This is a genomic window from Sphingomonas paeninsulae (assembly GCF_003660165.1).
GTDB lineage: Bacteria > Pseudomonadota > Alphaproteobacteria > Sphingomonadales > Sphingomonadaceae > Sphingomonas_O > Sphingomonas_O paeninsulae.
Map to the genome: position 1 here is coordinate 1368072 of NZ_CP032829.1, position 230686 is coordinate 1598757.

211 protein-coding genes, 4 tRNA genes and 12 pseudogenes (2 of these 227 only partly in view) are annotated in these 230686 nt (G+C 58.8%); 125 read left to right on the forward strand and 102 right to left on the reverse strand.

Annotated elements, in window-relative coordinates; translation table 11 throughout:
* Both D3Y57_RS12250 and ribA read left to right on the forward strand, forming a co-directional pair.
* A protein-coding gene (locus tag D3Y57_RS12250) for an exodeoxyribonuclease III (protein WP_121155849.1) crosses the window boundary here: on the forward strand, positions 1-710 show its 3' portion. The gene continues 85 nt to the left of window position 1, outside the view; 710 of the gene's 795 nt are visible here — the last part of the coding sequence; the start codon falls outside the window, past its left edge; the stop codon is at positions 708-710.
* Positions 707-1768, forward strand: coding sequence for a GTP cyclohydrolase II (gene ribA, locus D3Y57_RS12255; protein WP_430739043.1), 1062 nt, complete (start codon positions 707-709; stop codon positions 1766-1768). The genes D3Y57_RS12250 and ribA overlap by 4 nt, the downstream gene beginning before the upstream one ends.
* Here ribA and D3Y57_RS12260 read toward each other — a convergent pair.
* Positions 1765-2427: an HAD family hydrolase gene (locus D3Y57_RS12260; RefSeq protein ID WP_121153224.1), complete on the reverse strand. Its 663-nt coding sequence runs from the start codon at positions 2425-2427 to the stop codon at positions 1765-1767. The two genes, ribA and D3Y57_RS12260, sit on opposite strands and share 4 nt — an antisense overlap.
* Complete coding sequence (locus tag D3Y57_RS12265) at positions 2424-3089, reverse strand: YggS family pyridoxal phosphate-dependent enzyme (protein WP_121153225.1); 666 nt, start codon at positions 3087-3089, stop codon at positions 2424-2426. Before D3Y57_RS12265 ends, D3Y57_RS12260 begins: the two co-directional genes overlap by 4 nt.
* A gap of 23 nt (positions 3090-3112) precedes the next feature.
* Between D3Y57_RS12265 and D3Y57_RS12270 the strand changes: the two genes are divergently transcribed.
* Positions 3113-3649 carry a thiamine phosphate synthase gene (locus D3Y57_RS12270; RefSeq protein ID WP_121153226.1) on the forward strand — a complete coding sequence of 179 codons (537 nt, stop codon included), beginning with the start codon at positions 3113-3115 and terminating at the stop codon, positions 3647-3649.
* Here the strand turns inward: D3Y57_RS12270 and D3Y57_RS12275 are convergent.
* Positions 3646-4371: a porin gene (locus D3Y57_RS12275; protein ID WP_239026047.1), complete on the reverse strand. Its 726-nt coding sequence runs from the start codon at positions 4369-4371 to the stop codon at positions 3646-3648. The genes D3Y57_RS12270 and D3Y57_RS12275 overlap by 4 nt on opposite strands.
* A 201-nt stretch (positions 4372-4572) precedes the next feature.
* Between D3Y57_RS12275 and D3Y57_RS12280 the strand changes: the two genes are divergently transcribed.
* From D3Y57_RS12280 to holA, 4 genes are read left to right on the forward strand one after another with little or no spacing between them, the layout of a single operon-like run.
* Entirely contained in the window at positions 4573-5007 is a 435-nt protein-coding gene (locus tag D3Y57_RS12280; protein ID WP_121153227.1) for a DUF3576 domain-containing protein, read from the forward strand.
* 7 nt (positions 5008-5014) lie between these two features.
* Entirely contained in the window at positions 5015-7540 is a 2526-nt protein-coding gene (gene leuS, locus D3Y57_RS12285) for a leucine--tRNA ligase (protein WP_121153228.1), read from the forward strand.
* Positions 7537-8025 carry an LPS assembly lipoprotein LptE gene (gene lptE / locus D3Y57_RS12290; protein ID WP_121153229.1) on the forward strand — a complete coding sequence of 163 codons (489 nt, stop codon included), beginning with the start codon at positions 7537-7539 and terminating at the stop codon, positions 8023-8025. The genes leuS and lptE overlap by 4 nt, the downstream gene beginning before the upstream one ends.
* Positions 8026-8042: 17 nt before the next feature.
* Positions 8043-9041 carry a DNA polymerase III subunit delta gene (gene holA, locus D3Y57_RS12295; protein ID WP_121155853.1) on the forward strand — a complete coding sequence of 333 codons (999 nt, stop codon included), beginning with the start codon at positions 8043-8045 and terminating at the stop codon, positions 9039-9041.
* Here holA and D3Y57_RS12300 read toward each other — a convergent pair.
* The 9 genes from D3Y57_RS12300 to hemE all read right to left on the reverse strand — a co-directional run bounded on the left by D3Y57_RS12300 (position 9038) and on the right by hemE (position 17878).
* Positions 9038-9919: a ParB/RepB/Spo0J family partition protein gene (locus D3Y57_RS12300; RefSeq protein WP_121153230.1), complete on the reverse strand. Its 882-nt coding sequence runs from the start codon at positions 9917-9919 to the stop codon at positions 9038-9040. The two genes, holA and D3Y57_RS12300, sit on opposite strands and share 4 nt — an antisense overlap.
* Entirely contained in the window at positions 9916-10701 is a 786-nt protein-coding gene (locus D3Y57_RS12305) for a ParA family protein (protein WP_121153231.1), read from the reverse strand. The genes D3Y57_RS12300 and D3Y57_RS12305 overlap by 4 nt, the downstream gene beginning before the upstream one ends.
* Positions 10698-11315, reverse strand: a complete 618-nt coding sequence (rsmG, locus tag D3Y57_RS12310) for a 16S rRNA (guanine(527)-N(7))-methyltransferase RsmG (protein ID WP_121153232.1) — start codon at positions 11313-11315, stop codon at positions 10698-10700. The genes D3Y57_RS12305 and rsmG overlap by 4 nt, the downstream gene beginning before the upstream one ends.
* Positions 11312-13117 carry a tRNA uridine-5-carboxymethylaminomethyl(34) synthesis enzyme MnmG gene (mnmG, locus tag D3Y57_RS12315; RefSeq protein WP_121153233.1) on the reverse strand — a complete coding sequence of 602 codons (1806 nt, stop codon included), beginning with the start codon at positions 13115-13117 and terminating at the stop codon, positions 11312-11314. The genes rsmG and mnmG overlap by 4 nt, the downstream gene beginning before the upstream one ends.
* A gap of 50 nt (positions 13118-13167) precedes the next feature.
* Positions 13168-14454, reverse strand: coding sequence for a tRNA uridine-5-carboxymethylaminomethyl(34) synthesis GTPase MnmE (gene mnmE, locus D3Y57_RS12320; protein ID WP_239026049.1), 1287 nt, complete (start codon positions 14452-14454; stop codon positions 13168-13170).
* A gap of 6 nt (positions 14455-14460) precedes the next feature.
* Entirely contained in the window at positions 14461-14697 is a 237-nt protein-coding gene (locus tag D3Y57_RS12325; protein ID WP_121153234.1) for a DUF6489 family protein, read from the reverse strand.
* Positions 14698-15013: 316 nt separating this feature from the next.
* Positions 15014-16270, reverse strand: coding sequence for a transcription termination factor Rho (gene rho / locus D3Y57_RS12330; protein ID WP_121153235.1), 1257 nt, complete (start codon positions 16268-16270; stop codon positions 15014-15016).
* 133 nt (positions 16271-16403) lie between these two features.
* Positions 16404-16844: a CopD family protein gene (locus D3Y57_RS12335; protein WP_121155857.1), complete on the reverse strand. Its 441-nt coding sequence runs from the start codon at positions 16842-16844 to the stop codon at positions 16404-16406.
* Positions 16844-17878 carry a uroporphyrinogen decarboxylase gene (hemE, locus tag D3Y57_RS12340; RefSeq protein ID WP_121153236.1) on the reverse strand — a complete coding sequence of 345 codons (1035 nt, stop codon included), beginning with the start codon at positions 17876-17878 and terminating at the stop codon, positions 16844-16846. Before hemE ends, D3Y57_RS12335 begins: the two co-directional genes overlap by 1 nt.
* 296 nt (positions 17879-18174) lie before the next feature.
* On the opposite strand from hemE, the gene D3Y57_RS12345 reads away from it, so the two are divergent.
* The 11 genes from D3Y57_RS12345 (at position 18175) to D3Y57_RS12395 (ending at position 24998) form a co-directional block, all read left to right on the forward strand.
* Positions 18175-18990 (forward strand): pyruvate, water dikinase regulatory protein, encoded by an 816-nt coding sequence (locus D3Y57_RS12345; RefSeq protein ID WP_121153237.1) that lies wholly within the window; start codon positions 18175-18177, stop codon positions 18988-18990.
* Positions 18987-19577 carry a Maf family protein gene (locus D3Y57_RS12350; protein ID WP_121153238.1) on the forward strand — a complete coding sequence of 197 codons (591 nt, stop codon included), beginning with the start codon at positions 18987-18989 and terminating at the stop codon, positions 19575-19577. The genes D3Y57_RS12345 and D3Y57_RS12350 overlap by 4 nt, the downstream gene beginning before the upstream one ends.
* 2 nt (positions 19578-19579) lie before the next feature.
* Entirely contained in the window at positions 19580-20386 is an 807-nt protein-coding gene (gene aroE / locus D3Y57_RS12355) for a shikimate dehydrogenase (RefSeq protein ID WP_121153239.1), read from the forward strand.
* Positions 20383-20967, forward strand: a complete 585-nt coding sequence (gene coaE, locus D3Y57_RS12360; protein WP_121153240.1) for a dephospho-CoA kinase — start codon at positions 20383-20385, stop codon at positions 20965-20967. Before aroE ends, coaE begins: the two co-directional genes overlap by 4 nt.
* 17 nt (positions 20968-20984) lie before the next feature.
* Positions 20985-21728: a DNA polymerase III subunit epsilon gene (gene dnaQ, locus D3Y57_RS12365; protein ID WP_121153241.1), complete on the forward strand. Its 744-nt coding sequence runs from the start codon at positions 20985-20987 to the stop codon at positions 21726-21728.
* A 37-nt stretch (positions 21729-21765) separates the two neighbouring features.
* Entirely contained in the window at positions 21766-22353 is a 588-nt protein-coding gene (gene hpf, locus D3Y57_RS12370; protein WP_121155859.1) for a ribosome hibernation-promoting factor, HPF/YfiA family, read from the forward strand.
* Positions 22354-22394: 41 nt separating this feature from the next.
* Complete coding sequence (locus D3Y57_RS12375; RefSeq protein ID WP_121155861.1) at positions 22395-22862, forward strand: PTS sugar transporter subunit IIA; 468 nt, start codon at positions 22395-22397, stop codon at positions 22860-22862.
* Positions 22852-23319, forward strand: a complete 468-nt coding sequence (locus tag D3Y57_RS12380; RefSeq protein ID WP_239026050.1) for a PaaI family thioesterase — start codon at positions 22852-22854, stop codon at positions 23317-23319. The genes D3Y57_RS12375 and D3Y57_RS12380 overlap by 11 nt, the downstream gene beginning before the upstream one ends.
* A gap of 20 nt (positions 23320-23339) precedes the next feature.
* Positions 23340-23657: a DUF1491 family protein gene (locus D3Y57_RS12385; RefSeq protein WP_239026076.1), complete on the forward strand. Its 318-nt coding sequence runs from the start codon at positions 23340-23342 to the stop codon at positions 23655-23657.
* 165 nt (positions 23658-23822) lie between these two features.
* A complete protein-coding gene (locus tag D3Y57_RS12390; RefSeq protein WP_121153244.1) occupies positions 23823-24461 on the forward strand; it encodes a cell wall hydrolase in 639 nt (212 codons plus the stop codon).
* Between the two features lie 48 nt (positions 24462-24509).
* Positions 24510-24998: an MmcB family DNA repair protein gene (locus D3Y57_RS12395; protein ID WP_121153245.1), complete on the forward strand. Its 489-nt coding sequence runs from the start codon at positions 24510-24512 to the stop codon at positions 24996-24998.
* Here D3Y57_RS12395 and D3Y57_RS12400 read toward each other — a convergent pair.
* Positions 24995-25597, reverse strand: a complete 603-nt coding sequence (locus D3Y57_RS12400) for an ankyrin repeat domain-containing protein (RefSeq protein ID WP_121153246.1) — start codon at positions 25595-25597, stop codon at positions 24995-24997. The two genes, D3Y57_RS12395 and D3Y57_RS12400, sit on opposite strands and share 4 nt — an antisense overlap.
* 73 nt (positions 25598-25670) lie before the next feature.
* Here D3Y57_RS12400 and D3Y57_RS12405 point away from each other — a divergent pair, with 73 nt between their 5' ends.
* Genes D3Y57_RS12405 through D3Y57_RS12415 form a run of 3 tightly spaced genes read left to right on the forward strand, consistent with a single transcriptional unit; the run spans position 25671 to position 27380 of the window.
* The gene (locus tag D3Y57_RS12405; RefSeq protein WP_121153247.1) at positions 25671-26249 is read left to right on the forward strand and encodes an SCO family protein; all 579 of its coding nucleotides are present in this window, start codon (positions 25671-25673) and stop codon (positions 26247-26249) included.
* A complete protein-coding gene (locus D3Y57_RS12410) occupies positions 26237-26683 on the forward strand; it encodes a YcgN family cysteine cluster protein (protein WP_121153248.1) in 447 nt (148 codons plus the stop codon). Before D3Y57_RS12405 ends, D3Y57_RS12410 begins: the two co-directional genes overlap by 13 nt.
* A complete protein-coding gene (locus D3Y57_RS12415; protein WP_121153249.1) occupies positions 26637-27380 on the forward strand; it encodes a M48 family metallopeptidase in 744 nt (247 codons plus the stop codon). The genes D3Y57_RS12410 and D3Y57_RS12415 overlap by 47 nt, the downstream gene beginning before the upstream one ends.
* On the opposite strand, the gene D3Y57_RS12420 is transcribed toward D3Y57_RS12415, so the two are convergent.
* The 4 genes from D3Y57_RS12420 to D3Y57_RS12435 form a co-directional block, all read right to left on the reverse strand.
* On the reverse strand, positions 27356-29410 hold the full coding sequence (locus D3Y57_RS12420) for a transglycosylase domain-containing protein (protein WP_121153250.1): 2055 nt from the start codon (positions 29408-29410) through the stop codon (positions 27356-27358). The two genes, D3Y57_RS12415 and D3Y57_RS12420, sit on opposite strands and share 25 nt — an antisense overlap.
* 78 nt (positions 29411-29488) lie before the next feature.
* Positions 29489-30580, reverse strand: coding sequence for an FAD-dependent monooxygenase (locus D3Y57_RS12425; RefSeq protein ID WP_121153251.1), 1092 nt, complete (start codon positions 30578-30580; stop codon positions 29489-29491).
* Positions 30559-31245 (reverse strand): methyltransferase domain-containing protein, encoded by a 687-nt coding sequence (locus tag D3Y57_RS12430; protein WP_205590125.1) that lies wholly within the window; start codon positions 31243-31245, stop codon positions 30559-30561. The genes D3Y57_RS12425 and D3Y57_RS12430 overlap by 22 nt, the downstream gene beginning before the upstream one ends.
* Positions 31245-32309: a type III polyketide synthase gene (locus tag D3Y57_RS12435; protein WP_121155863.1), complete on the reverse strand. Its 1065-nt coding sequence runs from the start codon at positions 32307-32309 to the stop codon at positions 31245-31247. Before D3Y57_RS12435 ends, D3Y57_RS12430 begins: the two co-directional genes overlap by 1 nt.
* Positions 32310-32409: 100 nt before the next feature.
* Between D3Y57_RS12435 and D3Y57_RS12440 the strand changes: the two genes are divergently transcribed.
* From D3Y57_RS12440 to D3Y57_RS12460, 5 genes are all read left to right on the forward strand, one after another.
* Positions 32410-32910, forward strand: coding sequence for a DUF4402 domain-containing protein (locus tag D3Y57_RS12440; protein ID WP_121153253.1), 501 nt, complete (start codon positions 32410-32412; stop codon positions 32908-32910).
* A 154-nt stretch (positions 32911-33064) separates the two neighbouring features.
* Positions 33065-33562, forward strand: coding sequence for a DUF4402 domain-containing protein (locus tag D3Y57_RS12445; protein ID WP_121153254.1), 498 nt, complete (start codon positions 33065-33067; stop codon positions 33560-33562).
* 104 nt (positions 33563-33666) lie between these two features.
* Entirely contained in the window at positions 33667-34524 is an 858-nt protein-coding gene (locus D3Y57_RS12450) for a fimbrial biogenesis chaperone (RefSeq protein WP_239026051.1), read from the forward strand.
* A 27-nt stretch (positions 34525-34551) separates the two neighbouring features.
* Positions 34552-37266 carry an MSCRAMM family protein gene (locus D3Y57_RS12455; RefSeq protein WP_121153255.1) on the forward strand — a complete coding sequence of 905 codons (2715 nt, stop codon included), beginning with the start codon at positions 34552-34554 and terminating at the stop codon, positions 37264-37266.
* Between the two features lie 47 nt (positions 37267-37313).
* Positions 37314-38891, forward strand: coding sequence for a peptide chain release factor 3 (locus D3Y57_RS12460; RefSeq protein WP_121153256.1), 1578 nt, complete (start codon positions 37314-37316; stop codon positions 38889-38891).
* A gap of 34 nt (positions 38892-38925) precedes the next feature.
* On the opposite strand, the gene D3Y57_RS12465 is transcribed toward D3Y57_RS12460, so the two are convergent.
* Positions 38926-39011, reverse strand: a tRNA-Leu gene (locus tag D3Y57_RS12465).
* Positions 39012-39127: 116 nt separating this feature from the next.
* Here D3Y57_RS12465 and D3Y57_RS12470 point away from each other — a divergent pair.
* Positions 39128-40486 carry an MATE family efflux transporter gene (locus D3Y57_RS12470; RefSeq protein WP_121153257.1) on the forward strand — a complete coding sequence of 453 codons (1359 nt, stop codon included), beginning with the start codon at positions 39128-39130 and terminating at the stop codon, positions 40484-40486.
* Here the strand turns inward: D3Y57_RS12470 and D3Y57_RS12475 are convergent.
* Positions 40458-41225 (reverse strand): MJ0042-type zinc finger domain-containing protein, encoded by a 768-nt coding sequence (locus D3Y57_RS12475; protein ID WP_121153258.1) that lies wholly within the window; start codon positions 41223-41225, stop codon positions 40458-40460. The two genes, D3Y57_RS12470 and D3Y57_RS12475, sit on opposite strands and share 29 nt — an antisense overlap.
* A gap of 197 nt (positions 41226-41422) precedes the next feature.
* Between D3Y57_RS12475 and ftsE the strand changes: the two genes are divergently transcribed.
* The 4 genes from ftsE to D3Y57_RS12495 are packed head-to-tail and all read left to right on the forward strand — an operon-like array spanning position 41423 to position 44266.
* On the forward strand, positions 41423-42154 hold the full coding sequence (gene ftsE, locus D3Y57_RS12480; protein ID WP_121153259.1) for a cell division ATP-binding protein FtsE: 732 nt from the start codon (positions 41423-41425) through the stop codon (positions 42152-42154).
* Positions 42154-43044 (forward strand): cell division protein FtsX, encoded by an 891-nt coding sequence (locus D3Y57_RS12485; RefSeq protein ID WP_121153260.1) that lies wholly within the window; start codon positions 42154-42156, stop codon positions 43042-43044. The genes ftsE and D3Y57_RS12485 overlap by 1 nt, the downstream gene beginning before the upstream one ends.
* On the forward strand, positions 43041-43571 hold the full coding sequence (locus tag D3Y57_RS12490) for a YdcF family protein (protein ID WP_121153261.1): 531 nt from the start codon (positions 43041-43043) through the stop codon (positions 43569-43571). The genes D3Y57_RS12485 and D3Y57_RS12490 overlap by 4 nt, the downstream gene beginning before the upstream one ends.
* Positions 43572-43579: 8 nt before the next feature.
* Positions 43580-44266: a lysophospholipid acyltransferase family protein gene (locus tag D3Y57_RS12495; RefSeq protein ID WP_239026052.1), complete on the forward strand. Its 687-nt coding sequence runs from the start codon at positions 43580-43582 to the stop codon at positions 44264-44266.
* Between the two features lie 5 nt (positions 44267-44271).
* Here the strand turns inward: D3Y57_RS12495 and D3Y57_RS12500 are convergent, their stop codons facing one another.
* Positions 44272-45180 carry a prephenate/arogenate dehydrogenase family protein gene (locus D3Y57_RS12500; protein ID WP_121153263.1) on the reverse strand — a complete coding sequence of 303 codons (909 nt, stop codon included), beginning with the start codon at positions 45178-45180 and terminating at the stop codon, positions 44272-44274.
* Entirely contained in the window at positions 45180-46262 is a 1083-nt protein-coding gene (gene hisC / locus D3Y57_RS12505; RefSeq protein WP_239026053.1) for a histidinol-phosphate transaminase, read from the reverse strand. Before hisC ends, D3Y57_RS12500 begins: the two co-directional genes overlap by 1 nt.
* A 109-nt stretch (positions 46263-46371) precedes the next feature.
* On the opposite strand from hisC, the gene metX reads away from it, so the two are divergent.
* The gene (gene metX, locus D3Y57_RS12510) at positions 46372-47487 is read left to right on the forward strand and encodes a homoserine O-acetyltransferase MetX (protein WP_121155867.1); all 1116 of its coding nucleotides are present in this window, start codon (positions 46372-46374) and stop codon (positions 47485-47487) included.
* Positions 47487-48074 (forward strand): methionine biosynthesis protein MetW, encoded by a 588-nt coding sequence (gene metW, locus D3Y57_RS12515; protein WP_121153265.1) that lies wholly within the window; start codon positions 47487-47489, stop codon positions 48072-48074. The genes metX and metW overlap by 1 nt, the downstream gene beginning before the upstream one ends.
* 18 nt (positions 48075-48092) lie before the next feature.
* Here metW and D3Y57_RS12520 read toward each other — a convergent pair.
* The 5 genes and pseudogenes from D3Y57_RS12520 to rpmI form a co-directional block, all read right to left on the reverse strand.
* Positions 48093-48970: pseudogene (locus tag D3Y57_RS12520) on the reverse strand (aldose 1-epimerase family protein).
* A 135-nt stretch (positions 48971-49105) separates the two neighbouring features.
* Positions 49106-51472, reverse strand: a complete 2367-nt coding sequence (pheT, locus tag D3Y57_RS12525) for a phenylalanine--tRNA ligase subunit beta (RefSeq protein ID WP_121153266.1) — start codon at positions 51470-51472, stop codon at positions 49106-49108.
* A complete protein-coding gene (gene pheS / locus D3Y57_RS12530) occupies positions 51469-52539 on the reverse strand; it encodes a phenylalanine--tRNA ligase subunit alpha (protein WP_121153267.1) in 1071 nt (356 codons plus the stop codon). The genes pheT and pheS overlap by 4 nt, the downstream gene beginning before the upstream one ends.
* Positions 52540-52617: 78 nt before the next feature.
* Positions 52618-52995, reverse strand: a complete 378-nt coding sequence (rplT, locus tag D3Y57_RS12535; RefSeq protein ID WP_121153268.1) for a 50S ribosomal protein L20 — start codon at positions 52993-52995, stop codon at positions 52618-52620.
* A 13-nt stretch (positions 52996-53008) separates the two neighbouring features.
* Positions 53009-53212 (reverse strand): 50S ribosomal protein L35, encoded by a 204-nt coding sequence (rpmI, locus tag D3Y57_RS12540; protein WP_121155869.1) that lies wholly within the window; start codon positions 53210-53212, stop codon positions 53009-53011.
* A gap of 168 nt (positions 53213-53380) precedes the next feature.
* On the opposite strand from rpmI, the gene D3Y57_RS12545 reads away from it, so the two are divergent.
* Complete coding sequence (locus tag D3Y57_RS12545) at positions 53381-55462, forward strand: AsmA family protein (RefSeq protein WP_121153269.1); 2082 nt, start codon at positions 53381-53383, stop codon at positions 55460-55462.
* Here D3Y57_RS12545 and hisN read toward each other — a convergent pair.
* The 5 genes from hisN to D3Y57_RS21380 all read right to left on the reverse strand — a co-directional run bounded on the left by hisN (position 55459) and on the right by D3Y57_RS21380 (position 65092).
* Entirely contained in the window at positions 55459-56229 is a 771-nt protein-coding gene (gene hisN / locus D3Y57_RS12550) for a histidinol-phosphatase (protein WP_121153270.1), read from the reverse strand. The genes D3Y57_RS12545 and hisN overlap by 4 nt on opposite strands.
* Before the next feature lie 196 nt (positions 56230-56425).
* Positions 56426-57010, reverse strand: a complete 585-nt coding sequence (locus D3Y57_RS12555; RefSeq protein WP_121153271.1) for a YdeI/OmpD-associated family protein — start codon at positions 57008-57010, stop codon at positions 56426-56428.
* 205 nt (positions 57011-57215) lie between these two features.
* Positions 57216-59333 carry a penicillin-binding protein 1C gene (pbpC, locus tag D3Y57_RS12560; RefSeq protein ID WP_121153272.1) on the reverse strand — a complete coding sequence of 706 codons (2118 nt, stop codon included), beginning with the start codon at positions 59331-59333 and terminating at the stop codon, positions 57216-57218.
* A complete protein-coding gene (locus tag D3Y57_RS12565; RefSeq protein WP_347400429.1) occupies positions 59334-63899 on the reverse strand; it encodes an alpha-2-macroglobulin family protein in 4566 nt (1521 codons plus the stop codon).
* The gene (locus D3Y57_RS21380; protein WP_347400430.1) at positions 63842-65092 is read right to left on the reverse strand and encodes a hypothetical protein; all 1251 of its coding nucleotides are present in this window, start codon (positions 65090-65092) and stop codon (positions 63842-63844) included. Before D3Y57_RS21380 ends, D3Y57_RS12565 begins: the two co-directional genes overlap by 58 nt.
* 155 nt (positions 65093-65247) lie before the next feature.
* Between D3Y57_RS21380 and D3Y57_RS12570 the strand changes: the two genes are divergently transcribed.
* The 6 genes and pseudogenes from D3Y57_RS12570 (at position 65248) to D3Y57_RS12595 (ending at position 72357) form a co-directional block, all read left to right on the forward strand.
* On the forward strand, positions 65248-66627 hold the full coding sequence (locus D3Y57_RS12570) for a glycosyl transferase family protein (protein ID WP_121153273.1): 1380 nt from the start codon (positions 65248-65250) through the stop codon (positions 66625-66627).
* 17 nt (positions 66628-66644) lie between these two features.
* Positions 66645-67610 (forward strand): hypothetical protein, encoded by a 966-nt coding sequence (locus D3Y57_RS12575; RefSeq protein ID WP_162987102.1) that lies wholly within the window; start codon positions 66645-66647, stop codon positions 67608-67610.
* A 51-nt stretch (positions 67611-67661) separates the two neighbouring features.
* Positions 67662-68575: pseudogene (locus tag D3Y57_RS12580) on the forward strand (sulfite exporter TauE/SafE family protein).
* Positions 68576-68601: 26 nt separating this feature from the next.
* Positions 68602-69327, forward strand: coding sequence for a TIGR02186 family protein (locus tag D3Y57_RS12585; protein WP_121155871.1), 726 nt, complete (start codon positions 68602-68604; stop codon positions 69325-69327).
* Positions 69328-69397: 70 nt separating this feature from the next.
* Entirely contained in the window at positions 69398-71065 is a 1668-nt protein-coding gene (locus tag D3Y57_RS12590) for an ATP-binding protein (RefSeq protein ID WP_121153275.1), read from the forward strand.
* Positions 71066-71121: 56 nt separating this feature from the next.
* Positions 71122-72357, forward strand: a complete 1236-nt coding sequence (locus D3Y57_RS12595) for an isoprenylcysteine carboxylmethyltransferase family protein (RefSeq protein WP_121153276.1) — start codon at positions 71122-71124, stop codon at positions 72355-72357.
* Between the two features lie 7 nt (positions 72358-72364).
* Here the strand turns inward: D3Y57_RS12595 and D3Y57_RS12600 are convergent, their stop codons facing one another.
* Entirely contained in the window at positions 72365-73738 is a 1374-nt protein-coding gene (locus D3Y57_RS12600; protein WP_121153277.1) for a glutamate--cysteine ligase, read from the reverse strand.
* A 125-nt stretch (positions 73739-73863) separates the two neighbouring features.
* On the opposite strand from D3Y57_RS12600, the gene D3Y57_RS12605 reads away from it, so the two are divergent.
* On the forward strand, positions 73864-75093 hold the full coding sequence (locus D3Y57_RS12605; RefSeq protein WP_121153278.1) for a hypothetical protein: 1230 nt from the start codon (positions 73864-73866) through the stop codon (positions 75091-75093).
* Between the two features lie 21 nt (positions 75094-75114).
* Here D3Y57_RS12605 and D3Y57_RS12610 read toward each other — a convergent pair whose 3' ends face one another.
* On the reverse strand, positions 75115-75849 hold the full coding sequence (locus D3Y57_RS12610; protein ID WP_121155873.1) for a 16S rRNA (uracil(1498)-N(3))-methyltransferase: 735 nt from the start codon (positions 75847-75849) through the stop codon (positions 75115-75117).
* 13 nt (positions 75850-75862) lie between these two features.
* Here D3Y57_RS12610 and ubiA point away from each other — a divergent pair, with 13 nt between their 5' ends.
* The 6 genes and pseudogenes from ubiA (at position 75863) to D3Y57_RS12640 (ending at position 82885) form a co-directional block, all read left to right on the forward strand.
* Positions 75863-76780, forward strand: a complete 918-nt coding sequence (gene ubiA, locus D3Y57_RS12615) for a 4-hydroxybenzoate octaprenyltransferase (protein WP_121153279.1) — start codon at positions 75863-75865, stop codon at positions 76778-76780.
* Positions 76781-76811: 31 nt separating this feature from the next.
* Positions 76812-78157: pseudogene (locus tag D3Y57_RS12620) on the forward strand (TldD/PmbA family protein).
* Positions 78144-78926 (forward strand): inositol monophosphatase family protein, encoded by a 783-nt coding sequence (locus D3Y57_RS12625; protein WP_430739038.1) that lies wholly within the window; start codon positions 78144-78146, stop codon positions 78924-78926. The pseudogene D3Y57_RS12620 and the gene D3Y57_RS12625 overlap by 14 nt, the downstream one beginning before the upstream one ends.
* Before the next feature lie 153 nt (positions 78927-79079).
* Positions 79080-81962: an isoleucine--tRNA ligase gene (gene ileS / locus D3Y57_RS12630; protein ID WP_121153280.1), complete on the forward strand. Its 2883-nt coding sequence runs from the start codon at positions 79080-79082 to the stop codon at positions 81960-81962.
* 4 nt (positions 81963-81966) lie between these two features.
* Positions 81967-82464: pseudogene (lspA, locus tag D3Y57_RS12635) on the forward strand (signal peptidase II); the annotation flags it as partial.
* Positions 82457-82885 carry a DUF3035 domain-containing protein gene (locus tag D3Y57_RS12640; RefSeq protein WP_121153281.1) on the forward strand — a complete coding sequence of 143 codons (429 nt, stop codon included), beginning with the start codon at positions 82457-82459 and terminating at the stop codon, positions 82883-82885. The pseudogene lspA and the gene D3Y57_RS12640, both read left to right, overlap by 8 nt.
* 104 nt (positions 82886-82989) lie before the next feature.
* Here the strand turns inward: D3Y57_RS12640 and D3Y57_RS12645 are convergent, their stop codons facing one another.
* The 3 genes from D3Y57_RS12645 to sseA form a co-directional block, all read right to left on the reverse strand.
* Entirely contained in the window at positions 82990-83790 is an 801-nt protein-coding gene (locus D3Y57_RS12645; protein WP_121153282.1) for a TorF family putative porin, read from the reverse strand.
* A gap of 186 nt (positions 83791-83976) precedes the next feature.
* A complete protein-coding gene (gene metC / locus D3Y57_RS12650) occupies positions 83977-85155 on the reverse strand; it encodes a cystathionine beta-lyase (RefSeq protein ID WP_121153283.1) in 1179 nt (392 codons plus the stop codon).
* Entirely contained in the window at positions 85152-85988 is an 837-nt protein-coding gene (sseA, locus tag D3Y57_RS12655; RefSeq protein WP_121153284.1) for a 3-mercaptopyruvate sulfurtransferase, read from the reverse strand. The genes metC and sseA overlap by 4 nt, the downstream gene beginning before the upstream one ends.
* A 99-nt stretch (positions 85989-86087) precedes the next feature.
* Between sseA and queF the strand changes: the two genes are divergently transcribed.
* A complete protein-coding gene (gene queF, locus D3Y57_RS12660; RefSeq protein ID WP_121153285.1) occupies positions 86088-86534 on the forward strand; it encodes a preQ(1) synthase in 447 nt (148 codons plus the stop codon).
* 32 nt (positions 86535-86566) lie between these two features.
* Positions 86567-86965: an acyl-CoA thioesterase gene (locus D3Y57_RS12665; RefSeq protein WP_121153286.1), complete on the forward strand. Its 399-nt coding sequence runs from the start codon at positions 86567-86569 to the stop codon at positions 86963-86965.
* Positions 86966-87080: 115 nt separating this feature from the next.
* On the opposite strand, the gene D3Y57_RS12670 is transcribed toward D3Y57_RS12665, so the two are convergent.
* The 5 genes from D3Y57_RS12670 to hflK form a co-directional block, all read right to left on the reverse strand.
* Complete coding sequence (locus D3Y57_RS12670; protein ID WP_121153287.1) at positions 87081-87290, reverse strand: hypothetical protein; 210 nt, start codon at positions 87288-87290, stop codon at positions 87081-87083.
* 330 nt (positions 87291-87620) lie between these two features.
* Positions 87621-89231, reverse strand: a complete 1611-nt coding sequence (locus D3Y57_RS12675; protein WP_121153288.1) for a helicase HerA-like domain-containing protein — start codon at positions 89229-89231, stop codon at positions 87621-87623.
* An 85-nt stretch (positions 89232-89316) separates the two neighbouring features.
* Positions 89317-90849: a Do family serine endopeptidase gene (locus D3Y57_RS12680; protein WP_121153289.1), complete on the reverse strand. Its 1533-nt coding sequence runs from the start codon at positions 90847-90849 to the stop codon at positions 89317-89319.
* Positions 90850-90935: 86 nt separating this feature from the next.
* Positions 90936-91799, reverse strand: coding sequence for a protease modulator HflC (gene hflC, locus D3Y57_RS12685; RefSeq protein ID WP_121153290.1), 864 nt, complete (start codon positions 91797-91799; stop codon positions 90936-90938).
* Positions 91796-92899 carry an FtsH protease activity modulator HflK gene (hflK, locus tag D3Y57_RS12690; protein ID WP_430739039.1) on the reverse strand — a complete coding sequence of 368 codons (1104 nt, stop codon included), beginning with the start codon at positions 92897-92899 and terminating at the stop codon, positions 91796-91798. The genes hflC and hflK overlap by 4 nt, the downstream gene beginning before the upstream one ends.
* A gap of 74 nt (positions 92900-92973) precedes the next feature.
* On the opposite strand from hflK, the gene D3Y57_RS12695 reads away from it, so the two are divergent.
* The 8 genes from D3Y57_RS12695 (at position 92974) to D3Y57_RS12730 (ending at position 100697) form a co-directional block, all read left to right on the forward strand.
* The gene (locus D3Y57_RS12695; RefSeq protein WP_121155880.1) at positions 92974-93942 is read left to right on the forward strand and encodes an Mrp/NBP35 family ATP-binding protein; all 969 of its coding nucleotides are present in this window, start codon (positions 92974-92976) and stop codon (positions 93940-93942) included.
* Between the two features lies 1 nt (position 93943).
* Positions 93944-94378 (forward strand): CoA-binding protein, encoded by a 435-nt coding sequence (locus D3Y57_RS12700; RefSeq protein WP_121153291.1) that lies wholly within the window; start codon positions 93944-93946, stop codon positions 94376-94378.
* A gap of 56 nt (positions 94379-94434) precedes the next feature.
* Positions 94435-95493 carry an endonuclease/exonuclease/phosphatase family protein gene (locus D3Y57_RS12705; protein WP_162987103.1) on the forward strand — a complete coding sequence of 353 codons (1059 nt, stop codon included), beginning with the start codon at positions 94435-94437 and terminating at the stop codon, positions 95491-95493.
* A 55-nt stretch (positions 95494-95548) separates the two neighbouring features.
* Positions 95549-95950, forward strand: coding sequence for a hypothetical protein (locus D3Y57_RS12710; protein WP_121153293.1), 402 nt, complete (start codon positions 95549-95551; stop codon positions 95948-95950).
* 103 nt (positions 95951-96053) lie between these two features.
* The gene (locus tag D3Y57_RS12715) at positions 96054-98420 is read left to right on the forward strand and encodes a TonB-dependent receptor family protein (protein ID WP_121153294.1); all 2367 of its coding nucleotides are present in this window, start codon (positions 96054-96056) and stop codon (positions 98418-98420) included.
* Positions 98421-98422: 2 nt separating this feature from the next.
* Positions 98423-99712: a PepSY-associated TM helix domain-containing protein gene (locus tag D3Y57_RS12720; protein ID WP_239026077.1), complete on the forward strand. Its 1290-nt coding sequence runs from the start codon at positions 98423-98425 to the stop codon at positions 99710-99712.
* Positions 99713-99990: 278 nt separating this feature from the next.
* Positions 99991-100320 (forward strand): BrnA antitoxin family protein, encoded by a 330-nt coding sequence (locus tag D3Y57_RS12725; RefSeq protein ID WP_121153295.1) that lies wholly within the window; start codon positions 99991-99993, stop codon positions 100318-100320.
* Between the two features lie 224 nt (positions 100321-100544).
* Positions 100545-100697 carry a BrnA antitoxin family protein gene (locus D3Y57_RS12730; RefSeq protein WP_239026078.1) on the forward strand — a complete coding sequence of 51 codons (153 nt, stop codon included), beginning with the start codon at positions 100545-100547 and terminating at the stop codon, positions 100695-100697.
* A 19-nt stretch (positions 100698-100716) separates the two neighbouring features.
* Here the strand turns inward: D3Y57_RS12730 and D3Y57_RS12735 are convergent, their stop codons facing one another.
* From D3Y57_RS12735 to rpoZ, 3 genes are all read right to left on the reverse strand, one after another.
* On the reverse strand, positions 100717-102873 hold the full coding sequence (locus tag D3Y57_RS12735) for a nuclease-related domain-containing protein (RefSeq protein ID WP_121155882.1): 2157 nt from the start codon (positions 102871-102873) through the stop codon (positions 100717-100719).
* 76 nt (positions 102874-102949) lie between these two features.
* Positions 102950-105877 (reverse strand): excinuclease ABC subunit UvrA, encoded by a 2928-nt coding sequence (uvrA, locus tag D3Y57_RS12740; RefSeq protein WP_121153297.1) that lies wholly within the window; start codon positions 105875-105877, stop codon positions 102950-102952.
* A 151-nt stretch (positions 105878-106028) separates the two neighbouring features.
* Positions 106029-106373: a DNA-directed RNA polymerase subunit omega gene (rpoZ, locus tag D3Y57_RS12745; RefSeq protein WP_121153298.1), complete on the reverse strand. Its 345-nt coding sequence runs from the start codon at positions 106371-106373 to the stop codon at positions 106029-106031.
* 98 nt (positions 106374-106471) lie between these two features.
* Here rpoZ and D3Y57_RS12750 point away from each other — a divergent pair, with 98 nt between their 5' ends.
* Positions 106472-107215, forward strand: coding sequence for a phospholipase D-like domain-containing protein (locus tag D3Y57_RS12750; RefSeq protein ID WP_347400381.1), 744 nt, complete (start codon positions 106472-106474; stop codon positions 107213-107215).
* The gene (locus D3Y57_RS21385) at positions 107212-107613 is read left to right on the forward strand and encodes a phospholipase D-like domain-containing protein (RefSeq protein ID WP_347400382.1); all 402 of its coding nucleotides are present in this window, start codon (positions 107212-107214) and stop codon (positions 107611-107613) included. The genes D3Y57_RS12750 and D3Y57_RS21385 overlap by 4 nt, the downstream gene beginning before the upstream one ends.
* On the opposite strand, the gene D3Y57_RS12755 is transcribed toward D3Y57_RS21385, so the two are convergent.
* From D3Y57_RS12755 to D3Y57_RS12770, 4 genes are all read right to left on the reverse strand, one after another.
* Complete coding sequence (locus tag D3Y57_RS12755) at positions 107614-108228, reverse strand: class I SAM-dependent methyltransferase (protein ID WP_121153299.1); 615 nt, start codon at positions 108226-108228, stop codon at positions 107614-107616.
* Between the two features lie 113 nt (positions 108229-108341).
* Complete coding sequence (locus D3Y57_RS12760) at positions 108342-109208, reverse strand: HpcH/HpaI aldolase/citrate lyase family protein (RefSeq protein ID WP_121153300.1); 867 nt, start codon at positions 109206-109208, stop codon at positions 108342-108344.
* A 46-nt stretch (positions 109209-109254) separates the two neighbouring features.
* A complete protein-coding gene (locus tag D3Y57_RS12765) occupies positions 109255-109452 on the reverse strand; it encodes a KTSC domain-containing protein (protein WP_121153301.1) in 198 nt (65 codons plus the stop codon).
* Between the two features lie 38 nt (positions 109453-109490).
* Positions 109491-110564 (reverse strand): ribonucleotide-diphosphate reductase subunit beta, encoded by a 1074-nt coding sequence (locus D3Y57_RS12770; RefSeq protein WP_121153302.1) that lies wholly within the window; start codon positions 110562-110564, stop codon positions 109491-109493.
* A 105-nt stretch (positions 110565-110669) separates the two neighbouring features.
* Between D3Y57_RS12770 and D3Y57_RS12775 the strand changes: the two genes are divergently transcribed.
* A complete protein-coding gene (locus D3Y57_RS12775; RefSeq protein WP_121153303.1) occupies positions 110670-110912 on the forward strand; it encodes a DUF2171 domain-containing protein in 243 nt (80 codons plus the stop codon).
* A gap of 37 nt (positions 110913-110949) precedes the next feature.
* Here D3Y57_RS12775 and D3Y57_RS12780 read toward each other — a convergent pair whose 3' ends face one another.
* Positions 110950-112818 carry a ribonucleoside-diphosphate reductase subunit alpha gene (locus D3Y57_RS12780; RefSeq protein ID WP_430739044.1) on the reverse strand — a complete coding sequence of 623 codons (1869 nt, stop codon included), beginning with the start codon at positions 112816-112818 and terminating at the stop codon, positions 110950-110952.
* A gap of 392 nt (positions 112819-113210) precedes the next feature.
* Between D3Y57_RS12780 and D3Y57_RS12785 the strand changes: the two genes are divergently transcribed.
* Both D3Y57_RS12785 and D3Y57_RS12790 read left to right on the forward strand, forming a co-directional pair.
* Positions 113211-114734 (forward strand): fumarate hydratase, encoded by a 1524-nt coding sequence (locus D3Y57_RS12785; protein ID WP_121155884.1) that lies wholly within the window; start codon positions 113211-113213, stop codon positions 114732-114734.
* A gap of 106 nt (positions 114735-114840) precedes the next feature.
* The gene (locus D3Y57_RS12790) at positions 114841-116016 is read left to right on the forward strand and encodes an MBL fold metallo-hydrolase (RefSeq protein ID WP_121153305.1); all 1176 of its coding nucleotides are present in this window, start codon (positions 114841-114843) and stop codon (positions 116014-116016) included.
* On the opposite strand, the gene D3Y57_RS12795 is transcribed toward D3Y57_RS12790, so the two are convergent.
* A complete protein-coding gene (locus D3Y57_RS12795) occupies positions 116013-116933 on the reverse strand; it encodes an N-acetylmuramoyl-L-alanine amidase family protein (protein ID WP_121153306.1) in 921 nt (306 codons plus the stop codon). The genes D3Y57_RS12790 and D3Y57_RS12795 overlap by 4 nt on opposite strands.
* A 390-nt stretch (positions 116934-117323) precedes the next feature.
* Here D3Y57_RS12795 and D3Y57_RS12800 point away from each other — a divergent pair, with 390 nt between their 5' ends.
* The 3 genes from D3Y57_RS12800 to D3Y57_RS12810 all read left to right on the forward strand — a co-directional run bounded on the left by D3Y57_RS12800 (position 117324) and on the right by D3Y57_RS12810 (position 122285).
* Positions 117324-120104, forward strand: a complete 2781-nt coding sequence (locus tag D3Y57_RS12800; protein WP_205590054.1) for an Rne/Rng family ribonuclease — start codon at positions 117324-117326, stop codon at positions 120102-120104.
* Positions 120105-120213: 109 nt separating this feature from the next.
* Positions 120214-121560 (forward strand): M48 family metalloprotease, encoded by a 1347-nt coding sequence (locus tag D3Y57_RS12805; RefSeq protein WP_121153307.1) that lies wholly within the window; start codon positions 120214-120216, stop codon positions 121558-121560.
* On the forward strand, positions 121557-122285 hold the full coding sequence (locus tag D3Y57_RS12810; RefSeq protein WP_430739006.1) for a DsbA family protein: 729 nt from the start codon (positions 121557-121559) through the stop codon (positions 122283-122285). Before D3Y57_RS12805 ends, D3Y57_RS12810 begins: the two co-directional genes overlap by 4 nt.
* 33 nt (positions 122286-122318) lie before the next feature.
* Here D3Y57_RS12810 and D3Y57_RS12815 read toward each other — a convergent pair.
* Positions 122319-122392, reverse strand: a tRNA-Gly gene (locus D3Y57_RS12815).
* A gap of 249 nt (positions 122393-122641) precedes the next feature.
* On the opposite strand from D3Y57_RS12815, the gene D3Y57_RS12820 reads away from it, so the two are divergent.
* Both D3Y57_RS12820 and D3Y57_RS12825 read left to right on the forward strand, forming a co-directional pair.
* Entirely contained in the window at positions 122642-123793 is a 1152-nt protein-coding gene (locus D3Y57_RS12820) for a cupin domain-containing protein (protein ID WP_121153308.1), read from the forward strand.
* 2 nt (positions 123794-123795) lie between these two features.
* Positions 123796-124308: pseudogene (locus D3Y57_RS12825) on the forward strand (pseudouridine synthase); the annotation flags it as partial.
* Positions 124309-124352: 44 nt separating this feature from the next.
* Here the strand turns inward: D3Y57_RS12825 and D3Y57_RS12830 are convergent.
* Positions 124353-125993: an NAD(P)/FAD-dependent oxidoreductase gene (locus D3Y57_RS12830; protein ID WP_121155890.1), complete on the reverse strand. Its 1641-nt coding sequence runs from the start codon at positions 125991-125993 to the stop codon at positions 124353-124355.
* A gap of 61 nt (positions 125994-126054) precedes the next feature.
* Positions 126055-126140 (reverse strand) — tRNA-Tyr (locus D3Y57_RS12835).
* Positions 126141-126220: 80 nt separating this feature from the next.
* Between D3Y57_RS12835 and rlmB the strand changes: the two genes are divergently transcribed.
* Together rlmB and D3Y57_RS12845 are read left to right on the forward strand one after the other, a co-directional pair.
* A complete protein-coding gene (rlmB, locus tag D3Y57_RS12840) occupies positions 126221-126973 on the forward strand; it encodes a 23S rRNA (guanosine(2251)-2'-O)-methyltransferase RlmB (protein ID WP_121153310.1) in 753 nt (250 codons plus the stop codon).
* Positions 126973-127743 (forward strand): hypothetical protein, encoded by a 771-nt coding sequence (locus D3Y57_RS12845; RefSeq protein ID WP_239025830.1) that lies wholly within the window; start codon positions 126973-126975, stop codon positions 127741-127743. The genes rlmB and D3Y57_RS12845 overlap by 1 nt, the downstream gene beginning before the upstream one ends.
* 176 nt (positions 127744-127919) lie before the next feature.
* Here D3Y57_RS12845 and D3Y57_RS12850 read toward each other — a convergent pair whose 3' ends face one another.
* From D3Y57_RS12850 to D3Y57_RS12875, 6 genes and pseudogenes are all read right to left on the reverse strand, one after another.
* Entirely contained in the window at positions 127920-128591 is a 672-nt protein-coding gene (locus D3Y57_RS12850; protein ID WP_121153311.1) for a glutathione S-transferase family protein, read from the reverse strand.
* Between the two features lie 34 nt (positions 128592-128625).
* Entirely contained in the window at positions 128626-133173 is a 4548-nt protein-coding gene (gltB, locus tag D3Y57_RS12855; protein WP_121153312.1) for a glutamate synthase large subunit, read from the reverse strand.
* A complete protein-coding gene (locus tag D3Y57_RS12860; RefSeq protein WP_162987104.1) occupies positions 133170-133886 on the reverse strand; it encodes a DUF2059 domain-containing protein in 717 nt (238 codons plus the stop codon). The genes gltB and D3Y57_RS12860 overlap by 4 nt, the downstream gene beginning before the upstream one ends.
* A complete protein-coding gene (locus tag D3Y57_RS12865) occupies positions 133883-135325 on the reverse strand; it encodes an NAD(P)-dependent oxidoreductase (protein ID WP_121153314.1) in 1443 nt (480 codons plus the stop codon). The genes D3Y57_RS12860 and D3Y57_RS12865 overlap by 4 nt, the downstream gene beginning before the upstream one ends.
* A 151-nt stretch (positions 135326-135476) precedes the next feature.
* Positions 135477-136273, reverse strand: a pseudogene (locus D3Y57_RS12870) (undecaprenyl-diphosphate phosphatase).
* Complete coding sequence (locus D3Y57_RS12875; RefSeq protein WP_121153315.1) at positions 136273-137205, reverse strand: complex I NDUFA9 subunit family protein; 933 nt, start codon at positions 137203-137205, stop codon at positions 136273-136275. The pseudogene D3Y57_RS12870 and the gene D3Y57_RS12875 overlap by 1 nt, the downstream one beginning before the upstream one ends.
* Positions 137206-137317: 112 nt before the next feature.
* Here D3Y57_RS12875 and D3Y57_RS12880 point away from each other — a divergent pair.
* From D3Y57_RS12880 to tnpC, 6 genes are all read left to right on the forward strand, one after another.
* A tRNA-Leu gene (locus D3Y57_RS12880) sits at positions 137318-137404 on the forward strand.
* 286 nt (positions 137405-137690) lie between these two features.
* On the forward strand, positions 137691-138956 hold the full coding sequence (locus D3Y57_RS12885) for a hypothetical protein (RefSeq protein ID WP_162987105.1): 1266 nt from the start codon (positions 137691-137693) through the stop codon (positions 138954-138956).
* 483 nt (positions 138957-139439) lie between these two features.
* Positions 139440-140198, forward strand: coding sequence for a ParB N-terminal domain-containing protein (locus D3Y57_RS12895; protein WP_121153318.1), 759 nt, complete (start codon positions 139440-139442; stop codon positions 140196-140198).
* Between the two features lie 178 nt (positions 140199-140376).
* Positions 140377-140784: a transposase gene (locus D3Y57_RS12900; RefSeq protein ID WP_121150514.1), complete on the forward strand. Its 408-nt coding sequence runs from the start codon at positions 140377-140379 to the stop codon at positions 140782-140784.
* On the forward strand, positions 140781-141134 hold the full coding sequence (tnpB, locus tag D3Y57_RS12905) for an IS66 family insertion sequence element accessory protein TnpB (RefSeq protein WP_121150512.1): 354 nt from the start codon (positions 140781-140783) through the stop codon (positions 141132-141134). Before D3Y57_RS12900 ends, tnpB begins: the two co-directional genes overlap by 4 nt.
* Positions 141135-141202: 68 nt before the next feature.
* On the forward strand, positions 141203-142765 hold the full coding sequence (tnpC, locus tag D3Y57_RS12910; protein ID WP_121150510.1) for an IS66 family transposase: 1563 nt from the start codon (positions 141203-141205) through the stop codon (positions 142763-142765).
* Between the two features lie 481 nt (positions 142766-143246).
* Here tnpC and D3Y57_RS12915 read toward each other — a convergent pair whose 3' ends face one another.
* Positions 143247-143900 carry a recombinase family protein gene (locus D3Y57_RS12915; protein ID WP_121153319.1) on the reverse strand — a complete coding sequence of 218 codons (654 nt, stop codon included), beginning with the start codon at positions 143898-143900 and terminating at the stop codon, positions 143247-143249.
* A 663-nt stretch (positions 143901-144563) separates the two neighbouring features.
* Positions 144564-144698, reverse strand: coding sequence for a hypothetical protein (locus tag D3Y57_RS21150; RefSeq protein ID WP_277873368.1), 135 nt, complete (start codon positions 144696-144698; stop codon positions 144564-144566).
* A 228-nt stretch (positions 144699-144926) separates the two neighbouring features.
* On the opposite strand from D3Y57_RS21150, the pseudogene D3Y57_RS21620 reads away from it, so the two are divergent.
* From D3Y57_RS21620 to D3Y57_RS12930, 4 genes and pseudogenes are all read left to right on the forward strand, one after another.
* Positions 144927-145052 (forward strand): annotated as a pseudogene (locus D3Y57_RS21620) (Arm DNA-binding domain-containing protein); the annotation flags it as partial.
* Between the two features lie 24 nt (positions 145053-145076).
* Entirely contained in the window at positions 145077-146012 is a 936-nt protein-coding gene (locus tag D3Y57_RS12920) for a tyrosine-type recombinase/integrase (RefSeq protein WP_430739007.1), read from the forward strand.
* Between the two features lie 83 nt (positions 146013-146095).
* Positions 146096-146906, forward strand: a pseudogene (locus D3Y57_RS12925) (IS110 family RNA-guided transposase); the annotation flags it as partial.
* A gap of 258 nt (positions 146907-147164) precedes the next feature.
* Positions 147165-147597, forward strand: a pseudogene (locus D3Y57_RS12930) (IS91 family transposase); the annotation flags it as partial.
* Between the two features lie 238 nt (positions 147598-147835).
* On the opposite strand, the gene D3Y57_RS12935 reads toward D3Y57_RS12930, so the two are convergent.
* The 5 genes and pseudogenes from D3Y57_RS12935 to D3Y57_RS12955 form a co-directional block, all read right to left on the reverse strand.
* Complete coding sequence (locus D3Y57_RS12935; RefSeq protein WP_205590055.1) at positions 147836-148321, reverse strand: GtrA family protein; 486 nt, start codon at positions 148319-148321, stop codon at positions 147836-147838.
* Positions 148294-149055 carry an SDR family NAD(P)-dependent oxidoreductase gene (locus tag D3Y57_RS12940; protein ID WP_121153321.1) on the reverse strand — a complete coding sequence of 254 codons (762 nt, stop codon included), beginning with the start codon at positions 149053-149055 and terminating at the stop codon, positions 148294-148296. The genes D3Y57_RS12935 and D3Y57_RS12940 overlap by 28 nt, the downstream gene beginning before the upstream one ends.
* Positions 149056-149067: 12 nt before the next feature.
* Positions 149068-150420: an FAD-binding oxidoreductase gene (locus D3Y57_RS12945; protein WP_162987106.1), complete on the reverse strand. Its 1353-nt coding sequence runs from the start codon at positions 150418-150420 to the stop codon at positions 149068-149070.
* Positions 150421-150645: 225 nt separating this feature from the next.
* On the reverse strand, positions 150646-152319 hold the full coding sequence (locus tag D3Y57_RS12950) for an ArnT family glycosyltransferase (protein WP_121153323.1): 1674 nt from the start codon (positions 152317-152319) through the stop codon (positions 150646-150648).
* A gap of 217 nt (positions 152320-152536) precedes the next feature.
* A pseudogene (locus tag D3Y57_RS12955) lies at positions 152537-153468 on the reverse strand (IS5 family transposase).
* Positions 153469-153977: 509 nt separating this feature from the next.
* On the opposite strand from D3Y57_RS12955, the gene D3Y57_RS12960 reads away from it, so the two are divergent.
* The 6 genes from D3Y57_RS12960 (at position 153978) to D3Y57_RS12980 (ending at position 158477) form a co-directional block, all read left to right on the forward strand.
* Positions 153978-154850 carry a tyrosine-type recombinase/integrase gene (locus tag D3Y57_RS12960; protein WP_162987107.1) on the forward strand — a complete coding sequence of 291 codons (873 nt, stop codon included), beginning with the start codon at positions 153978-153980 and terminating at the stop codon, positions 154848-154850.
* Entirely contained in the window at positions 154817-155146 is a 330-nt protein-coding gene (locus D3Y57_RS12965; RefSeq protein WP_121153325.1) for a DUF6118 family protein, read from the forward strand. The genes D3Y57_RS12960 and D3Y57_RS12965 overlap by 34 nt, the downstream gene beginning before the upstream one ends.
* Before the next feature lie 132 nt (positions 155147-155278).
* On the forward strand, positions 155279-155470 hold the full coding sequence (locus D3Y57_RS20210) for a hypothetical protein (protein WP_162987108.1): 192 nt from the start codon (positions 155279-155281) through the stop codon (positions 155468-155470).
* Positions 155471-155560: 90 nt separating this feature from the next.
* A complete protein-coding gene (locus D3Y57_RS12970) occupies positions 155561-156325 on the forward strand; it encodes a phage exclusion protein Lit family protein (RefSeq protein WP_121153326.1) in 765 nt (254 codons plus the stop codon).
* A gap of 818 nt (positions 156326-157143) precedes the next feature.
* A complete protein-coding gene (locus tag D3Y57_RS12975; protein ID WP_121153327.1) occupies positions 157144-157572 on the forward strand; it encodes a DUF6538 domain-containing protein in 429 nt (142 codons plus the stop codon).
* Between the two features lie 230 nt (positions 157573-157802).
* On the forward strand, positions 157803-158477 hold the full coding sequence (locus D3Y57_RS12980) for a hypothetical protein (protein WP_239025831.1): 675 nt from the start codon (positions 157803-157805) through the stop codon (positions 158475-158477).
* Between the two features lie 502 nt (positions 158478-158979).
* On the opposite strand, the gene D3Y57_RS12990 is transcribed toward D3Y57_RS12980, so the two are convergent.
* Both D3Y57_RS12990 and D3Y57_RS12995 read right to left on the reverse strand, forming a co-directional pair.
* Positions 158980-159507, reverse strand: a complete 528-nt coding sequence (locus D3Y57_RS12990) for a hypothetical protein (RefSeq protein WP_121153330.1) — start codon at positions 159505-159507, stop codon at positions 158980-158982.
* A 306-nt stretch (positions 159508-159813) separates the two neighbouring features.
* Positions 159814-160377 (reverse strand): DedA family protein, encoded by a 564-nt coding sequence (locus D3Y57_RS12995; RefSeq protein WP_162987110.1) that lies wholly within the window; start codon positions 160375-160377, stop codon positions 159814-159816.
* Positions 160378-160468: 91 nt separating this feature from the next.
* On the opposite strand from D3Y57_RS12995, the gene D3Y57_RS13000 reads away from it, so the two are divergent.
* Positions 160469-160894: an OsmC family protein gene (locus D3Y57_RS13000; RefSeq protein WP_121153332.1), complete on the forward strand. Its 426-nt coding sequence runs from the start codon at positions 160469-160471 to the stop codon at positions 160892-160894.
* A gap of 16 nt (positions 160895-160910) precedes the next feature.
* Here the strand turns inward: D3Y57_RS13000 and D3Y57_RS13005 are convergent, their stop codons facing one another.
* A complete protein-coding gene (locus D3Y57_RS13005; protein WP_121153333.1) occupies positions 160911-162080 on the reverse strand; it encodes a BaiN/RdsA family NAD(P)/FAD-dependent oxidoreductase in 1170 nt (389 codons plus the stop codon).
* Positions 162081-162165: 85 nt separating this feature from the next.
* On the opposite strand from D3Y57_RS13005, the gene D3Y57_RS13010 reads away from it, so the two are divergent.
* From D3Y57_RS13010 to D3Y57_RS13020, 3 genes are all read left to right on the forward strand, one after another.
* The gene (locus D3Y57_RS13010) at positions 162166-162579 is read left to right on the forward strand and encodes a hypothetical protein (RefSeq protein ID WP_205590056.1); all 414 of its coding nucleotides are present in this window, start codon (positions 162166-162168) and stop codon (positions 162577-162579) included.
* A gap of 187 nt (positions 162580-162766) precedes the next feature.
* Positions 162767-162973: a cold-shock protein gene (locus D3Y57_RS13015; RefSeq protein WP_121153334.1), complete on the forward strand. Its 207-nt coding sequence runs from the start codon at positions 162767-162769 to the stop codon at positions 162971-162973.
* A 98-nt stretch (positions 162974-163071) separates the two neighbouring features.
* Positions 163072-163266 (forward strand): hypothetical protein, encoded by a 195-nt coding sequence (locus D3Y57_RS13020; protein WP_121153335.1) that lies wholly within the window; start codon positions 163072-163074, stop codon positions 163264-163266.
* A gap of 68 nt (positions 163267-163334) precedes the next feature.
* On the opposite strand, the gene D3Y57_RS13025 is transcribed toward D3Y57_RS13020, so the two are convergent.
* Entirely contained in the window at positions 163335-163817 is a 483-nt protein-coding gene (locus D3Y57_RS13025; RefSeq protein ID WP_121153336.1) for an outer membrane protein assembly factor BamE, read from the reverse strand.
* A 101-nt stretch (positions 163818-163918) separates the two neighbouring features.
* Here D3Y57_RS13025 and D3Y57_RS13030 point away from each other — a divergent pair, with 101 nt between their 5' ends.
* Positions 163919-164419, forward strand: a complete 501-nt coding sequence (locus tag D3Y57_RS13030) for a ubiquinol-cytochrome C chaperone family protein (RefSeq protein WP_121155896.1) — start codon at positions 163919-163921, stop codon at positions 164417-164419.
* Positions 164416-164964, forward strand: a complete 549-nt coding sequence (locus tag D3Y57_RS13035; protein WP_121153337.1) for a YceD family protein — start codon at positions 164416-164418, stop codon at positions 164962-164964. Before D3Y57_RS13030 ends, D3Y57_RS13035 begins: the two co-directional genes overlap by 4 nt.
* Here D3Y57_RS13035 and D3Y57_RS13040 read toward each other — a convergent pair.
* From D3Y57_RS13040 to D3Y57_RS13055, 4 genes and pseudogenes are all read right to left on the reverse strand, one after another.
* Positions 164935-166100, reverse strand: a pseudogene (locus D3Y57_RS13040) (dipeptidase). The gene D3Y57_RS13035 and the pseudogene D3Y57_RS13040 sit on opposite strands and share 30 nt — an antisense overlap.
* 22 nt (positions 166101-166122) lie before the next feature.
* Positions 166123-166578 (reverse strand): dihydrofolate reductase, encoded by a 456-nt coding sequence (locus D3Y57_RS13045; RefSeq protein WP_121153338.1) that lies wholly within the window; start codon positions 166576-166578, stop codon positions 166123-166125.
* Positions 166575-167369 carry a thymidylate synthase gene (locus D3Y57_RS13050; RefSeq protein ID WP_121153339.1) on the reverse strand — a complete coding sequence of 265 codons (795 nt, stop codon included), beginning with the start codon at positions 167367-167369 and terminating at the stop codon, positions 166575-166577. Before D3Y57_RS13050 ends, D3Y57_RS13045 begins: the two co-directional genes overlap by 4 nt.
* The gene (locus D3Y57_RS13055) at positions 167370-168929 is read right to left on the reverse strand and encodes a lysine--tRNA ligase (protein WP_121153340.1); all 1560 of its coding nucleotides are present in this window, start codon (positions 168927-168929) and stop codon (positions 167370-167372) included. It lies immediately after the preceding gene.
* Positions 168930-169054: 125 nt separating this feature from the next.
* Between D3Y57_RS13055 and D3Y57_RS13060 the strand changes: the two genes are divergently transcribed.
* The 4 genes from D3Y57_RS13060 to D3Y57_RS13075 all read left to right on the forward strand — a co-directional run bounded on the left by D3Y57_RS13060 (position 169055) and on the right by D3Y57_RS13075 (position 173382).
* Positions 169055-171787, forward strand: coding sequence for an ATP-dependent DNA helicase (locus D3Y57_RS13060; protein ID WP_430739045.1), 2733 nt, complete (start codon positions 169055-169057; stop codon positions 171785-171787).
* A 95-nt stretch (positions 171788-171882) separates the two neighbouring features.
* Positions 171883-172281, forward strand: a complete 399-nt coding sequence (locus D3Y57_RS13065) for a VOC family protein (RefSeq protein WP_121153342.1) — start codon at positions 171883-171885, stop codon at positions 172279-172281.
* 52 nt (positions 172282-172333) lie between these two features.
* Positions 172334-172873 carry a SixA phosphatase family protein gene (locus D3Y57_RS13070; protein ID WP_121153343.1) on the forward strand — a complete coding sequence of 180 codons (540 nt, stop codon included), beginning with the start codon at positions 172334-172336 and terminating at the stop codon, positions 172871-172873.
* Positions 172870-173382 (forward strand): GNAT family N-acetyltransferase, encoded by a 513-nt coding sequence (locus D3Y57_RS13075; RefSeq protein WP_121153344.1) that lies wholly within the window; start codon positions 172870-172872, stop codon positions 173380-173382. The genes D3Y57_RS13070 and D3Y57_RS13075 overlap by 4 nt, the downstream gene beginning before the upstream one ends.
* Here the strand turns inward: D3Y57_RS13075 and D3Y57_RS13080 are convergent.
* The 5 genes from D3Y57_RS13080 to rpmF form a co-directional block, all read right to left on the reverse strand.
* Positions 173379-173750: a MerR family transcriptional regulator gene (locus D3Y57_RS13080; protein ID WP_121153345.1), complete on the reverse strand. Its 372-nt coding sequence runs from the start codon at positions 173748-173750 to the stop codon at positions 173379-173381. The genes D3Y57_RS13075 and D3Y57_RS13080 overlap by 4 nt on opposite strands.
* Before the next feature lie 27 nt (positions 173751-173777).
* Positions 173778-174077: an integration host factor subunit alpha gene (locus D3Y57_RS13085; RefSeq protein ID WP_121153346.1), complete on the reverse strand. Its 300-nt coding sequence runs from the start codon at positions 174075-174077 to the stop codon at positions 173778-173780.
* A 90-nt stretch (positions 174078-174167) separates the two neighbouring features.
* Positions 174168-175148: a beta-ketoacyl-ACP synthase III gene (locus tag D3Y57_RS13090; RefSeq protein ID WP_121153347.1), complete on the reverse strand. Its 981-nt coding sequence runs from the start codon at positions 175146-175148 to the stop codon at positions 174168-174170.
* The gene (gene plsX, locus D3Y57_RS13095) at positions 175145-176245 is read right to left on the reverse strand and encodes a phosphate acyltransferase PlsX (protein WP_277873305.1); all 1101 of its coding nucleotides are present in this window, start codon (positions 176243-176245) and stop codon (positions 175145-175147) included. The genes D3Y57_RS13090 and plsX overlap by 4 nt, the downstream gene beginning before the upstream one ends.
* 29 nt (positions 176246-176274) lie before the next feature.
* On the reverse strand, positions 176275-176454 hold the full coding sequence (rpmF, locus tag D3Y57_RS13100; protein ID WP_121153348.1) for a 50S ribosomal protein L32: 180 nt from the start codon (positions 176452-176454) through the stop codon (positions 176275-176277).
* Positions 176455-176658: 204 nt separating this feature from the next.
* Between rpmF and D3Y57_RS13105 the strand changes: the two genes are divergently transcribed.
* The gene (locus D3Y57_RS13105; RefSeq protein WP_121153349.1) at positions 176659-177081 is read left to right on the forward strand and encodes an MAPEG family protein; all 423 of its coding nucleotides are present in this window, start codon (positions 176659-176661) and stop codon (positions 177079-177081) included.
* Between the two features lie 3 nt (positions 177082-177084).
* On the opposite strand, the gene D3Y57_RS13110 is transcribed toward D3Y57_RS13105, so the two are convergent.
* Positions 177085-177747, reverse strand: coding sequence for an MBL fold metallo-hydrolase (locus D3Y57_RS13110; protein WP_121153350.1), 663 nt, complete (start codon positions 177745-177747; stop codon positions 177085-177087).
* Between the two features lie 204 nt (positions 177748-177951).
* Between D3Y57_RS13110 and D3Y57_RS20215 the strand changes: the two genes are divergently transcribed.
* A complete protein-coding gene (locus D3Y57_RS20215) occupies positions 177952-178230 on the forward strand; it encodes a hypothetical protein (RefSeq protein WP_162987111.1) in 279 nt (92 codons plus the stop codon).
* Positions 178231-178298: 68 nt separating this feature from the next.
* On the opposite strand, the gene D3Y57_RS13120 is transcribed toward D3Y57_RS20215, so the two are convergent.
* Positions 178299-179585 (reverse strand): adenylosuccinate synthase, encoded by a 1287-nt coding sequence (locus D3Y57_RS13120; protein WP_121153352.1) that lies wholly within the window; start codon positions 179583-179585, stop codon positions 178299-178301.
* Positions 179586-179772: 187 nt separating this feature from the next.
* Here D3Y57_RS13120 and D3Y57_RS20430 point away from each other — a divergent pair, with 187 nt between their 5' ends.
* A complete protein-coding gene (locus tag D3Y57_RS20430) occupies positions 179773-180147 on the forward strand; it encodes a hypothetical protein (RefSeq protein ID WP_205590057.1) in 375 nt (124 codons plus the stop codon).
* A 15-nt stretch (positions 180148-180162) separates the two neighbouring features.
* On the opposite strand, the gene D3Y57_RS13130 is transcribed toward D3Y57_RS20430, so the two are convergent.
* From D3Y57_RS13130 to D3Y57_RS13140, 3 genes are all read right to left on the reverse strand, one after another.
* Positions 180163-181269, reverse strand: coding sequence for an ATP phosphoribosyltransferase regulatory subunit (locus D3Y57_RS13130; RefSeq protein ID WP_121153353.1), 1107 nt, complete (start codon positions 181267-181269; stop codon positions 180163-180165).
* Between the two features lie 50 nt (positions 181270-181319).
* On the reverse strand, positions 181320-182897 hold the full coding sequence (gene serA, locus D3Y57_RS13135; RefSeq protein WP_121153354.1) for a phosphoglycerate dehydrogenase: 1578 nt from the start codon (positions 182895-182897) through the stop codon (positions 181320-181322).
* Between the two features lie 130 nt (positions 182898-183027).
* The gene (locus tag D3Y57_RS13140) at positions 183028-184155 is read right to left on the reverse strand and encodes a phosphoserine transaminase (protein ID WP_121153355.1); all 1128 of its coding nucleotides are present in this window, start codon (positions 184153-184155) and stop codon (positions 183028-183030) included.
* Positions 184156-184292: 137 nt separating this feature from the next.
* Here D3Y57_RS13140 and D3Y57_RS13145 point away from each other — a divergent pair, with 137 nt between their 5' ends.
* Positions 184293-184955, forward strand: coding sequence for an extensin-like domain-containing protein (locus D3Y57_RS13145; protein WP_121153356.1), 663 nt, complete (start codon positions 184293-184295; stop codon positions 184953-184955).
* 10 nt (positions 184956-184965) lie between these two features.
* Complete coding sequence (locus D3Y57_RS13150) at positions 184966-185805, forward strand: LOG family protein (RefSeq protein WP_121153357.1); 840 nt, start codon at positions 184966-184968, stop codon at positions 185803-185805.
* Between the two features lie 55 nt (positions 185806-185860).
* On the opposite strand, the gene D3Y57_RS13155 is transcribed toward D3Y57_RS13150, so the two are convergent.
* On the reverse strand, positions 185861-186544 hold the full coding sequence (locus D3Y57_RS13155) for a c-type cytochrome (RefSeq protein ID WP_121153358.1): 684 nt from the start codon (positions 186542-186544) through the stop codon (positions 185861-185863).
* 115 nt (positions 186545-186659) lie between these two features.
* Here D3Y57_RS13155 and D3Y57_RS13160 point away from each other — a divergent pair, with 115 nt between their 5' ends.
* The gene (locus D3Y57_RS13160) at positions 186660-187556 is read left to right on the forward strand and encodes a prephenate dehydratase (RefSeq protein WP_121153359.1); all 897 of its coding nucleotides are present in this window, start codon (positions 186660-186662) and stop codon (positions 187554-187556) included.
* On the opposite strand, the gene nudC is transcribed toward D3Y57_RS13160, so the two are convergent.
* Positions 187523-188428 carry an NAD(+) diphosphatase gene (nudC, locus tag D3Y57_RS13165; RefSeq protein WP_121153360.1) on the reverse strand — a complete coding sequence of 302 codons (906 nt, stop codon included), beginning with the start codon at positions 188426-188428 and terminating at the stop codon, positions 187523-187525. The genes D3Y57_RS13160 and nudC overlap by 34 nt on opposite strands.
* A gap of 16 nt (positions 188429-188444) precedes the next feature.
* Complete coding sequence (gene mutY, locus D3Y57_RS13170) at positions 188445-189485, reverse strand: A/G-specific adenine glycosylase (protein ID WP_239025832.1); 1041 nt, start codon at positions 189483-189485, stop codon at positions 188445-188447.
* 26 nt (positions 189486-189511) lie between these two features.
* Here mutY and D3Y57_RS13175 point away from each other — a divergent pair, with 26 nt between their 5' ends.
* The 5 genes from D3Y57_RS13175 to D3Y57_RS13190 are packed head-to-tail and all read left to right on the forward strand — an operon-like array spanning position 189512 to position 194867.
* Entirely contained in the window at positions 189512-190051 is a 540-nt protein-coding gene (locus D3Y57_RS13175) for a DUF721 domain-containing protein (protein WP_121155900.1), read from the forward strand.
* The gene (locus D3Y57_RS13180; protein ID WP_121153362.1) at positions 190051-190725 is read left to right on the forward strand and encodes a DsbA family protein; all 675 of its coding nucleotides are present in this window, start codon (positions 190051-190053) and stop codon (positions 190723-190725) included. Before D3Y57_RS13175 ends, D3Y57_RS13180 begins: the two co-directional genes overlap by 1 nt.
* A 12-nt stretch (positions 190726-190737) precedes the next feature.
* Positions 190738-191205, forward strand: coding sequence for a thioredoxin domain-containing protein (locus D3Y57_RS21155; RefSeq protein ID WP_277873306.1), 468 nt, complete (start codon positions 190738-190740; stop codon positions 191203-191205).
* On the forward strand, positions 191202-191465 hold the full coding sequence (locus D3Y57_RS21160; RefSeq protein WP_277873307.1) for a DsbA family protein: 264 nt from the start codon (positions 191202-191204) through the stop codon (positions 191463-191465). Before D3Y57_RS21155 ends, D3Y57_RS21160 begins: the two co-directional genes overlap by 4 nt.
* A gap of 6 nt (positions 191466-191471) precedes the next feature.
* Entirely contained in the window at positions 191472-194867 is a 3396-nt protein-coding gene (locus D3Y57_RS13190) for a chromosome segregation SMC family protein (protein ID WP_121153363.1), read from the forward strand.
* Here D3Y57_RS13190 and D3Y57_RS13195 read toward each other — a convergent pair whose 3' ends face one another.
* The 9 genes from D3Y57_RS13195 to purD form a co-directional block, all read right to left on the reverse strand.
* On the reverse strand, positions 194868-195488 hold the full coding sequence (locus D3Y57_RS13195; RefSeq protein WP_121153364.1) for a DedA family protein: 621 nt from the start codon (positions 195486-195488) through the stop codon (positions 194868-194870). It abuts the gene before it with no gap.
* Positions 195489-195565: 77 nt separating this feature from the next.
* Positions 195566-196054: a hemerythrin domain-containing protein gene (locus tag D3Y57_RS13200; RefSeq protein ID WP_121153365.1), complete on the reverse strand. Its 489-nt coding sequence runs from the start codon at positions 196052-196054 to the stop codon at positions 195566-195568.
* 129 nt (positions 196055-196183) lie between these two features.
* Entirely contained in the window at positions 196184-196567 is a 384-nt protein-coding gene (locus D3Y57_RS13205) for a hypothetical protein (protein WP_121153366.1), read from the reverse strand.
* Between the two features lie 43 nt (positions 196568-196610).
* Positions 196611-197123, reverse strand: a complete 513-nt coding sequence (locus D3Y57_RS13210; RefSeq protein ID WP_121153367.1) for a demethoxyubiquinone hydroxylase family protein — start codon at positions 197121-197123, stop codon at positions 196611-196613.
* Positions 197120-197572 (reverse strand): disulfide bond formation protein B, encoded by a 453-nt coding sequence (locus tag D3Y57_RS13215; protein WP_121153368.1) that lies wholly within the window; start codon positions 197570-197572, stop codon positions 197120-197122. The genes D3Y57_RS13210 and D3Y57_RS13215 overlap by 4 nt, the downstream gene beginning before the upstream one ends.
* Positions 197569-198894, reverse strand: a complete 1326-nt coding sequence (locus D3Y57_RS13220; RefSeq protein WP_121155902.1) for a S41 family peptidase — start codon at positions 198892-198894, stop codon at positions 197569-197571. The genes D3Y57_RS13215 and D3Y57_RS13220 overlap by 4 nt, the downstream gene beginning before the upstream one ends.
* Positions 198895-198989: 95 nt before the next feature.
* On the reverse strand, positions 198990-200144 hold the full coding sequence (locus D3Y57_RS13225) for a murein hydrolase activator EnvC family protein (protein WP_121153369.1): 1155 nt from the start codon (positions 200142-200144) through the stop codon (positions 198990-198992).
* Positions 200145-200179: 35 nt separating this feature from the next.
* Positions 200180-200635, reverse strand: coding sequence for a hypothetical protein (locus D3Y57_RS13230; RefSeq protein WP_121153370.1), 456 nt, complete (start codon positions 200633-200635; stop codon positions 200180-200182).
* 148 nt (positions 200636-200783) lie between these two features.
* The gene (purD, locus tag D3Y57_RS13235; protein ID WP_121153371.1) at positions 200784-202067 is read right to left on the reverse strand and encodes a phosphoribosylamine--glycine ligase; all 1284 of its coding nucleotides are present in this window, start codon (positions 202065-202067) and stop codon (positions 200784-200786) included.
* On the opposite strand from purD, the gene xseA reads away from it, so the two are divergent.
* The 3 genes from xseA to D3Y57_RS13250 are packed head-to-tail and all read left to right on the forward strand — an operon-like array spanning position 202066 to position 204556.
* The gene (xseA, locus tag D3Y57_RS13240; protein ID WP_121153372.1) at positions 202066-203484 is read left to right on the forward strand and encodes an exodeoxyribonuclease VII large subunit; all 1419 of its coding nucleotides are present in this window, start codon (positions 202066-202068) and stop codon (positions 203482-203484) included. The genes purD and xseA overlap by 2 nt on opposite strands.
* Before the next feature lie 14 nt (positions 203485-203498).
* Entirely contained in the window at positions 203499-203699 is a 201-nt protein-coding gene (locus D3Y57_RS13245; protein ID WP_121153373.1) for a DUF2093 domain-containing protein, read from the forward strand.
* Positions 203696-204556 carry a M23 family metallopeptidase gene (locus D3Y57_RS13250; protein ID WP_121153374.1) on the forward strand — a complete coding sequence of 287 codons (861 nt, stop codon included), beginning with the start codon at positions 203696-203698 and terminating at the stop codon, positions 204554-204556. Before D3Y57_RS13245 ends, D3Y57_RS13250 begins: the two co-directional genes overlap by 4 nt.
* Positions 204557-204841: 285 nt before the next feature.
* On the opposite strand, the gene D3Y57_RS13255 is transcribed toward D3Y57_RS13250, so the two are convergent.
* Positions 204842-207094, reverse strand: coding sequence for an EAL domain-containing protein (locus D3Y57_RS13255; RefSeq protein ID WP_162987112.1), 2253 nt, complete (start codon positions 207092-207094; stop codon positions 204842-204844).
* 430 nt (positions 207095-207524) lie between these two features.
* Here D3Y57_RS13255 and D3Y57_RS13260 point away from each other — a divergent pair, with 430 nt between their 5' ends.
* Entirely contained in the window at positions 207525-210191 is a 2667-nt protein-coding gene (locus D3Y57_RS13260; protein ID WP_277873308.1) for a TonB-dependent receptor domain-containing protein, read from the forward strand.
* 17 nt (positions 210192-210208) lie between these two features.
* Complete coding sequence (locus D3Y57_RS21165; RefSeq protein ID WP_277873309.1) at positions 210209-210577, forward strand: TonB-dependent receptor; 369 nt, start codon at positions 210209-210211, stop codon at positions 210575-210577.
* Between the two features lie 78 nt (positions 210578-210655).
* On the opposite strand, the gene D3Y57_RS13265 is transcribed toward D3Y57_RS21165, so the two are convergent.
* A complete protein-coding gene (locus tag D3Y57_RS13265; RefSeq protein WP_121153376.1) occupies positions 210656-211204 on the reverse strand; it encodes a hypothetical protein in 549 nt (182 codons plus the stop codon).
* A gap of 225 nt (positions 211205-211429) precedes the next feature.
* On the opposite strand from D3Y57_RS13265, the gene D3Y57_RS13270 reads away from it, so the two are divergent.
* Entirely contained in the window at positions 211430-214468 is a 3039-nt protein-coding gene (locus D3Y57_RS13270) for a TonB-dependent receptor domain-containing protein (protein ID WP_121153377.1), read from the forward strand.
* Positions 214469-214762: 294 nt separating this feature from the next.
* Here the strand turns inward: D3Y57_RS13270 and D3Y57_RS13275 are convergent, their stop codons facing one another.
* Positions 214763-215329, reverse strand: coding sequence for a transposase (locus D3Y57_RS13275; RefSeq protein ID WP_121155904.1), 567 nt, complete (start codon positions 215327-215329; stop codon positions 214763-214765).
* Positions 215330-215366: 37 nt separating this feature from the next.
* Between D3Y57_RS13275 and D3Y57_RS13280 the strand changes: the two genes are divergently transcribed.
* Entirely contained in the window at positions 215367-216044 is a 678-nt protein-coding gene (locus D3Y57_RS13280; RefSeq protein ID WP_162987113.1) for a sulfotransferase family protein, read from the forward strand.
* 3 nt (positions 216045-216047) lie between these two features.
* Here D3Y57_RS13280 and clpB read toward each other — a convergent pair whose 3' ends face one another.
* Positions 216048-218621 carry an ATP-dependent chaperone ClpB gene (clpB, locus tag D3Y57_RS13285; RefSeq protein WP_121153379.1) on the reverse strand — a complete coding sequence of 858 codons (2574 nt, stop codon included), beginning with the start codon at positions 218619-218621 and terminating at the stop codon, positions 216048-216050.
* Positions 218622-218809: 188 nt separating this feature from the next.
* Between clpB and D3Y57_RS13290 the strand changes: the two genes are divergently transcribed.
* The 3 genes from D3Y57_RS13290 (at position 218810) to pyk (ending at position 223540) form a co-directional block, all read left to right on the forward strand.
* Positions 218810-221638 carry a M16 family metallopeptidase gene (locus tag D3Y57_RS13290; protein ID WP_239025833.1) on the forward strand — a complete coding sequence of 943 codons (2829 nt, stop codon included), beginning with the start codon at positions 218810-218812 and terminating at the stop codon, positions 221636-221638.
* A gap of 23 nt (positions 221639-221661) precedes the next feature.
* The gene (locus D3Y57_RS13295) at positions 221662-221964 is read left to right on the forward strand and encodes a hypothetical protein (RefSeq protein WP_121153381.1); all 303 of its coding nucleotides are present in this window, start codon (positions 221662-221664) and stop codon (positions 221962-221964) included.
* 118 nt (positions 221965-222082) lie between these two features.
* Positions 222083-223540, forward strand: a complete 1458-nt coding sequence (gene pyk / locus D3Y57_RS13300; RefSeq protein WP_121153382.1) for a pyruvate kinase — start codon at positions 222083-222085, stop codon at positions 223538-223540.
* A 63-nt stretch (positions 223541-223603) separates the two neighbouring features.
* On the opposite strand, the gene ykgO is transcribed toward pyk, so the two are convergent.
* Positions 223604-223729, reverse strand: coding sequence for a type B 50S ribosomal protein L36 (ykgO, locus tag D3Y57_RS13305; protein ID WP_004210176.1), 126 nt, complete (start codon positions 223727-223729; stop codon positions 223604-223606).
* Positions 223730-223874: 145 nt separating this feature from the next.
* On the opposite strand from ykgO, the gene D3Y57_RS13310 reads away from it, so the two are divergent.
* The 3 genes and pseudogenes from D3Y57_RS13310 to gpmA all read left to right on the forward strand — a co-directional run bounded on the left by D3Y57_RS13310 (position 223875) and on the right by gpmA (position 226348).
* Positions 223875-224459, forward strand: a complete 585-nt coding sequence (locus D3Y57_RS13310; protein WP_121153383.1) for a DUF4136 domain-containing protein — start codon at positions 223875-223877, stop codon at positions 224457-224459.
* Complete coding sequence (locus D3Y57_RS13315; protein WP_121153384.1) at positions 224456-225571, forward strand: M14 family metallopeptidase; 1116 nt, start codon at positions 224456-224458, stop codon at positions 225569-225571. The genes D3Y57_RS13310 and D3Y57_RS13315 overlap by 4 nt, the downstream gene beginning before the upstream one ends.
* Positions 225572-225662: 91 nt before the next feature.
* Positions 225663-226348, forward strand: a pseudogene (gene gpmA, locus D3Y57_RS13320) (2,3-diphosphoglycerate-dependent phosphoglycerate mutase).
* On the opposite strand, the gene D3Y57_RS13325 reads toward gpmA, so the two are convergent.
* Positions 226330-226932, reverse strand: a complete 603-nt coding sequence (locus D3Y57_RS13325; RefSeq protein WP_121153385.1) for a GGDEF domain-containing protein — start codon at positions 226930-226932, stop codon at positions 226330-226332. The pseudogene gpmA and the gene D3Y57_RS13325 sit on opposite strands and share 19 nt — an antisense overlap.
* A gap of 167 nt (positions 226933-227099) precedes the next feature.
* Here D3Y57_RS13325 and purE point away from each other — a divergent pair, with 167 nt between their 5' ends.
* The 6 genes in view from purE to ruvA are tightly spaced (at most 55 nt apart) and all read left to right on the forward strand, a layout consistent with a single transcriptional unit that may run on beyond the window.
* A complete protein-coding gene (purE, locus tag D3Y57_RS13330; protein WP_121155906.1) occupies positions 227100-227555 on the forward strand; it encodes a 5-(carboxyamino)imidazole ribonucleotide mutase in 456 nt (151 codons plus the stop codon).
* Complete coding sequence (locus D3Y57_RS13335) at positions 227552-228634, forward strand: 5-(carboxyamino)imidazole ribonucleotide synthase (protein WP_121153386.1); 1083 nt, start codon at positions 227552-227554, stop codon at positions 228632-228634. The genes purE and D3Y57_RS13335 overlap by 4 nt, the downstream gene beginning before the upstream one ends.
* Positions 228635-228689: 55 nt before the next feature.
* Positions 228690-228929 carry a DUF2312 domain-containing protein gene (locus D3Y57_RS13340; RefSeq protein ID WP_121153387.1) on the forward strand — a complete coding sequence of 80 codons (240 nt, stop codon included), beginning with the start codon at positions 228690-228692 and terminating at the stop codon, positions 228927-228929.
* A gap of 37 nt (positions 228930-228966) precedes the next feature.
* On the forward strand, positions 228967-229713 hold the full coding sequence (locus D3Y57_RS13345) for a YebC/PmpR family DNA-binding transcriptional regulator (RefSeq protein WP_121153388.1): 747 nt from the start codon (positions 228967-228969) through the stop codon (positions 229711-229713).
* A gap of 2 nt (positions 229714-229715) precedes the next feature.
* Positions 229716-230204: a crossover junction endodeoxyribonuclease RuvC gene (gene ruvC / locus D3Y57_RS13350; RefSeq protein WP_121153389.1), complete on the forward strand. Its 489-nt coding sequence runs from the start codon at positions 229716-229718 to the stop codon at positions 230202-230204.
* 52 nt (positions 230205-230256) lie between these two features.
* On the forward strand, positions 230257-230686 hold the 5' portion of the coding sequence (gene ruvA / locus D3Y57_RS13355; RefSeq protein WP_121153390.1) for a Holliday junction branch migration protein RuvA. It continues 164 nt past the right edge of the window; only the first 430 of its 594 coding nucleotides appear in the window; it begins with the start codon at positions 230257-230259; its stop codon lies beyond the right edge, outside the window.

The window sequence follows — 230686 nt, forward strand, 5'->3', positions numbered from 1 at the left end:
AATCGCCCGACATTCTGTGCCTTCAGGAAACGAAGGTGATGGACAATGTGTTTCCCACGCAGGCGTTTCACGATCTTGGTTATGTCCATCAAATGCTCAACGGTCAGCAGATGCACCATGGCGTCGCCATCCTCTCGCGCATTCCGCTAATCGAGGACGACCGACTCGACTGGCAGGCAAATGGCGAGGCACGTCATATCGGCGCACGCTTGCCGAACGGAATGCGACTGGAGAATGTTTATATTCCGGCGGGCGGCGACGTTCCTGACCGGGAACTCAATCACAAATTTGCTCAGAAGCTCGACTTTTTCGAACGTATGACACGCTGGTCGGAAACGCTGGCTGGCCCGACTCTGCTCGTGGGCGATTTCAACGTCGCGCCACTGGAAAGCGACGTGTGGGGGCACAAACAACTGCTCGGGACTGTCAGTCATACGCCGATCGAGGTGGAAACGCTGGGACGGATGCAGGCGGCGGCTGACTGGGTTGATCTTGGTCGAAAGTTTGTGCCGGCTCCGGCCAGGCTTCACACTTGGTGGAGCTATCGGGCAAAAGACTGGGCTTCGTCAGATCGTGGGCGGCGGCTCGATCACATGTGGGCGACGCCCGATGTCGCGGCACAAGCGGTAGCACATGCCGTTCATGAACCCGTTCGAAGCTGGGAAAAGCCGTCCGACCATGTTCCATTGGTCACCGAGTTCGTATTCTGAGCAATGTTTCACCCGATCCGCGTGCAGCGGCGCGCGCTATCGATGCACTCCGACGCGGGTGGGTTGTGGCGGTCGGCGGACTGCGTGTGCTCGCGATCGAAACGGCGGACGAGTTGAGGCTCGCGAAATTCGATCCCCAGGGCAGCGCCGATATCCTTCTGGCGGGGTCACGCGCCGCAACACTGAAACTCACGAATCAGGTTGAGGCAGCGGATTCAGCACGCCCCGTTACGGTGGCGCGGACGCCATGGCTTGATTTCACAGCCGCGCTTGCTCTGGCCGATCCCGCGACCGACCTTGCAAATCCGTTACAGGGACCATTTCGCGCGATCCCAACGTGCAATGCAGATGATGCAGTGGCGGCGCTGGAACTGGCGCGACTGACAGGAATACTTCCCGCATTTTTCGTGTTGAGCGCGGGAGAGGCAGAAGTTTCGGTCCTGCCTGCTGATGTCACTGCCTATGATTCTCCAGATCGGTTGGCGATTGTGGCTCGGGCACGGTTACCGGTCCAGTCATGTGAATCCGCTGAGATCGTTGCCTTCCGAAGCCCAGAGACGACATCGGAACATGTGGCGCTCATTTTGGGCAAACCCGACGGCCAACCACCGCTCGTCAGATTGCATAGCGAGTGCTTGACCGGTGACGTCCTCGGATCACTGAAATGCGATTGTGGTCCACAACTTCACGCTGCGCTCCACGAGATTACGGAGAGCGGCTGGGGGATATTGCTTTATCTGCGGCAAGAAGGTCGCGGTATCGGATTGATCAACAAACTGCGCGCTTACGAGTTGCAGGATCAGGGGTTCGACACCGTGGATGCCAATCTGCGGCTCGGTTTTGCAATCGACTCACGCGATTTCGGGGTGGCAGGTCGAATGCTCGAGTTATTGGGCCAATTGCAGGTGCGCTTGCTGACCAACAATCCTGCCAAGGTAGCGGGGCTTCATGCTTCAGGCATCACGGTTATCGAACGCGTGGTGCATAGCCTTCCGTCGAACCCGCATAACGAGAAGTATCTGGCGACAAAGCGCGACCGGACCGGACACCAGCTTTAGAATATAAGTCGGGAAACTTCGCCAAAGTCCGCCGCGATGTTATGGACACCGATGGCCCGAAGTCGATCCGCATGATCGACCGCGCAGTGTGTCCCCCCACAAAATCCAATGACGTAAGCACCGGAGGCCACTGCTGCAGTCGCGCCGACGGGTGAATCTTCCAGAATGACGGCGCGACCTATGTCGATGCCCAGCGCGGTTGCCGCATGGAAATAGATATCAGGTGCGGGTTTGCCGTTTTCGACGTGTTCGCGACCGGAAAAGATCATGTCGCCGAATGCATCCCTGATGCCAAGATGTTCCAAGTGGCTAACAATCCATGCGCTGGAACTGGACGATGCGATTGCGCGTGGGAGTTCGGCAGGCAAGCTGCGCACAAACGCAACGGCACCCGCCACCGGGTCAATCCCTTCTTGCATTACGCGCGCATCCTCGGCGGCCCGGACATCATGAAAATCGCTCGAAATCGCTCGACCGGTCCAACGCTCAATCGCCGCGATAAAGTCTTTTCCCGCCAGCCCCATGAAATTCGCCATCGATTCTAGGGGCGTCGTTGGATGGCCTATGCTGGTAAGATATTCGGCGATCTGTTTGTTGCCAGCGTATTCACTTTCGAGAAGGACGCCATCGAAGTCGAAGATAATCGCGTCAAATTTCATACGCGCTCACCGAACAACGCAGTGCCGACGCGAATGTGAGTGGCTCCTATTTTTATTGCAGTTTCAAAGTCGCCCGACATTCCCATGCTCAAGCCCGGAAGGCCGTGATCGCGTGCCAGTTTGGCGAGCAAAGCAAACCAGGGTGCGGGTTCGAGATCAACCGGAGGAACACACATCAGACCCGCAACCGGTAGGTTCGCAGCCATCGCTTCACCAAGCAAAGCGCGTAGGTCCGCCACGGCACAGCCGCCCTTTTGCGGCTCGTCGGCAAGATTGACCTGAATGAAGCAATCTGGACGTTTACCCAATCTGTCCATAGCTCTGGCAAGAGCTGTAACGAGCGACAGCCGATCGACGGCATGGATTGCATGCGCTATCGCAACGGCGTCATCGGCCTTGTTCGACTGGAGTTGCCCCACGAGGTGCAGGCGGATGTCGGGATTGGCTTCCATCAGCGCAGGCCATTTATCCTGCGCTTCCTGAACACGGTTTTCACCAAAAATACGCTGGCCCGCAGCAATCAGAGGCGCAATTTCTGTGGCGGTGCAGGTTTTCGATATGGCGATCAGCGTTACCTCATCCGATTCGCGTCCAGTAATTTTGGCAGCGCGCGCGATACGTTGCGTGATTTCAAACAATTTTTGGGTGGCTTCTTCGGTCATGGTGTTGCCCTATAGAGGGGGCTATGCGCCGCCGCCACCCGCTCCCCCGTATATGGTTGATGACCGACGAACGGATTGCCGATCTGGACGGCGCGATAATGCGCCTGCCGAGGGGATCGGGAATCGTGTTTCGGCATTACAGTCTGGAATCAGGAGCAAGACGCACGCTGTTCAATCGCGTTCGAGCACTGGCGCGCCGTTATCGCCATGTCCTGTTGCTGGCTGATACACCGTTGCGTGCCCGTGCGTGGGGCGCAGATGGATCGCATAACCGCTCTACGTTGCAGTCGCAGGGGTTGAGGAGTGCAGCGGTTCACGACGTCCACGAACATATCGTCGCTATCCGTGCGCGGGCCGATTTGATTTTCGTATCACCCGTGTTCCAGACCCAATCACATCCTGGGAGTCGTTCATTAGGACGGATTGGGCTGGCGTTAGTTGCGGGCAAACACCGATCGCGGACAATAGCGCTGGGCGGCATGAATACCATTAGGGCAAGAAGTCTGTCTTCGCTGAAAATTCACGGATGGGCAGCGATCGATGCCCTCAGCCAGCCTTAGAATTTGAAGGCGGTGCCGATATAGACAGCCTGACTGTCACGCCGATCATCGGTGATCTCAAGACGGTCACGTTCAGGTGCGCGATAACGAACACCAGCAGTCAGATCAAAATTCCGGCTGAGTTTGTACGATCCGCCAAGGTCGAGTGAATAGGCAGCCGTACCGGCACTGAGGGCGCGCGGCGTGCCAACAAGCGGATGTTCGTTTCCGACAGCAAGACGAGTCGTCCAGTTGCGAGTGTTATAGCTCACACCAATGTCGGTAGTTTCGCGACCGCCCATGAGGCCGAGATCAACTCTCGCAACGTCGCTCGATAAAGCAAAGTGCTTCCAGCCCACCGCTACGCCGAGGTTATAGGCGATTGGAGCAATGTTCGAAGTCGGGGCGCTGACAAGTGCAGTCCGTTCGCCGCCAATAACGCCGAGGTTGGTGCCAGCCCGGACTGCAACAGTAACCGAACGATTGAGACGAATGCTGGCGCTCGTACTTGCCGGGGTAAACCGAAACCCGCTGGTTGCAAGGCCACCGCGCGCTAGCACCGCTGCCAGTCGTGCATCACTGCTGGCAGGTGTAAAGGAACCCAACGCGCTGCGGTTATTCAGTTGCACGCGAGGCTTAACGAGGCGGACTTCGTTCGACGCGCCAAATGCAGGCGACAAGGCAAAGGCAAGCGCGAGAATCGCACTTCCCGACAGCCCAATTGTCAAACCCCTTCTGCGCACGACTCGCAATTCCCCAATAGTCTTTTCGATACATAGGGAGAATGACGCGCACTACCAACGGCCAAGCCATTTTTAGCCGCACTGTGTCTTTTCGCCCACAGATTCCGATTATAGAGCATATCCCGTTCAGCTTGCGGGCAGCGTGAAGCCGGTATAACGCGTGACTATTCCGTCTGCATGACTTTATTCTCAAGGATTTTCATGGCCCGCCGCTTGTCTATTGCGTTCGCCATTGCGATCGTTTCGCTGACTGCCGCATGTAGTCGCCATAAGTCGCGGCCGAAAGCCGACCTGGCTCCGTCGCAAGTTACGACGATCGGTATCAATTCCTATCTGTGGCGCGCGGCACTCGACACCGTATCGTTCATGCCGTTGTTGCAGACAGATTCGAACGGCGGAGTCATCGTGACCGACTGGTACGTGAACCCCAATGCTGCGGGTGATCGCATGAAACTGACCGTAACGATTCTTGATCGCGACCTGCGTGCAGACGCCGTTCGTGTCGCCGCGTCGCGTCAGGTTTTAACTGCAGGCCAGTGGCTCGATGCTCCGGTTCAGGCCGCGACAGTGCAAAAACTTGAAGACATTATTCTCACCAAGGCGCGCGATCTGAGACGCAACGCCGTTTCTGACTGATCCAACCATGAGTTCGCGTTTCAACCCGTTAAAGGCTGATGCGCGCTGGCAAGCGGTATGGGAGGAGAACGACACGTTCGTTGCTCCTGCCGGTATTGCGTCCGGCGCTTCATCGCCCAGTGATAACGCCAAGCGCGCCTATGTGCTTGAGATGTTTCCCTATCCATCTGGCCGCATTCATATGGGCCATGTTCGCAACTATGCGATGGGCGATGTAGTTGCGCGTTATAAGCGCATGACCGGACATTCCGTCTTGCACCCGATGGGATGGGACTCGTTTGGAATGCCCGCCGAAAATGCTGCAATGGAAAAGGGCGTACACCCGGGCGATTGGACGCGCGCCAATATCGCAGCGATGCGCACGCAACTGAAACGTCTCGGACTGGCAATCGACTGGAGCCGCGAACTTTCAACCTGCGAACCCGAATATTACGGGCATGAACAAGCGCTATTTCTAGATCTCTACAAGGCCGGCCTCGTTTACCGGCGCGAATCGTCGGTCAACTGGGATCCGGTCGATATGACCGTTCTCGCCAATGAACAGGTTATCGATGGTCGTGGCTGGCGGTCCGGTGCGCTCGTCGAAAAGCGCAAGCTGAACCAGTGGTTCCTGCGCATTACCGACTTTGCCGAGGAGTTGCTGGAGGGTCTCGACACGCTCGACCTATGGCCAGAAAAAGTACGCTTGATGCAGGAAAACTGGATCGGCAAATCACAGGGTCTGCGGGCAAGCTTCGCTCTTAGCGATGAGTCCGACAACATCGACGTCTTTACGACGCGGCCCGATACGATTTTCGGTGCAAGTTTCGTCGCGATTGCTGCCGATCACCCTTTGGCCACTCAGCTAGCGGAAAATCGCTATGCCTTACAGCAGTTTATCGAAGAATGCCGCCGGGGTGGAACGACAGCGGTTGAAATCGAAACAGCAGAAAAGCTTGGATTCGATACAGGGCTGACGGTCATACACCCGCTCGAACCGGAGCAACGCCTACCCGTTTTCGTCGCAAACTTTGTGCTGATGGATTATGGTACGGGCGCAGTAATGGGCGTACCGGCGCACGATCAGCGAGACCTTGAATTTGCCCGGAAATACGACATCCCGGTGCGGCGTGTTGTTGCCGACGGGGAAATAATCGACCCGGTATTTAAAGGCAACGAAGCGTTCAATGGCGCGGGACAGTTGGTTAATTCCCGTTTTCTTGACGGCATGAACATTACCGACGCCAAAGCCGAGATTATTACCCGTGCAGAGCGTCAGGGTTGGGGTGAAGGTCAAACGCAGTACCGCCTGCGCGACTGGGGGGTATCACGTCAGCGCTATTGGGGAACCCCGATCCCGATTATCCATTGCGGATTTTGCGGCGTTCTGCCTGTTCCGCGTGCGCAATTGCCCGTTATTTTACCTGAAGACGTAAGCTTCGACATCCCCGGAAACCCGCTCGACCGGCATCCGACGTGGAAGAATGTCCCCTGTCCCAACTGCAAAGAACCGGCGCGGCGCGAGACTGATACGCTCGACACATTCGTCGATTCATCGTGGTATTTTATACGCTTCGCCAGCCAGCCAAAAGATCAGCCATTCGATCGTGCAGAGGCTGAACAATGGTTGCCGGTCGGCCAATATATCGGCGGCGTTGAACATGCGATCCTGCATCTTCTCTATGCTCGTTTCTGGACACGTGCGCTTAAACATATCGGACGGCTCGACGTTGCCGAACCATTTGCCGGCCTGTTCACACAGGGAATGGTGACGCACGAGACGTATAAGGACGCTAGTGGTAAATGGCTGGCGCCCGATGAGGTCCGCGATGGGAAGTCAATTGCGTCGGGTGATCCGATCACGCTCGGCCGCATTGAAAAAATGTCGAAATCGAAAAAGAACACTGTCGATCCCGGGCCGATTCTCGATGGATACGGCGCCGATGCAGTGCGCTGGTTCATGCTTTCGGATAGCCCCCCTGAGCGTGACCTGGAATGGAGCGAGTCGGGTATCGAAGGTACCTGGCGCTTCGTCCAGAGGCTGTGGCGACTCTTTGACAGTCCGGGCGGCAACGCTGGAGTGGATAAGGTTGTCGACAGGGCATTGCACCGCGCGATCGCAGGCGTCGCAACGGAAATCGACGCGCTCCATTTCAACAAGGCCGTCGCCAAGATTCACGAACTTGCTAATGTGCTGGAGAAAGCAGCGCCTTCCGCATCGCGCGATGCGGCTATCACGACACTCACTAGGTTGATCGCACCAATGTTGCCCCATCTTGCCGAAGAAGCTTGGGAAAATCTAGGTGGGAAAGGATTAATCGCCGATCAGCTATGGCCGGATGCTGATCCTGCGTTGCTTATCGACGATGAAGTAACGATTGCGATTCAGATCAACGGCAAGCTGCGCGACACGCTAACGGTCGACAAGGGATCGACAAGGGAAACGCTTGAAGCGCTGGCCTTGGCATCAGATAAGGTCATCAAGTCTCTGAGCGGTGCAGTTCCAAAGAAGGTAATCGTTGTGCCCGACCGCCTTGTGAACATCGTAGCATGAAACAGCATCTGGCTTTGGCTGCGGTGGTCGCCCTATCGGGCTGTGGTCTGCATCCGCTTTATGCAGGCGGATCGAAAGGATCGGTTGCTCAGATACTTGCGGGGGTCTCTGTTACGCCGATCGAGGGCAAGTCAGGCTATCTCATGCGCAATGCGTTGACCGACCGACTTTCCGCGTCAGGGCCTACGCGCTATCGGCTGGACGTGACGCTGGATGACAAGATTCAGGGTTTCGGCGTCCGTCGTGACGATGCAATCACGCGAGAGCGTCGCTCGCTGCGCGCGCGCTTTCAGCTAATCGACGCCTCGCGTGGGACGGTGCTGCTCGATGGCACGGCAGGGTCCGATGCAGGTATCGATGCTGTATCGTCAGAATACGCTACGATCGCCGCCGAAGACACTGCACTGGAGAACCTGACGCAAACGGTTGCCGACCAGATTGTTGCCCGTATCGGACTCTATGCACAGCGGTCGGGAGGCCAGTGAAGGTAAAAGAGGCACAGATGTCGCGCGCGCTGGACAATCCAGACGGTGCGATACGGTTATATTTATTATATGGACCCGACGATTCGGGGTCGCGAGCACTGGCAACCCGCCTCGACCGCTCAATGGGAGCCGATGCCGAGCGCATCGATATTGACACAGCGACGCTGAAAAATGATCCAGCACACCTGGTTGATGAGGCTGCATCGATCTCTCTTTTCGGAGGGCGTCGATATATTCGCGTCACCGGTGGCGACGAATGCACTGCGGCAGTGGCATCTTTGCTCGAATCGAGCACGACGGGGGATCCAGTTGTTCTGATTGCCGGAGCACTCAAACCGACTTCGACTTTATTAAAGGTTGCTCTCAATGATCCGCTTGTGCTGGGATGCGCCAGTTACAAGCCGGAGGGCAATACGGCTGACGAGTTAGCCGTGATGCTGGCGCGCGGCTTTGGATTAAGACTTACCGGGGCAGCAACCCGGCAGTTAATGAGCGATTGTCTAGGAGATCGCGCGATACTGGAACGAGAGCTCGAGAAAATTGCGTTATATCTCGATGCTGCACCCGATCGCCCTCGCGATGCTGATACCGACGTCCTCGACTCAATCGGCGCTGGTTTAGGGGAAGCAAGCACATCACTGTTAGTGGACGCCGTGATGGCAGGGCAATTAAAGAGCCTTGGCATCGAGCTCGTTGCAATGGCCGAGGGCACAGGACCAATCCCAGTTCTACGAGGCCTATCACGCAGACTGTTACTGCTGGCGAAATTGAGGGCCGAAGTAGACGCCGGCAAAAGTGTCGGAAATGTCATGGCATCATCTGGCAAGTCTTTATTTTACAAAGAAAGGGACGCAGTCGGCTCGCAACTTAGCCGATGGGACTCGAGCCGGATTAGAACTGCTGCAAATCGCATTTTCGTGGTCGAACAGGCAATAAAAACCTCACGTAGTGCGGGAGAGGTTCTGGCACTCGAGGAACTCGTAGCGATCGGCCGCGTTGCCGAGCGGCTTCGCTAGATTTTTTCGCCGCTCAATCGCTGACAAATCATATCTAACTGATCGAGTGTTGCGTAATTAAGAGTCACGTTACCGCCAGTTGCAGTATGAGCAATACTGATCTTAAGTCCCAGTAAGTCCCCAAGCTGTCGTTCAAGCATTGCTATATCTTCGTTTCGTTGAGGCACGGATATGGGTTTTACCACTGATTCCGGTTTTTTCGCCCGCTTGGCAAGGCGCTCGACATCGCGAACCGACAACCCCTTGGTAACTGCCTGTTCGGCGAGCAGCTCTGCGTCAGTCACGCCGAGTAATGCCCGAGCATGCCCCATTTGCAGGCGTCCGTCAGCCAACATACCACGCACCACTGGCGGCAGATCGAGGAGCCGCATTAAGTTTGCGATGTGGCTCCGTGACTTATGGACGATCTTACCGAGTGCTTCCTGGCTGTGTCCGAAATCGCGAGTGAGGCGCGCATAAGCCTCACCTTCCTCGATAGCATTCAGCTCTTCGCGCTGAATATTCTCGATAAGGGCCACTTCAAGCGCTGCGCTATCATCATAGTCCCTGATTATCGCTGGAATTTGATGAAGATGCGCCTTCTGCGCTGCCCGCCATCTTCGTTCACCGGCAACAATTTGGAACTTGCTACCGACAGGACGAACGACGATCGGCTGAAGCACACCTCGAAGCCCGATCGATTCGGCAAGTTCGGCAAGAGCATCATCATCGAAATGCCGGCGTGGTTGATCGGGGTGGGGCGAGATGTCGGCAATGGCGATTTCGCGAACACCATTATCCGTGGTTCCAGGCTCGCGCTCTACTTCGCCCAGCAACGCGGAAAGCCCGCGACCTAGACCAGGAGACTTTCGACGTAAGGGGAGTGACTCGATGCTCATGCCGCAACCCGAGTGGCTTGTGGTAGACGTTCCATCAATTCGCGCGCCAAATTCATATATGCCTCCGACCCGGAACATTTGATGTCGTAAATCAGCGCCGGAAGCCCATGACTAGGCGCCTCTGAAAGCCGCACATTTCGCGGAATAACCGTGTCAAACACCACATTGCCAAGGCAAGCGCGAACATCATCCGCAACCTGTTCGGTAAGCCGATTACGACGATCATACATGGTGAGTGCAACTCCAAGGATCGACAGGCCCGGGTTAAACTTCGCGCGGATGCGTTCAACTGTTGAAAGCAATTGCGACAAACCTTCGAGCGCAAAGAATTCACACTGCAATGGAACAAGAAGCGATTGCGCCGCAACCATTGCGTTGATCGTGAGCATCCCCAGAGATGGAGGACAGTCGATCAAGGCAATATCCCAACGTCCCGGCGGCGATGTATTGAAAGCTTCAACCAGACGGTGAGTGCGGTTTTCATACTGGACGAGTTCAATCTCAGCCCCCGACAGGTCAGCGGTCGACGCGATAATATCGAGCCGGGGCACCCGGGTTGGAATCACTGCCTCAGCTAACGTGCAGTCGCCAGTCAACAATTCATAACTTGTACGGATACGCTGAGCCTGAGTCACTCCGAGTCCGGTGGATGCATTGCCCTGTGGGTCGAGATCGACCAGCAGCACTCGCCAACCTGTGGCCGCAAGTGCCGTTGCCACATTGATTGCAGTCGTTGTTTTACCAACGCCGCCCTTCTGATTTGCGACGGCTAGACAGATCATCGTCGGCCCTTCGGCGAAACATTTTCCGCGATAATGATCGAGCTTGTCGGATCGGTCACGCTCGGCTCCAGTCGAAAATCACCGTGCCACGTCGCGCGAATGGAAGCCAGTTCTTCGGTCGCATTTTTTCCTTTTGGCAATATCCACCGCGTTTTTCGCGTCGAGAATCGACTGGATAAACGTAAGATTTTTTCCAAGGGCGCAAATGCCCGCGCCGAAATTATGCTCGCAACGAACGTATCGACTCGTTCGATGCGATCACCAATAACCTGTACATTGGAGAGCCCCAGAGAGGTCACAGCGCGCGCTAGGAATTCATGACGAAGGCGACGCTCCTCTACGAGAGTTACATCGCAGCTCCCGAATGCCGCGATCACTAATCCTGGGAAACCGGCACCTGTCCCAAGGTCCAACCATTTCCCTCCTCCGGCAAAACGAAGGAGCTGAATGGAATCGACGACATGCCGGGTCCAAATATCTTCGATAGTGCTTAACGAAATTAAATTTTGCGTAGATGATTCGAGGCGAACGAGACTCACCAAGGATTCCAACACGGAATATGTTTCACGTGAAACAGGATAATGCGCTGCACTCGTCAGATCGTCATTGGTCATCCTGCGCTAGCTCGGCGTGATGCCACCAGGATCGTCGCTAGCGCCGCAGGAGTGACACCCCTGATACGACCCGCTGCGCCTATTGTTTGAGGTCTTGCCGCGCTTAGCTTCTCCCGCATTTCTGTTGAAAGTCCGGCAAGCTCAAAATAATTCACATTAGCAGGAATTAATGCATTTTCGGCTGAGCTAATTGCACGCAATTCCGAAAGTTGGCGTAATACATACGGGGCGTAAGCAACGTCTTCGGCTACCTCATCGATAACCATCTCATCCAAATCCGCCAGAGTTTCCGACGATGCGCGAAGTTCGACCGCAGTCCACCGCTCACGGCGAGCACGATCCGCAAACGTCCCCAATCCATCTGCACGACAATCCGCGTGCGCTTTGGTAATAGCTAGTTGCTGCCGGCGCTCTTCCCACCAGGATCTACGTTCACTACCAACGCAGCCCATTTCGATTCCCTTTTGTGTAAGCCTCGTAGCGGCATTATCAGCCCTAAGCTGCAAGCGATATTCTGCGCGTGCGGTTAGCATTCGATATGGCTCAGTAGCACCCTGTAGAACAAGATCATCGATCATAACGCCGATATAGCTCGATGCCCGATCCAGGACGAACGCCGAAAGATTTCGCGCATGATTTGCAGCGTTAATTCCAGCTACGACTCCCTGTGCCGCGGCCTCTTCATAACCTGTCGTGCCATTGATCTGACCAGCAGCGAAAAGCCCCGCGACCGAACGGACAGCCAGACGATGATCCAGTGTACGGGGATCAAGATAATCATATTCAACGGCATAACCAGGCTGTGCGATCTCGACTTCCGCCAAACCTGCAATTGTCCGCAGCATGTCTTGTTGCGTGGATGTCCCCAAAGATGTCGATAATCCGTTGGGATAGATGAGATCGCTGTCCAGCCCTTCAGGCTCCAGGAATATTTGATGACCGTCCCTATCCCCGAAGCGGACAACTTTGTCCTCAATAGAGGGACAATAGCGCGGACCTTGCCCTTCAATTGCGCCTGAATATAACGGTGATTCAGCCGCAGCTGCCCGAACTACATCATGTGTTGATTGGTTCGTTCTAGTCACACCACAGAAAAGTTGCGGGAGGGTTCGGCGTTCCAGCGGAGACATAGACCAGTTACCGTCGTCAGAATGCTGAAGGTCTACTCTGCTCCAGTCAATCGTCTTTCCGTGAAGACGTGGCGGTGTGCCGGTTTTTAAACGGCCCATAGGTAAACCCAAATCCATCAACTGGATGCCTAGGCTAGTAGCCGCCCGTTCGTTTACACGACCGCCAATCTCACGATCAGTACCACGAAACATTTTGGCGTTCAGGAAGGTTCCGGTCGCCAGAACGACAGACTGGGCCGTCAACTTTGTGCCATCTGCCAGACCGACGCCATGCACAGTAGCTCCAACTATGCATAATGACGTTACATCACCCGAGATAATAGAGAGGGTTTCATTCGTCGCTAAACGATCGTTGACTGCGCGGGAAAAGCGTTCACGATCGGCTTGTATTCGAGGTCCCTGTACCGCCTTCCCTTTCGACGAATTGAGCATTCGATAGTGGATTGCAGCACGATCGGATGCACGTCCGATGATACCGTCAAGGGCATCAACTTCACGGACTAAATGCCCTTTGCCAATACCGCCAATTGCCGGATTGCATGACATCATCCCGATGGATTTACGGGTGAAGCTAACCAGCGCAACACTCACACCAATGCGAGCCGCGGCTGCTGCAGCTTCGACCCCAGCGTGGCCACCGCCAATCACAATTACGTCAAAATGAGCCATCAGTAATCGTTAGAATGCTTGGTCAGATTGTCAAAGTGTTCCACGTGAAACATTTATTTGCCAATGCAGAAAGCGCCAAACAAAATGTCGAGCATCGCCTCTGCATCGCTACCTCCAACCACCTTGCCGATTTCTTTTCGTGCCATCCGTAAATGTTCGGCTATCAACAATTCATTGCTTTGCGCATTTATCATTTGGAGTTCAGCGATAGACGCGATCAGGACAGATCGATGTCGCGCATTCAGGGCAACCCCATCCTCAGCCGGAAGGATTGATCGGGCAGCCGCTGTAATTGCGTCGATCAGTTCGGGAATGCCCTCCCCCGTCGTCGCAGAAATTTGAAGCCCGTTCGAATTTCTCTGGAGATCGGATTTAGCAGATATATCTATCGTCAAGGTATCGCTATCGTGATTGCCCCAGCCCCCAAGTGCCAGAACGATATCCGCAGTCTGGCTTTCTACACGCGAGCGCTCAACCCCAAGTCTCTCGATCGGGTCGTCGGTCTCCTCGCGGATACCCGCAGTATCGACAAATACCAACGATAGGCCGCGCATCTTCACCGCACCTTCAATCACATCGCGCGTGGTACCTGGAATTTCCGAAACAATCGCCGCGTCCCGATTGACAAGACAATTAAACAGGGTCGATTTTCCCGAGTTCGGAGGCCCAATAATTGCCACTCTTAGCCCGGAATGTAGGCGCTCGGCCGGTGGGTTAGCCAGTCTGAGTTTGATATCATCAACAATGGCAGAAACGTCCGCCCGCACCATTGTAACAGAAAGAACGTCAACATCGTCCTCGTCGCTAAAATCAATTACAGCTTCCACTCGCGCAGAAATCTGCAACAACTGACGAATCCAGGCTTCAGTTAATCGATGGAGTGAGCCACCAACCTGCGCAATCGCACTCCTGCGCTGCGCTTCAGTTTCTGCGCTCAAAAGGTCTCCCAGCCCTTCTGCCTGAGCTAAATCTATCCGGTTATTTTCGAATGCCCGGCGGGTAAACTCACCCGGTTCAGCGGGCCGCAGGCCTTTAATTTGAGAGAGAGAGTTGAGCACAGCGGCAACAACGGCGCGTCCTCCGTGCAGATGAAGTTCGACAACGTCTTCACCCGTCGCACTTTTGGGGCGAGGAAATGCAAGCGTGAGCGCATGATCCAGCGGTAATCTGGTGTCCGGGTCCATAAGAAGGGCAACGGTTGCAGTGCGCGGTTTCGGCATCGAGCGTCCAGTAAGGAGTAGCAACGCCCGGTTCGCATCAGGCCCACTAACCCGAACCACGGCAATTCCAGCGGGCGGTGATCCGCTGGACAACGCAAAAATTGTGTCCAAGTCCGGCACGGTATTCTAGCGCTTGGCTGGTCCGGTGACTTGGCTGAACATATTTTGCCACGCTTTCATGCCAGCATCGCCCATAGGTGCCCATCCCTTCAGCATCGATTCTATCACCTCAGACGATATGCCGCTTTTTACCGCGCCGAGCATTTGCGCAATATAGGCTTCATGGACAGGAGTAAGATCAGGTAGCCCCATGAAGCGACGAGCTTCTTCTGGGGTACAATCTATTTCCACATTGATCTTCATGTCACGTTCCCCGGCACTTTAAAGTGATTATGCGGTTTGCGAAGCAAAGCTACAAGCGATCGCTCAGGCTGCTCCTGCAACGGGGTAACACATTGGTAACGCTCATCGACAAATCGGCGAGCACGATCTGAATAGCACCAGTGTCAGATCCATCAGGACAACTTCTCTAAATTCGAATGGGGCGCGGTCGTAAACACGTCAGAGAAAACCAGAATCACAGCAGGTCACGAACAAAATTCTGTTGCCAGAGATTAGAACCCGCTCTTTGGCCGGTTCAAATCCCTGGCAAGACGTGTTTTATCGCCTCATCTACGTTTTAAGAGTTCATTGAATCGAAGAAATCTTCGTTCGTCTTTGAATCCTTCATCTTGTCGAGCAAGAATTCCATCGCATCGATCGTACCCATCTGCATGAGAATGCGACGAAGCACCCACATTTTTGATAGCTTGTCCTTGGCGACAAGAAGCTCTTCCTTACGAGTTCCAGACTTGCCGACGTCGAGTGCTGGGAAAACGCGCTTGTCGGCAACCTTGCGATCCAGCACGATTTCCGAGTTACCAGTTCCCTTGAATTCTTCGAAGATAACTTCATCCATGCGGCTACCGGTATCAATCAACGCCGTTGCGATGATCGAAAGCGAACCACCTTCCTCGATATTACGGGCCGCACCGAAAAATCGTTTCGGACGCTGTAACGCATTAGCGTCAACGCCACCGGTCAACACTTTACCCGAACTTGGAACAACGGTGTTGTAGGCCCGGCCAAGCCGGGTGATCGAATCGAGCAGAATGACGACGTCCTTCTTGTGCTCGACCAAACGTTTGGCTTTTTCTATAACCATTTCAGCAACTTGAACGTGACGCTGTGCTGGTTCGTCGAAAGTCGAGGAGATAACCTCACCCTTTACCGAACGCTGCATATCAGTAACTTCTTCAGGTCGCTCATCGACCAACAGGACGATCAGGAACACCTCAGGATGATTATCCGTAATCGCTTTGGCAATATTCTGAAGCAGCACCGTTTTACCGACGCGTGGTGGTGCGACGATAAGCGCGCGCTGTCCCTTACCCTGCGGTGAAATGATATCAATCACACGAGCTGACTTGTCTTTGACCGTCGGATCGAGGGTATCGAGATTCAGCTTTTCGTCCGGATATAATGGAGTGAGATTGTCGAAATTAACGCGATGGCGAACGACTTCGGGGTCATCAAAATTAACAGCGGTAAGCTTCGTCAGTGCAAAATAGCGCTCGCCATCTTTCGGCCCTCGAATTTCGCCTTCGACCGTATCACCGGTACGCAAACCGTGTTTACGCACCTGATTCGGCGAAATGTAAATATCGTCGGGACCAGCCAGGTAATTGGCCTCTGGGCTACGCAGGAAGCCGAATCCATCCTGCAGCACTTCTAATGTACCAATCCCCATGACCTGCTCACCATTGTCGGCCTCAACCTTCAAAATGGCGAACAGCAAATCCTGTTTACGGAGTGTCGATGCGCTCTCGATCTCCATCGATTCTGCCATCTCAACCAGTTCGGCCGGCTTCTTTTTCTTCAAATCTTTCAAATGCATAGTATTTCTTTCGGGAATTTCTTTTCGGACGTTGAAGCCGAAGCAGCGAACCAAGGACTGGTGCTGGATGGCGCAAACCGAATGGCTGCGATGGAGGGTGAATTAAACCCCGTTCAAGGGTTAGTCAATCGAATCAGAACGGTTTGACGACGACCAAAAACACGATGATGACAACGGCTATACCCGGCACCTCGTTGAGCATTCTCATAGCCTTGTTACTTACCCGACGCTCACCCCTAACCAACCGTTTGGCGTATGCGCTGAGCCAGCCATGATATCCCGATAGGACAAGGACGAGCAGAAATTTCATCTGAAACCAATGTTCTACGGCAGCACCGCTACTAATGAGCAGAGCCAGTCCAAAAGCCCAGACCGCTACCATCGACGGGTTTAGAATGATGGAGATCAGTTTACGCTCGCGGTCGATCCAGATAGCATTTTCAGGAGAATCCCGATCGGCTTCCTGATGATAAGCAAAAAAACGAGGAAGCATAAACAGCCCCGCCATCCAGAAGACAACAAAAATGATGTGCGCAGCTTTTACCCAGAGATAAGCACTGCCCAGAAATCCGATCATCCCCGCACTCGCTTCAGAACCTGTTCGACATGCGCGATCGGCGTATCGGGCAAAATGCCGTGACCCAGATTAAAGATATGGGGCCGGGCTGCAAAAGCTGCAAGGATAGTATCGACAGCTTGATCGAGTTCCGCTCCGCCAGCAATCAGTACAAGAGGGTCGAGGTTGCCCTGAACCGGAAGACCGGCCGGTAAATTTGCATGCGCCCAAACCGGATCAACCGTTTCGTCTATACCCACCGCGTCGACGGCAGTTCCCGTTGCATAGGCTGCCAACTTACCGCCCGCACCCTTCGGAAACCCGATAATTGGCGTATTTGGATGGCGCGCGCGCAAACCATCGACAATCCGTCGGTTAGGGGCAATTACCCATTGGTCGAACTGAACAGGCGAGAGGGTGCCCGCCCAACTGTCGAATAATTGCACGGCGTCGACACCCGCCTCAACTTGACCCGACAGATATTCTATTGTGGTTGTCACGATTGCATCGATGATCGCGGCAAACGCAATTGGGTCGCGATAGGCGAGGCGGCGCGTTGCTGCCTGATCTCGACTGCCCTGACCCGCTACCATATAAGTGGCAACCGTCCAGGGACTACCAGCAAAGCCTAGAAACGTCGTCTCGGTAGGCAAGGTAGCACTGACTCGTCTCACGGTCTCGTAGATGGGCTGTAGACGCTCTGGCGCCGGCGTAAGCGCAGTCAGTGCTGTATCCACTAGTTGTGGAGCGAGACGCGGGCCTTCGCCTTCCTCAAACCAAAGATCCTGACCCATTGCGTGCGGCACGACGAGAATATCGGAAAACAGGATCGCGCCGTCGAAACCGAACCGCCGTATTGGCTGGAGTGTGACTTCTGTAGCTGATGCAGGGTCATAGGCCAGATCGAGAAAGCCACCTTTTTGAGCACGCAACGCGCGATATTCAGGGAGGTAGCGACCAGCTTGTCGCATGAGCCAGACCGGAGGCGGATCAAGTCGTGTACCACGGAGTACGTCGAGCAGGCGCTTGGCCGGTTTTTCAAGATCGGACAGGGCGTCTCATCCTTAAAGATATAGAGATAAAGAGAAAATGAAGATGTTGTAGAGCGGTGTTTTGCGGGGCTTATCGTCTTCACCTGACTCTGCCAACAACTAGTCGGAATCGGGACTCGTGGATTCGCTGCGATTCGATGATTCAATACCCGTTATCCACAGGATACTGGTTAGGATTGTAAGCTGTGGATAGTCGTGGGGTCGAAACAAAGCTTGTGGGCATCAGCGCTCATAACTGAGTTATCGGTCTAACTGCCCTAGCCAAAGTCCATAGGGTTATGCACAGGTTATCAGCGATGAGTCGTCTTCACCTCCACCTTGTATCGGATTCTACCGGAGAAACGCTGGAGATGATGGCAAAGGCTGCTTTGGCGCAGTTCGATGGTGTTGAAGTCCTGAAGCATTTCTGGCCGATGGCGCGGAGCGAAGGACATATTGAACGTGTTCTGGGTGAGATAGCGCATTCCCCCGGCCTCGTGATGTACACGCTAGTCAATCGTGACCTCAGACGAAAATTTGAAAACGGGTGCCACGCGCTTGGTTTGCCCGCAGTGGCTCCACTCGATGCCGTCAGTGACGCACTTTCAAATCTTCTTGGTCAGGCGGCAAAGGCGCGTCCCGGGCGTCAACACGTCCTTGATGCTGCTTATTTTGCGCGTGTTGACGCGATCCAGTTTACGATCGCGCATGACGACGGGATAAACTGGGAGAATTGGGAAGAGGCCGATATTCTCCTTGTAGGAGTGTCGAGAACCTCGAAATCTCCCACGTCGATCTATCTCGCCAATCGTGGATTCAAAACCGCAAACTTTCCGCTTGTTATCGAATCGCCCACACCGGAATTGCTGTTCAATTTGAAAAATCCACTGGTTGTGGGTCTCGTGACGAGCGCGGATCGCCTTATTCAGATCCGACGCAATCGTTTGTTGTCGCTCAATCAGGCACCCGAAACCGATTACGTTGACGAGGAAGCCGTTGCCCGTGAAATCGCATTCGCACGACGAATTTTTGCCGATAATCAATGGCCGGTCATCGATATGACACGCCGATCCATCGAGGAAGCCGCCGCTGCCATCATCGCACTTTTCGGCGAACGTGATTCTGCGATATGACAATAGTTCTCGCATCGTTGAGCGCCGCCCGTCGCACGATGCTAACAGCCGCAGGTGTAATATATGATGCTGTTGCGGCAGGCGTCGACGAGGAAGCAGCGAAACAGGCGTTGCGAGCCGACGGATTGGCCGCCCGGGATCTTGCTGATGCACTGGCCGAGTTAAAAGCCGTAAGGATTTCGGCACGTCGACCCGGCGATCTCGTACTTGGTTGCGACCAGACACTTGCACTCGATGATGGTACCATGCTCGATAAGCCAGGCACGGCCTTGGCGGAACAGTTGCGGCTGCTCTCGGGAAGGACGCATTCCTTATACAGCGCGATCGTCGCCGCTGAAAATGGTCAGCCGATATGGCGTAGCGTCGATCGCGTTAAGCTGACCGTCCGACCGTTAAGTGAGGTCTTTATTGCGGATTATGTTCTGCAAGAGGGTGAGTTTGTCGCGGGCTGCGTAGGCGGTTATCGGATCGAGGGGCTTGGTGCACAATTGTTTTCCAAGATCGAGGGCAGCCATTTTACAATTCTTGGCCTGCCGCTTTTACAACTGCTGGATTGGCTACGAAGCCGTGGGATGATGCCGTCGTGACAATGATATATGCCGAGGTCATCGGTGATCCGATTTCGCATTCGAAGTCACCGTTGATCCACAAATTCTGGTTGGCAAAGCTGGGACTGGAGGGGGATTATCGGGCCACTCTGGTGCCACCTGACGATCTGGAACAGTTTATTGCGCGTCGTACAGCCGATCCGAAGTGGCGTGGATGCAATGTGACGATTCCCCATAAGATTGCGGTGATGGATCATGTGGCTGATCCGGGCGACGTGCGACAATCGATAGGCGCTATGAATACGATTGCCCGTGTCGAAGCGGGTAATTTCATCGGTACCAACACCGATGCCGCCGGGTTCTATGCCCCAATCGCAGATTTGAAACTCGAAGGAGCGAGCGTTGCCGTCATAGGAAGCGGGGGTGCGGCCCATGCCGTGTTGTTCGCGCTCTCTCGTTGCGATGTGGGCAACGTTTCGCTACTGGCGCGAAATCCGTTAAAGGGCGCAGGGCTTTTAGCGCGCTTTGGGCTGAAGGGATCGATCCACAAACTGGATGCTCCTCTTCCGCCGGTCAGTCTGCTGGTTAACGCAACGTCGCTTGGAATGACTGGTCAGGCGCCATTATCGATCGACCTGTCCCCGCTCCCCGAAGACGCTCTCGTCTATGATCTTGTCTATGCGCCGTTGCTGACGCCCTTGCTTGCGGCGGCGGAACAGCGCGGTCTGGATACGGTCGACGGCCTTGAAATGCTGATCGGACAGGCAGCCTTTGCATTCGAGCTGTTCTTCGGCGCTGCCCCGCCCCGTCAGTTCGACGATGAACTGAGAAAGATACTCGTCGCATGATGATCGTCGGTCTCACAGGTTCGATCGGGATGGGAAAATCGACTGTAGCAGCCATGTTTCGCGCGAGCGGCGTGCCGGTGTTCGATGCCGATGAGACTGTTCATATCTTGCAGGGCCCGAACGGTCTGCTGCTGCCTGAAATTGAATCTGCGTTTCCTGGGACTACAAATGCCGCCGGGGTTGATCGGGTAAAACTGGGCAGCGAAGTTTTCGGTGACGATGATGCGCTCCGGCGCTTGGAAAAGATCGTGCATCCAGCAGTTGCGGAGGAACGCGCAGTCTTTCTGGCCGCAAACCAAAGTTCAACGGTCGTCATTTTTGATATCCCGTTATTGTTTGAGAAAGGTGGCAATAAAGCGGTCGATGTTGTCATCGTCGTTTCTGCGTCGATTGAGGTACAGCGAGCCCGTGTGCTGGCTCGCCCTGGCATGACGGTTGAAAAGTTCGAACAGATTCTCGCTCGCCAAACACCCGATGCGGAGAAGCGTGAGCGGGCGGATTATGTCATCGATACCGGAACCCCGCTTGATGTTACCCGACAGCGCGTTGCAGAAGTCATTGCTTGTCTGGCTTCTCGATAAGCGCGATAAGATAACCGATGCGCGAAATTGTTTTTGATACCGAAACTACGGGGCTTGATCATCGACAGGGTGATCGCGTTGTTGAGATTGGCTGCGTCGAACTGATCAATCGCGTTGAAACCGGCCGAACCTATCATGCCTATTTCAACCCTGGCATGGCGATGCCGAGCATTGCCGAACAGATTCACGGTCTCAGTGATGCTTTTTTGTCGGACAAGCCAGAGTTTCACGAAACCGTTGAAGATCTGCTCGACTTTTTGGACGACAGCCCGCTCATCGCTCACAATGCGATGTTCGATTGGGGATTTCTCAATCACGAGCTTGGCGAATGTGGGCGGATGCATATTCCGCTGTCTCGGATTATCGATACGCTGGCGATGTCGAAAACCCGGCATCCGGGTGCCAAACACAGTCTCGATGCACTCTGTAACCGTTATGGCGTGGATCGCAGCCAGCGCCTGAAACATGGCGCATTGCTTGATGCCCAATTGCTGGCACAGATTTATGTCGAACTGACGGGCGGGCGTCAGATCGGACTGGAAATCGGTCTGGATGCAAAACCAATGGCACCAGCGCCAATACAGCAGGCCGTCCCGGCTGCGCTGAACGGGCGCCGACCGCGCGGCCATGAAATTTCAACCGAAGAACGCATCCGTCACCGCCTTTTTGTTGCTCGCCTGAAGGAACCGCTCTGGGCGCAGGGCGATGGGTGGCACGAACCGACAGTCTCACGCGTTGATGCGAGAGCCGACACGGCATAGTCTCATGCCGTTCCCTTTGTTCAAGGAGTCGAACCCAATGGAAATTCGCGTATCTGGCCATCAGGTCAACACCGGCGATGCGCTCCGCGCCCATGTCGAAGAGCGACTTCAGGGTATCGCGCAGAAATATTTCGCGCGAGCGATCGCGTCGCACGTTACGTTCGGACGTGGACCACGCGACAATGGTTTTTCCTGCGATATCGTCGCCCACGTCATGCAGGGCCTGATCCTGAAAGGGTCGGGTAACGCGATGGAAGCCCATCCTGCCTTCGATGAAGCCGCCGAAAAGATCGAGCGCCAGTTGCGCCGTTATATGCGGCGATTGAAGGATCATAAGGGTGGTGCGCCCGTTGAAACCGCCGAACCGGCAGAAGCTGGTTATCAGGCGGGCTACACCGTCTTCGAAGGCGCCGATGAGGAATCCGAAGTCAGCGACCACCCCGCAATCGTTGCCGAAACCCGCGTCGATGTGCCCGATGCGAGCGTATCTGACGCGGTAATGATGCTCGATCTGCGCAACACCAATGCTCTGCTTTTCAAAAATAGTGGGACGGGATCGTTCAATATGGTCTATCGGCGCGGCGATGGCACGATCGGATGGGTAGAGCCGCAGCGCGCGGCGTGATCTCCCCAGTCGAATCGGCCGATACCCAATTCGGACCAAATATGAACGACTTGATTGATTTCCTTCGTCCCAGCGCTGTGGTTGCAGCGCTGGCCGTCCCGACCAAAAAGGCTCTGTTTCAGCTGTTGGCGACGCTTGCCGAAACTGCCCACGGCGTCGATGCGGCGCTTGTCGTCGAACGATTGACTGAACGCGAGCGACTGGGCTCGACAGGATTTGGCGGCGGTATTGCAATCCCGCACGGCAAGATCGAAGGTCTCGATCATGTCGTGGGGGTTGTCGCACAACTTGCCGAGCCCATCGACTTTTCGGCCATCGACGATTTACCTGTCGATCTGGTTTTCATGCTGCTTTCCCCGGTCGACGCGGGTGCCGATCATCTGAAGGCACTTGCTCAGGTCAGTCGGGCCCTGCGGGACAGGACATTGGTTGCAAAGCTGCGCGGTTCGGCGAGCAATGATGCCCTGTTCGCATTGTTCGCGGCTGGCGAAACGCGCGATGCAGCCTGACGAGCAATCGCAAAGCGGGGCTGGAGCACATCATCGTGCACTGGAGTCGCTCTATCGATCTGCGCCGATCAATAAATTATTCCCGTCGACCCTCCATATTGTCGAAGATGGATTTGCGCGGATAAGTTTCGCTGTCGGCCCCGAACATTATCACGCTGCCGGCGCGGTCCACGGAACGGCTTATTTCAAGATGCTCGACGATGCTGCGTTCTACGCGGTGAACAGTCTCGTCACTGATCGGTTTATCCTGACAACCGCTTTCAACCTGCTTTTCACAAAACCACTTAAAGCAGGCGTCGTTACTGCCGAAGGCCGCTGGATCAGCGGGCAACGACGTGTGTTCGTCGCAGACGCGCGGCTCATCGATGCCGATGGCGAGGAAGCGGCGCGAGGTACTGGCACGTTCATGCGATCGAGCATCCCTCTCTCGACTCTGCCGGGATACGCGCGACCGTGACGGCTCGGCTCACGAGCGCAATGCTGGTGAGCAGTTTGATTCGACTGGTGGCGCAGGCTGGCGGCAACGCGGTTGTGCTTTCAAAAGGCGACCCGGACGCTGGCGCGATCCTGTTGTTTTGCACTGAGCGTGGCGTTTTCACGTCAATCCAGGAACGCATTCTAAACATGGAAGGTCGATATTGCTGGCAGTCCGTCGGACCAACCGCCACCGACTCGTTAACTGAGGTTGATGCGTATTTAAGCCGCCGCAGGACGAGAGACAGCGATATGTGGTTAATCGAACTGGACATCGCGAATGCCGAACGGTTCGCCGCTGAAACGATCGCGATTGATTGACTCTATTGCGCTGCACAATGACAGGGGCGATCTTTCCAGTGCGACACCGCGCTCTCGTTCCCGTGTTTTTTGGGACTCGTGCGGACCGTAGTCGGAAGGATGATCAGGGCCCGTTGTTTGTTTTGCCCTGCGTACGATCATCCAGCCGCCCGTTTTGAAGATTGAATGTCAGTTATTACCCGTGCCGCTAATTTTGCGGTGATTGCATTTTGCGCGGTTGCTGCGATGGGCGGCATTCCAGCGGGCACCGCTTCAGGTGCCATGTTCTACCCGCAGTCGTCAGAGACGGCGCGCTTTCCAATCGTTCCAACCGTCGTATCGCAGACAGATGTTGTGATTGATGATGGCAGCGAAATCGCTCCCTCGACGCTCCCCACGATCGACGTTCCAGCCGCATCGCTCTCCACGCTTGTCGATCGCTATTCGGACGACGACGCTGCGGCGGGTGGCGAACTTAACTGCTTGGCAAATGCAGTCTATTTCGAATCTAAGGGCGAGCCGCTGGCCGGTCAGCTTGCAGTTGCAAAAGTTGTTATGAATCGTTCGAAGTCGGGCCGGTTCGCACCCACGATTTGCGGCGTTGTAAAACAGCCGAGCCAGTTTTCTTTCGTGCGCGACGGTGGGTTTCCTACCGTGCGGAGCAAGCCGATGTGGCGCAAGGCTGTCGGCGTCGCTCAGGTCGCAATGAAGGGCCTGTTCGCCAGTCCCGCCCCGGATGCGCTCTACTTCCACGCCAAGCGCGTTTCGCCGCGCTGGGGCAAGCGCCAGGTAGCATCGGTCGGAAATCACCTTTTCTATCGGTGAATACCGATCGGTCTTCCCTCCGTTCCCCTCTCGTTCTAATCTGGTTGGATGCAATCGGCTGATTTCGAAATCCAACCGGCTTTGGACGTGCTTACCTCGACTGCCGATGTCGTGCGCGGCACTGCACGACTGTTGTTGCGTCACGACTGCCTGACAGTCACCGAAGTATCGCTTGGGAACGGACGTCGGGCAGATCTGATGGGCCTGTGTCCCAAGGGGTTTGTGACGATCGTTGAGGTTAAGACATCGCGCGCCGATTTGCTCGGTGATGCCAAATGGATCGAGTATCTCGATTACTGCGATCGATTCTTTTGGGCAGTACCGATTTCGCTGAGCGGCTTGCTGGATAGACCGGAAATGCTTCCGGATCGCGCGGGCCTTATCATTGCCGACCGTTACGATGCCGCGATCGTTCGCGAAGCCGTTTCTTTTCCTCTGGCACCTTCGCGTCGCCGCGCAGAAACGCTGCGTTTTGCCCGTCGTGCTGCCCGCCGCCTGCTCGGGGATCTGGATGACGGCGTTATCGTAGCAACCTAGTTCGGCCCGATTGCGGCCTTGGCGCGCGGGTGGGCTTCATCGAGTGCTTTCAGGATCAGCGACGCGCGCGGATCGCGTACGGCATAATCGCGCGCTGACATTCCGGCACCCGTGTCATGCTTGTTGGGGTTTGCTCCAGCCGCCAAAAGCAGCCGTACCGTAGTCATATCGCGGTTTTGAACTGCGCGAATAAGGGGTGTCTCGCCACCATTGTTCGCCTGATCGACCGTTGCACCCCGATCGAGCAACAATGATATTCCTTCGCTCCAACCAATGGAGGCTGCGAGTTGCAGCGGCGTATTTCCCTGTCCGTCGCGAATGTTCGGGTTTGCCCCCTTTGCCAGCAGGAAATTCAGCCAGACGATGTCGCGCCCTTTGGTCACGATATGGAGCGCGGCTTCCCCGGTTGCCGGGTCACGCGTATCGATGATTACCGGGCCGGAACCGGGCTTTGTAATGATGTCGGTGACCTTGGTGCCATCGCGATCCTTGACCGCTTTCAGAAAATTGAAACTGCCGCTGAACTGGGCTTGCGAAATCGCGGGCGTCAACAGGGCGGCAGCCAAAATCGCGCTTAGCACTCGAAAACGCATTTTCATCACCGATCACCCTGTAAACTGTCGCACACCCGTCTTGCGCAAGACGTACTAAAACCGCAAGGCTAGCCTCATCATGAACAAGCTCGCCATTTTGTTTTCCTGCACTCTCCTTGCTGCGTGTAGCCCGGCAGTTGCCCCAACACCGCCGTTGGCCGGAGCGAGGATCGGAGGGCCATTCACCCTGACCGACGAAAATGGCAAAAAGGTCAGCGATCGCGATTTCGCAGGTCGTTATCGCATCGTATATTTTGGATATACTTTTTGCCCGGACGTTTGTCCGACCGATGTCGCAAACCTGATGCACGGTTGGCAGCTTCTGGGAAAAACCGACCCTGCACGCGCTAATAAAATCCAGAGCATGTTCATTACGGTGGACCCGGCACGCGACACGCCCGACACGCTGAAGTCTTTCACGGCAAATTTCGATCCTCGTCTGATCGGACTGACGGGCACTCCAGAAGCGATAGCGGCAGTGACAAAAGCATATGGTGTGGCCGTTTCTGTCCAGAAACCGACTGCGCCCGGTGTCTATTTCGTTGATCATACCAATGCGGCTTATTTGATGGATCCGGACGGGAAGCCGCTGGCCCTGTTGCCCTCGGACGGAACGCCCAAGGCAATTGCCGACGAGTTGAGCAAATGGGTCAAGTAAAGGCACGTTTCTGGGAAACGACTCCGCTGGATCAACTCGATCGCGCCCAGTGGGAAGCTTTGTGCGATGGTTGCGGGAAGTGCTGCATCCACAAACTGGAAGACGAAGAAACCGGAGAGATGTTTCCGACAAACGTGGCCTGCAAACTGCTTAATCGGCACAGCGCACAGTGTTCGGACTATCGCAACCGTCACGCCTTTGTGCCGGACTGTATCCGGCTGACACCGGCAAAGCTGTCTGAACTCGACTGGTTGCCGCCGACCTGCGCCTACAAATTGCGCGGTGAGGGCAAGCAATTGCCTGGCTGGCATTATCTGAACACCGGTGACCGGGAAAGTGTGCATATCGCCGGGATGTCGGTGCGCGGCTGGACCATATCCGAACGCGATGCCGGCGATCTGGAATATCACATCGTCGACCGTGACGACCTCTGAGCTGATCTTTACCGGCGGCGGGCGCGAGCGACCGCTGAAGATCGTCCGTCGGCCACGGGCGCGGTCCATGCGCCTGACGATCGACCCGCGCGATGCCAGCGTATTGCTTAGCCTGCCATCGCGTGCGGCACTTCGCCCGGCACTGGCATGGGCCGCGGGCAAGCGTGACTGGATCGAAGAGGAATTGTCGCGTCTGCCGTGTCCGCAGCCGATCTCACCGGGAATGTCTTTTTCTTTGGGTGGTGAATCGGTTCAGCTTTTCTGGACGCCGGCAACGTCACGCACATTCCATCGATCAGCGGGGTTGCTGAAAACAGGCGGCCCGGAAGAAAGTCTGGCACCCCGCCTGTTACGGTATTTGCGACGTGAGGCACTGGTGGTTCTGGAACAGGAAACGCGAGAGCTTGCTACGCGGCATGGCATTGCGATCAGGAAAGTCGCTGTGGGCGATCCTAAGTCCCGCTGGGGAAGCTGTGCCTCATCCGGTGATATTCGATATAGCTGGCGGCTGATCCTTGCCCCCGCCGAGGTACGCCGTGCCACAGTCGCGCATGAGGTCGCACACCGCGTTCACATGAATCATGGATCGGCGTTTCATGCGCTGGTTGCTGAAATGCACGGTGCCGATCCAAAACCCGCGCGCCATTGGCTTCGCAGCCACGGCGCGGCGCTTCACTGGTTCGGGCGGGACGGCTGATCCTGTTCGTCATCGGGATTCCGATGATCCTGATTGCGGGACAATACGCCATCGATCCATTTCTGATTTAGCTCGGCAGGAGCCTGAACATCGGGCTGGCGATCAGAGTCCGGCGATTGGCTATCGGCTCCACGATCGATCGGCGCGCCGTTCTCATCGACGAATTGCCCTTCATCGACATTCCCGAAATAAGCCTGTTCATCGGGTTCCAACTGCCATTCCGGCAAAGTCACCTGTGTCTGGAACTGTTCGATCGGGCGCTTTGTCACGGCGACTTTCATGAACTGTGCAAAAGCCTGAGCCGGAGCGCGACCGCCCTGAAGCCCCGGGATTGAGTCCGCATTATCCTTGCCCATCCAGACACCCGTGGTCAGACCGCTGGAAAATCCGAGAAACCAGCCATCCTTGTTCGAACTCGTCGTACCGGTCTTCCCCGCAACGGGCCGACCGATCTGGGCGGCGCGCGCGGTCCCAGTGTTCACCGCCGTTTGCAGCAGGTCGATCATTTCTGCGGCAACCTGCGGCGAAACCAGCACATGACTGGTATCGCTTTGATGTTCGTACAAAAGCTTTCCTGCGCCTGTCGTGACTTTCAGGATGCCATAGGGTGCGACCGCAACACCATTACCTGACACGGATGCGAATGCGCGGGTCATGTCGATCAGACGCACGTCCGAAGTACCGAGGACCATTGATGGATGCGTGTTGATCGGCGTCGAAATTCCGAAACGCCGCGCCATATCGGCAATTGCCGAAGTCCCGACCTCAGCCCCGAGCTTTGCCGCAATCGTGTTCACTGAATAGGCAAAGGCGGTTCTCAAGTTAATCTCACCAGAGAATTTGCGTGACGAATTTCGCGGTTTCCATCCCTGAATATCGACTGGCTCATCGACCATCATGTCCGCAGGGGTATGCCCCGCTTCCAATGCTGCGAGATAGACGAATAGCTTGAACGCCGATCCTGGCTGGCGGACGGCCTGCGTTGCGCGATTGTAGATCGAGGCCACATAATCCTTGCCTCCGACCATCGCGCGCACCGCTCCATCGCGATCGAGTGCGACCAGTGCACCCTGCGCACCCTGTGGTGTATTGGCGCGGATGGAATCATCGGCCTGGCGCTGCATATTAAGGTCCAGCGTCGTCCAGACCTCGATCGGCTCACTGCTTTCGTCGATCATCGTATCGAGCTGCGGCAGCGCCCAGTCGGTGAAGTAGCGCACGCTATTTTGCTTCGGTTCGGGAGCAAGTGCCACCGATTCCGGTGCGGCATCTTCTGCCTGTTTTGCGGTTATGTCACCATGATCGCGCATGATGCCCAGCACGACCTGCGCCCGCCCAACGGCAGCGCTGGCATCCGCGCTTGGCGAATAGTTGGATGGTGCCTTGACCAGACCGGCGATAATCGAAGCCTCACCAAGCGACAGCGCATTGGCCGGGTGTCCGAAGAATTTTCGTGAAGCCGCATCGACGCCATAAGCGCCGCCACCAAAATAGACCTTGTTGAGGTAGAGTTCGAGCACCTGATCTTTGGAGAACTTACGCTCGATAGCGAGCGCCAGAACGATCTCGCGAATCTTGCGAGTCCATGTTTTGTTGTTGGTCAGGAACACGTTGCGGGCGAGCTGTTGAGTGATGGTCGACCCACCCTGTCGCCATGTGCCGCTCGTCAGGCGCACCTGTATGGATCGCACGATGCCGATGGGGTCGACGCCGGGATGAGACCGGAATCGGCGATCCTCAACGGCGACCATCGCTGTTTTCATCGTGTCGGGAATCTGGTCGATACTGAGCCACTGGCCGTAACTCGGGCCGATCGAAACCAATACGGTGCCGTCGATCGCATGAACCCGGATCATCTGTCCGTTGGGTGAAGATTTCAGTTCGGAATAAGACGGCAGCGAGGAATAGGCGATCGCAACCGCAACGATCAGCGCGATCAGGCCGAGGATCGCGGCAAACAGCCCGATACGGAAAATACGACCCAGCCAGCCGAAGCGCTTTGGGATGGAGGGATTGTTGCGCGACGCCATCGAACGTCGGGAGTTAGCCGTTAACCCTGCCAGTCACAAGGTGCGGCGGTATCAAAAGGCAACGGTCAGTACACGATGTCATTGGTCTCCGATTCGGGTTGCCTGCGCGAACAAGTTGGCGAGACTCGGCGCAAACTGGAGAGTTCTGACAGCAAATCCCGCTGACCACGGCTGCTCTCCCCGTTCCCAAAGGAACCGTGCGACAGCGACTGGCCGTTTTGTGCGAGCGGCGAATGACCGTTGATATTGTGGAGCCGCTGCTCCGCCGCCCATATTCCACGCCTTTGCGGCCGCTATACCGCTCGCGATGGCAATCCCCATGCCTTCCCCCGCAAGCGACGGGATAACTGCGGCCTGATCGCCAATGCGAAAGAGACCGGACCGGGTGTCGAGCGCCCGCCAGCCATATGGAACCGATGCGATGGCATCAGGTTCTGGGCCCGCGCCCCACCATGCCAGTCGATCCGCAAGCGCTGGGTTCGCGGCGGCCAGTTCGGTAAGCAGAGCGCCGGGTTTGCCCCCCGCTTCCGCAAGCCGCGACTTCCGGACGGCCATGCACAGATTTGCACTGCCGTCCTCTTGCAACAGCAAACCAGCATAGCCTCGATCGAACATGTGTAATTCGATGCTGCTGCCGATTAATGCGGTGAGGCCCGAATTGGGAGCGATGCGAACACGAAGGCCGAGGGTGGGATCGTTCCCGCCGGATTTGGGCCTTGCCTCGCCACGCACATCGTATTTGCCGGTTGCCAGAAAAATATCGTCCGATTCAATGTTTCCGCAATCAGTGACGACTGACGCCCCTTCGACGTTTCGAACGGTCGCAATTTCCAATGTCGCTCCCGCAGCCAATGCATGGTCGAGCATGATCGTGTCGAGCCTGTGACGCGAGAGTCCAATCGCCGCCGCAGGTAACTGAGCACTCGCCATCAGTTTTCCCGCAAAGACGCGAACATGATCTATTGCATGGCCTCCAAGCTCCTCCGTGTTGATTCCCAATCGATCAAGCTGCTGCAATGTGCGCCAGCTTAGGAACCCACCGCATAGCGCGTTGCCAATCAGGCGCTGGCGTTCGATGATTAGCGGCTGGGTACCGTTGCGGCCCAGCGTGATCGCGGTCGCCGACCCCGCAGGGCCGCCGCCGAGAATCAGCGGATGGCTTCGACGCACAGGCGAAACGGAAAGACACACCGGACTCGGGCATTGGCAACGTTGGCTTCACGAAATATCGCAGGCCATTCATCCGGACGATAACTTCTCGCGATCGAAAGTTGCCCGTCATGGCGCACGATCGGATGCCAGCGCATCAACGTCGCCAGCACCGGAAAACCCATCCATGCAAATCCGTGCCGGTGAAGGTCGTTGATAAACCATCCGATGCGAGATTCGCGGTCCATGAAACGCAGGAAATTTATGAGCTGATCGTGCGACATATGATGGGCAACGAGGCTTGAGACGATAAAGTCGAACTTCTCACCAGCGAGTCCCGCATAGTCTCCGGCCCGATAGTCAATTGACAGACCGGGCGGGGTAGCTGCTCTGCCAGCAGCGACGCTGTTGGGGTTGAGGTCGATCCCCACGAGATCGGCAGCGATACCCTTTGCCGACGCCCATTTGGAGATGGTCCTCAGCATATCGCCCTCTCCAAAACCCACATCGAGCAGTCGAAACGACGTGCGCGATTTCAGGGCTCGGCCCAGAAATTCCAGAGTTGGTCGCCGCGCCATCGTCAGTGTGTTGACCGCCGCGAGATCGTGAAGCACAGTGGTATAGGTGTCAGGCGCAAGGTCGGGCGCGTCCATCATCTCCTCGGCAATGGCGCGCTGTTTCAACATCAGGTTTCAGTCCAGCCAAACCGTAATCCTTCGGCAGCAAGTCCCGGTCCAAAAGCCAGCGCCACGCCCGCGACGGGACGGCGCTCCATCATCTTGCCCAATACGAACATCAGCGTCGAAGACGACATGTTGCCGAAATCCTCCAGAACCTGACGCGATGCATCCAGCGCATTTGGCGAAAGATCGAGTGCGGACTGCACTGCATCCAGAATCGACCGGCCACCAGCATGGACGGCCCATCCATCGATCGTTTTGGCATCCACGCCCCCTGTCAGAGCGCGGCGCGTGTCCGGGTCGGCCAATGCTTCGCCAAGGCGTGCGGGTACTGCTCCCGACAATTGCATGACAAAGCCGGTGTCTCCGATTGCCCAGCTAATCAAACCGCTGGAATCCTTTATCGTTGCCGCGAATGGATCACCCAGCAGCAATCCGCTGTCCTTTGCTGAAACGATTGCCGCTGCGGCACCGTCTCCAAATTGCAGCATCGCCAAAAGTGGCTCGATAGTCAGATCCGCCTGCAGGTGGAGCGTCGACAGTTCGACGGTGACGACCAGCACGCGTGCATCGGGTTCCGACCGGACGATGTGGCGCGCGGTCTTCAGGGCTGTGACCGCGGCATAACATCCCATGAATCCGATCAACGTCCTCTCTACCGACGGGGAAAGGCCGATCTGTGCTGCGATGATCTGATCGATCCCCGGTGCTACAAATCCCGTACAACTCGCAACCACCAGATGCGTGATGCTGCCCACATCCGGAAGTTGTTCGATGGCGCGGATCGCCAGTGCCGGCGCGGCTTCTGCATAAAACGCCATCCGCTGCGATGTCGGTGGCATCAGTCCGTTCTCGTAAAATCCGCCATCATCGACCGGCGACCCACCCTCGGACGCTTTCGGCAGAACCGACCAGCGATGCACGATGCCTGCGCGGTGCGCCATCCGTTCGAACAACGCCGATTCGCGGCTGCCATCAAGGCGTGCGCGCGCCCAGCCGATAAATGCCTCATGGATATCGTGTGACGGAACCGCCGTACCGATGGCATTGATTCTTGGTTGTGCGACCACGTTTGATACTGGCATCCTGACAGGAACGCGGCAACGGGCAAAATGACTACAATCGCACGTAGTTAACGGGCTGTTGATATTGCTGGACTAGCTTTGGGGAATGGACCTCCGCGCGCTCGTTTTCGTTGTCTTTCTTTGGCCCTCTCAGGCTGTGGCTCAATGCCGGCTTTGTGCGCCATCGACAGCGGCGGCTGCGTCCGCGCCATCACGGGCCCTTACGATCGAGATAGAAACTGCGCTCGATTTCAGCCGGGCAGCGCAAAGCGGGCGTGGTTCCGGCAGCATTGCCGTCGATGAGCATTCAGGTGCGCGATCGGTCAATGGCCTTATCGATCTGGGGGGCATGGCCCTGAAGGGAACCGTGGTGCTGACCGGCGAACCTTTTCGTCACGTTCGAATCAGCCTTCCTGCCAGCATTCGATTGAGTGCGTCCGAAGGTGATGGCGCCGATGTTGTGGATTTGCGGACCGATCTTTCACCCGACCCGGCCCTCGATGCCAGCGGATCACTGAAGTTCTCGTTTGGCGGTCGGTTGATTGTTTCAAGCCATTCATCGGGCGATCTGCGCGGCCGCATCTCTATCGCCGCCGACTATCAGTAACGTGCGCCAGACTTGCAACGAACCTTAAAGGCACGTTTACCAAAAGCCGAAATCCAATCTGAACGCCCGCCGGTGCAAAGGGTAATTCGCGACGGGACGTGGGGTCCTTTCACGCTGGCTTTACGCCAGTTAACTAACCGGGGACCAACCTGTTATGACTATTCGTACGTTCAAGGCCGTTCTGGCCGGCTCCGCCATGCTTGCGCTCGGGCTAAGCGCAAACGCCGCTCAGGCAGCAACAGCAACGGCAAATGCCAAGGCTCAGATCCTTAAGGCAATCACCGTCACAAAAACCGCCGATCTTGATTTCGGCACGATCGTTTCTGGTGCAGCCGCTGCCAACGTCACACTGACGAGCGCTGGTGCTCTTACTTGCGGTGCCGGGCTGGTTTGCGCTGGTACGCCTGTTGTTGGAGCGTTCGGTGTTACCGGAACGACTGCTCAGGTCGTCAACGTCTCGACAACGAATGCCAGCCTTACCGGCCCAGGCGCTGCTATGGCTGCAACCCTGTCATCTTCGGTAAGCTCGCTGACGTTGACGGGTATTGCCGCTACCGATGCGTTCAAGGTCGGCGGCGTTTTGACGGTCGGCGCGAACCAGGTTGAGGGCGTTTACGCTGGCAGCTTTACGGTAACCGTAAACTATCAGTAACAGGTCGTAATTCATCTGATCGAGCAAAGCCCGTCGGCGAAAACCGGCGGGCTTTTCTTTGCCTGCAAACGCCTTGGTTAGCGGAATCTAAACCAGATTTCGCCATGATGATCCCACTGGCTGCCTTGGCCAGCGGGGACCAACCGATGCTATCATTCCAGCGGAGCGCAACTGCGCTTGCTCTCATAATCTTTGCCCAGCCCGCATTGGCGGTTGGGGATCTGCTCGTCGCTCCGACCCGCGTCATTCTCGATGGCGGTCGTGGGACAGAGCTTATTCTGAACAATATCGGCACCGAGACTGCCACCTATCGCATCTCGCTTGAGTTGAGGCGCATGACGGGGAACGGGCAACTCGACGAAGTTTCTCCCGAAGCGGTGACCGAAAAGGAAAAAGCGACGCTGGCAATGATCAGCTATGCGCCACGCCGGGTCGTCCTGCCGCCCAACCAGCCGCAGGCCATTCGGATTGGCGCACGTTTTGCTGCCGATCTGCCCGACGGCGAATATCGTGCGCACATGCTGTTCCGGGCGATTCCCGATGCCAAGGCTGCGACCACCACGACACAGGTGAAGGACGGACTGTCGATCTCACTCACGCCGATCTATGGCGTGACGATCCCGATCATTGTCAGGAAGGGCGCGTTAAAGGCAAGCGCCGCGATTTCCGATGTGCATATGGAGAAAACGAAAGAAGGCCCAGCGCTTTCGTTCACATTGGCGCGCAGCGGCGACCGGTCCACTTACGGTCGGATCAGGGTAACAAAAGCGGGTCAGGCCAAACCGCTCTATGATGCGCGCGGCATCGCGGTCTATGCCGAAGTCAGCCAGCGAACCGTCGCGCTCCCTATTCTGGACCCCGCGGTCGCCGCTCAGATGACCGGCCCGGTAAAGGTGGAATATCTCGAAGATGGCGAAGCTGCCGGTGGCTTGATTGCCGAAACCAGCGCGGTACTGCGCTAGGATAGCGAAGGCCTGCGGGCTCGCACGATGAACCGGTTTTTCCAGCGGACAGGACAGGCGCTTGCTGCGTTTGCGGCATTGGGGGCGGGCGCTTACAGCGTTCCGGCCCGCGCTGCGTTTTCGGCGCCCGTTACCGCCGTGGCATGGACGGCCAACCCCGACGACGCGCTTCTGTTCGAAATGCGGTTGAACCAGTATCGACTCGGCGACGGTGTTCGCGGCTATGCGACTCCGACAGGAATATGTGTCGATTTCGCCGATGTCATCGTCGCGCTCGATATTCCAGTTCGCCTCGATAAACAGTCGCGCCGCGCGACGGGCTGGGCCTTTGATGAAGGCCATACACTGGTGATCGATCGAAACACCGATAGCGAACATATCACGAACGGCGTAGGCAAAGTCGCGCCGAACGATATTCAGGATACGCCAGAGGGCTGGTGTGTCTCCACGACCGCGCTCTCCCGGTGGCTGGGGGTGAAACTAGAGGCCGACACAAAAAACGCGCTCCTTTTTGTCAGGTCGGATCGCAAATTACCGCCCCAGCTTGCTGCCGAACGCCGCGCCCGAACGGCAATAAGTCGGCCAGTGTTCGACCTTGCAAGTCTCCCGCACTCGATCGCGCAATATGGCGGTATCCGCGCCCCCTCCGTCGATGTCATCGCAAGCATCGGGGGGCTGCGCGATCATCTCAGTGGAAATCGTCTCGATACCCAATATGAGGTTTTCGTTTCGGGTGAAGTTGGCCCCGTCGCTTATGACGCGCGGCTTTCGTCGTCCGGCAAAGGTTTGCCGGACAGTGTCCGCTTGCGGGCATATCGAACCGACCCGACAGGAGGGTTGCTTGGACCGCTACACGCGACAAACTTCGCAGTCGGCGATGTTCAGGGCATGTCCACCGCTCTGGTAGCTCAGTCGAGTATTGGCCGTGGTGCTTCCATTACAAATCGGCCGGTCGAACGAAACGATAATTTCGACAAGACTGATTTTCGCGGCGAGCTTCCCCGTGGCTGGGATGCGGAATTGTATCGCAACGGCCAGTTGCTCGCTTTTGCCAACGACCGCGCGGATGGACGTTACGAATTCCTCGATGTCCCCCTTCAATACGGCCAAAACCGGTTTGAGGTGGTGCTATACGGCCCACAGGGACAAGTGCGGCGCGAGGTTAAGTCAGTACCTGTTGGGATCGACAGCATCCCGCCGCGCAAGACGTTTTATTGGGCAGGGGTAGAGCAGGCCGGGCATGATCTGATCAATGCGACGGATTCCACCGTTCTCCCCAGTCTCGGCTGGCGCGCGGGCGTGGGACTTGAAAGAGGCATCGACGCCAGAACGTCTTTCGCGACTGTACTGCACAGTATCGTAAATGAATACGGCGTCCGTCAGGATTATGCCGAAGGGTCGTTACGCCGCGCAATCGGCCCGGCGCTCGTCGAAGTATCGGGCGCGCAAAGTCTTTCCGGCGGAACTGCATTGCAAGCGCAGATGCTGGGCGAGTTGGGGAAGACTCACGTTGAAGCGACAACGATCTGGGCCGGTGGCGGCTTCACCTCGGACCGCATCCTGAACGATGTTACCGGCATCCACGAAATTGGCCTCGACCGCTATTTCGGTAACGGACGCACGAGCGTGCCGATCCATATCGACGCCCGCTACACGACGCGAGCGACCGGGCCTGACAGTCTGGAGGTCACTGCCCGTTCCTCCGCCGGTTTCGGTCGCGTCTCAATGACCGGCGAAGTGGCGTGGCGACAGGATCATACGTATTTCGGACCTGATCCGCCCAGCGACATCGAAGCCAGCATTCTTGCCAACGCGCGAATCGGGCGCTTCCGGCTGCGCGGGGAAACACATTTCCGTATTTCTCCAGAAGCGCGTTTCCAGTCCGCGACGCTCGTTGGCGAATGGTCGGCCGGCGGCGCACTCCTGCATCCGAACGACTGGCGTGCGGAAATCGGATATGATCGCGACCTGCACAGAGCGCGCGCAGCGATCGGTTATGTGCGACGCTTCGACCGCATGGCTGTGTCCGCCAGTGGCGAGGCGGCGAGCGATGGCTCGCTGGCCGCCGGACTCAGCGTTGCCTTCAGCCTTGGACCCGATCCACGGGCAAGCGGGGGCGTGCGGCTTACATCGGACAAGCTGGCATCGCACGGCTCGACTCTGGTGCGCGTATATCGTGACATCAACGGCAACGGGATTCGCGATCCCGGCGAGCCGCTGGAAAAGAACGTACAGATTTCTGCGGGTCGAATCCCCGTTGAGAGCGTGACCGATGCGAATGGAGAGGTCATCGTCGATGGCCTCGAACCCTTTCAGCCGGTGTTGATCGGCGTCGACGGCTCATCGCTTCCCGATCCGCTTGTTCAGCCATCGACTCCGGGGCTGGTCGTCACGCCGCGTCCCGGCGTGGCGCTGGTTATCGAATTGCCGCTCGTCAGTGCCGGCGATATCGACGGAACTCTGGTGCGCGCTGGCGGCGGGACAATGGAAGGCATGGATCTAGAACTCATTACCGTTGAAGGGCGCGTGGCCGCCACGACGCGGAGCGATTTCGACGGATTCTTCCTGTTCGAAGGTGTCCCATATGGACGCTACACGGTGCGCATTGCACGGCTTTCGGCGGAGGCCGTCAAGGTATCGGTTGCACTGAACACCGCTGCGACAGTCGATGCCCATACCCCGTCGGTTCATCTTGGAGGCGTCGCTGCGCAACCGGGCGAGACGCGTCAGGCGGTGAAATGACAGTGCGGCTACCGTTTCCCACGCAAACCCGCTAATCGGCCGCCACCATGACCAGCACGCAAGCCAGCACGCAAGATCGCCGTACCTTCGCCATCATCGCCCATCCCGACGCGGGAAAGACCACGCTCACCGAAAAGCTGCTGCTGTTCGGTGGCGCGATCCATACGGCGGGTGAGGTAAAGGCACGCGGCCAGAACCGGCGCGCGCGCTCGGACTGGATGAAGATCGAACAACAGCGCGGTATTTCTGTCACGTCGTCCGTTATGACGTTCGAAACGCAGGGGCTGACCTTCAACCTGCTCGATACTCCCGGTCACGAGGACTTTTCCGAAGACACATATCGCACGCTTACGGCGGTCGATTCGGCTGTGATGGTTCTTGACGCGGCGCGCGGTATCGAGGCGCAGACTCTCAAGCTCTTTGAAGTCTGCCGTCTTCGTAACGTGCCCATCATCACTTTCATCAACAAGGTCGATCGCGACGGTCGCGATGGTTTCTCACTGCTCGATGAAGTTGCCGATCAGTTGCAGCTCGACGTTTGCCCGATGAGCTGGCCGATCGGCATGGGCGCGGACTTCGAGGCGATTTACGACCTCGATCGTAATCGCCTGACTCAGCCTATCCGTGGCGAGGACGCGATTGTCACTCAATGCACAGGGACCGACGATCCTCAACTCGATGCGTTGCTGACCCCCGCAGGCGTAAAGCTGTTCCGCGAGGAAGTGGAGCTGGCACAGGGCGGTTATTCGACATGGGATGCCGAACGCTATCGTGCAGGCGACCTTACTCCGGTTTATTTCGGATCGGCCCTGCGCGAATTCGGGATTTCCGAATTGATCGACGCCCTCGCCCGCTTTGCACCCGGTCCACGCGTCCAGCCCGCGACGCCGCAGCCCGTTTCGCCCGAAGATCCCAACGTCACAGGATTTATCTTCAAGGTTCAGGCCAATATGAACCCGATGCATCGCGACCGCATTGCTTTCATGCGGCTGTGTTCCGGCCGGTTCCGTCGCGGCATGAAGCTCAATCAGGTCGGCACTGGCAAATCTATCGCCGTCCACAGCCCGATCCTGTTCTTCGCTCATGAACGCGAAGTCGTGGACGATGCGTTCCCCGGCGACATCATCGGCATTCCGAATCATGGTACGTTGCGGGTTGGCGATACGCTGACCGATGGCCCACCCGTATCTATTACCGGACTGCCGAACTTCGCGCCCGAAATTCTCCGTCGCGTCGTGCTGAAAGACCCGACCAAGACAAAGCAACTTCGCAAGGCGCTCGACGATATGGCCGAGGAGGGCGTGACTCAGGTCTTTCACCCCAACATCGGGTCGCAATGGATCGTCGGCGTTGTCGGCCAGCTTCAGCTCGATGTGCTGATTTCGCGTCTAGAAGCGGAATATCGTGTCGATGCGGCACTCGAACCGTCGCCATGGGACACGGCCCGCTGGATCGCCTCTGACGATCCGGCCATTATGAAAGCATTTGCTGACACGCATCGCAGCACGACCGCCACCGATCGCGATGGCGCGGCCGTATTCATGGCAAAAAGCGGCTGGGATTTGAATTACGCTGTCGAACGCAACCCCGGCATCCGCTTTACCGCGACAAAAGAACGCGAATAAGTTTTACAGAGTGCGCCCCGGCAAGGGGGCGGCTTGGTGCGGTCGAGAAGACTCGAACTTCCACGGCCTTTCGGCCACAACGACCTCAACGTTGCGCGTCTACCATTCCGCCACGACCGCACAGCCATGTACTTTTCGGGCAGGCCGAAAGCAGGTAGGAGCGCGCCCCTAGCAAAGGGATTGGCGCGCTGCAATGGGCGGTTTGCGCTTTGTTCGTGCTCGGCTAGGGGCTGCCGATGATCGGACATGTAAATACCAGACGTGAAGCGCGTGCTCTACTCAGGCTGGCGTGGCCCGTCGTCTTGTCCAGTCTCAACTGGACGCTGCTCAATATCATCGACATCGCCATCGTCGGAGCTGCCGGCACGGCAGAGGTCGCGGCCTTCGGTGCAAGCCGCGCGCTAACGTATATCGCGATCGTGGCGGGTTTATCTGCGCAAGCGGGAGTACTCGTCTACACTTCGCGCGCCGATGGAGCGGGCGATCGCGCCAGAACCGGCGAAGTTCTGCGCAGCGGGTTGTTGCTCGGCGCTGGCTGCGGTCTCGCTGCCTGCGTCATCCTCGCATTGTTCGCCACTCCCCTTCTCAGGGCGATCGGCGTGACCGAGGAACTCTTGCCCGTCGCGTCGCACGTCGTTCGCATCATGGCGTTTTGCTATCCTGCCTCGCTCGTCATGACCGCAGGCTCCTATTGGCTGGAAGGTATCAGCAAGCCGCGTGCGGTCATGGTGGTCAATCTTGGGATGCTGCCGGTCAACGCGATTCTCGCATGGGTATTGTGCGGTGGGCATCTGGGTTTTCCGATGCTCGGCGCAGTCGGTGCCGCACTCGCGACTCTGATTTCAATCTGGGGCGGGGCGGTTTTCATGCTCATTGCCGTCCTGCGTGCCGATCCCGATGGTTCGCGTACCGTCCGCGATAATTCTCGTGCCGCATGGAGACTCGCTTCACGTAACCTCCCGGCGCTGGCAAAATTCGGTCTTGTGCCCGCCATTGCCGCCGCGCTCGAACTCGGGGGTTTTGCTTGGTTGATCGCGCTCTCCACCCAATTGGGCGACGAAGCGGCGCATGCTTTCCAGATCGTCTTCACGCTTCACAACCTGACATTCGCTCTGGCGCTGGGCATGGGTTCGGCCGCGGGTGTCCGTGTCGGTAACGCGGTAGGCGCGGGAACCCCTGAAAAAGTACGACGGCGGACGCTGATTGCTGCCGGTATCGCAATGGGGCTTACGGCTATCGCTGCCGCGATTTTGGCTATTCTGGCGGTTCCACTGACAGCGGCTTATCCGGCCGCCCCGGCGGTCCACCGTCTCGCGGCGGCAATGCTGTTGATCTGGACCCCGTTCATCCTGTTCGATGGCGTGCAGGTCGTCTTCAACTATGCCCTGCGGTCTTTGGGCGATCAGGTGGTGGCGGGACTGGCGAGCGTGTGTTCGTTCTTCGTCGTCACCGGGGGACTGGGCTGGGTACTGGTCCACATGGGTTACGGGCCACGCGCATTGGTCATCGCATCGGGCAGCGGCATGGTTGTGGCCGCCGTGCTGATGGGCACCCGCCTGATGTTCGTTACTTCGGCGTCTCGCCTGAAAAACTGAGGTTGAGGGCCTTTGCGCCCTTCGGCACATCGATTTCCGCCGAATCGAATTCGATACTGCCCTTTGGCGCTATTGTTCTGCGTGGGGGCGTGATGGTCCAGCCATAAACGACACGACCCTGTGCATCGCGCAGCTCGGCCAATATGTCGGGAACGCGTTGCGATTCCGCCGTTGGATTTACGATACGACCGGTCAGTGCGAACAACTCGTTGCCGCTTGGCAGCGTCCGCCGGTCTGGCTTGCGTGGCACCTGTAACAACAACGGAACATCAACAGTGCCAATTGGCAGTCCAAGGCGCGCTAACCAGGTTGGCGTACCGAAATACTGAAGTGCCCCAATCCCGCCAATCAGAATGAATGCGGCGGTCGCAGCAGCCAGTGTCCACATCCTCGCGGGATTGCGCCGCGGTCGAAAGGGTGGCTCGTGCGCGAAAGCGTCGTAATCGGCATCTACAACGACGGGCGTTGCCACCTGGGGCTCGGGCCTGACCGGAGGAACTGGCGGCGGCGGCAGTGCAGAAGTCTCTTCGTCCGGCACGCTTTCAGGAGCCGAGACCCCAATGACCGGCGGAACGACTGGCGTTTGAACCGGAATTGGCGGTGGCGGCAGGTCGATGATTGCCGGCTCCTGAAACCAGCTATGCCGACACGATGCGCAGCGCACTTGTCGTCCATTCACTCCGACCGCGCTGTCGGGCACAACATAGCGCGTTTGGCATTCAGGGCAGGACAGGATCATAGCGCGTGCAATACTCGACTGTCACAGGACGGCAATAACGCGGTTAAGCACTGTCCTGCGTGCGGGTGCAAGCCCCAAGCTTCCTAGCCTAAGTCTTTGCAAGACCTTCGCGACGATCCTTCAAAATACTACACCGCTGCTTTACGCCCCGGGTCCATCATGCAAAGGCGGTGCGGGGGCGACGAGCGCGGGGAAGCATGGCCAATATCGTTCAGTTCGATAATGTCGGCCTTCGCTATGGCACGGGTGCAGAAACGCTGTCGGATCTGAGTTTCAGCCTGATGCGCGGCCAGTTCTATTTCCTGACCGGGCCGTCCGGTGCCGGCAAGACATCGCTGCTTAAACTACTCTACCTTTCTCAGAGGCCCAGCCGGGGCCAAATTCGCATGTTCGGCGAAGATCTTGTCACAGCACGGCGTGACCGGTTGCCAGCATTCCGGCGACGCATCGGCGTGGTGTTTCAGGACTTTCAGCTGGTGCCCCACCTTTCGGCATTTGATAACGTCGCGTTGCCCTTACGTGTCTCGGGTGTGGACGAGCGTGAAATAGCGGCACCAGTGCGTGAAATGCTGGCATGGGTCGGTCTGGAAGATCGCGCCAGCGCCCGACCGGCCACGCTTTCGGGCGGAGAGCAGCAACGCGTCGCGATTGCACGTGCCGTCATCGGTCGCCCCGATCTGCTTGTCGCTGATGAGCCGACCGGTAACGTCGATCCTGAAATGGCCCAGCGCCTGCTTCATCTTTTCGACGGACTGAACCGTCTGGGCACGACGGTTGTTGTCGCAACGCATGACCTTCATTTGCTCAGTCGCATCGGCACCGCGCAGATGATGCGGCTCGACAGGGGACGGTTGTCCGATCCGACAGGAGCGCTGCGCTATCCCCCTCGTCCTGAAGACCGGTCGAACGCCATGAAGGGATCTTCGTAATGGCAGTGCGTTCTGCAACCGTCGCAGATCGTGGCTTATTGCCAGAGGGGCGACTGGCGGGGCCTATGCCCTGGGTGATTGCGATCATGACTTTCCTGACCGTACTTGCGGCCGCCGCGGGTCTCGGTCTTGGCGGCGCGGCGTCGGGCCTAGGGCAGCAACTTGCGGGGCGGATTACCATCCAGATTATCGAAGCGAACCCCGATTTCCGTGAGCAGCAGGCGCGGCGCGCGCTCAACGAACTTTCGCATCTGTCGGCGGTTTCGACTTTCGCGCGCGTCGACGAGGCAAAGATGCAGGCGTTGCTGGAACCCTGGCTCGGGCGTGAAGGGCTATCCCGCGATTTGCCCGTCCCGGTCCTGATCGATGTGACCATGGCAAAGGGAGAGGCGCGCGATGTCGCCGATCTGACGCAAGCGATCAATGCCGTCGCACCTTCAGCCCAGATCGAAGCTCATGCACAGTGGCTCGGTCCGCTTGCCGGGCTGCTGGCGACGCTGCGCTGGCTGTCGGTGGGCCTTGTCGCATTGATGGCCGCCGCAATGGCCGCCGCTGTCGTGCTTGCCGCGCGGGCAGCACTTAATACCCACCGCGCGACGATCGACGTCATGCATCTAATGGGCGCAACCGATCGTCAGGTTGCCCGCTTGTTTCAACGGCGAGCCGGCCTTGATGCCTTGTTCGGCAGCTTGCTCGGATTTATCGGTGGGACCATGATCGTCCTGTTTATCGCCAATCGCCTTAGCGCGGTCGATGCCGCGCTTTTCGATCAGGGTGGCCTTGGCTCGATCGATTGGCTGATTATCTTTCTTGTACCCGCAGGGGCCGTAGCTTTGGCCGTGGTAACTGCCCGTGCAACGGTGCTGCGTGCATTGGCGCGTATGCTATGATTCGGCGCCTTCTTTCGCTGGTGGTACTGGTCTGGGTGTTGGGCTTTGCCCTGTTCGTCGTAACGCTCCCGCAACCCGCCGACGATCGCTTTACAGATGCCATTGTGGTGCCGACCGGCGCGCCGGGTCGCATTCCGCGAGGACTTGAACTGCTTCAGGCGGGAAAGGCAAAGCGGATGCTGATAACCGGCGTCGACAGGGCAGTTAAACCGCATGAACTCGCCATTACGCAAAAAGTCCCCGTCGCGTTGTTTTCGAGCAGCATCGATCTTGGGCATGAGGCTGTTGATACACGGTCCAACGGTGAGGAAACTGCAACGTGGCTGGCCGCGCGCAATTACCATAGCGTGCGGCTCGTCACGACGGACTGGCATATGCGCCGCGCGCGCTTCGAACTAGAACACGCCATCGGGGACAAGATCATGATATTACCCGACGCCGTCGTCAGTGAGGCGGGGCTGACCGTTTTGCTGAAGGAATATAACAAATATCTATTTCGCCGCGTCGCGGTTCTGGTTGGGCTATGAGTAGTTTTGTGACGTTTGTCCGTTCGCTGTTGTTCAACATTATATTCTACATCGGCAGCGTGCCGCTGGTGACTGTGGCGGCCCTGTCGGTCTTTTTCGGTCAGGATGCCGTCATCGCGTCATCCCGCGTTTGGGCGCAATATCATTGGTTCTGCGTTCGCTGGCTGCTCGGCATTAAAACTGTGATCGAGGGAAAATTTCCTACCGGCGCGGCTATCATCGCCATTAAACACGAGGCTATGTTCGAAACGATCGAGGTTTTGCATCTGATTGGCCGTCCAGCCGTCGTTGCCAAGGCCGAGTTACTGACCATCCCGGTTTGGGGCCGGGCGGCACACCGTCACGGAGTTATACCCGTTGCGCGTGAAACCGGTTCTGCGGCATTGCGCCGAATGCTGAAAGCGGCACGCGAAGCCGTCGCCCTCAATCGCCCAATCGTTATCTTTCCAGAGGGGACACGTGTTGCTCCCGGTGAGCAACCGCCGCTGCGGGCGGGCATCGCCGGCCTATACAAGACATTGGGCCTGCCCGTTGTTCCCGTCGCACTAAATAGCGGGCGCTTATGGCCAAAACACAAATTCATGAAGCGCAGCGGCACGATCAACATACTCATTGGCGAGCCGATCCCGCCTGGTCTTGGTCGCGAGGAAATCGAAGCGCGAATTCACGCCGCGATAAACGTTTTCAATCATTAGTTAGGTCAGTGATCGGAACGCCCGAAATCAGGCCTTCCGTCATCCTGTCCCTGTTCGATGATACTCCGCCGTACGGCCCGCGTGCGGGTAAACAAATCGAACAGGGCATCACCATCGCCCCAACGGATGGCGCGCTGTAACGCCGTCAAGTCTTCGCTAAACCGCTGGAGCATCTCGAGCACCGCATCCTTGTTCGTCAGGAACACATCGCGCCACATTGTCGGATCGGACGCCGCGATCCGGGTAAAGTCACGGAAACCGCCTGCCGAATATTTGATAACCTCCGACTGTGTTACGCTTTCCAGATCGGAAGCGGTGCCGACGATCGTATAGGCAATCAGATGTGGCAGATGGCTTGTGATTGCCAGAACCTTGTCGTGATGGGCAGGCTCCATCGTCTCGACCTCAGCCCCCAGCCGCTTCCAAAACTCGGTCACGCGCAGCACCGCAGCCTCGGGCGTTCCGGGCACGGGTGTCAGAATGCACCAGCGATGATGGAAAAGCGCGGCAAACCCGGCATCTGGTCCGCTGCGCTCGGTTCCTGCCACCGGATGTGCAGGCACAACCGCGTTGTTTGGCAACGCGGACGCCAGTGCTGCCGCGACGCCCGCCTTTGATGATCCGACATCGCTGACAATCGCTTCGGGGGGCAAATCGGCGGCGATGCTCTCTGCCACCTCACCCATCGCGCCCACCGGCACGCAAAGGATTACCAGATCGGCGTCGGTGACCGACGTACCCGCCGTGTCGGTTACATCGTCGCACAGGTCCAGGGCCCGCACTGTTTCGCGAACCGCCGCGTCACCATCATGCCCGGTCAGGTGAACCGTCGGCATAGCCTCTCGCACCGCGCGCAAAATCGACGATCCGATCAGGCCGAGTCCGATGACCGATACGCGCGCAAACGGCAGCATCAGGCGGTTTCGCTCACTTTTTCGGCAACGATCGCACGCAACGCTGCGACCAGCCCAAGCATCTCATCTTCGGTTCCGATGGTGATTCGCAATCCGTGGCCCAGCTTCTGCCCCGGCAACCAGCGCACGATATAGCCGCTATCCATCAGCGCGTGATACGTCGTTTCCGCCGTCAAACTCCCCTCGAACAATATCAGCAGAAAGTTTGCCTTTGACGGCACGGCACGCAGGCCCGCATTACCCAGCTTCCCGATTTCCTCGACCAGCCACGCGCGCCACCGAACATTATGCGCCCGGCTGTTTTCGATAAAATTTTTGGCCCCCAACGCCGCGATGGCCGCGTTCTGCCCAGCTGTCGTAACGTTAAACGGTGCACGAATCCGATGCATCGCATCAACCGCAGCCGCCGGACCATAGCCCCAGCCGATCCGCTCAGCCGCCAGCCCGTGGATCTTTGAAAACGTCCGCGTAATTACAACGTTCGATTGTGTCTTTGCCAGTTCCAGCCCGCCATCATCATCGGCGTCCTCCAGATATTCGGCATAAGCCTGATCGAGAACGAGCAGTACCGTTTTCGGCAAAGCCGCGTGCAGGCGCGCAATCTCGGCCTTTGTGGAATATGTCCCCGTCGGATTGTTCGGGTTGGCGATAAACACGATCCGCGTCCGATCCGTCACTGCTGCAAGTACAGCATCCACATCGGTCGCATAATCGGTATCGGGGGCGATAACTGGCTCGGCCCCAACGCGCCGCGTCGCAATTTCGTAAACCGCAAAGCCGTAACGCACAAAGATCACCTCATCGCCCGGCCCGGCATAGGCTCCCGCGATCAGATGCAGGATCTCATCTGATCCCGTTCCATAAATCACCCGCGCCGGGTCCAGCCCGTATTGCGCGGCAATCTTTTCGCGCAACGCACTGGCACCCGCATCGGGATACCGCTCCAGATCGCCTGCATGGGCCGCAAAACCAGCCCGCGCCGCTTCGCTCGTTCCCAAAGGATTTTCGTTGGAAGACAGCTTAGCGACCTTGCGCCCGTCATCCGTGGTCGAACGCCCCGGTACATAGGGCGCGATTGCCATGACCCAGTCTTTTGGCCGGGGCGAATTCGTATCTATTGTCATGCTCTCGCACTAGCGCCCAGCCGCCTGCGTTGACAAGTTAAGCACCACCGTCCTAGCCGCAATGGTGATGAGTGAAGACCAACGCTTCGGTCCCGATCGGCGGGTGACATTGCCGGGACCGCTTGCGCTCGACGGTGGCGCGACGCTGTCGCCGGTCGAAATCGGCTATGAAACCTACGGCACGCTCAACGCCGCCAAATCCAACGCCATCTTCATCACCCACGCTCTGACTGGCGACCAGCATATCGCCAGTCCCCACCCGATGACCGGCAAACCTGGATGGTGGGCGCGCATGGTCGGCCCCGGCAAACCCATCGACACCGACCGTTTTTTCGTGATCTGTTCGAACGTCATCGGCAGTTGCATGGGCTCGTCCGGTCCCGGCAGCCTTGCTCCCGACGGCGCACCCTTCGCTATGCGCTTCCCCGTTATCACCATCCGCGACATGGTCCGTGCGCAAGCCTTGCTGCTCGACCACCTTGGCATCGATACGCTTCACGCCGTCGTTGGCGGCTCGATGGGCGGGATGCAGGCGCTTAGCTGGGCCGCGACCTTCCCCGACCGTGTGCAGGCCGCGCTCGTCATCGCGTCGACCGCGCGCCATTCCGCGCAGAACATCGCCTTCCACGAAGTCGGACGTCAAGCGATCATGGCCGACCCCAACTGGCGCGGCGGCCAATATTATGCCGATGGCGTGTCGCCAGCCGCTGGCCTCGCCGTTGCGCGCATGGCCGCCCATATCACCTATCTCTCCGAATCGGGCCTGACGGAAAAGTTCGGCCGCCGCCTGCAAGCGCGCGAAGCCAAGACTTTTGGCTTCGACGCCGATTTTCAGGTTGAAAGCTATCTCCGTCATCAGGGCCTGAGCTTTTCGGACAGGTTCGATGCCAACTCTTACCTCTACATCACCCGCGCGATGGATTATTTCGATCTGGCGGAGGAACATGGCGGGATGCTCGCCAACGCCTTTCGTGGCTCGAAAACGCGGTTTTGCCTCGTCAGTTTCGACACCGACTGGCTCTACCCTACGTCCGAATCACGCAACGTCGTTCACGCCTTGAACGCATCGGGCGCGCCCGCCAGCTTCGTCGAACTGTCCGCGCCATTCGGTCACGACAGTTTCCTGCTCGATGTCCCTGCCCTCGACCGCGTGGTGTCGGGCTTCCTGTGCCCGGAATGCTAATGAGCCTCCGCGCCGATCTTTCAATCATCGCCGACCACGTCCGTAGCGGCTCGCGCGTCCTCGACGTCGGGTGCAGCGATGGCGCATTGATGGCCGAACTCCGCGACCGCAAAGGCGTCGACGCGCGTGGCATAGAGATTGATGGAAGTGACGTCACGGCGGCACTCGCGCGCGGGCTATCCGTGATTCAAGGCGACGCCGACACCGATCTGGCGGACTATCCCGACGCCAGCTTCGACTATGCGATCCTCAGCCAGACGCTCCAGACAACCCGCCGCCCCGATCGCGTCCTCGATCAGCTCCTGCGCGTCGGCTCCAAAGCATTCGTGTCTTTTCCCAACTTCGCTCACTGGCGCGTCAGGGCATCGCTCTTATGGGGCGGACGGATGCCGGTAACCCGCTCGCTACCGATCGCATGGTACGAAACCCCGAACATCCACCATCTGACCATCGACGACTTTCGCGCCCACGTCCGCGAACGCGATATCAAGGTCGAGGGATCATGGTTTCTGTCCGGCGAAAAACTCACCGGCGAGGCTGTTGCCAATTTCCGCGCCGAACACGCCGTCTTCCTGTTGAGTCGCTAACAAGAGAACGCCATCTGCTCACTCACCGACCGTCACTGTAACCCGAAACAGGCGCTTCGTACCTGGAGCAACCTCGAAAACTCCCGGCTTGCTTCGGAAGTCTCCTGCATAGCCTTCGGGATCGGCGATCCCCGCCCATGGCTCAATGCACAGATAATGCGCACCCGGTTTCATCCAGATCCCCAGCATCGAAGTATCGGGAAAGGCAATGTCCAGCCCAGGCTTTCCCGGCACCCCATAATGTACGCACCGACTTTCAAGCTCGTCCCAGACGAGAGCGTCGTTCGTGAACAGCTCATCCTTCAAATGCAGGACATTGCCCTCGACAGGAGTCTCGCGCTTTGCTGTCGCGATCAAGCCGTCGGGAGATATCTCCTTCAATGCCCCGGCTCATCCCGCTCAAAACGAACCTGATGCTGCTCTTTCGTGCCGCCAAAAGGCAGCGGCCACGCAAATGCCGGATGAAAGCCGAAACTCGCAGGCATCGAAACATCGCCCGTGTTCCGAACCGTCGCCGTCATCGACAAAGTCCGCTCCTGCACTGTGAACGCCATCTCCAGCGCAAAAGCGAAAGGGTAATGCGCCCGCGTCGCCGCGCCATCGGTCAGTTGAAACGTCGCCGATGCCTCATCCGACCGCACCAGATCGAAATGCGACCGCCGCGCGAACCCGTGTTTGGGCATCTCATACTCTACGCTGTCCAGCCGGTAATGATCGTGATTCACCCGCCCGACGATCGGAAACAGGACCGGCGCATGGCCCGTCCAGAACGCAGGATCGGCATCGGTCATGAACTGCCGACCCTCGGCATCGAGCAAAGACTGCAGTTCTGCCCCGTGAGGTGATATTTCGGCGGTCAGGAAATCGGAGGCAATCGTTACAGATTCGGCGGCCATCACATTCTCCGTTTGGGATGCTCAACCTACCGCTTAACCCGCTTCTCTGAGCCTGTCGAAGGGCTGCCCTTCTGTTTGCCAAGGTAAACAGAACGGCTCGTCGACAAACTCAGGGAAGCGGATAAAATTTGGTAATTACCCCCGCAGAACCGCTCCCGCCTTTGCTGCAGCAGCAACAATTTTGGCCGCAATCACGCCCAACTCGTCTTCGGTGAAACTCTTATCCACCGGCTGCAAAACAACCTCAACCGCCAGCGACTTCTGCCCTTCCGGTACACCAGTCCCGGTAAACACATCGAACAACCGCGCGCCGGTAATCGCAACCTTGTCCGCACCCTTAACCGCCCGAAGCAGGGCATCGCCCGCCACATCGACAGAAACCAGAAACGCAAAGTCACGCCGCACAGCTTGAAGCGGGGGAGGCGTAAACGCAGGTCGCATGAACCCCGACCCACGCTTGGCCGGAATCGCATCCAGATAAATCTCTGCCGCCACAACTGCACCGCTCAGATCGAACGCCTTGGCAGTCGCTGGATGCAACGCACCGAAACTCGCCAGCACGGTCTTCGGTCCAAGCCGCAGTGTACCCGACTGACCGGGATGATAATGCGCCCCCGCCTCACCGAATATCTGCAAATTCTCGACCGGAGCACCCGCCGCTTCCAACAGGGCAATCGCCTCCGCCTTGGCATCGAACGCATCGAACGCCTGCGCTTTGCCATCGGCCCAGCCACGCGCCGACCGCTCACCGGCCAGCACAATCCCAACCGTCGCCCGCTCGGCATCGGCCAGATATCGCCGCCCGATCTCGAACAGTCGGATGCCGTCGGCCCCGCGATCCGCATTGCGTTGCGCCGCCGATAACAGGCCGGGCAGCATCGACGGCCGCATCACCTTCAGATCTTCCGAAATCGGATTGCTCAACGTCCAACTGCTGCCACCAAAGGCCGCCGCCTGCGTCTCGCTCAGGAAACTCCAGGTGATCGCTTCGTTCAACCCACGCGCCGCAGCCGTTCGCCGAACTTTGCGCTCCTGCTTTTGCGCAGGAGTAGCCGTCGGCTTGGCAACGCCTTCCGCACGCGGCAGCGCGACTGACACGACCTTGTCCAGCCCGACGATCCGCACGACTTCTTCAACCAGATCGGCCGGGCCATCGACGTCACGACGCCAGGTCGGCACGGTGACGTTCCAGTCCGAAGCAACGCCGAACCCAAGCCGCTCCAGAATCGCCTTCTGCTCAGCGGGTTCAACGTCAACGCCACCCAACCGCGCACATAGCCCGGTATCGTAGGCGATAATCTTTGGCGACACCGGCGGCTGACCCGCATGAACGACCTCGGAAGCCTCGCCACCACAAATTGACTGGATCAGTCCGGTAATCAGCGCCAGCGCATTGTCCAGAAACGCCGGATCAACGCCCCGCTCAAACCGCGCGCGCGCATCCGAAGTCAGCAGCAAAGCCTGCCCCGTCCGCGCAATCCGCTCAGGGTCGAAATAGGCGACCTCCAGCAGAACGTCGGTCGTCGCGTCCGAAACACCTGAATGTTCGCCACCCATGATGCCCGCAATGTCATGCACGCCATTGTCATCGGCGATCACGGTCATCGTCGATGTCAGCGTATAGTCTTTACCGTTCAGGGCGGTGGCCGTTTCGCCATCGGTTGCGCGTCGGGCAACGACCGCACCCGACAGTTGCGCCAGATCATAGGCATGGCTCGGGCGCCCATGATCGAACATCACATAGTTGGTAATATCGACCAGCGCGGAAATGGGTCGCTGACCGACCGCTTTCAAACGGTTCTGTATCCACTCGGGCGACGGACCATTGGTCACGCCGCGAATGATGCGACCATAAAAAGCAGGGCAACCTTCGGCGTCATCAGTCCGAATTTCGGTTGAACAGGGGAAATTGTCCACAATCTGGGGGATATTCAGCGGTTTCAGCGTCCCGGCACCAGCCGCCGCCAGATCGCGCGCAATCCCGCGAACGCCCATGCAATCCTGCCGATTGGGCGTAATCGCAATATCGAATACCGGATCGTCCAGCTTCGCCCAGCTCGCATAGACCTGACCGATTGGCGCATCGGCAGGAAGCTCGATGATACCATCATGCTCCTCACCTAACTCCAGCTCGCGCACCGAACACATCATGCCGTTCGATTCGACTCCACGAATCGCCGCGACTTTCAGGACCATGCCGTTCGACGGAACGACAGCGCCCGGCGCACCGAACACGCCGACCAATCCCGCACGCGCATTGGGCGCGCCGCAAACGACTTGCAGTGGCCCGTCGCCAGCATCGACGGTCAGCACTTGCAGTTTGTCCGCCTGCGGATGTGGCGCGGCGGTCAAAACCTTGGCGATTCTGAACGATTTCAGCTTTTCCGCTGCGTTTTCGATTCCTTCGACCTCAAGGCCGATGGCGTTCAACGTGTCGGCAAGTTGTTCTACCGAGTGGTTGGTTTCAAGATGATCTTGCAGCCAGCTTAAAGTGAACTTCATGCTCCGACTCCTGCGCTGAGTGTTGGAACATCGAAGGCCGAGAACCCGTAATGTTTCAGCCAGCGCAAATCGCCGTCGAAGAACGGTCGCAGATCGTCCATCCCGTATTTCAGCATCGCCAGCCGGTCGATCCCGGTCCCGAATGCAAAACCTTGCCATTCGTCAGGGTCCAGCCCGCAGGATTCGATAACCCGGCGGTGAACCATCCCGCTGCCCAGCACTTCCATCCAGCCTTCGCTGCCGCCGATCACGCGCTTTCCCTTTTCGATAGAATAGCCGACATCGACCTCGACCGAAGGTTCGGTGAACGGGAAATAGCTCGGGCGCAGGCGGAGGACGACATCGTCGCGCTCGAAGAACGCCTTTAGGAACGTCTCAAGCGTCCACTTCAAATGGCCGAGGTGGATACCGCGATCGATCACCAGCCCCTCGATCTGATGGAACATCGGCGTATGCGTCGCGTCGCTGTCCGATCGGTACACCCGTCCCGGCGCGATGATGCGGATTGGTGGCGACTGTGACGTCATGGTGCGAATCTGGACAGGCGAAGTGTGCGTGCGGAGCAGCATCTTCTTGCCATCGACTTCATCGGGGAAATAAAAAGTATCGTGCATCGCCCGCGCCGGATGTGTCTCCGGAATGTTGAGCGCGGTGAAATTGTGCCAGTCGTCCTCGATCTCGGGACCGGTCGCGACGGCAAACCCCATATCGGCGAAAATTTCTGACAGCTCGTCCAGAACCTGACTAACCGGGTGCACGCTGCCCCTCGGCGCTTCGGGCGCAGGCAAAGTCATATCGAGCCGCTCGGTAGCGAGCCTCGCATCCAAAGCTGCTGCGTCCAAACCCCGTTTTCGCTCCGCAATGCCAGCAGAAACCGTTTCACGCAGTCCGTTGATCCGTGGCCCTTCGGCCTGTCGCTGCTCGGGCGTCATCCCACCCAAAGTCTTCAACAAAGCGGACACAGAGCCCGCCTTGCCAAGGGCAGCGATCCGCACGGTTTCCAGCGCGTCCAGCGTGTCGGCGGCGGCGATGGCGGTCAGGAGTTCGGTTTGCAGAGCTTCGGTCATGACGGGCACCTGATAAGCAAAAGGGCATGAACGGCAATCCGTTCACGCCCTTTTGCGCATTATAGAAGAGAGCGGCTTTTAAGCTGCCTGGGCCGAAACCTCTGGCAGAGCTGCCTTCGCCTGCGCGATGATGGTGCTAAAGGTAGCGCCTTCGTTCATCGCCATGTCGGCAAGGACTTTCCGGTCGAGTTCGATCCCGGCAAGCTTCAGCCCGTGCATGAACTGGCCGTAGTTCAGGCCCTCTGCACGCGTTGCTGCGTTGATACGCTGGATCCAGAGAGCGCGGAAGTTGCGCTTCTTGGCCTTGCGATCGCGATACGCATACTGGCCGGCCTTTTCGACTGCCTGACGTGCGACGCGGATCGTGTTCTTGCGACGGCCATAATAGCCCTTCGCGAGATCAAGGATCTTCTTGTGCTTTGCGTGCGTGGTTACGCCGCGTTTAATGCGTGCCATTTATCCGGTGCTCCTACTGCAAACCGTACGGTGCCCATGCCTTCACCGTTGCGGTGTCGGCCTTGGACAGCAGCTTGGTGCCGCGGTTCTGGCGAATATATTTTGCAGTGTGGTGCGTAAGACGGTGACGCTTACCAGCGACGCCATGCTTCAACAGGCCACTTGCGGTCAGCGTAAAGCGCTTCTTCACACCGCTTTTGGTCTTCAACTTGGGCATTTTCGTCCTTTCAATCTCAACGGTTTCAAATCGCCGTGGCAGCCCTTCTGGCCAGGCGATCGTCGACAACCGTTCGTTGTGAAGCGTGCGCCTGTAACGAAAGGGTGCGGGAAAGGCAATGGACGGCGGGAAAAGGAACATCGCGGCAAACCATTGGTTTTGCGGTTCATGGCCGAAGCAGATCCGAATTTCAGGCCCGACCGGGCACGCCTTGTTCGTCGCGTCCCCGACTCGGCAATCGCGGCGCCACTGGCGATTCTGTCGGCGATCATCGGTCTGATTATTCTGGCATGGCTGATTCTCTACATCACCAAGGGTCGTTTCCTGCGCCATCCGTTCGAACGCACCGTCAGCAGCCTGCTCCAGCGCGATGTGCGCGTCGCTGGCGATTTCCAGCTATATTTCGATCCAATCGATACCAAGTTCGTTGCCGAGGGACTGACGATCTCCAATCCGGCCTGGCGTGGCGGCGAATTTTTCGAATCGAAGCGCATCGACACACGAATCGCCACATTGCCGCTGATCTTCGGCACCCGGCGCGTAAAGTGGCTCGACCTGACGAATGGCAAGCTCGATCTGGCATGGGACAAGGCGCACAAGCGTAACACCTTCACGTTCGGTGACCCTGACAAAAAAGGTAAGCCGTTCGAACTCCCCGATATTCGAACGGCACAGATCGTCGGAACCAAAATCTCTTACCTCGACCCATCGCTGCTGTTGAAAACTGACATCAGTGTTGAAACGATTCGCGCCACCGACACTCGTTTTGCCGGGGATATCCGGTTCACGGGCAACGGCACGATGCGCGCGATACCTTTCACCCTGTCGGGCAGCCTGATGTCGCCAAACACGACTCTGGCGGGCGGCAAGAACAGGCTGGCGCTCGCGGTCAGGTCCGGGCGCACGTCGCTGGATGTGGCGGGGACTCTGCCAGGCGCAACCGTGATTGAGGGGGCGGACCTGAAACTGCTCGCGCGTGGCCCCAATCTCAGTTTGTTGTTCGATTTTCTCGGTGTCGCGATACCGGACACGCGTACATTTCGCGTGACGTCCGACCTGACCAAAGCAGGCGTCGACTGGAAGTTCACCCGCCTTGCCGGGCGATTCGGCGACAGCGACCTTGGCGGTACGATGACGGTTTCGGTACCGGTTGGCGGGCGGCTGAACATCGCCGCCGACCTCCGTACAAATACACTCGACATCATCGATGCCGGACCGTTCATTGGTTATGAACCCGCGCGACTGGAAGCTGGCAAGGTCGCGGTTCCCGTTGCCGGTATTCCCCGCATCCTGCCCGATGCGCCCCTACGGATAGAAGCCATCAAGCGCTTCGATGCGCAGGTAAAATATCATGTGCAGAATATCCGCGCAAAGAATGTCCCCATCTCCAACATCGCACTGAATCTCGATCTGAACGACAGCATTCTTAAGCTCTCACCGCTGACATTCGATATGGCCGACGGACATCTGTGGTCGGACATCTCGATCAACGCGCGCGGTGCTCCTGTTCGCACCGCATATGATATCCGTCTGTCGCCCACGCCAATGGGCAAATTGCTCGCGCGTTTCGGCGCCGATCAATCGGGAACCACGGGCACGGTAAAAGCGCGCATCCAGATGACAGGCGTCGGTGATTCGGTCCGTACATCTCTGGCCAGTTCGAATGGCCGGATCGCGATCATCATCCCCCATGGCACGTTCTGGACACGCAACATCCAGCTCGCAGAGCTTGATCTGGGAACTTATTTCCAAAAGCTCGTGATGGAAAAACTCAAGAAGCCGGTGGAAATCAATTGCGGGCTGATCGCGTTCACGGTGCGAAATGGTGTCGCGGCGGCCGACCCCATCCTGATCGACACGACCAAGAACGTCATTGCAGGGCGCGGCAGTTTCTCGTTCAAAGATGAATCGCTCGATCTCGCCTTCCGTGGCGACGGCAAGAAGTTCAGCCTGTTTTCCGCTCAGTCACCGATCGGGGTGAACGGGCATTTCGCCAAACCCGGTATCAGCGTAATCAGCGAACAGCTTTTGGGTCGTGCCGGAGTCAGCGTGGGGCTCGGCCTTATTGCATCCCCGCTCGCCGCCGTGTTGGCCTTTGTCGATATCGGTGACGCAAAATCGGCTCAATGCGGTCCCATCCTGTCCGGCGCCACGGCCAATGCACAGCGAACGACAAAGGGTCAGCCGCGCGGCGATGTAGGGAACGGGACCGCGAGCAAGCAGAAGAAGAAATTCCTCGGTATCTTTTAACCGAGCGCTTCCAATATGTCGTCGAGCCGGGCGGGATCGCCGACTGCGATAACGTCACCGGCACTGTCGGCGTTCAGCGGTTCGCCCGACCAGTCGCACATCGTTCCACCGGCCCCCTCGACGATCGGAACCAGTGCGGCAAGATCGTAAAGCTTCAACCCCGCCTCAACGACCAGATCGACATGGCCCGACGCGACCAGCCCGTAATTATAGCAGTCGCCACCATAAACGATGCGACGCCGCGCGACCTTTGACGCGAGCGCCACGAAATGTCCGGCTTCGTCTTCGCTGAACAGGTTTGGACTCGTGGTGGCAAGGATCGCCTGATCGAGTTGGCGACAGGTGCGGGTTTTGGCGCGCTGTCCGTTGAACAGAGTGGGCCGCCCCGCCGCGCCCAGCCAGCGTTCGGCGGCAATCGGCTGGTCGATGATGCCGAGGACGGGCCAGCCCTCCTCCATCAGTGCAATCAGCGTTCCGAATATCGGTCGTCCGGCGATAAAGCTTGTCGTGCCGTCGATCGGGTCGAGCACCCACTGGCGGGACGCACCTTCGCGAACGGTACCATATTCCTCACCGATAATGCCGTCGTTGGGGCGCTCGGCTTCAAGGATGGCGCGCATTGCCGCCTCGGCTGCGCGATCCGCTTCGGTGACGGGCGATGCGTCGGCCTTGTCTTCAAGTTTGAACGCCTGCCGATAATAGGGGCGGATGGCCGCGCCCGCCGCATCGGCGAGGGCGGTGGCGAGTCTGATATCGTCCGGGGTCATGGTGCTGCTATCGCCGTCTTGCTATTATGCGGCAAGCAAAAGGCACTCTCATAGCCCCGCTTCTTCAGGGGAGGGGGTGAGTCTCGTCATGCGTTGAACGGGCGACCGGAGTAGAACCGACAGTCCCGACCCTAACCTCTCTCTCAAAGAAGATCGGCTTTTCTGTATGTCGCCCCAATCGAGTATTGCGCGCGTTTCAGCCGTGAACGGTCTCTCCGCGTTCTAGCATGCCAACGAAGTCCCCGATCTTTCGGGCTCTGGTCTCAGCTTTCTTTACCGCGCCAATCCGGTGCAAAATCGCATATCGGTTAGCGCCCGTGAGCGTAGTGAAGAAAGCTGCGGCCTTCGGATTCGCATCGAGCGCGTTCTGTAAATCCGCTGGAATCTCAGCCTTGCTAGCCGGTGCATAGGCGGCCTCCCACCTGCCATCAGCCTTCGCTTTATCAATTTCCAATTGTCCGGATGCCTGCATGCACCCCGCCGAAATCAGTTCCAGCGCGCGTTTCCGATTGACCGCCGACCACGTGCTGCGCGGTCTCCGTGGGGTAAAGCGTACCAACCAGCTTTCGGCGTCATACTTGTCGAGTTGGCCGTCGATCCAGCCATAGCAAAGGGCACTGTCAATCGCCTGAGGTTTGGTGACGCTGGCGACGGACGAGCCCTTCTTACAAAACCTAATCCATGCACCGTGGGAATCGCTCGGTTGTTCCGCCAACCAGTCTTCCAGTGCAATTTGATCAGCAAATGAAACTATCGGAAGACCAGAACGCAATTCAGTCATTCTCTACCCTTAGCGTGTCCGTGGATTCGATAACGGTCAACTTCGGCTAACCCTGGCCTGATAGTGAATCGGCGTCCCGTTCCATGTCGTGAAATATGCCCCCTGGGTTCGAGGGCCTATATGCCTTTCACAAGAGGATCGCCCGTTCAAGCCAAGACAAACGCTGACCTTGTCTTCCCATGAAGGGGAGAAGGGCAACTCGAAATCACCGCACCGTAAACCGCACCTGATCGATAACCCGCCCGCTTGGATCAAGCAGCGCCAAACGGTGCGCGCCCGGCCCGGCCAACACTTGCGGCCGTGCATCGGCGTCTCCCAAATCCCGCCGGTCCAGCACCAGCCGATGCCCAGCAACCGCTCCCGTCACCGCTATCCCCAATCGCTGCCTGTCGATCGGAATATCCGGGTCCATCGCGTAAACGCTCCCCGATACCGGGTTCACGATATGCGGTCGCCGCGCCGTTGCGGGAACGAAAGCCTGTTGCGCCTGCCCTGTCCCGGTTAGAAACCAGTCGCTCCGCGGCGGCTCGACATTGCCTGCAAAAGTCACGCGCTTTGCCTCGACCCCAGCCGGACGCGCAGGTGCTTTTCCACCGCCCCCTTGCGCCAAAGCCATCATCACATCGCGCCAGACCGGGGCCGCGCCGCTGGTCCCGGAAACCGCCTTCATCGAATCGCCCTCAAGGTTCCCGACCCAAACCGCGACGGTGTACCGGCCGGTAAATCCGACGCACCAATTGTCGCGCATCCCCTTCGAAGTGCCGGTCTTTGCCGCTGCCCAGAACGGCAGGCGCAATGCCGAATCGACCCCGAACGTCGTCGCTCGCGCGGACGGATCGGCCATGATATCGGAAACGATCCAGGAAGCCTGCGGCGTCATGATTTGCCGGGCGACACCCGCCGGATCGTCCGCGCGCAACCGCAAAGGGGAAACCCGCCCCGTATTGGCAATCGCGCGGTAGGCATTGGCCTGTTCCAGCAAAGTGACCTCCGCCGACCCCAGCGCGAGACTAAACCCGTAATACGACCCATCCTCGGTCAGACCGCGATATCCCATGTCCCACAGCCGATCACGGAAGCTTTCCACGCCATCGACCAGCAACGTCCTGACGGCAGGCACATTCAACGATCCGGCCAGCGCGCTGCGAACGCTCACTGGCCCCTTGAAACTATGATCGTAATTTTGCGGCACATACAGGCCGGAAGCCGTGTCGAGTTGTACCGGCGAATCGTCCAGTATCGACGCAGCCGTCAGCCAGCCCTTCTCGATAACCTGCCCATATAAAAACGGCTTCAGCGTCGATCCCGCCTGACGATAAGCGTTCGCCCCATCCACCGCCGCCGCCGTCGAACCAAGGCCAACACCCCCGACATAAGCCAGCACATCGCCGCTAACATTGTCGATCACCACCACTGCGCCATCCCGCGCTCGCGCCGGTCCCAGACCTTGCAACTGGCGCGTCAAAGCGGCCGCCGCCGCACGCTGAATGTCGAAATCCAGCGTGGTCGTGACCTTCATACCCGGCTTGGTCAGCAACCGCGTCGCAAGGTGTGGAGCCAGCCCCGGATCGAGCGCCCGCGCCCGTTCGGTCGATAACATATCAGCCGCCGCTTCGGTCAGTGCGTGGCAATCCTGCGTGGGAGCCAGATGACAGGCCCGTGCGCCAACTTCACCGATGCTCGCGGTCGGGGAGGGAAGCAATGCCGCGATCAACAGGGCATCGCGTTTGGATAGCGCGTTCGGAGCCTTGCCGAACAACGCGAGCGCCGCAGCTCCGATCCCCTGAGCTTCACCCCGATAGCCAGCGAGATTGAAATAAGCTTCGAGGATCTGATCCTTTGACCAGGTGCTTTCCAACTCGGAAGCCGCCCGCATCTGGCGCATCTTGTCGCGCCACGTCCGCGCTCCCGGAGCGGCCAGCCCCGGCGACAGGAACGCTGCGACCTGCATTGAAATCGTGCTGGCCCCGCGCGACGAAACGCCGTCGAAACGTGCTTTTGCGGCATTGGCAATCGCCAGCCAGTCCACGCCGCCATGCTCGCGAAACCGTTTGTCCTCCGACGCGATAACGGTTTCGGTCAGTGCCGGACTGATGTCTTTCAACGGCACCCAGGCAAGCCGCCGCGCCGCGAAATCGACCCGGACACTGTCGATCAACCGACCGTTACGATCGTAAAGCCAGGCCTCCGATGGATGCCAGCCGCCGATAACACGCGAATAAGACGGCAAAAGCGGCGGAAACGTCGCCACATACAGCCCAATCAGCACCAAAACCGGCAGTGAAATCGCTGCCCATTTCAGACGCTTTACCGTCTCACTCATTTACCGCATCGCGACCGAAATGCTCCGGTTCGGTACTTGCGCCCTGATTTCCGGAGAATACATCGCCTCGACCCGCGACGGCGGCAGGTTGAAGCGCCCGCTAGCGTTCAGCCGTACCGCATATTCCACCGTGAACCGTCCGGCAGGCACCCATTCGAAATACCCACGCCACGCATCGCGGCCGCGCTCGACATAACTCGGCTGCACGCCTTCACCTTCACCAGCGGCCGCACCGAGCAGCGCGGATTGCCCACCCAGACTTCCGATGATCGTCGCGCCGGGCGGTACAGGATCATTCACCACGACCCAGCTACGCTCGGCGGTCGCATCTACGGTAATCCGCACCTTCAACACATCGCCGCGTGTCAGATAGCCTTTGTTCTTCTGGCTAACGATGCTGATCGCTTTCTCCATCCGATAACCGGCGAACAAAGGCTGAAGCAGCGGCACAGCCGCATGAAACGATACGATTGCCCACGGACCAGCCCCTCCTGTCTGCGTCAGTACCAACGGCGTCTGCGCAGCCGGGACTGGCAAGCGAAGCGGTGAAGCATTGCTCATCATTGGCCAGCCCTGCGTGCGGTTGACCGGACCCAGCGTCGCTGTGGTCACACCCGTCACCGCCGTTGCGGGATACAATGTCGCAAAGCGCCGTGCGGCAATCGTGCCCCACGCATTCGCCGGTGTCGTATCCCATGCACCCCGTCGCTGACGCAGAGCTGCACCGACCATCATCTTTGGCCCCTCGTTCGACCAGCCGGGCCGCCCAAGAATGGTGTTGAGCGTTTTCAACGCCATCTCGTCACCGGACACCATCATCCACCAAGGCGCGTTTGTCGCATCTGTCAGGTCCACTCGCGATCCCTCATAGACGATCCGTTGCCGCAGAATATTCTCGGCCAGAGTGCGCAACGCAGCGCCTTGTCCAAGCTGCGGTGTTCGGTCGAGGACGACGATCCAGTCGGCCAGCGTCGCTGTCGGCATATCGGCGGGGGCGATGTCGATATTGCCAACCAGCCCCGCCGTCGAAGCACCATTCCGCGCCAGTGCCGCGAGCGCCGCGATCTTCAACAGGCGCACATCGTTCGGCCCCTGACCATCGCGTTTCAGGCGACCTTCGACCACCGCCTTCATCGCTTCGACCATGCGGCCCTTCGCGGCTTCGGGAATGGCGAACCCCGCCTCCGCCGTCATCGACAACACATAGGCGGTCAGGGCTTCGGACCCCTGCATCCGCTCGCTCGGGAAATATCGCAGCAGCCCGTCATTATCGAGATACGTCGGAATTGCCCCGGCCAGCGCACCCCAGCGCCCGGCATCGCCCAGCACAACCGCGCGGGACAATTGCTGTTCGAAACAATTATACGGATAACCCGTCATATAGGCCCGCACCCCCTCAAGTGGGGGAGCCAGAGTGTCGGACAATTTCACATCGACAAATGCTCCCGGCAACGCGCCAGCAGGTGCCATGATCGGGAACCCCTGACCCCCAACACGCGTCAGGGTCGCGGCCCAGACCTCCATCGGCACAGCAGGGGCAACATCCTGCGACGCGCTCAGCCGGTCGATCGCCTTGCCATCCGCCGAACGCGCCTCCACCGACCAGTCGAGTTTCGTGATGCCATCGGGCGCGGGCAGATTCCACGTCACCGGCACCGCGCCGCCAGCGGGGATCGTTACCTTCAGCGGCCTTCCCACCGCCACCGCAGGATTGACCTTAACGGTTGCCGTCACATCCATTGCGTGATCGGAACCGTTGCGCAGCGTAAAGCTCGCGCCATAGAAATCGCCCGTTCGCACCAATGGCGGCAGCGCCGAATAGATGCTCAGATCCTGCGCGGTCCTGATGCTGACCTGCCCCGTTCCGAACAACTGCGACCCACTCGTCGCAATCGCCACCAGTTTGAATGCCGACAGCGAATCCGACAGCGTCACCGGAATGCGCGCATGGCCGTTTGCATCCAAAGGCACACGGCCCTTCCACAACAACACGGGCCGGAAATCCTCACGGTTCACGCCCGACGCATCGCCGCCGCCACCGCCGCCAGCTTCAACCGCTTTCTTGCCATAATGCCGCTTGCCGACGACCTGCGTCTGCGCGGTGGAGGTCAGCACATCGAGGGTGCGTTCCCCCATCATCGCGTCGAGCAACTTCCAGCTCTTGTTCGGCGACAATTGCAGCAAAGCTTCATCGACCGCAGCGAACGCGATCTCTGCCGATCGCGCGGGTTTGCCGTCCGGTTCGGTCACCGCCACATCGACCTGTGCCGTTTCGCGCACGGCATATTTCGGCTTGTCGGTCTTTACCGTCACGCCAAGCGTATGGCCCTCCCAACCGACATTCACCTTGGCGATACCGATCCGGTAACTCGGTTTGGCAAGATCGACGAGGGCGGTCGGTTCAGCCCCCTCCCGGCTGAAAAATGGCAGATGCCACTCGCGCGCCTTTTGCGCCCACCACAGGCTCCAGCCCCCGATGCGCCCACGAACCGCCATGACGGAAACATAGACGTCGGGCGAATAGCTTGCGGGCATCGGCACCGAGATTACGGGGTCTTTACCCGACAATTCAGTGACGAAGCTCGACAACACGCCTTCGCGTTCGACCGTCACCAATGCCGTGGCTGACCGGAACGGCATCCGTACCTGAAACTTCGCCGTCTCTCCTGCCTTGTATGATTTGGCTTCGGCGACGAGGTCCATGCGATCGCCATTGTCGCCGCCGAACCACCATTCATCTTCACCTGCAAGCCAGACGGTCTTGACGGCGCGCGCGATATTTCCGTCAGCATCGGTTGTGGTCGCAACCACCGTTACCTGACCCGAAACACCGGCATCGATCCGACACTCGGCCAAGCCCTTGGCATCGGTCGATGTCGAACAACTGCCGCTGATCTTCGTGATCTTTTCCTGATTGTCGTAAGCGTAAAAGCCCCCGATCAACCGCCGCCGTGCGGTGATCGTTTCGCGGCTGTAAAGCGCCACCGAAACCCGCTGCCCGCGCTTCACGACGCCATCGACGCCGATCGCCGCAAACTGCAACCGCAGGTCGCTGTCACGCATCAGCCAGCCATCGGTCTTGATGCCAAGCCGAACGGCCGACGGGTTCAACAGGATGGAATGGCTCGCCGTCAGCGTCTCACCATTGGCGTCGGCGTAATCCATCTCGACGATCATCGCCGTGGTTCGGTCCACGGCCGTGTTAACGTCGATGCTGGTTTGCGCTGTGCCCGATGCGTTCAGCGTCACCGGGATCGTTTGTGACAACGGCGTCGCGGTTTCAGGCTCGTCGCCTCCGCTATTCAGGGGCGTTGTCCCCTCCTTCAATGCGTCGCCGCCAAAGCTCCAGCCATCCCAGCCGGCGGGCGCGCTTTCCTCTGTGGAAAATGCCGTGCGGATCGCAACCGGCAGGTTCGACGCACCGCCGCCCGACAAATAGCCGACGAACAGGTTCAACGGCACACTTGTCGGGCGAACCACGGCGGTTTTCGGGCCGGATATCGTAGCGCGCATCGTCGGCAGGCGATATTCGTCGACGCGGACCGACTGACCGGACGAGATCGTCTTGTCGCCGACGATAACCGACACGTCATAGTCACCCATCGGTGCCGCTTGCGGTGCCGTCCACGAAGTTTCGCCGATGCCGTCCTTGCCGATGCTCAGCGGGATATCGAACTGCGTGTCCGAACCTCTGTGCGAAATCCGCAGCTTGCCGTCGATCGTGTCGGCAAAACCGAACCCGTTGCCGACAGGTTTGCGAAGGATGTGTTTCATGTTCACCGTTTCACCGGCGCGCAACAGCGTTCGGTCGAAAATGGTGTGCAGGATGTTCTGCCCGTTGCCCGAATAGCCATAGGGCAAGTCGAAGTCATAGGGGCGAATCCCCTGTCCCCATTCGGTCAGCGTAAAGCTGAAATCGTCCCCGGCGCGCGCGGAAATCATCAGCGGATGCGCGGTCGAGTTTTCGTTGCAACTGCCATAGGTTTCGGGCTGCGGCAGCCCGTTTTGCACCATCAGGCGACCCTGACCATCGCTGCGCCCCTGCGTCAGCATCTTGCCCGAACAGCTATCGGTGATGCGTACATCGGCCCCTGATACGGGCTTGCCGCTGTCGAGTGCCGTTACCCATGCCAGCGACGATTCACGACCCCATTTGAAATGCACCGCCATGTTGGTGACGAGCGCACCCGCCGAAACATAGCGCGTTGCATTACGACCGAGCAGCGCCCGTCCAAGGGTCGGACTTGCCAGTTCGACCACATAGAATCCGGGTTTGGTCAACGGTATGCCGACGACTTCGAACTGTTTTCCGCCACCGGGCAGTCCCAGTTTCAACGCATTGCCCTGCGATCCCAGCAGCGAAGTCGAGCCGGTATAGTTTACGGTCTTCGTCTCATCCTTGACGCCTGTAGGCTCCTCGCGGAAATCATTGCCCCCGGCTTTGTCCAGCTTGCGGAGCCAGTCGGCGATCTGGCCGTCCGATCCGGCGACACGGAGCGATGCACCATTCACCGCGACGACATTTTGCGCCAGTTGTGGTTCGACGGCGCGGACAGTGACGGGCAATACGCCCCCTCCTTCGCTTCGAGAATGCCGAACGAAGCCGCGAATTTCACCAGCGGCGGTGATTCATCGAACTTTACGGCAAGCGGGAAACGCTCGCCATTTTCAAGCTTGCGACCGCTGAAATCCTGGACATTGGCGGGCAGCGATACCGTCGCGGCGCTGGCCGCTGGGAATGGTCCCTTGAAATTAATGTCGGCGACTTCGGTTTTGTTCTTGTCATCGTCATCGAAAACCGGAGTTTTGGTCGTGCCGTCCGCAAACGTCAGCCGGATCGCCTTTGCCGCATCCATCGAAATCGGGGCGGTGAAACGAACATGGGCATCCTGAATCGGATTGCACCCGGCCTGCGGATTGACGCGCGCACATTCGAAACGGGCCTGAAAGGCTTTGCGCACTGTAAAATCGAAACGCTGGTCACGCGCGGCGGTGCGGCCATCGGCGCTGGCGATTCCTGCATCCCACACGACCGCCATTTCGTGACCGGGTGGCAGCGGGCGACGGCATTTCACCGCAACGATGGTGGAAAGGCCGCGCTTCAGGTCGGTCGCATTGGCGGGAAGTTTTTGCGCGAGCCCGGCATTTTCGAGGAAGTTGCGGACACGCCATTCCTTGTCACCAAGGCCCGTCAGTATCTTTGCAGGCGCATCGGGAAGGACATCGAGCGCGATCTTTTCGCCGATGCCATCGACCGCACAATAACCATGGGTCGATACCGAAGCGAAGTCCGGGGCGACGTTGGTGGCGACAAGGAAAACCTGGTTTTCCTCGATATCGTCATCGCCACTATCGGGCAGGATCGCCCGCGCCGATGGTCCGCCGGTGTCGATGGTGAAACTGGTCGTGCCGGTGACTGCGGCTCCCCGTGTGCTCGTCAGTCCTTTGTTCAGGGCAACGCTGCACGAGATGCCGCCGGGCAGAACTTTCTCATAATCAAAGACATAGGTTTGCGGATCGACCCAGCGCCCGGTTGAGGCGACGGGGCATTTCATCGTGGCGGGAGCGGTGGCGCGCGGGTCGCCAAGCGCGACCATCGTTTCGGAAAAGCGCATCGTGAAACGCTGGATCGCGCCGCTGTTGGTTCCGGCCGAACCCGGAATCGCGAGCGTGACCTGTGGTGATGTATCGCCGATCGCCGCGACCGGCAGTGCCAGCAACGCCAGAACCGACGCTTTCACCCAGTTCGATCGCATCACTCATCCCCCGTTTGCAAGTCATCGTGTTGCGATTGACCCCATCACGTTCAGTGCAGCGACGCAACTGTAATTGTAATTGTTCTGTAACCGAAACAAACGCTTTGCGTCGCGGCAAATCCGGCTCATCAAAGCATGGCTGGGGGGCAATATAAACCATGATGGCGATTCTCGACGTAGTGGCGTTTGTCGCTCACGAACTGATGCTCTTTTCTGTGGTGGGGTTCGTGATCGGCGGTGCCGATGACTTGTTGATCGATCTTATCTGGATGTGCCGAACCGTTACGCGACGGACGATCATTTATAGGCGGCAAGCAGGCGCGAACAGTGCGACTTTACAGCGCGCCCGTTCGCCGGGCCGCACGGTTGTTTTCGTTCCGGCATGGGATGAAGGCAGCGTGATCGGGCCAATGCTCGCACATGCGGTGAGCGTGTTCGGAGGGCAGGACTATCGGATTTATGTCGGCTGCTATCCCAATGATCCCATCACGCTCGCCGTTGTCGGGTCGATTGCCTCTCCGCACATACGTGTGGTCGTTGGTCAGGCGAACGGTCCGACGACGAAAGCTGGATGCCTCAACACGCTATGGCAGGCGCTGGTTGCCGATGAACGGGCAGAGGGCTGGAGCGCGAAGTCGATCGTTTTGCACGATGCGGAGGATGTTGTGCACTCCGCCGAATTGCGCGTTTTCGACAGGCTGATCGAACGGTTCGATTTCGTCCAACTACCGGTATTGCCTCTGGTCGATGCGGGGTCGCGCTGGATCGGCGGCCATTATATCGACGAATTTGCCGAGGCGCATGGCAAGATGATCGTTGTGCGCGAGGCGATCGGCGCGGGTATACCGGCGGCCGGCGTCGGATGCGCCTTCGCCCGAGAGATCATGGGCCGCATCGCCGATTCGCGCGGCGGTGCCCCTTTCGATCACGATAGCCTGACCGAAGATTATGAACTGGGCCTTCGCGTCGCTGAACTGGGCGGACGCGGTATCTTCGTGCGTTTGCCTCATGCGGGCGGCGGCATGGTTGCCGTTCGCGCTCATTTCCCTGCGACCCTTGATGAAGCGGTGCGGCAGAAATCGCGGTGGATCGCCGGGATTGCCTTATCGGGCTGGGACCGGCTCGGCTGGCATGGCGGGATCGCTGAAAGCTGGATGCGCCTGCACGACCGGCGTGCTCTGGCGTGTGCCACAATATTGCTGGCGGCTTATGCGGGGCTCGTTCTGACGGTGCTGCTTCAACTGGCGAACTGGTCCGATGGGGCGGTGCGTCCGGTCGGGTCTCCGCTGTTGGGTTGGCTTCTTTTGGCAAGCGGACTGTCGTTGTTCTGGCGGCTCGCGATGCGCTTTGCTTTCGTGACGGCGGCTTACGGATGGAGAGAGGGCGCGCGCGCAATTCCTCGGGCGATTATCAGCAATGTCATTGCGATGATGGCCGCGCGGCGTGCCGTATTTGTCTATCTCAGGATGCGCCGTGACGGGGTGGTCCGCTGGGACAAGACCGCTCATGCCTTCCCCACCATCCTGCCCGCCGAGTGACTCGATCAAAAGCACCGGTGAGCCGCCCGTTAAGGGCATTCGGCGTTGTCATCACGGGCTGGGTGCTGATTCGTGTGGCGGTGCTCTGGCCCGCGCTTCCGGGGACCGCCTTGCCGCTGGCGGAGGCCGAACTGGTGGTCAACGCGCGGTTGCCGATCGTGGTGGCGACGGCAACAAGGCACGGTTCGATCATGTTTTCGCGTGATGATATCCGGTCGGTCTCCGTTCGACTGGTTGAAACCCGCGTGCGGCCTGTGGTTGTCGTGAAAAGCAGCACCGTCGCTTCCATAAAGGATGAAACGCTGGCGCCAGATTCCGCCCGAATCGCGCCGTGGCTGCCCAAAACCAACCACAAACCCCGATTTACCGGCTCGGCATGGGCATTATTTCGCCCAGAAAGCTCTGGCACCGCCCTCGGCACAGGCGGAACACTCGGCGGCTCGCAGGCCGGAGTCCGCATTTTCTACGAAACAGGTGTACACCCGATCGCACTCACCGCCCGCCTCAGTTCCCCGCTCGCGATGCGGAAAGGGCGCGAGGTTTCGGTCGGTGTCGCACTTCGGGGCCGCGCTGTCGGGCTATTGCTCGAACGCCGGATCGCACTCGACAACGGTGCGCGCAATGCCATGTCGGTCACGGCATATGGCGGAGTGAGCGAGGTCGCTCTGCCACATGGATTTGTCCTCGATGGCTATGCGCAGTTCGGTGTCGTCGGTCTGCGAAATCGGGATGGTTTCGGTGACGGCGCGGTGCGAATCACACGCCCGATATTACTATGGCACGCCGCGAAACTGTCGTTGGGCGGCATCGTTTCGGGCGGCGCTCAACCCGGCGTCGCGCGTCTCGATAGCGGACCCGAAATGGTCGTCGACCTGCCTGTCGCCGCAAAGCCTGTGCGCGTGACAGTCGGCTGGCGTCAGCGCGTGGCGGGGAATGCTGCGCCGGGTTCCGGGCCATCGGTCACTATCGGCTTTGGCTTTTAACGCCGTAAACCGCTTTCGCCTTTGGGCATGTGCGGCTAGGCCTTTGGATCAATGGACATCTACCTGCCCATCGCCAACCTGTCGGTAAACGCGCTCGTCATCGTCCTGCTGGGCGCGGGCGTAGGCTTGCTTTCGGGTATGTTCGGCGTGGGCGGCGGTTTCCTGACTACACCGCTGCTTATATTTTACGGCATCCCACCGACGGTGGCCGCCGCCTCAGCCGCAACGCAGGTGACGGGAGCCAGCGTTTCGGGCGCGCTGGCGCACTATCGTCGCGGGGGTGTTGATCTGCACATGGGTGCGGTCCTCGTTGTCGGCGGCATTTTGGGGGCGATCGCGGGATCTGCGATTTTCAAACTGCTGCAGGCGGGGGACAAATCGATACCGTCATCGCGGTTCTCTACGTCGTGCTGCTCGGATCGATTGGGTCGCTGATGGCAAAGGAAGCCTGGACGAGCGTAAGCGCCGCGCGACGGGGTGTTGCGTTGCCGCCCAGCAAACGTCGTCACCATCCGCTTGTTGCTGCCCTGCCGATGCGCTGGAGATTTTATGCTTCGGGACTGTATATTTCGCCACTCGCACCGCTTCTGCTCGGCTTTGCTACCGGCATTCTGACGGTGCTGCTTGGGGTCGGCGGCGGGTTTATCATGGTTCCGGCGATGCTTTATCTCCTCGGAATGGCTACCCGTGTCGTTGTCGGAACATCGCTGTTCCAGATCCTGTTCGTGACTGCTGTCACGACGATGGTTCACGCACTGACCACCCATGCGGTCGATATCGTATTGGCCGCGCTGCTCCTTTTGGGAAGCGTGGTCGGTGCCCAGATCGGGGCGAGGCTCGCGCAGAAATTCCGTCCGGATTATCTGCGCCTCCTCCTTGCAGGCATAGTCTTGCTCGTTGCGATTCGAATGGGTGTCGGCCTGGGCTTCCGCCCCGACGAAATCTTTTCGGTTCAGCAGCTGTGAAAATCCTGATCGCGCTCTTTGGCTGGATGCTGTTGATCGGTGCGCGCGAACCTGTCCTCGTTCCCGACGTGTCGCAAAGCGAAGTTGAAATAATCTACAGCTTCACGGGTGCCGAACTCCTGTTGTTCGGTGCGATCGTTTATCCGGGCGGCCGTGTTCCCGACGGTCACACCGACGTCGCGGTTGTTCTGAAAGGGCCGCCGCAATCCATCCTTGTCCGTGAAAAACGAAAGCTCGGCGGCTTGATCTGGGCTAATACCGAAAGCACGCGCTTTCGATCGGCACCGGCATTCTATGCGATCGCATCGTCGCGTCCGCTCCAAACGCTGATCGACGAGCGCACTGCCGCCATCTACGAACTCGGCCTCGGTAATATCCACCTCTCTCCCGGCAGTAGCGCGCAACCCGCAGAGCAAAGGCGATTCGAAACGGGTTTTGTCGATCTTCGCGAACGCGGGGGGCTGTATGTCAGCCATCCGTCGAGCGTCGAGATTCGTCAGGATGTACTTTATCGCGCGCATATTGCCATTCCGGCGCGCGTTCCGGTGGGGCGCTACACCGCTGAAACCTTCCTTATTCGCGACGGCAAAGTCATTGCCGCCGCCACGCGCGACATCGAAATTCGGAAGTCGGGCTTTGAACGTTTCGTCGCGACTGCGGCAACACACTGGCCCTTCACTTATGGTCTGGCCGCAGTTGCGCTCTCCTTGGCGTTCGGCTGGGCGGCGGGCGCTATTTTCCGTCGGGTTTGAAGCGTTACCGCTCTGTTTACGCATTCACGCTAGATGATCCGTTCTGATTTCAGGCGGGATGAGTGTGACCATGGATATGCAGCGAAGCGTTGATTTCGAAAGTGCGGCCGAACTTCTGGACGCGACAAGCAATTCGATCGCGCGGAACCGCATTGGCGTCGTTATCGAGATTTCGGGTTCATCGTCGCAGATCAGGCTCGACTCGGCTGCGATGGAGCGGCTCCTTGATGCCGACGACTCTTCGCTGTCGATGGGCGGTCAGATAGGCAGCCTGATCAAGGTCAAGGTCGGGTCCAACTGGTTGATGGCAAACGTCCGTACATTGAAAGCTGATGGCGACCGCGAAGGCTCGATAATCGGCTTTATCGACTTTTTGGGAGAGGGCGACGAAGAGCGCCTGACGGGTAAGATCTACAATTTCCGACGCGGTGTGACCCGCTATCCGACGCCCGGTTCCGGTGTTTATCCGGTGACGAGCCAGGATATGAAGCAGATGTATGCAGCGGAAGATCGTCCCCATATCGAGATTGGAACGGTTTATCCAACACGCGACATTCGGGGCGCGCTGTTCATCGATGCCCTGCTTGGCAAACATTTTGCGCTGCTGGGATCGACCGGAACCGGTAAATCGACCGCCGCCGCCCTTATCCTGCACCGGATCTGCGAAATGGCACCGCAGGGCCATATCGTTATGATCGATCCGCACGGGGAATATTCAGCGGCGTTCAAGACCAACGGTGCGCTGTTCGACGTTTCCAATCTGGCAATGCCGTATTGGCTGATGAACTTCGAAGAACATTGTGAGGTTTTTGTTTCGGGTAACAGGGATGAACGTCAGCTCGATGTTGATATTCTTGCTAAATGCCTGCTTGCGGCAAAAGCGAAAAGCCGTGCCTCAGAGGGCATCGCCAAGCTGACCGTCGATTCGCCGATCCCCTATTTGCTGAGTGATCTGACGGCCAATATCCAGGCGGAAATGGGCCGACTGGACAAGGCGGGTGACAGTGCGCCGTATATGCGGTTGAAGACTAAGATTGACGAAATCAAATCCGATCCACGCTACAGCTTCATGTTTTCAGGAATGCTGGTTGCCGACACGATGGCGGGGTTTCTGGGGCGCGTTTTCCGATTGCCCGGCGATGGCAAGCCAATTTCGATTATCGACGTTTCGGGCGTGCCGTCGGACATCACCTCTGTTGTGGTCGCCGTTCTCGCGCGACTGGTGTTCGATTACGCGATCTGGTCGCGTAACGAACCGCAGCGTCCCATTCTGCTCGTTTGTGAAGAGGCGCATCGTTATGTGCCGGCCGATACGGCTGGCAAGATCGGCTCAGTTGGCAAGATCCTTGGTCGCATCGCCAAGGAAGGCCGCAAATATGGCGTGTCGCTCGGCCTTATTACCCAGCGTCCGTCCGATCTTGCCGAAGGTGTGCTGTCGCAGTGCGGTACGATCATCGCCATGCGCCTGAACAACGAGCGCGATCAGGCGTATGTTCGATCGGCCATGCCCGAAGGTGCACGTGGGTTTCTCGATACGATCCCCGCTTTGCGCAATCGCGAATGTATTGTCTGTGGCGAAGGTGTCTCAATTCCGATCCGAGTTGCGTTCGACGCGCTGGAAGAGGTTAAGCGTCCAGCATCGAGCGATCCGCTGTTCTCGCAACTGTGGACCGAATCGGGTGGCGAGGATGAAATGCTGGGTCGCGTGATCAAACGCTGGCGTAGTCAGGGGCGGTAGAGCTTGCAAGGCGCGGCCGTTTCCGGTCAATCGACAGCTAACGAGGCAATTTTTGAATGTCTGCTCCACGTCTGACCCGACCCAAATCAGCGGTCAGTACCGGAGTCGGCCTGGCCGGCCTCGCGGGACTTTTCGCGTGGTTCACGATCGCGCGCACCTATGGCATGAGCGGACCGCTGGCGGCGCTTGCCAATGTCGCGGCATGTGCGATTCCGATGGTGTTGTGGTCGGTGCTGGTCGATCGCGTTCATCGCAATCCATCGACCGGCCTCGACTGGGACAATCCCGCCAAGCCGCTTTCGGAAACACTTGATATCAGCCTGACGAAGCTTGCCGGGCTTTGGGTAACATGGACCGGGATCGGGTGTGTCTATGCGATCAGTCGGTTTTACTGGACCGATAATTACCTTTTCTCGATGAAGCTGTTGATCCTGACGGCACCGTTTTTGTTCGTGTTGTCGGTTCCCTATATCCTGTGGATCGATACCCGGCTGAAGCATCCCCGCGATGGCGCGTGGGCGCTCGGTCAATGGCTGATGGGGGCGGGGCCGGGCGACCGTGCGGCAATCGCCGATCATCTGCGCAGTTGGGCAGTTAAGGGTTTCTACCTGGCATTCATGCTGTCGATCATTCCCGGCGGATTTGCTGAAATTGTTTCCAAACCCTGGGCAGAAATCATTGCCTCGCCCGTTTCTGTCGCAAACTATCTGATATCGTTCATGTTCGTGATCGACGTGGGGATGGCGACAGTGGGCTATGTCCTGACCATGAAGCCACTCGACGCGCATATCCGGTCGGCCATGCCATATGCCGAAGGGTGGGTGGCGGCGTTGATCTGTTACCCGCCATTTATCCTGATGGGAAACGGCGGTCCGCTTGATTATCATCAAGCGACGGCGGACTGGGGTTACTGGATCGGAGCCCAGCCCGTGCTGCTGTCGATCTGGGGCGCAGCGCTGGTACTGCTTACAGCAATCTACGCATGGGCGACGGTTGCGTTCGGGTTGCGGTTTTCGAACCTGACGCACCGCGGAATTTTGACGCATGGTCCCTATGCCTGGGCAAAGCACCCGGCCTATTTGTCGAAGAACGCCTTTTGGTGGCTGTCGACGCTGCCATTTCTAGTGACGAACGGAAGCATGACCGATGCAGTTCGAAACACGGCGATCATGGCCCTGGTCAGTGGCGTCTATTACTGGCGTGCAAAGACCGAGGAAAAGCACCTTGGCAACGACGCCACCTATCGCGACTATTCGCGGTGGATGAAGCAGCGTTGGCGCCGGAACGGTTAGCGAATTCCTAGAAACTCATGTCGTCATAGACGCGTGACAAGTCACCGTTCCATGCACCGTGATAGCTGTCGAGCAGGCGCTGGGCGGGAACCTTGCCACTTGAGATGATCTCACGCAGCGGATCGAGGAAGCCCTGTTCCGTATCACCGATAGCATTGGTCCGGTTGCGCGCCTTCAGGCCGGCGTCAGCAATATCAAGTACGATCTTGCCAAGTTCGCGAAGCGAACGGCCGCGCGGGCCTTTAGCCTCGAGCGCGATGCGCGGGACATCGTCGCGGATGCGCTGATGATCTTCGATGGTCCAGTGTTTGACCAGATCCCAGGCGGCATCAAGCGCCGTTTGGTCATAGAGCAGGCCTACCCAAAACGCAGGAAGCGCGCAGATCTTGTTCCACGGTCCGCCATCGGCGCCGCGCATTTCCAGAAAACTTTTCAGCCGTACTTCCGGGAAAGCGGTGGACAGATGATCGGTCCAGTCGGTCAGCGTTGGCTTTTCACCGGGGAGGACCGACAATTCGCCCTTCAGGAAGTCACGAAAGCTCAAGCCGGCGGCATCGATGTATTTGCCGTCGCGGAAGACGAAATACATTGGCACGTCGAGCATGTAATCGGCGTATCGTTCGTATCCGAACCCATCTTCGAACACGAATGGCAACATTCCGGTGCGTGCGCGGTCGGTGTCGGTCCAGATGTGGCTGCGGTACGAAAGAAAGCCATTCGGCTTGCCTTCGAGAAACGGCGAATTGGCAAACAGCGCGGTAGCCAGCGGTTGCAACGCGAGCGAAACCTGAAACTTTTTCACCATGTCGGCTTCGGATGAATAGTCGAGATTGGTCTGGATCGTGCAGGTCCGCAACATCATGTCGAGGCCCATTGTGCCGACACGCGGCATATGTTCGAGCATGATCTTGTAACGCCCTTTAGGCATGATCGGCAGCTCGGCGCGGATCTTGTCGGGCCAAAGCCCTAAACCGAGAAACCCCAAACCCAATTGGTCGCCGACTTCCTTAACCTGCTGAAGATGGCGGCCGGTTTCGGCGCAGGTTTCGTGCAAATTATCGAGTGGCGCACCGGACAATTCGAACTGGCCGGCCGGCTCGAGGCTGATATTACCGTCGGGACCGCCGAGCGCGATGATATTCTCGCCTTCGTATATCGGTTCCCAGCCATAGCGGGTCAAACCGATCATCAGCGCATGAATGCCGCCTTTTTCTTCATAAGATGGCGCGCGCTTGTCATCGGTAAAATAAACGAACTTCTCATGCTCGGTGCCTATTCGCCAGCGATCCTTGGGCTTTTCTCCCTTGGAAAACAGTCCGATCATGTCCGCGCGACTTTCCATCGGCAGCTCGAGGTCTTCGGTCGTTGCACGTGTCGTCATGATCGCGGCCTTAATCCGGGCCGTTGCGAATGCAAACGATGATTGTCACCAGCAATCGATAGCCAATCTCTACCGGTCCTTAGTGTTTTCGCGCTAGGGCCAAAACGTCAACCGGTGGGGAAGACATGATCTTGAAAATTGGCATGGGCGTTAGTTTGTCTAAAATCATTGCGCGATTGCTTGCAGCGGGTGTGTTGACCACGGGGTTTGTTGTTCCTGCTCCGGCGCAAACGAGCTGTAATTCCACCAATATGTTTAAGCTGGACTGGGATGCGGTGACGCCGAAGGTCAACCTTGGCACCGGCACGCGAACTTACACAGTCACCAATGCGGCGGGCGCGTCTGTTGCTGTCACTATGAGCTTTTCCGGCGACACCACCCACTTTATCGATTCCGGATCGGGGCAGACGCCGAATATCTCTGTGCAGAATTCTGGGGGGATAACCGCAGGCGAGAACACTTTATTTTTGGCCGTCCGTTTTGCGGGATACACGACCGACATCGGAACCACGACGAACGTTGCTATTGTGCGCTTTGGGTTCAGCACCCCGGTGCGTGAAGTGACGTTCAAAATACTTGATGTCGATTATGCTGCCGCTCAATTTCGAGATTGGTTGAGAATTACGGGCACAAACGGGCCGACCTACATCCCGTCAATCTCTACGCCCTATGGACGCAACAACAGCACTAATCCGGGGGTAACTGCGCCCGGCGTTACATTTGTCGGGCCGGGTACGAACAATGCCTATAGTTTTCCTGTAACTGACGCGGAAGGCACCGGCGAATCCACTCCGACAGTGGCCTATGGTAATTTGAACGTCCAGTTCGTCGCGCCTATCACGCAGGCGGAAGTTCGTTATGGAAACGGCCCGCGTTCGACGATGACGGGGACTGCGGGCAACCAATGGATTTCGATACACGACATCAGCTTTTGCCCGATGCCCGCAGTTGGCATTAGTAAGACAGCCGCCCCGGTCTCTGTGGCGATCAGCGATCCGAACCGTTTCAATATCCCCGGTGCGGACGTCGATTACACCGTTACGGTTACGAATACGGGAGGAAGTACAGTCGATCTGAGCACAACGCTGATCGCCGACGCTTTGCCAGCCAATGTGACATTTTTTAACGGCGATATCGACGGGGCCACGCCGGGTGTGCAGAATTACGTGTTCGCTTCGGGAACCAGCGGGCTAACGCTTGGTGCAGCGAACATAACCTATCTGAACGCTGCAAACGCTTCGATGACCCCAGCGGTGAACTATGATCCCGCTGTGCGATCGGTGCGATGGTTGCCACAGGGGACGATGGCAGCGAACAGCAGCTTTAACATCAGGTTCCGCGCACGGATCAACTGACGCGCGCTTACAAATCGCTGGTTAGAGCGAAAGCGCCATCCAGACCGATATTGCAGCAATAGCGGCTGTATCTGCACGAAGGATGCGAGGACCGAGCGTGATCGGTACCGCGGTGGGCACTCCTCGGATGGCATCACGTTCGGCATCGTCGAACCCACCCTCAGGACCGATCAGGACTGCCGCAGGACCGGGGTTGGCGGCGATTGCGGTTGCAAAGGGCTCGCCCCCCGCTTCATCGGCGAAAAACAGCGTGCGGCCCTCAAGCGTTTTGAGCCAGTCGAGGAGTTTGATCTGGGCCGAAATCTCGGGAAGCGCGGTTCGGCCGCATTGTTCGGCAGCCTCGATCATATGCGCGCGCAGGCGGTCGTCCTTGACCTTGTCCACGACGGCGCGGCGTGTGAGGACGGGCACGAAGCGCGCGACACCGAGTTCGCAGGCCTTTTCGGCAACCCAGTCATAACGTGCGCGGCGGATCGGGGCGGCGGCAAGCCACAGGTCGGGAACCGGTTCTCGCGGTTTCAGATGTGCGACCATGTTCAGAGCGATGTCGCGTTTGCCGACCATGATCGCTTCGGCCAGCCATTCGCCAGTCGCATCGTCGAACAGCTTGACGTGTTCGCCCGTCTTTATCCGCATCACCGAAACGAGATAATGCGCCTGTGCACCATCAAGGCGGATTTGGGCGTTTTCGGAAAGGCGCGTTTCGACAAACAGCCTGACGCTGCTTTCGGGTGGCCATGCGGGTGTTGCGGGCATATGGCCCCCTAGCATGACCGGAGACGCCGTCACTACGCCCGACAGCGAATTGCGCGGACTTGTCCGTTATCTGCCTCGTGCTGCCCGTCCCTTTGCTTTGCTGGCACGGTTCGACCGACCGATCGGCTGGTGGCTGTTGTATTGGCCCGGTGCCTGGGGATTGTTGCTTGCCGGTGGTTTGCGCGAACACTGGCCGTTGCTGCTATGGTTGCTGTTCGGTGCTATTGCGATGCGCGGAGCAGGCTGCGTTTATAATGACATCGTGGACCGCGATCTGGATGCGCAGGTCGAACGGACGCGCAATCGGCCGCTGGTTAGCGGTGCGGTGAGTTCGAAGGCGGCGTGGGCCTGGTTGATCGCGCTGTGTTTGATCGGGTTGATCGTCCTGTTGCAACTGCCTTTGCTGGCGGCGGGGATCGCTGTCGGTAGTTTGGCTCCGGTCGCGGCCTATCCGTTTATGAAGCGGATCACATGGTGGCCGCAAGCATGGCTTGGGATCGTATTCTCATGGGCTTTGCTGGTTGGATGGACGGCGGTGTCGGGGCGTGTCGAATGGCCGATGTTCCTGTTGTACGGAGGCAGCATCGCGTGGGTGATCGGATATGACACGATTTATGCTTTGCAGGACCGCGAGGATGACGCGCTGATCGGGGTGCGGTCCTCTGCGCGACGGCTGGGCGCGCATGTGCGCGGCGGAGTTGCAGGGTTTTATACACTTGCCGTGGCGCTGTGGGCGGCTGCATTCTGGATGATGCGGCCCGATGTGTTCGCCATATTGGCGCTGGTTCCGATTGCGGTGCAATTTGGGTGGCAGATCGGGACGCTCAACCTCGACGATGGCAACGACGCGCTCGCAAAGTTTCGGTCGAATCGCTTTGCCGGGCTGTTAATGGCGCTGGCTTGTGCAGCGGTCGGTTCTGCGAGCCTTTGACGGGAACCCCCGCGCTCCTTAAGCGAAACCGATGCTTACCCGTGAACAGGCGCTTACACGCGCCACTGATCTTGTTTCCCGTGCCGTCAAAGCCGGAGCGGATACCGCTGATGCCGTTTATGCCGCCAACGCTGCAACGTCGGTCGAGATACGGCTGGGCGCGCTGGAGGGGTCGAGCGTTCCGAAAGTCAGGAAATCGGGTTGCGGGTGTTCGTTGGGCAAAGCTCGGCAACGGCATCGTCGTCCGACATGTCGGACGATGCGCTTGCCGCGCTGGTCGAGCGAACGGTGGCAATGGCGCGCCTTGCGCCTGAGGATAAGTTCGCAGGCCTTGCTCCCGATGAACTGATCTCCCACGGGCCGTTCCGCGATTTCGATATCGATGACGGTGGCGAAGCAGCACCGGAGGTTTTGCGGGCGGCCGCATTGGAAGCCGAAGACGCAGCCCGTGCAGTGGTGGGGATCACCAACAGCGAGGGTGCAGGCGCGAGCGCTGGACGAAGCGTTATGGCGCTTGCAACGAGTGCCGGGTTCGGCGGCACTTCAAGTGGATCGAGCCACGGCGTTTCAGCAAGTGTGCTGGCCGGGGAAGGGGCAAATATGCAGCGCGACTACGCGTCTCATTCGGTCCGCTATCGCAGCGACATGGATGCGCCTTCGCTGGTCGGGCTGAAAGCAGGAAACCGCGCGATCGATCGGATGAACCCGGTGCGTTTGAAAAGCGGGCCGATGACTGTGGTGTACGATCCTCGCGTTGGCGGATCGCTGCTCGGGCATTTGATCGGTGCGATCACAGGGTCGGGTATCGCGCGCAAAACCAGCTTCCTGCTCGACGCTCTGGGCACAGCTATCTTTGATTCGGGTGTTACGGTTTGTGACGATCCGTGGCGAGTGCGTGGGTTGCGCAGTCGTGCGTTCGATGGCGAGGGACTGGCGACCAACCCATCCAAACTGATCGACAAGGGTGTGCTGACCGCGTGGATCGCCGAAAGCGCATCGGCGCGGCAGATCGGCATTGCACCAACCGGACACGCATCGCGCGGGATTTCTGGTGCACCGGGAGCGGGGCCGAGCAATGTGCATATGGAGGCCGGGACCGTGACGCCGGAAGCGTTGATGGCCGACATAAAGGATGGTTTTTATGTCACTGAATTGATCGGCATGGGCGTCAATGGGCTGACCGGCGATTACAGCCGGGGCGCATCGGGATTCCGAATCGTAAATGGAGAGATTGCAGGCGCGGTTTCTGAAGTTACCATAGCGGGAAACCTGAAGGATATGTTCCGCTTGCTGACACCCGCAAACGATCTGGAATTCCGCCATTCGGTCAATGTGCCGACGATCCGGGTGGATGGAATGACGCTTGCTGGCGAATAGCCTCCTTTCAGCCGTGAGCGAAGTCGCTCGCGCCGCCGGAGCAATGGCCTTTGCTCGCTGGCGCGGTGAGTTCGCAAGCTGGGACAAGGTGCCCGGAGAGATCGTTTGCGAGATAGATCTGGCTGCTAACGATATGCTGCGCGCGGCTCTTGGGAAACTCGACCCGGAGGCGGGCTGGTTTTCAGAAGAAACCGCCGATTCGGCAGAGCGCCTGATGCGCAGCCGGGTATGGGTGGTTGATCCCATCGATGGCACGCGCGATTTCGTGCGTGGTCGCCCCGGCTGGGCGGTATCGGTGGCGCTGGTAGAGGGCGGTCGAGCGATGCTTGGCGTGCTCGACGCCCCGGCGCGCGGCGAACATTGGGCCGCGGAATTGGGCAAGGGCGCGACGCTGAACGGGGTGCCTGTCCATACGCGCGATCGGACCCAACTGGCGGGCGCGCGCGTCCCCGCCGAGATTTTGCCAAAAGCCGACAGTGATCTGACGATGGTGTTTCGTCCGAATTCGATCGCGCTGCGCATGGCGATGGTGGCGAATGGCGAAGCGGATTTGCTCGCCGCGACGCGCTGGGGGCATGAATGGGACATCGCGGCGGCGGCGCTGATCGCGCAGGAAGCGGGTGCGACCGTCACCGACGCGCGCGGCCAAACGCTGCGGTTCAACTCGACCAAGGGTGAGATGTTCGGCGTGCTGTGTTGTGCTCCCGGCATCCATGCGGCGGCGGTCGAACGGCTGCGGGAACGCGCCGCAGTTGCGGTGCTGCGCTAAACTCCTCTCCGCTTCCCTGAGCTTGTCGAAGGGTTGCCCTGTTTGCTTTGACAAAGAAGGGCAGTCCTTCGACAAGCTCAGGGAAGCGGGTTTTTCCCGCGTGACGGAGGGGCGGTTTTCTTTCTGCGGTCGTTCCTCTAATTGCACCGCGATATGACCGACACACCAGCAGCCGAAAAGCGCGACTATCGCGACACCGTCTTCCTGCCGAAGACCGATTTCCCAATGAAAGCCGGGCTTCCCGCAAAGGAACCGGTGATTCTGGAGCGTTGGAAAGCGGCTGGCCTGTACGACAAGTTGCGCGATGCGCGGCGCGGGCGTGAGAAGTTCATCTTCCATGACGGCCCTCCATACGCGAATGGCGACATGCACATCGGCCATGCACTGAACCATATCCTGAAGGACATGGTCGTCCGTACGCAGACTCTGCTCGGCAAAGACGCGCCCTACGTTCCGGGCTGGGATTGCCATGGCCTGCCGATCGAGTGGAAGGTCGAGGAAGCCTATCGCAAGAAAAAGCTGAACAAGGACGAGGTTCCGGCGTCGGAATTCCGCGCCGAATGCCGTGCTTATGCAAAGGGCTGGGTCGATACGCAGCGTGAGCAACTCAAGCGGCTGGGGATCAATGCCGACTGGGACCACCCGTATCTGACGATGGATTTCGAAGCGGAAGCGACGATCGTTTCCGAACTGATGAAGTTTGCCGACAGCGGACAGCTTTATCGCGGTGCCAAGCCGGTGATGTGGTCGCCGGTCGAGAAGACTGCGCTGGCCGAGGCCGAGGTCGAGTATGAGGACATCGTCTCGACGCAGATCGATGTTGCGTTCGAGATTGTAGAGTCGGCGATCCCCGAACTGGTCGGCGCTTATGCGGTGATCTGGACGACGACGCCCTGGACGATCCCGGTCAATCAGGCTTTGGCTTATGGGCCTGAGATTGAGTACACGATTTGCGAAGTCGTTGGCGTTGGACGCGACGGAGCTGAAGTAAAGCCATTGTTTTTTCAGTGGGCCAGTAAGAAGTTCATCGTAGCGACTGCTCTCGTCGAAGCAGTTCGGACACGTTTCCAAGCCAGTTTTAATACGGATGGCGCACTGGCATTTACAACGGGAGCTACCTTCAAAGGCTCCCAACTCGCCGGAACTATCGCCCGCCACCCGATGCACCATCTCGGCGGCTTCTTCGCGCGCCCCCGCCCGTTCCTCGCCGGCGATTTCGTCACGACGGAGACTGGCACTGGGCTCGTTCATATGTCACCCGACCACGGCGAGGACGATTTCCTGCTATGCAAGGCCAACGGCATCGAGCCGGTTTTCGCGGTCGAAGCCGACGGCAAGTATCGGGCCGACTGGGCATGGCTCGGCGGCCAGGGGTCGGTCATCAACGCCAAGTTCGTCGCGCCCGATGGGCCGATCTGCAACGATCTGCGCGACGCTGGTGGCCTGCTCGCGGCGTCGGCGGACTATAAGCACAGCTATCCGCATAGCTGGCGTTCGAAGGCCAAGGTCATCTTTCGCTGCACGCCGCAATGGTTCATCCCGATGGATGAAGCGCGGGACGGCGGCGGCACGCTGCGCGACACCGCACTTCAGGCCATCACCGACACCCGCTGGATTCCAGAAAAGGGCCGCAACCGCATCAATGCCATGGTGGAGGGCCGCCCCGACTGGGTTATCAGCCGCCAGCGCGCATGGGGCGTGCCGATCACCTTGTTCGTTGATCGCAAGACTGGCGCATATTTGAATGATCCAGCGGTCAACACGCGGATCGTTGCGGCGGTGCGCGAACAGGGTGTCGATGCGTGGACCGACGAGGCTGCACAGGGTTTCCTCGGTGATGCCTATGACGCCGCCGACTACGAGCGCCAGACGGACATTCTTGACGTGTGGTTCGACAGCGGCTGCACCCATGTTTTCGTGCTGGAATCGGGTAAATGGCCAGACCTGCTCCGCCCGAAGGGATACACAGGGCCGCCCGCCGACCTGTATCTGGAAGGTAGCGATCAGCATCGCGGATGGTTCCAGTCGTCGCTGCTCGAAAGCTGCGGCACGCGCGGCCATGCACCGTATAAAGCGGTCCTGACGCACGGTTTCACGATGGATGCGAAGGGCATGAAAATGTCCAAGTCGCTCGGCAACACCATCGATCCGCAGATGCTGATGAAGGACAGCGGTGCCGACATCCTGCGACTGTGGGCGTTGAGCATCGATTTCACCGAAGACAATCGCATCGGCAAGGAAATCCTGAGCGGTATTTCGGATCAGTATCGCAAGCTGCGTAACACGTTCCGCTACCTGCTCGGCGCGCTGGAAGGGTTTTCCGAAACCGAACGCGTGCCGGTTGCCGAGATGCCCGAGCTCGAACGCTATGTGTTGCATTTGCTCGCGGACATGGATGCAAAACTGCGGATTGCGGTCGATGATTTCGACTTCAACACTTACGTCCGCCTGCTGAGCGACTTCGCCAACAACGACCTCAGCGCGTTCTTCTTCGATATTCGCAAGGATTCGCTTTATTGCGACGTCGGGCCTGCATTGCCGGGTGGAACGCTGAAGCGGCGGGCTTATCGGACGGTGCTGGATACCGTGTTCGAGGCGCTGGTGCGCTGGGCTGCTCCCGTGTTGGTATTTACCGCTGAGGAAGCTTGGGGAACACGGCATCCCGAAGCTGGGTCTGTGCATTTGCAGGAGTGGCCGGAGGTTGATGCTGGTTGGAAGTCCACACTTCTCGGCGACCGCTGGCTCTATCTCAGGGAAATGCGTGCTGGCGTTACCGGGACGATCGAGCCCATGCGGCGAGACAAGACCGTTGGGTCGAGTCTGGAAGCGGTGGTCGTGACTCCTTTGCCGGTCGATGCTGCCAATCTGGATTTGGCTGAACTGCTGATCGTTTCGGAAGCTTCGGTAGGCGAGGTGCTTAGTGTCACCGTCACCACGCATCACAAATGCGGCCGCTGCTGGCGTCACCTTCCCGAAGTCGAGGAAGATGGCGACTTGTGTAACCGCTGCACCGAAGTCGTAGGCGAACCAGCATGACTGGCACCCCGCAAACCGCCGCCTCGGTTTCGTCCTCGCAACCCTCGTCTTCGCGGCCGACCAGTTCGCAAAATATATGGTCGCGGTCCCCTTTGGTCTGAAGGAGCGTGGGCAGATCGTCCTGACTCCATTCTTCAACCTGACCTGGGTTGAGAATTACGGCGTTTCGCTGGGGATGCTGACCGCCGACACCAATATCGGACGCTGGCTGCTCGTCGGCCTCACGCTGTTAATCTCTGTCGGCGTGACGGTGTGGTTATGGCGTGAACGGAACACACAGGACGCGTTTGGCCTCGGCCTCGTCCTTGGCGGTGCGCTGGGTAACATCGTCGACCGGGTCCGCTTTTCGCACGTCGTGGACTTTGCCGATTTGCATTTTGGCGAGTTTCGGCCTTTCCTAGTGTTCAACGTCGCCGATGCCGCTATTACCATCGGTGTTCTCATATTGCTGTTCCGCGCGCTTTTGGTGCGCGACAAGACGAAAGTAGCCCAAGATGCGTAAGACAATCGTAGCAAGCGTGGCCATACTGGCCGTCGCCGCCACTCTGGCAAGCTGTGGCAGTTCGAGTCGGGGTGGCGTGTTCAACCGCGCGCGGCCCGATGAAATGGCCGTTTCGCGCGCTCAGCCTTTGGTCGTGCCACCCGATTTCGCCTTGACCACGCCAAAGCCCGGCGCAGCGCGTCCGCAGGAAGTGGATGCCTCGACCCAGGCTCTGCAGGCAATGTTCGGAGGCCCGTCGGCGCGTAGCGCGGCTGAAACCGGTGCTATCGATCAGGCTGGCGGCGCTCGTGCTCAGGCTGGCATCCGGTCGGAAGCTGGTGATCCCGGCACAACCGTTGTCGACAAGGGTTCGACAACGCGTGATATCGTGGCTGCCCCCGTCGGCGACGGACAAGGCGCGCGAGCGACCACGCCGAACTAAAGCTTTCACCGTTACAGACACAAAAAAGGGGCAGTTTGGGTTAACCGAACTGCCCCTTTTTCGTTGTTCAAACCCGCTCCCCGAAAGGGAACGGGTGATGTGTTTTAGAAGCTCACGCCAACGCTGCCGACAACGCCGCCCTTGGCGATGTTGTTGCCGCCGTTAACCTTCGTACCGAGATACTGGTTTGGAATGTTGGTATCGACCCAGCTAACGCCAAACGTGATCTGCTTCCACGTGTAGTTCACGCCAGCACCCCAGTCGGTGTACTCTCGGTTAGCCGACAGGAAACTGCGCGTAAAGTTGTGGCCGACGTGACCGGTCAGACCGATCGCTGTTTTTGGAATTGCAGCGCTGAAATCGAGCGCACCGTAAAGGTTGTCGCGCTTGATAGGATCACCGTTAACATCGGTGAACAAGGCAAGTGCCTTCTGCTTGAAAGCGTAGTTTGCAGTCGCTTTGGCAGTCAATGGACCGAAAGTGTGCGCGACCGAGATGTAAGGCTCGCCGAAATCCGAGTTATACTTCGGCGTGCCCGGTACCGTGAACTTGTTCGAGTTGGGGTAGAAGTAGTAAAGGAAACCACCGTCGATGGTCGTGCCGCTGAACGTGCGCTTATAGCCGGCGATCAGATCGATTTCCTGGTTCGAACCATTGGCGACGTAATCGTCGATCGAGCTACCCCAAACCGAAACGTAGAAGCCCGATGAATGAGTCGCAGTAAGCGAACCCTGAACGGCGAAGTTCTTGTTGGTCTGTGAGAGGCCGCGGAAGCGATAGTCGGTTACAACGGTTGCTCCCCCGTTGATCGTAATAGCCGCTGGCGGAGCGGTGTCATCAGCCAGTGCGGGCGAAGCCACGACAATAGCGAGCAGGCTGCAGCAGCAGCCGATAAAAGTGCGCATGAAAATGATCCCTTTCAGTGGATATGCTTTGCATTCCGCCTGCGTCGAGCTTCACGGCCTCTAAGCGGGCCATGATTGCGTCGATACCCCGGGAAGTGACAAACTATTGTGCGATGCACAATATGAAATGGGTTGGATTGCTCACAATTGTGTCAAACTGTTGCTGAAACGCAACAAATCGTGAAATCAAATTGCCGAGAACGCCTGATGGAGGTCGTCAATCAAATCCCGGACATTTTCGAGACCGATCTGAAGCCTGATCACCGGAGGCCCCCGCCACGGATTAACGCTGCGACAACGCGCTGGATTTGCGGGGAGAGCGAGGCTTTCAAAGCCACCCCAGCTATACCCGATCCCGAAATGCTGCAGCGCATCGACAAAGGCATCGGCGTTGCCGCGACCAAGCGTGAACGAAAACAGGCCGCTCGACCCGAGGAAATCGCGCTGAAAAAACTCGTGGCCGGGACATTCGGGGAGGGCGGGGTGTAGTACCGCGCCGACCTCGGGACGAGCGCGTAGCCAGTGCGCAATCTCGAGCGCGGAATCGCGGTGGCGGGCCATACGAACGTCGAGCGTGCGTAACCCCCGCAATGCCAGCCAAGCGTCGTCGGGACCGACGTGTTGCCCAAGAACCTGTCCTGTCAGGCGCAGGTCGCTCCAGGTATCGGGCCCACTCGTTACCGAACCGATCATCGCATCCGAATGGCCAACGATATATTTGGTGCAGGCGATGATCGACAGGTCCACGCCCATCGCAATTGCCGGCAGATAGAGCGGTGTGGCCCAGGTATTGTCGATCAGCGTTACGAGGGCGCGTTTTTTGGCGACCGCGACGATCGCGGGAATGTCCTGCACCTCGAAGGTCAAGCTACCCGGACTTTCCATAAAAATCGCGCGCGTGTCAGGCTGGATGAGTGCCTCGATCTCCGCACCGATCAGCGGGTCGTAATAGGTCGTGGTGACACCGCGCTGCGCCAGATAGGCGTCGCACAGGCGTCGCGTGGGGTCGTAAGCGCTGTCGACCATCAACAGATGATCGCCCGATTTCAGCACACTGGTCAGCGCCATCGCCACCGCCGCTGCGCCCGAGGGGAACAGCATAGTGCCCACCGCGCCGGGTTCCAGTTCGGTCAGCGCGTCAGCCAGCGACCATTGGGTCGGCGTACCCCGACGCCCGTAGAACAGCTTGCCGTCCTCGTTCGTACTCAGCCCGGCCTTTAGTGCGGCGGTGTTGTCGTACAGAATCGTCGATGCGCGCCACACCGGAGGATTGACGACGCCACCTCCGCTCTCAAGGTGTGTCCAGTCCTTGCGACGGCCCGCCTGAACAAGTTTTGTCGCAGCGCGCCGTTCATCTTCGGTCATACGGCTCCGATGGCTTTTGGCGTCGAGGAATCGGCACCCCATTCGCTCCACGACCCGTCATAGATTGCGACCTTCGAATTGCCGAGAGTATGTGCGGCAAAGGCAATCGTGGCAGCGGTTATGCCCGACCCGCATGTTGCCGCGATCGGATGGGTCGGATCGACGCCGGCCTTCTCGAACGCCGCTTTCAGGGCTCCAGCATCTTTCCATGTGCCGTTTGCGTTGAACAGGTCGCCCATGGGCAGGTTTTTGCTGCCGGGAATGTGTCCGGGGTGAACGCCAAGTCGTGGTTCGGCCTCGCGCCCTTCGAACCGCGCAACAGAGCGCGCATCGACGATCTGCTCGGCTTTGGATTCGGACAGTGCCTGCATCTGCGCCTGTGTACGAACGTGTGCTTCGTCTTTCCAGACGGTGAAATGACGGTGGCGAAGCTGTTCCTTGCCGGTCGCCACGTCGCGCCCCTCGGCTTTCCATTTGGCGAGGCCGCCGTCGAGTATGGCAACGTCGTGCGCGCCGAACAGGTTGAGCATCCACCACGCCCGCGCCGACGTGTGAAGCGCGCTGTCATCGTAAAGCACGATGCGGCTGCCATCTCCCAAACCGAGCGATTGCATCCGGCTGGCAAACTTTTCCGCCTTGGGCAGCATCATCGGCAGTTCGGTATTGCTATCGACCACGGCCGCAAGGTCCATGAACACGGCACCCGGAATGTGACCCGCCTCATATTCAGCAGCAGGATCGCGGGCCTCGAGGTGCCAACTTGCGTCGACGATACGCAGGTCCGACGCGCCCATTTCGTTTGCAAGCCATTCGGTTGATACCAGCGCGTCCATTCCATCCTCCGATGCGAACTATGTGAATCTACTCTTAATCGTCGCGCTATGCTCCGTCGAGGGTCGTCATGTCGCCCCGGTCATCCTAAATAGGCCAATATGACACCAAAGCATCTTGGCCAGACCAGCACGCTTCCCGCAACGCCAGCAGAAGCAGTGCTCGATTATGTTCCCAACCCACGGCTCGGACGACCCTATCTCGTTCGGTTCACAGCGCCCGAATTTACCTCGCTGTGTCCGGTAACGGGCCAGCCCGACTTCGCGCATCTGGTGATCGATTATGCGCCGCGTGAGATGATCGTGGAATCCAAATCGCTAAAACTCTTCCTCAGCAGTTTTCGAAATCACGCCGCGTTCCACGAGGATTGCACTGTCGGCATCGGGGAGCGCCTGTTCGCCGAAATGGACCCTCACTGGCTGCGAATCGGCGGCTATTGGTACCCTCGCGGAGGCATCCCGATCGACGTTTTCTGGCAATCCGGCGAGCCACCCGTCGGACTTTGGCTTCCACCTCAGGATGTTCCGGGATACCGGGGGCGGGGATAGAAATTTTAATGACATTGGTGTAAGTGATCTACATGACGACCACGCGCACGCATCACCATAATATCGGCATTCTTCCCGCCGACATCGACTTCATGGGCCACGTCAACAACGCGCGCTATCTGGGGTGGGTTCAGGATGCGGTGATCGCCCACTGGCAAAAGCTGGCCCCGCCTCAGGTCGTTGCTGAACACCTGTGGGTCGCGCTGAAACATGAGATCACGTATCGGAAACCGGCATTTTTGAACGATGACGTGATCGCCACTGTCATCCTGCAAAAGGTTGAGGGCGCGCGGGCGTTTTACGATACGCTGATCAAGCGCGGAGAGGTTGTGCTGGCCGAGGTAAAATCGAGCTGGTGCTGTATCGACGCGAAAACCCTGCGTCCAGCACGGGTCGCCAAGGATACCGTGACGCATTTCTTCGGCGCTTAGGCAATTAGCGACATAAACTCCTCAAACTTGCCGTTCTTCCACACTGACAAGCGGCCGTCGAAATAAACGAGGTCGCTGTCGAATGGATGGCGCAGCTTCAAGTGAACGTGCGCGTTCAATGGGATTCTTCGTTTCTGAATAGCGGGCGTTCGGCAATCAGACGCACTTCGATTCGATCGGGCGTGTTCTGACGAAATTGGTATTGGCGGATCGGCGCGATATCACGGAATTGCTTATATCCCGTCAGCGGCCAGTGGCGTGTCCCGTCGGGCTTCACGATCATGTTGGCGTGCAGCCCAGCACGCGGGCGATCGTCGGTAAGCACGTCAGCAGCGTCCGGTCATTTCAACATGGTCAGCGGACCATCACGGACAGCGCCGCCACCAACGCATCGGCGAACGGCATTGTTTTCCAGTCGCCACGATGTGCTGTCCGCGAGTGGTTATCGTCGGGCTATGCCAGTGCAATTATCTCTTCGCTCCAGTCTAGCGCAACGATCCGGCGGTCGATTGTTGCCAGTTCGAGTGCAACACCGAGCAACAAAGCGGATCGCCGAGCAGGGCGGTGAATGTGTCGATGACCGACGGGGACGGGCTTAACGGTGATAGGAGCGTAGGCCAGCGGTGATGGAAATTCCGCTGGCCAATTGGGGCTATCAGCGGAACAGTCCCCCGAGAATTCCGCGCAACAGTTGGCCGCCCATCTTGCCACCAATTTGCCTGCCTACTGAACTTGCAACGGACCGTGCGGCCGATTTCATCATGCCGTCGAGCATCGTCGGTTTGGCGGCTTCCCGGGCAGCAATTGCGGCCTGACGATCGGCGACGGCCTGTACGCGGGCGGCCTCGCGATTGGCGATTGCTTGAGTCTGGGCATCAATCTTTGCGGTTTGTGCATCGATCTTGGCCTGTGCGGCTGCGGCTTTGGCGGCATCTCCTTGGGCTTTGGTTTCCGCAGCAGCTGCAGATGCGGCAGTTGATTTCGCCGCGAGGATTTCCTCGGCTGACTCGCGGTTGACCAGCGTATCGTATTTGGTGCCGATCGCGTCAGTCGAGATCATCACGGCCCGTTCCTGGGGAGTGATCGGCCCGACGCGCGAGGCGGGTGGTTTAATCAATGTACGCTCAACTGGGGTAGGTGATCCATCGGCCTGCAACAGTGAAACCAGCGCTTCGCCGACTTTCAATTCGGTGATGATGGTGGCGACATCAACGCCGGGATTGGCGCGAAAGGTCTGGGCAGCCGATTTGACAGCCGCCTGATCGCGCGGTGTGAAGGCCCGGAGAGCATGCTGGACCCGGTTGCCGAGTTGGCCTGCAACAGTATCGGGAATATCGATCGGGTTTTGTGTGATGAAATAGACGCCCACGCCCTTCGATCGGATCAGGCGAACGACTTGTTCGATCTTGTCGAGCAACGCCTTGGGCGCGCCGTCGAACAGCAAATGCGCCTCATCGAAAAAGAAGCACAGCTTCGGCTTATCGGGATCGCCGACTTCAGGGAGCGTCTCGAACAGCTCGCTGAGCAGCCAGAGCAGGAACGTCGAATAAAGCTTCGGACTCGCCATCAGCTTGTCAGCGGCGAGGATATTGACGACGCCACGACCATTTTCGTCCAGCGCGATGAAGTCCATCATGTCGAGCGCGGGTTCGCCGAAGAAATGTTCGGCTCCCTGGCTGCGCAGTTGGAGGAGCGAGCGTTGAATCGTGCCGACGCTCTGTTTGGAAACATTGCCGTAAGTGGTGGTCAGCTCATCCGCACGTTCGGCACAGTGAACGAGCATCGACTGGAGGTCGTTGAGGTCGAGGAGGAGCAGCCCCTCCTTGTCGGCAACGTGAAACGCGATTGTCAGCACGCCTTCCTGAACTTCGTTCAGGTCCATCAGGCGCGCGAGCAGAACCGGCCCCATTTCCGAAATCGTCGCGCGGATCGGGTGACCCTGTTCGCCGAACAAATCCCAGAATTGCGTGGGCGTGTCTTTATAGGCCCATTCGGTGTCGCCGATTTCGGCGGCGCGGGCGGCAAAACTTTCGTGGGTCTTGGATGTGGGCGATCCGGCCATTGCCAGACCTGACAGGTCGCCCTTCACATCGGCGACGAAGCACGGAACTCCGATGTTCGAAAAACCCTCGACAATGCCCTGTAACGTGACGGTCTTGCCCGTGCCGGTCGCGCCCGCGATCAGGCCGTGCCGGTTTGCGCGTTTCAGGTTCAGAACTTGTCGCTGCCCGCCGCCAGTACCGATGAAAATGCCGTCGTCAGCCATATCCGCTCCCTTGAAAACTTTCTGGAGCGAAGGTCTAGCGCAACTGCCCCTCCCCGAAAGGAGGGGCCAGAGTGAAAAGCAGAGGTTACTTCGTGTTGAATTTCACCGCGATATAACGGGCAGGTGTTGCACCGCGCTGGACCGAAAGCAGTACGTTTTCACGACCCGCTGCCTTTGCAGTCTTCACAATGGCTGCGACTTCTGCGGGTGTCGTGACAGGGCGCTGATTGACCGAGATAATCACGTCGCCGCGCTGGAAACCCTTGGCTCCGGCATCGCTCGACGGGTCGACGGCACCGATCACCACACCTTTGGTTCCCGCAGGCAGGTTCAGTTGCCGTGCGATAACCGGGGTCAACACCTGAACCGCAAGGCCAAGCGATTCCTGTGCCGCCTGCTGGGTTGTCTTGTCGTCGGTGGGCGGCAGACCATCGTCGCTGCCATCCCCGCCGACAATCGAGGCAAGCTGTTCGTCGGTCGGACGTTCGGCAAGGACCGCCGTCACCGACAGGCGATTACCGGCACGGATCAATTCGATCGGCACGCGCGAACCGATGGGCAGGTTGGACACGATAAATGACAGGGTTTCGTCCGGTGTTACGTCGCGGCCATTCACCTTGACGATAACATCGCCCTGCTGAATCCCGGCGCGCGCCGCCGGCTGGTCGGGCTCGACCTTCGCCACCAGTTCACCACGGTTCTTGGGCAAGCCGAGCGAATCGAAGATGCCGGGATCCATCGGGTTGAGCTGGATACCGAGGTAGCCGCGCTTGACCTTCGCGCCGCCCTTCAAAGTTTCTACGATCGGACGCGCCAGTTCGGCAGGGATTGCGAAGCCGATGCCGACGTTGCCGCCGGTTGGCGAATAGATTGCCGAATTGATGCCGATGACGTTGCCGCTCATATCAAACATCGGACCGCCCGAGTTACCCTGATTGATAGCGGCATCGGTTTGAATATAGCGATCGAACGGTCCTGAACCGATATTGCGGTGAAGCGCGGAAACGATACCCGCGGTCACGCTGCCGCCAAGGCCATAGGGATTACCGATGGCGATGACCCAGTCACCGACGCGCGATTTCGACGAATCGCCGAACTTCACGAAGGGCAGGCCATGGCCGTCGATCTTCAGCACCGCGAGGTCGGATGAACTGTCGCGTCCAACGACTTTCGCCGAATACTCCTTGCGATCGGGCATGGTCACGGTGATCTGGCCGACGGGGCCGTTGCCGGGCTTGCCGCCCGAAATCACATGGTTGTTTGTGACCACATAACCGTCTTCGGAAATGATGAACCCCGAACCGAGCGACGTGGCTTCACGTGTAACCGGCGCACCGCCACCCTGCCCTTGTCCGAACAGATCGCCGAATGGCGTTCCGGCGAATGGATTATTGTTCTGGACCTCGACCTTCGACGTGGTCGAGATATTGACGACTGCCGGCTGCAGGCGCGCCGCCAGATCGGCAAAACTCATCGGTGCACCGGGCGCCGCGGGGGCCGCATGGATGGTGCCTGGCTCGTTCTGGGCAACCTGCGCCCCGGATGGCGATTGCAGGGTCATTGTGGCCGCGGTTCCCGCAATCAGCAGGCCGGTCGTGATGGCATAAGCGTAACGCACTTGGGGTAATCCTTCCGACTTGGTCGCGCGCGGTGATTGCTGCCGCGCGGCTTAACGGGATTTGAATGACGAAACCGGCTCCGGGGTTATTTATTGCCCTGGAACTGGCGCAGATAATCGTTACTTGGGCTCAGGATAATCGACGACTGCCCCGGAGGATTGCTGCCATCGGCACCGAAGGTGTGACGATAAGACTGCATGGCCCGGTAGAAGTCATAGAATTGTGCATCCTTGTTAAAGGCTGCCGCATAGACGCCGGCTGCCTGTGCATCAGCATCTGCGCGGATGATCTGCGCGTCACGCAGACCCTTGGCACGGATCGTCAGCGCTTCCTGTGACCGCGCCGTCCGCATCCGCTCGTAGGCGGAATCGAGCGGCGTACCTTCGGGCAAATCGGCCTTCTTGATTCGGACATCAATGATTTCAGCGCCGTACTGCCCGGCAATCCGGTTCAGCCCAATGCGGATGTTGTTCATAACAGCACCGCGTTCAGGACTGAGCAACAGCGCAAACTGTCGCTTGCCGAGTTCGTTGCGCAACGCCGACCCGAGGATCGGTTGTAACGCTTCAGAGACATTCTCTTCCTTGCCCGCTGTCTTGAACATCCGCAGCGGATCGACAATCCGATAACGCGCGAACGCGTCGATATTCAGGCGCAACTGATCGGTGGATAGCACCTGTTGGCGCTCCATTTCGACGTCGCGCACGCGCTTGTCGATCCAGATGATCTGCTCTGCGAACGGGATGTGGGCAATCAGGCCCGCCCCGGTATTGCCGAACGTTTCACCGCGTTTGTAGGCGTTGATGATGCGCACCGGTTCGCCAAAGCGCAGAACGACGCCCTGACGTGTTTCGGGCACGATCGCAAAAGTGTTGGACGCGAGGAACAGCACAATAAGCGCCGCGATTGCCAGCGCTATCGGGTTACGAAAAAAGGGAACGCCGTTCATTGCGCTGGCCCCGCCTGTACGACGGGTGCCGGAACTTTTTTCGCTCCGGCAAGCGGCAAATAGGGAGTTACGCCGGGCGTTTCGACAATCGTCTTGTCCACCTTCGACAGGACATCCTCCATCGTTTCGTAATACATACGACGCCGCGTTACTTCGGGCGCCAGCTTATACTGGGCATAGACACGGTCGAACGCGGCAGCTTCACCCTGCGCACGGGCAATGACCTGCTGTGCCTGAGCGTTCGCCTGATTGACCGAGGTCTGCGCCGCCTGCTGTGCGGCCGACACTTCCTTAAAGGCATCGTTCACGGCTTCAGGAGGGCCAGCGTTCTTGACCGCCACACCCTGAATTTTCACGCCCGACCGATATTTGTCGAGCAGGGTCTGCATCCGCTGTGTCACTTCGGCTTCGATGCCTGTGCGGCCCGAACCGATCGCATCGTTCAGCGAGATGTTGGCGATGGCGGCCCGCATTGCGCTTTCGGCAACGGCCTTGATCGTTGCGTCGGGGTCGGCAAGCTGGAACAGGTAAAGCTCGGGACTTTTGATGGACCAGCGAATCGAATAATCGAGATCGATGATGTTTTCATCGCGGGTCAGGACGAGTTTCTCGCCCGCCCCGTCTGGAATGTTGATCAGGCGGATATTCTGGACATCGATCGTCTGGACGCGTTCGATCGGTGCTGGAAAGGTCAGGCTGACGCCCGGCTCCAGCGTCCGCGAATATTTTCCGAATACCGTCACGACGCCGCGTTCCTGCGGGTTGATGCGATGGACGCTGCTGAATGCCAGCCACAGTGCGACCAGCGCGACTGCGACATATTTCCAGATCGGTCCGGTATTGATGGTCGGCATCCTGCCGCCGCCGAATCCGGCGCGACCGCGTTTCAGCAATTCATCGAGCGCCGTCGGACCGCGTGGACCGCGAGGTTTTCCGCCATCAGGCGGTTGATTCCATGGATTGCGTGGGCCACCGCTGCCCGAACCGCCGCCGGAGCCATCACCCGAGCCGCTCCCGTCGCCAGAACCGCGTCCGCCCCAGGGGCCACCCTCATTAAGCCATACGGCAACTGCCGCCGGCCATCCACGCATCGTTGTCATGTGACTCTTTATAGGGGGCCGTTGAAAGAATTACAGTGGGCCAATTCTCGCGCACTTTGTGTATGGGCTGGCGCATGACAGATGAAGCCACCCTGATCGCCGCCCTTGCCACCGTCTCCGATGCTAAAGGCCGTGCGGCACCACCGCGCTTTGCCGATGGTCGCGCGAGCCTGATCCTCGACGTGACGGGTCTTGACGACGTTCACCGCGATTTGTTGCAGGCCGATGTGAAGCGCGCGCTGCTGGAGGTGCCGGGCGTCACCAGCGTCCGCATTGCTCTGACTGCCGAACGCAAGGGTCGCAAGCTGATCGCCGTGGCGAGTGGCAAAGGCGGCGTCGGCAAATCGACGCTCTCGGCCAATCTCGCCATTGCGCTCGCCCGGGGCGGGGCAAAGGTCGGTTTGATCGACGCTGACATCTATGGCCCGTCGCAGCCGCGCCTGATGGCGACCGAGGGGATGCGACCGACATCGCTCAATCAGAAGCTGGAGCCGGTGCCGACCCGATTCGGGGTGCCGATGCTGTCGATGGGTCATCTGGTAAAACCGGGTCAGGCAATCGCATGGCGCGGTCCGATGGCAGGCAATGCGCTTGGCCAGTTGATCGACGCCGAATGGGGTGATTGCGAATTGCTCATCATCGACCTTCCGCCCGGAACCGGCGACGTCCAACTGTCGATGATGACCAAACATAAACCGGTGGGCGCAGTGATCGTGTCCACGCCACAGGATCTGGCGCTGATCGATGCTGTGCGTGCGATCGACCTGTTCAACCAGTCCGGCGTGCCGATTATCGGCCTTGTCGAAAATATGTCGGGTTATGAATGCCCGCATTGTGGAGAAGTCAGCGATCCCTTCGGACAGGGTGGCGCTCAGGCCGCAGCGGGAACGATGGATGTGCCGTTTCTGGGCCGCATTCCACTTGATATCGCAATCCGCACGGCGTCCGATGCGGGCGATCCCCCGGCGGCGGGGAACTCACCGCAGGGCGCGGCATTTACCGCTATAGCTGCCAAAGTCGCCGCGTGGATAAAGGAACACTGAAATGCCGTTGACCACCCCTGACGATATCCGCGCGCTGCTTCAGGAAACCCGCACGATCGCACTGGTCGGCGCATCGGACCGTCCCGACCGGGCGAGCTATGGCGTGATGAAGGCGCTGCTCGATCACGGCTATGACGTGACACCGGTCAATCCGGCACTTGCGGGCAAAGCCATTCACGGTCGGACGGTTGTTGCGGCATTGAGCGACGTTGGCGGCCCGATCGATCTGGTCGATATTTTCCGCAATTCCGAAGCCGCAGGTGAAACTGTCGATGCGGCGATCGATGTCGGCGCGAAGGCCGTTTGGATGCAGTTGGGCGTAATAAATGAAGCCGCAGCGAAGCGCGCCGAAGCTGCCAGGTTGAAGGTCGTTATGGATCGCTGCCCAAAGATCGAACTGGCGCGACTGGGGATTTCGCCGATTACAGCGAATTAACTTACCGAAAAGCGCGCGTACACGGTGACAGGCCCATCTGGGCTGCGGATCCTTGAATGAGCGCAATGCAGATGAACCGCAGATCGAAGTTGATGTTTACGCTTTCCGCGTTGTTGGCAATTGGCGGCCAGGCGCAATCGCAAATGCCGCTTTCTCACGTTGCGCAATCATTGCCGGCCTCAAATGGAACGCTGACGTTACTATCCTATAATGTGCATGGCCTCCCGTGGCCCTTTACCAGTGGCCGGCCCGCTGCCTTTGCTCAGATCGCCGAGCGCCTGCGCGATATGCGCCGGACGGGAACCCAGCCTGCTGTCGTCGCGCTGCAAGAGGCATTTTCGGATTCGGCGCGCCAGATCGGCGGGGCGGCGGGCTATCGCTACATCGTCAATGGCCCGACGTCCGTCGACCGTAGCCCAATCGCGATGACACCCGCCGACCGTAAATTCGCTTCCGGCGCGTCGTGGTTGAACGGTGAAACGCTGGGTCCGGTCGAAGGAAGCGGGCTGCAAATCCTGTCCGATTATCCAATATTGTCGGTCCGCAGCGCCGTGTTTCCGCGCTTTGCTTGTGCCGGTTATGACTGTTTAGCCAACAAAGGCGTCCTGTTAGTGACCGTTAAGATCCCGGGGCAGCCATTACCGGTCGAAATCGCGACCGCACATATGAATTCGCGGGGCGCTTCGGGTGTCGGTGACGACCGGACCGGCTACGCATATCAGCGTCAGGTCGATGCACTGGAGGCGTTCTTTCGCGCCAACAGTAACCCCGCTCTGCCGCTGATTTTTGCGGGCGATTTCAACGTCGGTCAGGCACTGTCGAGACAGATCGCATTGCGATCGCGAGCCGGCAATTGGTGGGCAGCACCCGATGCCACTCTGGCCCGCGGAACGCTGCGCGAGTGCATGGAGGGCGTTGCAAAAAAGGTGTCCGATCTGACCGACGCACAGACCGCCTTGCGACGCGCAAAAGACTGGCAGTTCCCGGTCAGCGCGCCGACAGTCGCGCTGGTCCCGGCCCATGTATTCGTACCGTTCGGGACTGAGCCTGATGGTACGATGCTGTCCGATCATGTCGGCTATTCGGTGCAATATCACTTCGTTCGGCGGACCTGATTTCGCGGCGACTATTGGAGTGACATAGCGCCACAGTTCGCCTACCGCGCGGTCAATGAACGCGTTGCGCTCCTGGATATTGGCACAGCGAAAGCTGGCATTCGTGCTGGTTGCCGTCGTCCTGTTTGCAAAGATGTTCGTGCCGACGGGGTATATGTTCACCCCGACCACAGGCGGCTTTGTCGTGCAGATGTGCAGCGGGCAGGGAGCCACCCCGATCCTCGTCCATATCGGCGAGCAAGCCCCCGTCGAAGACCATTCGGGGCCCGGTAAAATGGATGCGCCCTGTGCGTTTTCCGGTATCGGCATGATGGCGATGGCTGCAGTCGATCTGTCGCTGCTGATTGTTGCGATTGCATTCATCCTTGCGCTCGGGACGGTTTCGACCCGTGCCCCGATCGTGCGAGCGCTTGCGCGATTGCGTCCGCCGCTGCGAGCACCTCCCATATTTTCCTGAACGATTTCGACTGATGGCGACACCGCCGTCACGCTGATCTTGCTGCCAGACCCCGGTCGCTTTTTGATCGATCGGCTCTGATGGCGCATCGGGAATTTATAAAATGAAATCAACTGTCTTGGCCGTCGCCATCTCGACGGCTGCAATCTGCTCTCCAGTCCTCGCGCAAACAACAGACCGGGATCAAAGACGTGCGGAACTGTTACGCGAGCGCGGCGAAATCGATGCTCAATTGCGAGCGTTGGACGACAATTCGACAGCGCCCGATACCGTTCGTGATCAAACGTCAGTCGCCACTGGTTCGAACGAAGAAATCATTGTTTCAGGTCATGCTTTATCACTGACCACTCAGGTTACCGGCCAAACCGTAACGACCATCGACGACAGTCGTTTCCGAAACACCCCTGCAACAACGATCGCGGACATTGTCAGGCTGTCACCGGGCGTTGCTGTGATCCAGGGGAACGGACCGCGTGATGTCGGCGTATCGATCCGCGGGTCCAATGCGCGCAACGGTTTCGGCGCGCGCAATATTCAAGTTTTCGAGGATGACTTTCCTGTCACCCAGCCCGACGGTCTCGCCCGCTTCGATCTGACCGACCCGCACGCTTATGGGGCGGTCGATGTGGTGCGCGGCCCATCGTCTGCGCGTTACGGCAACTATGCACTTGGCGGCGCCGTAAACTTTCGCACGCGGCGCGGACGTGACATCGACGGGATCGAGGTCGGCACCGACATTGGCGGTGATGGCTATAACAACATCTATGCGACTATCGGTCATGCCGACCAAAACTATGAATATGCTGTGTTCGGCAGCTTTGTGAGGGGCGACGGATCGACCGGGCATACCGGATACCAGACCGGCACCGTCAATGCTTATGGCACGCTCTCTCTAAGTGATAACGACCGTATTGCCGCCAAGATTATCTACAACGAGGGTGATTTCAGCTTATCCACGCGGCTGTCATACAACCAATATATCGCCAATCCATATCAGTCCGGGTGCGATGCAAACGCGACCAAAGCTCCGGGGTGTGGCACGATTTCAGTTTTCATAAACGGTATCAATGGCCCTCGCGTGCTGCAAACTGCGACCGAAGGCGACTTGGCCCGCAATGATCGACGGACAATCATTGGCACCCGTTATGAACACGACTTTGGCCCGAACACGACATGGCGGACGCAGGCGACATTCGACAGCCGCGTCGTGAATCAACCGACCAGCGCGACGCCGTTCAAAGGTACGCTCGATAGCTATAACATCACGTCGGATGTTACTAACAAGAGCCGGCTGTTCGGTATGGATGCGAGCAGTTTCGTCGGCATCTTCTACAATTATCTCGACAACCAGAGTTATAGCTTCAACAAAACTGACGGCGGCCGCAACGGCATCGGCGCGCCGACCCAGACGGTTTTTGGCGACGTTCGCAACCTCGGCATCCGCGCTCGCGAGGAGTTTCAAATCGCCCCGAAGCTGCAACTGATCGCAGGTATCGGGGTCGAGCGTTCGATCATCGATATGCGGCAGACTGCCTATGTTTATCCGAGCGGAAGCAGTCCGGTCCTTACCCCCATCGCGACCGACCGCCGTTTCTCCAATGTCGCCCCCGAAGCCGCAGTTTTCTGGCAAGCGACACAGGTCGTCCGCTTCCACGCGCGGGTCGGCTCCGGCTATGGCATCCCGCAATCGGGAAATCTGTTCATCACGGCATCAGGTGTCGCGGGAAATAATACCAGCTTGAAACAACAGAAAAATATCGGCGTCGATGTCGGCGCGGAAGTGACCCTGGGTAACAATCTCAAGGCAGAGATTACCGGCTATTACGAGTGGTTCCGCAACGAATTCGTTAGTCAATCGGCAGGGATAAATTTGCTCGCCTATACGTCTAACGTTCCGCGCTCGGTGCATCGTGGCGTGGAGCTTGGGCTGAACTGGAAGCCGTTACCGGCGCTGCTTCCGGGTGCAAAGATCGAGGCGAGCTACAGTTACAACGACCAATATTACACTGACTTCTCTGAGCGGCTGACCAATGGCCAGACCTCGGTCGTGTTCGACCGTGGGGGCAATGCCATTCCCGGCGTTATCCCGACATTCGTAAACGGTCGCGTCGGTTATGACCAACCGAGTGGCAAACTGCGCGGGCTGGGCGGCTTTGTTGAAGCCACTTACCGCGACAAATATTTCATCGACAATGGCAATCTTCTGGCGGTTCCGGCCTACACATTGTTCAACCTGAACGTGCATTACGACCCGCCAAAGGGTGCCGGCTGGTGGTCGCGCTTCAGCTTTTACGCATCGGTGCAAAACCTGTTCGATAAAACCTATGTCGGCTCCGCCTCCATCGTCGCGAACAGCCTGAATGCGAGCACCGGCCAGCAAAGCCCGGCAGCGGTATTAAGCGACACCACCGGATCGATTTACGCGGGAGTGCCGCGCACCGCCTATGTCGGCATGAGGGCACGGTTTTGAATATGCGTTGCTGGCCAACCTACGACACCATCTGGCGCTGGCATTTCTATGCCGGGCTGTTCTGTATCCCGTTCGTCCTGTGGCTCTCGCTGACGGGTTCGATCTACGCATTTCGCCCACAGATCGAGCGGTTCATCGATCGGCCCTATGCGCATCTGAACGTTATCCATCCGGCTACCGCAGCGGCACAGGCAGAGGCGGCGGTGCGAGAGGTGCCGGGGTCGGAGTTGCTGCGTTACGAATTGCCCCTCACGCCCGATCAGGCGGCGCAGGTCATCGTCGGCAAGGGCGGCACCGAAACCCGCGTTTACGTCCACCCTCAGACGCTGCAGATCCTGAAGACCGTCGTCGAGGATGACCGTCTGATGCGGACCATATTCCGGCTGCACGGCGAACTTCTGATCGGCAATACGGGGTCGTATATTGTCGAACTCGCTGCGTCGTGGACGATTGTGATGATTGTGTCCGGCTTGTTTTTGTGGTGGCCGCGCGGAGGAGGTTTGGGTGGGATCGTTTATCCGCGCCTTCGATCCGGAGGCCGTAGGTTCTGGCGCGATATTCACGGTGTCACTGGTTTTTGGGTGTCGTTCTTTGCGTTGTTTCTGTTGCTGTCGGGCCTGCCTTGGGCGGTCAGTTGGGGCGGCTATTTCAAGGCGGTCAGGACCGTGGTCGAGGGCGGGTCGGTCAAGCAGGACTGGTCCACCGGAACGCCGGTGAGCGAGCACGCCGGACATGGCGGGATGGCGATGGCGCACCCGGTAATTTCCTATGCCGCGCTGGACCGGATGGTTGCGACTGTTGGCCCGTTGGCACTGGCACCGCCGGTGCTGATTTCTCCACCAGCGGGAGCGGGGCAGCCTTGGGCGGCGAAGTCGGATGCGGCCGATCGACCGTTGCGAATTGACCTGACTTTGGACCCTGAGACCGGAGCCATTTTGTCTCGGAAAGACTTTGCCCAGCGTCGTTTGATCGACCGGATTATGGGTTATGGGATCGCGGTTCACGAGGGGCAGTTGTTTGGAATTGCCAATCAGTTGGTGAATGTTGCGACGGCGGGGGGATTGATTTTGTTGTCGGTCAGCAGTGTGATTTTGTGGTGGCGGAGGCGGCCTGAAAATACTCTTGGCGCACCGCCTGCCAGAGGGCGGAAGGGGTTGGCGATGGGATTTTTTGGAGTGTTGTTGGCCCTCGGGATTTTGTTGCCGTTGTTTGGGATTTCGATGCTGGTGGTGGTTGGGATGGAGCGGCTGGTGCTGCGGCGGATTCCGGGGTTAGGCGGTGGTTGGGAGTGACCAATATTTAGGGCAATCGAGAGGCCACGCGATTGGGGTTCTTGTGGCACGGTTATGGTGGGGGCGAGGGGCGGAGTTGCGCTTAATGGACCCTATTTGGTGTGTTTTCGGGGTGGAATAGGCGCGTTTTGTCCTGATTGATGGCGTTTTGTGGCTTAGCGAGCGATTTTTGGGGGTCGTTTCATTGGACGTGGCGCGAGGTGGGGGTGTGCGAAGCCTGATCCGGTGTGGGCAGAAGAGGACAGAGCGGCCTTTATGAATGTGGTCCGACGGGTTGGATGCCATCTGGGGGACAAGCGATCACAAAGGGCCGCGGCGTTACGGAGGTTGGATGGACCGATCCCGACGACGCGCCCGAACTGACCGACGCGTGGTCGACGGCGCCGAGATCCGTGTCGGGGGCAAGGTCATCCGGCCCGCGACGGGTGTTCTGGCAAAGGACGGCGTCCGCCTTGGCCGCCCGCCCGCCCGAACTTAGCTGGCGCGGCGTGGCGAAAGAGCAAGTCACCCTGCGCCTCGACCCCGATGTGATTGAGCGGTTTCGTGCCGATGGGCCGGGATGGCAGGGGCGGATCAATGGGGTGCTGCGGAAGGCGATGGGGCTTTAGTGGGGTGGCTTCCAAGCACCGCGCGCGCGCACGATCACGGTGGAATCGGTAATCCTTATCGAGGGTAAAGGCTCCATATTCGGTGCGTTTTCGGGGGTGAACAGGCGGATCTTGCGCTGATCGAAGTCATTTCGCAGCAGATCGAGCGATATTCGGCGGGCAACTTCATTGCACTTGGGGCGGAGTTAGGGGTTTGGGGCGGGAATCTAGACCGGGGCAAAGGACTGCCCTCATCGTGGCCACCGCCCGCACGCGGCGCGGCGAAAGAACAAGCCACCCGGCGCCTCGACCCCTATGTGATCGAGCGGTTTCGCGCCGATGGTCCGGGATGGCAGGGGCGGATCATTGGGATGCTGCGGAAGGTGATGGATCATTGAGTGGATGAAAAGAAGACAGTTAATTTAAACAACATTTCTTAAACTTTTTACCACTTCCGCAAGGGCATAGGTCATTTCTACCAATTTTGACGTGCTTTGCGCGGCCACCTACAAACTCAGCGTTGCTTGTTTTGCTCATTTCTCGCGTTAGCCGATCATACTTTTCGTCCGGTTGCCACGGATCATCAAGCTTCAACCCAAACTTTGGCATTCCATCGTCAAATCGAACCGCTAGGCCAAACCAACTATCCGCCTTCAATATGTATTTTCTTAGTCGGCAATGCCCTCTCAGTCGGTCTGCTGCTTCAGCGTTAGGCAACTTACTGCAATGCACAGTTATGCCAGTCTTCCCATCGTTGAACCCCATAGAAATATCATGGAGTTTACTGTCCATTCTGGCCGTCTTTGCTATTTGATCGATACCGTTGGTGAGATCTTTTAAGGTATCTTCCCCTAAAGTAAGCAGGGCGAAGCCCAAATCGACCAGCGCCGGTTGTGGTGCCGACTCAATAGATCTGATAATGCGGCCAATAGTCAAATTTTGGAATTTAGTTAAAATTCCGGGCGGTGTTGCGACCCCTTCGATTCCTTCACGGCGGACCATCATCGCAACATCTATATCAACACCGAAATCATCGGTAATCATGACCATATTCATATCGTCATCAAACCACAGATTCTTTTTGGGGTGGTATCCTAGTATCGTTATCTCATTAACGGATGAAACCTTTTCTAGGTAGTTTGCTCGCTGGTCGATGTAGCTTAGAAACCGCAGCGGTGTAGATAACATTTCTGTAGCTACATCGATAAAAAACACATCGCATACTAATGGTGGCTGAATAACATCGGATTGTTCAAATTTTAAAAACTGGCGACTTTGGAAAGACAGTGCTGGATAATGCTCAGACAACACCGTGCAAATGTAAATTTTCTTAAATTTTCCAAACTTTACATTTTGATGATCACCTATTTCAAAAACCGATTGGCTGTCGTCCAACCCCTTAGCGCATTTCAGGCCCTGATCATAAGCATCTTGTACAGCTTTTTTAAAATCGGACTGTAACAGGATGTCGTTTCCTCGCCGACTTTCTAAATTAAGCTTTTTCGATTTACACTGAAATATAATTGCGCGATCTGCAAATGTAACCAAAACGTCAATTTCACTTACACGGTCCTTGCCCTGTAGAATATTCACATTAGTGAATACGGACTCAGCTCCGAACACCTTTCTCAGCCTCTCGGCAACCATTTCCTCTGCGAAAAGACCTCTGTGATCTGAAGCGATTGATCTATATTTGGTATCTGCAATCAGCCAGTAAAATGGCGACTCGTATAGCGACTCAACCAAAGCGTAGTGATTGAGTGACATGAAAGAATCGTGTGGTTGAGGTATTAAAGGAAAGGCATTTATAAGATTGAAGTCACCCACACTTGTATAGGCGATGTTAGTTGGGACAGCGTCTAGACTAAAAGCGGAAAGAACAGATCGGACTATATCTTCCGAAATTTCCAATTCACTGACAATCTCACTTACACAAAATGTTAATCCAGGTAAAAATGTCCAAGTATCAATCGCCGATCGCCGAAAACCCTTGAAGTTTTCTTGCATCTTTCGATCTTGGAGGCTGTTAACGGCCTGAATCACTGCTTGCGCCTGCTGGATGCTGAAGCCTCGGTTTTTCGTCAGCCAATCGTTATCTTTTGAGTAACGCGGCCCGGAAAAGTCCCTATACTGGAAGCTATAAGCAGACTCGCCTCCGTAAAATATTGGTTCTCTGAGAACATCGGCGTTGGTGAAAGGACTATTTCCTGCTTCGATATTTTCTAGCGTCATTCGCGCCATGAACGACTTTGAAAAAGCATCATGCAATTCTTGCAGAAGTCGTTCAGTATCGTTTATGAAACCCTGCATTATGTCGGGCGTCGGTAACTTTGTGTCGATCGGACATTTAACCATAAGCCCAATCAACAGCGCGATCTCTGTTCTTAACAATCTGCTCGGCTTGTATGACTTTATCATATCATCGGACGTCATTCCGTCCGGATCATAACTTATGAAATTGTCACGCCAACTGAAGTAAGCAAGAGCATGAACATAACCATCTGAGCGACAAAGCTGTTCTAAATCACTAAAGATTTCGTTCTCTGATCGTGCTTCAATCGACATTTCTGGCATACAATCCCCCAATTACTGCGTGATTGCATGTTTGTCGCGCATTGGACAGCGAGTACTTTGCTCGGTGTGACGCCCCCTACTCCGCCGCCACCTTCTCCTCGCGCCCGATCCCCAGCAGCGGTGCCAGATAATGACCGGTATAACTCCGCGGCTCCTTGGCGACCTTCTCCGGCGTGCCGACGGCGACGATCTCGCCGCCCTTGGTGCCGCCCTCTGGACCGAGGTCGATGACCCAGTCGGCGGTCTTTATGACTTCCAGATTATGTTCGATGACGACGACGGTGTTGCCCTGTTCGACGAGCGCGTGGAGGACTTCCAATAGCTTGCGGACGTCTTCGAAATGCAGGCCGGTGGTCGGTTCGTCGAGGATGTAGAGCGTGCTGCCGGTGGCGCGGCGGCTGAGTTCCTTGGCGAGTTTGACGCGCTGGGCTTCGCCGCCGCTGAGGGTGGTGGCCTGCTGTCCGACCTTCACATAGCCGAGGCCGACTTCGAGCAGCATCGCCATCTTGTCGCGGATGCCGGGGACCGCCTTGAAGAATTCGACCGCGTCCTCGACCGTCATGTCGAGGATGTCGGCGATGCTCTTGCCCTTGAACTTCACCTCGAGCGTTTCGCGATTGTAGCGCGCGCCGTGGCACACGTCGCACGTCACATAGACGTCGGGGAGGAAGTGCATCTCTATCTTTATGAGGCCGTCGCCGGTGCAGGCTTCGCAGCGGCCACCCTTTACGTTGAAGCTGAAACGGCCGGGTTTGTAGCCGCGCGCGAGGCTTTCGGGGAGTTGGGCGAACCAGTCGCGGATCTGGGTGAAGCTGCCGGTATAGGTCGCCGGGTTGCTGCGCGGGGTGCGGCCGATGGGCGACTGGTCGATGTCGATGACCTTGTCGAGATATTGGAGGCCGTCGATCTTTTCATGGTGGCCGGCGAGCATCCGTGCGCCGTTGAGCGCGCGGGCCGACGCGGCGTAGAGCGTGTCGATGGTGAAGCTGGACTTGCCCGAGCCGCTGACCCCGGTGATGCAGGTGAAAGTGCCGAGCGGGATGGACGCGGTGACGTCCTTCAGATTGTTCGCGCGGGCGCCGGTGACGGTGAGCTTCTTGCCGTTGCCCTTGCGCCGTTTTTCGGGGACGGGGACCGAGCGGCGGCCCGAGAGATAGTCGCCGGTCAGGCTGTCGGGGTTGTCGAGGATGTCCTGCAACGTGCCCTGTGCGACGATATGGCCGCCGTGGACGCCCGCGCCCGGACCCATGTCGACGACATGATCGGCGGTGCGGATCGCGTCCTCGTCATGTTCGACAACGATGACGGTATTGCCGAGATCGCGCAGGCGGCGGAGCGTGATGAGGAGGCGGTCATTGTCCTTTTGATGGAGGCCGATCGACGGTTCATCGAGGACGTAGAGGACGCCCGACAGGCCGGAGCCAATCTGGCTGGCGAGACGGATACGCTGAGACTCGCCGCCGCTGAGCGTGCCCGACGTGCGGTCGAGGTTGAGATAGTCGAGGCCGACATTGTCGAGGAAGCCGAGGCGTTCGACAATTTCCTTCAGGATGCGTTCGGCAATGGTGTTTTGCTGGGGTGTCAGATGGTCGGGCATCGCCTTGAAGAAAGCGAGCGCGGGGCCGACGGGGCGACGGGTGGACATGGAGATGTCCTCTCCGGCGATCTTTACCGCGAGAGCTTCGGGGCGGAGGCGGGCACCCTTGCAGACTTCGCAGGGCTGGGCGTTCTGGTACTTGTTCAGCTCCTCTCGCATCCAGGCGGATTCGGTGGAGAGCAGGCGGCGGTCGAGGTTGCCGATGACGCCCTCGAACGGTTTCTTGACCTCATAGGATTTGCGGCCGTCGATGAACTTCAGGACGACGGGTTCGCCGTTGGTTCCGTAGAGGATGGCGGTGACGGCGGCTTCGGGGAGCTGGTTCCAGGGGGTGTCGAGCGCGAAGTCGTAGTGGCGCGCGAGCGAGCCGAGGACCTGCATGTAATAGGGGCTAGGCGGGTTGGATTTCGCCCAAGGCACGACCGCGCCCTGTTTGATGCTGAGGTTTTCGTTGGGGACGACGAGCTGTGGGTCGAAGTGGAGCTTTTCACCAAGGCCGTCGCAGGCGGGACAGGCTCCCTGTGGCGCGTTGAACGAGAACAGGCGGGGCTCGATCTCGGCAATGGTGAAGCCGGAGACGGGGCAGGCGAACTTCTGGCTGAAGGTGATGCGGCCATCGGGTGCGTGTTCGCCGGCGACGAGTTTCTTTTTCTTGTCGGCGTCGGTGGCGGGAGCAGTTTCGGTCGCGGCGTCGGCGGGATCGACATAGGCGAGGCCGTCGGCGAGTTTCAGCGCGGTTTCGAAGCTGTCGGCGAGGCGTGATTCGATGCCTTCGCGGACGACGATGCGATCCACCACGACTTCGATGTCATGTTTGTATTTCTTGTCGAGGACGGGGGCTTCGTCGATCTCGTAATATTGGCCGTCGATGCGGACGCGGGTGAAGCCGACGCGCTGCCATTCGGTGAGTTCCTTGCGATACTCACCCTTGCGACCGCGGACGACGGGGGCGAGCAGGAACAGGCGCGTACCCTCTGGCAGGGCCATGACGCGGTCGACCATCTGGCTGACCTGTTGCGCGCTGATCGGCAGGCCGGTGGCGGGCGAATAGGGGATGCCAACGCGCGCCCACAACAGGCGCATATAGTCGTAGATTTCGGTGACGGTGGCGACGGTCGAGCGCGGGTTGCGGCTGGTCGTCTTCTGTTCGATGCTGATCGCGGGGGACAGGCCCTCTATGTGATCGACATCGGGTTTTTGCATGAGTTCGAGGAACTGGCGTGCGTAGGCGGACAAGCTCTCGACATAGCGGCGCTGACCCTCTGCATAGATGGTGTCGAAGGCGAGGGAGGACTTGCCGCTGCCCGAGAGGCCGGTGATGACGGTCAGGGTCTCGCGCGGGATGTCGAGCGAGATGTCCTTGAGGTTATGCTCGCGCGCGCCGCGAACGCTGATGTGGGTAAGCATGGGGCTGTTTGTTCCAGATTTGTTCGCGTGACGCAAGTCGCACAACGGCAAACGGCCACCATTGCTGGCGGCCGTCGGACGTTTTCCCGATCAGGCCAAGTTCCGGCCCGATATGGGGATGAAAAATAAGGATTAAAGCCCGGATGCAGACTTAACCGTCGTAGTCGGCACCCAGATTCTGGTTGCGCGGTGGTGCGGCGGCGGTGAGGCGAAGGGCCTCTGCCGACTGAGCCAGCGAGCCCATTTCATCAACGGCATCGTCGTCGTCGATCCGAACACGCTGCATGTTGCTGATCGTCGATTCGCGGAGTTCCTCTGGCTGGACCAGCTCATCGGCGATCTCTCGCAAAGCAACGACCGGATTTTTATCACGGTCGCGATCGACAAGCAGTTCGGCACCGCCCGAGATCTGACGTGCGCGCTGTGCAGCGAGCAGAACCAGATCGAACCGGTTGGGAATCTTGTCGACGCAATCTTCAACTGTCACGCGCGCCATGAACGCTTCCTCTTCGAACCATCGGTAAGTGCAAGCGGGCCGCGTAGCAGGCGGGGGGCGGGATTGCAACATTCACGTATTCCGGCCAACGCCTTTGCATGGAGCGGAAACGCAACGTCGCGGGGAACCGGCTGACGGTGATCGAGAGTGGGGCCGAACGGCTGGATGCGCTGATCGGCCTGATCGATGGTGCTACGGTCAGCCTGCGTGTGCTTTATTATATTTATGCAGACGATCGGGCGGGCAAGCGGGTGCATCATGCGCTGCTGTCGGCGGCGGCGCGGGGGGTTCAGACGTCGTTGATCGTCGATGGCTTTGGCAGCGATTCGACCCGGCATGAGGATTTCTTTCAGCCGTTGCGCGATGCGGGCATTTCGGTTTGCGCTTTTTCTCCGCGCTGGGGGCGGCGTTATCTGTTGCGTAATCATCAAAAGCTGGTGCTGGCCGACGAGGCGCGGGCGATCATCGGTGGGTTCAATGTGTCCGATGACTATTTCTCCGACACGGGGGAGACTGCGTGGCGCGACCTTGGCCTGATGGTGGAGGGAGAGGCGGCAAAGCGGCTGAGCGGGTATTATGATGTGCTTCAGAGATGGACGAAAGCGCCGACGTCGAAAATGAAGACGCTGCGGCGGGCGTTGCGGACGTGGAGCAACCCGGATGGGCAAGTGCGCTGGCTGTTGGGTGGGCCGGCGCGGCGTATGTCGCCCTGGGCGAAGGCGGTGCGGACCGACATGCGGGCGGCTGGGCGGGTCGATATGATCGCGGCCTATTTTGCACCGAGTCCGGCGATGCTGAGGCGGATCGACCAGCTTGGTCTGGGGGGGAGGCGCGGATCGTGACCGCGTCGAAAACCGACAATCCAGCAACCATCGGTGCGGCGCGGTTTACCTATGCGGGGCTGCTGCGAAAGGGGGTGCGGATTTTCGAATACACGCCGTCGCGGCTGCACACGAAACTCTATGTGATCGACGATGCGGTCTATATCGGCAGCGCGAATTTCGACGTGCGCAGTCTGTTCCTGAATCTGGAAATCATGCTGCGGATAGAGGACGCCGCGTTCGCCGACGCCATGCGGGCGTACATCGACGGCGAAGTGGGACAGTCAGTCGAACAGAAACTGACCGACTATTCCGGGTGGCGTACGGTCGGCGCACGAATGCGCTATGCCCTGTGTTATTTCGTGGTGGCCGTCGCGGATTATGGCGTGTCGCGAAGGCTCAACTTTGGCGTCGAGTAATTACTCTTTCCACGCCCACCAAAGCTGAGCGGGCGGGACGTTCCAGAATTCCATTGCGTGATCGATATGATCGAACTGACGCGCGATGAAGTTACGGACGGTCGGGTTATACTGATAAACCAGAAACGCCCCACCGACGCGCAGGATGCGCTTGGTTGCAGCGGCAATCGCATCGCCAACGCCGGGAGGCAAAGTCGAAAACGGCAGGCCCGAGGCAATGTAATCGGCGTGTTCGAACCCGGCATCGGTCACATAGCGTTCGACATCGGTCGCCGATCCGCAAATCGCGCGGAAGCGCGGGTCGTGGATGGTTTCCTTCAGATAAGCGACGAAATCGGGATTGGTGTCGATGACAAGCAACATCCCGTCAGGTGCCAGTTTATCCAGAATCGGCTGGCAAAAGGTGCCAACGCCGGGACCATATTCGACAAACAGCTTGGTATTGGCCCAATCGACGCGGCTCAGCATCTTGCGAATGAGCCGATCCGACGACGGGATGATCGACCCCACCATCACCGGATTTTTCAGGAATCCTGAGAGGAACATTCCCTTTGGCGTGCGTGGCAAGCGGAAACCGCGCGATCGTTTCATCACCTTGGCGGACGAGAGCGGCATGAGTTTCCTTTGAGCAGCACCGACATCAAGAGGCCCCGTTCGCAAATACGGGTTCCGAGTGCAAGTGATTGGTATAGGTTACAGTGCGACCGTCCCGCGATGAACACGTCTGGTCAACGCCTTATGCGGGCGGCCATTGCGATAAAGCGTTCGGCCTCGTCCAGATGAAGCAGTTCCGCCATCTTGCCTTCGACCCGGATCGCGCCCTTGCCCGCATTTTCGGGAAGCGCGAACGCGGCGATCACGGCATGTGCCCACGACAGTTCGTCGGTGCCGGGCGAAAAAACCTCGTTACAGGGTGCGATCTGGTCGGGATGGATCAACGTCTTGCCATCGAAGCCGAACAGCCGACCCTGCTCCGCCTCGGTACGAAAGACGCCGAGATCGCGAAATTCGTTGCAGACCCCGTCGAGAATCACGACCCCGTTGGCGCGAGCGGCGCAGATTGCCAACGTCAGAACAGGCAGGAATGGCGTGCGTTCGGGCGTCAGCCGGGCGCGCATTTCCTTGGCAAGATCATTCACGCCCATGATGAACAGCGAAAGCCGCGTGGTTTCGGCGCGTGCGGCGATGGCGTCGAGTTGAGACACGCAGGCGCAGGTTTCGATCATCGCCCATAGCGCGGTGGATGGTGGGGCATCCTTTAGTGCGGCATCGTAGCGGTCGATGTCGGATGGTGTGGAGACTTTCGGTACCAAGACGGCATCGACCCCCGAATGTGCGACTGCCGCCAGATCGTCCGCGCCCCAGGCGGTATCCACGCCATTGACCCGGATTGCGACTTCGCGGTCGCCGAAGCCGCCCTCTCGAACGGCAGCAATCGCTGCGTCCCGAGCTGAGGCCTTTGCATCGGGGGCAACAGCATCCTCAAGGTCGAGGATGATGATATCGGCGGGAAGAGTGCGCGCCTTTGCAATCGCCTTCGGATTGGAGGCGGGCAGATAGAGGGCGCTGCGGCGAGGTTGATCGGGGGTTTTCATGTGATTCCGAAAGCGTGCGATGTTTGAGTGCCCATCTTAGGCGATCTTAGGCAGCGTATTGAGCGCGAATGTGCGAATTGAAATACGCACCAGAGGAATTCGCTGCGAGTAGGCCCCGGTATTCTGATTTCGGGACATTGTAATAGGCATACGGTCCGCCGCTTTCGGTAAACCAAACAGTCAAGGTGAGCATCGCTTCATTGTAATCGACCGCGCGAATGGCGGATGAGGTCAGATATTGCATCTATCAACTCCCATAACTTCAATGAGGCGAAGAATCACCTATTCCGCCGCCACACTCTGCCCGAACATATCCATCACCTTCGCGCCGACATCTTCGTTTGCCGCTGCTTCGCTTGCCGCTTCGCCTGCGGCCTGTGCGCCCTTGCGGCGGTCGAAGCTGTCCCAGACTTCACCCCAGTTACCGCGTGTTGCGCCCTTTGAATATTCGGTCGCGCGGGTTTCGAAGAAGTTGGCGTGTTCGACACCGTTGAGCAGTGGGGCGAGCCACGGCAGGGGGTGTTCCTCGATCATGTAGATCGGTTTGAATCCGAGCTGCCCCAGTCGCCAGTCGGCGATGAAGCGGATGTATTTCTTGATTTCCTTCGGGCTCATGCCGGGGACCGGACCCTGTTCGAAGGCGAGGTCGATGAACGCGTCTTCGAGGCGGACGGTCTTTTGGCAGGCGTCCATGATATCGTCGCGGACCGATTTGGTCAGGCAACCGCGTTCGGCACAAAACGCGTGGAACAACTGAATGATGCCCTCGCAATGGAGGCTTTCGTCGCGGATGCTCCAGCTTACGATCTGACCCATGCCCTTCATCTTGTTGAAGCGCGGGAAGTTCATCAGCATCGCGAAGGATGCGAACAGTTGCAGCCCCTCTGTAAAGCCACCGAACATGGCAAGCGTGCGGGCGATATCCTCGTCCGTATCGACACCGAAGGTCGCCAGATAGTCGTGCTTGTCCTTCATTTCCTTATATTGAAGGAACATGCCGTACTCGCTCTCAGGCATCCCGATGGTGTCGAGGAGATGTGAGTAAGCGGCGATGTGGACCGTTTCCATGTTCGAAAATGCGGCGAGCATCATCTTGATCTCGACCGGTTTGAACACGCGGCTGTATTTCTCGTGGTAGCAATCCTGCACCTCGATATCGGCCTGCGTGAAAAAGCGGAAAATCTGGGTCAGAAGATTGCGCTCATGGTCGGTCAGTTTCTGCGCCCAGTCGCGGCAGTCCTCTCCGAGTGGCACTTCCTCTGGCATCCAGTGGATCTGCTGCTGGCGTTTCCAGAACTCATAGGCCCAGGGGTATTCGAAGGGCTTATACTGATTGCGGACTTCGGTGAGGGACATGATCTATGCCTTCTGCAAGATAAAAAATTGGGCGGGGGTCAGGCGTCGAGGGACCGAATGACCAGTCAGGCGTTGTGATGTCGAAACCAACCAAAGGAAAAAACGATGGCCGATCTTTCGCAGGTTAAAGAACACGCCGAAGTCATTGGTGCCGATGGCGTTCATGTCGGCACGGTGGATCACGTTCAGGGCGACCGTATAAAGCTGACCAAGAAGGACAGCGGACAGGGCGGCCATGAAGGTCATCATCATTATATCTCCGGCGGACTGGTCGCTGGCGTCGAAGGCGGCAAGGTGCGGTTGAGCGCAAATGCCGACGTCGCCGTGACGTTCGAAGAAGAAGCGTAAGCCAGACCGATGGCCTCGCGTGTTACGGCCTCTCGGGTCACTGACACGCGAGACATTCGTCGTAATCCTTCTCCGCCAGTTGGATGATCGGCGCGAGTGCGGTGTTGTCCGCCTCTACGCCGCCAGCAAAACCGGCGCGCTGGATCGATTTCGAGCGCAAGTAATAGAGTGACTTCACGCCCAGTTCCCACGCGCGGAAGTGGAGCATGAGCAGATCCCATTTTTCCACATCGGCGGGGATGAACAGGTTCAGCGACTGAGCCTGATCGATATAGGGCGTGCGATCGGCGGCGAGTTCGAGCAGCCAGCGCTGGTCGATTTCAAAGCTGGTCTTGTAGGTGTCCTTCTCGTCCTGGCTCAGGAAATCGAGATGCTGGACCGAACCGCCCTGTTCGAGGATCGAGTTCCACACCGCGTCGCTGTTCTTCGATTTTTCCGACAGTAGCTTTTCCAGATACGGATTGCGGATCGAGAAGCTGCCCGACAGCGTCTTGTGCGTATAGATGTTGGCCGGGATCGGTTCGATGCACGCGCTGGTGCCGCCGCAGATGATGCTGATCGACGCGGTCGGCGCGATTGCCATTTTGCAACTGAACCGTTCCATCACGCCGCGATCGGCGGCATCGGGGCAGGGGCCACGCTCTGTCGCGAGCAGCATCGACGCCTCGTTGGCGGCGGTGCTGATGTGGCGGAAGATTTTGAGGTTCCACGACTTCGCCATCGCGCCTTCGAAAGCGAGGTTGCGCGCCTGTAGAAAGCTGTGGAAGCCCATCACGCCCAAACCGACCGAACGCTCACGCCCGGCGGAGTATTTGGCGCGGGCCATTTCAGGCGGCGCGCGGTCGATATAGTCGGTAAGGACGTTGTCGAGGAAACGCATGACGTCCTCGATGAAAACGCGATCGTCCTTCCACTCATCCCAGGTTTCGAGATTGAGCGAAGACAGGCAACACACCGCCGTGCGATCATTACCCAGATGGTCGCGACCCGTGGGCAAAGTAATTTCGGAGCAAAGGTTCGACGTGCTGACCTTCAGGCCAAGTTCACGATGGTGGCGCGGCATGGCGCGATTCACTGTGTCGGCGAACACGATATAGGGTTCACCAGTGGCAAGACGGGTTTCGACGAGCTTTTGGAACAGGCTGCGCGCATCGACGGTCGCGCGAACGCTGCCGTCCTTGGGCGAAAGCAGGTTCCATTCCGAACCGCTGCGGACTGCTTCCATAAAGGCATCGGTCAGCAACACGCCGTGATGCAGATTCAGCGCCTTGCGGTTGAAATCGCCCGATGCTTTGCGGATTTCGAGGAACTCCTCGATCTCTGGATGTGAAACGTCGAGATAGCAGGCGGCCGAACCGCGACGCAGCGATCCCTGTGAGATTGCGAGGGTCAGCGAATCCATGACGCGGACGAACGGGATGATGCCGCTGGTCTTGCCGTTGAGGCCAACGGGTTCGCCGATGCCACGGACGTTGCCCCAGTAAGTGCCGATGCCGCCGCCGCGCGATGCGAGCCAGACGTTTTCGTTCCAGGTTTCGACGATCCCTTCGAGGCTGTCGGGAACCGAGTTCAGATAGCAGGAGATCGGCAGGCCGCGCCCGGTGCCGCCGTTCGACAGCACTGGCGTCGAAGGCATGAACCACAATTTCGAGATATAGTCGTAGAGGCGCTGGGCATGGGCGGCATCGTCGGCATAGGCAGAGGCCACGCGCACGAACAGATCCTGATAGGATTCACCCGGCAGCAGATAGCGATCGGTCAGCGTTTCCTTGCCGAAGTCGGTCAGCAGGGCATCGCGCGAATGATCGACATCGACCGGATAAGCCTGAGGCATGATCGTATGCGAATCGGTCTCGGGCCGCGGCTTCGAGGCAGCGACAACCGCTTCCATCAGATCGGCATTCATATCCCGCATCGCTCCATCACCATCTCGAAAATCCATCGCACACCCCCAAATTGTTCCGTTTTCGTTCGACTCGGAGGCGAACCTCCTCCTCTATCACAACACCGGGTCAAACGGGCAGATTTATCAACCTATCAGCACGTTTTTTCGACAGACACAGAACATCGGTCGCCGAAACGACGCGATACGCCTGATACTATCTATGGTGTCACACACGACCGAAGCCGCTCTATATAGTGCCTCATCTGGGAATATACGCAAGTCTGTAATTTCGATTTTTGCCACTCGGTTCGTCGCAATTTCGATTTAGCCTGATGGCGTGGACGTCAGGCGTCGGGGCCGCTATTCGGGCGAAAAGGGCGCAAACCCGACGTATTTCGCCAAAGGGCTTTCAGATGATCACAATTCGCGAATCCGACTTGATCGAAAGCGTCGCCGACGCGCTGCAATATATCAGTTATTTTCACCCGATGGATTATATCCGGGCGCTCGGTGTCGCTTACGAAGCGGAGCAGGGTCCGGCGGCAAAGGACGCCATCGCCCAGATCCTGACGAACAGCCGGATGTGTGCAGAGGGGCATCGGCCCATCTGTCAGGATACCGGCATCGTCACGGTCTTCATCAAATGGGGGCAGGAGTGCCGGCTGGAATCGACGCGGTCGTTGCAAGAGGTCGTCGATGAAGGCGTGCGGCGCGCTTATCTGTACCCGGAGAACAAGCTGCGCGCGTCGATCGTCGCCGATCCTGCGTTCACTCGCGCGAATACCAAGGACAACACGCCGTCGGTCCTGAACGTCGAGATGGTCCCCGGCCACCATGTCGAAGTGACCGTCGCGGCCAAGGGCGGCGGCAGCGAAAACAAGAGCAAGTTCGCGATGCTGAACCCGAGCGATTCGATTGTCGACTGGGTGCTGGAGCAGATCCCGAAGATGGGCGCTGGCTGGTGCCCGCCGGGGATGCTCGGCATCGGGATCGGGGGAACTGCGGAAAAGGCGATGCTGTTGGCGAAAGAGTCGCTGATGGGCGATATCGACATGGCGCAGTTGAAACAGCGCGGACCGCAGAACGACACTGAAAAGATGCGGATCGAGATTTTCGACAAGGTGAATGCGCTGGGGATTGGGGCGCAGGGGCTTGGTGGCCTGGCGACGATCCTCGATGTAAAGATCGAAAGCTGGCCGACGCACGCCGCTTCGAAGCCGGTTGCGATGATCCCGAACTGTGCGGCCACGCGTCATGCGCATTTCCATCTGGACGGGTCGGGGCCGGCGTTTCTGGAGCCACCGAAGTTAAGCGAGTGGCCCGATGTGAACTGGACGCCGGACAAGGCGGCCAAGCGCGTCAATCTGGACACGCTGACCCGTGAGGAAGTCGCGAGCTGGTTGCCGGGTGATCGCCTGTTGCTGAACGGCAAAATGCTGACCGGGCGCGACGCAGCCCACAAACGCATTCAGGATATGCTGGCGAAGGGCGAGTCTTTGCCGGTCAGCTTTGCCGGGCGCGTGATCTATTATGTCGGGCCGGTCGATCCGATCGAGGGCGAAGTGGTTGGGCCTGCGGGGCCGACGACTGCCACGCGGATGGACAAGTTCACCGAGATGATGCTCGCCGAAACCGGACTAATCGCGATGGTCGGCAAAGCTGAGCGCGGCCCCACCGGCATTGCGGCGATCAAGAAGCATAAGGCCGCCTATCTGATGGCGGTCGGCGGTGCTGCATATCTGGTGGCGCGGGCGATCAAGGCGTCGACGGTTGTTGGATTCGCCGATCTGGGCATGGAGGCGATCTATGAGTTCACGGTTGAGGATATGCCGGTGACGGTCGCTGTCGATGCGACCGGGGAAAGCGTCCACCAGACCGCGCCGCTCGTTTGGCAAAAGAAGATCGCCGAGGAGCGATTGCTGCTGGAGAGCGTTTAACCCTAGCCGCTTCCCTTCGACAGGCCCAAGGGAAGCGATTGATATCATTTCGGCTGATGGTTGAGGGTGGAAACAGCATCCTCGCAACGGAAATCAGGGGTCAACCATGCAGCGCGCGATCAGGGTTTTCGGAAGCGTACTGTTGTGGGCAGTAGTCGCCCTGTGTTGCGCGATCATCGTTGTTCCGCGCTTCCTCGACCGGATCTATTATGAGGGGCCGGCATCGCCCCACTTCGACACGGCACGCTTTTTCAATCCCGATGGTGAGGACACGGCGGCACCGCCCACCGGGGGCAGCCGCACAAATTTCTTCGTGCGCTATTTCCTGCAAGATGACGGTCGGCCGCTCTGGCCGACCCATGTGGCGGTCACGCCAAGCAAGCCTGCCGCCCGCGTCGATGGACAGCGCATGGTCGTGACGTGGATCGGACACGCCACCGTGCTGATTCAGACGCAGGGGCTGAATATCCTGACCGACCCGATCTGGGCCAACACCTCTGGCCCCTATGGTTTCGGGCCAAGGCGTGTCACCGAACCGGGCGTGCGCTTTGTCGATCTGCCGAAAATCGACGTCGTGCTAATCAGTCACGACCATTATGATCATATGAGCCTGCCCATGCTCAGACAATTATGGGGTCGCGATAAGCCACTCATCATAACAAGCCTCGGTAACGACAAGGTGATGGCGGGCGTGAAGTCGGTCGCGCGCGACTGGGGCGGGCGCGTCAATGTGCGTCCGGGCATCGACGTTATCGTCACGCGAAATCACCATTGGGGCACGCGTTTCATGGCCGACCGCAACCGCGCGCTATGGTCCAGTTTTGTCGTGACATTGCCCGGCGGCAATCTGTTCTTTGCGGGCGACACAGGCTTTGGCGATGGAAAATGGCCTGCAGAGGCGCGCGCTTATGGCCCGATCCGGCTGGCGCTGCTGCCGATCGGCGCGTTCCGGTTCCTTCCCGGCCAGATGAGCATCGCCAGCCATATCGGACCGATCGATGCAGCCGAAGTGTTCCAGAGGCTTGGTGCATCGCGGGCGATTGCGATTCATTGGGGGACGTTCCGCCTGAGCTACGAAGCGCGTGATACGCCGCCGAAACTGCTTGATGCGGTGATGAAATGCCGTACCGATATTGGTGGGGGGCGAGCGTTTACCGCGGTCGCTCCCGGTGTTGCGACCGAAGTAGCGTCGATGTTGCCCGAACCGGCGATGGCCGCGCCGGTTACCCGCGATCAGGTCATTCACTGTCTGGACACGCCGCAAGTCCGTGCCTTGCGTTAACGGGCGGCCGTCCTTCGCGCGAACTGGATATCGACCGCGCGCCGGACGGCCAGCGCAATTGCTGCCTTTCCCTCTGGCGACACCAGCCGGGCAACGTCGACCGGATTGGTGACATAGCCGACCTCGAACAAAATGGCGGGCGTGTCGGGGGCTTTTAAAACCGCAAAACCAGCCATCCGGTGAAATTCACCCCGGAACGGCACTGACCCGGTCGCCTCTCGACGCAACACATCGGCAAATCGCGACGATGCGTTCATCGTTTCTCGCTGGGCGAGGTCGATGAGGATCGACGACACGTCCGAACCCTGACCCGATAAATTAACGCCGTTGATGATGTCGGCCTTATTCTCGCGCGCTGCCAGACGCCCTGCGGTCGCGTCAGACGCCACTTCGGACAGCGTATAGATCGTCGCCCCCGTTGCCCCGGTCATCGGTGCACTATCGGCGTGAACTGAAATGAACAGGTCGGCCTTTAGCTCGCGCGCAATCTGGGCGCGTTCCTGCAACACCAGAAAACGGTCGTCGTCGCGAGTCAGCGCGACCCGGACGCGCCCGCCGCGCACCAGCTCGTCCCGTATTGCGCGGGCAACAGATAGAGTGATGTCCTTCTCACGCGTACCATCGGTCGATGAAACCGCGCCCGGATCATGCCCGCCGTGCCCCGCGTCGATCACGACGAGTGGCCGATCGGCCCGGCCCGCCACGACCGGACGGGGCAGGCCCGGTTCCGGCGGATCGAGCAAAATGTTGAGGCTGTAGCGACTGTGGGGCGGTCGTGAGCTTCGCGCTGTCCCGGCAGCCAGAGTCGGACGTTCTACCTGTAAAGCATCGGTCAGCACCGCGTCACCGCCGTTCCCCGTAATTCCGGGTGGCGACAAAAGACCGAGCATGGCCGATATGATGATCGCCGTGGGCATTAACCATCCATGCCGTGTCTACCCCTGCCGGGTCCAGCGTTTCATGATTTTACCGTTGCGAGTCGGATATTTCAGGCGAACGGCCGCGACTTGCTCCCGTATGACATGACTGCTACCACTTGTGGCACAACGGTTCGGGGGAACCCGTCCGAACTGTTTTTACAGACCGCGCAGCCGATTCTCTCGGCCCGGTCACTCAGGTTGAAGCTCGCATGATGCATGGTTTTCCGCATGACCGCACGGCTTTCCAAAGCGCAGCGGCTTGCCGGATCGTGAACCCGGCGCACGTCGCCCGGCATGCAAAGCGAGCAGAGGCAATTTCCATTCCATCCAGCCGGACGGGCGAGGTGCGCGGGTTCGCATCTTCGTTACCGTCCCGGAGACACTTAAATGACAATGCGTATGCTAATCGATGCGCGCCACCGGGAAGAAACCCGTGTCGCGGTCGTCAAAGGTAACAACCGGATCGAAGAGTTCGATTTCGAATCCGCCGAACACAAGCAGCTCAAGGGCAATATCTACCTCGCCAAGGTAACCCGCGTCGAACCATCGCTGCAGGCGGCCTTCATTGAATATGGCGGCAATCGCCACGGTTTCATGGCGTTCAGCGAAATCCATCCGGACTATTACCAGATCCCGAAGGAAGACCGCGAAGCTCTGCTCGCCGAAGAAGCCGAACACGCCGCCGAAGAAGAGCGCCTGCGTGGCGGTCATGATGACGACGATGATTATGCCGATGGCGAGCATGGTGAGCATGACGATGGCGATCATGGGCATCATGACGATGAGCATCACGATGACGAGGACGGCGAAGTTGCCCCGCGCCCTGCATCGCAGAGCGGTCGTGGCGTCGACGAAAACGCAGCGGAGAATCTTCGCCAGAAGCGCATGAATTTGCGTCGTCGCTACAAGATTCAGGACGTGATCCGGCGCCGCCAGGTGCTGTTGGTTCAGGTCGTGAAGGAAGAGCGCGGTAACAAGGGCGCGGCGCTGACGACATATCTGTCGCTTGCCGGTCGTTATTGCGTGCTGATGCCCAACACGTCGCATGGCGGCGGGATCAGCCGGAAAATTTCGAACGTCGCCGATCGCAAGCGACTGAAGACGATCATGAGCGAACTCGATTTGCCAAAGTCGATGGGCTGCATCGTTCGCACAGCAGGCCTTCAGCGCACCAAGATCGAGATTCGTCGCGATTTCGATTATCTCGCCCGCTTGTGGGACGGTATTCGCGAAGAGACTTTGAAATCGGCAGCGCCCGCGCTCGTCTATCAGGACAGCGACCTTATCAAGCGCGCGATCCGCGATATCTATAACAAGGATATCGAGGAAGTGATCGTCGAGGGTGAGGAGGGATTCCGTCACGCCCGCGATTTCATGAAGCTGTTGATGCCGACTCATGCGCGGCGGGTGAAGCCCTATGCCGACGCGGTGCCGCTGTTCCAGCGCAACCATGTCGAGGAACAGCTTTCGGCAATGTATCAGCCGGTCGTCCAGTTGAAATCGGGTGGCTATCTGGTCATCAACCCGACGGAAGCTCTGGTTTCGATCGACATTAACTCTGGTCGTTCGACGCGCGAACATGGGATTGAGGCGACTGCGGTCGGCACCAACCTTGAAGCCGCGCACGAGATCGCCCGTCAGTTGCGCCTGCGCGACATGGCCGGGCTGGTCGTGATCGATTTCATTGACATGGAGAACAACTCCAACGTCCGTAAGGTCGAAAAAGCCATGAAGATGGCGCTGTCCGATGACCGCGCCCGTATTCAGGTTGGGCGGATTTCTTCCTTCGGCCTGATGGAGATGAGCCGCCAGCGTTTGCGCACTGGCGTTCTCGAAGCATCGACGCGCCAGTGCCCGCATTGCGAAGGCACCGGGTTGGTCCGCACCGCGTCGTCGGCGGGTCTGTCGGCACTTCGGATGCTTGAGGAAGAAGCAGGCAAGGGTCGTGCAACGATCTTTACCCTGCGCGCCAGCACAGAGGCCGCGTTCTACGTCCTTAACCGCAAGCGTTTCGAAATCAGCGAAATCGAAGAACGCTTTGGCGTGCACATCGAAGTCCTGCCCGACGGCGAAGTCGAAGGCGCACGGATGACGGTGGAAGCAAGTGGTCCGCCGCCTGCACATCCGCCGCATTTCGAAATGCCGGTTTACGAGGAAGACCCCGAACTCGACCTGCTCGAGGAAGAGGAAGAAGAGGAAGAAGTCGAGGAAGCGCCCCGTGGAGATCGCGGCGAGCGTTCGGAACGTCCGCGCAATGCCGAGGGTGAAGGTGATGGCGAACCCCGTCGTCGTCGTCGTCGTCGTGGACGGCGCACGCGCCGCGATGGCGAAGAGGGCACGACTGGCGAACAGTCAGAGCCGGAACTCGACGAAAATGGCGAACCGATCGAACGCGAAGCTGTTGCGCCCCGCGACGCTGGTTCCAATGGCGAAGAAGGCGATGATGTCGCGGTCGCCGGTGAAACCACGGCCGAGGGTGAAGAGCGTCGTAGCCGTCGTGGACGTCGTGGCGGCCGTCGTCGCGGTCGCGGTCGTGGCGGTGAAAATGGTCAGGCTGAAGGTTCGGAAGCTGTCGAGGGTGCAGAAGCCACTGACGGTGGCGTTGCTTACGCATCGAACGCCGAGCCGGTTGTCGAGCCGATCCTTGCGGAAGCGGAAGCGACGATCGAGCCCGTTGCAGAAGCCAAGCCGAAGCGTGCGCGCAAGCGTCCGTCGAAGCGTGATGCAGAGCCAGTGTTGGCCGAGCCGGTGGTTGAGACTGTTCCTGAAGTGATCGAAGCCGCTCCGGTCGAAGCTGTTGCAGAAAAGCCGAAGCGCACCCGTCGTGCAAAGGCAGCACCTGTCGAAGCCGCGCCTGTCGAAACAGCAGCGCCGGTCGAAGACGTTGCCCCTGTGGCGGCTCCAGAGCCCGAAGCAGTCGCTCCTGTAGCCAAGCCGAAGCGCGCGAGCCGTGCCAAGGCTAAGGTGGCTCCGGCCGCGGAAACAGAAACACCGGCTCCTGTCGCTGTTGCTGAAACGGTATCTGAAGCGTCGGTTGCCGGCGTTGCTCAGGCAGCGGCACCATCGCCGCGCACGAGCGCTCCTGCGGTTGAGCCAACTGCCGAAGATGGCGAAGCCGAGCGGCCAAAGCGTGGCTGGTGGCAGAGCACGTTCGGCGCGAATAAGTAGGAACGGCTATCCCCGCCGCCTCTCGAACGGGGGCGGCGGGGATGCTGATCGCTGGATGACGCCCCCATCTTCACCCATCGTTCAGCGCGACCGGACGAAAGGGAGCGTCATGATTGAACGGTTTCTTCGCCGCGCGTTTGCCGTTGCGCTGGTCGTCACGTTGACGGTTCAGCCGGCCTTTGCCCAATCGATTCTGCGCGATGCCGAAACCGAGGCGCTTTTGCATGAAATGGCGGCGCCCCTGATCGAAGCTGCCGGGCTGCCTGCGAAAAACGTCGACATCATCCTCATCGGCGATCCAGAGATCAACGCGTTCGTCGCGGGGGGGCAGGTTGTCTATATCAATTCAGGCCTGCTGGCGGCGGCGGACAACGCCAATGAAGTTCAGGGCGTCATATCCCACGAACTCGGCCACCTTGCCGCGGGCGATGTCCTGCGCGGGGCCGATGGAGCAAGGATAGCAACCGGCATCTCAATCCTGTCGCTGATCCTTGGCGCGGCAGCGATCGCGGCGGGGGCAGGCGAAGCGGGCGCGGGTATTTTTGCAGCCGGACAGCAAGCCGCAATTGGCAAATATCTGGCTTTCTCAAGGACGCAGGAGTCCGCCGCCGATCAGTCGGGTCGCCGCTATCTCAGTAGTGCCGGAATCAGCGGTAAGGGCATGATCAGCTTTTTCAAAAAGCTGCAGGGGCAGGAATATCGTCTCGCGGTTCAGCAGGACAGTGCTTATGATCGCACCCACCCACTGACCGGCGACCGCATCCAGGTGCTTCAGGAAGCGCTTGAGGCCGATAAGGCGTGGAACAAGCCGACCGACCCGGCCATTGAGGCGCGGTTCCAGCGAGTGAAGGCCAAGCTGTTCGGCTTCATCAACGAGCCACGATATACGCTCAATCGCTATCCCGAAACCGACCAGTCGATCCCCGGCCATTATGCGCGTGCCTACGCCTATCATAAGTCTGCCTATCCCGACCGCGCGGTTGGAGAGGCCGACAAGTTGCTGGCCGCGATCCCTCATGATCCATATTTTGAGGAGTTGAAGGGCCAGATCCTCCTCGAATCAGGTCGCCCGAACGAGGCGCTTTCGGTGCTGCGCGATGCCGTACAGCGAACGAACTATTCGCCGTTGATCGCGGCATTGTTCGGTCACGCGCTGATCGCCACGGAAAACCCGCGCAACTATGCTGAGGCAAAATCGATCCTGAAATCGGCGATCGCGCGCGACAATCAAAACCCCTTTGCCTGGTATCAACTGGGCGTGATTTACAGTCACGAAGGGGACAACGCACGCGCCGCACTGGCGACCGCCGAACGCTTTAACCTGGAGGGTAACAGGGTTGCCGCACTCGCCAACGCAAAGATGGCGATGGTCGGCATACCGACCGGTTCCCCTGACTGGATTCGCGCGCAGGACATCGCGATGGTCTCTGAAAGCGGCGGCAAGAAGCGTAAATGATGAAATGGAGTAGTCAAATAGTGATCGGATTCGCAGCTTTGCTGGCAGGAGCCGCCGCGACGGTGGCCGTGACGACGCACGCACCGGTTTCGACCACCGACAAGGCGGCGATCGAGCGTATCGTGCACGATTACATCATGGAACACCCCGAAATCCTGCCCGAAGCGATGGAGCATTTGCGCGATCGGGAGATTGCCAAGGCGGTTGTCGCCAATCGTTCGATGATCGAAACGCCATTTGCCGGCGCGTGGGAAGGGTCGGCGTCCCCCGACGTCACGCTCGTCGAGTTCTTTGATTATGCCTGTGGATATTGCCGCGCGAGCATTCCGGTTATCGACCGATTGCTGAAGGAAGACCCGAAACTGCGCATCGTCTATCGCGAATTCCCCGTGCTGGGGCCGGACAGCGAAGCCGCAGCCAAGGTCAGTCTTGCGGCAGCAAAGGCGGGCAAATACGGCGCATTCCACCGCGCGCTGTTCGCAGAGGGCAGGCCTGAACCGCACGCCGTTTCACGCGTCGCCCAAAAGCTGGGGATCGATGCCAGTTTCGGCAACAGCCCGGAGGCCACGCGAGAGGTTGCCAATAATATGGAACTGCAACGCGCGCTGAACCTGACGGGCACGCCCAGTTGGGTGATTGGCGACAAGGTGCTGTCGGGGGCGGTCGGCTATGATGCGTTGAAAGCCGCTATCGCCGAAGCGCGCGCCGGGAAAGGCCGGGGCTAAACCCGGTCGTCCAGGGATATAGTCGTTTGGGTGTGGAGCGGGTGAAGGGAATCGAACCCTCGTCGTAAGCTTGGAAGGCTTCTGCTCTACCATTGAGCTACACCCGCAAGGTGCATCGCAAGATTGCGCGGGAGCCGATTGCCATGATCGCGACCCCGCCGTCAACCGAAACGCGGTTTTATTGCTCAGTCGGCCTTTCGAACAGCAAATGTTGCTCGCCGGACGGAGCGCGACACACCTGTCCTTTGGGCTATGCGGGTCAAACGGAATCCATGTAAGCTGCGGCGGCGACAGTGTGTCGTCGTCGGTCGCGGAAACTTTTTTGCCGCCCTGATGCCACTGCGTCGCGAGTCACTATGCAATTCAATAATTTCGATATCGACATTTTCCTGCGCGATTACTGGCAAAAGAAGCCGCTGCTGATCAGGAATCCCTGGAAATCCTGGGCCAATCCGCTCGACCCCGATGAGTTCGCGGGATTAGCCTGTGAGGATGAAGTCGAATCGCGTCTGATCATCCAAACTCGCAAGACGATGAAAGTCGAACACGGCCCATTCGCGGAAAAGCGGTTCAGCAAGCTCGGCAAAAAGCCGTGGACGATGTTGGTTCAGGCCGTCGACCATTTCGTGCCGGAGGTTGCCACGCTTATCGAGCCGTTTCGTTTCATTCCGAACTGGCGCATCGACGATGTGATGGTGAGCTATGCCTCGGACGGCGGGGGCGTAGGTCCGCATTTCGATCAATATGACGTGTTTCTGGTTCAGGGTTTGGGCAAGCGCCGCTGGCAAGTCGGCGCGCTCTGCGATCAGGCAACCGCGTTGTTGCCGAACGACGATCTGCGCCTGCTTGCCGAGTTTGAGGCAACTGACGAGTGGATATTGGAGCCGGGCGATATTCTGTATGTGCCGCCGCGCATTGCCCACAATGGAGTTGCGGTGGGTGACGACTGCATGACCTATTCGGTCGGTTTTCGCGCGCCTGCTCGCAGCGAACTCATCGCGCACTGGTGCGACCAACTGCTTGCGAATTTGCCGGACGATGACCGGTACGAAGACCCGAATTTACAGCCTCAGAAAAACCCCGGCGAAATAACCGCGAACACCGTCGCGGAACTGCACGCGATGATTACCGCCAAAATGGCCGATCGCGATGCGTTCGCGCGCTGGTTCGGGCAGTATAACAGCACCCGCAAAAACCCCGACCTGAGTTGGCAACCGGAAGAGGCCGTCCGCGCCGAGCGATTGCGCGAATTTATCATCGACGGGATGCCGCTGCGCCGCGACCCGGCCTCGCGTTTCTCGTTTGTGCGGCGACCGGCAAAATCGGTTTGGTTGTTCGTGGACGGTCAAAGTTTCGAATGCACCAGGGAAACCGCCGCGTTTGCCGAAAAACTCTGTGCGCAGGACCATTTCACCGTCGATCCGAAACTGACCAAATTGGACGCAGCGATGACTTTGATCGTGCAATTGGTGAGCCAGGGCAGCGTGACGTTCGACCAAGAGGATTAAATGTGATCCTGTTTAACAAGCCGTATGGAGTCCTGTCGCAATTCACCGATCGCAGTACGGGATCGGCGCGCCAGACGCTGTCGGATTACATCGATTTGCCGGGCGTTTATCCTGCCGGACGGCTCGATCTGGACAGCGAGGGTCTGTTGCTGCTGACCGACGATGGCAGGATGCAGGCGCGGATTGCCGATCCGAAGTTCAAGATGCCGAAGGCTTATCTGGTGCAAGTCGAAGGCGAACCGGACGAGGCCAGCCTCGCTTCTCTAAGGCAGGGTGTGAAGCTGAAAGACGGTACGACCCGCCCGGCGGAGGTCGAACGCATCGAGGATCCTGCGCTTTGGCCGCGCGACCCGCCGGTTCGGTTTCGCAAAAGCGTGCCGGACTGCTGGATCAAGCTGGTGATTCGTGAAGGGCGAAACCGGCAAGTACGCCGGATGACGGCGGCAGTCGGCTATCCGACACTCCGGCTGGTACGGTGGAGCATCGGCGACTGGACGATCGACGGAATCCCCCCGGTACATGGCAACAAACACTCCGCAACTCATAGTTGCGGCTGCTTCTACAACGCGACAGGAAGCGCCGGACCGTTCATGCTCAAAGCCACCGCCTCTGCGACCTTTATGCCATCCACTGCTGCGGAAAGGATGCCGCCCGCATAGCCCGCGCCTTCTCCTGCCGGGAAAAGGCCCGCTGTGTTCAGGCTCTGAAAAGTCTCGCCGCGCGTAAAGCGAACCGGCGAGGATGTGCGGGTCTCGACACCCGTCAGCAGAACATCGGGGTGATCGTATCCCGGAATCTGACGACCGAATACCGGCAGAGCCTCCCGCATCGCCGTCACCGCGAAATCGGGAAGGCATTGCGACAGATCGGTCAGGTGGACGCCGGGCCGATACGATGGAGTCACCTCGCCCAGCGCTTGGGAAGATCGTCCGGCAAGAAAGTCTCCCAGCTTTTGCGCAGGAGCCTTGTAGGTCGAGCCGCCGGCAACATAGGCCAGCGACTCCCAGTGACGCTGCAATGCGATACCCGCCAGTGGATCGCCGGGATAATCGCGCGCCGGGTCGATCGCGACGACCAACCCGGAATTGGCGTTACGTTCGTTGCGTGAATATTGGCTCATGCCATTGGTCGCGACCCGGCCGACCTCCGATGTCGCCGCGACCACCGTGCCGCCCGGACACATGCAAAAGCTGTAAACCGTGCGGCCGTTCGAACAGTGGTGCGACAAACTATAGTCCGCCGCACCAAGGATCGAATTGCCCGCGTCGGCACCGAATCTCGCGGTGTCGATCCACGATTGCGGATGTTCGATACGGACGCCGATGGAGAAAGGCTTGGCCTCGACATACACGCCCGCCGCGTGAAGCATCTCGAACGTGTCGCGCGCGCTATGGCCGATCGCCAACACGACATGATCTGCCTCGATCGTCTCGCCCGTGTGCAGGTGGAGGCCGCGTATCCGGCGCTCGCCTGTTGAATCGACTGCGATGTCGAGACCATCGACCCGGCTGGAGAATCGATATTCACCGCCAAGCGACTCGATCGTTTCGCGCATACTTTCGACCATCGTCACCAGACGGAAGGTGCCGATATGCGGATGCGCCTCGGTGAGTATTTCAGAAGGCGCACCGGCTTTGACGAACTCGGTCAGCACCTTGCGGTCAAGGTTCCGCTGATCCTTGATCCGACTGTAAAGTTTGCCGTCTGAAAATGTACCGGCACCACCTTCGCCGAACTGCACGTTCGATTCGGGGTTCAGCACACCGCGCCGCCAAAGGCCCCAGGTGTCCTTTGTGCGTTCCCGCACGACCTTGCCCCGGTCGAGGATAATCGGACGATACCCCATCTGGGCGAGGATCAGCCCTGCAAACAGGCCACAGGGGCCTGCGCCGATCACCACCGGCCGTTTCGACGCCGTACCCTCTGGAGCCTGCGCGACGAAGCGATAGCGCGTGTCGGGCGTCCGCTGGACATTCCGGTCCTTGGCAAAGCGCGCGAGAGTTGCCGCCTCATCCTTCACATTCACATCGACCGAATAGACCAGCAGGATGTTCGCCTTGTCCCGCGCATCATGAGCGCGGCGCGCAACGACATGACGGACCAGTTCACGCGGCGTAATCCGCAGTCGTTTGCAGATAGCGGCGGGCAGCGCTTCATCCGCATGATGGAGCGGCAGCGTCAATTCTGTAAGGCGCAACATGGCGGCGGCCATAGCGGGTGCGAAAGCGGCGCGCCATCGTGGCGGCGCCGAAATCGTTTAATGGTGGACAGGGCTGGATTCGAACCAGCGTACCCTTGCGAGAGCAGATTTACAGTCTGCCGCCTTTAACCACTCGGCCACCTGTCCACACGCTTTGTAACAAGCGAGCGGGTGCCATTGGCGAAAGCGGGCTTGCCTGTCAACGCGACACCGGCGAAAGAGCCGGAATGAGACGTGGACATAGACCATCACAGGCTGCCGGGGGGCGTATTCGCTTCTGGGGCCGCCATGCCGTTATCGCGGCCCTTGCCAACCCAGAGCGTGAAGTTCGCAAGCTGTGGGGCACCCGTGAGGCCGTAGGGGCGCTTGAGGTGCCCTTGCCATCGCTTCTGCCTGTTACGTTTGCTGACGTGGCCGATCTGGGCCGGATGGTGCCCAGTGACGCACCGCACCAGGGCCTGGTGATCGAGGTCGATCCTCTGGAAGATATCTGGATAGGCGATCTGATCGAACTGGGTCGCGACGACCGGCGGCCATTGGTCGTGCTGGATCAGGTGACCGATCCGCATAACGTCGGCGCGGTGTTGCGCTCGGCGGCGGCGTTCAACGCGCTGGGGATTGTGACGCAGGACCGGCACGCGCCGCCCGAATCGGGTGCGCTGGCACGTGCAGCATCAGGAGCGCTGGAACTGGTGCCGTGGGTCCGCGTGGTCAATCTGGCACGCGCACTGGAAGAGATGGCCGAAGCGACCTTCTGGCGAGTCGGGCTGGCCGGTGACGGTCCGGTGGTGATCGGCGAAGCATTCAACGAGGCTAAAGTCGCGCTGGTGCTGGGAGCAGAGGGCGAGGGGATGCGGCAGAACGTGAAATCGCATTGCGATCTGATCGCGCGCTTGCCGATCAGTCCAAAAGTCGAAAGCCTGAACGTATCGAACGCAGCGGCAATCGCGCTGTATGCAGAAGCTAACCGGGGGAAATAATGGCGAATCGGGATATGGGAGGTTTCGCGCGAATTGCGGCTATTTTGGTCGCGCCGCTATTGCTGTTTGGATGCCTGCTGACGCCCGGCAAGTTCGTGTCGACCATGACGATCAATGCCGACCGCACTTTCGCGTTCACCTATAAGGGAGAGGTGATCGCGCTCGACCCGAGTTCGGCGATGAAGGGATTCGGCGACAAGCCCGGAACTGACGACGATGCAACGCCTCCTGCCAAGGGGACGTCGTCCGACGGCGACGATCAGCCTGCGCTGCGTCCGATCGCGGCCACGACGACCAAGGATGCTCCCGAAGAGGACGCCGAGACCAAGAACCGCGCCATCGCAGCCTCGCTGTCAAAGGAATATGGCTATCGGTCGGTCGTCTATCAGGGGAAAGGCAAGTTCCTGATCGATTATGCGATCACCGGCACGCTGACCCACAATTTCACGTATCCGTTCAATTCCGACGCAGAGGCGATCTTTCCGTTTGTTGTCATCGAATTGCGGCAGGGCGGCCTCGTCCGCGTGAAGGCGCCGGGCTTTGCAAGCAACGCGAACAGCAATGGCGCAGGCGGCATGGGCGCGATGAGCGGCAGCGATCAGGCGTCGAAGTCACTCGACGGCGTATTTACGCTTGATACCAATGCCGAGATCGTGAGCCAGAACAACGAGGAAGGCGCGAAGATAATTGCAGGGCGCAAGACTATCGTGTGGAAGGCCACCCCGCTGACCAAGGATGCCCCGAGCGCGGTTCTGAAACTGGCGCGGTAAGTTTCCGCTATTCAACAGGCCGTCCTGCTGGATTTATTTCAGCGTGACGGTCTGTGGGATTAGAGCGTTTTCGAACCGGATGGAATCATCCGGTGACTCGGAAAACGCGTAAAATCAAAAGACTAGAGCAGCCGAACCGATGCAATCGGATCGGATACTGCTCTAGTTCAGAGCCTTCAAAAATCGACTTTGTCATAGTCGTCGGGCGGCGCGATTACACCCATCCGTTCGGCGAGCATCGGTCGAAAGCTGGGGCGTGATTTCAGCCCCGAATACCAGTTGCGCGTTTGTTCGTGGGCGCGCCAGTCAATGCCGCCGAGATAGTCCGCCACCGAAATATGCGCCGCCGCCGTCAGATCGGCGAGGCTGAGCGTCGCGCCAGCCAGCCAGTTGCGGTGGTCGAGCAGATAGTCCGCATAGTCGAGCATCCCGTTCGCGGCCTTCATCGCTTCGCGCAAGGCACCGGTATCGGGTGATGCACGGTGGACGAGGCGCTTCAGCATCCGCTCGTTCATCAACGGGTCGACGACCGCGCCATAGAATTGCTGGTCGAACCATGCGGTCAGCCGACGAATCTCGGCGCGGTTGATCGCGGTTCCCGAAATCATCGGGGCCTGTTCGACCGTTTCCTCGAAATACTCGCAGATCGCGACCGAATCGATCAGTGTGATGTTCTTCTCGCTCTCAACCATGACCGGCGTGCGGCCGGCGGGGTTCAGATCGACAAACTCATCCCTCCGCTCCCACGGATGCTCGCGAACGAGTTCATAGCCTACGCCTTTCTCGCCCAGCAGCAGCCGGACTTTGCGGGAAAAAGGACAGAGCGGGAATTGGTGGATGAGCCACATGGGCGGCCAGCTTTAACGCGACCGCCGCGAAATGCTACTCCGCGGCAACCGCAATTTCCGTATCATCGAGTGGGGAAGCCAGTCGCGTCAGCATTTCCTTCGGACAGACCTGCCAGAACGACCCGCGCCACCGCTCCCAATCGTCCAGAATCGCATTCGACCATTTGCTGTCGGTTGCGATTGCATGTTCGGCGATCAGGCCGCGTACCTTGGTTTCCCAATAGGTCGATGACAGCCGTTGCCAGACGATGCTGTCGCCATTGGCACGGCGCGTGAACGATCCGTCCTGGTCCAGCACGAATGCCATGCCGCCTGACATCCCCGCGCCGAAGTTCTCTCCGACGGTGCCGAGGATGACCGCAGCGCCGCCGGTCATATATTCGCAGCCATTGGCTCCACAGCCTTCGACTACGACATCGGCACCCGAGTTGCGGACGGCGAATCGTTCGCCCGCGCGACCTGCGGCAAACAATTTACCCGACGTCGCGCCGTACAGAACGGTGTTGCCGATGATCGTGTTGTGCTGGCTTTCGAGTGGGCTGGAAACCATCGGGCGCACCGTGATGATGCCGCCTGAAAGCCCCTTGCCGACGTAATCGTTCGCGTCGCCGAACACCTGAAGCGTGATGCCTTTGCACAGGAACGCGCCAAGCGACTGGCCTGCGCTGCCCCGCAAACGGACTTCGACATGGCCGTCGTTCAGCGCACTCATGCCATAAAGTGCCGTGATTTCGGCGGACAGCCGCGTGCCGACCGCGCGGTGCGTGTTGCGGACGGTATAGGTGAGCTGCATCTTTTCACGCCGCTCGAACACGGGCTTCGCATCGCGGAGGATTTGCGCGTCGAGGCTGTCGGGAACCTCGTTGCGATTGCCTTCGACATTATAGCGCCGCTGATCGTCTTCGGCATCGACCTTCGCAAGGATCGGGTTGAGATCGAGATCGTCGAGATGTTCGGCACCACGGCTGACCTGACGCAGCAATTCAGTGCGGCCGATCACTTCGTCGAGCGACTTCACGCCCAGTCGCGCAAGAATTTCGCGCACTTCCTCGGCGATGAAGGTCATCAGGTTGATGACTTTCTCGGGCGTACCGGTGAATTTCTTGCGAAGGCGCTCATCCTGAACGCAAATACCGACCGGACAAGTGTTCGAATGGCACTGACGCACCATGATGCACCCCATTGCAACGAGGCTGAGCGTGCCGATTCCGAACTCCTCGGCACCCAAAATCGCAGCAATAACAATGTCTCGCCCGGTTTTCAGGCCACCGTCAGTGCGCAACTTCACCCGGTGACGAAGACCGTTGAGGGTCAGCACTTGATTAACCTCGGACAGACCCATTTCCCACGGCGTACCTGCATATTTGATACTGGTTTGCGGTGAAGCGCCGGTGCCGCCGACATGGCCCGCGATCAAGATGACGTCGGCATGAGCCTTTGCCACACCAGCCGCGACGGTCCCGATGCCCGCCGAACTGACGAGCTTTACACAAACCCGTGCGCGGCGGTTGATCTGTTTCAGATCGTAGATGAGCTGCGCCAGATCCTCGATCGAATAAATGTCGTGATGCGGCGGCGGGGAGATCAACGAGACGCCGGGTGTAGCGTGGCGCAGCTTGGCGATGAACTCGGTGACCTTGAAACCCGGAAGCTGGCCGCCCTCGCCGGGCTTTGCGCCCTGTGCGACCTTGATCTCGATTTCCTCGCAAGCACCCAGATATTCGGCGGTGACGCCGAAACGTCCGCTGGCGATCTGCTTGATCGACGAGTTGGCATTGTCGCCATTGGGATAGGGTTTGAAGCGTTCGGACGATTCGCCGCCTTCGCCTGACACGGCTTTCGCGCCGATCCGGTTCATCGCGATGGCGAGCGTTTCATGTGCCTCGGGACTGAGTGCGCCGAGCGACATTCCCGGAGTTACGAAGCGTTTGCGGATTTCGGTAATCGCCTCGACATTGTCGATCGCGACCGCTTCCTTGGCATAATTGAATTCGAGCAGATCGCGCAGATAGACCGGCGGCAAATCGCGGACACCGCGCGCGAATTGCAAATAGGTCGAGTAACTGTCGGTGCCGACTGCGGTTTGCAGCAGGTGCATCAGTTGCGCGGAATAGGCATGAGCCTCTCCGCCCGCACGCTGGCGATAGAAGCCACCGATCGGAAGGGTCGCAACTGCGGCGTCGAACGCTTCTTCATGCCGTTCCGCCGCGTTGACATAGAGCGAAGCATAGCCTTCACCGGAAATCTTTGCAGGCATTCCGGGGAACAAATCGTTGACCAGCGCCCGGCTCAATCCAACGGCTTCAAAGTTGTAGCCGCCGCGATAGGAGGAGATCACAGCGATCCCCATTTTCGACATGATCTTTAACAAGCCATCGCCGATTGCGGTCTGGTGACGCTTCAACAATGTTTCGAGCGTCGTGTCGCCGAACAGACCACGCGCATGGCGATCCGCAATGGCGGCTTCAGACAAATAAGCGTTTACCGTGGTCGCGCCCACACCGATCAGCACGGCAAAATAGTGCGTGTCCAGGCATTCGGCCGAACGCACGTTTACGCTCGCATACGACCGCAATCCCTTGCGAACGAGGTGGGTGTGTACGGCAGCGGTGGCGATGACCATCTGGATTGCCAGCCGGTCTTCGGAAACATGCTCGTCGGTCAGGAAGATTTCGCTCTTCCCTTCACGAACCGCCTGTTCGGCGTCGGCCCGGACGCGGGCTATGGCGGCGCGCAGACCCTCTTGCCCCGAACCGAATTCATAGGTGCAGTCGATTTCGGCAACGGCTGGACCGAAATGTTCTTTCAGACGCAGCCATTCGCCACTGGTCAGCACTGGCGTATCCAGCACCAGCACCTGATCGCGCCCCGAATCCTGATCGAGAATGTTGGCGAGGTTTCCGAACCGCGTCTTCAGACTCATTACCTGCCGCTCACGTAGCGAATCGATCGGCGGATTGGTGACCTGGCTGAAATTCTGGCGGAAGAACTGGCTGATCAGGCGTGGCTTGTCGGAGATCACGGCGAGCGGCGTATCGTCGCCCATCGACCCGATGGCTTCCTTGCCGTCCTCTGCCATTGGCGACAGGATAAGCTCCATGTCCTCCATCGTTTGTCCGGCGGCAACCTGACGACGGATCAGCGCGGCGCGCGGATAATAGGCGACCTGTTCCTCAGCTTCGGGCAAGTCCGCAAACGTCAGAAAGTCACCGACCATGTCGGCATAAGGAGCCTCGGCAGCAAGCCGGTCCTTGATCGCGCGATCATCGTAGAGTTTGCCCTCTTCCAGATCGACGGCAATCATCTGGCCGGGGCCGAGCGCTCCCTTTGAAATCACAGTCGCTTCGGGAACGACGACCATCCCGGCCTCGGACCCGACGATCAGCAGATCATCGTTGGTGATCGTGAAACGCAGCGGCCGCAAAGCATTGCGGTCCAGCCCAGCCACTGCCCAGCGACCATCGGTCATGGCGAGAGCGGCGGGACCGTCCCACGGTTCCATCACGCTCGCAAGATATTCGTACATGCTGGCATGTTCGGGCGGCATGTCATGCTTGTCCTGCCACGCTTCGGGCACGAGCATGGTCTTGGCAGTCGGCGCATCGCGGCCCGAACGGGCGATCGTCTCGAACACAGCGTCCAGCGCAGCGGTGTCTGAGGCACCCGCTGGAATCACTGGCTTTATATCTTCGGAATGTTCGCCGAACGCGAGACTCGCCATGCGAATCTCATGGCTTTTCATCCAGTTCTTGTTGCCTCGGATCGTGTTGATTTCGCCGTTATGGGCCAGACAACGAAACGGCTGCGCCAACCACCACTGCGGAAACGTGTTGGTCGAATAACGCTGATGAAAAATTGCAACGCGCGACGTGAAGCGTTCATCGCAAAGATCGGGATAGAATACCGACAGGCTCTCAGCGAGGAAAAGCCCTTTATAAACAATCGACCGGCACGACAGAGAGCAGATGTAGAAGCCCGCAATCTGGGCCTCGATCACCTTCTTTTCGATGCGGCGACGAACGAGATACAGCGTTTTTTCGAACTCAACGATATCGGTGGTCGATGCGTTCGGCCCCGCGATCATGATCTGCTCGATTTCCGGCCGCGTCGCCTGTGCCTTTTGGCCGATAACCGACACATCGACAGGAACCTGACGCCAGCCATAGATCGCAAACCCGGCGTCGATGATTTCGCTCTCTACGATCGTGCGGCAGTTTTCCTGCGCACTAAGGTCAGTGCGCGGCAGAAAAACCATGCCAACGCCGAGCCAGCTATTGTCGATGGGTTTGTGGCCCGACGCGACAATGGCATCGGCAAAAAACGGCATCGGCAGATCGACGTGGATGCCCGCGCCATCACCCGTTTTGCCATCGGCATCGACGGCTCCGCGATGCCAGACTGCCTTCAGCGCATCGATCGCGGACGCCACGACGCGGCGGCTTGCGCGGCCATCGGTTGCTGCGACCAGTCCGACGCCACAGGCATCGGATTCAAAATCGGGGCGATACATTCCGACACGTGCAATGCGTTCGCGCTCGGATTCGGTGTGGGCGACATCGGCGGCTGCGGATTCAATGCTCATTTGTTCATCTTTCCGGGGTCAATCCCGAGCAGCTTGGCAAGCTGATTTCGTTCATTGGGGGTCAACTGGTCATACGTCTTCGGTTTCGGCAGACCCTCGGTCGCCTTTACGGCTCTGCTGAGGATATCTGGCATGGCGCGCATCATCTCGGGCATCATCGCCTGAATTTTCGTCATGACAGCGGGGTCGGTCATTAAGAACATCTGCTGAGACGCATAATCTTTACCAGTCGGAGTGCCGAAAAAAGCGGTGATTTCGTGAAGCTGGATTGGCGTGAAATGACCTGTGTAAGCCTCGGCAAGTCCCTGACGGATCGCAGGTTCCTGTTTTTCCATAACGTTCGTCAGTTCGGCGAACATTCCGTTCATCATGAGACGCATACGATCCCGATAAGCAGGATCGAGTATCTCCATGATCTCGCCCATCGTCGTCTTGTCGATACGGGCCAAGGTCGTTTGATCGACGCCCGCAACCTTTGCAAATTCGCGAATTGGCATGGTGCCAATTTGATCGGACATGCCGCTCATGATTTGCTGCAATGACCCAGTCATCAGCTTTCGATAAGAGCCGACGGGAAAAACCTTAGCCACGATCTCAAGCGCTTCGGGGGACGCCGTAATTTTAGGATTTACCTGAGCGGTGACGGGGGCAGCAGTAACGACCGAAGGCAGAGCGTAAGCCAGAATCGATAGAAATTTCAGGGTGGTTTTCACGCCGCCTTCCTCGTTGCCGCCGCCTTTTGCTTCAAATACCGGTGCATATGATCGCTGACGTCGCGGCCATCGCGGATCGCCCATACGACGAGGCTCGCCCCGCGCACGATGTCGCCGGCTGCAAACACGCCATCAAGGCTGGTCTGCATGGTCTTGTGATCGACGCGCAATGTGCCCCAGCGGGTTACGCCGAGGTCGGCCGAGCCGAACATCTTGGGCAAATCTTCTGCGTCGAAACCAAGCGCCTTGATTACAAGATCTGCTTCGAGGCGGAACTCGCTTCCCGGATCGGCCTCTGGCGCGCGGCGACCGGTTGCATCGGGTGTGCCGAGGCGCATTTTGGCAACGCGGACACCCGCAACCTGCTCGGTTCCGTCGAATGCCTCGGGTGCGGAGAGCCAGACGAATTCGACGCCTTCTTCTTCTGCGTTGGCCACTTCTCGCTGCGATCCCGGCATATTGGCGCGGTCGCGACGGTACAGGCATTTTACCGATTTCGCGCCTTGGCGAACGGCAGTTCGGACGCAATCCATCGCGGTGTCGCCACCACCGATAACGACGACATTCTTGCCCGCCGCGTTTAATCCACCGTCGTCGAATTCGGGCACAGCGTCGCCAAAGCCCTTGCGGTTCGATGCGATCAGAAAATCAAGCGATTCCACGACACCGGGAGCGCCGACACCGGGAGCCTTGATCCCCCGCGCCTTGTAAACACCGGTTGCTATTAAGATGGCATCATGTTTCGCGCGCAACTCATCGAGTTTCGCATCGCGGCCGACCTCGAAGTTTTCATGGATTACGATGCCGCCTGCCTTCAGTCGGTCGACCCGCCGCATGACGACGTGCTTTTCCAGTTTGAAGCCGGGAATGCCATAGGTGAGCAGGCCACCCGCCCGGTCGTGCCGGTCGTAAACATGCACGTCATAGCCTGCGACCCGCATATATTCGGCGGTCGCGAGGCCGGCTGGCCCTGCGCCGATAATACCGATCGACTGGCCCCGTGACGGGCCGGGAACGATAGGCTCAACCCAACCCTCTTCCCAAGCGGTGTCGGTGATGAACTTTTCGACCGAGCCGATGGTGACCGCGCCGTGACCTGAAAACTCGATGACACAATTGCCTTCGCAAAGGCGATCCTGCGGACAGATTCGCCCGCATATTTCGGGCATCGTCGAGGTGCTGTTCGACAGTTCATAGGCTTCGCGCAGCCGTCCTTCGGCCGTCAGTCGCAGCCAGTCCGGAATATGATTGTGGAGCGGGCAATGCACCGAGCAATAGGGAACGCCGCACTGTGAACAGCGCGCGGATTGCTCCTCGGCATTCGGCACCGCATATTTTTCGGCGATTTCACGGAAGTCTTCCGCACGCAAAGGGGCGCTGCGTTTTTCAGGGTAAACCTGCGCTGCATCTACAAACTTCAACATCGGGTTATCGGCCATGTGCCCTCCACACCGCCAATTGACTCATTTTGACACTGGAGTCACGCAAAATCCCGCAAATAGTTCAGCTATGCTGACCTAATAACTCGCCAAATCACGCTTGATCGTTCATTTCATCCAGTTAAGCGCCCGAGATTATACCGATACGGACCTACTTTTGCAGCAGCCAGATCAAGGCGATCGTTCCAACCACGATTCGATACCATGCAAATGGTGCAAATCCGTGCCGGGTTACGATCGTCAGAAAGGCTCGAATGACGACAATCGCTACAATGAACGAAACTACAAACCCAATGCCGATCGCCGTCCAGTCGTTGCTGCTGGCGACGTGCCGGGACTCCCACAGTTCTTTCGCGCTCGCGGCGATCATGACCGGGACGGCTAGAAAGAAGCTATATTCAGCGGCAGTCTTGCGATCGACGCCAAGCGACAGTCCGCCCATGATCGTGGCTCCTGAGCGACTGACGCCCGGAATCATCGATAAACACTGAGCGAAGCCAACGCCGAGCGCAGTCTTCCACGGCATCGTCTCGACGCTGGTGACAGTGACACGCTTGGCCATTCGCTCGATGATGAGGATAGCGATCCCCCAACGATCAGCGCAACGGCTACGATTACGGGCTTTTCGAGCATGGCCTTGATCGCTTTGTAGGCGAGGGCACCAATCACCAACGCCGGCAGAAAACCAAGAAAGATATTACGCGTGAAGGCAATTGCGCCTTGATCGCGCCGCATCAGACCGCCAGCTACTGCCGTAAATCGCCCGAAATAGAGCACGACCACCGCCAGAATCGCCCCCAGCTGGATAACGATATCGAATGTTCCCGACTGGCTTCCCCGAAAACCGAGCAACTCACCTGCAAGGATCAGATGGCCGGTCGATGAGACGGGCAGGAATTCGGTAAGCCCTTCGACAATGCCGAGAATAATAATCGTTAACAGCGACATCAGGCGGTTTTTCCAGCAAAGCGACCATGACGGCGATACTGGACGAGCCAACCATCCGCTACCGCTTCGAGCGGCGTCGGGGGAATGCCCATCGCTTGCAATCCATTGGTTCCGGTCACAACATTATCCGACTGCAGCATCAGCCACTGATCCTTCGTCATTGGGGCGCCCGGCAGCCAACCGATCGTGCGCACCATCAGATGTGAAATCGCATCGGGCATTTCTATCAATGGCGCTCCCCGCCCGATCGCAGACCCTATCCAGCGATTGAGTTCGGTCATCGACAAAATCTCTGGGCCACCGATGTCATAGGTTTTGCCCGAATACAGCGTGGGATCGGCAAGCGCCGCAACCACTGCTTTGGCGACGTCCCCGACGTAAATGGGCTGAAATTTCACGGCACCCCGAATAACCGGCACCACTGGAAGCGCCCGAATCAGGTCGGCAAAGCGATTGACGAACTGATCTTCGCGTCCAAACACAATCGACGGGCGCAAGATCGTTGCGGCCGGGAAAGCGGCGCAAACCGCATCCTCTCCCTCGCCTTTCGACCGCCCATAGGCCGACTGACTCTTCGGGTCGGCACCGATAGCCGATATGTGGACAAGCGATTTCACGCCAGCGCCAGCCGCAGCAGTCGCGACATTGCGAGCGCCATCCACGTGGAAACCCTGGAAGTCGCCTTTCAATATGCCGACGAGATTAACGACGGCGTCGGTTCCCGCGACGGCGCGGGTAATGGTGTCGGCTTTGCGAACATCCCCGGACGCAAACTGAATCTGGCCAAGGCCGCTCTGTGTTTTAAGGAACCAGCCGTCGCGGCCGTCGCGGGCCACGACGCGAACGCGCGCGCCTTCTTGCAGTAGAGCCTGAACGACATAGCGGCCCAGAAAGCCGCTGCCGCCGATCACGCAAACCAAACGGTCTTTCATCGTCAATGCCTCTTCAAATGTTCCGATCGCCCTACTCGCGACGCCCGCGCATTGACAAGGCCTCGAACCCACCGCTAAGCGCGCCGCCTACCTTGTTGTATTCGATCTCTGTGCCCAGATGGCGGAATTGGTAGACGCACCAGCTTCAGGTGCTGGCGATCGCAAGGTCGTGGAGGTTCGAGTCCTCTTCTGGGCACCAAGAGACACCTAAGCACTTGAAACTGCTTAGAAACGGCTGATAACCGTCCTTCTAGTTTGCTCCGACGATACAAAGTGCCGCTACAAACGGCCCGTTGGAGAATGACAATGAGAGCAGCGGCTGTGAAGTATCTCCAACGCCACCCGTAGCGGGTAGACTTATTTTCAGGCGAGCATTTCCAGATAGATTGCGCCCGTTCATCCCCGGCAACCCCCGCGAGCTAGTCCGTACTCTTGACGCAAAGCTCATAGGCGAGCCGGGAGCGTTGGACCGCTACACGGCTGCAATGGATGAATACGCACGGCTGGCAACACTCGCCGCCAAGGCTTTCGTCGATCTCTTCGACCCTCTCGACAACCCGACGATAGCCTATCTCGCTGAGACATTCCGAGCCGAAAGCCTAGCTGGCGACGAAGCGGGACGTTGGGATACAGATGAGCGCGAGCTACACGCCACCCTCGCCAAGACACCGGGCATTACCTCTCGGTTCAAAGGCGAGGAACGCCAGCGTTGGTCCATCAAGCGACGGGAGACGCTAGAGGCATCGGAAGCCCACAACGCCTCCCTAATCGCTACAGGGGATATGGAAGGCATACGGGAGCTATGGGCTTGGGAAGCTAACGAGTTCGCTACAGCGCGAGGTTATCGCTTCGACACAAGCGCCCCCGCCTTCGACACCCTATGCCGCGCGATTGCTGAGGCATCCCTTTCCGCCAGCCGTGACGCCTTCGCTCGCCTCGACGGCCAAACAGTCCCCACGCCTCAAGAGTCTGAGAAGCCCACACGGCTGGCAAGTCCCCCGCCCGTCGCCAGCAGCAACGCCTCCTTTGAACAGATTGTAGAAGAGGTAATCACCAACACCCGCATAGGGACCGGCAACGCTACAATGGAGACCACCCGCACGGCCCTACGCTACTTCCGTGAGGCATACGGGAAGGACATTGCACCACCAGCGATCACACGCAGCCATGTCTCCGATTGGTTAGACTTGCTCGCTCAACGACCCTCAAGGCTTCCCAAGAGCGACCTTCGTTTGACCCTCGCTGCATTGGCTGAGAAATACGCAGACCAGCCGCAAGTCCCCCGGCTCAAGGGCAAGACCATCAATCAGAGCCTCAATGCCCTCTCAGCCGTATGGCGCAAGGGACAAGCAATAGGGAAAATCAGAGACGGCGATAACAACCCCTTCGCCCGTCATATCGTTAAGGTCGCCCCCGCTCCCGAAAGCCCCAAAGAGTTCAGCATTGCCGAGCTACAGACAATCTTTGCGCTTCCCATATTCACGGCTGGAGAACGACCCCAAGGCGGCAAGGGGGGCGCTTCCTACTGGATACCCTGCTACTGCTATGGACCGGCGCACGTCCTGAGGAAATCGCCCAACTTACCGTATCCGATGTACGCCACAACCCCGCTACAGACCGTTGGCTGCTACGGATCACAGACGAGGGACCCCACGCTCATAAAGGCGCTAGGAGCCTCAAGACCTCACGTTCCGGTACTGGACGCCGTGAGTTCCCCATACCGCCGCACCTGCTTGCGATGGGCCTCCTAGCGTATATCGACGCCCTGAAGGCATCAGGTGAAACAGCCATGTTCCCGGACCTCCGCGTCAAAGGAGCGCGTGGCACATTGTTCCCTGGGTATGGAGAATGGTGGGGACGTTACCTAAAGGCTCACAACGCTTTCCCCCAAGGTGAAGGACGCAAACAGTCGCGTGAGTTCCGCCATCATTGGACAACGGCTGGACGCCGCTCTGGACTGAGCGAGAGCGCCCTTGAATATATCCAAGGCCACAGCACGGCAAACAAATCAGCAAACGCAGGGTACGGCCAACGCGCCCCGTTAGGTTACGAGATAGACAAGCTGGAGTTTGCAGGACTGGACCTGAGTGACGTGAGGCCGTGGTGTTGATCCCGAGTGTTTGAACGCTGAGTCCATTCGTGCGATGGGATTACCCCTGTATGTCAACTTTTACAGTTCGTTTCACTAAGCCATTGATTAAGTTCAATGCAATCAATCCTAAAGGTTTCCCTAGTTGCCCGACGCCAGCGCCACATACCAATGGACAACGACACCGCTCAGCATCGCGACCATAAGAGTTGAGAGAGAACTACAGGGCCGCGTAAAGACAGATGAAGTCACCGTGCGTCGCTATGCCGACGATATGGCGAAGGGCGACACTTTCCCCTCGATCCAAGTCGCGAAAGTCAAGCGCAGCTATTACGTGGTTGACGGTTTCCACCGACTAGAGGCCGCTCGCTCCCTAGGCCATCAAACGATTGTGGCTGACGTTTCAACAATGACGCAGACCGAAGCGACAATGTTTGCGATCAACAGCAATCGAACGCACGGCCTCACCCCCAAGCCAGCTGACAAGCGCCGCTCTTTCAGCCTCTACGTTGCGACTGGACTACACCTGTTACCCAATGGCCGCCTTAAGTCGTCCCGCATGATAGCAGATGAACTGAGCAATCTCGTCTCACACACCTCAGTCCGAAAGTACCTCAAGGCCGAAGGTGTTCACGTCGCCGACCTTCACGACGATGATACCGAATACAAGGCTTGGGATCACGGTCAGGACGACATGAGCGACGAAGAGAAGGAGGACGAGGCTCTGGGGCTGATACGCCACCTTTGGACCCTCTTCGAGACGACAGAGGACCGAAAGCACCAAGAGGTTATCCGAAATGCCCTAGGCCCGTTGTATGAGCGCATGGGGCAAGAGTTGGAAGGAACAGATTACGCTCCGATACTCAACGCCACCTTCAGCCGTGCAGACACTCTAGAAATCTGACAGAGGAGTTCCTGCCTACTCAGGACCCCCGTAGCGGAGGGTAGCAACCCAAAGGCCAAGGCCCTCCGCCGTAACGTCCTAAGCCGCTAGCGGGACTTTCGTAAGCGCCAAATCTCCCCCACATATCGGCGATCCGTGATCTGAGTATGCTTAGCCTCCTCATGTGAGGGGAAGCTTGGTGTCAGGTATCGAAACAACATTCGAAACGACTTTCGAAAGCAAGGGTGGCCGCCGTCCTCAACGGATGGACGTGATCCCGGCGGGTGCGGCACGCCGGATGTGGGCACCCGACGCCAAGGCGCGGATCGTCGAGGAGAGTTTTGTCGCTGGTGCCAATATCGCGGCGATCGCGCGCGCCAACGACCTTTTACCCCAGCAGCTTTATGCGTGGCGGCACACAGTGTTGAAGGCGCGTGAGATGGCGTTTGTGCCGGTGGTTGTTGACGAGCCCGGCCCGCCGCTGTCGTCCGTATCAACCGTCGCAGAGGTTATCATCCATGCGGGGACGATGACGATCCACGTTCCTGATAATGTCACGGTCGCGCATATCGAGCGCGTTCTTACTGCGATGAGGCAGATGACGTGATCCTCCCACCGGGACCACTCAAGGTGATGGTTGCGACCAAGCCGGTCGACTTCAGGAAGGGAGCCGTCAGCCTTGCAGCGCTCGTCGAGAATGAGCTTGGCCTCAAGCCGTTCTCGGGCGTGGCATATATCTTCCGGTCGAAGCGCGCGAACCGGATCAAGCTGCTGGTCTGGGACGGCACGGGCCTGGTGCTGGTGAGCAAGGTTCTCCAGACCGGCGGCTTCTGCTGGCCGCGAGCTGGCGACGGCGTGATGCGGCTGACGCCAAGCCAGGCATCGGCGTTGTTCGAGGGTCTGCAATGGACCCGAATGCATGAGGTCCGGGTGCAGAAACCGCAGGTTGCGCAGTAGGTCGCACGCCTGAATCTGCTCGTCGAAATGACGGTTGCGACGCCGGAAAAACATGCCAGAAATAGTCCATGTCTGCGAGCGAAGCCGACCTTCCCGACGATGTCGTGGTCCTCAAGGCGATGGTGATCGCGGGGCTCGAACGCGAGGCGCGGATGCAGCATCTGCTCGATCAGCTGAAGCGGGCAACGTTCGGCAAACGCTCTGAAAAGCTCAGCGCCGATCAACTGGCACTGGCGCTCGAGGACATCGAAGTTGCGCAGGCCGAGTTGCTGGCGCTCGCCGAGCAGTCGCCGGTCGGGCCGAAGGCCGAGAAGAAGCGCAAGGAAACGACCGAACGTGCTTCGCTGCCAGCACATCTGCCCCGGATCCGCGAAGTAATCATGCCGGTTGAAACCGAATGTCCGTGCTGCGGCGGTGCGCTGCACTGTATTGATGAGGATGTCGCCAGTCGGCTCGATGTCATCCCCGTCCGGTATCGGGTGATCGTAACGGTGCGTCCGAAGATGGCGTGCCGCACATGCAGCGACGGCGTGTTCCAGGCCCCTGCACCAAAGCATGTCGTGCCGGGCGGCCTTCCAACCGAGGCGCTGCTCGCCGACGTGATCGTCAGGAAATACGCCGACCATGGTCCGTTTTACCGGCAGGCACAGGCACTGCGTCGCCAGGGCATCCAGATCGATCGCGGTACGATGTGCAACTGGTCGGGGCGTAGTGCCGCGTGGCTCGGGCGGATCACCCGGCGCATGAAGGCTGAACTGCTGTCGGGCGACCGGCTCTTTGTCGATGAGACCACTGCGCGGGTGCTGGCACCGGGCACGGGCAAGACAAAGACCGGCTATTTATGGGCGATCGCCCGCGACGACCGTGCTCATGGCGGGACCGATCCGCCGGCCGTGGTCTACAGCTACATGCCGGGGCGCGGCAAAGTCTGGGCCGCGCAGTTGCTCGGCAGCTATCACGGCATCGTCCAGTGCGACGGTTATGGGGCTTATAAGCATATCGAGGCCTCCGATCGTGCCGGTGGCGCGGGAAAGCTCGCCTTTTGTTGGGCGCACGTGCGGCGCGGCTTCTTCGACGCGACAAAAGGCGGCAACGCACCGGTGGCCGATGAGGCGCTGCGCCAGATCGCCCGTCTGTACGCCATCGAGGCCAAAATCCGGGGATCAGACCACGAGCATCGCCGCGCAATCCGTCGGGCTGAATCCGCACCTCTGGTCACGGCGATGAAGCTCTGGATGAAAGACATGCTGCCCAGGCTACCAAGAGGCTCCGGAACGGCAGGCGCAATCGGCTATGCGCTCAATCACTGGAATGGCCTCAATCGCTTCCTCGACGACGGTCGCATCGAGCTCGACAACAATACCGTCGAGCGTTCGATGCGACCGATAGCTCTGCAGAGAAAAAATGCGCTTTTTGCTGGGCACGACCTCGGTGCCGAAAACTGGGCCATCATCGCCAGCCTCGTGGAAACCTGCAAGCTCAACGCCATCGATCCGCAAGCCTATCTGACTGACGTTCTTGGCCGCATCATCCACCGCAGCGACGGCGACCCCATCGATGATCTGCTGCCGTATAACTGGACCGACAGCCGCACCGCGAACCTGCCTAACGTCACCGCGCAAGCCGCATAACCAAACCCCGTGGGGATGATTTAGCGCTTACGGACTTTCAGGGCCACCATACGGTTATACGCCTCCGTCAACTGTAGGTCGCTGACGACCACACGGTGCAGCTTGGGAACCTCAAGCCCTTAAGTTTCCAACTGAGAAAATACATGAACTCCTACGTCCATAGTATCCAAGGTCACGGCCTCAATACCATCGACACGCGAGTCAATATCATAAGACATACATAGCTCGCTCCTATTGGCGTAAGCGCCGTCGCCATTAGGTCATAGCAACCTCAGTGGATCAAGAAGATTAAACTCCATAATAGACGATGGTCATCAATCGGAAACAGTCTAATATCATGTAGGATACTACAGACTATTTATCGTTACAGACAATAGTCCAACCACAGACTGGCCGAAATTATATCGGACATATCGTCCAACACTATCTGATGCATGCGAAATAATATTGCGCGAGATAACATAAGTTGTTCGGCCTTAGATTAAGCCAAGACTCTCGCCACCTGAGTTGCCGTCCACTCCCCGCCCCTCCGTGTCTGCACGCCACGTTCATTCAACCTACGCGCAATGCCACCAAGGCTCACGATACCTTCCGCCTTCACGTCCTCTACAGCCACCCGGACACGATCATTAAATTGTCCCGCAGCCCTTTGACGCGCCTCCAGCCCCAAAGACGGATCGACCTTAACGCCGTTCGCCCTCCAGCCCCCAAGGATCACGCCACGCGCCTTCGCAGCAGCCAACGCCGCCTTCGTCCGGTCAGAGATACGCTTGCGCTCGTTTTCATCAACGGCAGCGATAATGTGTATCGTCATGCGTGAGGCGTCAGGCATATCACAGGCGGTAAACTCGACACCTGCGTCCATAAGCTGAGATACAAAGGCGACATTGCGAGCAAGCCGGTCCAGCTTCGCCACAAGCAGCTTAGCCCCCGTCAGCCGTGCATGGGCCAACGCCTTCGCCAACTCAGGGCGATCATTGCGCTTCCCACTCTCCATCTCACGGTAAAGAGGAACTAGCAGCCGGTCCCCCGCGCCCATGAAGCGCCGTATAGCTTCCTCTTGTGCCTCCAGCCCCAAGCCCGAACGCCCCTGCTCCGCAGTCGATACCCGGATATAGCCAACATAATCAGTCATCGCGCATATCTCTTACGTTTCAAGCATCGGTCATTGACTGAAATGTAACAGGCTAGGCAAGCCAATGCTACCGCCAATTCGCCTCCCCATTCAGCACCCCTAATGGCGCACAGATATCAGAGTAAATTAGAAACACAGACTGACGCCGCATCCTTAGTCCTTGGCTCTTTCGTCGACCAAGATAAGCGATAGGAGTAATGAACGGGTCCCCTATCATTTGGGGCGTAATAGTTTCTTTTGGCTCTCAGGGCTGCTTCAAAATCACCGCTTAAACCAACGCCCACAGTTGTTAAGCGTAGCGCCCGTCTCTCAGCAGCATTGAGCGGTCCCCGAGTTAATCAGGTATCGCCCGACCAATAATGATAACTGCCACCATAAAAATAATAAACCAAACAGGTATGAACATTTCAGCGCCCCCCGATTATCCTGTGCTCTAACTCTAAGGGCAACATGGAAGGAAACAATGACAATGACTTTATTGGCAGGGAGCCAGCACACGACCAGCACAGAGCTATGGTTCGAGTCCTAAACGCGGACTCACATGCTTGCAGACGATACAAAGCACCGCTACAGAACACCCACCGAGCAAGCTAGAATATGACGCAAATCTGCCGTTTATTCGTCCACATGGCCCCGTCCTCTTCTGGGCACCAGAGAAACTTTTCAAAACATCCCAAAACTATCGACAAAACGGCAGAAATCTGCCATTTTATCCTTGTTCTTGTCCAAGGTTGTTTCAACAGATTTCAGCAAATCCCGCAAAAAACGGGCCATAAATTGGGCCACAAAACGGGCCATCTTGGCCTTATCGTTTTTCGATGGCCCGTTTTACGGGAATCGAAGCTGCTGAGTTCATCGAATCCGCCCCGCTCAAGAATGTTTTGGATGGGAGAAAAGGTCATGCCTTTGACTGATTCACAGATTCGTAGGCTCAAACCACGGGACCGAACTTATAAATGCACTGATGGGTATGGCCTTTATCTGGAGGTCAGTCCGAGTGGATCAAAACTCTGACGTTTTAAGTACACTCACCTCGGTAAAGAAAAGCGCATCGCCCTGGGGCGGTATCCTGAAATCGGACTGGCGGCGGCTCGACGAAAACGATATGAGGCTAAACTTAAATTAGCGGATGGCAATGATCCACTTGCTGAGCGCAAGCAGGAAAAGCTGTTAGCGTTGTACAAGGCTGCCAACAGCTTTGGGGACGTCGCGCGCGAATATATCAAAAAAATGAGCGCTGAAGGTAAGGCTGAGGCGGCGACGACCAAGGCCAACTGGCTTCTCGAGCAGTTGAATCCGATGGCGAACCGGGCAATCGCAGATCTCAAGCCGGTGGAAGTGCTGGCCACCCTCAAACGCATTGAAGCTAAGGGCAAATATGAAACGGCACGCCGCGCACGCTCGTTCGCGAGCCGCGTTTTTCGCTACGGGGTAGCGACCGGTCGAGCCGAAAATGACCCTACGGCGATATTACGTGGAGCATTAATCACGCCCAAGGTCAAACACCACGGTGCTCTTCTTGATCCGACGGCGGTGGGCGATCTTCTCAGGGCGATTGACGGCTATTCGGGCCATTTGGTCACGCGAATAGCACTGAGGGTGTCGCCTCACCTCATGGCCCGGCCGGGTGAACTCCGACAGGCTAAGTGGAATGAATTCGATCTGGCTAACGCGGTCTGGAAAATTCCTGCCGAGCGCATGAAGATGCGTAAGCCGCATACGGTGCCGCTCTCGCGACAGGTCAAGACGGATCTTGAAGAATTATTCGCTCTCACCGGACCAACGGGATTCGTATTCCCGGCTTTTCACACCTCGCTCCGCCCGCTTAGCGAAAACACGATCAACCAGTGCTTTCGACGCATGGGTTACGGCGTGGGCGAGATTACGGCTCACGGTTTGCGAAGCACAGCGTCAACATTGCTTAACGAAAGCGGGAAATGGAGCGCCGATGCCATCGAGCGATCACTCGCACACGCCGACCACGATGCCGTCCGAGGCATCTACAATCGTGGTCATTATTGGGAGGAACGCGTCGCCATGCATCAATGGTGGAGCGATTATTTGAGCGACCTTAGAGACAACGCGAAACGCGACCAACATCTGGATTCCTAAATGGCTACTAGACCCCGTCCTTGCAAAGCCAATTCTTGCGACCTGCCCTCTACGATTGACATGAACCCCGTTGATCAGCCGCGCAGCTGGTGAAGGCATACGTCAAGCGCGGCAAAAACGACGCAGCGCCGAGGCCCTGTGTGAGGCGATGAGTCGCCCCACCATGCGGTTCGTGCCGGTGAAGACGGCCGATCAGTACGCCGTGCTAATGCTGATGGGTGTGCGTGACCGGTTGATCCGCAACCAGACGCAGCTCTCGAACGCAATCCGTGGCTTTGCTGCAGAGTTCGGCGTAACGGCCGCCAGGGGTATCGATCATCTGAGTCGATTGCTCGATCGGCTACAAGCCGACAACGGTCTTCCTTTATTGGCCCGCGAATTGTTCGCGACGCACGCAACGGAATATAATCAGCTCCAGACAAAGATCGCTGAGGTCGATGCCAAGCAGGCGGCCTGGCAGAAGACCGAGCCACGCTGCCATCGCCTGGCGAAGATCCCGGCATAGCCGCAATCGGCGCCGCCTTGCTCGTGATGAAGACCCCCGCACCGGAGAGGTTCGCCTCGGGGCGCCAGTTCGCTGCCTGGATCGGGCTGACGCCTAAAGATCACTCCACTGCGGGCAAGGTCAGGCATGGCGGCATTACCCGCGCAGGCGACGAGAGTTTGCGCAGCGTCCTCGTGACGGGCGCCACAGCCGTCGTCAGGCACGTCGCAGCGGGCACCAGCAAGAACGCTTTCGCGCCTTGGGTTGAACAGTTGCTCAGGCGCAAGGCGCCCAAGCTCGTCGCCGTTGCCCTTGCCAACAAGATGGCTCGCATAGCTTGGAAGCTGATGGTCAGCGGCCAAAGCTACGCTGGCAAGGCTACACCGGTCGAGATGGCCGTCGCCGCATAGAGATCAGCCAGCGTGGGGAGCAAAGAGATGCAACCGCGCTGAGCCGATGCCAGAACTTGCAAGGGAAAAGCAGATGGTGTGATCGATCGATCCCGACGTAGGAAAATCCGGTAGCCCCAATGGCCTTCGAGGTCGCACACTTGGCTGGAACCGACGTCGCGGAAACCATCTTCCAGCGTTCATTCGAGCGCGAAAAAAGGCCGGACATATGGAAGCAAGCGATCTGATCAAATCAATGCCCAGACCTTGTAAGTGGGGGTCGTCCACATATGGGGATCGGCACTGACCCCCCACCCCCCACGTGCACATGATCGTGCCGGGCGGTGGCATTGCTCCGGATGGCACGCGCTGGATATCCTCGCGTCCCGCCTTCCTCCTGCCGGTGCGCGTGCTGGGCAAGCTGTTCCGCCGTCTGTTCCTTACCCGATTGCTGGCGCTCTACGGCGCGGACAAGTTACGTTTTTACGGCAGCATGGCGCATTGGTCCGATCGTCGCGCCTTCTTGCGTCACATTGCGCCGGTCAGAAAAAAGCCATGGGTTGTCTATGCCAAGCCGCCCTTCGCTGGCCCCAAAGCGGTGCTGGCGTACCTGTCGCGCTATACCCACCGGGTCGCCATCTCGAGCCGACGCCTGATCGCCTTCGACGAGGCCGGCGTCACCTTTCGCTTCAAGGATTACCGCCGCGACGGGCCTGAATGTCAAAGGGCTTTGTTGCGCAATTGGGTTTGGTGGATTCCCCGACGAATCGAGAGCTTTAGGGGGCGACTATGCCCATGGGCGAGCCCAAAGGGCCTCAGGCCGGCGGTGGGACTTTCCACCTCGAACGTTGGCACAAGCGCACGCAGCGGATGCAGGCGTGGAACGCCGATGTCATCTCGCTAACGGTACAAGGCTTCATGTTCGGTCGCACACGGCGAGCAGGTCTCCTTCAGCGCCTTCGCCTCTGATCACGCGATTGGGCGAACGAAAATCGCTGATGCAGCAGATAGCTTGTTACGACGGGGCTTATCACGCCGATCGCATGGCCCACGGTTTCGTCGTGCCAAACAAAGCCGGCGGCCGGGAAGACGCACCGCACGAGGCCGACGCTGACTATCCAGACCTGGCCGAAGGAGATCGCATTCACCATCGTGAAACGCAAAAACTGCGTCGATACCGACCGCTCCGAAAGGTCGAAAACGAGAAACCGCATGAGGACGAAAGCCATGGTCATTCCGACCAAATAGGACAGGGCAACCGCTGCCTCGAAGGTCATGGCAAAACTCAACAGCCAGCGTGCGCCGATGTTGGCGCCGGCCGCGATCCCCCCCACGGCTATAAAGCGCGCGAAGCGCCGGGGCTCAAAGCGGACATGCGGGCTCATGCGCAGTTCGACCCGAACGGGATTTAAAAGGACGTGCGGTGGAATACCCAACGGGGTAATCCGCGCACCGCCACCATGATGGGCTGCCAGAACCAAGGCGTGTAAAGCACCGGGCGACCTGAAGCGATCGCCTCGAAAATATCCTTGGCGACCCGATCCGGGGTCGCCCAAAGCACGCCCCTCCGGTCCAAATGTGCGGTCAGTTTCGTCACGACGAAGCCGGGCCGGATATCCACGACGCTTACACCGGCAGCATGCAAACTGTGGCGCAGCCCTTCCAGAAAACGGTGCAGCCCACCTTTCGCGGCACCATAGATGTAGTTGCTTTTGCGCCCGCGATCGCCTGCGACCGACGTAATTGCCGCAATCGTCCCGCTTCCTTGCGCTTTGCAGCGGCGAGCGATTTCACCCAGCAGAAGGGCCGGGCTGACGAAGTTCACGATCAGGGCGGCTTCGGCCGCAGCCGGATTCTGCTCGGCCGCCGGCTGATCCGGCTGTATCGCGTAGGCGATAAGGGCAACGTCGATCCCGTCAAATCGCTCCCATGCCGCCTGCACGACGCCGGGCAGGGCCGCCACCTGGCCAAAATCCGCCTTTTGCACGGCAATCCGTGCGGCGCCGCGCTCAGCCAAGTCCGCCGCCAGCGCCGACAGAGCTGCGTCGTCACGTCCGACGAGCACCAACAGGTCGCCGGCTTGGGCGCAAAGCCTGGCGACGGCCATCGCGATATCGGAGGCAGCGCCGAAGATCGCGACGGTTCGACCGGAGGAGGGAGAGGAGACCATGGCGGCAGCTTCCTATCTTGTTGCTGATGTCAAAGCGAGCCGCTGAGCCAACGCCGATGAAAAACCGGGATCGATGTGCTCGATGAACGTGCCGACCTGAGGATAGCCCTGACGCAATGATGCCGCCGACATCGCTGCATCCTTAGCCGGGTATATTCGGCCGCCGGCCTGCATCACGACATGTTCCAATTGTGCCAAGAACCGGCGTGTCGGGGGGCCGCGATTGGGAATATCGAGCGCGAGGGAGGTCCCCCTCATCGGAAAGGACATCAGGCCGGGAGATGGAACGTCGCCAAATGTCTTGAGCCCGGTGATAAATGAGCCCTGGACCGAACGAGCGGTCAAGCGGAGTAGATCGGCGACAGCGTCACGCGCGGCAGGGGGCGGGACCACACACTGGAACTGAAAGAAGCCCTTTGGCCCATACACCCGGTTCCAGTCGGCAATGGCATCGAGCGGGAAGAACACGTTTTCATAGCTGCCGGTGTTGCTGGACCGGCTTCGAAAACTGGACTTGCGCCAATAAGCGGCGTTGAACGCCCACACGGTGAACGGACGGATCAGCGAAATCGGTGGCATCGGTGGAAGGGCGATGCGCGGCTGAAGCGCAGGTGGCCACGCCGCGCAGCCTGGAATGCGACGGGCACGAGAGAAGATGCCCCGGCCAAGGCTGCGCCCTTTCGCGAAGCTGTCGATCCAGGCGGCAGTGTAATCCCAATACGCGTCCGACTCGGCAGCGAGGGAAAAAAACTCGTCGAGATTGTTGAAGCGGATATCCTCCGCTTCGACAGCCAAGCCCTGAACCCGCTGCAGCTGGATCGTCGCGTTCAGGATAAACCCAGTCAGGCCGATGCCCCCGATCGTGGCCGCGAAGAGGTCGGCATTTTCGTTCTGGGAGCAGATCCAACGTGTCCCGTCGCTGCGCGCCAGTTCAAGCGCCGACACATGGCGGCCGAATGTGCCGAGCCGGTGTTGATTCTTGCCATGCACATCGTTGGCGATTGCGCCGCCGACAGTTGCGAAACGCGTCCCGGGTACTACCGGCAGAAACCAGCCGCCGTTGTCGGCTTCCGGCTGGCAGAGGATTGCCAGGATATCGGCGAGCCGCACCCCCGCCTCGCACGTCAGAACGCCCGTCTGCCCGTCGAAGCTAATAATACGGTCTAGCCCCCGGCAATCGATCAGCCTGCCGCCCGGATTTAGCGGCGCATCGCCGTAGGATCGCCCGCACCCGTAAGCCAGAACCGACGGCGAGCGTGCTACAATCTCAGCCGCGAGCGCCTGCGACGTCGGATTGGAGACCAGATGGCGCGCTCGCACTGTCCTTCCCCAAGAAAGATAGTCGTCCCTCCAAAGTTCGCTCACAAAGAATCCATCTTGAGTAGAAAAAGCAAAATTTGCTGAAAATTCTCGGAGCTTCATGCCCGGATACTTTGGACGCATCCCAGTCTAAAGAACTCTTCGGATGATTCAATCTGCAATAATTTGTCCAGCCACGCTCGAACGTCGGTTTTTCGTAGCCAGGCGAATATGCGAGCCGTAGGGCTGCCAGCGGACATTCCTAGGAGGACCGGTTTTCACAATCGAAGATCAAGGACGCCGGTCCCGATAGAGCACAGAAATCGCGCCGAATGTCGCTAATAAATGGAAATTATGGCGAATATAATCGTCCAACAGCACGACGCCGCTGCTTTGTGCGCTGGCATTCGGCTCGCTGATATTGTCCCACTGCGATTCCAGCACGACATAATTTGGATGGTTGCGTTTGAGTTCGTCAATCATCTCTCGCTGTATTTCCACAGAATTTTGTAAACCCGGATCAAATTGATGCCACTTCGTCGCAGATCGGAGGTCCGCGAGGAAGTATAGCGCGATGTCATTGATGAGGATCTTGTCGTGCCGGCCAAGGCCCACATAAAGATACTCTCCGGGCACGGTGTGTGCCTGCAGAAATTCAAGCGTGCGCAGATGGTCTTGGTCTATCGAAAAGCATCCGAAGCGCTGGACTCCGGTTAAGGAGCTGCATGATATCCGGAGGGATTGTGACGGCAAGCCAGGAATTGACCGCGCTGCGTCCACTACGATGGTGCGGAACCTATGGCTTGCTTCCACTACGTTGCTCGCGAATAAACTTAGCGTGATACATATGGTCAAAACGAGGGCTGCGAGCGATCCTGCGCGAAGAATCCCCCGCTGCGCCTCCAGTCTAGCGGAAGCGACGCCCGTGAGCACAAGAGCGGTGATGATCGCCATCGACATTTGAATGGCGCCGACACGGACGAAACCCTTCGCGAAATAAAGTAGGGTTAAGGCGATGAGTACGATCTGCACCCCTAGGCCCGCACCTGCCGCCGATCCTTCATCGTGGTTCTGCCGATTGCGATGGCCGAATGCCAGCGTGGCAGAGGCGGTCGTAGCAAGAAGCAGGGGGAGGTAAACAACGCCGGCAAAGGGATCGTGGGCGACCTGTCGCAATCCAGGGAAGGGCAACGATCGCGTGGTGTAATAATATTTCGATGGATAGGTGACGATATCTAACACCAGATCGCCCATGGCTCCGTGAAGGATGAATGCAACGATCAGCGGCACGGCGACGGATGCGAACCCCGCTGAGAACAGCCCGACGCAACGTACGATGTTGCGCACCCGTTGGCGGGCTGACGCCGGCTGAATAGCGGCATGCAAGCCCAGTAAGGCGGCCATGACCGCTGCGGTGAAGATGCCGATGTCGTATCGGAATAAAAAGCCCACGCCGATACAGGCACCAGCGGCAAGCAAAGACCACACCGGTCGTCGGGCGTTCAATACTGGTAGCAGGCATAGCAGACCAGTGAGAACTGCGGCGAGGGCGGGAAAGACAGGGTAGCCGTAGAATCCAAAGAATTCAAACCAGACCATGCAGGCGGCGGCGGTCCAGAGGCCCGACCGTATCGATCGAGTGGACCGTGCGACGATAAGGAAGATGATCGCGACCGACAGGGATCTTGTGAAGCCATCCCAGAGCCGTTCGACCAGGACCGATGGGGAGAACAGCTTGAAAAGCGCGGCAAGAGTATAAAACTGGCCGGGTCCGTAATTCGAATAGAAATCGCGGTGTATGAGGTCTCCATCCATGACCCGGCGCGCGCCGAAGAGGATATTGCCCTCGTCATACAGGCCGATTGCCGCGCTCATAGAAATTTCTTGATAGGTAAGGCTTGCCAAAAAACATCCAGAAAATAAGATGATTTGTACGCACAGGCGTTGGCCCGCAGATTTTGTCATGCTCTTCCTTCAATAACGCCTGGTGCATCTGTGCGAAGTGGTCGTCCCTTGGTGCCCGCCCGTAATCATGCTATCTTCCGATAGAACTTTTTCAAGCATGAGGCGGATCGAGGCGAGAAGACGAAATCCTAGCAGTTAGACGTTGTCAGCGGTAGAGTCCGGAGCGGCTTTGTTGCACAACTTTGAATGGGCGTGATGCAGCCTTTATTTCAGATTACTACGCGATCCGAACGGTATTGGGCGTGCCGCTTTGCGAGAAGCGGTTGAGGATTGCAGCACGGACTTTGAGCTCGGTTATCTGACGATCGAAGGTTCGTGCCATGACGCGCTGACCAAGCAGCTTGAAGCAGGGCATTTTCGTTCGACAAGACTGCGTCGATGATAACCGCTCCATTCCTTTCAGATGGTGCGTCCCTACCTTTTGATCGCACGCAGCGTTTCATTACGGGCAGCCGCGCGGGGTCCATCCTCCTTCCATGGTCGTCCGTTGCGGCGGACCAGAATGACCGCATGAGCACCGCGCGCAGCTATTGCGGCATGGCACTTTTGGGTGTCGTACGCGCCGTCCCCACCGACACGGCTGATTTGTTTATCGTCCGCAATCTGCGCCAACAGATCAGGGAGGACAGGCGCATCGCCAATCGCGTTGCTGGTGACTTCAATGGCCCGGATATCAAGCGTCTCTGCGTCGATCCCGATGTGCACCTTGCGCCACTGGCGACGATAAGAGGCGCCATGCTTGCGTGTCTTCCATTCCCCTTCACCCATCATCTTGATGCCGGTGCTGTCGACCAGAAGATGTAGACCGCCCGAACTGGGGCGACCGCCAAGCGCCGCCGGCAGCGTCGTCTGACGCCGACACAACGTTGTATAATCCGGCACTTGGCCAGTCCAAATCAGCCAGCTTGAGCAAACTCACTACCAATCCCGTCGCCTGCCGCAGCGGCAGGTTGAACAGCGCCTTCAGCGTCAGGCAGCGCTCGATCGCGCTGCCCGAGAAACGAACAGGGCGTCCCGGACGACCCATGGCGCAGATAACCACAGCATATCCGGATCAAACCAAACATCCAGAGAACCACGCTGCTTCAGTGCCACGTTATACGCAGCCCAGTTCGTCGTGCGATACTTCGGTAAGGCGGGCTTGGGCATAGCCGCCCCCTAAAGCTCTCAATTCGCCAGGGGAATCCCCAAACCCAATTGCGCAACAAAGCCTACGGTTTGGCCGACAGCCAGTCGGCTTTCGGTCAGTCATATCTGTTCCGAGCCGTCATTTTCGAACAACTAGAATGACCGGTGTTTGATTGGAAGCCGCCATTCGAGGGCGCATAGCGGGTGACCGAAATGTCCCCAACCTCGGCCTTTTACTGGCCTGCCGGTAGGCCAGTAAAAGGCATAAGGACACATCTGGGGGCACTGAAGGGGGCATCGGTCGATTTAATGCGAAATTAGATTAAGTTTTTCAATTAACTAATCCTTTAATAGGATAGCAGCCCTGTCCACCATTAAACGATTTCGGGACGTCCCAAAACGTCCTGAAACCCTTGATTTTCTGCCGCTTTTCGGCAATAAATGATCTCACGAATTTCCTTGAAACGCCACCCAATACCCCCACTCTGGGGTATTGGGTGGGGGTATCGGGCCAGAATTTGGGGGTATCGGTGCTTACTGATGCAATCGTCCGAAATGCCAAGCGTCGCGACAAGCCGTACAAGCTGTTCGATGGGGGTGGGCTTCATCTTCTGGTGGCGCCCTCGGGTCATCGTTCATGGCGCCTGAAATATCGAATGGCCGGCAGGGAGCATGTCCTTGTCTTTGGGGCCTATCCCGACATTACCCTCGCCACGGCGCGGACATTGCGCGAAAATGCACGTGAGCAGCTTCGCAATCATCAGCATCCTGGCGTCGAAGCCAAAAAGCAGAAGGCTCGCGCCATGGCGTCCTACGATGCCACCTTCGAGCGCTGTGCGCGCAGTTGGTTTGCGCTCCAAATCGGTCGCTGGACAGGACAGCACGCAAGAAACGTCATCGAGAGTTTGGAGACCGACATCTTCCCGATGCTCGGCAAGATACCGATTACCGAAATCGATGAACCAATGGTTCTTGAAGCACTTCGCGCCATCGAACGGCGTGGCGCCATAGAAACTGCTCACCGGATTCGCCAGCGGATGTCCGCTGTGTTCGTGCACGGCATCGCCGAGGGCATCGGCACACGCGATCCCGCAGCTGTCATCACAAAGGCGTTGCGACGCGTGCCCAAGGCCAAACCCCGGCCAGCGTTGCTTACGATCGAGGCACTGCAGGATATGATGGCCAAGACGGAAGATCGCGCGGGTGCGCCACTGACGAAGCTCGCTTCACGGTTTACCGGGCTGACGGCGCAACGACCAAGTATGATCCGCGGGGCCGCTTGGTACGAAATAGAGGATGTCGATTGGGATGCGCCTGATGGCGCAGCCGCGCGCACGACCGCGACACCATCAACACCGCTGCAAGCAGCATGGGCGAGGCGGTCCGCCGCATCGATGCCATGATCGCGCGAAACCGGACAGTCGCCGAGCAGGAGAAGGAGCTGAATCACAATCGCGTTGCCTTTCTGGTCGCCGGGATGGTGTTCTTTGCGATCGTGCCAGGTGCAATCGCGCGCTCGCTCCCCGTGAGCTGGGCCGTTCCCGAGCGGATCGCTGCCCGTATGCTGGGGCTCACGATGTGGCATGCAGGTGAAGACATGATGGGCAAGTATGATCCTGACGCCTGGAATGCGATCGCGAAACGTGAACAGGAACGGGCGGCAACGCTCTCCGCGAACAAGCAAGCGGACAAACAGTAGGGCAGCTACGCGCCCCTTTGTCGTCGCTCAAGGTCGCCAGTGCCGTTTCCGGCACCTGCCATTTGAACAACTGATCGGACGGCTCGGGCTGGAACTAAGCGGACGCATCCGGCGGCGAGCTCGAGGGGCAGCTTGCGCCGTGAGCAGACATTGGTAGCGTCTAGCCTTGCCGAGGGCCTCGCCGCGTGCCGGATCGTCTATCGAGGGTCGCTCGCGACGGTGGATTCCGGCAGTGCCGCGAAATATCTGGCGAGCCGCATTGCGCGCCTGCGTAAAAAGAAAGAAGCAGGGCTGGTCTTTCTGCTAATGCGTAAAGATGACTGATGCCGAGACACTCACCAGCGCTTTCGCAGCACTGCTACGCGAGAGCCCTTTTCGGATTGCGCTTGAGCGGCAGGATGAACTTTCCAGGTTATGGATGGGGTCGCCTGGACTTTCGATACAGCACCGGGCCATGCCAATTTCACGGCTCGGGTCGGCGAAAAGAGTATCGGGGCGGCCCATTCCGCGCTCCTGAGCCTATGGGCGGTTGCCGCGTCCGTGCGCGTGCTGATGGTCCTCATGAACACAGCGGCGGATCTTGAGCTCGACGAAGTGACTATCAGTCCTGGCGGCGCGGGATCGGAGGTGGTCGAGTTCAAGCATGCCGCCATCGCGTTGATCCAGGATCCGCTCGCGAGCTGGCCTAGGGAACTGTCCGCGCCTGACCCGGACGCCGAAGCGAATAGCGAGGATGGTCTCGCGAACAATCTGTTCCTTGGCGCTGCTAGCTTTGTCATCCTCCACGAATGTGCGCACATCGCATTGAAGCACCGCCACGATTCAAATACGAGGCGTGACGACGAGCTTGAGGCCGACGATTGGGCGGTCCGCTGGATCCTTGATCGCGCTCAGGATCATCTGGAGCGTGAATTCCGGATCCTCGCGATCTGCATCGGATTTCTCTGGATCGGCTTGATCAACGAAGTCCGGGGCACAGGCTCAACCCACCCGCCGGCGGCACGCCGCCTTGAAAAAAGCTTTGAGAAGTTTGACGATGCCCCGGATGACAGCATCGCCTTGGAGGTGAGCTCCTATGCGCTGAAAGCTTTTTTCGATCCGTCCACGGCCTTGCCCCGACCCGCCCACGGGCGGGAGGCATTCATCGACCAGCTGATCGCCTATACACGTTTGACGTAGTGCGCAGCAGTCGATCCGCCTCGACACGATATTCATCAACGGGGGGTGGCAGCTTGGACACCGAGAACGACGGCGGCACGCTCCATCTTGTGCTCTAGGTCCTTCAGGAAATCGTATGAAAGAACTGCGCCGTCGGGCTGATCTCGCACGTGCCTCTCGCGCAGCAGGCAGTGCCAAACGGATTCCCGATCGGAAGACCGTGGACTGCAGGCGCGTGGAACGAAGGGGGGCATGAACACTGACGCGGGCGCTTGCGTCCGGCGGCTTCTGTCCGATTTAGACGTTCGCATACACCTGATGAACGGCAATAGCTGGGCGACTGCGGCCACGCGATCAAATCCCGATAAGGTCAGGTTACCGCTATATAGCACTGCAGACCCGATGTTCCGGCATCGACCAACTGCTGGTACAAAATCGGGGATGCCATAACCATCCAGAAGTGCATCCTGTACAAAAAACAATGAGGCTGTCAGTTGATTCGGCGGAGCCGTTTTGCTACTGTTTGGCACGTCTTGAAGGTGTTTTGGTACTCGAACCATACCCGGAAAAGTGCCGATGGGCCACAAAACGGGCCACGCCGAAAACCGCCGTAAGATGTTGTTTTAAATATCAAAATCTTGCTAAAAGTTATCGAGTCCTCTTCTGGGCACCAAGAGACCACAACTCCCTGAAATCACAGGTAAATCGTCCACTGGACGATCGCAAAAGCGTCTTTGTTACACAGACCTGCTACACAATCCGGCTCCATCATCACCGCTAATCTCCGGGAATGCCTCGGGAAACGGTTCGGTGGGCTGCTATGGGATTTGCCGAAAGGCATGCTTCTTCGAGGCCGCCAGTTCTATTACCGACATACGATTCCTATTGAGGTTCGACGACTGACAGCGCGTGCGGAGATCTGGCGGTCGCTGCGAACAGACAGTTTGAAATCGGCCCTTCGATGGCTTCCTATCGTCGCGTCGCGGATCGAAGCTGAAACCGAATCGGCTCGATCCGAAGCTGGCCTGACTGTCGATCATACGTTTTCCAACCGTCGCCTGACGATCTGCAAACTTGATGACACATTCGACGGTCTGTCGAGTATGCGGGCGAACGCCAATCGATTGCCGAAATCGCGCACCAGTTTGGATTTACAATCAGCGGGCAATTCTCACGCGCATTTCGCGCGCGCTTCGCTGTTGCACCGCGCGACGCTCGGTTTGAGTTCGATCGACAATCCGACCGGATGTTTGGCGACCATGGTTTGAGGGGACATTTTGCAGAGTTGGTGCCGCAGCCTGAGGTCTAATGCAGACGCAAAGGTTTGAATTGTTCGTCTGCTTCTGAAATTGATCGTCCTGACAAATGTACGATTGCTATGGGTGTAAAGCTGCCGGATGTTCGCGGCTCGAGCGTGGCTCATCGGGTCGCTAGCCTTGTCCTTCGCCTGTCCCAAAATTGCTTGACCGCCCCAGTCCCAAGTGGTGGAACGCGTGTTGTGAGCGAAGATCATTCCAGTCCCAACAGCACGGCACAGTCTACAGCTGATGGAAGGGTGGAAGAACGCGCTGCGGAATCAGCGGCAATTCGGCGGCGGTGGATCACCCTAGGAGAAGTGCTGGCAGTCATAGCCGTGGCCATTTCCGCGCTGACATTGTGGACCAACTGGAGCGAACGAAGCGACAGCAAAGCTGTACAGAACGCGGATGCGCAGCGCGCCTCGGCTCATGCCACCACGCTGGTGCTGATGGTAGCCAACACCGGGAAACAAACGCTCGCTTTGAAGCCGGCCTCGGCCGAACAAACGGTGCAAAGTCAAAAAATCCTTTTTCCATCCTCGCTTGGTACGGTGCCTGCGGAAACCGCAGGCGAGCCGCGGCTCGAGGCTGTATGGTTCGAGCACGCCCTCGAAAAAGCGCGCAAGGTGGCCCATCTCCCTGACAATAGTCGCGGCGATGAGCGGCTGCCGGTCGTCGTCGTTACTCGCTTTCTGGTGAATGGGGAGCCGCATGAAGATATCGCATTATACGACATCGGCTACACGATCTCGGGCCGGTTCCTCAGCGGTCACAGCGTGGCACTGCGCGGCCTCTCGCTAGTCTCTAAAGTAAAGAGCGGTGACGCCCAGGCAAAGCTTGATGCGCGCTGGCGGGAAATGTTTCCGTCGAAGTGATCTCAAACCATTCGTCCATTATTGATGGTATGGAACTTTCCCTCCTCGTGGGTGACGGAGTGGTGTAATCCGAGCATTCGGGCACGGGCTCATCTGGTCGGTATAAACCAGCATCAGGATCGAAACTGAACCGGCGGATGAAATTGCATTTTGCGTCGAGTTGCCTACGCAATTCCGGCCACCATTGCTCCATCGCTGCCGCCATTCAACGTGCAGCCGAATGGACGTCCGCTTTTGGGAGCCGCTCCGATCGCACAAAACGACTGCTTGTCGGCGCATTGTTGCGGAAGAGCGATGCCAGCAAACGACCGGTTCTAGGAACGATGCAATCGACTTCGAAGGTCTGCGAGTGATCGATATATGCCATTACAGTCCATCGGTCGCCGAACGGCCGGTCTTGAGCAGCATCAATAACGATCTGGATGACGTGGTGCGCGGTACTCCTGTTCAGATTCATCTCATAGTATTGATCTCGACGATTTGAGATTGTTGTTGTGACCGGTCAGTGGTGATTGCCTCCACGTCCATGACCACCACCGCCATGACCACCACCGCCATGACCACCACCGCCATGACCACCGCCGCCATGACCACCGCCGCCATGACCACCGCCGCCATGACCACCGCCTGCATGGCTGCCGCCTCTATAACCCCCGCCCGCATGGCCGCCACCACCACGATAGCCGCCACCATAACCATTCCGGCCATGACCGCCACGCGCCCAGCCATGCCAACCCTCCCGGCCGCCCCAGCCATAGCCGCGCCTGCCCGAGTAACCGCACCAATAGTAGCCCGGGCCGTTCCAGCCGAAGTCATACCAGCAATAGTTACGCTGGCCCCAGAAGAACTGCGCTTGTTGAAACAGCGGCTGACCATTCGGCGTGTATACGCCGGAACTGAGCTTGGCGGGTGCCAACCCGATGTCACCGGTTATCCATTCCTGTGCCGGACTGGCCGACGCACTGCTGGTAATGACGGAGAGGCTTGCAGCAGCCACCGCCGCGCCGATCACGAGGGAAAGAATACGCATGGCGTCGTTCCTAGGGCAGCGTAAATTCGCCGCTGACAATAGAACACAGGACAACTCGTTCCGTTCCCTGGTGGAGCAGGTGACGTTCGCCCGATCAAGCGGTGACGCCCGCAGTGGCTCCCTGTGCCGTGGAAGAACGCACGCGCCCGCGCAGTCCGATGAGTGGCCGAAGCCAGCCGATCTCGTCTCTGCCGGCGTGGCGTTATATCATCGATCCGATGGTGCTGACGCCGCGCGAAGTACTGAAGTAACTATGACTTAGTTTCAATAGTTTACTAGGATGACAGCCCTGTTTCCACCATTGTTTCAAGATCCGCGGAGCGACCGGCGGCGCAGTGCGGCGCGCGTGCAAAGGATGGATATCAGAGCAAAAGCCATCACGACGAAAATGATCGTTGCTGTAGAATGAGGAAGATAACGTTCGAGGGTGGTCCCGAACATATAACCGATGGTGACGAAGATCGGCCCCCAAATCGCCGACGCGACAATGGTTAACGGAACGAAGCGCCATGCGGATACCTGCGAGGATCCGATGGCTACGGGGGCGATGGCGCGCAGGCCGTAAGCAAAGCGGAACAACAGGATGAACATCGTGGGACGTCGCTCGATAAGGTCGATCGCGTCGGCAAAGGCAGGGCGTCGACTGAGGCGGGCCACCCATCGGTCGTCGCGAAAGTAGCGTGCCAGGAAAAACCAGAACTGATCGACTGTGCATGATCCCAGGCTGGCAGCGATCATGACCTGCCAAAGTGGAAGCGCCGCGCGATGAGCAAGAATGCCGCCTGCCAGGGCGAACGGTTCGCCCTCAATGCCCGATCCCGCAAAGACGGCGAACAGACCATAATGGGCGAGAAGATCGTTGACGGTCACTGATGGATCAACGCCGGTTTGCCGAAGTGGTGCCCTTGCTGCTGCTATTCCCCACCCTACATCCGGGGCTTACCATCAAGGAGGACTCTCGATGACAACCCGCACTGCCACCGCGCGCTACGAAGGTTTTGGCAAGACCGGCAAGGGACAGCTGGATTCGCAGTCGGGCGTGCTGGCCGCGACTCCCTATAGTTTCAACACGCGGTTCGGTGACGAAAAGGGTACCAATCCCGAGGAGTTGATCGCTGCGGCCCATGCTGGCTGTTTCACGATGGCGCTGTCGTTCGCGCTGGCAGGTGCCGGGTTTACGGAGGGAACGCTGGAGACGACGGCGTCGGTTAAGCTCGATCAGGACGGCGCGGGTTTCAAGATTTCGCGGTCCGACCTCGATCTGAAAGCCAATATCCCCGGTATCGATATCGAACAGTTCGCGGCACTCGCAGCGGATGCTAAGGCGAATTGTCCGGTTTCGAAACTGCTGAATGCTGAAGTCTCGCTGACGCATCATCTTGCCTGATTAGCACGTTGCTGGGTCAAACGGCCTCTGCCGCTGCCGCGGCGGAGGCCCATGCCCATTGAAAATTATACCCACCGAGCCAGCCTGTCACATCGACAGCTTCGCCGATAGCGAACAGGCGGGCAATAGATTTCGCCTCCATCGTGCGCTGTGACAATGTTGCGGTGTCGATGCCGCCGAGGGTGACTTCGGCCTTTGCATAACCCTCTGTTCCGTTAGGTTTAAAACACCAGTCGTTGAGTTGGTGGGCGGCCTCGATAAGGCGGCGATCGGCTTGGTCGGCCAATGTTCCTGTAACGCTCAGGCGTTCGGCCAGTTCGCCTGCCAGTCGCGCAGGGAGGTGGTCATTCAGGATGCTGCGGACGGTAGCTTTAGGACGTGCGCGCTTTGCTTCGATCATCGTCGTGCTTGCATCAATGCCGGGCAGGAAGTCGATGCCAATCGCCTCGCCATGTCGCCAATATGAGCTGATCTGGAGGATAGCCGGGCCGCTAAGCCCTCGGTGAGTGAACAGGCTGGCTTCTTCGAAGACCGTCTTTCCACAGCGCACCCGGGTCGGAGCGGCGACACCTGACAGTTCGCGAAACAACACGTCCTCGCCGCCAAGCGTCAGGGGAACGAGGGCCGGGCGAGGCTCTATGATTTTGAGGCCAAACTTGCGTGCCAGATCATAGGCAAAACTGGTTGCGCCCATTTTGGGGATGCTGGGTCCGCCGGTCGCGATGACCAGCGACGGGGCGTGGCGAACAACGCCGCCGACCGTGACCGCGAACTTTCCATCCGAATGCGAGACGTCCGTGATTGGTTCGCCGAGGTTCAGCGTCACTGAATCGGGCATTTCTTCCAGCAACATCGCGACGATTTGCCGGGCGGAACCGTCGCAGAACAATTGGCCCAGTGTCTTTTCGTGCCAGGTAATGCCATATCCATCGACCAATGCGATGAAATCCTGTGGCGAGTAGCGACCCAGCGCGGATTTCGCGAAATGGGGATTTGCGGAGAGAAAACGTTCGGGCACGGTACCCGAATTGGTGAAATTGCATCGTCCGCCGCCGGAGATCAGGATCTTTTTGCCCGGTTCGTCCGCATGGTCGATCAGCAGGATGCGCCGTTCGCGTTGCCCAGCCTTTGCCGCACACATCAGGCCTGCCGCGCCGGCACCAAGGATAATCGCATCATAATTCATTCCGCTCCATAGCGCGGGGTGAAAGTCAGGCAACCAACGATCGTTCTGTGTGTTATGATACCGTAACGATAAAGGAGGATCTGAAATGCGGACGATGTTATTGGGCGCGCTGGCTGCGGCAACGGCGCTGACCGGTTGCGCGGGCGACGGCTATGACCACCCCGGTTATGCTTCTGGTAACAATTATCGGCAGTATGATTACAACCGTCCCGACCCCCAATATAACGGATATTATGCCGATCGTTATTACCGCGACGGCCCGAACTATCGCGAACGCCGACTCGGCCGCAACGATCGCGTTTATCGCGGGCAGAACGGCCAATATTACTGTCGTCGCAACGATGGCACGACCGGTTTGATCGTCGGTGGCGTTGGCGGCGCGGTTCTGGGCGGCATCATCGCACCGGGCGGATCATCGACGCTGGGCGCTCTGTTGGGTGCGGCTGGCGGTGCGTTAGCCGGGCAGGCAATCGACAAAGACGGCGCACGCTGTAAATAACGCGTAGGCGTCCGGGTGCGATACTTTGCTATTTCGCACCCGAGCGCTTATATAGGCTGCGCTGACGTCGCTCGCGACGGATAACGACGGGTCTAACGGCCTCCTTTGTCCCTATCTTGCTTCACGACGCCGGGATGTGCCGCACTTGGTATATGCCCGTCATACAATGGGCCAAAGGATTACCCATATGATCACCGGAACAGTCAAATTTTTCAATGCCGACAAGGGTTATGGCTTTATCGCTCCTGAAGGCGGCGGCGGCGATGCATTCGTGCATATCTCGGCCGTAGAACGTGCCGGTCTCCGCACGCTCGATAAGGATCAGCGCGTTTCGTACGAGCTGGAAACGGACAAGCGTGGCAAGACCTCGGCTGTCAACATTCAGGCTGCCTAACAGCAGACTGCCGGTTTGCCTTTAAGGCGAATTGATACTGGCGGGCGTTCTATCCTGAACGTCCGCCATTATTTTAACTCAAGCCTGCGGAGAGTCTGATGTCGCCATTGCAGTTTTATCGCGATCAGGCTGTCCGCTCTCATGCTGAAGCTGATGCGGCGACGCTGGATAATGTCCGCGTCCGCTGCACACGTGCCGCCATTGCCTGGGAAGAAATGGCCGAGCGCATTTCCCGGACCGACGCGATGCGCGCCGAACGCGAAGCGGTGACTGCAGCGCGCACTGAACTTTAGACTGGTTTCGTCATTTCCGCAGATGCATCCAATTGGATGGTATCAGGGGCGATTCGGGCGGTTAAACCTTAGTTGCTGCCGCCGCCGCTTTCAGGGTTATCCTGGCTGGCAGCGCCTGGGGTTGATGATCCGACCGTGCCGATGTTTCCGAACACTTCAGAGAAGAAGCTGCGATGACGGCCAAGCGTCGGGGTCTTGTCCTTGATAGGACTGATCGACGCGATCTTTTCGACGCCGGTCTTGTCGATGGCGACGACATTACCCGCTGCGTCGAAACGGACGTGCAAAACCGTCTGCGAAACCGGCTTAGGTTGCGAAAACGCGAGCTGCTTGGTTTCGCGCGAAACATAATACCAGTCCCTGGCGTCGAACTGACCCCCGAACGTCGGGCGACCCAGCGTCTTTTCGACCGAACCACGATTATCGATGCCGGGCTGAATGCCGGAGACCAAAGTCTGGTCGACAATGTAACCCTGATGGCCGCGGACACGCGCACAACCGGTCGCGGCGAGCGCGGTTCCGATCAGGAGAAGGCTGGCGATACGCTTCATGGAATACTCTACCGACAAGAGGCTGTAAAAATATCGCGCGTTGCATGGCGCGCCTTGCCGTCCAATATGCGAGGGAGGGCGTCACGGCAAGCGGAGCAGTCATGAGTTTGATCGACAGAGTATTGGGAAGAACGCCCGCAACTGACATGGGACCGCTCTATACGGCGATCGTTTCAGAGGCGCGGTTGCCTACATGGTATCGGCACGGAGGCGTGCCGGACACGCTGGACGGGCGATTCGACATGATCTCGCTGGTCCTGTCGCTGGTCCTTCTGCGACTGGAGAGCGAGGACGTGCGTGGCCGTTTGCCATCGGCACGGCTGACCGAAAAGTTCGTCAGCGACATGGATGGTCAGCTTCGGGAAACCGGCTTTGGCGATCTGGTCGTCGGCAAACAGGTCGGATTTGCGATGGGTGCACTCGGGGGCCGGCTCGGCGCGTATCGAACTGGGGCGGACGATGCGGCACTGGTGCGAAATCTTTGGCGGGGCGAGGCTCCGTCGGATGCAGCCTTGGCCGTTACACGGGGGCTGGTCGATTCGCTGCAGGCCAGGCTTGCTGGCAAATCGTTCGAGGATTTGATGGCGGGAAATATCGCATGATCGAGCCGGTTCCCGAATTTTCGCGGCGGGTGCTGTTGGACCGCATCGGATCGTCGCCTTTTTCCGACAAGATTAAGGCGAATGCCGATGAACGTGCGGCATTGGCCAAGCGATTCGGATGGATCGAGCTCGATACGCTAACCGCCGATTTCGTTTTGACCGAGCGGGCTGGGGGTGTCGATGTCGAAGGGCAGTTTCGGGCCACGCTCAGTCAGCCTTGTGTCGTTACGGGCGATCCGGTGTCGGCGGATATCGATCAGAAATTCAAGGTTCGCTTCGTCGACCCTGCGATCTTGGCGAGTGGCGAGGAGGACGAGGTCGAGCTTTCGGAAAATGACCTCGACGTAATGGAGACCGATGACGGCGCGATCGATCTGGGTGAGGCTGTTGCCCAGACGCTGGCGCTGGCCGTTGACCCATTTCCCCGGTCGGAGGCTGCGAGTGCGCGGTTGAAAGAGGCTGGTATCGTGGCCGAGGGTGAAGAACACACCGGCCCATTCGCCGGACTGAAGGGACTATTTGGCGAGAAGAGCGCTACCGAGTAGCCGCAGCGTGTTGCCGCCCATCACCTTGGCGATTTCGACGTCGGTGAACCCGACGTTGACCATCGCCTGAGTTATCCCATCCAGTCGCGTCGTGTCGAAGCGGGTAGTTACCGCGCCATCGAAATCGCTGCCCAGCCTCACATGGTCGATGCCAACGAGATTGCGGACGTGGGTAATGGCCCGGACGATACCGGCGGCGGACGTGTCGCACACCGCCGCGTCCCAGTAACCGATGCCGACGATTCCGCCGGTGCGCGCGACGCCCTTGATCTCATTATCGGTCAGGTTGCGGTTGACCTTACACGTTGCCTGCACGCCGCCGTGGCTGGACACGACGGGGCGTTGGGCAAGGCGGAGGATGTCGCTGACCGTTGTGTGGCTGGCGTGGGCGATATCGACGATCATGCCCTTTGCCTCCATCGCGCGCATGACGTGTAGGCCGAAGGGGGTGATGCCGTATTTGTCGAGACCGTGCATCGATCCGGCGAGATCATTATCGAAGAAGTGAGTGAGGCTCGCCATGCGAAAACCGGCTGCATAAAGGCGATCGAGATTGCCGAAATTGCCCTCGAGATTGTGAAGCCCCTCGACCGAAAGCATTGCTCCGGTGACGTTTTTGCCCGCTGCACGATCGGTCAGCAGGCGCGAGATATCCGCACGCGACCGCACAATGCGAAGTTTGCCGTCCGATTCGGCTCTGCGCGTCGTAGCTTTTCAGCGTGCCACAGTGAGCGCTCGATCAGGGAGTTCCACGTTCGAATCGGCTGGCCCTGCGCCACGACGAGCGAAGTGATATTGTCGGTGCCGCTGCCGTTCGAATCATAGTTCTGATTTTTGGGTGTCTTTGTGACCGAAGACAGGATTTGCAGCGCGACATTGCCCTGTTCGAGGCGAGGGAGATCGACCTGACCCTGGTTCGCACGAACGTCAAAGTCGCGACTCCATAACAAAGTATCGGCGTGCATATCCGCAATCTGGAGCGATTTGTGGAGTGCGGCGACGCGTGGGCTGAATATGGACGGCGCTGGTCCTTCGACTTTGTTCATCGACCGTTCGATGATGCCCGGCACAAGGCTGAAGAACGCGATCGCAATGATGCCAAGCGCCAAAGCGAACCAGCCCTGAAAACGCTGCACGTCTTTCCCCTTCAGAGAGATTTCAGTCTTTTCGTTCCAGAGTCACAAAGTCGTGGGTATCGTGTGTCTCGCGTGCGGTTTCCTGCCATTCGGGACCGAAATCCTGCAGCATCGTATCGCCAGCGGGCGAAAGATGGACTTCGGTAAGTTCGATGCGGTCGGCGTTGGGGAGCAACAGGCGATAGATTTCCGCACCGCCAATTATGGCAACGTCATCGCCAGCAAGCGCGAGTGCTTCTGTAACGTCATGTACTGTTTCTGCTTCGAGCGCGGACCATTTTGTGTCGCGCGTCAAAACGATGTGGCGGCGGCCCGGCAACAGCCCCGGCAAGCTCTCGAACGTCTTGCGACCCATGATCATCGGTTTACCCATCGTCAGCGCCTTGAAGCGCTTAAGATCGGCGGGGATGTGCCAGGGCATTTTGCCATCCAGACCGATGACGCCGTTGTCCGCACGTGCGACGATGAGGGCGATCAAACCGCGACCTCTGCCTTGATGTGCGGATAGGCCTCATAACCTTCGATCGCAAAGTCTTCGTAATTATAGCTGTCGATGCTGTCGGCGCGACGGTTGATCACCAGCTTCGGCAGCGGCTTCGGTTCGCGGGTCAGTTGCAGGCGGGCCTGATCGAGATGGTTCGAATAGAGGTGTGTGTCGCCGCCGGTCCAGATGAATTCACCGACGTCCAGTCCGCACTGGTCGGCTAGCAAGTGCGTCAGCAGCGCGTAGCTGGCGATGTTGAATGGCACCCCCAGGAAGACATCCCCCGAACGCTGATACAGTTGCAGCGACAGTTTCCCGTTCGCGACCCATGTTTGAAATAAACAGTGGCACGGCGCGAGCGCCATCTTTCCAATCTCGCCGGGGTTCCATGCGGTAACTATCTGGCGACGCGAGGCCGGGTTGTTCTTGATCTGGTCGATCAGCCCCGCGATCTGGTCGATATGGCTGCCATCGGCCGTTTCCCAGTCCCGCCATTGCTTGCCGTAAACTGGGCCGAGGTCGCCGTTTTCGTCAGCCCACTCGTCCCAGATGCCAACACGGTTTTCGGTCAGCCATTTGGTATTCGTGTCGCCGCGCAAAAACCACAGAAGTTCGATGAAGATCGACCGAATGTGAACCTTCTTCGTCGTGATGAGCGGGAAGCCCTGCGCCAGATCGAAGCGCATCTGATAGCCGAACGTGCTGATCGTGCCGACACCGGTGCGATCGGCTTGCGGTACGCCGATGTCGAGGATGTGGCGGAGCAGGTCGAGATACTGGCGCACTTATTTTCCCAAGGCTTCGGCGATCAGTTTACGCGAAGGTTCGACCCCGTAAAGGGCAATGAAGCTGCCCATGCGCGGGCCTTGGCTGGAACCGAGCAGAGTCTCGTAAAGCGCCTTAAACCAATCGCGTAGGTTCTCGAATCCGCCTTCGTTGCCGATGGCGTAGACGATGTTCTGGATCGCGGTGGCGTCTGCATCGGCGGGGAGCAGGGCAAGCTCATGGTCAAGGCGGTCGAGGGCGGCGACCTCGACGCCTTCGGGCGCGCGGCGTTTCAGGGTCGGGGCGACGTAATCGCGGTTATAGGCGAGTGCGTGACCGATCAGCGCGTCCAGTTCGGGGGTGACACCGCCTTCAACATAATTGCGAAGATAAGAGTGTACCTGATCGGCGGTCGCCTGCGCGCCGAGGACGCCGACAAGGTTCAGCAACAGGCCGAACGTAACCGGGGGTACTGTTTCGGGCGTCTTACCATCGTGGATATGGTGGACTGGATTGCCAAGTTTCTGTTCAATGGGCTGGGCAGCGTAATTGCCGCGAAACTGGAAATACTCATCTACCGCCCGCGGTATGACGCCGATGTGAAGCTGCTTGGCCTTCTTCGGTTCGCGATAGGCGAAGAAAGACAGGCTTTCCTGCGTGCCATAATCGAGCCACTGGTCGAGGGTTAGGCCATTGCCCTTCGACTTCGAAATTTTCTCTCCCTTTTCGTCGAGGAAGAGTTCGTAGATCAGCGATTCGGGCGGCCGAGCACCGAGGACGCGGGCGATCTTACCGCTCTGGATGCCGCTATCGGTCAGATCCTTGCCGAACATTTCATAATCGACTCCAAGTGCAACCCAGCGCATCGCCCAGTCAACTTTCCATTGCAGCTTTGCCTTGCCGCCGAGGATGGATTGCGTGACGATATCGCCGCCGTCTTCGAAGCGGATCGTGCCGGCGTCTGCGTCTATGACTTCGACGGGGATTTGCAGAACGACACCGGTCTTTTCGCTGATCGGCAGGACGGGGGAATATGTGGCCGCACGTTCCTTGCGGAGAGTGGGGAGCATGACGGCCATGATAGCGTCATAATTGCGCAGGACGTTGCGCAGCGCATCGTCGAACGCGCCGGATTCATATTGCGAGGACGAGGACATGAATTCGTACTGGAAGCCGAAGCGGTCGAGGAAGTCGCGGAGCATCGCATTGTTGTGGCGCGCGAAACTTTCGAACTTTTCGAACGGATCGGGGATGCGTGACAGGGGCTTGCCGAGGTGTTCGGTGAGCATCGCCTGATTGGGCACATTGTCCGGCACTTTTCGCAGGCCGTCTAGGTCGTCTGAAAATGCGATGAGGCGCGTGGGCGCATCCGACAACGCGTGGAAGGCGTTGCGGATCATGGTTGTGCGCAGGACTTCGTTGAACGTGCCGATGTGGGGCAGGCCCGACGGGCCGTAGCCGGTTTCGAACAGGACAGGCGCGCCGTTTGGTTTTCCGTCGGGATAACGCTTCAGCAGCTTGCGAGCCTCTTCATAGGGCCATGCTTTGGAGGCAAGTGCGGAGGCGCGTAGGTCGGACAATTGTTGCTCTTTCGTTCTCAGGAAGTTAGAAAATACCGTTCGCCCTGAGCTTGTCGAAGGGTTGCCCTCCTCTTTCACGATTGCGCAACGAAGGACAATCCTTCGACAAGCTCAGGATGAACGGTATTTTGAATTTGCTGCCCTATCCAGCGCTCTACGCAAGTCACGGCGGCATCTGGATCGCAGACGAGCGCGGAACGCGCGGCGTCGGGCGGGGCGAGGCGATCTCGCGGGCAGGCGAAACGCCGATGATCCTGCTGAACGCGCCGTCGGTCGGACAGCGGCTGGGTTATCCTGAATTGTCGGGGCTGGACCTGCTGGAATTGTTCGCGTTCGTGCATCCGGCGAGGTTCATGGTGCCGACGGTCAAGGGGCTGGCGGACACTTTGGGGCTGGCGGTGCCCGTCGATGAGGGCGCTTCGGCAGAGCTGCTGCGGGAAGCGGCGGCGGCTTTGATGGCACGGATGGCCGGGGATTGGTCGGAGCGCGAAGGCGCGTGGACTTCCGCGCAGACTCTTTCCCGCCTTCGTTGGACGTGGGCGCCGATCGTGGTGAAGGCGATTCCGCAGCCGAAGAGTGCCGAACGGTGGCTGTTTTCGAAATTGCCGGAATGGGAGGAGAGGCCGCCGCGTAATCCGCCGAGGCCGGTGTCGATAACGCCGGAGGCTGCGCGCGAGCGACTGGACGGGCTGACAGGGGCAGGCCGGGAAACGCGCGCCGGTCAACGCGCCTATACCGAGGCGGCGGCGCTGGCTTTTGCGCCACGCACGCGGCGGGACGAGCCGAATATGTTGCTGGCCGAGGCGGGGACAGGGATCGGCAAGACGCTTGCGTATCTGTCTCCGGCTTCGCTGTGGGCGCGGCAGGCGGGTGGGGCGGTTTGGATTTCGACATTCACCAAAGCGTTGCAGCGACAGTTGGACTTCGAAACGCGGCGACTGTTTCCCGATGCTACCGAACGCGCCGAGCGGGTTGTCGTGCGCAAGGGGCGTGAGAATTACCTGTGCCTGCTGAACCTTGAGGATGCGCTGCAAGGCGGGTTTTCGGGACGAGCGGCGATACTGGCGCAACTGGTCGCGCGCTGGGCGGCGTTCAGCCGCGATGGCGATATGGTCGGCGGCGATCTGCCCGGCTGGCTGAGTATTTTGTTCAGGCGCAATGGGTCGACCGTGCTGACCGACCGGCGCGGCGAGTGTATTTATGCTGGTTGTCCGCATTATCGGCGCTGTTTCATAGAACGCGCGTCGCGGGCGAGCGCAGATGCTGACATCGTTATCGCCAACCATGCGTTGGTGATGATTAACGCAGCCCGAGGCCGCGAAATGGCGAACCGCCCGAGTCGCATCGTGTTCGATGAAGGCCATCACATTTTTGACGCCGCCGATTCGGTTTTTGCCGCCGCGCTGACGGGACAGGAGGCTATTGAGCTGCGGCGCTGGATCATCGGACCGGAGGGCACGTCGCGCGGGCGGCGGCGTGGACTGGCGGCACGGCTGGCCGATGTGGCCAGTTACGATGCAGAGGGTGGAGCGGCAATCGTGGCGGCGGGTCATGCGGCGCAGATGTTGCCCGGTGACGGCTGGTTGCAGCGGATTGGCGAAGGTGCGCCGTTCGGGGCGATCGAGGCGCTGCTCGGCGCGATTCGCGGGACAGTCTATGCGCGGTCGGAGACGGAAGACGCGGGTTACGGATTGGAAACCGAAGCGGCTGAACTGGACGGCCCTTTGGTCGAGGCTGCCGCTGCGGGTGCGGCTGCGCTGGATGCTTTGTTGCGGCCACTAATTTCGCTCGGACGGCGGCTGGAGGCGGTGCTGGAGGATGGGCCGGACTGGCTCGATGGCCCGGCGCGTGCGCGGATCGAGGGGGCGATTGCGAGCCTTGGCTGGCGGCGCGACACGGTTGCGGCGTGGCTGGCAATGCTGTCGCGCATGGGCGGACCTTCCGATCCTGATTTCGTGGATTGGCTGGCAGTCAACCGAATCGACGGGCGCGATTTCGATGTTGGACTGCACCGGCACTGGCTCGACCCGACCAAGCCGTTTGCCGAAGCGGCGCTGAAACCGGCGCATTCGGTGATCGTGACGTCTGCGACATTACGAGGTGGCGATGGCGCGCGAGGTGGCTGGCACAGTGCGGAGGCCCGGACAGGAGCAGCGCATCTGAGCGCCGGGGCGACCCATTTTTCTGCCGTCAGTCCGTTCGATTACGCCAAACAGGCTCAAGTGCTGGTCGTGACGGATGTGAAGCGCGGCGATGTCGGGCAACTCGCCAACGCTTACGCGCGGTTGATCGCGGCGTCCGGGGGCGGGACGTTGGGGCTGTTTACAGCGATTCGGCGGTTGCGGACGGTTCATGCGCGCATTGCCGACCGTTTGGCGCGTGATGGGCTGGCGCTTTATGCCCAGCACGTCGACTCGATCGACACGGGAACGCTGGTCGACATCTTCCGGGATGATCCGCGTGCGAGTTTGCTCGGCACCGACGCGTTGAGGGACGGGGTGGATGTTCCTGGCGATTCGCTGCGGACGGTGATTTTGGAGGGCGTGCCGTGGCCCCGTCCGACGGTGCTCCATGCGGCGCGGCGAGCGGCGGGTGGCGGGTCGGCATATGACGACGGCATCGTGCGGGCGCGACTGGCGCAGGCGTTCGGGCGGTTGATCCGGCGGGCCGATGATCGCGGCAGTTTCGTTATGTTGAGCGCGGCTATGCCCTCGCGGTTATTGTCAGCATTTCCTGATGGCACCCCGATTTCGCGGGTTACGCTGGATGAGGCGGTGGCCCGGGTGGCGGCTTCGGTTGCTGAGGTGCGGCTGGCAGATGGCATATCGCTTAGCCAGCGCGCAGAACTCCATGAATGAGTGGGGCTGGATATAGACAGGAAATTTATGCATCAGCCCAATTATATAGCCGCGCGAATACGGGCAATTTACCCAAGACTTGGGACAGTTCACACATGCTTCACCACATTTCTCTTGGCGTATCCGACATCGAACATTCGGCGGCATTTTACGATGCCGTGCTTGCGCCGCTCGGGTATGTCCGTGTCTGGGACGACATAGTCCCCGGAGGTGCTGACCAAGCGGTCGGGTACGGAATTGCAGGTGGCGGCGATAAGCTGTCTATCAAATCACGTCCTGAAGGCCAGCTACCGCCGGGGCCGGGCTTTCATCTCGCTTTTGCCGCTCCAAACCATCAAGGGGTCACTGAATTTTACAAGGCTGCGCTGGTCCAGGGAGGCCGCGATAATGGCGAACCTGGCTTACGGCCCGACTATGGTCCACATTATTACGCTGCTTTTGTCGTGGACCCGGACGGACACCATATCGAAGCCGTTTTCAATTCATCCGAATGATCCGGATGAGGTATCTTCCAACCGTAATGACTTTGCGGCACAACCGCCCAAGATGAAGACACTCACACTTTTGCGTCACGCCAAATCGGGCTGGGACGATCCCGTAGCGCGTGATTTCGACCGCGGCCTGAATGACCGAGGCAAACGCGGTGCCAAATTGGTGGGTGAACATATGCGCAAGCTGGGGCTGGTATTCGATGCCGTTGTGTCGTCCCCTGCGGTGCGCTGTGTCGATACACTGGATGGTATTTGGGAAGGTTATGGCACGGTTCTGCATCCGGTGTGGGACCGGCGCGTGTATCTGGCTTCGGGGGCGACTTTGCTCGATGTCGTTCATGAATTTCCCGATGTCGACCACGTACTGATGTGCGGACATAATCCGGGGCTGGAGGATCTGATCCTCATGTTGGTCCCCGATGGGCCTGACAATCCGTTTCGCGATGAGGTCGAGGAAAAGCTGCCGACTGCCAGTGTTGCCGAATTGCAGATCGACGTCACGCATTGGGCCGATGTCAAAGCCAATAGTGCAAAGTTTTCGCAGCTTGTCCGTCCGCGCGATCTGAGTATCGACCTTGGGCCGGCAAGCCGTTGAAACTGCGGACTGCGACGGTCGCCGACGCACGGGCGCTTGCACTGATTGGCCCCGCCACCTTCCTCGAAACATTTGCCAATGATCATCCCGGCGAAGCCTTGGTTGCTTTCACCGAAACGCATCATTCGGCGGCATATTACGAGGCATTGCTGACAGAGCCGACGACTTCAGCGTGGATTGTCGAACATGAGGCCGGTGCGCCTATCGGTTACGCGATTCTGGTCCCGGCGAGCCTACCCGGCAGCGATCCTGAAACTGATGCCGAGTTGAAACGCATCTATATGTTTTCGAAGTGGCAGGGCGCAGGGTTCGGGCGTGCGCTAATCGAGGCTGTCGAAGAAGAGGCCATCAAGCGCGGGGCAAAGCGCCTGGTGCTGAGCGTTTATACCAAAAACGAAAAGGCCATTCGGTTTTACGAAGCGCGTGGCTATGAAATGGTCGGACGCACGATGTTCCCGGGATTTCCCGAGACTTTTTCGGATTTCGTAATGGCAAAGACGCTCCGCTAAGCGGTCAGTGCCGCTGCAAGTTGATCGCGAATTTTCGTCAGGCTGGCCAGCACGTCGGGCGACATCGACGGTGTTTTCGCTTTCACCTCGGTCAGCTTTGCAGCAGGCACGACAGGGGCTCCACCACCCCCGGCGAGCAATTTCTGCACGCCCTTGATCGTGAAACCATCATTGGTCAGCGCCTGATGTATCCGGCGGGCGAGTGCAACGTCTTCGGGACGATAATACCGACGGTTGCCCGCGCGAGTCAGCGGACGAAGTTGGGGAAACCGCGTTTCCCAGTAACGCAGGATATGCTGCGGCACTCCAAGCTCAGCGGAAAGTTCGCCGATCGTCAGGAATGCGCCTTCGCTTTTACCGTCGGTCAAACTGCGTGGCGTCCTCTGCCTTTTACCTCAGCCCTTCTTGGCGATACGATCACGCATCATCTGACTGGCCCGAAAGGTCAAGACTCGGCGCGGCGCGATTGCCACTTCGACGCCTGTTTTGGGATTCCGGCCGATACGTTCGCCCTTGTCGCGCAGGACGAAGCTGCCGAAACCCGAAATCTTCACGTTGTTGCCCGCAGACAATGCCTCGCAAACATGGCGCAATATGCCTTCAACCATGTTTGAAGAATCAGCGCGGCTAAGGCCGACGTGCCGATGGAGCGATTCGGCGAGATCCGCCCGGGTTAAAGTTCCCGCGTCAGGCATGTATGATTCCTCGTAAATTGTCCCGAAAATCCGTAGGTTCGGGAATTTTGTATTTTATCGGACAAAGCTAAAACGTCAATCGGGACTAAGTTACCAGCGGAGTATCGCGGCACCCCATGTAAAACCGCCGCCCATCGCCTCTAGAACAACGATGTCTCCTGCCTTGATCCGTCCATCGCGGACTGCAACGTCGAGCGCAAGCGGCACGGATGCTGCAGAAGTGTTTGCATGTTCTGTTACGGTAACGACAACCTTGTCGGGTGAAAGCCCAAGTTTGCGCGCCGTCGCGTCGAGGATGCGGGCGTTCGCCTGATGCGGGACCAGCCAATCGATGTCGGCAGTCGTCAGGCCCGCAAGTTCAAGCACTTCGCCCATGACCGAGGCCAGATTGGTAACCGCGTGGCGAAACACTTCGCGCCCCTTCATGCGAAGTTTTCCAACTGTGCCGGTCGTCGAAGGACCGCCATCGACATAGAGAAGTTCGTTATGGCGACCGTCGGCGTGAAGTTTGGTTGCGAGAACGCCGCGCGCGTCTTTTGATTGACCGTCACTTGGGCCCTCTACGGAGCCAAGTACGACTGCGCCCGCGCCATCGCCAAACAGGACGCAGGTGCCGCGATCTTCCCAGTCGAGAATGCGGCTGAATGTTTCCGATCCGATAACCAGTGCGTTGTAGGCCGATCCTGCGCGAATCATGCTTTCGGCAACCGACATGGCGTAGAGAAAGCCGGAACAAACCGCCGCCACATCGAAGGCGACGCAATCGTTGATTCCCAGCATCGCCTGTACTTTGGTCGCGCTGGCAGGAAACGTCTGGTCGGGCGTTGCCGTCGCCAAAACGATCAAGTCGATTTCAGAAGCCGCGATGCCTGCGGCTTCGAGCGCGCGTCGGGCCGCGTCCGCAGCAAGCGTGGCGGTCGTTTCGCCTTCGCCTGCAATATAGCGCGACCGGATGCCGGTGCGCTCGATGATCCACTCGTCGGTCGTATCGACGGTTTCGGCGAGTTCGGTGTTGGTGACGCGCCGTACGGGCAGAGCCGATCCGGTGCCGAGTATTGCAGCGCGTTTCATTCGTTGGCTGCCTTTGGAGCGGCGGCATTAGCCGCCGTCAGCGCGCGATAGGCGGTAAAGTGGGCAAGATCGTCGGTGATGCGCCGCGTGATGTCGTTCGAAACCAGCTTTGCCGCGACACCGATCGCGTTCGCCACCCCCTTGTCCGACGCGCTGCCATGGCTCTTTACGACGACACCGTTCAGCCCAAGGAAAACCGCCCCGTTGTGATTGTTTGGATCGAGATGCGTGCGCAGCAACTCGGTCGCTGGGCGAGAGATGAGGAAACCCATCTTCGACCGGAACGAACTGCGGAAGCTGCGTTTCAGCAGATCGGTTACGAACCGCGCCGTACCTTCGATGGTCTTGAGCGCGATATTCCCTGAAAATCCATCGGTGACGACGACGTCGGTATCGCCGGTCGAAATCTTGTCACCCTCGACAAATCCTTCGAAGGCCATTTGCAGGTCGGTCGCTTGGCGCAGCAATGCGGCGGCGGCGCGAACTTCGTCGGTCCCTTTCAGGTCTTCGGTACCGATGTTCAACAGGCGGACGCGGGGGCGTTCCAGCCCCATTGCAATGCGCGCATAGGCCGCCCCCATGACCGCGAACTCAACCAGATTGCGTGTGTCGCATTCGGTGTTCGCACCCAGATCGAGCATGACATGGTCGTTGCTGCCAAGGCTGGGGAGTAATGCCGCAAGGGCAGGACGGTCGATGCCGGGCATGGTGCGCAACGACAACTTTGCCATCGCCATCAGCGCGCCGGTGTTGCCAGCCGAGACTGCAGCGCCCGCCTTGCCGGTTTTCACAGCATCGATCGCTATACCCATCGAGGTCGTTTTGGCACGGCGGATCGCTTGCGCGGGCTTGTCGCTGCCACCGATCACGTCGGGAGCATGAGCGATTTCGCTGACGGTGGCGAGATTGGGGTGTTTCAGCAACCCGGCGCGGATTGCTGTTTCGTCGCCGACCAACAGAAACGTCAGGCCCGGCCAGCGACTGCGCGCGAGTGCAGCACCGGCAAGCATGACTGCCAGCCCTTCGTCCCCGCCCATCGCATCGATGGCCAGTTTCGGGCTGATCGTGCCGATGGCGGGCCCTGGGCCTTCAGTCAAAGCAGCGCCCCCGCGTAAAAGTTCTTGGTTCAGCCTGCGACCGAAAGAATTTCGCGGCCATTATAGTGACCACACGAATCGCAGAGGTTATGCGGACGCTTCAGCTCGCCGCAATTCGGGCATTCCTGAAACGACGCGACGGTCAGCGAATCGTGGCTCCGGCGCATATTGCGCTTCGAAGGCGTTGTTTTTCTTTTTGGAACGGCCATGCGGCACCTGTCTCAACTGTAAAATTCAATAATAAAGGGGGATAAATCGTCCGGCCATTGCCCGGCAACCCGATAGACGGGCCGCGAATGATGGCGGCCAATCTCTCCCGCTTGCGAGCGATGGGCCTATAGCGATTCTTCGCTGTCTTGCAAGGCAAAGGCGGGCATGCGAGTGGACCGCAACGAAAAATGGGGGAGAATGTCATGATTTTACCGGTTACTTTGACAGCGGCGGGTGCGGCAGCGCTGATCAATCTGTGGTTGGCGATTCGTGTCGGACAGAAGCGTAAGTCGGAACAGGTCTCTGTCGGTGACGGTGGTAAGGAACCGCTGATCGCGCGGATGCGGGCACAGGCCAATTTCATCGAATATACGCCGATCGTGCTGATCCTGTTCGCCGTGATCGAGCTTGCATCGGGAACGTCGCTGACGCTCTGGATCACGATGGCGGTATTCCTGATGGGCCGCGTCGCTCACCCATTCGGCATGGATGGATGGATGCCTGGGCGCATGATCGGAACCCTGACGACTTTTGCCATAATGCTCGGGCTGGCAATCTATGCGATCGCCATTCCCTACATGGCCCCTGCTCATGTCGTACCGACGGAAATGCTGTTGCAGGGTTAACGCCTAACTAAGCGCGAGCACCTTGTCCGCGACATAGGGATTGCTCGCCCGCTCATGAGCGAAAGTGGACATCGCGCCGTGGCCCGGCACGAACGCAGTGTCCCCGCCGAGCGGCCAAAGGCGCGTGACGATGGCGTCGAGCAGGTCCTGGTGATTGCCCATCGGAAAATCCGTACGCCCGATCGAACCCTGGAACAGCACGTCACCCACCATTGCCACTTTTGATTCGGGGTGATGAAAAATGACATGGCCGGGCGTGTGACCGGGGCAGTGATAGACGTCGAGCGTCAGATTACCCACCGTGATCTGATCGCCATTGTCGAGCCAGCGGTCCGGTTCAAAAACGCGACCGGCAACGCCATATTGCTTGCCGTCATCGTCGAGCCGTGAAATCCAGAATCGGTCGGCCTCGTGCGGGCCTTCGATCTTTACACCGAGTTCTTTCGCCAGCGTCCCCGCTTCTCCGCAATGGTCGATATGGCCGTGTGTGATCAGGATCTTTTCGATCGTGACGCCGTGCTGTTCGGCTGCACGTTTCAGCTTTGGAAGGTCGCCGCCGGGATCCACGAATGCGCCGCGCATCGTTTGTGTGCACCAGAACAAGGTACAATTCTGCTGGAGCGGGGTCACAGGCACGATTGTCGCGCGGAGGGGGGCTTCTGTCATGGAAGCGGAAATGGCGTGGTGGCGGCCCCTATGCAAGCCCACACCCTTTCGTTTCGCTCCCACCACGCATTCGGCACGCTTTAACCATGAGGTGAACTGAAAGCCGGATGGGTCGCACTGCTGCGGGGTCGCGGAACGGGTGATGTTGAGGCTAGTTACAAGGCGTCGACAAATCTACTGTCGCAGTAACAACGGACTGATTTCATGACAAAAATATTCATCGCCTTGTTGGCTGCAGTTGCGCTGCCCGGTGCTGCTCTTGCTCAGGCAACGACGGGTTCAACCCCTTCAACCATGGGTGCGACGGGCGCGCCTAGCGGCACGACGACCGGCACCGCACCGACCGATACGACGTCACCAACGGAGACTTCGCCATCGGCTCCAACCGACAGCGCAACGACGTCAGCGCCGACGGATACAAAGTCGCCAACGGACTCTACTTCGACTGCGACGACTGGCAAGCACAAGCACAAGCCACACTGATCGGTTGATTCGGAACGGGGCTCCGCACTTTCGGGTGCAGAGCCCTTTTTGTGCCGGAAACCGAGCGATCAGTCGCTGAACGGATCGCGGACAAGAATGGTGTCCTCGCGTTCGGGTGACGTCGATACCAGCGCGACAGGGCACTCGATCAGCTCTTCGACACGTTTGATATATTTGATCGCTTGAGCGGGCAGTTCGGACCAGGTGCGCGCACCGGCAGTCGACTGCGACCAGCCCTCTATCTCTTCATAGATTGGTTCGACCGCTGCCTGATCGATGGCGTGAGGTGGCAAATAGTCGTAGGTTTTGCCGTTTAGTTTATAGCCAATGCAGATTTTCAGCATCTCGAAACCGTCGAGTACGTCGAGCTTGGTCAGCGCGATTCCGGTCGTGCCGCTGATAGAGGCGGACTGGCGAACCAGAACCGCGTCGAACCAGCCACACCGACGCTTGCGCCCGGTTATGGTGCCGAATTCATGGCCGCGTTCACCGAGCCGCTGTCCGGTTTCATCGTCGAGTTCGGTAGGGAAGGGGCCTGCGCCGACACGCGTGGTATAGGCTTTCACAATACCGAGCACGAACCCTGCGGCAGAGGGGCCGAGGCCCGAACCGCTGGCTGCTGTTCCCGACACGGTGTTAGACGAGGTAACGAAGGGGTAAGTGCCGTGATCGACGTCGAGCAGCATCCCCTGAGCGCCTTCGAACAGGATGCGTTTGCCTGCTTTCCGGGCTGCATTGAGTTCGACCCAGACGGGCTTTGCAAAAGGCAGGATGGCGGGGGCGATTTCTTCGAGAGCCTTCATCAGGCGGTCGCGATCGATCGAGGGCTCGCCGAAACCGGCACGCAGGGCGTCGTGGTGGGCGCAAAGCCGGTCGATCTGTGGGGCAAGCGCGTCGAGATGGGCGAGGTCGCAAACGCGAATCGCACGACGTCCGACCTTGTCTTCGTAAGCTGGGCCGATACCCCGCCGTGTGGTGCCGATCTTGAAGGCGCTCGCATCTTCGCGCAGGCCATCAAGGTCGCGGTGGAAGGGCAGGATCAGCGGACAGGTTTCGGCGATGTGCAGATTGTCCGGCGTGATGGTGACGCCCTGTGCTGCAAGTTTGGTGACTTCTTCACGGAAATGCCACGGGTCGAGAACGACGCCATTGCCGATAACCGACAGGGTGCCGCGCACGATGCCGGATGGCAGCAGACTCAGTTTATAGACTGCGCCGTCGACGACGAGCGTGTGTCCGGCATTGTGACCGCCTTGAAAGCGGACGACGACATCGGCGCGACTGGCGAGCCAGTCGACGATCTTGCCCTTGCCTTCATCGCCCCATTGCGCGCCGATTACGGTGACGTTGGCCACAGGCTCTCCGTGTTTTGCTAAAGTGAAACTCGCGTGCGTCCGTATTGATACGGGGGCGGCGCGTCCAATTTTTTTGCTCGATTAAAAGAAAACACGTTCATCGCGGGGCAAAACTTCTGCGACTAAGTGCAGTACTAACGGGGTTTTGCGGGTGAGCTTGGGGCGCTCGTGATCGAAGGAAACAGCAATGCGTAAGTTGATTTTTGTGATGGCGATGGCCGTCGGAACAGTGGCTCAGGCGCAGGATGCGCCGCGTCCGATGATGTCGCCTGCGTGCCGTACCGAAATACAGAACCTCTGTCCGCAGACCGGCGACCGCGATGCGCGGCGGTCATGCATGATGGCAAAGCATGATTCGTTGTCGCCTAAGTGCAAGGACGAAATGACGGCAATGATGAAGGCTCGTCAAGCGCGTGGCGGCGGACATGGAGGCGGTTGGGGTGGACCACAGGGCGGCGGTCAGGGCGGGGGCGGTCCAGATGGCGGACCCCCACATGGTGATATGGGCGGCATGAATGGTGGCGGTGATCAGGCTCCTGAAGGTCAGCCTCAGCCCCAGTAAACCTGCTACGGTAAACTAGAGCAGCACCGCCTTGCCATTGGTGAGGCGGTGGCTGCAGCCGAGCTTCGCTGCGTCGCAATCTGCGTCGAGGGCTGCGATGGTGCGATATCCTTCGTTGCGGAATTGCGCCGCGAGTACCGGCGGGATTCCCAATGGCACGAACAAAGTTGGAGCATTGGCCGGAATCGGCGATTCGAGTAACGCATCGGGATAGAGTGAAAAGCCGGTTGCCGGTTCCTCCGACCCATCGGGACCGACGATCACATAGCTGCCACCGCGTCCAATTTCGCCCGAGATATTTTCGGCGAACAGCGAAAATCCGAACCAGCTTTGATATTCGAAACCGTGGCGTTCGGTCGGGTCTATGGTGACGCGTGCGGCATCACCGATCGCTTCGGCAACGGCGGCGATACCGTCGATTCGTGAAGTGAGCAGACCGGCATGATTGAAGGCGCGGAGCTTCTCGATGGACTCGGTCACCGGGCCGGTAGTCGCCATCAGGGGTAGCCAGTCGGAGAATCCAGCGGCGATGAGTGCCCCTGCATCCTTCATGTCGAGAAGCGTTTTCAGCTTTGCGATGTCTTCGACGGCCAAGACGCGGCCTGCCAGGGTTTCGACCAGATCGGGTAAAGTGAGATCGACCGTAACCGATTCGACACCGGTTGCACGAAGAGCCTCGACCGCCACTTGCACGATTTCACAAGCTGCGGCGACCGAATCGCGGCCGATCAGTTCGGCACCGACCTGCATGATCTCACGCGCTGGGGCGAGTTGCGACGCGCGCAGCTTAAGGATGGGGCCGCCATATGCCAGACGAAGTGGACGCGGGGCGCTAGCGAGGCGCGTAGAAGCTATACGGCCTATCTGAATCGTGATGTCGGGGCGAAGCGCGAGCGTACGTTGAGAGACAGGGTCGACGAACCGCAGCGTATCCTTTGCCCGGCCTTCCATCAGCCGTCCGGTCAACCCTTCCTCGAATTCGACAAGGGGCGGCGACACCAGATCATAGCCATGCGTTGCGATGGTATCGAGCAAGGCCCGCGCGATGCGCGTTTGTGCCGCCGCCTCGGGCGGCAGACGGTCGCGCAATCCTTCGGGAAGGAGGCCGTGTGGAATGGTCATGCTCGTAATCTCCCAACCCCCCTCCCCGAAGCGAGGGGGGAGAGTCATATTCAGAACTTCAGTGCTTTGACCGTCTTTACGCCGGGCAGTTTGCACAGCGCCCATAGCACTGGTTCCGGGATAGGCGAATCAATGGACAGCAACAGCACAGCTTCGCTGCCGCTGCCGCGACGGCCAAGATGGAAGGTGCCGATGTTGATGCCGGCATCGCCAAGCGACGAACCGAGACGTCCGATGAAGCCCGGCGCGTCCTCGTTGACGATGTAGAGCATGTTGCCTGCGAGATCGGCTTCGACCTTGATGCCAAAGATTTCGACGAGGCGCGGTGCGGCGTTACCGAACAACGTGCCCGCGACCGACTTTTCACCTTCTTCGGTCTGGACCGAGACGCGGATCAGCGTGTGATAGTCACCTTCGCGGTCATGACGCACTTCGCGCACGTCGAGGCCGCGTTCTTTTGCAAGGAACGGCGCGTTGACCATGTTCACCGTGTCCGAATAACGGCTCATCAGACCGGCAAGAACCGCACCGGTGATGGGCTTTATATTCAGTTCGGCGGCAGCACCTTCGACTTCGATCGAAATCTTGGTGAGGTTGTCATGCGCCAACTGGCCGATCAGCGAACCGAGACGTTCGGCGAGCGCCATGTACGGTTTCAGCTTGGGCGCTTCTTCCGCGCTGAGGCTCGGCATGTTAAGCGCGTTGGTGACGCCGCCATCCAGCAGGAAGTCGGACAGCTGTTCGGCAACCTGGATCGCGACATTGACCTGAGCTTCCGAAGTGGATGCGCCAAGGTGTGGTGTCGAGATGAAGTTCGGGGTGTTGAACAGTGGCGAATTGGTCGCTGGTTCCTCGACGAACACGTCGAGGGCAGCGCCGCCGACCTGACCCGAATCGAGAGCCTCCTTAAGAGCAACTTCATCGACCAGACCACCGCGTGCGCAGTTGATGATGCGAACGCCCTTCTTGGTCTTGGCGATGTTCTCACGGCTCAGGATGTTGCGCGTCTGGTCCGTCAGTGGCGTGTGCAGCGTGATGAAGTCGGCGCGGGCGAGCAATTCGTCCAGCGTGACCTTCTCTACGCCCATGTCGATGGCGCGTTCAGGCGTCAGGAATGGATCGTATGCGACGACCTTCATCTTGATGCCGCGCGCGCGTTCGGCGACGATCGACCCGATGTTACCCGCACCGATCAGGCCGAGCGTCTTGGACGTCAGTTCGACACCCATGAAGCGGTTCTTTTCCCACTTGCCGGCTTGTGTCGAAGCATCGGCTTCGGGAAGCTGGCGGGCGAGTGCGAACATCAGTGCGATGGCATGTTCGGCGGTCGTGATCGAGTTGCCGAATGGCGTGTTCATCACGACGATACCGGCGGCCGAAGCGGACGGGATATCGACGTTATCAACGCCGATGCCCGCGCGACCCACAACTTTCAGGTTGGTCGCGGCGGCGATAATTTCCTTGGTGACTTTCGTTGCCGACCGGATAGCGAGGCCGTCATATTCACCAATGATTGCAATCAGTTCTTCTTTGGTCTTGCCGGTGATTTCATCGACCTGAATGCCGCGTGCACGAAAAATCTCGGCAGCTTTTGGATCCATTTTGTCGGAAATCAGAACTTTTACCATTTAAGTGATCCTTTTAAAATCCGATCAGGCTGAGCTTGTCGAAGCCTTGCCCTTTTTCTCGCGACGTGAGCGAGAAGGGCAGCCCTTCGACAAGCTCAGGGGAAGCGGGTTTATAGTCTCGAAAGCGGGTTTATGGTTTGACTTGGGTCCATGCCCAGTCGAGCCACGGTCCGAGTGCCACGACATCGGCGGTGTCGACAGTTGCGCCACACCAGATCCGCAGGCCCGGAGGGGCATCGCGATAACCGGCAATGTCATAGGCCGCGTGTTCTGCTTCGAGCAGCGCAGCGAACTTCTTGACGAGCGCTTCGTCGGCATTTTCGACTGTCAGGCACACGCTGGTGGTCGAACGCGCGGCCGGATCGACCGCGAGATGACCGAGCCACGGGCGGTCGGCAACGATCTTGTCGAGCGCCGCCGCATTGGCATTGCTGCGACCCATCAGACCGCTGAGGCCACCGAGATCCTTTGCCCATTCGAGTGCGAAGATCACGTCTTCGACGGCAAGCATCGATGGCGTGTTGATCGTCTCACCCTTGAACACGCCTTCGGTCAGCTTGCCCTTGGAAACCAGACGGAAGACCTTTGGCAGCGGCCAGGCTGGGGTATAGCTTTCGAGGCGTTCGACGGCGCGGGGGCCGAGGATGATGACGCCGTGCGCGCCTTCGCCGCCAAGGACTTTCTGCCACGAGAAGGTCGTGACATCGAGCTTGTCCCACGGCAGGTCGTAGGCGAAAACCGCGCTGGTTGCGTCGGCAAAGGTCAGTCCTTCGCGCGTGTCAGAAATCCAGTCACCATCGGGAACGCGAACGCCCGACGTCGTGCCGTTCCATGTGAACAGGACATCGTTGCTTTGGTCGATGGTCGAAAGGTCGGGCAGTTGGCCGTAATCGGCGCGAACGATGGTGGGATCGATTTTGAGCTGTTTGACGGCGTCGGTAACCCAGCCTTCGCCAAAGCTTTCCCACGCAACTGTGGTGACGGGCCGAGCGCCCAGCATCGTCCACATCGCCATTTCAAAGGCACCGGTGTCAGAACCGGGCACGATGCCGATGCGGTGAGTGGCGGGAACGCCAAGAATTTCGCGGGTCAAGTCGATGGCTAATTGAAGCCGTGCCTTGCCGATCTTGGACCGGTGCGAGCGACCGAGCGATTCGGTGGCAAGACGCGCTGCTTCCCAGCCGGGAGGCTTGGCGCAGGGACCGGAAGAAAAATGGGGGCGCGCAGGCAGAACCTGCGGTTTGGTAGGTACAGTCATGTATTCTCTCCTCACAGAGAGCACGCGCGGCGTTGGGACCGCGTGGCCCGTCGCCGCACCTAGTCGTCTGAAAGCTGCGGTCAAGTGGGCGTTTTGTTATTGCAAGGTTCAGTAAAGACCGGCGATGGGTGAGCCGGATGAACCGTGGCCTAATCTTTTCGCTCGCTATTCTGCTGACACTGGCGGGCTGTATCGGGCGTTCGAATCATCGTCCTAGCCCGCAGCGTCGACCGCCAAATCAGACAGTCGTCGTGCGTGGAAACGACCCTGTAGTTTTGAAGCAATGCCTTGGAAAGCTTGACCGATTGGTCGCGCGCTATGCGTTGCTGCCCGATCGGACTTTCGGCGGAAGTTGCGATGCTTTGGGCGCGGTGCAGTTGCGCGATATTGGAACGCCGACGACCAATCTGGGGGCGATGACCTGTGGATTGGCGAATGCTTTTGTGAACTGGGTGCAGAATGATTTGCAGGATCCGGCGCAGGAATATTTTCGTAGTCGCGTGGTGAAGATCGAGACGATGGGCACGTATTCCTGTCGTAACATCAATGGCGCGGCGACTGGAAGACTGTCCGAGCACGCGCACGCCAATGCGGTCGATGTCAGCGGCTTTGTGCTGGAGGACGGCCGACATGTTACTGTCGCCAACGACTGGACTGCGGGGGGCGATGGGGCGGCATTCCTACGCGCGGTTCATGCGTCGGCTTGCCGCCGATTCGTTACAATCCTCAGCCCGGATTATAACGCCCTGCACCACGACCATTTGCATTTCGACATGGGCGGTAAATCATTTTGCCGTTAGAAGCGCGCGGATGACAGAGACAAGAATCCCATCGCGCGTGTTTGAGCGCGCCGCCATCGAAGCCAAAAATACCAAACAATTCGAACCAACGCCACAAACCGAAAGCCCTGCCTATAAACTCGCGTTTCAGGACATGGATTTCCTGTTGCGCGAGGATCTGCGGCCGGTTCGCTTTCAGCTCGAATTGTTAAAACCCGAACTGATGCTTGAAGAGGCTGATATCGGGTCGATGATGGTGTTTTACGGATCGGCGCGTATCCCCGAACCGGGTGTGAAAGCGCAAAACAATGACCCTGCGGTTGCAGCCAGCCTCGAATCCAAATCGCATTATTATGAAGAAGCTCGCAAATTAGCGGCGCTTGCTAGCGCATCGCCGCGTGACCTGAACGGAAAACGGCACTTCGTCGTGTGTTCGGGTGGCGGCCCGTCGATCATGGAGGCCGCAAATCGCGGCGCTTCGGACGTGGGAGCCGAATCTGTCGGCCTGAACATTGTTCTGCCGCACGAGCAGGCTCCAAACAAATATGTGACGCCGTCGCTAAGTTTTCAGTTCCATTATTTTGCGCTTCGCAAGATGCACTTTCTGCTGCGTGCGCGGGCGGTGGCGGTGTTCCCCGGTGGCTTTGGTACGTTCGACGAGACGTTCGAACTGTTGACCTTGATCCAGACCGGCAAAATCAAACCGATGCCGGTGCTGATGTTCGGCAGGGAGTTTTGGACGCGGGTTATCGATTTCGATGCTCTGGCGGCTGAGGGCGTAATTTCGGCCAAGGACATCGACCTGATTCGTTTCGTCGATACAGCCGATGAAGCATGGGCCGTCGTTCAGGATTTTTATCGAGAAGGTTAGGAAACTATCGCCGTCATCCTGACATAAGTTCAGGGTGACGGCGTAAATTCAGAAATTAGGCTTTTGGCGCAGGCTTCGCAGTCGCGTTGCCGGATGCAGGAGCGTCAGCGCCTGTCGTTGCAGCTTTGCCTGCAGGTGCCGCTGCCGGAGTAGCAGCAGGACCGGCCGCGCCACCCGCAGGAGCCTTGGCAGGCTCTGCGCCCGGAGCAGGTGCGGCAGGAAGCGGCAGGTTCGAACCTTCGCTGTTCAGGTACACAATTACGTTGGCGCGATCTTCAGGTTTCGACAGTCCGGCAAATGTCATCTTGGTACCGGGCGCATAGCCGCGTGGCGATGTCAGCCACGCATTGAGCGCTTCGAAGTCCCACTTGCCCGCGCTCTTTGTTTTCAGCGCATCAGAGAATGCGAAACCGCCCTTACCTTGGGCTATCCCCTCTCCGACGGTTGCGTAAAGATTCGGTCCGATACCGTTCGCGCCGCCCGAATTGACCGTGTGGCAAGCCGCGCATTTTTTGAAAACGTCGGCACCCTTGGCAACGTCGGCGGTTGCAAGCAGTGTGGCGATCGGGACCACGACGGCAGCTTCTCCGCCGGCTTCGGCTTCGACGCCTTCAACGGTGTAACCCATCGTCTTGGGGCGTTCGGAATGGAAAAACTCTCCGCTCACGATTGTTGTACCGAGCGCGACAATGCCTGCGCCAAGTACCATCATGGCTATCACGTTGGTGCGATTATCCATTGTTCACGAAGTCCCAAGCGTGTTGAAGTCGCGGTCCCTTTAGGAAAGCCGGGACAGGACCGCAAGCGGGGACGCTTGCCTGATTTGCTGGCGGGCTTTAGGCGCTCATCCGCTCATGAACCGCTATCCAGCACCAGCCCGCCCGATCGTCGCCGCGATGATCGCCGCCGCAGCCGCCGAACCGGAGCGCACGGTTGCGTTTCAGGGGGCACCGGGGGCGAATTCGCACATCGCGGTAAATCAGGCTTTCCCCGATGGGCTGCCTCTGCCGTGCTTTGCGTTCGAGGATGCCATCGACGCGGTGAGAGAAGGTCGTGCCGATTGCGCGATGATTCCGATCGAAAATTCGTTGCATGGGCGCGTGGCCGACATTCATTTTCTGCTGCCCGAATCGGGGCTGGTCATAACCGGCGAACATTTCTTGCCGATTCGCTATTCCCTGATGGGGCTGGGTGAACTGGCCGATGTGCATGAGGCGGTCAGCCATCCGCAGGCTCTGGGACAATGCCGCCACTGGTTGCGGGCTCGGGGTATTCGACCGATCGCCTACGACGACACGGCGGGCGCAGCGGCTTTGGTGGTCGAGGGTGGTAATGCGAAAACTGCCGCCATCGCGCCTCCGCTGGCTGCCGAAATCTATGGCCTAAAGACGCTCGAACAGGGCATCGAGGATTCCGACGACAATATGACGCGCTTCGTTATTCTGGCGCTGAGGGAACCCGACCGCCGAATCGAGGGGCCGGTCATCACATCGCTGATCTTCCAGGTAAAGAACGTGCCAGCCGCGCTGTATAAGGCGATGGGCGGCTTTGCGACCAATGGCGTCAACATGACCAAGCTGGAAAGCTATCAGCGCGGCGCGAGCTTTGCCGCGACCGAGTTTTTTGCCGATATCGAGGGGCATCCAGAGGATCCCGCCGTTGCGCGCGCCCTGGAGGAACTGGCGTTCCATTCGAAATGGGTGCGACTGCTTGGTAGCTATCCCAAAGCGCGGGGGCGGGCGGCGTCCTGATCAATTAGCCAGCTTTGCAGCAGGCTGTTCGCAATCGCGAACGGGGGCGGAGCTTTGAAACGGGCATCTTCGTCACCCGATAAGGCAGCGCGAACATCCTCGCGCGTCACCCACATCGCGTCTTCGAGTTCTTTGGTGTCGAGCGTGATCTCGTTATCGAGTGCTTCGGCGACGCACGCGATCATCAGTTGCGATCCGCCGAACGGCCACGGTTGACTGGCGACATAACGGATGGTGCCGGTTGCCACGCCCGATTCCTCGAACAATTCGCGGCGCACTGCTTCTTCGATCGATTCGCCGGGTTCCAGGAAACCTGCCAGTGCCGAATAATTGCCGGGCGGAAAACGTGACTGGCGACCGACGAGAACCTTTCCCTCATATTCAGCGAGCATGATCACGACGGGGTCGGTGCGTGGGAAATGCTCTGTGCCGCAACTGTCGCATTTACGGCCCCAGCCTGCGCGGAATATTGTCGTGGTCGATCCACAACGAGCGCAGAAACGGTGTGTATTGTGCCAGGTGATGAGGCTGTGCGCGGTACCGTAAATTGCCGATTGTTCGGCCGGCAGTACGTTCAGCGCGCGCCACATGGACGGGGATCGCATAGCACTGCCGGAAACTTGCGCGGGCACGGAAATGAAGTGCGGCTTGTTGTCCAGAACGCCCAGAAGCACGACCTCAGCATCATCGGACAGTTCGGCAAGGCTCAGCCACACAAGTTCGCCCTCGTCCGAAAGCCGCGGATCGAGTCCGTCGAGCGCCAGCAACCGCCCCCGCCAGTCATAGCGGAGTGCCGCGTAACCTTCGCGATCGCTGCGGATATGATCGACGCGGTCGAGTGGCGACCCTGTGAAACCCGTCACAGGCTCCATCCCAATACCGTGTCGTTCATATTGTTACTTTCTCCATCATCACTGTCGCGACTTTTGCGAAGACGCTTGGCAACCCGGCTTCTTCAAGCAGGTCTATCGGCCACCATTCCCCGTCCGTTGATATGTTACAACCTGTTTCGGGAGTGCCGATCCGTATCGACAGCGTCAGGCGGAAGTGGGTGAAGACGTGGACGATTTCGCCGGCAGGCTCGCCCTGATGAAACGAGGCCTGATCCACCGATGCGGCTTTCGTCTCAAGCGTCGATGGAAAAGCGCGCATCCCGCCAAGCAAGCCCGATTGTGGGCGGCGGATAAGTAGCACCTGTCCGTCACGTTCGATCCAGAACGCGGTCGCGCTGCGTTCGGGCTTGGCGACCTTCGCGGCACGACGCGGATAGCTGGCGGGGTCATTCCGCGTGGCGAGGCAATCGGTTTGCAGTGGACATATCAGGCACGACGGGTGGCGCGGTGTGCAGATCGTGCTGCCGAGATCCATCATCGCCTGCGCGAAATCTCCGGCGCGGGTTTCCGGGGTAACGGTGTCTGTCAGACGCCATAGTTCCGGTTTCGATGAGGGCAGTGCCGTTTCCACCGCGAATAACCGCGATACCACGCGTTCGACGTTGCCATCAACTACAACCGCTCGCTGGTGAAACGCAATCGCTGCAATGGCGGCGGCGGTATAGGTACCCACCCCCGGAAGTGTCCGCAAATCACCCTCGTTCGCTGGAAACACTCCTCCGTGTCCCGCAACAATGGCTCGCGCGCAGGCAAGCAGATTGCGCGCCCGTGCATAATAACCAAGCCCCGCCCACGCAGCCATCACATCGGCATCGTCCGCAGCCGCCAGCCTATCCACGGTCGGCCAGCGCGCCGTGAACTTCGCAAAATAAGGCTTAACCGCTCCAACCGTCGTCTGCTGAAGCATGATTTCCGACAGCCACACGCGATACGGATCGGGCGGCGACGACCCCGGTGGACTGCGCCACGGCAGGTCGCGAGCATGGGCATCGTACCAGCGAAGTAGTTTTGCGGAAATTGGGATATCGACGGACACCGACCGCTTGTGGCAGAGGTGGGCCAATGCCGAAACGTGAAAAGCCAGTTCCCGCCAAATCCGCTGCTCCAGAGCGTGCGCGGGGCGGACGTGCGCGTAGCGTTTCAGAGATTGTGCCCGACATCGGACGCGCTGCATTCCGCCGATTCGGCTTTGTGCAATCCTCGATCGTGAGCCGGTGGGGCGAGATCGTCGGTGAACGCTATGCTAAGGTGACGGCCCCCGAATCGATCCGCTTTCCCAACGGCGCGCGGTCGAACGGCGTCCTGACCCTGACCGTCGCGGGCGCGCACGCTCCGATGATGCAGCACGTCACGCCTGTCATCATCGAACGGGTAAACCGTTTTTTCGGCTATGCGGCCGTCGTTCGCGTCGTCATGCGACAGGGCGACCTGCCCGCGCCCAAACTCCGCGCCGCGCCGCAACCCTTTGTGGTGGTCCCGGTCGAACTCGGCGAATCGCTGCGCACGATTGCCGACCCTGAGTTGAAGGCGGTTCTCGAATCGCTCGCTCAGGGTGTTGCCGCTGCAACGGCGCTTTCGGTTTCACTTGGAAAGATCAGCTGATGCGTTTCCTGCTTGCCCTGTTCGCTCTATTGGCTCCGTTCACCGTCGCTGCCGCTGCGCCCGATTGGACCCAAACCGTCACGCGCGCACCCAACGGTGCCTATGTCCTGGGCAATCCGAAGGCGAAGGTCCGGTTTGTCGAATATCTCAGCTATTCTTGCCCACATTGCGCCCATTTCACGGGCGAAGCTTCTGGCCCGATCAGGTCCGGCTTTGTCAGCAAGGGTACGGTTGCGGTCGAAATGCGCAATGCCGTGCGCGATCGTTATGATTTTACAGCCGCCGTGCTGGCCCGCTGTGGCGGCCCATCACGCTTTTTCGGCAATAGCGAGGCCCTGTTCGGCGCGCAGGAAGCATTAATAACAAAGGCCACCGCATTCGAGGCAAGCAATGTGCTGCCCGAAAGCGCGCCGGTCAATGATGCGCTGATCGCGGTGGCAAAGGGTGCCGGACTGACTGACTTCATGGTCGCGCGTGGCTATACGGTGGCTCAGGTCAACGCGTGCCTGATCGACAAGCCGACACAGGCGACCGTGATGGGGCTGACCAGGGAAGCTTGGGAAGTTCGCAAGATCCCCGGTACACCCGCGTTTCTTATCAATGGGCAATCCCTCCCACTTTCGACATGGGCGCAGGTCGAAGAGAAATTACGCTCCGCCGTTGCGCAGAAATAATAGGAAATGCCGATGAACCGTTTTGCCTTGCTCGCCCTTCCCGCATTTGCCCTGATCGCATCGTGCGGGAGCAAGGACGGGAATACATCGTCGTCGGCTCCGGTCGCGGCGGCAAAGGCACCGATCGGGACCGACTGGGCGACCACGGTTAGCGAAACGGCCGACGGTGGGTTTCGCATGGGAAATCCCGATGCAGCATTGAAACTGGTCGAATACGGATCACGGACCTGCCCGCATTGTGCAAAGTTTTCTGCCGACAGCAGCACTGGCCTCCCCAAATATATCGAGAGCGGTAAGGTTAGCTACGAATTCCGCGACTTCCCGATCCACGCGCCCGATCTTGCTGCAATAATGCTGGGCCGTTGCGGCGGTCCGGCCCCATTCTTCACGATCCTGGAACAGATGTTCGCGGCTCAACCAGAGATGCTGCCAAAGCTTGAAAAACTCCCCCTGAAACTCAGGGCAAGATTCAGGGGATGACCCCGATCCAGCAGGCAGCATTCTGGGCTGATACAATCGGTTATCGCGAATTCGTCGAACAGCGCGGCGTGACTGCGGCGCAGTCCAATGCTTGCCTTGCCGACAACACTGTCATCGACAAGATCAACAAGTCGCTGGCGACTGCCGACACGAAATACCACATCTCGGGAACGCCGACCTTCATCTTGAATGGCGATGTGATGGCTGACATCAACACTTGGGAAGGTGTGGAAAAGGCGCTTAAAGCCGCTGGCGCCTAACGCATAATGCAGTTTGCGCGGGTCAAACTGACCGGCTTCAAAAGCTTCATCGATCCCGTCGAGCTGCGCATATTGCCGGGCCTGACCGGCGTCGTCGGCCCCAACGGTTGCGGCAAATCCAATTTGCTGGAGGCGATCCGTTGGGCAATGGGTGAAGGGTCGGCAAAATCGTTGCGCGGCGCGGCGATGGACGACGTAATTTTCGCCGGTACCGCAACTCGCCCGCAACGTCAGTTTGCCGAAGTCTCGATATTGGCGACCCGCGATGACGACGATGATGTCGAAGTCGTCCGCCGTATCGAACGTGGCGCTGGTTCTGCTTATCGGATCAATGGCCGTGACGCGCGCGCGCGCGATGCCCAGTTGATCTTTGCCGATGCCGCGACCGGCGCGCATTCGCCCGCACTGGTCAGTCAGGGGCGCATCGGAGCCGTGATCGCGGCAAAGCCCGCAGAGCGTCGCGCCATGCTTGAGGAAGCGGCGGGCATTGCCGGACTCCATGTTCGGCGGCGCGAGGCGGAAATCAGGCTGAAGGCGACTGAAACCAATCTTGCCCGCGTATCCGAACTGCTTGCCGACATGGATAATCGCATTGCCCAGTTACGGCGACAGGCACGGTCGGCGGAGAAATACCGCAGGCTTAGCGACGAGATTCGACAAGCCGAGGCGCGGTTGATCTATGCGCGGTGGCGCGATGCCGCCGCCGCTGCGGATACGGCCCGTGCCGAAGCAAAGGCCGCCGACGATGCCGTTCGGACAGCGAACGACGCGCAGGTCGGAGTGGCGGCGTGGGTCCGCGAAGGGACGACGCGATTGGCCGATCTCCGGGTCGTGGCGCAGGTCGCTCGCGATGCGGTATCGGATTCACGGCACAGGCTGGCGACGGCAGAGGCGGAACGCACGGCGCTCGAGACACGGATTGCGACGCTGGTCGAACAGCGCGACCGTCTGGAAGGGGACCGTGCGCGAGAAGGGGAGTTGGCGCGCGATGCTGGCGATGCCCTGACGCGCCTTTCCGAAGAAATTGGGCGACTGGAGATACGGATCGCGACTGCGGCGGCGGAGCGGCCCGGTCAGGCGTCGAAACTGGATGCGGTCGAGCGAGAGGGGCACGCGGCAGAGGTCGCGCTGGCGCAGGCCATGGCGGCGCAGGCACGACGCGATGCCGAGTTGCGGGTGGCAACGGCCGCGATGAACGCCGCCGGTGCTGTGGTGGCGCGCGCCCTGTCGGATCGTGAACGGTTGATTGGTGAGCGTGCGCGATTGTTGCCGGTCGACGGGGTACGGGCGGCAAGTACAGCCGCGAGCGACGCCAGAGCGGTGGCCGAAGCAAAAATCGCCGGTGCAGTCGCCGCGCTTGTTCAGGCCGAAGCCGATCGCGTGACAGCTTCGGAAAATGTCAGTTCTGCCGAAAGTAACCACGCCGCCACGCGCGCCGCGCTGGCATCGCTTGAAAGTGAAGCACGGTCGCTGGCAACTGAAAGCGTCACAAACGGCGGTGCGCTCGATCGAATTACTGCCTCTCCCGGTTACGAAGCCGCGCTTGCTGCTGCACTTGCCGATGATCTTGGGGCCGAAATTGGCGCCGCATCGACGGCCACGCGCAAATGGGTGGGAACAGCCGTGCTTCCCGGCGACCCTGTGCTTTCGGGGCAGCCGCTATCGGCTTATGTGTCTGCGCCATCCGAACTTGGTCGCAGGCTTGCGCAGGTCGTTGTGGTGGATGATGACACCGGCCAAACCCTTTTGGTGGGGCAGCGTTTGGTCACGCGTGACGGACGTATGCGCCGTTGGGATGGTTTCGTTGCAGAGGGTGTGGGCGGTGCCGCTGCTGAGCGGCTCAAGCGTCGTAATCGCCTGATCGCTCTCGAAGCGCAGCTTCCGCAAGCGAGGGTCGATGCGGAAACCAGTGTCGCTTTTCTAAACCGGACGCGTGAGGGCGTGGCGCTTGCCGCATCCGTGCTTGCCGACACGCGGCGTGCGCGGGATGCTGCGGATACTGCGCTTCGTGCTGCTCTGCGCGCCGAAGATGCTGCGAATGCAGAGGTCGATCGCGTCACCGCGCGATACGTCGATCTGGATGAACGGATCGCCCGTGCCGACAATGATGTGCGGACCGCGCGGGATGCCGAGGGGCAGGCGACAGATGCTCTTGGATTATTGCCCTCTCCGCAGGCTGATGACGAATATCCGAAACTCGAACGTGCAAATGTCGAACTGCGGACATCGATAGCGGCTCAGCGGGCAGTGCTGGCGGCACTTGAAAACGCATTGGCGGTCGATAACGCGCGTTTGGTTGCGGCTCGAGAGGAAGCGGACGGCTGGCGCGCGCGTAGTGGCAAGGCGGGCAAGCGTGTCGAAGAGATGACGCGCCGCGCGGCGGCCCTCGATGAAGAGGCTGCACGCCTGTCCGATGCGCCGGATCGTGCGACCGCAAATCTGGATGGGCTGGACGCCGAAACACGGACGCTTGCGATTGCGAGCGAAGCTGCCGTTGTCGCCGAACGCGATGCCGAAGCGGCGCTACGGATGCGCGAAGGCGATGCCGCTCGCGCCGCTGAAACCCTCGCTGCCGCTCGAGAGGCGCGTGCGGGCGCACAGGCACGCGCCGAAAATCAGGAATTGCGGCGCGTCGAGATGAGCCGCGTTTCGGGCGAGCGTTTCGAATGCCCGCCGCCGGTGTTGCCGGAAAAACAGGGGTTTTCGGCGCATTCGGTCGGGACCGTCGCGGATGAATCGACCCGGCTCGATCGCCTGACGCTGGATCGTGAGCGGCTGGGTCCAGTCAATCTCGTCGCGGAAACCGAACTGGTCGAAATCGAGGCGGCGCGCGATCAATCATTTGCCGAACACGCCGAACTGACCGAGGCGACACATCGGCTTCGGGGGTCGATCGGCAGTCTCAATCGCGAAGGGCGCGAACGGCTGCGCGTGGCATTCGATGCGGTCGACGGACATTTTCGCAAACTGTTCGCAACTCTGTTTAATGGCGGCGAAGCACATCTGGAGATGATTGATTCGGACGATCCTCTCGAAGCCGGGCTAGAGATTATGGCGCAGCCTCCGGGCAAGAAGCTGACGAGTCTTACCCTGTTGTCGGGTGGTGAGCAGGCGCTGACGGCGGTCGCGCTGATTTTCGGATTGTTCCTGACCAATCCTGCGCCGCTATGCGTTTTGGATGAGGTCGATGCGCCGCTCGACGATGCGAATGTCGAACGGTTTTGCGATCTACTCGACACGATGGCGAATACTACTGCCACCCGCTACCTGGTCGTGACACACAACGCCGTGACGATGAGCCGGATGCACCGACTGTACGGCGTTACGATGGTCGAACAGGGGATCAGCCGGTTGGTGTCGGTCGATCTGGGCGGCGCCGAGGCTTTGCTTGCGGCGGAATAATTATCGTTTCCGAAGTTTGTGCCAGACGAACCAGACGCCTGCGACAAGGATAACCGCTACGATAATCAGATGGGCGTCATGAAAAGCCGCCTTTACGCGGGGGTCCGTGTCCCATGCGCTGCCGAGTTTCATGCCGACCCATGCCAGCATGAAGCACCACGGCCACGACCCGATGAACGTATAGAAATGGAATTTGCCGAGCGGCATCCGTGCGACACCCGCCGGAAAAGCGATAAATGTGCGAATGACCGGGAGCAGACGGCCGATCAACACTGCCACGCTGCCGTGTTTTGCGAAAAAAACGTCGGCGCGATCGAGGTCGTGTTTGTCGATCAAGATATAACGGCCCCAGCGCTCGACGATCGGACGACCGCCGCGCTTACCTGCTTCATAGGCGATGACCGATCCGATATTGCAGCCGATGGCACCGGCCGTTGCCACCAGCCACAAGTTCAATTGACCCGTCGCGACGAGATATCCGGCAAACGTCATGATGATTTCGCTGGGCAGCGGTATGCAAGCCGATTCGATAGCCATCAAAAGCGCGACGCCCAGATAGCCAGTGGCCGAAATGAACGCGACGATGAAGCCGGCCAGCCAGCCGATAATGTTTTCGATCATGCCCGCGCCCTAGCAAAACATGGAGCAAGGGCAATGGGACAAAGACTGGGCTGCACCTCAGTCCGGTCGCGACCGAACTATTCCTTCTCTTCCTTTTCCGTAGGGTTGGTTTCCGCAGCTTTCTGGCTTTCGGCTGGCTTGCGCTTCTCAAAAACCTTCGCGAGTCGGACTTCATCGGCGTCCGACAGATGTTCGGCAGCCTTGGGAAACATTTCCTCTTCTTCCTCGGTGATATGGTGATCGTAACGCGTTCGCATCTGAGTGAATTTCCGGCTCCATTCAGGCGTATCGACCTCCTGCTGGTAAAGCTCGGTCAGCATGTCGTCGACTTCCTTGTGTTCGGAAACTGAATGGCGCGCGTCGTCCTGCATTTCGGGGTCCATCATCATCGTGGCATAGAGGGATTGCTCCTCGGCCGCGGCATGTCCCGATACGTCGATGCGGAATTTTTCGAAGAGACCGGCGCGGGTTTTCTTATCGCCCTTTGCATCGGCGATTGCGCTTAGAACTTCGCGGTGGCGATCGTGATCGGCCTTGAGATCGTCAAAAATCTTTGCTGTTGCCATGAAGTGTCTCCCTGTCGGGTGACCAACAATTCAGGTGGTAAATAGCTCCATCTGTTCGACTTTCTGCGCAACGAGCGATCGTATCAGGCCAAACGGAACTCTGTTATCAGTCGCGAAGGCTTTACACGCTTATGGCTTAACGTCGGGCGCTGCCTCAGCATCGGCTTTGCGCTCAGCGCGGGCCGCCTGCATCTGCTGGAGATAGCATCCGGTCCAACCACCCGCGCCGACTGCTGAGCAACTACCCGTGCCAGTGCGAGCACCTGCATCTATCGTTCCCTGCGCGCGTGCCCCCCAAGCCTGATTGGCGGGCGCAATCGGTCCCGTGTTTCGAAACTGTTTGGGAATGCGATACCGATCGGCCTCGGACCCGCGAACGCAGATCGTGTCCTTGGGGCAGGTGTCATTCCCGAAGATCGTCAGCACGCGATCGTTCACTGCATTTTGGGCGAAAGCCGGCAATGATAAAGTGGCGGGGGCTAACATCAGGGCGGCGATCAGAATTTTGCGCATTGGAGTACCTCTCATCATCGACATGAACGCATCATGGCCGGATTCATATCCGTTTCGTTACCGCAATCGCCACTCGACAACCCAACCGGATCGCTGCCGACATCAAAGGAAAATCATCTGTGCCCGGCGCTTCGGCCGCGAGTGTTCTATGCTCTACTTCCTCGGCCTGAAAATCTGCAACGGCTTCAGACAATTCGGGGTCTCTGCTCCCCAGTTCAACGATCTGCTGACCGTAATGGCGGTCGATTTCGGTTTCTATCGCGACGGTGCAGGCCATCGCCGCCGCGGGGCCAAGCAATGCCGTTGCCATGCCGAGTCCGTAGCCCGCGACATTCCAGATTGGCTGAAGCAAAGTCGGACGAACACCGCGTTCTACAATCATCCGATCGAAAGTTTTGCGATGGCGTTCCTCCTGAGCCGCCATCCGGGCGATCGTGCGCGCAGCGGGGCTGCGGCCGTTCATGATAGCCAACTGCCCAGCATAAATACGGGTCGCGCCATATTCACCAGCCTGATCGACGCGAATCATCGATTCGGTGTCGGCCCTGAGGCTCATCGCGGCTTCCTCAGCAGGTTCAGGATGAGCAGACCGCCCGCGATCGAAATGATCGCATTGAATCCGGCCAGCGAGATGCCGAATAGTGTCCATTGAGCAGTATCGCAGCGGATCAGCGGCGCAGCCATGATATCTGCGAGTGTCCCGCCACCGATGCGAGAGCAGGTCGTGATGCCCTGCCACCAATGATATTCGACGCCCGCGTGCCAGACGCCGATCCCGCCTGAAATCAGAATGGCAAAGGCAGCAAGCACAACGAGCGGTGACCGCATTGGCTTGATCAGGAAGGCGAGCAATGCAATGCCGAGTGCGGCGTAATGCGGCCAGCGCTGCCAGTGGCACATCTCGCAAGGGTAAAGATGGCCGATAAGCTGCGAGCCCCACGCTCCTGCCAGCAAAGCGGCTGGCATTGCGAAGGCAAAGATGTTGGCGCGGTCGAGGCGGGTCACTTGCGCGTCGTCGCCTGCGCCGGGGGCGCCTTGGCAAGACGGGCGATCGTGTCGAGCGCGTAGCTCAACTGGAAGTCGGTGATGCCCTTTGCCTTCAGTGATTCGGGTGTCCCGACGAAGCGTGGGTCAGTTTTCTGGTCTTCTTCGAGCACGCTGTTATCGACCTTTGCCTCGTTGATGAGGTGTCGACGGAGGTCAGCTTCGCGGAAACGCGGCCGCGTCTTGTAATCGGGATCGCTCAACTGCGGCACGATCAGATCGGGTTCGATGCCACCCTCCTGAACCGAACGCCCCGAAGGCGTGAAATAGCGCGCCGTCGTCAGGCGCAGCGCGGTCGAATCGCTGAGCGGCAGCAATGTCTGGACCGAACCCTTGCCAAAGGTGCGCTCGCCCATGACCAGCGCGCGGTGTTGATCCTGAAGCGCGCCGGCCACGATTTCGGCTGCCGAAGCGGAGCCTGCATCGACCAGCACAACGATTGGCAGTCCGTGGGCAAAGTCGCCGGGTTTGGCGAAATAACGTTCGATATCGCGTCGGTCGCGACCGCGCTGGGAAACAATTTCGCCATGGTCGAGGAAGTCGTCGCTGACCGAAACTGCTTCGTCGAGCAAGCCGCCGGGATTCGAGCGGAGATCGACGACATAGCCAAGCGGCTGGTGGCCAAGCATCTTGTCGATGCCGGTAAGCGCCGCGTGAACGGCAACGCCCGTGTCCTTCGAAAACGCATTAATGTTGATGTAGCCGACCTGGCCGCGGACTTCCCATTTCACCGGCTTCAGTTCGATGATCTCACGCGTAATAGTGACATCGAAGGGCTTGTCGCGACCGGCGCGAACGATGGTCAGCTTAACCGTTGTGCCAGGCTGGCCACGCATCTGATCTACCGCCTCATCCAGCGTGCCACCGAAAATCAGCGTGCCGTTCAGGTGTGTGATGAAGTCGCCAGCCTTGATCCCGGCGCGCCATGCGGGCGAATCCTCGGTCGGCGCTATGACCTTGACTGCGCCGTCTTCCATCGAGACCGTCAGGCCGAGACCGCCGTAATTGCCGTCGGTCTGCGTCCGCATCTGTTCGAAATCGCGGGCGTCGAGGTACGAACTATGCGGATCGAGGCTGGCTAGCATCCCGTCGATCGCGCCTTTGATCAGTTTTTGATCGTCAACCTTGTCGACGTAGTCGGCGCGAATGCGTTCGAACACAGCGATGAAAGTATCGAGGCTACGGTAAACATTGACATCGACCGCCGCGACAGCCGCTGTTGTCACTGGAACGAGCGCGATGGCGAAAACGGTCAGGAACGCACGCAGGGGGAACTTCGGCATCGAATATCCTTGAGAATCCAACATGCGTTACCGTGAAAACAGGTCAACCCACAAGGTCATCGATTGGCCGCATCCCAATGTATATAAGACTGCCGTCAGCCGATGAGGCGTGCGATATCGATGGGCTGACCCATTTTTCGTAATTCGACCGTAATCGTCGGGCGAGAGGCACCCGCCTTGCCGATTGGCGAACCCTGATCAACAGCATCTCCGACCCGGACGTCGAGCGCGGCGAGGCTGGTTATTAACGTGGTCCAGCCCCGGCCATGATCGACGATCACGATATTGCCATAGCCGCGATAAGGGCCTGCAAATGCGATCCGGCCACCTGTGGGCGCAACGACCTGAGCGCCGGGTCGCGTGGCGATCGTGAGGCCGCGCGCGCGGATGCCGGTGGCAGATACCTCGCCAAGCCCGGTAATGACCTGACCGATCACAGGGAGCCGATAGGGTGCCTGTCCGCCGGTTGCGTTGGCGGACGTTGCGGCTGGAAGCGCGCGCGCCTCTCCGGGCTTAATCGGGCGTAGCGTCGGGCCGGGTAACGTCTCCAGTGTCGAGCGTACTTCAGCCGACGCGCCGATCCGGGTCATTAGTTCGCCGATATCGCGCGCTTCCTCGCCCATCGCCAGCGCGCGATCCTGTTCAACGATGGCGCTGCCTGACAGGGCATCCGATGCACGGCGCCGTTCCAGCGCCAACGCCGCGAGTGTGTTGCGCTGTGTAACAAGCGCCTGCTGGCTTTGCGCAAACAGGGCGAGCGCACGATCCGCCTGATTCCGAAGATCACGACCACGGGCAACTTCGGCGCGAAGACCCGCCGTACGTGCCTCGACCACGGGAACGATCGCGGACAACAGGGCGCGAACATGGACGAGATCGTCGAGCGATCCGGGCTGAACGAGAGTAAGCGCGGCGGGGCGGCGGGCCAGCGCCTGTAACGCCGCCATAAGGCGAATCATTGGACCCTGTTGGATGGCCAGTCGCGCACGCTGATCACGACGCAATCGTTCGATAATGGCAATCCGTGCTTCGGCAGCATCGATATCCGCCTCTGCACCCTGCACCCGAGCAGCGACGGCAGCAGAGCGCGACCGGGCCTGCTCGGCTTGATTGCGAGCGGCGGCGGCTGACATTTCGAGCCGCTGCGAACGTTGCTGAGCGGCACTTGCCTTGGCGCGGGCATCAGAAAAAGCGCGGCGTTCGTCATTCAGCGACTGTCCCAGCGCAGCCGACGCTGCAAGCGTCGCCAAAGCAATTGCCCCCCAGGATCGAATCGCCTGTCGGCTCACCCGCCGTTGATCTTGCCGAATTCACTCTCGAACGCGGCGCGGTCCCCCGAAGCCAGAATTCGGGCTTGATCGACCCAGCGGTCCTGTTCGATGCGGCCTTTGAACGGCCCCAGATGCTGGTCGAGGTTGACCTGTTCCTCGGGAGTTAGCCGCGCAATCTGTTCGAATCGTGTTATGCCCAAACCGTTGAGCATCATGGCGATGCGTGGCCCCAATCCCTTTATCTCGAGCAGATTATCGGGCGTCCCGGCGATAGGCTCGATTAAGAAAGCGGGTTGTTTGATTTCGGGCTCGTCAACGACCGGCGCAATCTCGCGCGACAGTGTTGGTCTGATCGACTGTTCCTGATCAAGCGCGACATGCTTGCCACGTCGGACCCACAAGACACCTGCGACGACCAAAAGCAGCACTACAACCAGTATCGGCCAGTATTGCTGCGTTAAATTAAGCATAGATCAGTTTCCCCTGCCGCTCGGGCAACCTATAAGACATTGGCGAGCATCGTTATAATAGAAGGTAGCCACCTGCTGGGTGGTTGGCTCGTTGTTGAGCGGCATCCTAGAAATTCGGTTAAATGTCCAGCAGCGCGCCAAAAATGGATCAAGTTGCCGCCAGTTCGCGTTGCACTTCCCGCCACCCGATATCTCTACGATAAAACCCTGTCGGAAAATCTATACAGTCGATCGCAGTATAAGCCGATCGTTTTGCATCCGTAACATTGAGACCCAAAGCGGTAACAGCCAGCACACGGCCGCCGGTTGCGATTAAACCCGCTTCGCTTGCGCTGGTCCCTGCGTGAAAGACGACCGAGCCCCGCTTGCCCGCCTGTGCAAGTCCATCAATCTTGCCGCCCTTTTCTGGCACACCGGGATATCCGCGCGCCGCTATTACGACGGTAAGTGCGGCTTTCTCACAAAAGAGCAGGGAAGGCGCAGTGGCAAGCGAACCGGTTGCCACCGCGAGCAACAAGGCTGTCAAATCGCCTTCGAAACGGGGCATAAGCACCTGTGTTTCTGGATCACCGAACCGCGCATTATATTCGATGAGCTTTGGGCCGTCCGGGGTCAGCATCAGTCCGGCATATAACACGCCGACAAATGGCATTCCGGCCTCGCGCATCGCTGTAACCGTCGGCTCGATAATTTGGCGCATTGCCTCGGCTTCCAGCGCCGGAGTCAACACGCTGGCGGGACTGTATGCACCCATGCCGCCCGTATTCGGACCGATATCGCCTTCGCCAACACGTTTGTGATCCTGCGCCGATCCGAAGGCAACGACGGTGGTTCCGTCTGTCAACGCGAACAAGCTGGCTTCTTCGCCGGTCAGGAATTCCTCAATGACGATTTCGGTGCCCGCTATGCCGTGCGCCCCGTCGAACATCGCATCGATTGCAGCCAGTGCCTCGGTCTCGTTCTCAGCGATGACGACGCCTTTGCCCGCTGCAAGCCCGTCTGCCTTGATGACGACTGGATAGCCGAACGCGCCGACGGACACGCGCGCGCTCGCAGCGTTATCGTGGCGACTGAACGCGGCGGTGGGAATGTTGTGGAGCGCGCAAAGGTCTTTGGTAAAACCCTTTGACCCCTCCAGTTGTGCGGCCAGTTTGCCTGGACCGAAGGCCGGAACATCGGCGGCGCGCAAACTGTCGGCAAGGCCGTCAACCAACGGTCCTTCAGGGCCGATTACGACAAGCCCGATAGTTTTGGCCTTGCAGAACGCGACAACAGCGGCGTGATCGCCAGCGTCCAGCACCACCAGTTCGGCGTGTTCGGCAATGCCGGGATTGCCCGGCGCGGCGAACAGGCTATCTGTCAGGGGCGACTGCGCGAGCTTCCATGCAAGCGCGTGTTCGCGGCCGCCGCTACCGATCAGCAGGATATTCATGGACGACCTCATTGATTTCGAAGGGCGGCTGTTAGCCGAGAGCGCGCCGGGCGACAACGCAGCACCGCTTACGGTGTCCGAACTATCGTCGCGGCTGAAGCGCCATGTCGAAGATGGGTTTGGCCGGGTTCGTATCCGTGGCGAGATTTCGGGGTGGAAGCGGGTAGCTTCCGGGCACTGCTACCTTGCGCTGAAGGACGACAAGGCAGTCATCGACGGCGTAATGTGGAAGGCGACAGCATCGGCGCTGGCCTTTGCGCCCGAGGATGGTGCGGACGTTATCGCGACGGGCAAGCTGACGATCTATCCGGGGCGGTCAAAATATCAGATCGTAATCGAACGGCTGGAACTGGCGGGTGCTGGCGCGATGCTGGCTTTGCTTGAAAAGTTGAAGGCAAAGCTGGCGGCCGAGGGGCTGTTCGACGCTTCCCGCAAGAAACCGCTGCCTTATCTGCCGCGCACGATCGGGGTGGTGACGTCTCCAACAGGCGCGGTGATTCGTGACATATTGCACCGCCTGTCAGATCGATTCCCGGTGCGGGTCATCGTCTGGCCGGTAATCGTGCAGGGTAATGGTGCTGCTCAAGCAGTGGCGCGAGCTATCGATGGGTTTTCCACGATGCAGGGTGTGGACCGGCCCGATCTGGTGATCGTCGCGCGCGGCGGCGGTTCGGTTGAGGACCTTTGGGCGTTCAACGAGGAGGTTGCCGTTCGTGCGGTGGCGGCGTGTTCGATCCCGATTATATCGGCCGTCGGGCATGAGACCGACACCAGCCTGTGCGATTTCGCCGCCGATGTGCGCGCGCCGACGCCTACGGCTGCGGCCGAAATGGCGGTGCCGGTGCGCGGCGATCTGCTGGCGGCAGTTCAGGAATTGGCGAGTCGGACCCTGCGTTGCGCCCATCGCTATCACGATCATGGTGGGGAGCGTCTGCGTGCGTTGGCGGCGAGACTCCCGAAACAGGATAGTTTGCTCGGGCCACAACGCCAACGAACCGACGATTTGAGCGGCCGTTTGCGGCGTGGGCTAGGCCATCGACTGACCGAGGCACGCGGCGATGTGGCCCGGGCGAGCGGCGCTTTGCGCCCCGCGCTGTTACAGGCGCGACTCGGTCGATCGCAGGAGCGACTGGCGAGTGTGCGGCTCGAAAGGCGGCTCGTGGACCGACCAATCGCACAGGCTCGCGAACAACTCGACCGGTTGTGGCGCGTTGCTCAGTCGCTGCACCCGGATAAGCCGCTCGAGCGCGGTTACGCCAGGGTTGAAAAGCGCGGTGGTGGCGTGGTGGCGAGTGCCAGCGCGGCGCAGGCTGCGGGCGCACTAACGCTGCACTTCCAAGATGGCCCTGTGGACGCGCGGGTTGAGAGAGCGGCGCGACCAGCTTATGATAAACCTCAACAGGACAGTTTGTTCTAAAAAGGTTATTTGAAATGCTCATGTCCCCCGGCGGCCGCGCGGCGAAACTCCACTACATGGCCAATGGCTTTCGGTTGTTGGCGCAAGGCGATCACGTCGTTTGCGCGGTGAGCGGCGAGCATATTCCGCTTGAGGAACTGCGTTACTGGAGCGTCGCGAAGCAAGAGCCTTATGCTTCGGCTGAGATTTCTACAAAGGCCATGCTCGGCAAATGAAGCTGGCCCATCGCTGGGCAGCGCTGACGATCCTCGCGCTGCCGGGGACTGGCTTCGCCGCACCACCGACCACCTTGTCGTTCACGCCCGCCTCGATCGGTGCGTTCCGGCTGGACCGTGTTGCGCAACAGGGCGGAGTCGCGCTGGGTACTGTGCCGACAGGCACCATCCGTCTGGTTAAGGATGGCGCGGAAGTGGAAATTGCTCCCGATGGGCGATTTATCATTGCCTTCGGGCGCGATCACACGACGGTTGCCATCTTGAGTGCAACATTGCGTGATGGTCGGTCGGTTACAGAGCGGCTCAACGTGGCATCGCGCGCGTGGCGAATTGAAAGCTTGCCGACGCTGCCGCATCACAGCCAGCCCGATGCCGAGTTCGAGGCGCGCCGGCCCGCTGAACTGGCGCAGATTGAAGCGGCGCGCCGGGTTGTCAGTGACAGTCAGGGTTGGCGGCAATCGTTTATATGGCCCGCGCGGGGGCGGATAAGCGGTGGTTTTGGATCACAGCGCATTTACGCAGGCCAACCCGGCGCGCCGCATAGCGGCGTCGATGTCGCGGGCGGACTGGGAGCCCCCGTGCTGGCTCCAGCCGACGGGGTCGTGATTCTGGCGGCGGCAAGCGCCTTCACGCTAGAGGGCAATTTGTTGATGGTCGATCATGGCATGGGCCTGAACAGCGCATTCCTCCATCTGTCGCGTATCGATGTAAAGGTTGGCGACCACGTCCATCAGGGCCAGCAGATTGGCGCGATCGGCCAGACAGGCCGCGCCACAGGGCCACATCTCCACTGGGGGATGAAATGGCATGATGAGCGGATCGATCCCGCGCGCATTGTGAGCCTGACGCGGCCCTAAGTCTGGGGAGAAGTTGTTTGGCCCATAATCTTCGGCGCCGACGCTAGATAAGAAAAAGGCCTCGAGTTTCCCCAAGGCCTATTCAATTCAGCGAGTATTTCGCGAAATTGGTTGGATCAGTTCCAACCAAAAAAGCTCGACCAACCCGACCAAACACCACGAACAGTTGGCTTAACAATTTTCTTCGACATCTGCGTTCCCCAAAACGTGCGAGCGCGATCTGCTTGCAAGAAGTAGGGTTAACGTAATTTTAACCAAGGATCAAGGAATTTGGTAAACGCGTTGTTAACCAGTACGTAGCTGCCCTCTACCTATTCCGACACGGCGCTTTAATGTTTCTAAATCAACGGGTTTGCCAACGAGGAACCCTTGAATGACATCGCATCCCATGCCGACAAGCGCGGCTCGCACCGCTTCCGACTCGACTCCCTCGGCAACTACAGTTCGTCCAAGATTATGGGCTACGTCGATTGTCGATTCGACGAGGATGCGGTCGAGTTGGTCGTTTACGATGTTGAATACGAAACGACGGTCGATCTTTACTTCGTTCGATGGCAGCAACTTAAGATATTCTAGCGTCGCGTTCCCGGTTCCGTAGTCGTCGATCGAAACCTGAATCCCACGCTGCGACAGTTTCTTCATCATGGCGAGCTTCAATGGCGATGAAACCAATTGACCGGTTTCGGTAATCTCCAGCGTCAGCGAGGCGTGGGGGAATTGGTGACGGGCAAGTATCGTGTCGATCATTTCGGATAGGTCCGGACGCAGCAACATCTGTGTCGAGAGATTGACTGCGATACTGAACGAATGGCCGAGAGCGGTTATACTGGCAGCCCCCTCGACCGCGCGATCCAGCACGAATTCGGTCAGCCGGTCGATTCTGTTGGCTTCTTCAGCCACAGGAATGAATTGATCGGGACTAATGAGGCCGCGGGTGGGATGCTGCCAGCGAACCAGTGCCTCGGCCCCAATAATCTCTCCCGATGCAGCGGAAGCCTTGGGCTGAAATGCAACCCATAGCTCTTGCGTATCGATGGCGTGATCGAGCCGACTCATCAACGATAGAGCCCAGGCTGCCTCGTCCTGGCGATGGGGATCATACAGCTTCCAGATGTCATTCGCCTGTGAAGCTTCTTCGGCGCACAGCATGGCACTTCCGATGCGACTAGTCATCGGCCGCTCGAAGTCGGCATCAATGCCGAAGGCCAGCGAAAGATCTACATCACGTCCATCGAGCGTGATCGACCGCTTCGACAGTTGATGAAGCCCTTCGATATGATGGGCCAGTTCAAGGCCCATTGGCAGCGATGTCATCCACAACAACGTGTCGTCGCCATGGTATATCTCTGTCTCGGTCTGCCCGATGGTAAGGCGCCGACACACTTCCTGTATAATCCTGTCACCGACGCTTTCATCGAAGCTGGCCGCGATTTCCGACTGGTTCCTCAGCTTGATCGCCACCAGTGTCGCGTCGCGGAACACGGTTCCGTTGCGCAACGCATGAATATTCAGCAGACCGGTCAGGGGGTTTGTCCGCTCGGACGCTTCGATACGACGGAGCATAAGTCCGCGATAAGCGACTATCAGGAACAACAGCAATGCGGGCAGAACATCGACCGTTATCAGCGCTGCATCCAGGAACGCAGGCAATGCTACCAAAGCCGCCAGCGCGATAATCACGGCGGTCGTTCGAACGCGACGGGCACTTGCCCATAAATAGACACAGCCGAGCCCGATGACCACGAGGATAGCCGGAATCCAGCCGTAATTGACCGGAGTGCCACGGAGGAGCGTCTCCGCCCCGATAACATGGAAAAATGCGCCCGGAATCCAGCCTTGGAATACGAGTTGCTGATAGTCATTCAGTCTTGGTGCTGTTGGACCGACGACTACGGTCCTTCCAGCAAGTAGCCGCTTATCGATTCGTCCCTTGACGATATCGACGAAGCTATAAGTGGGTACGGTGTTGGCCTGGATGGACCAGTCGGGCCGATAAAATCCGGTCCTACTGGTGGGCAGCACGGCCATTGCGGTGGAGATGGACGGAACATCGCGTCCTTCAAAGGTGTCCGAAAATGTCAGTTTAGCCGAAAGCGCGAAGGGTGTTCGAAATCCATTCAACGACCGGTAGTCGGCCGCTTTCCGAAATTGGGGAATTGGAAGAATGGTCGATAGCAATCCCGAATTCTGGCCCGATACTTGGGTCATTGCGCCCAGATAAACCCGCCCTCGATGCTTCGCCAAAGCTGTTGCGAATGCCGTATCCGCCGCGACGGTTGTGGGGTCCGAATATGCACGATCGAAATAAACCGATTTTACTCCAGCCGCGAACAAGCGATCGACGAGCTGCGCATCGACAGTGCGCGAAAAAGATACACCACCCAGTTCCGTCGCAGTTTTATCGTCGACGCCAATGACGATTATGTTTCCACTGGCAGGTTGCGATCGGACGACATCCCTCGCGCCCTTCAGAATATCCTCGAGCGGTTCGCCTAGCTCAATCGCACCGCAGAATGTCGCGATTGCTGACGCCGCCAAGAGAATCCGCATTCGGGCTGACAGAGACCGCCACGCCGTTAATAAATTGAGCGCTGGAGTTTTCGTTTTCACATGCCAATCGATAGCGCGCAAAACTTAATAAATGATCTTGCCAGACTCTGTGTAATGTTCAGCCGGTTGCCCAATGGGAGGCACGCTTTCGGCCTTCCCCGGTGACATCGCACATGTCCACACGCGAGCAATCATTTTGAAACTGAGGTTATCCGTTCAGACTCTTGATCAAAGCGTAACTATAAAAACATTGCATAATCTTATCGGGTTTGGCTTTTCAAGTTACGCTACATAACAACTTGTTCATACATCTCGCGTTAAGGTTGCGAGCCTTGCCCACCTTTGTGTGGCTAGCCTTATTATCGATCAGTCAGGTGGCATGTCTGACAGAAAGATAGCCTTAACAGAGAGTTGTATCATGATTTCGTTTTTCCGCGGGCGTTTGCTCGCCTCCTCGCTGTTTGTTGGCGCTGTTGCTGTAACAGGACCGGCTTTTAGCCAGGCGGCGAACAGTCCTCTTCGATCAGCAAACACAGAGGCCGAGGACGCTGACGGCTTAATTATCGTAACCGGTTCGCGCATTCCACGGGCGGCATATGACAATAATCAACCCACGATTACGACATCTGGTGCGCTACTTGATGAGCGGGCTATTACTACGGTGGCGCAAGCTCTTAATCAGACGCCCGGCTTTGGCATTGCTGACAGTTCGCTGGTCGGCAACCAAGGTAACGGGTTCGGCGTTGGCCAAAGCTTCGTGAATCTTTACTCGCTGGGATCTCAGCGCACGCTGACGTTGGTAAACGGTCGCCGCTTTGTCGGCGCTAACCCGGCAAGTGTCTTTTCGTTCGCCGGCAGTGGCACACAGGTCGATTTGAACGTTATCCCGACCAAACTGATCGAAAGAGTTGAGACGATCGGGATCGGTGGAGCGCCGATCTATGGTGCGGATGCGATTGCCGGAACCGTTAACATTATACTTAAGAAAAAGTTCAATGGGTTGGATCTCGATGCCCAGAGTGGCATCAGCAATCAGGCCGATCTGTTCAACTGGCGTGTCAGAGGTCTCGCAGGAACTGATTTCGCTGGCGGGCGCGGTAACTTCACGGCAGTTGCAGAATATGTTTCGTCGGATGGACTGCTCGGTAATGAGCGGGCGTCCATCCGCGCTCAAAATGGTTTCATTGCGCCACTCGATCCGAATTCTCACTTTTCGCAGGTTCTGGCGGGAAACCTTCGCACTTTCCTAGGCACGCCTGGGGGCAATCCCTATATTTTTAATGGTGCCCCTCTAGGCCCAGGTAGCAGTATTGTTGATGCCAATGGAGGCTTTGTTCGCTTCGGCCCCAACGGCAACCTTGTCCCATTTAACACGGGCACGCCAACGGCCGATCCGACAACATTTCTTGGAGGCGATAATCTCAATGCCGCAGATATAACGAATCTTGCAGTCAACAGTGAGCGCATTAATACTGCCGCCTTTATCAACTATGATCTGACCGACTCGGTTCACGCATTTGCTGAGGGTTGGTACTCGAAAAACCGCGCCACCAACCTCGCAGGCCAGCCAGTCTACAACACTGGATTTGCCCAATCCGATCCCGGTAGTTTTAATGTAAACGGCAACTTCGTCTTTAAGCTGAGTAACCCATATCTCACCGCCCAGGCACGCGATATCATTCGCGCAAATCTTGTCGCAAATGGGCTGCCATCCGGCGATGATGCAGACTTTTATGTCGGACGAGCCAATACGGATCTTGTGTCCGGCGTCGCGAAACTGAATCAGGATCTTTATCGTTTCGTCGGTGGATTTAATGGGGATTTAACCCTGTTTGGCAACAAATGGTCATGGGAGGCTTCGGGAAATTATGGACGGACGCGTAGCGAATCCATCACACCGACGCTTGTAGAGCCCAATCTGCGTCGTGCTTTGAATGTCACGACAAACGCTGCGGGACAGATTGTCTGTGCGCCCTTCGCACCGGATCCGAACGACCCGACTGCTCCGCCGAACACCCCAGAATATAGTGGCACGATTTCGACAACTTGTACTCCACTTAATCTGTTTGGTAACGGCGCTCCCAGCCAGGCCGCGCGAGATTACATAACCACGAATGCTCGGACGGTGGCTATCACCAGTCAACGTGATTTTCTCGCAACGATAACTGGCGCTATCGTGAGTCTCCCGGGCGGCGATCTGGCTGCTTCGTTGGGTTATGAAAATCGTCGCGAATATTCGAGCTTCCAGCCGGACACATTTTACACTGCCGCCCTCGGGCGTTCAGCGGCAATAGTTCCCTTAGCTGGCTCTTATACCACCAACGAGGTTTTCGGCGAAGTGCGAGTGCCTTTGATCAGTCCGGCGATGGAGGTGTCTTTTATTCATGCGCTTGAAGCAAACGCTGCTGGTCGCTGGGTGGACAATTCGGTCGCGGGTAAAGCATTTACTTGGACGGCCGGCGGACGTTTTGCACCAACCCGCGATCTGGCGATCCGGGGTAATTTCACACGTTCTATTCGTGCGCCAGCAGCCACTGAACTGTTCGCCGCAAATCAGCCGGCGTTCGACGGGGGTTTTGATCCCTGTGATAGGCGGAGTTTAAGCAGCGGTCCTAATCCCGCAACGCGTCAGGCCAACTGCGCGGCAGCGGGACTTCCAACAAATTTTGTGTCATTAATCACTCGAGCGGCGGTGCCAATTAACGTAATCGGCAATCGAAATCTTCAGAATGAAGTTGCCAACAGTTGGACTATCGGCGCAGTTCTTCAACCTCGTTTCGTACCAAATCTATCGCTCTCGATCGACTATATTAGCATAAATCTGCGCCAAACCATTGTAGCGTCTTCGGCGCGCGATGTTCTGTCAGGTTGCTATGATGCAAATGACTATCCAAACAATGTCTACTGCTCATTGATTACACGTAGCAACGCGGCAAGTAATTTCGGACAGGTTTTGACTCTCGATGAGCCATATATCAATCAGGGCGGACGTGTATTCCGTTCGATACAAGCTGTTTTGGACTATCGAGTTGCTCTTCCTCGATCGATTGGCATGCTCACTCTGGGGCGAATTATCAGCACCTGATCAAACAATATACGATCGTGAGCGATGCGTCCGGGGCGACTCAGACGCGGGGCAATATCGGTAGCAGCATCGATCAGGCAAGCGTTCAGGCAACACTCGACACAGGGTCTGCCAGTTGGTTCAATCAGGTTCGTATTATTGGGCCAGCTTTGTTCGATGCAAGTGAACCAGCCGGAACAAGGGATATTCCCGGCGTTCCTACATATGTGGTCTGGAACACAAGTTTGGCTCTGAAAGCCGGAGAGAAGTTTGTCATCCGCTTCAATGTCGATAATGTCACGAACCGCGGTTTGCCATTCCCGGCCGCAGGCAGCACGGCTCAGAATGTTTATACAGAAGGCCTGTTTGGCCGGACGTATTCGATTGGCGTGAACGTAAAATACTGACCTTGATATCTAATTGAGAGGGGGCGCCGAGCGATCGGCGCCCCTTTTCTGTTCGGCCACCTTCTTGTTCAACGAGGGTCATGCTACCCGCTTGACCCGAAAAGCTGGGCGGCCATTGACGCTCATCTTGTAGCTTCCCATCAGGCCGCGTTTGACCGTGACCTTGTTCGTCGCCTTCAGCGATACGCCAAGCGGCACTTCATCGGTCTGCAGCCAGACTGATCCATCCTCGAGCGTCACGCGCCAATTGCCAAAACTCTCTTGTGCGGCCGATGCGATAACTCCGTCTAACTGGGTAACCGCGTTGGAGTCCGTCGCATCCCCGGTAAACAGCCCGAGACTGGGCAGTTCTAGACCAAAGAGCGAGGACTGCGCTTTTCGTACGCTGGTCTTATCGACAACATAAACATTCTTAGTCGCTATGGCCGTGCTCAGTTCAGCAACCGCAAGATCGTAACATGACAGGCGCTGTGCATTGTCGGTCAACTGTCGACATTTCGCCAGGGCAGTAATCGGGGCCGGCGTTTCGACAGTTGCGGTCTTGGCCCGATCCCGCGCAATCGCGGAGTTAATCCCGAACGGAACCGCCAGCAGTACCGCAGCCATTGGTAAAAATTTCGTGTTCATTTTCAAGCTCTTCCCCTGAATGGCGCTGGTGCATCTGCGGATGGACACATCGTCTTGTGTAACAATGTGTTGCCGGGATGCAACATGGGTTCACAAAAGCAACCCTTTTGCCGCCGAAGCATTGCGTAATGAAACGTTCATAAACTACTTCTTCGTCATGAGCGCCGATGAGCAACATCATCGACGTATGAATTTCGGCAAAAATGCCGACCTAAGGGGAATATCATGAGCAGCAATCTATTCAGGACTCGCCTTCTCGCGACGTCGATGATCGCGGGCGTTGCCCTCATATCATCGCCTGTTTTTGCACAGACGACCACTAGCGTACCTGCGCCCTCTGAGCCTGCCGAGGCTAGTGCGCCTGATGATACCGGTGGCACCATCATCGTGACCGGTTCACGCCTTCAGCAGCCTAACCTCACGTCAGCTAGTCCGGTCACATTCGTAAATGCGGCCGATATCAAATTGCAGGGCGCTACTCGACTCGAGGATGTGCTCAACCAGCTGCCGCAAGTTTCACCGCAACAAGGTTCGGCAGTATCAAACGGGTCTGACGGCACAGCAACACTCAATTTGCGTAACCTAGGTGACCGCCGCACTCTCGTTCTAGTCAATGGTCGCCGCCTCAATCCCGGTGCGCCGTCTTCTGGGGCAGGCGGAAGCTCGGCGGCCGACATCAACGCGGTTCCCGCGATTCTGGTGAAGCGGATCGACGTACTGACCGGCGGCGCATCATCGGTTTACGGCTCTGACGCAATTGCCGGTGTTGTGAACTTCGTCCTCGACACCGACTACACTGGACTGAGTTTCGATACGAACTACGGCGTATATAATCACGACAACTCGTCGACTTATTTTCAGGGCTTGAATACCGCGGCGGGTTATCCGTCGCCAACGGGTCTCGAAACGAGCGGCGCGCAGTTCGATATATCCATGAAAATGGGCGTCGCCACATCGGACGATAAAGGCCATATCGTGGCTTACGCAGGATATCGTAAGATCAATGCACTTGATCAATCCTCGCGCGATTACAGTGCCTGTGGCTTGGCATCCGTTGCGAGCGGTGGATTCAGGTGCACAGGTTCATCCAACTCATTCCCTGCTAACTTCTCGCTTGGAAATAACGGCTTTTTCGGGGTGGGTCCGAACGGCACGGTAAATGACGGAAATCTGTACAATGCGAATCCGCTTAACTACTTTCAGCGCCCGGATAAGCGGTATGTGGCTGGGTTCTTAGGCCATTATGAAATTAGCGATGCGATAAAGCCTTACGTTGAATTCAGCTTCATGGATGACCGGACCACAGCTCAGATCGCACCATCTGGCCTCTTTCTTGGATCGGGCAGCGTCTCGACACTGAACTGCAACAACCCGTTGTTTTCCGCTGCCGAGGCTGCGCTAATTTGCGCACCTAACAATCTCGTTTCCAACCCCGATGGGTCGGCTGTAAACTACACCAACCCTGATGGTACTACCTATAACCGTGCAGTCGCAACTATCGGACGGCGCGATGTCGAAGGTGGCGGTCGCCAGGCTGACTATCGCCATACCAATTACCGCGTTGTCCTCGGCTCAAAGGGCGATCTTGCTCCAGGCATTTCATATGATGTCTATGGGCAGTTTGGTGCCACCACGATGGCGCTGAATTATAAGAACGAGTTTTCGCTGTCTCGCGCTACGAAGGCGACCGATGTCATAACGGATACACGACCTGGATCGGCAACTTTGGGCCAGCCGGTTTGCCGTTCGGTGGTCGATGGATCGGATCCGAATTGTATTCCTTTGAACATCTTCGCATCGGGCGCGCTTTCTCCGCAGTCGCTCGCCTATGTGTTGACCCCGGGTTTCCAGACCGGTGAAACCACAGAAAAGATTGTTAGTGGTAGCGTCAATTTTCTTGGTGGTAACTATGGCATCCAGTCACCTTTTGCAGATGACGGCATCGGCCTGAGCGTTGGCGCTGAATATCGGAAGGAATCTGTTCGAGTTGATGTCGATCAGGCTTTCGCATCCGGGGATTTGACGGGACAAGGTGGCCCGACGCAGAGCATAAATGGCAGCTTTTCTGTAAAAGAGGTTTTTGCCGAACTTCAGATTCCTGTCGTAAGCCACAAGCCGTTCTTCGACGAATTGACCCTCAACGGTGGCTTCCGTTATTCGGACTACACCACCTCGGGGTCGGTCACCTCTTACAAGGGTGAACTCGTCTGGGCACCGATCCATGACATTCGCTTCCGTGGTGGCTACAACCGTGCCGTTCGTGCACCTAACACTCAGGAATTGTTTGCGACTCAGGTCTTGGGTCTGGGTGGCTCGATTGATCCCTGCGCAAATGACCCGGATAGCGGCCATCCTGCAGATACAGCAGCGCAGTGTGCCCGAACGGGTGTGACTGCCGCACAATATGGAAACATCCGTGCGAACACGTCCGGCCAATATCAGGACATCGAGGGCGGCAATCTCAATCTTAAGCCCGAAAAAGCTGACACCTTTACGGCAGGCGTCATTCTACAGCCTACTTTCCTGCCTGGTTTCACGCTCTCGGTCGATGCATTCAGCATTAAGATAAAAGACGTTATCGGTGTGGTGGGTGCGGATACGATCGTCAACCAATGCGCTCTCAACGGCGATCCAGCACTTTGCTCGCTGGTTCACCGCGATGGTACGGGTTCGTTGTGGCTCACACCCAACGGCTACACTCTCAATACCAACGTGAATTCCGGTTCACTAAAGACACGCGGTATTGATGTCGCCGGGGCCTACACGCTTCGCACAGACAAGGTTGGTACTATTGGTCTGACGGTCAACGGTACTTACACCGACGAAGTGCGATCACAGAAGGCGGGTGCCGATTTCAATTGTATTGGTTTGTACGGTGGCCAGTGCGGCTTCCCGCAATCCAAGTGGCGGCATACAGCGCGTGTGACCTGGACTTTGCCAGTAGGTCTTGGACTTTCTGCTCGCTGGAGGTATTTCTCGAAGGTGCGTTACGAGGCGTCGTCCGACCAGCCTGATCTTGCTGGATCGTTCAATCCTGCAGATGAGAAGATCGGAGCCCAGAGCTACTTCGATCTGACAGCAACCGCGCGGGTTGCCGATCGTTTCTCGTTCCGGATCGGTGCCAATAACATTTTCGACAAGAGCCCTCCAATCCTCAGCCAGACAGCGGCGCCGATCTCATCTTTCGGTAACGGCAACACTTACCCAACAGTATATGATGCCAATGGCCGCTATATCTTTGTCGGTGTCACTCTCGACATGTAATCGATCCTGACCCAATTAAACGGCGGGTTCCCACGGAGCCCGCCGTTTTTTTATGTGTGATATGGTACTTGTTTGCTCATCGAGCACCCGGATAAGCAATTCGGAGGCCTGCAAAACTCGCTGACTCGTTGGCGGTGTAAAGTGATTTTAAGCAAGCTAGGCACCTCCATCAACCGCGTGATTTGAGGCGCTGGCAGTCGAAGTGCTCAGACGGAGCGATCCTATGATCGCTGAAGGCCTGATATTGGATTATTATCGGTCTATTTGGGCTCCGATTGCCAACTTCAGGCGCACTTATCCTGCTGCAGTCCGCCGTTCGTGGAAGATCAGGCGCTTCATGTTGTAAGCCAGATTGACGAGGGTGATCCTGGCCTCGGCACGCTTGATACCGATGGTGCGGATGAAGAGTGCCATATGCGCCTTTTCTTGCGCGAAGACATGTTCGACCGGTGCGCGTATTTTGGACTTGGTCCGGTTGGCAGCGCGCAACGCTTCTGAGCGGGGTTTGCCCTTCGGCTTCTTGCGACGGATGCGGCTCACCCGGCCCTTGGACTTGAGCCAGGCTTCGTTGCCCTTCGACCGGTAGGCGGTGTCGGCCCAGACGTCGGACGCGGTGTTGTCGGTCGTCACCACTTCCCTGAGCTGTGATCCATCATGGCGGGCGCCATGGGTGACCACTGATTTGCGGATGAAGCCGAAGCGCTGGTCGATGGCGATATGGTTCTTGTAGCCAAAACTCGGGATCGCGATGTCGATCTGCTGTTTGCCAGCCACTGCGGTGCGGGCTTTGGCAAACTTCACGGTCCAGCGTGCATCCACGTCCTTTTGCGCTGCCTTTGCGGGTTTGTTGGGCCAGCTCATCGGCTGTCTTGCCCACCTTGATAGCATCCTTCTCCTCTTGGGTGTTGCGCTGCTTGGGAGCGGCAACAAGCGTTGCGTCAACGATCTGTCCACCCATTGCAAGATGACCATTGGTGCGCAGCCGGTTGTCGAAGGCATCGAACAGCACTGTGATCGCTATTACAGCGAAGCCGCTCGGTACGTGGATCTGAAAGCTGGGTCGCTGCTCGTGGACAAGTTCCCAATGCACCTGACTAAAGTCCCTGTGATGCACAGGCTGTTCCCCCACGCGAATTTCATTCTTGCGTTGCGGCACCCCTATGACGTTGTTCTCAGCTGTTTTATCACCAGTTTCCGCCTGAACAACGCAATGACAAATTTCCTCGACCTGAAGACCGCCGCCGAAACCTATGACCTTGTCTTCAACTATTGGGAGCAATGCATAAGCGTCATTCCGACCAACGTTCACGTCTTTCGCTATGAAAGCATGATCGTCGATCGCGAGGCGGAATTGCGCTCCCTGTTCAAATATCTGGAACTCGATTGGGATGGGTCGGCCCTCGATCATACCAGAACAGCGGTCGATCGTGGGGTCATCTCGACGGCAAGCTATTCGCAGGTAACCGAACCAATTTATAGCCGCGCGACCGGGCGGTGGGAGCGTTATCGGGAACACATGACCGGTGTGCTCCCGATACTCGCGCCCTGGGCTGAGCGCTTCGGTTACGAAGCCTGACGTCTAGCCGAGCACCAGTCCCCCATCCCCCTCATCGACCTTAATCGTCGACCCGTCCGGCACATCACCGCGCAGGATCGCGTCGGCCAGCAAGTCTTGCAGATACTTCTGCACCGCCCGCTTTAACGGTCGTGCGCCATAGACCGGGTCATACCCCACGCGCCCGAGCCAAGCCCGTGCGGCATCGGTTAGTTCCAGCGTGACTTTGCGATCGGCAAGCAGCTTTTGAACACGCGACACCTGAATATCGACAATAGGCCCCATGTTCGCCTGACTGAGCCGGTGGAACAGGATGATCTCATCCAGCCGGTTCAAAAACTCGGGCCGGAAATGCCCGCGCACGATCTCCATGACCTGCGGCTCGACACTCGCAACCGTCTGATCGTCGGGCAGATTGGCGATATACTGACTGCCAAGGTTCGACGTCAGGATAATCAGCGTGTTGGTGAAATCCACCGTGCGCCCCTGACCATCGGTCAGCCGCCCATCGTCTAGTACCTGAAGCAGCACGTTGAACACGTCCGCGTGCGCCTTCTCCACCTCGTCGAACAGGATTACCTGATAAGGACGACGCCGCACGGCTTCGGTCAGGACGCCGCCTTCTTCGTAACCGACATAGCCCGGAGGCGCGCCGATCAGACGGGCGACCGAATGCTTTTCCATGAACTCGCTCATGTCGATGCGGACCATTGCCGACCCGTCATCGAACAGGAACTCGGCCAGCGCCTTGGTCAGCTCGGTTTTGCCGACGCCCGTTGGCCCCAGAAACAGGAAACTGCCGAGCGGACGGTTTGGGTCTTGTAACCCGGCCCGCGCGCGGCGGACGGCTGCGGACACGGCCTTGATCGCGTCCTCCTGCCCGATGACGCGCTTGCCGATGACCGATTCCATGGCGAGCAGTTTTTCGCGCTCACCCTCCAGCATTCGTTCTACGGGTATGCCGGTCCAGCGCGCGACGATGCCCGCTATGTCGTTGGCGGTCACTTCCTCGCGCAGCATCGCGCCCGCCGCCGCGCCTTCTGCTTCGGCAAGCTGCTTTTCCAACCCCGGAATCGTGCCATATTGCAGCTCTCCCGCGCGGCCCAGATCACCCGCCCGCTGCGCCTGCTCTAGCTGGATGCGTGCCGTATCCAAAGATTCCTTCACCTTGGCCTCGGCGTGAATCTTTTCCTTTTCGGCCTGCCAGCGCGTCGTCAATGCGGCTGACTGTTCCTCCAGATCGGCCTGGTCCTTGCGGATCGTGGTGAGCCGGTCCTTCGACGCCGCATCGGTTTCTTTCTCCAACGCCAGCGCCTCGATCTTCATCTGGATAATCCGCCGGTCGAGGTTTTCGATTTCTTCGGGCTTGGATTCGACTTCCATGCGCAGGCGCGACGCGGCCTCGTCCATCAGGTCGATGGCCTTGTCGGGTAAAAACCGGTCAGTGATGTAACGGTTGCTCAGCGTCGCGGCGGCAACGATTGCGCCGTCGGTGATGCGGACTCCATGGTGAAGCTCGTACTTCTCCTTCAATCCGCGCAGGATCGAAACCGTGTCCTCGACCGTCGGTTCGCCCACGAATACCGGCTGAAACCGCCGCTGAAGGGCAGGATCTTTCTCGACATGCTTGCGATACTCATCAAGCGTGGTCGCGCCGATGCAATGCAATTCGCCGCGCGCCAACGCTGGCTTCAACAGGTTCGACGCATCCATCGCCCCTTCGCCTTTGCCCGCGCCGATCAGCGTGTGCATCTCGTCGATGAACAGGATGATCTGCCCCTCGGCCCCGCGCACTTCATCAAGCACACCCTTCAGCCGTTCCTCGAACTCGCCACGGTATTTCGCACCCGCGATCAGGCTGCCCATGTCGAGGGCCATCAGATCGCGACCCTTGATGCCATCGGGAACGTCGCCGTTCGCGATGCGCAGCGCCAGCCCCTCCGCAATGGCGGTCTTGCCAACGCCGGGTTCACCGATCAGCACGGGGTTATTCTTGGTCCGCCGCGCAAGAATCTGGATCGTGCGGCGAATTTCCTCGTCGCGACCGATCACCGGGTCGAGCTTACCGTCGCGCGCCGCCTGCGTCAGGTTACGGGCAAATTTCTTCAGCGCATCGTATCGATCTTCGGACGAGGCCGTGTCAGCCGTGCGACCACCGCGCAGTTCGTTGATCGCGGTGTTCAGTGCATCGGGTTTCAACCCGGCAGCGGCCAGTGCCTTCCCAGCGGGTGTCGTCATCGCCAGTGTCAGCGCAAGCAACAGCCGCTCGACCGTGACATAAGAATCCCCTGCCTTTTTTGCGACCTGCTCCGCCCCATCGAGCAATCGAACCAAATCATTGTCCAGTCCCGGTGTCTGCTGAGCGCCACCCCCTGATACCGCGGCATGTTTCGCCAGCGCGGCATCGGTATCACGCATTGCAATCGCCGGATCGCCGCCTGCTTTGCGGATCAGTCCCGACGCCATCCCCTCGCTGTCCTCAAGCAATGCTTTCAGCAAATGCTCGGGTGCGATGCGCTGATGATTCATCCGGATGGCAACGGTTTGCGCCGACTGGAGAAAGCCTTTGGCGCGATCGGTAAAAAGTTCGAGGTTCATGGTTAGTCCCTGATTGCGATGCGCCCGATATGGTGTGTCTTATTTATCACACAAGGGGTGGTTGGTGACATCCTGCGCGCTGAAAGCCGACCTCGCAACCGACTGATATGAAGCGGGTCAATTGTTGCGCGACCGTCTCCCTCTGCTTAAACACCGCGACAAATTCGTTTGCTGTCAGGATGCGTCCCATGCCCCATCGCCGGTTGTTAATCGCGCTTCCTCTCCTGTTCGCAGGCCCCGCCTATGCGGCTCCCGAACCCGCGCAGGTTGCGGCGCTGGTCGCAAAAGTCGATATTCCGTATGAGGCTTTCACGCTGCCCAACGGCCTGCGCGTGCTGGTTCATACCGACCGTAAAGCACCCGTCGTCGCGCTGTCGGTCTGGTATCATGTCGGGTCGAAGGATGAGCCCGCAGGCAAGACTGGCTTCGCTCATCTGTTCGAACATCTGATGTTCAACGGTTCGGAAAATGCGCCCGAGGATTTCTTCACACCGCTGCAACAGATCGGCGGGACCGATTATAACGGCACGACATGGTTCGACCGCACGAATTATTTTGAAACCGTGCCGACCGGTGCTTTACAGACCGCGCTGTTTCTCGAAAGCGACCGCATGGGTCATCTGCTTGGTGGCATCGATCAGACCAAGCTCGATAACCAGCGCGGGGTCGTCCAGAACGAAAAGCGACAGGGCGACAACGAACCGTTCGGGCTGACCGAATATACGGTGCAGGCGACGTTGTTCCCCGTCGGCCATCCCTATCATCACACCACAATCGGTTCGATGGCCGACCTGAACGGTGCCAGCCTGACCGATGTGAAAAACTGGTTCCGGGCAAGGTACGGCCCGGACAATGCTGTGCTGGTTCTCGCTGGCGATATCGACGCCAAAACCGCGAAACCGCTGGTGACAAAATGGTTCGGCGATATCCCGCGCGGTCCGGCGATAACGCGGGTCGAGGCACCGGTTCCGACACTCGCTGCGCCAGTGACGAAAGTCCTGAAAGACCGTGTGCCCTATACGCGCGTCGAACGACGTTGGGCGGTTGAGGGCGTGAACGGTGCCGACACCACCGCGTTGGAAGTCGCTGCGTCGGTATTGGGAGGGCTGTCATCAAGCCGCCTCGACAATGCACTGGTGCGCGGCGACCAGAGCGCGATTAGCGTTTCGGCCAGTGTGGAGGCGTTCGAACAGGTCGGTATCTTCACGATATCGGCCAATGTTAAACCCGGCGCGGACCCCGTTGCAGTCGGCAAAAAGATTGATGCCATCGTCGCCGACTTCCTAAAGAACGGTCCCACTGCCGACGAGGTTCGCCGCGTCGCGACGCGATCGATCTCGGCCACGATCGGTGGTTATGAATCGGTCGGCGGCTTTGGGGGCAAAGCGGTCGCGCTCGCAGAGGGGCTGGTCTATTCGGACGATCCGCAGAAATATAAGAAAGACCTCGCCGAACTGGCCGCACAAACGCCTGCGACGGTCATGGCCGCATCGCGGAAATGGCTGTCGAGGCCGGTATTCAACCTGACCATCGAACCGGGACCGCGCGACACATCGCCTGCGGCGATGGCGTTGGCGGGCGACGATGCAACGGGTGCTGCTCCCGCTCCTGCCGTGACGACTGCCTCGGTTCCGCCGAAACCGACACGCACAGCACCGCCGGTTGGCGCGTTCCCGCCGCTGAAATTTCCGGCAATCGAACGCACAACGCTCGCCAACGGCATATCGGTCTATTTTGCCCGCCGCCCCGCGGTGCCGGTGGTCCGCGTGTCGGTCAGTTTCGATGCAGGGTCGTCGGCCGATCCCGCCGATACGCTGGGCCTGCAATCGCTGACCATGGCGCTGCTCGATGAGGGGACGAAGACAAAGACCTCTGTCCAGCTTGCCGAAGCGCAGGAGCGCCTCGGTGCGACGATTTCGAGCGGGGGCGGGATCGACCGCAGCAACGTGGGGCTTTACGCACTGACCCCGAACCTCGGTGCATCGCTTGATTTGTTGGCCGATATCGTTCGCAACCCTGCCTTCGACCCCAAGGAAGTCGAACGGCTGCGCGGTCAACAACTTGCGGCAATCTCTGCGCAACTCAGCCAGCCGAACGGCGTTGCCAGCTATGTCCTGCCGGGCAAACTCTATGGGGCCGCCTATCCCTACGGCCGTCCATTCAGCGGCTTGGGCGATGCAGCTTCGGTCGCTAAAATCTCACGCGATGCCATTGCCGGTTTCCATCATGACTGGCTCTACGCTGGCAATGCCGCGATTTTCGTGGTCGGCGACACCGATATGGCAACGCTGAAACCGCTCCTCGAATCGAGCTTCGGCAACTGGCCGACCGATCGCATGGCGCGCCCACGTAAAAGCTTTGCCGCACCGATCCCGGCAAATGCCGCAACGAAAATCTATCTCGTCGATCGACCCGGATCGCCACAGTCGGTCATCGCCGGCGGACAGGTGCTTGCTAACGAAGGAAAAGACGATGCGCTGATCGTGCTGCGTCAGGCAAATGACGTTCTGGGCGGCTCATTCCTGTCCCGCCTGAACACCGACCTGCGCGAAACGAAGGGTTGGTCCTATGGGGTCAGCGCCAGCATTCCCACGCTGGAGAATCGCGTACCTTATATGATCAACGCGCCGGTGCAGGCCGACCGCACCGGAGATTCGGTCGCCGCGCTGATTGCCGATATCAAAACGTTCCTGGGACCGAAGGGTACGACACCTGAGGAACTGGAGCGCACGGTCAACGGCAGTATTCGTGAACTGCCGGGTAATTTCGAAACGTCCGACGCCGTGCTCGGCGCAATGCAGCGGATCATCTATCTGGGCCGCCCGGATAATTTCTACGAGACTTTGGCGGACCGATATCGCGCGATGACCGCCGCAGACTTCGATAAGGCAGCGCGTGCTGCCATCGATCCGAACAAGCTCGTTTTCGTTGTCGTTGGTGATGCCGCAAAGGTGAAGCCGCAACTCGAAAAGCTGGGCTTGCCGCTTGAAACCGTTCAACTGCCGGTCGCGAAATAGCGTCGGTCCAAAAGGAGAAGATTATGTCGGATGTATCGGGAAAGTGGGATTGCGTAACGAAATCCCCGCTTGGTGAACTGAAAACGGTGCTGACCGTTGTTGTCGATGGCAACACGTTTACCGGTTCTAATTCGGGCGCTCAGGGTTCGATGGATATTACGGACGGAAAGGTTGACGGCAACACGCTGACCTGGACGATGGACATGAAGGTTCCGATGCCGATGGTGCTCGAATGCAACGCCACAATCGACGGCGAGACGCTGACGGGTGGCGTGAAAGCGGGGGCTTTCGGAACATCGCCGATGTCGGGAACCCGCGCTGCCTGATTGGCACGTAACAGTCTGATCGGGGTCAGTCGGAAAAAACGTCCGGCTGGCCCCCTCGATCTTTGACGGGTCGCATTTAGGGTCTATCCCAGGGGCGAACAGTCCAGGAGAGACCAGCTTGCTTCGCCAACTCGCGCCCCGCGCTCGCAAAGTCCGCATTCTCGCTACGCTCGGTCCCGCCAGCAACACTCCCGAAATGATTGAGCGCCTTGCCCGCGCCGGTGCGGACGCTTTCCGTGTCAACATGAGCCACGGCACCCACGCCGATCACGCGCCCGTTATCGCGGCCATTCGCGCGATGGAAAAAACGCTCGGACGCCCGACCACCATTCTCGCCGATCTTCAGGGGCCAAAGCTGCGCGTCGGGACGTTTGCGGGTGGAAAAGCGACACTGGCGACGGGAAGCAGCTTTCGGCTCGATCGCAGCACGAAACCGGGAGATTCGACGCGCGTATGCCTTCCGCATCGTGAAATATTCGACGCGCTGGAACTCGGTGCGCGCCTGTTGCTTGACGACGGCAAACTTGTTCTGCGTGTGACCGAAATGGCCGAAGACCATGTCATCACGCGCGTCGAGGTCGGCGGAATATTGTCCGATCGCAAGGGGTTGAATGTGCCGGATGTGGTCGTGCCAGTAACGGCAATGACCGAAAAGGACCGCCGTGATCTCGCATTTGCACTGGAACAGGGTGTAGACTGGATCGCACTGTCGTTCGTTCAGCGCCCCGAAGATCTTGCCGAAGCGCGCAAGCTGATCGGGGGTAAAGCGGCGCTGCTGGCAAAGATCGAAAAGCCAGCCGCACTCGAACGGCTTGAGGAAATCGTCGAACTGGCCGACGCTGTCATGGTCGCGCGCGGCGATCTCGGCGTTGAACTGCCACCCGAAGCCGTGCCGCCCGCCCAAAAGCGTATCGTCGAGATTGCCCGACGCATGGGACGGCCGGTGGTCGTTGCGACGCAAATGCTCGAATCGATGATCACGGCTCCTACGCCCACACGCGCCGAAGTCTCCGACGTCGGCAATGCGATTTATGACGGAGCCGATGCGGTGATGCTGTCCGCCGAATCGGCAGCGGGCGCATGGCCGGTCGAATCGGTCGCAATGATGGACCGGATCGCCATGTCGGTAGAGGCCGACCCCGGCTTTGCCGCACGGCTGCACTTCAATGAAATCAAGGCCGATGCGACGACCGCCGATGCCCTTGCCGACGCCGCGCGCGAAATCGCATCGACCGTCGGCGCGCGCACGATCATTTGTTTCACGGTATCGGGTTCGACGGCGCGGCGGGTGGCTCGTGAGCGCCCATCAGTGCCGTTGCTTGTCTTGACCCCAAAGCTTCAGACAGCGCGCCGCCTTGGGCTGCTATGGGGCGTTCATGCGGTCAGCACGCGTGAGATCGCCAGCTTCGAAGAGATGGTGGCAAAGGCAAAGCGCATGGCGCTGCGTCACGGACTCGCGATCGGTGGCGAACGCGTGATCGTACTCGCCGGTGTGCCCTTCGGAACGCCGGGATCAACCAATGTTCTTCACGTCGTGCGCCTGACCGGCGACGAACTGAAGGGACATCGGGACTAGATGGAGACTGGATTTAAGCCTGTCTCAACAACGATGCCGGCGTCGGTGACGCCGGCAGCAGGATCAGCCCTGACGGGCTTTGAACCGGCGATTCGTCTTGTTGATAACATACGTGCGCCCGCGACGGCGGATAACGCGGTTGTCGCGGTGACGGCCCTTGAGGGACTTCAGCGAGTTGCGGATCTTCATGTGCGGGTGACTTTTCGGTAAAAAATTGTCTGGAAAATTGGAGCGCCGCGCCTACGGCTGAGGCGTGGCGAAGTCAAGACGAATGCGCCATGATCTCGACTCGTTCGTTATCTACCTTGAATTACCCGACCTCAGGAGTTTGCCCATGCGTATCCGTTCGCTTGCACTCGTAACGGCCCTCGCTCTCGGTGGATGTGCCGCGAGTATTCCGCCTGTGCAGGTCACGCGCTTCCATTTGGACGGTGCGATTGCGCCGGGCACGATCGCGCTTTCTCCCGCAGTCGGCCTTGAGCGGGCGACCTATGAAGCGGCGGTAACGCGTGAATTGAACCGTCTCGGCTTTGCTACCGTCGAATCACCCAGTGCCCGGTATATCGTCGCTGTCGATTTCCAGCGTGAGGCCCGCGACACTCGCGATGCCGGACCGCGCCGCTCGCCGGTTTCGGTGGGTCTTGGCGGCGGAACCGGGGGTTATGGCAGCGGTGTGGGCGTAGGCGTTGGTCTCAGCTTTCCTATTGGTCGCAAGCGCAGCATCCAAAACGTATCGACGCGAATATCAGTCCGAATCACCGAACGGGCTAATGGAACGACCGTCTGGGAAGGCCGCGCCAATACAGAGGCGAGTTCGAACGCACCGGCATCGCAGCCGGGCCTTGCCGCCGACAAGCTGGCAGCAGCCTTGTTTAGCGACTTCCCCGGCGTGTCGGGCCGCACGGTGACCGTTCAGTGAGCATCAGCATCACGAGCGACTTCGACGGCGGCAATATCGAGGTTCTGAAGGCGAATGGCGCAAAGTTCGACCTCGCGATTCGTAGCGACAAGGATTCGGACTTTTACCAGTGGTTCTATTTCCGCGTCGCCGATGCCGCGGGAGCCGAACTGGAGCTGCGAATCACCAACTGTGGCGGTTCGGCTTATCCGCTCGGGTGGAACGACTATAGCGCTCGGGTCAGTGAGGATGGCAAAGACTGGACCTGCGCCGACACGGCCTATGCCGATGGAGTGCTGACAATCCGGCACACCCCGACAGAGGGCTGCGTCTGGTTCGCTTATTTTGCGCCCTATTCCAACGAACAGCATCATTCGCTGATCGCGCGAATCGCCGCGCACGATCATGTTGAACACCGTGTCCTTGCCCAGACGCTCGATGGCCGCCCAATCGACTTGCTGACGCTCGGCGGGGGTAATCTCCAGGTCTGGCTCTATGCGCGCCAGCATCCCGGCGAAACGATGGCCGAATGGTGGATGGAGGGGGCGCTGGACCTGCTCGTATCGGACGACCCCGTCGCGCAAAAGCTTTTGGCTGCGGCTACTTTTTACGTCGTGCCGAACATGAATCCCGATGGCAGCGCACGCGGTCATTTGCGCACCAATAGCGTTGGCGTGAACCTCAATCGCGAATGGCACGCGCCGAGTCTCGATCGCAGCCCTGAGGTTTGGCACGTCCGCGCGATCATGGATGAAACCGGCGTCGATTTTGCAATGGATGTTCATGGGGACGAGGCTATTCCCCATGTTTTCGTGGCCGGGTTCGATGGTATCCCCTCATGGACTCAGCGTCAGGGCGATCTCTACACACGGTTTGCCAACGAGCTTGCGGCCCGCACCGTCGATTTCCAGACACAGCATGGCTATCCGACAGCAGGTGCGGGGAAAGCCAATCTTTCCATGTCCACCAACCAGCTCGCCGAACGCTTCGGTGCCGTCAGCATGACGCTGGAAATGCCGTTCAAGGACAATGACGACGCGCCCGATCCGCGACATGGCTGGTCGCCGGAGCGGTCGCGTCAGATGGGGCGCGATTGCCTCGCCGTGCTGGCAGGGATGATCGACGACCTGTGACCTCTGACCAGTGCCTGTGACCTCTGACCAGTGGACGTGATGCAGTTTGCCGATTATCGCGCGGCCGACCAATAAATCGGGAACGCTGATCATGCCGACACTTGTCCTCATTCGCCACGGCCAGTCGGCGTGGAACCTCGAAAACCGGTTTACCGGCTGGTGGGACGTCGATCTCACTGAAAAGGGCGTGGGTGAGGCTTGGGCAGCAGGCGAGTTGATGAAGGCCAAGGGGCTCGATTTCGACCTGACCTTCACCAGTTTCCAGACCCGCGCGATCAAGACGCTCAATCTCTCGCTGGAGGCGATGGGCCGTCTGTGGCTTCCCGTCGAAAAAGACTGGCGGCTGAACGAGCGGCATTATGGGGGCTGACCGGCCTCGACAAGGCGGAGACGGCGGCGCTGCACGGTGAAGATCAGGTCAAGATCTGGCGGCGCAGCTTCGATATTCCGCCACCCCTGCCTGAAGAAGGCAGCCCCTGGGATATGTCGAAGGACGTTCGCTATCACGGCGTCCCGATTCCCCAGACCGAAAGCCTGAAGGACACGATTGCGCGCGTGCTCCCCTATTGGGAGGCCCGGATCGCGCCCAAACTAAAGGCGGGAAAGCGCGTCCTGATTTCGGCGCACGGCAATTCATTGCGCGCGCTGGTCAAGCATCTGTCGGGCATTTCGGATGATGAGATCACAAGTCTGGAAATCCCGACCGGTCAGCCAATCGTTTATGAATTGGCGGACGATCTGACCGCGAAGGACCGCTATTACCTCTCCGAACGCTGATCGGTCGAACGCCGGTCGGTCAGGCGCTGGGCCGCTTTCGCAGCGTACATCCGCCCATCGGCGCGGGCCAGCAGCGTGTCGACCGTGTCATCGGCCTTCACCGTCGCAACGCCCATGGACAGGCCGATGATCAAGGATGCGCCGCTAAGTTCGAGAGGAGTGGCCTGTAGCGCGCTCATCAGCGCAACGGCCTTTGCGGTCGCTTTCGTTTCGTCCAGATGGTCGAGCAACAGCCCAAATTCGTCGCCACCGATCCGTGCAACCAGATCGCCAGCGCGAATCTCCCGTCGCAGCAGATTCGCAACGTGGATCAATGCAGCATCGCCGGCACTGTGTCCGTGGCGATCGTTGATGGCCTTCAGGCCATCGACATCGACAAACACCACCGTCGCCGCTTCGCCATAGCGGGCAACCTGACTAACCACCCGCTCGACCTCGCGCACGAAACAGCGGCGATTGGGTAGCGGTGTGAGTGTATCCATGTCGGCAAGACGCTCTACCTCATCCAGGCGCAGACGCAGCGATGCCAGTTCATCTCGCAATAAACGATTCTCATCGACCAGTCGCGTGATGGTATCTTGCACTATGTACCCCCATTTTGAACTTAACTACATCGAACGTTGCCTTACAATACGATGACAGCGTTGCTTCGTTCCCGCCCGCCGCCTAAGAGGCTGAGGCTTCATGGCCCGCCTTGTCGGGCGTCGGGGGATGAAGCGTGGGCGAAACCGGACCGTTTGTTGGCATCATCATGGGTAGCCAGTCCGATTGGGCTACGATGATGGCGTGCGCAGAAACGCTCGACGCGCTGGGCGTCGCCTATGAAACACGCATCGTGTCGGCTCATCGCACACCTGATAGATTGTTCGAATATGCGAAGAGTGCCGCATCGCGCGGCCTGAAGGTGATCGTTGCGGGCGCGGGTGGCGCGGCGCATCTTCCCGGCATGGCGGCATCGATGACAAGGCTTCCGGTGCTTGGCGTGCCGATCGAATCGAAATCGTTGAAGGGCATGGATAGCCTGTTGTCGATTGTGCAGATGCCTGGCGGGATTCCCGTGGGGACGCTGGCGATCGGTCGTCCGGGCGCAATTAATGCCGGGCTGCTTGCGGCGTCCATCCTCGCACTGTCGGACAATGCCTTGGCGGAAAAGCTCGATGCATGGCGCAGCGATCAGACGGCAAGCGTGGCTGACCGTCCCATATGAAGATACTGGCACCGGGGTCGACGATCGGGATTATCGGCGGGGGACAGCTTGGGCGGATGCTTGCCATCGCCGCGGCCCAGCTCGGCTACCGATCGCATATCTATAGCCCCGAACCGAGTGGTCCTGCGGCCGATGTGGCACCACGCTGGACACAAGGGGCTTATGACGACCGCGAGGCTCTGAAGGCATTTGCGGCCGATATCGACGTCGCGACCTATGAGTTTGAAAACGTTGACGCCGATCCGCTGGAGACTCTGGCTGCACTGGTGCCGCTGCACCCGCCCCTAAACGCGCTGCGAATCGCGCAGGATCGTGTGGCGGAAAAAACCTTTGCGCATGAACAGGGTGCGATCACGGCCAATTGGGCGATCGTAGATTCACGCGAAGACCTTGACGTGGCGATGGCTTCGGTCGGCACGCCTGCAATTCTGAAAACCACGCGTTTCGGCTACGATGGCAAAGGCCAGGCGCGAATCATATCTCGTGAAGACGCTGACACAGCTTATGAAGCCATCGGTCGCAGCCCCGCGATTCTGGAAGCAATGGTTGCATTCGACCACGAATTTTCGGTCATCGTCGCACGCGGGCAGGACGGCATCAGCACTGTCTGGGACGTTCCCGAAAACGTCCATGTTGATGGCATACTTGCGACATCCGCGATCCCGCCGCACGCCGACGTCCTTGCCCAGTTGGACGAAGCAAAGGCCATCGCAACCCGCATCGCCGACGCGCTCGATTATGTCGGTGTCATGGCCGTCGAATTCTTCGCCAGCGCCGATGGCCCGGTGTTCAACGAAATGGCCCCGCGCGTTCACAATAGCGGCCACTGGACGATCGAAGGCGCGGTCGCGTCGCAATTCGAAAACCACATCCGTGCCGTTTGCGGCCTGCCACTCGGCGACACCGCCCTCGTCGCGCCGCACGTCGTCATGCGAAATCTGATCGGCGAAGATGCCTCGCGCTGGCCCGAATTATTCGCCCAGACTGGTGCTCATGTTCACCTGTATGGGAAGCATGAAGCGTCGCCGGGGCGCAAGATGGGTCATGTCACCCGGCTCTCGATCAACAACAACGGTTGAGACTGGCGCGTCTCTCCCCTAGAGCCGCGCTTCGATTTTCAATCCGGGGATTCTAATGAGCGATATTATCCAGGCCGACCAGTTGCGCCTGTTCATCGAACGTATTGAGCGGCTCGAAGAAGAGAAAAAGGGCATCAGCGACGACATTCGCGATGTCTATTCAGAGAGCAAGGGGCAGGGCTATGATACAAAGATCATGCGTGCCATCGTCCGCCTGCGCCGTATGGAAAAGAACGACCGCGACGAAATGGACGCGCTGCTCGAAACCTATCGCGATGCGCTCGGTCTCGCTTAAAACTGGGCTGGCGTAAAACTTTTTAGGGGAGGCGTGCGTGGCAGGCCATTCGAAGTTCAAGAACATCATGTACCGCAAAGGTGCACAGGATAAGAAACGCTCGGCTGCGTTTTCGAAACTGAGTCGCGAAATTACCGTCGCGGCGAAATCCGGCCTCCCCGATCCCGACATGAACGCGCGTCTGCGTTCGGCGATCATTGCCGCACGCGCGCAATCAATGCCGAACGACAATATCCAGCGCGCAATATCCAAGGCGAGCGGAGCCGACGGCGAGAATTACGAGGAAATGCGCTACGAAGGCTTCGGCCCCGGTGGCGTATCGCTGATCGTCGAAGCGTTGACCGACAACCGCAATCGTACCGCGACCAACGTGCGGCTGGGCTTTTCCAAAAACGGCGGCAACATGGGGGCTGGCGGATCGGTCAGCCACGGCTTCGACCGGATGGGCCTGATCGTCTATCCTGCAAAGGCTGGCGATCCAGATACCGTGTTCGAAGCCGCACTCGAAGCTGGCGCGCAGGATGTTTCCTCCAGCGAGGACGGCCATGAAATCTGGACCGAGATCGGCGATCTGCACGACGTCGCCAAGGCGCTGGAAGCAACCCTCGGCGAAGGGGAGGGCGCAAAGCTCGCCTGGCGTCCGCAAACTATGGTGACTGTCACCGAAGCCGACGCCGCGACGCTGATGAAGCTTCTCGACCAGCTCGACGACGACGACGATGTTCAAACCGTCTGGGGCAATTACGACGTTCCCGACGAAGTCATGGAAAAACTGGGTCAATAAATTTGATCATCCTCGGCATCGATCCGGGCCTCGGCACGACTGGTTGGGGCGTCATCTTTTCCGAAGGAAACCGGCTGACGCACATCGCCAACGGCCGGATTAAAACCGATGCGGCACATCCGCTCTCGCATCGGCTTGCCTTGCTGGGTGAGGCACTGAACCAAATCGTCGCGGCCCATGATGCGCGTCATGCGGCGATGGAGGAGGTGTTCGTCAACAAGAACGCCCAATCCACGCTGAAACTGGCACAGGCGCGCGGAATGCTGCTCGGTTGCCTCGGTTCCAGACAGGTCGAAGTCGGCGAATATGCCCCGCGTCTCGTAAAACAGGCTGTCACCGGCACCGGCGCGGCGGAAAAAGCGCAGGTTCATGCCATGATCGGGCGATTGCTCCCCGGTGTGAAGATCGACGGTGCTGACGCGGCGGATGCTCTGGCAGTGGCGATCACCCACGCGCATCATCTGGCAAGCGCGCGCCGGCTTAAAGCTTAGCGTGGCTGCTGCCGTGTCTCGACTTCGCCCGGCAACTGGCTAGGGACTAACCATGATCGCACGCCTTACCGGAACGCTTGCCGAAACCGCCACCGATCATGCGGTCATTGACGTCGGCGGTGTCGGTTATCTGGTGCAGGCGTCGGCCCGGACCCTCAACGTTATCGGCCCCTCCGGCGGCAATGTGATGCTCTACATCGAAATGCAGGTCCGTGAGGATTCGCTGACCCTTTTCGCATTCGGATCGGCGAGCGAACGCGAATGGTTCCGCCTGCTGACCGGGGTACAGGGTGTCGGTGGCCGCGTCGCGCTCAGCATATTGTCGGTCCTCGACGCCAGTGAACTCAGCCGCGCCATCGCCAGTGCAGACGCCGCTATGGTCGCGCGGGCAAACGGGGTCGGCCCGAAGCTCGCGGGCCGCATCGTCAACGAACTGAAGGGCAAGGTCGGCGCAATCTCTCTCGGTGCACCCGGTGTCGTCG

What these genes read in the sequence shown, in the direction of transcription:
- D3Y57_RS12260 (WP_121153224.1), bottom strand. Translation starts at nt 2,427, where the DNA reads ATGAAATTTGACGCGATTATCTTCGACTTCGATGGCGTCCTTCTCGAA.
- D3Y57_RS12265 (WP_121153225.1), bottom strand. Translation starts at nt 3,089, where the DNA reads ATGACCGAAGAAGCCACCCAAAAATTGTTTGAAATCACGCAACGTATC.
- D3Y57_RS12270 (WP_121153226.1), top strand. Translation starts at nt 3,113, where the DNA reads ATGCGCCGCCGCCACCCGCTCCCCCGTATATGGTTGATGACCGACGAA.
- D3Y57_RS12280 (WP_121153227.1), top strand. Translation starts at nt 4,573, where the DNA reads ATGGCCCGCCGCTTGTCTATTGCGTTCGCCATTGCGATCGTTTCGCTG.
- leuS (WP_121153228.1), top strand. Translation starts at nt 5,015, where the DNA reads ATGAGTTCGCGTTTCAACCCGTTAAAGGCTGATGCGCGCTGGCAAGCG.
- lptE (WP_121153229.1), top strand. Translation starts at nt 7,537, where the DNA reads ATGAAACAGCATCTGGCTTTGGCTGCGGTGGTCGCCCTATCGGGCTGT.
- holA (WP_121155853.1), top strand. Translation starts at nt 8,043, where the DNA reads ATGTCGCGCGCGCTGGACAATCCAGACGGTGCGATACGGTTATATTTA.
- D3Y57_RS12300 (WP_121153230.1), bottom strand. Translation starts at nt 9,919, where the DNA reads ATGAGCATCGAGTCACTCCCCTTACGTCGAAAGTCTCCTGGTCTAGGT.
- D3Y57_RS12305 (WP_121153231.1), bottom strand. Translation starts at nt 10,701, where the DNA reads ATGATCTGTCTAGCCGTCGCAAATCAGAAGGGCGGCGTTGGTAAAACA.
- rsmG (WP_121153232.1), bottom strand. Translation starts at nt 11,315, where the DNA reads ATGACCAATGACGATCTGACGAGTGCAGCGCATTATCCTGTTTCACGT.
- D3Y57_RS12325 (WP_121153234.1), bottom strand. Translation starts at nt 14,697, where the DNA reads ATGAAGATCAATGTGGAAATAGATTGTACCCCAGAAGAAGCTCGTCGC.
- rho (WP_121153235.1), bottom strand. Translation starts at nt 16,270, where the DNA reads ATGCATTTGAAAGATTTGAAGAAAAAGAAGCCGGCCGAACTGGTTGAG.
- D3Y57_RS12345 (WP_121153237.1), top strand. Translation starts at nt 18,175, where the DNA reads ATGAGTCGTCTTCACCTCCACCTTGTATCGGATTCTACCGGAGAAACG.
- D3Y57_RS12350 (WP_121153238.1), top strand. Translation starts at nt 18,987, where the DNA reads ATGACAATAGTTCTCGCATCGTTGAGCGCCGCCCGTCGCACGATGCTA.
- aroE (WP_121153239.1), top strand. Translation starts at nt 19,580, where the DNA reads ATGATATATGCCGAGGTCATCGGTGATCCGATTTCGCATTCGAAGTCA.
- coaE (WP_121153240.1), top strand. Translation starts at nt 20,383, where the DNA reads ATGATGATCGTCGGTCTCACAGGTTCGATCGGGATGGGAAAATCGACT.
- dnaQ (WP_121153241.1), top strand. Translation starts at nt 20,985, where the DNA reads ATGCGCGAAATTGTTTTTGATACCGAAACTACGGGGCTTGATCATCGA.
- hpf (WP_121155859.1), top strand. Translation starts at nt 21,766, where the DNA reads ATGGAAATTCGCGTATCTGGCCATCAGGTCAACACCGGCGATGCGCTC.
- D3Y57_RS12375 (WP_121155861.1), top strand. Translation starts at nt 22,395, where the DNA reads ATGAACGACTTGATTGATTTCCTTCGTCCCAGCGCTGTGGTTGCAGCG.
- D3Y57_RS12380 (WP_239026050.1), top strand. Translation starts at nt 22,852, where the DNA reads ATGCAGCCTGACGAGCAATCGCAAAGCGGGGCTGGAGCACATCATCGT.
- D3Y57_RS12385 (WP_239026076.1), top strand. Translation starts at nt 23,340, where the DNA reads ATGCTGGTGAGCAGTTTGATTCGACTGGTGGCGCAGGCTGGCGGCAAC.
- D3Y57_RS12390 (WP_121153244.1), top strand. Translation starts at nt 23,823, where the DNA reads ATGTCAGTTATTACCCGTGCCGCTAATTTTGCGGTGATTGCATTTTGC.
- D3Y57_RS12395 (WP_121153245.1), top strand. Translation starts at nt 24,510, where the DNA reads ATGCAATCGGCTGATTTCGAAATCCAACCGGCTTTGGACGTGCTTACC.
- D3Y57_RS12400 (WP_121153246.1), bottom strand. Translation starts at nt 25,597, where the DNA reads ATGAAAATGCGTTTTCGAGTGCTAAGCGCGATTTTGGCTGCCGCCCTG.
- D3Y57_RS12405 (WP_121153247.1), top strand. Translation starts at nt 25,671, where the DNA reads ATGAACAAGCTCGCCATTTTGTTTTCCTGCACTCTCCTTGCTGCGTGT.
- D3Y57_RS12410 (WP_121153248.1), top strand. Translation starts at nt 26,237, where the DNA reads ATGGGTCAAGTAAAGGCACGTTTCTGGGAAACGACTCCGCTGGATCAA.
- D3Y57_RS12415 (WP_121153249.1), top strand. Translation starts at nt 26,637, where the DNA reads ATGCCGGCGATCTGGAATATCACATCGTCGACCGTGACGACCTCTGAG.
- D3Y57_RS12420 (WP_121153250.1), bottom strand. Translation starts at nt 29,410, where the DNA reads ATGGCGTCGCGCAACAATCCCTCCATCCCAAAGCGCTTCGGCTGGCTG.
- D3Y57_RS12430 (WP_205590125.1), bottom strand. Translation starts at nt 31,245, where the DNA reads ATGTTGAAACAGCGCGCCATTGCCGAGGAGATGATGGACGCGCCCGAC.
- D3Y57_RS12440 (WP_121153253.1), top strand. Translation starts at nt 32,410, where the DNA reads ATGGACCTCCGCGCGCTCGTTTTCGTTGTCTTTCTTTGGCCCTCTCAG.
- D3Y57_RS12445 (WP_121153254.1), top strand. Translation starts at nt 33,065, where the DNA reads ATGACTATTCGTACGTTCAAGGCCGTTCTGGCCGGCTCCGCCATGCTT.
- D3Y57_RS12450 (WP_239026051.1), top strand. Translation starts at nt 33,667, where the DNA reads ATGATGATCCCACTGGCTGCCTTGGCCAGCGGGGACCAACCGATGCTA.
- D3Y57_RS12455 (WP_121153255.1), top strand. Translation starts at nt 34,552, where the DNA reads ATGAACCGGTTTTTCCAGCGGACAGGACAGGCGCTTGCTGCGTTTGCG.
- D3Y57_RS12460 (WP_121153256.1), top strand. Translation starts at nt 37,314, where the DNA reads ATGACCAGCACGCAAGCCAGCACGCAAGATCGCCGTACCTTCGCCATC.
- D3Y57_RS12470 (WP_121153257.1), top strand. Translation starts at nt 39,128, where the DNA reads ATGATCGGACATGTAAATACCAGACGTGAAGCGCGTGCTCTACTCAGG.
- D3Y57_RS12475 (WP_121153258.1), bottom strand. Translation starts at nt 41,225, where the DNA reads ATGATCCTGTCCTGCCCTGAATGCCAAACGCGCTATGTTGTGCCCGAC.
- ftsE (WP_121153259.1), top strand. Translation starts at nt 41,423, where the DNA reads ATGGCCAATATCGTTCAGTTCGATAATGTCGGCCTTCGCTATGGCACG.
- D3Y57_RS12485 (WP_121153260.1), top strand. Translation starts at nt 42,154, where the DNA reads ATGGCAGTGCGTTCTGCAACCGTCGCAGATCGTGGCTTATTGCCAGAG.
- D3Y57_RS12490 (WP_121153261.1), top strand. Translation starts at nt 43,041, where the DNA reads ATGATTCGGCGCCTTCTTTCGCTGGTGGTACTGGTCTGGGTGTTGGGC.
- D3Y57_RS12500 (WP_121153263.1), bottom strand. Translation starts at nt 45,180, where the DNA reads ATGCTGCCGTTTGCGCGCGTATCGGTCATCGGACTCGGCCTGATCGGA.
- hisC (WP_239026053.1), bottom strand. Translation starts at nt 46,262, where the DNA reads ATGGCAATCGCGCCCTATGTACCGGGGCGTTCGACCACGGATGACGGG.
- metX (WP_121155867.1), top strand. Translation starts at nt 46,372, where the DNA reads ATGAGTGAAGACCAACGCTTCGGTCCCGATCGGCGGGTGACATTGCCG.
- metW (WP_121153265.1), top strand. Translation starts at nt 47,487, where the DNA reads ATGAGCCTCCGCGCCGATCTTTCAATCATCGCCGACCACGTCCGTAGC.
- pheT (WP_121153266.1), bottom strand. Translation starts at nt 51,472, where the DNA reads ATGAAGTTCACTTTAAGCTGGCTGCAAGATCATCTTGAAACCAACCAC.
- pheS (WP_121153267.1), bottom strand. Translation starts at nt 52,539, where the DNA reads ATGACCGAAGCTCTGCAAACCGAACTCCTGACCGCCATCGCCGCCGCC.
- rplT (WP_121153268.1), bottom strand. Translation starts at nt 52,995, where the DNA reads ATGGCACGCATTAAACGCGGCGTAACCACGCACGCAAAGCACAAGAAG.
- rpmI (WP_121155869.1), bottom strand. Translation starts at nt 53,212, where the DNA reads ATGCCCAAGTTGAAGACCAAAAGCGGTGTGAAGAAGCGCTTTACGCTG.
- D3Y57_RS12545 (WP_121153269.1), top strand. Translation starts at nt 53,381, where the DNA reads ATGGCCGAAGCAGATCCGAATTTCAGGCCCGACCGGGCACGCCTTGTT.
- hisN (WP_121153270.1), bottom strand. Translation starts at nt 56,229, where the DNA reads ATGACCCCGGACGATATCAGACTCGCCACCGCCCTCGCCGATGCGGCG.
- D3Y57_RS12555 (WP_121153271.1), bottom strand. Translation starts at nt 57,010, where the DNA reads ATGACTGAATTGCGTTCTGGTCTTCCGATAGTTTCATTTGCTGATCAA.
- pbpC (WP_121153272.1), bottom strand. Translation starts at nt 59,333, where the DNA reads ATGAGTGAGACGGTAAAGCGTCTGAAATGGGCAGCGATTTCACTGCCG.
- D3Y57_RS12570 (WP_121153273.1), top strand. Translation starts at nt 65,248, where the DNA reads ATGATGGCGATTCTCGACGTAGTGGCGTTTGTCGCTCACGAACTGATG.
- D3Y57_RS12585 (WP_121155871.1), top strand. Translation starts at nt 68,602, where the DNA reads ATGCTGTTGATCGGTGCGCGCGAACCTGTCCTCGTTCCCGACGTGTCG.
- D3Y57_RS12590 (WP_121153275.1), top strand. Translation starts at nt 69,398, where the DNA reads ATGGATATGCAGCGAAGCGTTGATTTCGAAAGTGCGGCCGAACTTCTG.
- D3Y57_RS12595 (WP_121153276.1), top strand. Translation starts at nt 71,122, where the DNA reads ATGTCTGCTCCACGTCTGACCCGACCCAAATCAGCGGTCAGTACCGGA.
- D3Y57_RS12600 (WP_121153277.1), bottom strand. Translation starts at nt 73,738, where the DNA reads ATGACGACACGTGCAACGACCGAAGACCTCGAGCTGCCGATGGAAAGT.
- D3Y57_RS12605 (WP_121153278.1), top strand. Translation starts at nt 73,864, where the DNA reads ATGATCTTGAAAATTGGCATGGGCGTTAGTTTGTCTAAAATCATTGCG.
- D3Y57_RS12610 (WP_121155873.1), bottom strand. Translation starts at nt 75,849, where the DNA reads ATGCCCGCAACACCCGCATGGCCACCCGAAAGCAGCGTCAGGCTGTTT.
- ubiA (WP_121153279.1), top strand. Translation starts at nt 75,863, where the DNA reads ATGACCGGAGACGCCGTCACTACGCCCGACAGCGAATTGCGCGGACTT.
- ileS (WP_121153280.1), top strand. Translation starts at nt 79,080, where the DNA reads ATGACCGACACACCAGCAGCCGAAAAGCGCGACTATCGCGACACCGTC.
- D3Y57_RS12640 (WP_121153281.1), top strand. Translation starts at nt 82,457, where the DNA reads ATGCGTAAGACAATCGTAGCAAGCGTGGCCATACTGGCCGTCGCCGCC.
- D3Y57_RS12645 (WP_121153282.1), bottom strand. Translation starts at nt 83,790, where the DNA reads ATGCGCACTTTTATCGGCTGCTGCTGCAGCCTGCTCGCTATTGTCGTG.
- metC (WP_121153283.1), bottom strand. Translation starts at nt 85,155, where the DNA reads ATGACCGAAGATGAACGGCGCGCTGCGACAAAACTTGTTCAGGCGGGC.
- sseA (WP_121153284.1), bottom strand. Translation starts at nt 85,988, where the DNA reads ATGGACGCGCTGGTATCAACCGAATGGCTTGCAAACGAAATGGGCGCG.
- queF (WP_121153285.1), top strand. Translation starts at nt 86,088, where the DNA reads ATGACACCAAAGCATCTTGGCCAGACCAGCACGCTTCCCGCAACGCCA.
- D3Y57_RS12665 (WP_121153286.1), top strand. Translation starts at nt 86,567, where the DNA reads ATGACGACCACGCGCACGCATCACCATAATATCGGCATTCTTCCCGCC.
- D3Y57_RS12675 (WP_121153288.1), bottom strand. Translation starts at nt 89,231, where the DNA reads ATGGCTGACGACGGCATTTTCATCGGTACTGGCGGCGGGCAGCGACAA.
- hflC (WP_121153290.1), bottom strand. Translation starts at nt 91,799, where the DNA reads ATGAACGGCGTTCCCTTTTTTCGTAACCCGATAGCGCTGGCAATCGCG.
- hflK (WP_430739039.1), bottom strand. Translation starts at nt 92,899, where the DNA reads ATGACAACGATGCGTGGATGGCCGGCGGCAGTTGCCGTATGGCTTAAT.
- D3Y57_RS12695 (WP_121155880.1), top strand. Translation starts at nt 92,974, where the DNA reads ATGACAGATGAAGCCACCCTGATCGCCGCCCTTGCCACCGTCTCCGAT.
- D3Y57_RS12700 (WP_121153291.1), top strand. Translation starts at nt 93,944, where the DNA reads ATGCCGTTGACCACCCCTGACGATATCCGCGCGCTGCTTCAGGAAACC.
- D3Y57_RS12705 (WP_162987103.1), top strand. Translation starts at nt 94,435, where the DNA reads ATGAGCGCAATGCAGATGAACCGCAGATCGAAGTTGATGTTTACGCTT.
- D3Y57_RS12710 (WP_121153293.1), top strand. Translation starts at nt 95,549, where the DNA reads ATGAACGCGTTGCGCTCCTGGATATTGGCACAGCGAAAGCTGGCATTC.
- D3Y57_RS12715 (WP_121153294.1), top strand. Translation starts at nt 96,054, where the DNA reads ATGAAATCAACTGTCTTGGCCGTCGCCATCTCGACGGCTGCAATCTGC.
- D3Y57_RS12720 (WP_239026077.1), top strand. Translation starts at nt 98,423, where the DNA reads ATGCGTTGCTGGCCAACCTACGACACCATCTGGCGCTGGCATTTCTAT.
- D3Y57_RS12725 (WP_121153295.1), top strand. Translation starts at nt 99,991, where the DNA reads ATGCCATCTGGGGGACAAGCGATCACAAAGGGCCGCGGCGTTACGGAG.
- D3Y57_RS12735 (WP_121155882.1), bottom strand. Translation starts at nt 102,873, where the DNA reads ATGCCAGAAATGTCGATTGAAGCACGATCAGAGAACGAAATCTTTAGT.
- uvrA (WP_121153297.1), bottom strand. Translation starts at nt 105,877, where the DNA reads ATGCTTACCCACATCAGCGTTCGCGGCGCGCGCGAGCATAACCTCAAG.
- rpoZ (WP_121153298.1), bottom strand. Translation starts at nt 106,373, where the DNA reads ATGGCGCGCGTGACAGTTGAAGATTGCGTCGACAAGATTCCCAACCGG.
- D3Y57_RS12750 (WP_347400381.1), top strand. Translation starts at nt 106,472, where the DNA reads ATGGAGCGGAAACGCAACGTCGCGGGGAACCGGCTGACGGTGATCGAG.
- D3Y57_RS12755 (WP_121153299.1), bottom strand. Translation starts at nt 108,228, where the DNA reads ATGCCGCTCTCGTCCGCCAAGGTGATGAAACGATCGCGCGGTTTCCGC.
- D3Y57_RS12760 (WP_121153300.1), bottom strand. Translation starts at nt 109,208, where the DNA reads ATGAAAACCCCCGATCAACCTCGCCGCAGCGCCCTCTATCTGCCCGCC.
- D3Y57_RS12765 (WP_121153301.1), bottom strand. Translation starts at nt 109,452, where the DNA reads ATGCAATATCTGACCTCATCCGCCATTCGCGCGGTCGATTACAATGAA.
- D3Y57_RS12770 (WP_121153302.1), bottom strand. Translation starts at nt 110,564, where the DNA reads ATGTCCCTCACCGAAGTCCGCAATCAGTATAAGCCCTTCGAATACCCC.
- D3Y57_RS12775 (WP_121153303.1), top strand. Translation starts at nt 110,670, where the DNA reads ATGGCCGATCTTTCGCAGGTTAAAGAACACGCCGAAGTCATTGGTGCC.
- D3Y57_RS12780 (WP_430739044.1), bottom strand. Translation starts at nt 112,818, where the DNA reads ATGAATGCCGATCTGATGGAAGCGGTTGTCGCTGCCTCGAAGCCGCGG.
- D3Y57_RS12785 (WP_121155884.1), top strand. Translation starts at nt 113,211, where the DNA reads ATGATCACAATTCGCGAATCCGACTTGATCGAAAGCGTCGCCGACGCG.
- D3Y57_RS12790 (WP_121153305.1), top strand. Translation starts at nt 114,841, where the DNA reads ATGCAGCGCGCGATCAGGGTTTTCGGAAGCGTACTGTTGTGGGCAGTA.
- D3Y57_RS12795 (WP_121153306.1), bottom strand. Translation starts at nt 116,933, where the DNA reads ATGCCCACGGCGATCATCATATCGGCCATGCTCGGTCTTTTGTCGCCA.
- D3Y57_RS12800 (WP_205590054.1), top strand. Translation starts at nt 117,324, where the DNA reads ATGACAATGCGTATGCTAATCGATGCGCGCCACCGGGAAGAAACCCGT.
- D3Y57_RS12805 (WP_121153307.1), top strand. Translation starts at nt 120,214, where the DNA reads ATGATTGAACGGTTTCTTCGCCGCGCGTTTGCCGTTGCGCTGGTCGTC.
- D3Y57_RS12810 (WP_430739006.1), top strand. Translation starts at nt 121,557, where the DNA reads ATGATGAAATGGAGTAGTCAAATAGTGATCGGATTCGCAGCTTTGCTG.
- D3Y57_RS12820 (WP_121153308.1), top strand. Translation starts at nt 122,642, where the DNA reads ATGCAATTCAATAATTTCGATATCGACATTTTCCTGCGCGATTACTGG.
- D3Y57_RS12830 (WP_121155890.1), bottom strand. Translation starts at nt 125,993, where the DNA reads ATGTTGCGCCTTACAGAATTGACGCTGCCGCTCCATCATGCGGATGAA.
- rlmB (WP_121153310.1), top strand. Translation starts at nt 126,221, where the DNA reads ATGAGACGTGGACATAGACCATCACAGGCTGCCGGGGGGCGTATTCGC.
- D3Y57_RS12845 (WP_239025830.1), top strand. Translation starts at nt 126,973, where the DNA reads ATGGCGAATCGGGATATGGGAGGTTTCGCGCGAATTGCGGCTATTTTG.
- D3Y57_RS12850 (WP_121153311.1), bottom strand. Translation starts at nt 128,591, where the DNA reads ATGTGGCTCATCCACCAATTCCCGCTCTGTCCTTTTTCCCGCAAAGTC.
- gltB (WP_121153312.1), bottom strand. Translation starts at nt 133,173, where the DNA reads ATGAGCATTGAATCCGCAGCCGCCGATGTCGCCCACACCGAATCCGAG.
- D3Y57_RS12865 (WP_121153314.1), bottom strand. Translation starts at nt 135,325, where the DNA reads ATGGCCGATAACCCGATGTTGAAGTTTGTAGATGCAGCGCAGGTTTAC.
- D3Y57_RS12875 (WP_121153315.1), bottom strand. Translation starts at nt 137,205, where the DNA reads ATGAAAGACCGTTTGGTTTGCGTGATCGGCGGCAGCGGCTTTCTGGGC.
- D3Y57_RS12885 (WP_162987105.1), top strand. Translation starts at nt 137,691, where the DNA reads ATGGATGAATACGCACGGCTGGCAACACTCGCCGCCAAGGCTTTCGTC.
- tnpC (WP_121150510.1), top strand. Translation starts at nt 141,203, where the DNA reads ATGTCTGCGAGCGAAGCCGACCTTCCCGACGATGTCGTGGTCCTCAAG.
- D3Y57_RS12915 (WP_121153319.1), bottom strand. Translation starts at nt 143,900, where the DNA reads ATGACTGATTATGTTGGCTATATCCGGGTATCGACTGCGGAGCAGGGG.
- D3Y57_RS21150 (WP_277873368.1), bottom strand. Translation starts at nt 144,698, where the DNA reads ATGGCCCGTTTTGTGGCCCAATTTATGGCCCGTTTTTTGCGGGATTTG.
- D3Y57_RS12940 (WP_121153321.1), bottom strand. Translation starts at nt 149,055, where the DNA reads ATGGTCTCCTCTCCCTCCTCCGGTCGAACCGTCGCGATCTTCGGCGCT.
- D3Y57_RS12950 (WP_121153323.1), bottom strand. Translation starts at nt 152,319, where the DNA reads ATGACAAAATCTGCGGGCCAACGCCTGTGCGTACAAATCATCTTATTT.
- D3Y57_RS12965 (WP_121153325.1), top strand. Translation starts at nt 154,817, where the DNA reads ATGGGCGAGGCGGTCCGCCGCATCGATGCCATGATCGCGCGAAACCGG.
- D3Y57_RS12970 (WP_121153326.1), top strand. Translation starts at nt 155,561, where the DNA reads ATGGATGGGGTCGCCTGGACTTTCGATACAGCACCGGGCCATGCCAAT.
- D3Y57_RS12975 (WP_121153327.1), top strand. Translation starts at nt 157,144, where the DNA reads ATGCTTCTTCGAGGCCGCCAGTTCTATTACCGACATACGATTCCTATT.
- D3Y57_RS12990 (WP_121153330.1), bottom strand. Translation starts at nt 159,507, where the DNA reads ATGCGTATTCTTTCCCTCGTGATCGGCGCGGCGGTGGCTGCTGCAAGC.
- D3Y57_RS13000 (WP_121153332.1), top strand. Translation starts at nt 160,469, where the DNA reads ATGACAACCCGCACTGCCACCGCGCGCTACGAAGGTTTTGGCAAGACC.
- D3Y57_RS13005 (WP_121153333.1), bottom strand. Translation starts at nt 162,080, where the DNA reads ATGAATTATGATGCGATTATCCTTGGTGCCGGCGCGGCAGGCCTGATG.
- D3Y57_RS13010 (WP_205590056.1), top strand. Translation starts at nt 162,166, where the DNA reads ATGCGGACGATGTTATTGGGCGCGCTGGCTGCGGCAACGGCGCTGACC.
- D3Y57_RS13015 (WP_121153334.1), top strand. Translation starts at nt 162,767, where the DNA reads ATGATCACCGGAACAGTCAAATTTTTCAATGCCGACAAGGGTTATGGC.
- D3Y57_RS13020 (WP_121153335.1), top strand. Translation starts at nt 163,072, where the DNA reads ATGTCGCCATTGCAGTTTTATCGCGATCAGGCTGTCCGCTCTCATGCT.
- D3Y57_RS13025 (WP_121153336.1), bottom strand. Translation starts at nt 163,817, where the DNA reads ATGAAGCGTATCGCCAGCCTTCTCCTGATCGGAACCGCGCTCGCCGCG.
- D3Y57_RS13030 (WP_121155896.1), top strand. Translation starts at nt 163,919, where the DNA reads ATGAGTTTGATCGACAGAGTATTGGGAAGAACGCCCGCAACTGACATG.
- D3Y57_RS13035 (WP_121153337.1), top strand. Translation starts at nt 164,416, where the DNA reads ATGATCGAGCCGGTTCCCGAATTTTCGCGGCGGGTGCTGTTGGACCGC.
- D3Y57_RS13065 (WP_121153342.1), top strand. Translation starts at nt 171,883, where the DNA reads ATGCTTCACCACATTTCTCTTGGCGTATCCGACATCGAACATTCGGCG.
- D3Y57_RS13070 (WP_121153343.1), top strand. Translation starts at nt 172,334, where the DNA reads ATGAAGACACTCACACTTTTGCGTCACGCCAAATCGGGCTGGGACGAT.
- D3Y57_RS13085 (WP_121153346.1), bottom strand. Translation starts at nt 174,077, where the DNA reads ATGCCTGACGCGGGAACTTTAACCCGGGCGGATCTCGCCGAATCGCTC.
- D3Y57_RS13090 (WP_121153347.1), bottom strand. Translation starts at nt 175,148, where the DNA reads ATGAAACGCGCTGCAATACTCGGCACCGGATCGGCTCTGCCCGTACGG.
- rpmF (WP_121153348.1), bottom strand. Translation starts at nt 176,454, where the DNA reads ATGGCCGTTCCAAAAAGAAAAACAACGCCTTCGAAGCGCAATATGCGC.
- D3Y57_RS13105 (WP_121153349.1), top strand. Translation starts at nt 176,659, where the DNA reads ATGATTTTACCGGTTACTTTGACAGCGGCGGGTGCGGCAGCGCTGATC.
- D3Y57_RS13110 (WP_121153350.1), bottom strand. Translation starts at nt 177,747, where the DNA reads ATGACAGAAGCCCCCCTCCGCGCGACAATCGTGCCTGTGACCCCGCTC.
- D3Y57_RS20215 (WP_162987111.1), top strand. Translation starts at nt 177,952, where the DNA reads ATGACAAAAATATTCATCGCCTTGTTGGCTGCAGTTGCGCTGCCCGGT.
- D3Y57_RS20430 (WP_205590057.1), top strand. Translation starts at nt 179,773, where the DNA reads ATGCGTAAGTTGATTTTTGTGATGGCGATGGCCGTCGGAACAGTGGCT.
- D3Y57_RS13130 (WP_121153353.1), bottom strand. Translation starts at nt 181,269, where the DNA reads ATGACCATTCCACACGGCCTCCTTCCCGAAGGATTGCGCGACCGTCTG.
- serA (WP_121153354.1), bottom strand. Translation starts at nt 182,897, where the DNA reads ATGGTAAAAGTTCTGATTTCCGACAAAATGGATCCAAAAGCTGCCGAG.
- D3Y57_RS13140 (WP_121153355.1), bottom strand. Translation starts at nt 184,155, where the DNA reads ATGACTGTACCTACCAAACCGCAGGTTCTGCCTGCGCGCCCCCATTTT.
- D3Y57_RS13145 (WP_121153356.1), top strand. Translation starts at nt 184,293, where the DNA reads ATGAACCGTGGCCTAATCTTTTCGCTCGCTATTCTGCTGACACTGGCG.
- D3Y57_RS13150 (WP_121153357.1), top strand. Translation starts at nt 184,966, where the DNA reads ATGACAGAGACAAGAATCCCATCGCGCGTGTTTGAGCGCGCCGCCATC.
- D3Y57_RS13155 (WP_121153358.1), bottom strand. Translation starts at nt 186,544, where the DNA reads ATGGATAATCGCACCAACGTGATAGCCATGATGGTACTTGGCGCAGGC.
- D3Y57_RS13160 (WP_121153359.1), top strand. Translation starts at nt 186,660, where the DNA reads ATGAACCGCTATCCAGCACCAGCCCGCCCGATCGTCGCCGCGATGATC.
- nudC (WP_121153360.1), bottom strand. Translation starts at nt 188,428, where the DNA reads ATGGAGCCTGTGACGGGTTTCACAGGGTCGCCACTCGACCGCGTCGAT.
- D3Y57_RS13175 (WP_121155900.1), top strand. Translation starts at nt 189,512, where the DNA reads ATGCCGAAACGTGAAAAGCCAGTTCCCGCCAAATCCGCTGCTCCAGAG.
- D3Y57_RS13180 (WP_121153362.1), top strand. Translation starts at nt 190,051, where the DNA reads ATGCGTTTCCTGCTTGCCCTGTTCGCTCTATTGGCTCCGTTCACCGTC.
- D3Y57_RS21155 (WP_277873306.1), top strand. Translation starts at nt 190,738, where the DNA reads ATGAACCGTTTTGCCTTGCTCGCCCTTCCCGCATTTGCCCTGATCGCA.
- D3Y57_RS21160 (WP_277873307.1), top strand. Translation starts at nt 191,202, where the DNA reads ATGACCCCGATCCAGCAGGCAGCATTCTGGGCTGATACAATCGGTTAT.
- D3Y57_RS13190 (WP_121153363.1), top strand. Translation starts at nt 191,472, where the DNA reads ATGCAGTTTGCGCGGGTCAAACTGACCGGCTTCAAAAGCTTCATCGAT.
- D3Y57_RS13195 (WP_121153364.1), bottom strand. Translation starts at nt 195,488, where the DNA reads ATGATCGAAAACATTATCGGCTGGCTGGCCGGCTTCATCGTCGCGTTC.
- D3Y57_RS13200 (WP_121153365.1), bottom strand. Translation starts at nt 196,054, where the DNA reads ATGGCAACAGCAAAGATTTTTGACGATCTCAAGGCCGATCACGATCGC.
- D3Y57_RS13205 (WP_121153366.1), bottom strand. Translation starts at nt 196,567, where the DNA reads ATGCGCAAAATTCTGATCGCCGCCCTGATGTTAGCCCCCGCCACTTTA.
- D3Y57_RS13210 (WP_121153367.1), bottom strand. Translation starts at nt 197,123, where the DNA reads ATGAGCCTCAGGGCCGACACCGAATCGATGATTCGCGTCGATCAGGCT.
- D3Y57_RS13220 (WP_121155902.1), bottom strand. Translation starts at nt 198,894, where the DNA reads ATGCCGAAGTTCCCCCTGCGTGCGTTCCTGACCGTTTTCGCCATCGCG.
- D3Y57_RS13230 (WP_121153370.1), bottom strand. Translation starts at nt 200,635, where the DNA reads ATGCTTAATTTAACGCAGCAATACTGGCCGATACTGGTTGTAGTGCTG.
- xseA (WP_121153372.1), top strand. Translation starts at nt 202,066, where the DNA reads ATGGACGACCTCATTGATTTCGAAGGGCGGCTGTTAGCCGAGAGCGCG.
- purD (WP_121153371.1), bottom strand. Translation starts at nt 202,067, where the DNA reads ATGAATATCCTGCTGATCGGTAGCGGCGGCCGCGAACACGCGCTTGCA.
- D3Y57_RS13245 (WP_121153373.1), top strand. Translation starts at nt 203,499, where the DNA reads ATGCTCATGTCCCCCGGCGGCCGCGCGGCGAAACTCCACTACATGGCC.
- D3Y57_RS13250 (WP_121153374.1), top strand. Translation starts at nt 203,696, where the DNA reads ATGAAGCTGGCCCATCGCTGGGCAGCGCTGACGATCCTCGCGCTGCCG.
- D3Y57_RS13260 (WP_277873308.1), top strand. Translation starts at nt 207,525, where the DNA reads ATGATTTCGTTTTTCCGCGGGCGTTTGCTCGCCTCCTCGCTGTTTGTT.
- D3Y57_RS13265 (WP_121153376.1), bottom strand. Translation starts at nt 211,204, where the DNA reads ATGAACACGAAATTTTTACCAATGGCTGCGGTACTGCTGGCGGTTCCG.
- D3Y57_RS13270 (WP_121153377.1), top strand. Translation starts at nt 211,430, where the DNA reads ATGAGCAGCAATCTATTCAGGACTCGCCTTCTCGCGACGTCGATGATC.
- D3Y57_RS13275 (WP_121155904.1), bottom strand. Translation starts at nt 215,329, where the DNA reads ATGAGCTGGCCCAACAAACCCGCAAAGGCAGCGCAAAAGGACGTGGAT.
- clpB (WP_121153379.1), bottom strand. Translation starts at nt 218,621, where the DNA reads ATGAACCTCGAACTTTTTACCGATCGCGCCAAAGGCTTTCTCCAGTCG.
- D3Y57_RS13290 (WP_239025833.1), top strand. Translation starts at nt 218,810, where the DNA reads ATGCCCCATCGCCGGTTGTTAATCGCGCTTCCTCTCCTGTTCGCAGGC.
- D3Y57_RS13295 (WP_121153381.1), top strand. Translation starts at nt 221,662, where the DNA reads ATGTCGGATGTATCGGGAAAGTGGGATTGCGTAACGAAATCCCCGCTT.
- ykgO (WP_004210176.1), bottom strand. Translation starts at nt 223,729, where the DNA reads ATGAAGATCCGCAACTCGCTGAAGTCCCTCAAGGGCCGTCACCGCGAC.
- D3Y57_RS13310 (WP_121153383.1), top strand. Translation starts at nt 223,875, where the DNA reads ATGCGTATCCGTTCGCTTGCACTCGTAACGGCCCTCGCTCTCGGTGGA.
- purE (WP_121155906.1), top strand. Translation starts at nt 227,100, where the DNA reads ATGGGTAGCCAGTCCGATTGGGCTACGATGATGGCGTGCGCAGAAACG.
- D3Y57_RS13335 (WP_121153386.1), top strand. Translation starts at nt 227,552, where the DNA reads ATGAAGATACTGGCACCGGGGTCGACGATCGGGATTATCGGCGGGGGA.
- D3Y57_RS13340 (WP_121153387.1), top strand. Translation starts at nt 228,690, where the DNA reads ATGAGCGATATTATCCAGGCCGACCAGTTGCGCCTGTTCATCGAACGT.